Source organism: Sphingomicrobium sp. XHP0239 (assembly GCF_039555325.1).
Classification (GTDB): Bacteria; Pseudomonadota; Alphaproteobacteria; order Sphingomonadales; family Sphingomonadaceae; genus Sphingomicrobium; species Sphingomicrobium maritimum.
On sequence record NZ_CP154608.1, the window covers coordinates 1,844,659 to 2,073,493 of the forward strand.

General features: G+C 65.9%; 210 protein-coding genes, 4 tRNA genes and 1 pseudogene (2 of these 215 running past the window's edge). 124 read left to right on the forward strand and 91 right to left on the reverse strand.

The window, feature by feature from the left end; all coding sequences use genetic code 11:
* The 6 genes from WJT74_RS09400 to pepN form a co-directional block, all read left to right on the forward strand.
* Positions 1-411 carry the end of a M28 family metallopeptidase gene (locus WJT74_RS09400; protein ID WP_343344073.1) on the forward strand. It extends 471 nt beyond the left edge of the window, so the window shows 411 of its 882 coding nt (coding positions 472-882); its start codon lies off the left edge, out of view; it ends in the stop codon at positions 409-411.
* Positions 412-422: 11 nt separating this feature from the next.
* Positions 423-932, forward strand: coding sequence for a DsrE family protein (locus tag WJT74_RS09405; protein ID WP_343344074.1), 510 nt, complete (start codon positions 423-425; stop codon positions 930-932).
* A 12-nt stretch (positions 933-944) separates the two neighbouring features.
* The gene (locus WJT74_RS09410) at positions 945-1,367 is read left to right on the forward strand and encodes a DUF1330 domain-containing protein (RefSeq protein ID WP_343344076.1); all 423 of its coding nucleotides are present in this window, start codon (positions 945-947) and stop codon (positions 1,365-1,367) included.
* Between the two features lie 253 nt (positions 1,368-1,620).
* Positions 1,621-2,622: a threonine aldolase family protein gene (locus WJT74_RS09415; protein ID WP_343344078.1), complete on the forward strand. Its 1,002-nt coding sequence runs from the start codon at positions 1,621-1,623 to the stop codon at positions 2,620-2,622.
* Positions 2,623-2,632: 10 nt separating this feature from the next.
* The gene (locus tag WJT74_RS09420) at positions 2,633-3,568 is read left to right on the forward strand and encodes a DMT family transporter (RefSeq protein ID WP_343344081.1); all 936 of its coding nucleotides are present in this window, start codon (positions 2,633-2,635) and stop codon (positions 3,566-3,568) included.
* Between the two features lie 12 nt (positions 3,569-3,580).
* Positions 3,581-6,196, forward strand: a complete 2,616-nt coding sequence (gene pepN, locus WJT74_RS09425) for an aminopeptidase N (RefSeq protein WP_343344083.1) — start codon at positions 3,581-3,583, stop codon at positions 6,194-6,196.
* A gap of 4 nt (positions 6,197-6,200) precedes the next feature.
* Here pepN and WJT74_RS09430 read toward each other — a convergent pair whose 3' ends face one another.
* From WJT74_RS09430 to WJT74_RS09445, 4 genes are read right to left on the reverse strand one after another with little or no spacing between them, the layout of a single operon-like run.
* Positions 6,201-6,782 (reverse strand): ABC-type transport auxiliary lipoprotein family protein, encoded by a 582-nt coding sequence (locus WJT74_RS09430; RefSeq protein ID WP_343344085.1) that lies wholly within the window; start codon positions 6,780-6,782, stop codon positions 6,201-6,203.
* Positions 6,782-7,735 carry an MlaD family protein gene (locus WJT74_RS09435; protein WP_343344086.1) on the reverse strand — a complete coding sequence of 318 codons (954 nt, stop codon included), beginning with the start codon at positions 7,733-7,735 and terminating at the stop codon, positions 6,782-6,784. The genes WJT74_RS09430 and WJT74_RS09435 overlap by 1 nt, the downstream gene beginning before the upstream one ends.
* Positions 7,736-7,744: 9 nt before the next feature.
* Positions 7,745-8,524, reverse strand: a complete 780-nt coding sequence (locus WJT74_RS09440; protein WP_343344089.1) for an ABC transporter ATP-binding protein — start codon at positions 8,522-8,524, stop codon at positions 7,745-7,747.
* On the reverse strand, positions 8,524-9,618 hold the full coding sequence (locus tag WJT74_RS09445) for an ABC transporter permease (protein WP_343344091.1): 1,095 nt from the start codon (positions 9,616-9,618) through the stop codon (positions 8,524-8,526). Before WJT74_RS09445 ends, WJT74_RS09440 begins: the two co-directional genes overlap by 1 nt.
* Positions 9,619-9,715: 97 nt before the next feature.
* Between WJT74_RS09445 and WJT74_RS09450 the strand changes: the two genes are divergently transcribed.
* Entirely contained in the window at positions 9,716-10,891 is a 1,176-nt protein-coding gene (locus WJT74_RS09450; protein ID WP_343344094.1) for a CDP-alcohol phosphatidyltransferase family protein, read from the forward strand.
* Complete coding sequence (locus WJT74_RS09455) at positions 10,888-11,556, forward strand: HAD family hydrolase (RefSeq protein WP_343344096.1); 669 nt, start codon at positions 10,888-10,890, stop codon at positions 11,554-11,556. Before WJT74_RS09450 ends, WJT74_RS09455 begins: the two co-directional genes overlap by 4 nt.
* Here the strand turns inward: WJT74_RS09455 and WJT74_RS09460 are convergent.
* Genes WJT74_RS09460 through lgt form a run of 4 tightly spaced genes read right to left on the reverse strand, consistent with a single transcriptional unit; the run spans position 11,553 to position 15,477 of the window.
* Entirely contained in the window at positions 11,553-12,827 is a 1,275-nt protein-coding gene (locus WJT74_RS09460; protein WP_343344099.1) for a cystathionine gamma-synthase family protein, read from the reverse strand. The two genes, WJT74_RS09455 and WJT74_RS09460, sit on opposite strands and share 4 nt — an antisense overlap.
* 30 nt (positions 12,828-12,857) lie before the next feature.
* A complete protein-coding gene (locus WJT74_RS09465; RefSeq protein WP_343344101.1) occupies positions 12,858-13,550 on the reverse strand; it encodes a polyphenol oxidase family protein in 693 nt (230 codons plus the stop codon).
* Positions 13,547-14,527 (reverse strand): class I SAM-dependent methyltransferase, encoded by a 981-nt coding sequence (locus WJT74_RS09470; protein ID WP_343344103.1) that lies wholly within the window; start codon positions 14,525-14,527, stop codon positions 13,547-13,549. The genes WJT74_RS09465 and WJT74_RS09470 overlap by 4 nt, the downstream gene beginning before the upstream one ends.
* The gene (gene lgt, locus WJT74_RS09475) at positions 14,524-15,477 is read right to left on the reverse strand and encodes a prolipoprotein diacylglyceryl transferase (protein ID WP_343344105.1); all 954 of its coding nucleotides are present in this window, start codon (positions 15,475-15,477) and stop codon (positions 14,524-14,526) included. Before lgt ends, WJT74_RS09470 begins: the two co-directional genes overlap by 4 nt.
* A 64-nt stretch (positions 15,478-15,541) precedes the next feature.
* On the opposite strand from lgt, the gene WJT74_RS09480 reads away from it, so the two are divergent.
* From WJT74_RS09480 to WJT74_RS09500, 5 genes are read left to right on the forward strand one after another with little or no spacing between them, the layout of a single operon-like run.
* Positions 15,542-17,200: a class I adenylate-forming enzyme family protein gene (locus tag WJT74_RS09480; RefSeq protein ID WP_343344108.1), complete on the forward strand. Its 1,659-nt coding sequence runs from the start codon at positions 15,542-15,544 to the stop codon at positions 17,198-17,200.
* A 31-nt stretch (positions 17,201-17,231) separates the two neighbouring features.
* Positions 17,232-19,349 (forward strand): molybdopterin cofactor-binding domain-containing protein, encoded by a 2,118-nt coding sequence (locus tag WJT74_RS09485; protein ID WP_343344110.1) that lies wholly within the window; start codon positions 17,232-17,234, stop codon positions 19,347-19,349.
* On the forward strand, positions 19,342-20,364 hold the full coding sequence (gene hemH / locus WJT74_RS09490) for a ferrochelatase (protein ID WP_343344113.1): 1,023 nt from the start codon (positions 19,342-19,344) through the stop codon (positions 20,362-20,364). Before WJT74_RS09485 ends, hemH begins: the two co-directional genes overlap by 8 nt.
* On the forward strand, positions 20,361-21,089 hold the full coding sequence (gene phbB, locus WJT74_RS09495; protein WP_343344116.1) for an acetoacetyl-CoA reductase: 729 nt from the start codon (positions 20,361-20,363) through the stop codon (positions 21,087-21,089). The genes hemH and phbB overlap by 4 nt, the downstream gene beginning before the upstream one ends.
* Positions 21,089-21,340 carry a ribbon-helix-helix domain-containing protein gene (locus WJT74_RS09500; RefSeq protein ID WP_343344119.1) on the forward strand — a complete coding sequence of 84 codons (252 nt, stop codon included), beginning with the start codon at positions 21,089-21,091 and terminating at the stop codon, positions 21,338-21,340. Before phbB ends, WJT74_RS09500 begins: the two co-directional genes overlap by 1 nt.
* Here the strand turns inward: WJT74_RS09500 and WJT74_RS09505 are convergent.
* The 3 genes from WJT74_RS09505 to WJT74_RS09515 all read right to left on the reverse strand — a co-directional run bounded on the left by WJT74_RS09505 (position 21,337) and on the right by WJT74_RS09515 (position 28,973).
* Positions 21,337-22,185, reverse strand: a complete 849-nt coding sequence (locus WJT74_RS09505; protein WP_343344121.1) for an ATP-grasp domain-containing protein — start codon at positions 22,183-22,185, stop codon at positions 21,337-21,339. The genes WJT74_RS09500 and WJT74_RS09505 overlap by 4 nt on opposite strands.
* Before the next feature lie 7 nt (positions 22,186-22,192).
* Positions 22,193-26,827: an NAD-glutamate dehydrogenase gene (locus tag WJT74_RS09510; protein ID WP_343344123.1), complete on the reverse strand. Its 4,635-nt coding sequence runs from the start codon at positions 26,825-26,827 to the stop codon at positions 22,193-22,195.
* 91 nt (positions 26,828-26,918) lie between these two features.
* Positions 26,919-28,973, reverse strand: a complete 2,055-nt coding sequence (locus WJT74_RS09515; RefSeq protein ID WP_343344125.1) for a hypothetical protein — start codon at positions 28,971-28,973, stop codon at positions 26,919-26,921.
* Between the two features lie 166 nt (positions 28,974-29,139).
* Here WJT74_RS09515 and WJT74_RS09520 point away from each other — a divergent pair.
* Positions 29,140-29,215: transfer RNA gene (locus WJT74_RS09520), tRNA-Thr, on the forward strand.
* Between the two features lie 258 nt (positions 29,216-29,473).
* Here WJT74_RS09520 and WJT74_RS09525 read toward each other — a convergent pair.
* From WJT74_RS09525 to WJT74_RS12245, 5 genes are all read right to left on the reverse strand, one after another.
* Positions 29,474-32,215, reverse strand: a complete 2,742-nt coding sequence (locus tag WJT74_RS09525; RefSeq protein WP_343344128.1) for a beta strand repeat-containing protein — start codon at positions 32,213-32,215, stop codon at positions 29,474-29,476.
* A 413-nt stretch (positions 32,216-32,628) separates the two neighbouring features.
* Entirely contained in the window at positions 32,629-33,312 is a 684-nt protein-coding gene (locus WJT74_RS09530; protein ID WP_343344131.1) for a hypothetical protein, read from the reverse strand.
* 220 nt (positions 33,313-33,532) lie between these two features.
* Positions 33,533-35,080 (reverse strand): MFS transporter, encoded by a 1,548-nt coding sequence (locus WJT74_RS09535; RefSeq protein ID WP_343344132.1) that lies wholly within the window; start codon positions 35,078-35,080, stop codon positions 33,533-33,535.
* Positions 35,081-35,415: 335 nt separating this feature from the next.
* Positions 35,416-36,231, reverse strand: a complete 816-nt coding sequence (locus WJT74_RS09540; RefSeq protein WP_343344135.1) for an FkbM family methyltransferase — start codon at positions 36,229-36,231, stop codon at positions 35,416-35,418.
* A gap of 27 nt (positions 36,232-36,258) precedes the next feature.
* The gene (locus WJT74_RS12245) at positions 36,259-36,516 is read right to left on the reverse strand and encodes a hypothetical protein (RefSeq protein ID WP_432215221.1); all 258 of its coding nucleotides are present in this window, start codon (positions 36,514-36,516) and stop codon (positions 36,259-36,261) included.
* A gap of 494 nt (positions 36,517-37,010) precedes the next feature.
* Here WJT74_RS12245 and WJT74_RS09545 point away from each other — a divergent pair, with 494 nt between their 5' ends.
* Positions 37,011-39,119, forward strand: coding sequence for a TonB-dependent receptor plug domain-containing protein (locus WJT74_RS09545; protein WP_343344137.1), 2,109 nt, complete (start codon positions 37,011-37,013; stop codon positions 39,117-39,119).
* 500 nt (positions 39,120-39,619) lie between these two features.
* Positions 39,620-44,425 (forward strand): type VI secretion system tube protein Hcp, encoded by a 4,806-nt coding sequence (locus WJT74_RS09550; protein ID WP_343344139.1) that lies wholly within the window; start codon positions 39,620-39,622, stop codon positions 44,423-44,425.
* Positions 44,426-44,699: 274 nt separating this feature from the next.
* On the opposite strand, the gene WJT74_RS09555 is transcribed toward WJT74_RS09550, so the two are convergent.
* The gene (locus tag WJT74_RS09555) at positions 44,700-48,029 is read right to left on the reverse strand and encodes a TonB-dependent receptor (RefSeq protein WP_343344141.1); all 3,330 of its coding nucleotides are present in this window, start codon (positions 48,027-48,029) and stop codon (positions 44,700-44,702) included.
* A 203-nt stretch (positions 48,030-48,232) separates the two neighbouring features.
* On the opposite strand from WJT74_RS09555, the gene WJT74_RS09560 reads away from it, so the two are divergent.
* Complete coding sequence (locus WJT74_RS09560) at positions 48,233-49,750, forward strand: tryptophan halogenase family protein (RefSeq protein WP_343344143.1); 1,518 nt, start codon at positions 48,233-48,235, stop codon at positions 49,748-49,750.
* A gap of 1 nt (position 49,751) precedes the next feature.
* Here the strand turns inward: WJT74_RS09560 and WJT74_RS09565 are convergent, their stop codons facing one another.
* Complete coding sequence (locus WJT74_RS09565; protein WP_343344145.1) at positions 49,752-52,139, reverse strand: glycoside hydrolase family 3 protein; 2,388 nt, start codon at positions 52,137-52,139, stop codon at positions 49,752-49,754.
* Positions 52,140-52,243: 104 nt separating this feature from the next.
* On the opposite strand from WJT74_RS09565, the gene WJT74_RS09570 reads away from it, so the two are divergent.
* The 4 genes from WJT74_RS09570 to WJT74_RS09585 all read left to right on the forward strand — a co-directional run bounded on the left by WJT74_RS09570 (position 52,244) and on the right by WJT74_RS09585 (position 56,896).
* On the forward strand, positions 52,244-53,284 hold the full coding sequence (locus WJT74_RS09570) for a LacI family DNA-binding transcriptional regulator (RefSeq protein WP_343344148.1): 1,041 nt from the start codon (positions 52,244-52,246) through the stop codon (positions 53,282-53,284).
* On the forward strand, positions 53,281-54,489 hold the full coding sequence (locus WJT74_RS09575; protein ID WP_343344150.1) for an MFS transporter: 1,209 nt from the start codon (positions 53,281-53,283) through the stop codon (positions 54,487-54,489). The genes WJT74_RS09570 and WJT74_RS09575 overlap by 4 nt, the downstream gene beginning before the upstream one ends.
* A gap of 84 nt (positions 54,490-54,573) precedes the next feature.
* A complete protein-coding gene (locus WJT74_RS09580; RefSeq protein WP_343344152.1) occupies positions 54,574-55,887 on the forward strand; it encodes a sugar MFS transporter in 1,314 nt (437 codons plus the stop codon).
* A gap of 61 nt (positions 55,888-55,948) precedes the next feature.
* A complete protein-coding gene (locus tag WJT74_RS09585; protein ID WP_343344155.1) occupies positions 55,949-56,896 on the forward strand; it encodes a ketopantoate reductase family protein in 948 nt (315 codons plus the stop codon).
* Positions 56,897-56,900: 4 nt separating this feature from the next.
* On the opposite strand, the gene WJT74_RS09590 is transcribed toward WJT74_RS09585, so the two are convergent.
* The 5 genes from WJT74_RS09590 to WJT74_RS09610 all read right to left on the reverse strand — a co-directional run bounded on the left by WJT74_RS09590 (position 56,901) and on the right by WJT74_RS09610 (position 61,588).
* Positions 56,901-58,226 (reverse strand): ABC1 kinase family protein, encoded by a 1,326-nt coding sequence (locus tag WJT74_RS09590; protein WP_343344158.1) that lies wholly within the window; start codon positions 58,224-58,226, stop codon positions 56,901-56,903.
* A gap of 44 nt (positions 58,227-58,270) precedes the next feature.
* Positions 58,271-58,744: a DUF4126 family protein gene (locus tag WJT74_RS09595; protein ID WP_343344161.1), complete on the reverse strand. Its 474-nt coding sequence runs from the start codon at positions 58,742-58,744 to the stop codon at positions 58,271-58,273.
* Positions 58,741-60,030, reverse strand: a complete 1,290-nt coding sequence (gene fahA, locus WJT74_RS09600; RefSeq protein WP_343344164.1) for a fumarylacetoacetase — start codon at positions 60,028-60,030, stop codon at positions 58,741-58,743. Before fahA ends, WJT74_RS09595 begins: the two co-directional genes overlap by 4 nt.
* On the reverse strand, positions 60,020-61,306 hold the full coding sequence (hmgA, locus tag WJT74_RS09605; RefSeq protein ID WP_343344167.1) for a homogentisate 1,2-dioxygenase: 1,287 nt from the start codon (positions 61,304-61,306) through the stop codon (positions 60,020-60,022). Before hmgA ends, fahA begins: the two co-directional genes overlap by 11 nt.
* 63 nt (positions 61,307-61,369) lie before the next feature.
* The gene (locus WJT74_RS09610; RefSeq protein ID WP_343344169.1) at positions 61,370-61,588 is read right to left on the reverse strand and encodes a hypothetical protein; all 219 of its coding nucleotides are present in this window, start codon (positions 61,586-61,588) and stop codon (positions 61,370-61,372) included.
* Positions 61,589-61,703: 115 nt separating this feature from the next.
* Here WJT74_RS09610 and WJT74_RS09615 point away from each other — a divergent pair, with 115 nt between their 5' ends.
* Together WJT74_RS09615 and WJT74_RS09620 are read left to right on the forward strand one after the other, a co-directional pair.
* A complete protein-coding gene (locus WJT74_RS09615; protein WP_343344171.1) occupies positions 61,704-62,207 on the forward strand; it encodes a hypothetical protein in 504 nt (167 codons plus the stop codon).
* Positions 62,208-62,272: 65 nt separating this feature from the next.
* On the forward strand, positions 62,273-62,806 hold the full coding sequence (locus WJT74_RS09620) for a hypothetical protein (RefSeq protein ID WP_343344173.1): 534 nt from the start codon (positions 62,273-62,275) through the stop codon (positions 62,804-62,806).
* A gap of 31 nt (positions 62,807-62,837) precedes the next feature.
* On the opposite strand, the gene WJT74_RS09625 is transcribed toward WJT74_RS09620, so the two are convergent.
* Positions 62,838-62,912, reverse strand: a tRNA-Thr gene (locus tag WJT74_RS09625).
* 186 nt (positions 62,913-63,098) lie between these two features.
* Positions 63,099-64,898, reverse strand: a complete 1,800-nt coding sequence (locus WJT74_RS09630) for an aminopeptidase P family protein (RefSeq protein ID WP_343344175.1) — start codon at positions 64,896-64,898, stop codon at positions 63,099-63,101.
* A gap of 183 nt (positions 64,899-65,081) precedes the next feature.
* Between WJT74_RS09630 and WJT74_RS09635 the strand changes: the two genes are divergently transcribed.
* From WJT74_RS09635 to WJT74_RS09655, 5 genes are read left to right on the forward strand one after another with little or no spacing between them, the layout of a single operon-like run.
* Entirely contained in the window at positions 65,082-67,163 is a 2,082-nt protein-coding gene (locus WJT74_RS09635) for a S9 family peptidase (RefSeq protein WP_343348159.1), read from the forward strand.
* On the forward strand, positions 67,160-68,602 hold the full coding sequence (locus WJT74_RS09640) for a hypothetical protein (protein ID WP_343344178.1): 1,443 nt from the start codon (positions 67,160-67,162) through the stop codon (positions 68,600-68,602). The genes WJT74_RS09635 and WJT74_RS09640 overlap by 4 nt, the downstream gene beginning before the upstream one ends.
* Positions 68,599-69,018 carry an acyl-CoA thioesterase gene (locus WJT74_RS09645; RefSeq protein ID WP_343344181.1) on the forward strand — a complete coding sequence of 140 codons (420 nt, stop codon included), beginning with the start codon at positions 68,599-68,601 and terminating at the stop codon, positions 69,016-69,018. Before WJT74_RS09640 ends, WJT74_RS09645 begins: the two co-directional genes overlap by 4 nt.
* Positions 69,019-69,051: 33 nt before the next feature.
* The gene (gene maiA / locus WJT74_RS09650; RefSeq protein WP_343344184.1) at positions 69,052-69,693 is read left to right on the forward strand and encodes a maleylacetoacetate isomerase; all 642 of its coding nucleotides are present in this window, start codon (positions 69,052-69,054) and stop codon (positions 69,691-69,693) included.
* A gap of 26 nt (positions 69,694-69,719) precedes the next feature.
* Complete coding sequence (locus tag WJT74_RS09655; RefSeq protein ID WP_343348162.1) at positions 69,720-70,508, forward strand: class II aldolase/adducin family protein; 789 nt, start codon at positions 69,720-69,722, stop codon at positions 70,506-70,508.
* A gap of 21 nt (positions 70,509-70,529) precedes the next feature.
* Here the strand turns inward: WJT74_RS09655 and WJT74_RS09660 are convergent, their stop codons facing one another.
* Positions 70,530-71,240: a hypothetical protein gene (locus tag WJT74_RS09660; protein WP_343344186.1), complete on the reverse strand. Its 711-nt coding sequence runs from the start codon at positions 71,238-71,240 to the stop codon at positions 70,530-70,532.
* Positions 71,241-71,310: 70 nt separating this feature from the next.
* Between WJT74_RS09660 and WJT74_RS09665 the strand changes: the two genes are divergently transcribed.
* The 7 genes from WJT74_RS09665 to WJT74_RS09695 all read left to right on the forward strand — a co-directional run bounded on the left by WJT74_RS09665 (position 71,311) and on the right by WJT74_RS09695 (position 78,579).
* The gene (locus WJT74_RS09665; protein WP_343344188.1) at positions 71,311-72,003 is read left to right on the forward strand and encodes a type 1 glutamine amidotransferase domain-containing protein; all 693 of its coding nucleotides are present in this window, start codon (positions 71,311-71,313) and stop codon (positions 72,001-72,003) included.
* Between the two features lie 69 nt (positions 72,004-72,072).
* Positions 72,073-73,032 carry an NAD-dependent epimerase/dehydratase family protein gene (locus tag WJT74_RS09670; RefSeq protein WP_343344190.1) on the forward strand — a complete coding sequence of 320 codons (960 nt, stop codon included), beginning with the start codon at positions 72,073-72,075 and terminating at the stop codon, positions 73,030-73,032.
* The gene (locus WJT74_RS09675; RefSeq protein ID WP_343344192.1) at positions 73,029-73,862 is read left to right on the forward strand and encodes a sugar phosphate isomerase/epimerase family protein; all 834 of its coding nucleotides are present in this window, start codon (positions 73,029-73,031) and stop codon (positions 73,860-73,862) included. Before WJT74_RS09670 ends, WJT74_RS09675 begins: the two co-directional genes overlap by 4 nt.
* Positions 73,859-74,878: a hypothetical protein gene (locus WJT74_RS09680; protein ID WP_343344194.1), complete on the forward strand. Its 1,020-nt coding sequence runs from the start codon at positions 73,859-73,861 to the stop codon at positions 74,876-74,878. Before WJT74_RS09675 ends, WJT74_RS09680 begins: the two co-directional genes overlap by 4 nt.
* Entirely contained in the window at positions 74,862-76,016 is a 1,155-nt protein-coding gene (locus WJT74_RS09685; protein WP_343344196.1) for an FAD-dependent oxidoreductase, read from the forward strand. The genes WJT74_RS09680 and WJT74_RS09685 overlap by 17 nt, the downstream gene beginning before the upstream one ends.
* Positions 76,013-76,798 (forward strand): glycosyltransferase family 2 protein, encoded by a 786-nt coding sequence (locus WJT74_RS09690; RefSeq protein WP_343344198.1) that lies wholly within the window; start codon positions 76,013-76,015, stop codon positions 76,796-76,798. The genes WJT74_RS09685 and WJT74_RS09690 overlap by 4 nt, the downstream gene beginning before the upstream one ends.
* A complete protein-coding gene (locus WJT74_RS09695) occupies positions 76,795-78,579 on the forward strand; it encodes a DUF6798 domain-containing protein (protein WP_343344201.1) in 1,785 nt (594 codons plus the stop codon). The genes WJT74_RS09690 and WJT74_RS09695 overlap by 4 nt, the downstream gene beginning before the upstream one ends.
* Positions 78,580-78,600: 21 nt before the next feature.
* On the opposite strand, the gene WJT74_RS09700 is transcribed toward WJT74_RS09695, so the two are convergent.
* The 3 genes from WJT74_RS09700 to WJT74_RS09710 all read right to left on the reverse strand — a co-directional run bounded on the left by WJT74_RS09700 (position 78,601) and on the right by WJT74_RS09710 (position 80,401).
* Positions 78,601-78,677: transfer RNA gene (locus WJT74_RS09700), tRNA-Pro, on the reverse strand.
* A gap of 82 nt (positions 78,678-78,759) precedes the next feature.
* The gene (locus WJT74_RS09705) at positions 78,760-80,070 is read right to left on the reverse strand and encodes an FAD-dependent oxidoreductase (RefSeq protein WP_343344204.1); all 1,311 of its coding nucleotides are present in this window, start codon (positions 80,068-80,070) and stop codon (positions 78,760-78,762) included.
* Positions 80,071-80,080: 10 nt separating this feature from the next.
* On the reverse strand, positions 80,081-80,401 hold the full coding sequence (locus tag WJT74_RS09710; protein WP_343344207.1) for a polyhydroxyalkanoic acid system family protein: 321 nt from the start codon (positions 80,399-80,401) through the stop codon (positions 80,081-80,083).
* 60 nt (positions 80,402-80,461) lie between these two features.
* Between WJT74_RS09710 and WJT74_RS09715 the strand changes: the two genes are divergently transcribed.
* Positions 80,462-81,124, forward strand: a complete 663-nt coding sequence (locus tag WJT74_RS09715; RefSeq protein ID WP_343344209.1) for a hypothetical protein — start codon at positions 80,462-80,464, stop codon at positions 81,122-81,124.
* 89 nt (positions 81,125-81,213) lie between these two features.
* Complete coding sequence (gene clpB, locus WJT74_RS09720) at positions 81,214-83,790, forward strand: ATP-dependent chaperone ClpB (RefSeq protein WP_343344211.1); 2,577 nt, start codon at positions 81,214-81,216, stop codon at positions 83,788-83,790.
* Between the two features lie 157 nt (positions 83,791-83,947).
* Here the strand turns inward: clpB and WJT74_RS09725 are convergent, their stop codons facing one another.
* The 3 genes from WJT74_RS09725 to xseA form a co-directional block, all read right to left on the reverse strand.
* Positions 83,948-87,166 (reverse strand): TonB-dependent receptor domain-containing protein, encoded by a 3,219-nt coding sequence (locus tag WJT74_RS09725; RefSeq protein WP_343344213.1) that lies wholly within the window; start codon positions 87,164-87,166, stop codon positions 83,948-83,950.
* 191 nt (positions 87,167-87,357) lie between these two features.
* Positions 87,358-87,579, reverse strand: coding sequence for a DUF2093 domain-containing protein (locus tag WJT74_RS09730; RefSeq protein WP_343344215.1), 222 nt, complete (start codon positions 87,577-87,579; stop codon positions 87,358-87,360).
* 3 nt (positions 87,580-87,582) lie between these two features.
* Positions 87,583-89,196, reverse strand: a complete 1,614-nt coding sequence (gene xseA, locus WJT74_RS09735; RefSeq protein WP_343344216.1) for an exodeoxyribonuclease VII large subunit — start codon at positions 89,194-89,196, stop codon at positions 87,583-87,585.
* On the opposite strand from xseA, the gene purD reads away from it, so the two are divergent.
* Genes purD through WJT74_RS09750 form a run of 3 tightly spaced genes read left to right on the forward strand, consistent with a single transcriptional unit; the run spans position 89,195 to position 91,484 of the window.
* Positions 89,195-90,481 carry a phosphoribosylamine--glycine ligase gene (gene purD, locus WJT74_RS09740; protein ID WP_343344219.1) on the forward strand — a complete coding sequence of 429 codons (1,287 nt, stop codon included), beginning with the start codon at positions 89,195-89,197 and terminating at the stop codon, positions 90,479-90,481. The two genes, xseA and purD, sit on opposite strands and share 2 nt — an antisense overlap.
* A gap of 43 nt (positions 90,482-90,524) precedes the next feature.
* Entirely contained in the window at positions 90,525-90,959 is a 435-nt protein-coding gene (locus WJT74_RS09745; protein WP_343344222.1) for a hypothetical protein, read from the forward strand.
* Between the two features lie 15 nt (positions 90,960-90,974).
* On the forward strand, positions 90,975-91,484 hold the full coding sequence (locus WJT74_RS09750; protein ID WP_343344225.1) for a hypothetical protein: 510 nt from the start codon (positions 90,975-90,977) through the stop codon (positions 91,482-91,484).
* On the opposite strand, the gene WJT74_RS09755 is transcribed toward WJT74_RS09750, so the two are convergent.
* Positions 91,481-92,812 carry a hemolysin family protein gene (locus WJT74_RS09755; protein WP_343344227.1) on the reverse strand — a complete coding sequence of 444 codons (1,332 nt, stop codon included), beginning with the start codon at positions 92,810-92,812 and terminating at the stop codon, positions 91,481-91,483. The two genes, WJT74_RS09750 and WJT74_RS09755, sit on opposite strands and share 4 nt — an antisense overlap.
* A gap of 157 nt (positions 92,813-92,969) precedes the next feature.
* Here WJT74_RS09755 and WJT74_RS09760 point away from each other — a divergent pair, with 157 nt between their 5' ends.
* The gene (locus WJT74_RS09760) at positions 92,970-93,659 is read left to right on the forward strand and encodes an OmpA family protein (RefSeq protein WP_343344229.1); all 690 of its coding nucleotides are present in this window, start codon (positions 92,970-92,972) and stop codon (positions 93,657-93,659) included.
* Positions 93,660-93,762: 103 nt separating this feature from the next.
* Here WJT74_RS09760 and WJT74_RS09765 read toward each other — a convergent pair whose 3' ends face one another.
* Entirely contained in the window at positions 93,763-94,221 is a 459-nt protein-coding gene (locus WJT74_RS09765; RefSeq protein ID WP_343344232.1) for a nucleoside deaminase, read from the reverse strand.
* A gap of 66 nt (positions 94,222-94,287) precedes the next feature.
* Positions 94,288-94,662 (reverse strand): hypothetical protein, encoded by a 375-nt coding sequence (locus tag WJT74_RS09770; RefSeq protein WP_343344234.1) that lies wholly within the window; start codon positions 94,660-94,662, stop codon positions 94,288-94,290.
* Between the two features lie 183 nt (positions 94,663-94,845).
* Between WJT74_RS09770 and rpmB the strand changes: the two genes are divergently transcribed.
* Positions 94,846-95,145, forward strand: a complete 300-nt coding sequence (rpmB, locus tag WJT74_RS09775) for a 50S ribosomal protein L28 (RefSeq protein WP_343344236.1) — start codon at positions 94,846-94,848, stop codon at positions 95,143-95,145.
* On the opposite strand, the gene WJT74_RS09780 is transcribed toward rpmB, so the two are convergent.
* Both WJT74_RS09780 and cobT read right to left on the reverse strand, forming a co-directional pair.
* Complete coding sequence (locus WJT74_RS09780) at positions 95,142-96,053, reverse strand: esterase-like activity of phytase family protein (protein WP_343344239.1); 912 nt, start codon at positions 96,051-96,053, stop codon at positions 95,142-95,144. The genes rpmB and WJT74_RS09780 overlap by 4 nt on opposite strands.
* 187 nt (positions 96,054-96,240) lie before the next feature.
* Positions 96,241-98,058, reverse strand: coding sequence for a cobaltochelatase subunit CobT (gene cobT / locus WJT74_RS09785; protein WP_343344241.1), 1,818 nt, complete (start codon positions 98,056-98,058; stop codon positions 96,241-96,243).
* A gap of 56 nt (positions 98,059-98,114) precedes the next feature.
* Here cobT and WJT74_RS09790 point away from each other — a divergent pair, with 56 nt between their 5' ends.
* Entirely contained in the window at positions 98,115-98,561 is a 447-nt protein-coding gene (locus tag WJT74_RS09790) for a hypothetical protein (protein WP_343344244.1), read from the forward strand.
* On the opposite strand, the gene cobS is transcribed toward WJT74_RS09790, so the two are convergent.
* A complete protein-coding gene (gene cobS, locus WJT74_RS09795) occupies positions 98,558-99,562 on the reverse strand; it encodes a cobaltochelatase subunit CobS (protein WP_343344246.1) in 1,005 nt (334 codons plus the stop codon). The two genes, WJT74_RS09790 and cobS, sit on opposite strands and share 4 nt — an antisense overlap.
* A 160-nt stretch (positions 99,563-99,722) precedes the next feature.
* Here cobS and WJT74_RS09800 point away from each other — a divergent pair, with 160 nt between their 5' ends.
* The 3 genes from WJT74_RS09800 (at position 99,723) to WJT74_RS09810 (ending at position 101,774) form a co-directional block, all read left to right on the forward strand.
* Entirely contained in the window at positions 99,723-100,085 is a 363-nt protein-coding gene (locus WJT74_RS09800) for a DUF1428 domain-containing protein (protein ID WP_343344248.1), read from the forward strand.
* Positions 100,086-100,151: 66 nt separating this feature from the next.
* Positions 100,152-100,997 (forward strand): oxygenase MpaB family protein, encoded by an 846-nt coding sequence (locus WJT74_RS09805; protein ID WP_343344250.1) that lies wholly within the window; start codon positions 100,152-100,154, stop codon positions 100,995-100,997.
* A 54-nt stretch (positions 100,998-101,051) separates the two neighbouring features.
* Entirely contained in the window at positions 101,052-101,774 is a 723-nt protein-coding gene (locus WJT74_RS09810) for an SIMPL domain-containing protein (protein WP_343344253.1), read from the forward strand.
* Here the strand turns inward: WJT74_RS09810 and WJT74_RS09815 are convergent.
* Positions 101,771-102,358, reverse strand: a complete 588-nt coding sequence (locus WJT74_RS09815; RefSeq protein WP_343344256.1) for a J domain-containing protein — start codon at positions 102,356-102,358, stop codon at positions 101,771-101,773. The two genes, WJT74_RS09810 and WJT74_RS09815, sit on opposite strands and share 4 nt — an antisense overlap.
* A 60-nt stretch (positions 102,359-102,418) precedes the next feature.
* On the opposite strand from WJT74_RS09815, the gene WJT74_RS09820 reads away from it, so the two are divergent.
* From WJT74_RS09820 to WJT74_RS09840, 5 genes are read left to right on the forward strand one after another with little or no spacing between them, the layout of a single operon-like run.
* Positions 102,419-102,718 (forward strand): BolA family protein, encoded by a 300-nt coding sequence (locus WJT74_RS09820; RefSeq protein WP_343344258.1) that lies wholly within the window; start codon positions 102,419-102,421, stop codon positions 102,716-102,718.
* The gene (locus tag WJT74_RS09825; protein ID WP_343344261.1) at positions 102,715-103,422 is read left to right on the forward strand and encodes a glutathione S-transferase; all 708 of its coding nucleotides are present in this window, start codon (positions 102,715-102,717) and stop codon (positions 103,420-103,422) included. The genes WJT74_RS09820 and WJT74_RS09825 overlap by 4 nt, the downstream gene beginning before the upstream one ends.
* Positions 103,419-104,297, forward strand: coding sequence for a pirin family protein (locus tag WJT74_RS09830; protein ID WP_343344263.1), 879 nt, complete (start codon positions 103,419-103,421; stop codon positions 104,295-104,297). Before WJT74_RS09825 ends, WJT74_RS09830 begins: the two co-directional genes overlap by 4 nt.
* Before the next feature lie 59 nt (positions 104,298-104,356).
* Positions 104,357-105,109 (forward strand): hypothetical protein, encoded by a 753-nt coding sequence (locus WJT74_RS09835; RefSeq protein ID WP_343344266.1) that lies wholly within the window; start codon positions 104,357-104,359, stop codon positions 105,107-105,109.
* Complete coding sequence (locus WJT74_RS09840) at positions 105,106-105,993, forward strand: alpha/beta fold hydrolase (RefSeq protein ID WP_343344269.1); 888 nt, start codon at positions 105,106-105,108, stop codon at positions 105,991-105,993. Before WJT74_RS09835 ends, WJT74_RS09840 begins: the two co-directional genes overlap by 4 nt.
* Here WJT74_RS09840 and WJT74_RS09845 read toward each other — a convergent pair.
* Entirely contained in the window at positions 105,990-107,030 is a 1,041-nt protein-coding gene (locus tag WJT74_RS09845) for a DUF2332 domain-containing protein (RefSeq protein ID WP_343344271.1), read from the reverse strand. The genes WJT74_RS09840 and WJT74_RS09845 overlap by 4 nt on opposite strands.
* A 62-nt stretch (positions 107,031-107,092) precedes the next feature.
* Here WJT74_RS09845 and nusB point away from each other — a divergent pair, with 62 nt between their 5' ends.
* Positions 107,093-107,539, forward strand: a complete 447-nt coding sequence (gene nusB, locus WJT74_RS09850; protein WP_343344273.1) for a transcription antitermination factor NusB — start codon at positions 107,093-107,095, stop codon at positions 107,537-107,539.
* On the opposite strand, the gene WJT74_RS09855 is transcribed toward nusB, so the two are convergent.
* Complete coding sequence (locus WJT74_RS09855; RefSeq protein ID WP_343344275.1) at positions 107,536-108,522, reverse strand: alpha/beta hydrolase; 987 nt, start codon at positions 108,520-108,522, stop codon at positions 107,536-107,538. The genes nusB and WJT74_RS09855 overlap by 4 nt on opposite strands.
* A 65-nt stretch (positions 108,523-108,587) precedes the next feature.
* Between WJT74_RS09855 and thiL the strand changes: the two genes are divergently transcribed.
* The 8 genes from thiL to WJT74_RS09895 all read left to right on the forward strand — a co-directional run bounded on the left by thiL (position 108,588) and on the right by WJT74_RS09895 (position 115,711).
* The gene (gene thiL, locus WJT74_RS09860; protein WP_343344277.1) at positions 108,588-109,544 is read left to right on the forward strand and encodes a thiamine-phosphate kinase; all 957 of its coding nucleotides are present in this window, start codon (positions 108,588-108,590) and stop codon (positions 109,542-109,544) included.
* Between the two features lie 180 nt (positions 109,545-109,724).
* Entirely contained in the window at positions 109,725-111,896 is a 2,172-nt protein-coding gene (locus tag WJT74_RS09865; protein ID WP_343344279.1) for a sodium-translocating pyrophosphatase, read from the forward strand.
* Positions 111,897-112,210: 314 nt separating this feature from the next.
* A complete protein-coding gene (infA, locus tag WJT74_RS09870) occupies positions 112,211-112,429 on the forward strand; it encodes a translation initiation factor IF-1 (RefSeq protein ID WP_147042814.1) in 219 nt (72 codons plus the stop codon).
* A gap of 15 nt (positions 112,430-112,444) precedes the next feature.
* Positions 112,445-113,020, forward strand: a complete 576-nt coding sequence (locus tag WJT74_RS09875; RefSeq protein WP_343344287.1) for a Maf family protein — start codon at positions 112,445-112,447, stop codon at positions 113,018-113,020.
* Positions 113,017-113,928 (forward strand): ribonuclease E/G, encoded by a 912-nt coding sequence (locus tag WJT74_RS09880; RefSeq protein ID WP_343344290.1) that lies wholly within the window; start codon positions 113,017-113,019, stop codon positions 113,926-113,928. Before WJT74_RS09875 ends, WJT74_RS09880 begins: the two co-directional genes overlap by 4 nt.
* Positions 113,918-114,097 (forward strand): DNA gyrase inhibitor YacG, encoded by a 180-nt coding sequence (locus WJT74_RS09885; RefSeq protein ID WP_343344292.1) that lies wholly within the window; start codon positions 113,918-113,920, stop codon positions 114,095-114,097. Before WJT74_RS09880 ends, WJT74_RS09885 begins: the two co-directional genes overlap by 11 nt.
* A 45-nt stretch (positions 114,098-114,142) precedes the next feature.
* Positions 114,143-114,218, forward strand: a tRNA-Phe gene (locus WJT74_RS09890).
* Positions 114,219-114,295: 77 nt separating this feature from the next.
* A complete protein-coding gene (locus WJT74_RS09895) occupies positions 114,296-115,711 on the forward strand; it encodes a mechanosensitive ion channel domain-containing protein (protein WP_343344295.1) in 1,416 nt (471 codons plus the stop codon).
* A gap of 32 nt (positions 115,712-115,743) precedes the next feature.
* Here WJT74_RS09895 and argH read toward each other — a convergent pair whose 3' ends face one another.
* The 7 genes from argH to argC are packed head-to-tail and all read right to left on the reverse strand — an operon-like array spanning position 115,744 to position 122,757.
* Complete coding sequence (argH, locus tag WJT74_RS09900) at positions 115,744-117,126, reverse strand: argininosuccinate lyase (RefSeq protein WP_343348165.1); 1,383 nt, start codon at positions 117,124-117,126, stop codon at positions 115,744-115,746.
* Between the two features lie 20 nt (positions 117,127-117,146).
* Positions 117,147-118,373, reverse strand: a complete 1,227-nt coding sequence (locus WJT74_RS09905) for an argininosuccinate synthase (RefSeq protein ID WP_343344298.1) — start codon at positions 118,371-118,373, stop codon at positions 117,147-117,149.
* Positions 118,370-118,831: an arginine repressor gene (locus tag WJT74_RS09910; protein WP_343344301.1), complete on the reverse strand. Its 462-nt coding sequence runs from the start codon at positions 118,829-118,831 to the stop codon at positions 118,370-118,372. Before WJT74_RS09910 ends, WJT74_RS09905 begins: the two co-directional genes overlap by 4 nt.
* Positions 118,828-119,700, reverse strand: coding sequence for an ornithine carbamoyltransferase (gene argF / locus WJT74_RS09915; RefSeq protein ID WP_343344303.1), 873 nt, complete (start codon positions 119,698-119,700; stop codon positions 118,828-118,830). The genes WJT74_RS09910 and argF overlap by 4 nt, the downstream gene beginning before the upstream one ends.
* Complete coding sequence (gene argB, locus WJT74_RS09920; protein ID WP_343344304.1) at positions 119,694-120,590, reverse strand: acetylglutamate kinase; 897 nt, start codon at positions 120,588-120,590, stop codon at positions 119,694-119,696. Before argB ends, argF begins: the two co-directional genes overlap by 7 nt.
* On the reverse strand, positions 120,587-121,747 hold the full coding sequence (argJ, locus tag WJT74_RS09925) for a bifunctional glutamate N-acetyltransferase/amino-acid acetyltransferase ArgJ (protein ID WP_343344307.1): 1,161 nt from the start codon (positions 121,745-121,747) through the stop codon (positions 120,587-120,589). The genes argB and argJ overlap by 4 nt, the downstream gene beginning before the upstream one ends.
* Complete coding sequence (gene argC, locus WJT74_RS09930; RefSeq protein ID WP_343344309.1) at positions 121,744-122,757, reverse strand: N-acetyl-gamma-glutamyl-phosphate reductase; 1,014 nt, start codon at positions 122,755-122,757, stop codon at positions 121,744-121,746. The genes argJ and argC overlap by 4 nt, the downstream gene beginning before the upstream one ends.
* Before the next feature lie 150 nt (positions 122,758-122,907).
* On the opposite strand from argC, the gene WJT74_RS09935 reads away from it, so the two are divergent.
* Genes WJT74_RS09935 through WJT74_RS09945 form a run of 3 tightly spaced genes read left to right on the forward strand, consistent with a single transcriptional unit; the run spans position 122,908 to position 125,213 of the window.
* The gene (locus tag WJT74_RS09935) at positions 122,908-123,774 is read left to right on the forward strand and encodes a dienelactone hydrolase family protein (RefSeq protein WP_343344311.1); all 867 of its coding nucleotides are present in this window, start codon (positions 122,908-122,910) and stop codon (positions 123,772-123,774) included.
* Complete coding sequence (locus tag WJT74_RS09940; protein WP_343344313.1) at positions 123,775-124,719, forward strand: NAD(P)/FAD-dependent oxidoreductase; 945 nt, start codon at positions 123,775-123,777, stop codon at positions 124,717-124,719. It abuts the gene before it with no gap.
* Positions 124,716-125,213, forward strand: a complete 498-nt coding sequence (locus WJT74_RS09945) for a DUF427 domain-containing protein (RefSeq protein ID WP_343344315.1) — start codon at positions 124,716-124,718, stop codon at positions 125,211-125,213. Before WJT74_RS09940 ends, WJT74_RS09945 begins: the two co-directional genes overlap by 4 nt.
* 7 nt (positions 125,214-125,220) lie before the next feature.
* On the opposite strand, the gene WJT74_RS09950 is transcribed toward WJT74_RS09945, so the two are convergent.
* Positions 125,221-125,994 (reverse strand): flavodoxin family protein, encoded by a 774-nt coding sequence (locus tag WJT74_RS09950; RefSeq protein ID WP_343344317.1) that lies wholly within the window; start codon positions 125,992-125,994, stop codon positions 125,221-125,223.
* A gap of 116 nt (positions 125,995-126,110) precedes the next feature.
* Between WJT74_RS09950 and nhaA the strand changes: the two genes are divergently transcribed.
* Complete coding sequence (gene nhaA / locus WJT74_RS09955; protein WP_343344319.1) at positions 126,111-127,367, forward strand: Na+/H+ antiporter NhaA; 1,257 nt, start codon at positions 126,111-126,113, stop codon at positions 127,365-127,367.
* Positions 127,368-127,371: 4 nt separating this feature from the next.
* Here the strand turns inward: nhaA and WJT74_RS09960 are convergent, their stop codons facing one another.
* The 3 genes from WJT74_RS09960 to WJT74_RS09970 are packed head-to-tail and all read right to left on the reverse strand — an operon-like array spanning position 127,372 to position 130,085.
* Complete coding sequence (locus WJT74_RS09960; RefSeq protein ID WP_343344321.1) at positions 127,372-128,367, reverse strand: cupin-like domain-containing protein; 996 nt, start codon at positions 128,365-128,367, stop codon at positions 127,372-127,374.
* Positions 128,368-128,409: 42 nt separating this feature from the next.
* On the reverse strand, positions 128,410-129,339 hold the full coding sequence (locus WJT74_RS09965) for an electron transfer flavoprotein subunit alpha/FixB family protein (RefSeq protein ID WP_343344323.1): 930 nt from the start codon (positions 129,337-129,339) through the stop codon (positions 128,410-128,412).
* Positions 129,339-130,085, reverse strand: a complete 747-nt coding sequence (locus tag WJT74_RS09970) for an electron transfer flavoprotein subunit beta/FixA family protein (protein ID WP_343344325.1) — start codon at positions 130,083-130,085, stop codon at positions 129,339-129,341. Before WJT74_RS09970 ends, WJT74_RS09965 begins: the two co-directional genes overlap by 1 nt.
* Positions 130,086-130,211: 126 nt before the next feature.
* On the opposite strand from WJT74_RS09970, the gene WJT74_RS09975 reads away from it, so the two are divergent.
* Positions 130,212-130,832: an exopolysaccharide biosynthesis protein gene (locus tag WJT74_RS09975; protein ID WP_343344327.1), complete on the forward strand. Its 621-nt coding sequence runs from the start codon at positions 130,212-130,214 to the stop codon at positions 130,830-130,832.
* Here the strand turns inward: WJT74_RS09975 and WJT74_RS09980 are convergent.
* From WJT74_RS09980 to sucC, 4 genes are read right to left on the reverse strand one after another with little or no spacing between them, the layout of a single operon-like run.
* Positions 130,829-131,737 (reverse strand): NAD-dependent epimerase/dehydratase family protein, encoded by a 909-nt coding sequence (locus WJT74_RS09980; protein WP_343344328.1) that lies wholly within the window; start codon positions 131,735-131,737, stop codon positions 130,829-130,831. The genes WJT74_RS09975 and WJT74_RS09980 overlap by 4 nt on opposite strands.
* Positions 131,730-132,719, reverse strand: a complete 990-nt coding sequence (locus tag WJT74_RS09985; protein WP_343344329.1) for an ATP-grasp domain-containing protein — start codon at positions 132,717-132,719, stop codon at positions 131,730-131,732. Before WJT74_RS09985 ends, WJT74_RS09980 begins: the two co-directional genes overlap by 8 nt.
* The gene (locus WJT74_RS09990) at positions 132,716-133,456 is read right to left on the reverse strand and encodes a metallophosphoesterase family protein (protein ID WP_343344331.1); all 741 of its coding nucleotides are present in this window, start codon (positions 133,454-133,456) and stop codon (positions 132,716-132,718) included. The genes WJT74_RS09985 and WJT74_RS09990 overlap by 4 nt, the downstream gene beginning before the upstream one ends.
* Positions 133,453-134,649 (reverse strand): ADP-forming succinate--CoA ligase subunit beta, encoded by a 1,197-nt coding sequence (gene sucC, locus WJT74_RS09995; RefSeq protein WP_343344334.1) that lies wholly within the window; start codon positions 134,647-134,649, stop codon positions 133,453-133,455. The genes WJT74_RS09990 and sucC overlap by 4 nt, the downstream gene beginning before the upstream one ends.
* Before the next feature lie 93 nt (positions 134,650-134,742).
* Here sucC and dinB point away from each other — a divergent pair, with 93 nt between their 5' ends.
* The 5 genes from dinB to WJT74_RS10020 all read left to right on the forward strand — a co-directional run bounded on the left by dinB (position 134,743) and on the right by WJT74_RS10020 (position 138,897).
* Positions 134,743-135,864, forward strand: coding sequence for a DNA polymerase IV (gene dinB / locus WJT74_RS10000; protein WP_343344337.1), 1,122 nt, complete (start codon positions 134,743-134,745; stop codon positions 135,862-135,864).
* A 150-nt stretch (positions 135,865-136,014) separates the two neighbouring features.
* Entirely contained in the window at positions 136,015-136,548 is a 534-nt protein-coding gene (locus tag WJT74_RS10005; RefSeq protein ID WP_343344340.1) for a CarD family transcriptional regulator, read from the forward strand.
* A 191-nt stretch (positions 136,549-136,739) separates the two neighbouring features.
* On the forward strand, positions 136,740-137,456 hold the full coding sequence (locus tag WJT74_RS10010) for a head GIN domain-containing protein (protein WP_343344342.1): 717 nt from the start codon (positions 136,740-136,742) through the stop codon (positions 137,454-137,456).
* A gap of 13 nt (positions 137,457-137,469) precedes the next feature.
* Positions 137,470-138,138, forward strand: a complete 669-nt coding sequence (locus WJT74_RS10015) for a GIN domain-containing protein (protein WP_343344345.1) — start codon at positions 137,470-137,472, stop codon at positions 138,136-138,138.
* A gap of 45 nt (positions 138,139-138,183) precedes the next feature.
* Positions 138,184-138,897: a GIN domain-containing protein gene (locus tag WJT74_RS10020; protein WP_343344348.1), complete on the forward strand. Its 714-nt coding sequence runs from the start codon at positions 138,184-138,186 to the stop codon at positions 138,895-138,897.
* Between the two features lie 6 nt (positions 138,898-138,903).
* Here WJT74_RS10020 and WJT74_RS10025 read toward each other — a convergent pair whose 3' ends face one another.
* A complete protein-coding gene (locus WJT74_RS10025; protein WP_343344351.1) occupies positions 138,904-139,299 on the reverse strand; it encodes a DUF1489 family protein in 396 nt (131 codons plus the stop codon).
* Positions 139,300-139,350: 51 nt separating this feature from the next.
* Positions 139,351-140,733, reverse strand: a complete 1,383-nt coding sequence (gene mgtE, locus WJT74_RS10030) for a magnesium transporter (protein WP_343344353.1) — start codon at positions 140,731-140,733, stop codon at positions 139,351-139,353.
* A 120-nt stretch (positions 140,734-140,853) separates the two neighbouring features.
* On the opposite strand from mgtE, the gene WJT74_RS10035 reads away from it, so the two are divergent.
* The 3 genes from WJT74_RS10035 (at position 140,854) to WJT74_RS10045 (ending at position 144,609) form a co-directional block, all read left to right on the forward strand.
* Positions 140,854-141,303 carry a peptidylprolyl isomerase gene (locus WJT74_RS10035; protein ID WP_343344355.1) on the forward strand — a complete coding sequence of 150 codons (450 nt, stop codon included), beginning with the start codon at positions 140,854-140,856 and terminating at the stop codon, positions 141,301-141,303.
* A 4-nt stretch (positions 141,304-141,307) separates the two neighbouring features.
* Positions 141,308-142,075 (forward strand): SDR family NAD(P)-dependent oxidoreductase, encoded by a 768-nt coding sequence (locus tag WJT74_RS10040; protein WP_343344358.1) that lies wholly within the window; start codon positions 141,308-141,310, stop codon positions 142,073-142,075.
* A gap of 212 nt (positions 142,076-142,287) precedes the next feature.
* Entirely contained in the window at positions 142,288-144,609 is a 2,322-nt protein-coding gene (locus WJT74_RS10045) for a CDC48 family AAA ATPase (protein ID WP_343344360.1), read from the forward strand.
* Here WJT74_RS10045 and WJT74_RS10050 read toward each other — a convergent pair whose 3' ends face one another.
* Complete coding sequence (locus WJT74_RS10050) at positions 144,610-145,905, reverse strand: MFS transporter (protein ID WP_343344362.1); 1,296 nt, start codon at positions 145,903-145,905, stop codon at positions 144,610-144,612.
* Positions 145,902-147,074, reverse strand: coding sequence for a phospholipase D-like domain-containing protein (locus WJT74_RS10055; protein WP_343344364.1), 1,173 nt, complete (start codon positions 147,072-147,074; stop codon positions 145,902-145,904). The genes WJT74_RS10050 and WJT74_RS10055 overlap by 4 nt, the downstream gene beginning before the upstream one ends.
* A gap of 110 nt (positions 147,075-147,184) precedes the next feature.
* Between WJT74_RS10055 and rpoZ the strand changes: the two genes are divergently transcribed.
* The gene (gene rpoZ / locus WJT74_RS10060; RefSeq protein ID WP_343344367.1) at positions 147,185-147,520 is read left to right on the forward strand and encodes a DNA-directed RNA polymerase subunit omega; all 336 of its coding nucleotides are present in this window, start codon (positions 147,185-147,187) and stop codon (positions 147,518-147,520) included.
* 71 nt (positions 147,521-147,591) lie between these two features.
* On the opposite strand, the gene WJT74_RS10065 is transcribed toward rpoZ, so the two are convergent.
* Positions 147,592-148,089, reverse strand: a complete 498-nt coding sequence (locus tag WJT74_RS10065; protein ID WP_343344370.1) for a winged helix-turn-helix transcriptional regulator — start codon at positions 148,087-148,089, stop codon at positions 147,592-147,594.
* A 253-nt stretch (positions 148,090-148,342) separates the two neighbouring features.
* Here WJT74_RS10065 and WJT74_RS10070 point away from each other — a divergent pair, with 253 nt between their 5' ends.
* Positions 148,343-150,454: a RelA/SpoT family protein gene (locus WJT74_RS10070; RefSeq protein WP_343344373.1), complete on the forward strand. Its 2,112-nt coding sequence runs from the start codon at positions 148,343-148,345 to the stop codon at positions 150,452-150,454.
* A 138-nt stretch (positions 150,455-150,592) separates the two neighbouring features.
* Here WJT74_RS10070 and WJT74_RS10075 read toward each other — a convergent pair whose 3' ends face one another.
* A complete protein-coding gene (locus tag WJT74_RS10075; RefSeq protein WP_343344375.1) occupies positions 150,593-152,902 on the reverse strand; it encodes an NADP-dependent malic enzyme in 2,310 nt (769 codons plus the stop codon).
* A 102-nt stretch (positions 152,903-153,004) separates the two neighbouring features.
* Here WJT74_RS10075 and mutS point away from each other — a divergent pair, with 102 nt between their 5' ends.
* Together mutS and WJT74_RS10085 are read left to right on the forward strand one after the other, a co-directional pair.
* Positions 153,005-155,608 (forward strand): DNA mismatch repair protein MutS, encoded by a 2,604-nt coding sequence (mutS, locus tag WJT74_RS10080; protein WP_343344377.1) that lies wholly within the window; start codon positions 153,005-153,007, stop codon positions 155,606-155,608.
* Positions 155,605-158,352, forward strand: a complete 2,748-nt coding sequence (locus tag WJT74_RS10085; RefSeq protein WP_343344379.1) for a [protein-PII] uridylyltransferase — start codon at positions 155,605-155,607, stop codon at positions 158,350-158,352. The genes mutS and WJT74_RS10085 overlap by 4 nt, the downstream gene beginning before the upstream one ends.
* Positions 158,353-158,422: 70 nt before the next feature.
* Here WJT74_RS10085 and WJT74_RS10090 read toward each other — a convergent pair whose 3' ends face one another.
* From WJT74_RS10090 to thrS, 4 genes are all read right to left on the reverse strand, one after another.
* Positions 158,423-161,536 (reverse strand): TonB-dependent receptor, encoded by a 3,114-nt coding sequence (locus WJT74_RS10090; RefSeq protein WP_343344381.1) that lies wholly within the window; start codon positions 161,534-161,536, stop codon positions 158,423-158,425.
* Between the two features lie 203 nt (positions 161,537-161,739).
* Entirely contained in the window at positions 161,740-162,258 is a 519-nt protein-coding gene (gene infC / locus WJT74_RS10095; RefSeq protein WP_343344384.1) for a translation initiation factor IF-3, read from the reverse strand.
* A 110-nt stretch (positions 162,259-162,368) separates the two neighbouring features.
* Positions 162,369-164,564: a methyl-accepting chemotaxis protein gene (locus WJT74_RS10100; RefSeq protein WP_343344386.1), complete on the reverse strand. Its 2,196-nt coding sequence runs from the start codon at positions 164,562-164,564 to the stop codon at positions 162,369-162,371.
* Positions 164,565-164,695: 131 nt separating this feature from the next.
* Positions 164,696-166,726 (reverse strand): threonine--tRNA ligase, encoded by a 2,031-nt coding sequence (gene thrS / locus WJT74_RS10105; protein ID WP_343344388.1) that lies wholly within the window; start codon positions 166,724-166,726, stop codon positions 164,696-164,698.
* Between the two features lie 140 nt (positions 166,727-166,866).
* Here thrS and WJT74_RS10110 point away from each other — a divergent pair, with 140 nt between their 5' ends.
* The 9 genes from WJT74_RS10110 to WJT74_RS10150 all read left to right on the forward strand — a co-directional run bounded on the left by WJT74_RS10110 (position 166,867) and on the right by WJT74_RS10150 (position 171,814).
* On the forward strand, positions 166,867-167,043 hold the full coding sequence (locus WJT74_RS10110) for a hypothetical protein (protein WP_343344390.1): 177 nt from the start codon (positions 166,867-166,869) through the stop codon (positions 167,041-167,043).
* Positions 167,040-167,657: a hypothetical protein gene (locus WJT74_RS10115; protein ID WP_343344392.1), complete on the forward strand. Its 618-nt coding sequence runs from the start codon at positions 167,040-167,042 to the stop codon at positions 167,655-167,657. The genes WJT74_RS10110 and WJT74_RS10115 overlap by 4 nt, the downstream gene beginning before the upstream one ends.
* Positions 167,654-167,848, forward strand: a complete 195-nt coding sequence (locus tag WJT74_RS10120; RefSeq protein WP_343344395.1) for a helix-turn-helix transcriptional regulator — start codon at positions 167,654-167,656, stop codon at positions 167,846-167,848. Before WJT74_RS10115 ends, WJT74_RS10120 begins: the two co-directional genes overlap by 4 nt.
* Before the next feature lie 5 nt (positions 167,849-167,853).
* On the forward strand, positions 167,854-168,717 hold the full coding sequence (locus WJT74_RS10125) for an alpha/beta fold hydrolase (protein ID WP_343344397.1): 864 nt from the start codon (positions 167,854-167,856) through the stop codon (positions 168,715-168,717).
* Between the two features lie 33 nt (positions 168,718-168,750).
* Positions 168,751-169,509, forward strand: a complete 759-nt coding sequence (locus WJT74_RS10130) for an alpha/beta fold hydrolase (protein ID WP_343344399.1) — start codon at positions 168,751-168,753, stop codon at positions 169,507-169,509.
* Positions 169,506-170,174, forward strand: a complete 669-nt coding sequence (locus WJT74_RS10135; RefSeq protein ID WP_343344402.1) for a tetratricopeptide repeat protein — start codon at positions 169,506-169,508, stop codon at positions 170,172-170,174. The genes WJT74_RS10130 and WJT74_RS10135 overlap by 4 nt, the downstream gene beginning before the upstream one ends.
* Complete coding sequence (locus WJT74_RS10140; RefSeq protein WP_343344404.1) at positions 170,171-170,593, forward strand: VOC family protein; 423 nt, start codon at positions 170,171-170,173, stop codon at positions 170,591-170,593. Before WJT74_RS10135 ends, WJT74_RS10140 begins: the two co-directional genes overlap by 4 nt.
* A complete protein-coding gene (gloB, locus tag WJT74_RS10145; protein WP_343344406.1) occupies positions 170,587-171,345 on the forward strand; it encodes a hydroxyacylglutathione hydrolase in 759 nt (252 codons plus the stop codon). Before WJT74_RS10140 ends, gloB begins: the two co-directional genes overlap by 7 nt.
* Before the next feature lie 64 nt (positions 171,346-171,409).
* Positions 171,410-171,814, forward strand: a complete 405-nt coding sequence (locus WJT74_RS10150; protein ID WP_343344408.1) for a DUF6491 family protein — start codon at positions 171,410-171,412, stop codon at positions 171,812-171,814.
* Positions 171,815-171,827: 13 nt separating this feature from the next.
* Here the strand turns inward: WJT74_RS10150 and WJT74_RS10155 are convergent, their stop codons facing one another.
* The 3 genes from WJT74_RS10155 to WJT74_RS10165 are packed head-to-tail and all read right to left on the reverse strand — an operon-like array spanning position 171,828 to position 176,348.
* Positions 171,828-173,594 carry an AMP-dependent synthetase/ligase gene (locus WJT74_RS10155; RefSeq protein WP_343344410.1) on the reverse strand — a complete coding sequence of 589 codons (1,767 nt, stop codon included), beginning with the start codon at positions 173,592-173,594 and terminating at the stop codon, positions 171,828-171,830.
* Positions 173,591-175,303, reverse strand: coding sequence for a gamma-glutamyltransferase (gene ggt / locus WJT74_RS10160; protein WP_343344412.1), 1,713 nt, complete (start codon positions 175,301-175,303; stop codon positions 173,591-173,593). The genes WJT74_RS10155 and ggt overlap by 4 nt, the downstream gene beginning before the upstream one ends.
* A 10-nt stretch (positions 175,304-175,313) precedes the next feature.
* The gene (locus WJT74_RS10165) at positions 175,314-176,348 is read right to left on the reverse strand and encodes a quinone-dependent dihydroorotate dehydrogenase (RefSeq protein ID WP_343348167.1); all 1,035 of its coding nucleotides are present in this window, start codon (positions 176,346-176,348) and stop codon (positions 175,314-175,316) included.
* A 77-nt stretch (positions 176,349-176,425) separates the two neighbouring features.
* Between WJT74_RS10165 and WJT74_RS10170 the strand changes: the two genes are divergently transcribed.
* The 10 genes from WJT74_RS10170 to WJT74_RS10215 all read left to right on the forward strand — a co-directional run bounded on the left by WJT74_RS10170 (position 176,426) and on the right by WJT74_RS10215 (position 184,499).
* Entirely contained in the window at positions 176,426-178,246 is a 1,821-nt protein-coding gene (locus WJT74_RS10170; RefSeq protein WP_343344414.1) for a DUF885 domain-containing protein, read from the forward strand.
* A gap of 126 nt (positions 178,247-178,372) precedes the next feature.
* Complete coding sequence (locus tag WJT74_RS10175) at positions 178,373-178,768, forward strand: SUF system Fe-S cluster assembly regulator (protein ID WP_343344417.1); 396 nt, start codon at positions 178,373-178,375, stop codon at positions 178,766-178,768.
* On the forward strand, positions 178,765-180,255 hold the full coding sequence (sufB, locus tag WJT74_RS10180) for a Fe-S cluster assembly protein SufB (protein WP_343344420.1): 1,491 nt from the start codon (positions 178,765-178,767) through the stop codon (positions 180,253-180,255). Before WJT74_RS10175 ends, sufB begins: the two co-directional genes overlap by 4 nt.
* Complete coding sequence (locus WJT74_RS10185; RefSeq protein WP_343344423.1) at positions 180,252-180,572, forward strand: hypothetical protein; 321 nt, start codon at positions 180,252-180,254, stop codon at positions 180,570-180,572. Before sufB ends, WJT74_RS10185 begins: the two co-directional genes overlap by 4 nt.
* 15 nt (positions 180,573-180,587) lie before the next feature.
* Complete coding sequence (gene sufC / locus WJT74_RS10190) at positions 180,588-181,331, forward strand: Fe-S cluster assembly ATPase SufC (RefSeq protein WP_343344425.1); 744 nt, start codon at positions 180,588-180,590, stop codon at positions 181,329-181,331.
* Entirely contained in the window at positions 181,332-182,072 is a 741-nt protein-coding gene (locus WJT74_RS10195; protein WP_343344426.1) for a SufD family Fe-S cluster assembly protein, read from the forward strand.
* Positions 182,069-183,280, forward strand: a complete 1,212-nt coding sequence (locus tag WJT74_RS10200) for a SufS family cysteine desulfurase (RefSeq protein WP_343344429.1) — start codon at positions 182,069-182,071, stop codon at positions 183,278-183,280. The genes WJT74_RS10195 and WJT74_RS10200 overlap by 4 nt, the downstream gene beginning before the upstream one ends.
* The gene (locus WJT74_RS10205; RefSeq protein ID WP_343344432.1) at positions 183,277-183,753 is read left to right on the forward strand and encodes a DUF59 domain-containing protein; all 477 of its coding nucleotides are present in this window, start codon (positions 183,277-183,279) and stop codon (positions 183,751-183,753) included. Before WJT74_RS10200 ends, WJT74_RS10205 begins: the two co-directional genes overlap by 4 nt.
* Positions 183,750-184,109, forward strand: a complete 360-nt coding sequence (locus WJT74_RS10210) for a HesB/IscA family protein (protein WP_432215222.1) — start codon at positions 183,750-183,752, stop codon at positions 184,107-184,109. The genes WJT74_RS10205 and WJT74_RS10210 overlap by 4 nt, the downstream gene beginning before the upstream one ends.
* A gap of 48 nt (positions 184,110-184,157) precedes the next feature.
* A complete protein-coding gene (locus tag WJT74_RS10215) occupies positions 184,158-184,499 on the forward strand; it encodes a hypothetical protein (RefSeq protein ID WP_343344436.1) in 342 nt (113 codons plus the stop codon).
* Here the strand turns inward: WJT74_RS10215 and WJT74_RS10220 are convergent.
* A complete protein-coding gene (locus tag WJT74_RS10220; protein WP_343344439.1) occupies positions 184,496-186,760 on the reverse strand; it encodes a S8 family peptidase in 2,265 nt (754 codons plus the stop codon). The two genes, WJT74_RS10215 and WJT74_RS10220, sit on opposite strands and share 4 nt — an antisense overlap.
* A gap of 131 nt (positions 186,761-186,891) precedes the next feature.
* On the opposite strand from WJT74_RS10220, the gene WJT74_RS10225 reads away from it, so the two are divergent.
* Positions 186,892-187,563: a pyrimidine 5'-nucleotidase gene (locus WJT74_RS10225; protein WP_343348170.1), complete on the forward strand. Its 672-nt coding sequence runs from the start codon at positions 186,892-186,894 to the stop codon at positions 187,561-187,563.
* Positions 187,560-188,381: a 2,3,4,5-tetrahydropyridine-2,6-dicarboxylate N-succinyltransferase gene (gene dapD, locus WJT74_RS10230; protein WP_343344442.1), complete on the forward strand. Its 822-nt coding sequence runs from the start codon at positions 187,560-187,562 to the stop codon at positions 188,379-188,381. Before WJT74_RS10225 ends, dapD begins: the two co-directional genes overlap by 4 nt.
* A 1-nt stretch (position 188,382) precedes the next feature.
* Here dapD and WJT74_RS10235 read toward each other — a convergent pair whose 3' ends face one another.
* Positions 188,383-188,931 carry a TlpA family protein disulfide reductase gene (locus WJT74_RS10235; RefSeq protein WP_343344444.1) on the reverse strand — a complete coding sequence of 183 codons (549 nt, stop codon included), beginning with the start codon at positions 188,929-188,931 and terminating at the stop codon, positions 188,383-188,385.
* A gap of 53 nt (positions 188,932-188,984) precedes the next feature.
* Here WJT74_RS10235 and WJT74_RS10240 point away from each other — a divergent pair, with 53 nt between their 5' ends.
* A complete protein-coding gene (locus WJT74_RS10240; RefSeq protein WP_343344447.1) occupies positions 188,985-189,326 on the forward strand; it encodes a hypothetical protein in 342 nt (113 codons plus the stop codon).
* Positions 189,327-189,329: 3 nt separating this feature from the next.
* Positions 189,330-190,187, forward strand: coding sequence for a UTP--glucose-1-phosphate uridylyltransferase (locus WJT74_RS10245; protein ID WP_343344449.1), 858 nt, complete (start codon positions 189,330-189,332; stop codon positions 190,185-190,187).
* Here the strand turns inward: WJT74_RS10245 and WJT74_RS10250 are convergent.
* The gene (locus WJT74_RS10250; protein ID WP_343344452.1) at positions 190,184-190,759 is read right to left on the reverse strand and encodes an HNH endonuclease; all 576 of its coding nucleotides are present in this window, start codon (positions 190,757-190,759) and stop codon (positions 190,184-190,186) included. The genes WJT74_RS10245 and WJT74_RS10250 overlap by 4 nt on opposite strands.
* A 197-nt stretch (positions 190,760-190,956) precedes the next feature.
* On the opposite strand from WJT74_RS10250, the gene gluQRS reads away from it, so the two are divergent.
* The 8 genes from gluQRS (at position 190,957) to WJT74_RS10290 (ending at position 196,753) form a co-directional block, all read left to right on the forward strand.
* On the forward strand, positions 190,957-191,811 hold the full coding sequence (gene gluQRS / locus WJT74_RS10255) for a tRNA glutamyl-Q(34) synthetase GluQRS (protein ID WP_343344454.1): 855 nt from the start codon (positions 190,957-190,959) through the stop codon (positions 191,809-191,811).
* Positions 191,812-191,816: 5 nt separating this feature from the next.
* The gene (locus WJT74_RS10260; protein ID WP_343344456.1) at positions 191,817-192,011 is read left to right on the forward strand and encodes an HIG1 domain-containing protein; all 195 of its coding nucleotides are present in this window, start codon (positions 191,817-191,819) and stop codon (positions 192,009-192,011) included.
* 24 nt (positions 192,012-192,035) lie between these two features.
* Complete coding sequence (locus tag WJT74_RS10265; protein WP_343344459.1) at positions 192,036-192,599, forward strand: cob(I)yrinic acid a,c-diamide adenosyltransferase; 564 nt, start codon at positions 192,036-192,038, stop codon at positions 192,597-192,599.
* Between the two features lie 61 nt (positions 192,600-192,660).
* Complete coding sequence (gene egtB / locus WJT74_RS10270; RefSeq protein WP_343344461.1) at positions 192,661-193,902, forward strand: ergothioneine biosynthesis protein EgtB; 1,242 nt, start codon at positions 192,661-192,663, stop codon at positions 193,900-193,902.
* Positions 193,886-194,860 (forward strand): L-histidine N(alpha)-methyltransferase, encoded by a 975-nt coding sequence (gene egtD, locus WJT74_RS10275; protein ID WP_343344463.1) that lies wholly within the window; start codon positions 193,886-193,888, stop codon positions 194,858-194,860. The genes egtB and egtD overlap by 17 nt, the downstream gene beginning before the upstream one ends.
* A gap of 49 nt (positions 194,861-194,909) precedes the next feature.
* Complete coding sequence (locus tag WJT74_RS10280; RefSeq protein WP_343344466.1) at positions 194,910-195,218, forward strand: YggT family protein; 309 nt, start codon at positions 194,910-194,912, stop codon at positions 195,216-195,218.
* Positions 195,215-196,111, forward strand: a complete 897-nt coding sequence (gene folD, locus WJT74_RS10285) for a bifunctional methylenetetrahydrofolate dehydrogenase/methenyltetrahydrofolate cyclohydrolase FolD (protein ID WP_343344469.1) — start codon at positions 195,215-195,217, stop codon at positions 196,109-196,111. Before WJT74_RS10280 ends, folD begins: the two co-directional genes overlap by 4 nt.
* A 3-nt stretch (positions 196,112-196,114) precedes the next feature.
* Complete coding sequence (locus tag WJT74_RS10290; protein WP_343344472.1) at positions 196,115-196,753, forward strand: MarC family protein; 639 nt, start codon at positions 196,115-196,117, stop codon at positions 196,751-196,753.
* Here WJT74_RS10290 and WJT74_RS10295 read toward each other — a convergent pair.
* Complete coding sequence (locus tag WJT74_RS10295; protein ID WP_343344475.1) at positions 196,731-198,545, reverse strand: AcrB/AcrD/AcrF family protein; 1,815 nt, start codon at positions 198,543-198,545, stop codon at positions 196,731-196,733. The genes WJT74_RS10290 and WJT74_RS10295 overlap by 23 nt on opposite strands.
* A 116-nt stretch (positions 198,546-198,661) precedes the next feature.
* Here WJT74_RS10295 and WJT74_RS10300 point away from each other — a divergent pair, with 116 nt between their 5' ends.
* From WJT74_RS10300 to WJT74_RS10310, 3 genes are read left to right on the forward strand one after another with little or no spacing between them, the layout of a single operon-like run.
* Entirely contained in the window at positions 198,662-199,087 is a 426-nt protein-coding gene (locus WJT74_RS10300; RefSeq protein ID WP_343344478.1) for a GtrA family protein, read from the forward strand.
* Positions 199,084-200,049, forward strand: a complete 966-nt coding sequence (locus WJT74_RS10305; protein ID WP_343344481.1) for a glycosyltransferase family 2 protein — start codon at positions 199,084-199,086, stop codon at positions 200,047-200,049. Before WJT74_RS10300 ends, WJT74_RS10305 begins: the two co-directional genes overlap by 4 nt.
* A complete protein-coding gene (locus WJT74_RS10310) occupies positions 200,046-200,780 on the forward strand; it encodes a class I SAM-dependent methyltransferase (protein ID WP_343344484.1) in 735 nt (244 codons plus the stop codon). Before WJT74_RS10305 ends, WJT74_RS10310 begins: the two co-directional genes overlap by 4 nt.
* Here WJT74_RS10310 and WJT74_RS10315 read toward each other — a convergent pair.
* Entirely contained in the window at positions 200,777-200,899 is a 123-nt protein-coding gene (locus WJT74_RS10315) for a hypothetical protein (protein ID WP_343344487.1), read from the reverse strand. The genes WJT74_RS10310 and WJT74_RS10315 overlap by 4 nt on opposite strands.
* Positions 200,896-202,122: a cyclopropane-fatty-acyl-phospholipid synthase family protein gene (locus WJT74_RS10320; RefSeq protein WP_343344490.1), complete on the reverse strand. Its 1,227-nt coding sequence runs from the start codon at positions 202,120-202,122 to the stop codon at positions 200,896-200,898. The genes WJT74_RS10315 and WJT74_RS10320 overlap by 4 nt, the downstream gene beginning before the upstream one ends.
* A gap of 219 nt (positions 202,123-202,341) precedes the next feature.
* Between WJT74_RS10320 and WJT74_RS10325 the strand changes: the two genes are divergently transcribed.
* On the forward strand, positions 202,342-203,478 hold the full coding sequence (locus WJT74_RS10325; RefSeq protein WP_343344492.1) for a DUF418 domain-containing protein: 1,137 nt from the start codon (positions 202,342-202,344) through the stop codon (positions 203,476-203,478).
* Here the strand turns inward: WJT74_RS10325 and rlmN are convergent.
* Together rlmN and WJT74_RS10335 are read right to left on the reverse strand one after the other, a co-directional pair.
* On the reverse strand, positions 203,466-204,665 hold the full coding sequence (gene rlmN, locus WJT74_RS10330) for a 23S rRNA (adenine(2503)-C(2))-methyltransferase RlmN (RefSeq protein ID WP_343344494.1): 1,200 nt from the start codon (positions 204,663-204,665) through the stop codon (positions 203,466-203,468). The two genes, WJT74_RS10325 and rlmN, sit on opposite strands and share 13 nt — an antisense overlap.
* A 42-nt stretch (positions 204,666-204,707) precedes the next feature.
* The gene (locus WJT74_RS10335; RefSeq protein WP_343344497.1) at positions 204,708-205,178 is read right to left on the reverse strand and encodes an invasion associated locus B family protein; all 471 of its coding nucleotides are present in this window, start codon (positions 205,176-205,178) and stop codon (positions 204,708-204,710) included.
* 201 nt (positions 205,179-205,379) lie between these two features.
* Between WJT74_RS10335 and WJT74_RS10340 the strand changes: the two genes are divergently transcribed.
* Genes WJT74_RS10340 through WJT74_RS10350 form a run of 3 tightly spaced genes read left to right on the forward strand, consistent with a single transcriptional unit; the run spans position 205,380 to position 208,941 of the window.
* On the forward strand, positions 205,380-206,744 hold the full coding sequence (locus WJT74_RS10340; protein ID WP_343344499.1) for a glycosyl transferase family protein: 1,365 nt from the start codon (positions 205,380-205,382) through the stop codon (positions 206,742-206,744).
* Positions 206,741-207,982: a hypothetical protein gene (locus WJT74_RS10345; protein WP_343344502.1), complete on the forward strand. Its 1,242-nt coding sequence runs from the start codon at positions 206,741-206,743 to the stop codon at positions 207,980-207,982. Before WJT74_RS10340 ends, WJT74_RS10345 begins: the two co-directional genes overlap by 4 nt.
* A gap of 44 nt (positions 207,983-208,026) precedes the next feature.
* Entirely contained in the window at positions 208,027-208,941 is a 915-nt protein-coding gene (locus WJT74_RS10350; protein WP_343344505.1) for an isoaspartyl peptidase/L-asparaginase family protein, read from the forward strand.
* 3 nt (positions 208,942-208,944) lie between these two features.
* On the opposite strand, the gene WJT74_RS10355 is transcribed toward WJT74_RS10350, so the two are convergent.
* Genes WJT74_RS10355 through WJT74_RS10375 form a run of 5 tightly spaced genes read right to left on the reverse strand, consistent with a single transcriptional unit; the run spans position 208,945 to position 212,245 of the window.
* Positions 208,945-210,072, reverse strand: coding sequence for a GNAT family N-acetyltransferase (locus WJT74_RS10355; RefSeq protein ID WP_343344507.1), 1,128 nt, complete (start codon positions 210,070-210,072; stop codon positions 208,945-208,947).
* Between the two features lie 53 nt (positions 210,073-210,125).
* Positions 210,126-210,590: a RidA family protein gene (locus WJT74_RS10360; RefSeq protein WP_343344509.1), complete on the reverse strand. Its 465-nt coding sequence runs from the start codon at positions 210,588-210,590 to the stop codon at positions 210,126-210,128.
* Between the two features lie 32 nt (positions 210,591-210,622).
* Positions 210,623-211,372 carry an SDR family NAD(P)-dependent oxidoreductase gene (locus tag WJT74_RS10365; RefSeq protein WP_343344512.1) on the reverse strand — a complete coding sequence of 250 codons (750 nt, stop codon included), beginning with the start codon at positions 211,370-211,372 and terminating at the stop codon, positions 210,623-210,625.
* The gene (locus WJT74_RS10370; protein ID WP_343344515.1) at positions 211,369-211,983 is read right to left on the reverse strand and encodes an HAD family hydrolase; all 615 of its coding nucleotides are present in this window, start codon (positions 211,981-211,983) and stop codon (positions 211,369-211,371) included. Before WJT74_RS10370 ends, WJT74_RS10365 begins: the two co-directional genes overlap by 4 nt.
* Positions 211,976-212,245, reverse strand: a complete 270-nt coding sequence (locus WJT74_RS10375) for a DUF3572 family protein (protein ID WP_343344518.1) — start codon at positions 212,243-212,245, stop codon at positions 211,976-211,978. The genes WJT74_RS10370 and WJT74_RS10375 overlap by 8 nt, the downstream gene beginning before the upstream one ends.
* A gap of 45 nt (positions 212,246-212,290) precedes the next feature.
* On the opposite strand from WJT74_RS10375, the pseudogene WJT74_RS10380 reads away from it, so the two are divergent.
* Positions 212,291-212,647, forward strand: a pseudogene (locus tag WJT74_RS10380) (response regulator); the annotation flags it as partial.
* A gap of 115 nt (positions 212,648-212,762) precedes the next feature.
* Here the strand turns inward: WJT74_RS10380 and rpmG are convergent.
* Positions 212,763-212,930 carry a 50S ribosomal protein L33 gene (gene rpmG / locus WJT74_RS10385; protein ID WP_022672986.1) on the reverse strand — a complete coding sequence of 56 codons (168 nt, stop codon included), beginning with the start codon at positions 212,928-212,930 and terminating at the stop codon, positions 212,763-212,765.
* 147 nt (positions 212,931-213,077) lie between these two features.
* Between rpmG and WJT74_RS10390 the strand changes: the two genes are divergently transcribed.
* Positions 213,078-214,664, forward strand: coding sequence for a cisplatin damage response ATP-dependent DNA ligase (locus WJT74_RS10390; RefSeq protein WP_343344521.1), 1,587 nt, complete (start codon positions 213,078-213,080; stop codon positions 214,662-214,664).
* Entirely contained in the window at positions 214,661-215,047 is a 387-nt protein-coding gene (locus WJT74_RS10395) for a hypothetical protein (RefSeq protein ID WP_343344523.1), read from the forward strand. Before WJT74_RS10390 ends, WJT74_RS10395 begins: the two co-directional genes overlap by 4 nt.
* Here WJT74_RS10395 and WJT74_RS10400 read toward each other — a convergent pair.
* Both WJT74_RS10400 and WJT74_RS10405 read right to left on the reverse strand, forming a co-directional pair.
* A complete protein-coding gene (locus WJT74_RS10400) occupies positions 215,044-215,391 on the reverse strand; it encodes a hypothetical protein (protein WP_343344526.1) in 348 nt (115 codons plus the stop codon). The two genes, WJT74_RS10395 and WJT74_RS10400, sit on opposite strands and share 4 nt — an antisense overlap.
* 205 nt (positions 215,392-215,596) lie before the next feature.
* Positions 215,597-216,454, reverse strand: coding sequence for a cold-shock protein (locus tag WJT74_RS10405; protein WP_343344528.1), 858 nt, complete (start codon positions 216,452-216,454; stop codon positions 215,597-215,599).
* 234 nt (positions 216,455-216,688) lie between these two features.
* Between WJT74_RS10405 and WJT74_RS10410 the strand changes: the two genes are divergently transcribed.
* The 5 genes from WJT74_RS10410 to rpoN are packed head-to-tail and all read left to right on the forward strand — an operon-like array spanning position 216,689 to position 220,718.
* Complete coding sequence (locus WJT74_RS10410) at positions 216,689-217,309, forward strand: ribonuclease D (RefSeq protein ID WP_343344530.1); 621 nt, start codon at positions 216,689-216,691, stop codon at positions 217,307-217,309.
* Between the two features lie 3 nt (positions 217,310-217,312).
* Positions 217,313-217,951 carry an LPS export ABC transporter periplasmic protein LptC gene (gene lptC, locus WJT74_RS10415; RefSeq protein ID WP_343344532.1) on the forward strand — a complete coding sequence of 213 codons (639 nt, stop codon included), beginning with the start codon at positions 217,313-217,315 and terminating at the stop codon, positions 217,949-217,951.
* Positions 217,952-217,956: 5 nt separating this feature from the next.
* The gene (locus WJT74_RS10420; protein ID WP_343344534.1) at positions 217,957-218,484 is read left to right on the forward strand and encodes an LptA/OstA family protein; all 528 of its coding nucleotides are present in this window, start codon (positions 217,957-217,959) and stop codon (positions 218,482-218,484) included.
* A complete protein-coding gene (gene lptB, locus WJT74_RS10425) occupies positions 218,484-219,269 on the forward strand; it encodes an LPS export ABC transporter ATP-binding protein (protein ID WP_343344536.1) in 786 nt (261 codons plus the stop codon). Before WJT74_RS10420 ends, lptB begins: the two co-directional genes overlap by 1 nt.
* A 9-nt stretch (positions 219,270-219,278) precedes the next feature.
* On the forward strand, positions 219,279-220,718 hold the full coding sequence (rpoN, locus tag WJT74_RS10430) for an RNA polymerase factor sigma-54 (RefSeq protein WP_343344538.1): 1,440 nt from the start codon (positions 219,279-219,281) through the stop codon (positions 220,716-220,718).
* Here the strand turns inward: rpoN and WJT74_RS10435 are convergent.
* Both WJT74_RS10435 and gyrB read right to left on the reverse strand, forming a co-directional pair.
* A complete protein-coding gene (locus tag WJT74_RS10435) occupies positions 220,715-221,476 on the reverse strand; it encodes an endonuclease/exonuclease/phosphatase family protein (protein WP_343344540.1) in 762 nt (253 codons plus the stop codon). The two genes, rpoN and WJT74_RS10435, sit on opposite strands and share 4 nt — an antisense overlap.
* A gap of 34 nt (positions 221,477-221,510) precedes the next feature.
* Entirely contained in the window at positions 221,511-223,937 is a 2,427-nt protein-coding gene (gyrB, locus tag WJT74_RS10440; RefSeq protein ID WP_343344542.1) for a DNA topoisomerase (ATP-hydrolyzing) subunit B, read from the reverse strand.
* Between the two features lie 247 nt (positions 223,938-224,184).
* On the opposite strand from gyrB, the gene WJT74_RS10445 reads away from it, so the two are divergent.
* Positions 224,185-225,483, forward strand: a complete 1,299-nt coding sequence (locus WJT74_RS10445) for a DUF2254 domain-containing protein (protein ID WP_343344544.1) — start codon at positions 224,185-224,187, stop codon at positions 225,481-225,483.
* Here WJT74_RS10445 and recF read toward each other — a convergent pair.
* From recF to WJT74_RS10465, 4 genes are all read right to left on the reverse strand, one after another.
* A complete protein-coding gene (recF, locus tag WJT74_RS10450; protein ID WP_343344546.1) occupies positions 225,449-226,504 on the reverse strand; it encodes a DNA replication/repair protein RecF in 1,056 nt (351 codons plus the stop codon). The two genes, WJT74_RS10445 and recF, sit on opposite strands and share 35 nt — an antisense overlap.
* A gap of 140 nt (positions 226,505-226,644) precedes the next feature.
* Positions 226,645-227,748: a DNA polymerase III subunit beta gene (dnaN, locus tag WJT74_RS10455; protein ID WP_343344548.1), complete on the reverse strand. Its 1,104-nt coding sequence runs from the start codon at positions 227,746-227,748 to the stop codon at positions 226,645-226,647.
* Positions 227,749-227,944: 196 nt separating this feature from the next.
* Complete coding sequence (locus tag WJT74_RS10460) at positions 227,945-228,457, reverse strand: fasciclin domain-containing protein (protein WP_343344550.1); 513 nt, start codon at positions 228,455-228,457, stop codon at positions 227,945-227,947.
* A protein-coding gene (locus WJT74_RS10465; protein WP_343344553.1) for a hypothetical protein crosses the window boundary here: on the reverse strand, positions 228,457-228,835 show its 3' portion. Its footprint extends 683 nt past the window's final position; only the last 379 of its 1,062 coding nucleotides appear in the window; the start codon falls outside the window, past its right edge — the gene reads right to left on this strand; the stop codon is at positions 228,457-228,459. The genes WJT74_RS10460 and WJT74_RS10465 overlap by 1 nt, the downstream gene beginning before the upstream one ends.

The following is a 228,835-nucleotide window of genomic DNA, read 5'->3' on the forward strand; positions in this document are numbered from 1 at the left end:
TTCTTCGATCAAGAGGAACTCGGCCTGATCGGAGCGCAGGTGAACGCGGCGCGCTGGAAAACGGGAACGGTCCCGCTCGAAGCGATGCACAATATCGACATGATCGGCTGGGACAGCGACGACGACGGCGTGATCGAGTTCGACAGCAACAGCGCCGAAGTCACCGCCCTCTACCAACGCTCGGCCGAGGGTCTACCCGTTTCGCTGCTCGTCACCACCTATCCCAATACCGACCACGAAGCCTATCGCCGCCAGGGCTTCGCCGTCGCGAGCATTTCCGAAGAATTCGAGGATGGTTCGCAAAATCCCGACTATCACCAGCCGGGCGATACCGAGGTCGAACTCGGCTATTTCCGTGCTGCCGAAACGCTGATGATCCGCGTCTTCACCGCGCTCGTCGCCTCGACATAAGGATTCTGTCCATGCTGCTGACCTCCCTCATTCTCGCCGCCGCGCAACCCGCCGACTGGCCTACCGGACCCGTGATCGAAGGCTATGGCCCCCACGGTCCCGTCGACGTCACCATGCCCGTTCCCGCCGGGACCGTGCTGATGCACAGCTTCGATACCGCCGATCTCACCGCCGAAAACCAAAACCGCACACTGCTGTCCGCCGCGCGCTTCATCAACATGCACGCCGCGGCGGGGATGGATCCCGCCGACATCCGGCCCGCGATCGTCGTCCATGGCCGTGCCGTTTTCGCGGTCGTGGCGGACAATCGGTTCGGCGAGAATTACGAGGGCGCGAATCCCAATCGCGATCTGGTCGAAAAACTGCTGGCGAACGGCGCACGGATCATCGTGTGCGGTCAGTCCGCCGCATCGCAGGACGTTAAGACCTCCGATTTGCTTCCGGGTGTCGAGATGGCGCTGTCGGCCATGACGGCGCACGCGCTGCTTCAGCGCGAAGGCTACACCCTCAACGCCTTTTAGAGGACTACGCGGATGACCCATATCGCCCCTACCGAACGGCAGCTCGCCGCCTTTCGCGATCTGCCGTTCGGCGAACCCATTGAAATGCTCAACCTGCTGCGCTTTCGGGCCACCGCCGACTATCCTGACGATCACGAGGCCTTCACGAACGGCTGGAGCGGGTCGGACGCCTACCACCACTATCTCGGCGAGACGCAGAAGATCGCTTCCAGGCTGGGACTCGATGTCGTGTGGACTGCCTCGCCCGCCCTCACTCTCATCGGCCCAGAGGACGAAGCATGGGACATGGCGTTCATCGCCCGATACCCGGACGCCGAGGCCTTTCTGACGATGATCGGCAATCCCGACTACATCGCGATCACCGTCCACCGCACGGCTGCGCTGAAGGACAGTCGCCTCATTCGCTGCGCCCCGATCGCGCTTCAGCGCGACTGACGGGCCGCTGGGGCCGTCGGGCCGTTAAATGGCGCGTTCGGACGATAAACGGTGGCAATCCAGCGACGAAGACCCCCGCGGTACCGCGGGATACAGTGTTCGTTAACCATCGGAGGTTAAATATACACCTCGAAAGCAACTAGCTTTCTTCATGATGTTCCCAAGGAACTCGGGGTCGGCGGCAGGACACTGCACCGGCCCCATTTTTGTGCGCCCCATTGACCGCCGGGCCTGCGAGCCTAATCGGTAGGCGATGCGCTTCTTCTCCGACAACGCCGCCCCCGCCCATCCCGCCGTGATGGAGGCCTTGGCCGCCGCCAATCGCCTCGATACCGCCTACGACGGCGATGAATGGTCGGCGCGCATGGACGCCGCGTTCGGCGAACTGTTCGAGACCAACGTGACCGCCATCTGGGTCACCACCGGCACCGCCGCCAACGGGCTGGCGCTGGCCGCGCTGTGCCCGCCATGGGGGTCGGTGCTCTGTCACCGCTTCGCGCACATCGAACAGGACGAGGCGGGCGCGCCCGGCTTCTTCGCGCACGGTGCGAAGCTCACCCTGCTCGACGGGCCCGGCGCGAAGGTCGCCCCGGATGCGATCGACGCGGCGATGGCGCGCGTTCGCAAGGACGTGCATCAGGTCCAGCCCGCCTGCCTGTCGATCACCAATGCGACCGAATACGGACTGCGCTACGCTCGGAGCGAGATGAAGGCTCTGGGCGAGGTCTGCGAGCGGCACGACCTCAGGTTTCATGTCGACGGCGCCCGCTTCGCCAACGCCATCGTGGGCGGCGATGCTTCGCCCGCCGAACTGACGTGGAAGGCGGGCGTGGACGCGCTCTCGTTCGGCTTCGTGAAGAATGGCGGCATGAATGCCGAGGCGCTGATCCTGTTCGATCCCGAATTGGCCGACACCGTACGCGTGATGAAGAAGCGCAGCGGGCATCTGCTCAGCAAGGGTCGCTACGCCGCCGCACAGATCCTCGCGCTGCTCGAGGAGGAACGGTGGCTGGCCAACGCTCGCGCGGCCAACACGGCCGCCACGATGCTCGCCGAGGCATGCGGGGAACGCCTGGTCTATCCGGTCGAGGCCAACGAACTGTTCGTGAAGATGTCGCCGACGGAAGCGTCGCGCCTGCGCGAAGCGGGCTTCGACTTCTACGACTGGGCGGACGGCGAAGTGCGGCTGGTCACCAGCTGGGACCAGGACCATGACATGGTCGCAAAGCTCGCCGAGGCGATCCGCGCGTTATGAGAATGCCGATATGAGCCTGCCGCGCGAAGGGATGCGGCAGGTGTGGCTGCCGTTCGTCATCTTTACCCTCATCTGGGGCTCGACCTGGATCGTCATCAAGGATCAGTTGGGTGTCGTCCCCGCGCCATGGTCGGTGACCTATCGCTTCATCATCGCCGCAGCGGGCATGGCCCTAGTCGCTCGCTGGAGGGGCGAAAGCCTTCGGCCCACGCCCGGCTTCCTCACCGCTGCAGCGGTCGTCGGGATCACGCAATTCTGCATGAACTTCAACGCGGTCTATGCCGCGGAACATTACATCACCTCGGGCCTCGTCGCGACGGTCTTTGCGCTCCTGATGCTGCCCAACGCGTTGCTGGGATGGTGGTGGCTGGGGCAGCGTCCGACCGGACGGTTCATCGGCGCGACCTTCGTGGCCATGGCGGGGATCGCGCTCCTGTTTCTTCACGAATGGCGCGAGCGTCCCGAGCTGACTATCGGGCCGCTGCTGATCGGCGTGGGCTGGACGGTCTTCGCGTTGCTCGCCGCCTCCATCAGCAATGTCTATCAGGCGCGCGAGGCGACCAAGCGTTTCCCGCTGTTCGCACTGCTCGCCTGGGCGATGGGGATCGGCGCGGTAGCGGACGGGGCGATCGCTGTTGCGTTGCACGGCGCGCCGACGGTCGAATGGCGGCTGGGCTATTGGGTCGGCCTTCTCTGGCTGGCGCTCGCCGCCTCGGTGGTCTGCTTCTCGCTCTACTATCCCGTCGTTCGGCGGATCGGACCGGGCAACGCGGCCTACTCCAGCGCGATGGTGCCGATCGTTGCGATGGCACTCTCGACCCTGTTCGAGGGTTTCCGATGGACACCGCTCAGCCTTGCCGGCGCCGGACTGGCGATGGCGGGGCTCGCGCTGGCGCTCTACAGCCGCCGGCGTCCGATGAAAGTGACCAACCCCGACGCGGGGTAAGGAGAGTGAACAATGGCCGATGCGCGGATGAATCCCGAAGCGCCCCCGATGCCCGATCATGTCGAAACCCATGCCAAGGACTACACTGCACCCGATTGGTGGGTGCGAGGTGTAAAACTCGATGTCGACCTCGATCCTACAGCCACAAGGGTGCGCGCGATCCTCGCGGTCGAGCGCAACGGATCGCACGACCGGCCGCTGCGGCTGGCGGGGGACGGGCTGACGCTCGACGCGCTTCGCGTCGACGGCGAAACGGCGCCCTTCACCTTTCAGAAGGAGGAACTGGTCGTCGAGCTTTCGGGCGAGGCTCATGAGGTCGAAACCGAGGTCACCATCGATCCCAGTGCCAACAGCCAGCTGATGGGCCTTTATGCATCGGGCGGGCTGCTGTGCACCCAGTGCGAGGCGGAAGGGTTTCGCCGCATCACCTACCACCCCGACCGGCCCGACGTGCTGTCGACCTACGAGGTCACGATGCACGCCGACAAGGCCGCCTATCCGATCCTGCTCGCCAACGGCAACGAGGTCGAGACGGGCGAGCATGACGATGGGCGGCACTGGGCGCGATGGGAAGATCCCTTCCCCAAGCCGTCCTATCTGTTCGCGATGGTCGCGGGCGACCTGTCGGCCAACCATTCGACCTTCACGACCATGTCGGGGCGCACCGTCGATCTCAATATCTGGGTCCGCGAGAAGGACCTGCCCCGCACCGGGCACGCGGTCCAGGCACTGAAAGACGCGATGAAGTGGGACGAGGAGACCTACGGACGCGAATACGACCTCGACCTGTTCAACATCGTCGCGGTCGACGATTTCAACTTCGGCGCGATGGAGAACAAGGGCCTCAATATCTTCAATTCGCGTTACGTGCTGGCCGATCCCGATACCGCGACCGACATGGATTACGACAATATCGCGGGCGTCGTGGCGCACGAATATTTCCACAACTGGTCGGGCAATCGCGTCACATGCCGCGACTGGTTCCAGCTATCCCTGAAGGAAGGTTTCACCGTCTTCCGCGACCAGTGCTTCAGCCAGGATCACAATGACGAGGCCGTGAAGCGGATAGAAGACGTCCGGCTTCTGCGCGCGATCCAGTTCCCCGAGGATTCGGGCCCGCTGGCGCATCCGGTGCGGCCCGACAGCTATATCGAGATCGCTAATTTTTACACCGCGACGATCTACAACAAGGGCGCCGAACTTATCCGGATGATGCGCACCATCCTGGGGGAAGACGCCTTTCGCAAGGGCAGCGATCTCTATTTCGAACGCCACGACGGCGAAGCCGCCACCTGCGAGGATTTCGTCACCGCGATGGAGGAGGCGAGCGGGGAGGATCTGAGCCAGTTCCGCCGCTGGTACAGCCAGGCGGGAACGCCGACGGTCCGCGCGCATCTCGATTACGATGGCAAGGGCGAGACGCTGTCGCTCCGGTTGCAGCAGGACATTCCCGACACGCCCGGACAGTCGAACAAGAAGCCGATGGCGATCCCCATCAAGATGGCGATGCTCGACGAACATACGGGCCGCGAACTCAATGGCGGCGAGCGGACCGTGATGCTGACCGAGGCAGAGCAGGTGGTGACGTTCGAAGACCGGGATGCGGTGCGACCCATCCTGTCGCTCAACCGCGATTTTTCCGCACCGATCATCCTCGAGACCGACCGGACCGACGAGGAACTGGCCGCGTTGGCCCGCGTCGACGGCAATGCGTTCGCCCGCTACGAGGCGATCCAGGAGTTGGCGCTGCGCGCGCTTATCCCGGCGATCGGCGGCGACCGCGACCTCGACCCGCAGCCGATCATCGACGCTTTCGCAGCCACGATCGACGACGAGCGGCTCGACCCCGCTTTCACGGCGGAAGCGCTCCAGCTGCCCACCGAGACTAACATCGGCGAGAAGCTGACCCGCATCGACCCCGACAAGGTTCACGGCGAACGCGGTGCGCTCAAGAAGGCTATCGGCAAGGCGCTGGCCGAAAAATTCGCGGGACTGCGCGCGGGCGACCCCCCGGCGGGCGATGATCTTTCGGTCGCCGCCAAGGGAGGCCGGGCGCTCCGCAACGTAGCCTTGTCCTATCTGGCAGCAGGCGATCCGGACCGCGGGGCGCGCGAGGCCAAGGCGCAATATGACGGCGCGCGGAACATGACCGAACGGCAGGGAGCGCTCGCGGTCCTCGCCAACCTCGACGCGCCCGAGCGCGAGGCGGCATTCGACGATTTCTACGATCGGTACGAGGACAACAGCCTCGTGATCGACAAATGGTTCGGGCTGCTGGCGCGGGCGGAACGGGACAGCGGGATCGAGGATGTCGAGGCGCTACGCGCGCATCCAGCCTTCACCTTGTCCAACCCCAACCGGCTGCGCGCACTGGTCGGCAATTTCACTGCCAACCAATGGGTGTTCCACCATGCGTCCGGGCGGGGCTACGCCTTTCTGGCCGACATGGTGATCGAGGCCGACAAGCTCAATCCGCAGGTCGCGGCGCGGCTGGTCCCGCCGCTCGGCCGGTGGCGGCGGTTCGTGCCGGATCGTGCCGATCAGATGAAGGCGGCGCTGGAACGGGTGGCGGCGGCGGAGAGCCTGTCGAAGGACGTCTACGAACAGGTTTCCAAGTCGCTGGGCTAGACGCTCAGCCGGCGATCCAGTTCGCGACCTCGATGGCGACGCGGTTGGCGGCGGTGTTGAGCGCGGGGGTCACGTCGGCGGCGTAGCCGATCGCGGGCTCGCGCGCTTCGAACCGGCGGGTGGAGACCACGCCGTCGCGCTCCCACAGCGCCTCGTAGCCGACGACGACTTCCTGCCGGTCGACGTCGAAGCCGAAGCGATAGAGCGTGCCCGTGACGCGCAGCGCCGGGACCGCACCCGCCTGCCGCGGATCGACGACGAGCAGGTTGGTCGAGCGATAGGTCGTCTCGCTGACGAGCTGCTGGAACAGGTTGGCGGACTGGTCGACGAGCCAGAGATCCTGAATGTAGGCGACCGCGGTACCGCCCCGGATGGCAGCGACGCGATTGGTCGCGAGCGCTTCGGCCACCAGCGGAACGGCGAAGGAAACGGCTTCGCTGCGCGTGAGGTTGGCGGCGGGTTCGGGCGTGGTCGGCGACAACGTGACGAGCTGTTCGGGAACCTCGCCGCCGCCCGTCAGGCTCGACAGGCTGCACGAGGCCAGCAGGAAGGCGGACATCGCCGCCACAATCATACGCATGGTCATCATTCGCCTCCTGCGGGCTCGTAATCGGGCAATTGCTTGGGTCCGAGGGCGCCGCCGATCCCGTCATTGTCGAGACGGGTCGAGAAGCCCTCGAGGCTGTCGGACAGGGTGCGCAGATCGGCGATCAGCTTGTCGGCCTCGGGGACCGTGCTTTCGCTGAATTGGCGAAGGCCGGGGCGCGCGTCCTGGATCGCGCCGTCGAGCGTTTCGGTGGCGCTGCGCAGCGCGGAAATCGAGGTCTGCAATTCGGCGAAGGCGGGAGCCGCATTCTCCTTGAGGATGCCGTCGGTCGTTTCGGCGACCGCGCCCCACCGCTCGGCCGCCACGCCCGCCTGCCGCGCCGCGATGCTGGCATCGGTGATGGCATCGGCAAGGTCGGGCGCGCGATCGGACAGGGTCTGGGTCGCGCCCTCGATGTTCTCGAGAATGTCGGAGATGGAATTCTGGTTCTCGTCCGACAGGAGTTCGGACAGGCGCTCGGTCAGCCGCTGGATCCGATCGATGAGTTCGGGGGCCGAGTTGAGAACGCTGTCGAGAACGCTCTGCGAGGAACGGATGACGGGACAACCCTGCGGTCCGACGTCGGTGACGGGCGGCGCGCCGGTGGTGGCGCCCTGCAACTGGATTTCGGAGATGCCGGTGAAGCCGACGCCCGCGATCTGCGCCTCGGTACCCTGGAGCACGGGCGCGTCGGCATCGACGGTCACGCGGACCCAGACGAACTCGGGGCGGTCGGGGAGAAGGTTGATCGATTCCACCTCGCCCACCGGAACGCCCGCGAAGCTGACGTTGGAGCCGCGGGTGAGGCCGCTGACGTCGCCGGGGAAGTAGATGTCGAAGCATTTCTTCGCGCTCGCCGACAGACCGGCGACCCAGACGGTGAAGACGAGCAGTCCCGCGAGAAGGGCGAGGACGATCGCGCCGACGAGAATATGGTTGGAACGGGTTTCCATGATCGCTTTCTATTCGGCGGCTTTGGGCATGGCCGCGCGGCCGCGGGGTCCGGAGAAATATTCCTGGATCCAGGGATGGTCCAGCGCGGTCAGTTCGGAAATGGTTCCTACCGCGATCACATGTTTGTCGGCAATCACCGCCACACGGTCGCAGATCGCGTGCAGCGTGTCGAGATCGTGGGTAATGAGAAAGACGGTGAGATCGAGCTTCTTGGCGAGGCTGAGGATGAGTTCGTCGAACTTGGCCGCGCCGATGGGATCGAGCCCCGCGGTCGGCTCGTCGAGGAACAGCAGTTCGGGGTCCATCGCCAGCGCCCGCGCGAGCGCGGCACGCTTGCGCATCCCGCCCGACAGCTCGCTCGGATACTTGGGCCCGGCCTCGCGACCCAGCCCGCTCATCGCGATCTTGTAGCCCGCGATTTCGTCGAGCAGCGGCGCCTTGATGAAAGGGAAATATTCGCGGATCGGGACCTGCACGTTCTCGGCGACGGTCAGCGTCGAGAAGAGCGCGCCGTTCTGGAACAGGATGCCCCAGCGGCGGCGGATGTTCTTGGCCTCGTCGTCGCTGCGGTCGATCATGTTCTCGCCGAGCACGGTGATTTCGCCCGCGGCGGGGGTCTGGAGGCCGATGATCGAGCGCATCAGCACGCTCTTGCCCGCGCCCGACCCGCCGACCACGCCGATGATCTCGCCGCGGCAGACGGTGAGGTCGAGGTCCTCGTGGACGACCTGGTCGCCGAATTCGTTGCGCAGGCCGCGCACTTCGATGATGGGCTGGCAATCGTCCATCACACCCATCCGATCGAGCTGAAGAATACCGCGAACACCGCATCGAGAACGATGACGAGGAAGATCGACTGGACCACCGCGTAGGTGGTGCGGATGCCGACGTCCTCGCTGTTCCCCTTCACCTGCATCCCCTGGTAACAACCCGACAGCGCGATGAGGAACCCGAAGATCGGCGCTTTGATTAGACCGACCCACAGGTCGGTGATCGGAGTCACTTCCTGCAACCGCTGGATGAAGGTGGCGGGGGGCGTCTCGAGCGCGATCCAGACGAATAGGCCGCCGCCCACCAGGCTCATCACCATGGCGAAGAAGGCGAGCAGCGGCATCATGATGGTGGCGGCGAGAACGCGCGGAATGACCAGCGCCTCGATCGGCGAGACACCGATGGTGCGCATGGCGTCGACTTCCTCGGTGATCTTCATGGTGCCGAGCTGGGCGGCGAAGGCGCTGCCCGAGCGGCCCGCGACCATGATCGCGGTCATCAGCGTTCCCAGTTCGCGCAAGGTCAGACGGCCGATCAGGTTGATCGTATAGACCTCCGCCCCGAACTGGCGCAGCTGCACCGCGCCCTGCTGGCCGATGACGATGCCGATGAGGAAGCTCATCAGTCCCACGATGCCGAGTGCCCGGACCCCGACGAGGTCGAACCGCTGGACGACCGCATTGAGGCGGAAGCGCTTGGGATGACGGAAGATGCTGGCGAACCCCATCAGGGTGGCGCCGAAGAAACCGACGAGGCCGAGCATGGTGCGCCAGAATTCGTGCGCGTAGAGGCCGATTTCCTCCACCACCTGAAGCGGTCCGCCGCGCTTGTCGGGGGTGACCTGTACTTCCTGATCGGCGTCCTCGACCTGCTCGAGCAGTTCCTTCACAAAGGGCGGGACGTTGACGAGCGTGGCACCGCGTTCGCGCCGCGTACGATAAAGAAGCCACGTCCCGACCGTGTCGGCCGCGGTGATCTCGGACAGGTCGATGGTCAGCGGGTCGGGCGCGGCCTTGATGTCGCGTTCGAGCCCGCCGACGCGCGCAATCGACAGCGTACCCGTAGGGCGCAGCGTGTTTTCGGCATCGGGAGCAGTTGTCGTGGTCGCCATAGATGTCCCGATAGTGGAAGATCGCCGTGCACGCGGCAAGCGGGAATGCGCGGTTCGCCTTGTGCCTCGTGAACGTGCGGCTTACGCCTGATCCTCCATGAGCGGCCATTCTCCAGCGACCGACGACCGTCCCGCCCTGTTCGTACCGCTGGGCGAGAGCGCGCAGGCGCCCTTCGGGCTCGATCCCCGGATGCGCGCCTATCGCGTCGCGGCGATGGCCGGACTGGACCCCGGAACGGTGGAAAGCCTGCGCGAGGACGGAGGGCGCGGCGTCGTCATCCAGGACATGGGGCATGTCGTGTCGCCCGGATGGCTCGATTATATCGCGGCGCATCCCGGGCACCTGCTGGTGCGCGAGGGGCGTCCCGTGCTGGCGCACGCCCGTCGCCCCGCCGAACGGCTGGAAGCGGAGCGGCTGTTTTCCAGCGAGGCGGTGGTGAAGGCGGAAGTGTTCACGGTCATCGACTGCGAGGAAACGGACCTGGTCGCCGTCGATCAGCGGCACCGCCCGTTCGTCGCGCTGCTCGACGAGGACAGCGACCTGACCGAGATCGAACGCGCGCTTTACGATGCGGCGACCCCGCGGGTCAGCGATGCGGTGACGCTGGCGCTGTTGCGGCTGCCCGGGTTCGAGATCGCGCGGGCGGCGGCGCGCGCGGGGCTGACCGCCAATCGCATCACCGCGATCGGAGCGATCCTCAGCGTGCTCGCCTTCGTGGCGTTCTGGCAGGCGGCGTTCGGCATCGGGCTCGTGCTGGCGCTGGCCTACATGCTGGCCGACACGGTCGATGGGAAGCTCGCCAAGGTGACGGGCACGTCGAGCCTGTTGGGGCGGCGGCTGGACCGGATCCTGGGGCTGGCGCATCCGCCGTTCTGGTACATCGGGTGGATGCACGGGGTGCAACTGGGAGAGCGGTCGCTGGAGACGGTCTATGCCGGGTTTCTGACGCTCGCCATCCTGACCGCCTTCGCGCTGGTCCGCGGGATCGAAGCGCTGTTCGAGGCGCGGCACGGTTTCCCGCTGTCGCTGTGGCGGCGGTTCGACAGTCTCTTCCGCCTGATCGCGGCGCGGCGCAACATCAACATCCTGCTGCTGGGCGCGAGCCTCGTCGTCATGCGGCCCGAATGGGGCATCCAATGGGTGGCGTTCTGGAGCATCGTGACGGTGCTGGTCTATGGGGTGCGGCTGTCGGTGGCGCGGGGGCGGTTGCTGCGGCGCATCCGCCCGACGAGCTGGCTTGCCGAGCACGGAGCGGAAGGAGAGACGCGATGAAACGCGACCTGGCGATCTACGACATGGACCAGACGATCACGCGGGTGCCGACCTATACCCCGTTCCTCATCCACGTCGCGTCGCGTCGCAGCCCGTGGCGCCTCGTTTTCCTGCCGCTGGTGGGGGCGAGCCTGCTGGCTTACGGGCTGAAGCTGGTCGACCGGGCGCGCCTGAAGGAAATCAATCACCGGCTGCTGATCGGGCATACGGTGTCGACGGGATCGCTGTCGCCCTATCTCGACAGTTTCGCCGAACGGGTGATGCGGTCGAACCTTCGCCCCGGTGCGCGCGAGGCGATCGAGGCCGACCGCGCCGAGGGGCGGATGCTGGTCATGGCGACGGCGAGCTATCGCTTCTATTCGCGGCGCATCGGCGAGCGGCTGGGCTTCGACCATGTCATCGGCACCGATCATGTCGAGGGTGCCGACGGGGCGGTCTGTGCGGTGATCGCGGGCGAGAATTGCTACGCCGCCGCCAAGCGGCAGATGGTCGATGCGTGGATCGAGGAAGCAGGGATCGTGCCCGGTCACCTGCGCTTCTATTCGGACCATCATTCCGACGGGCCGATGTTCGACCTCGCCGACGAGCCCGTCGCGGTGAATCCCGACGAGAAGCTCGCGGCGATGGCACGCGCCAACGGGTGGCGCGTGGAAGACTGGGGCTAGACCGCTTCCAGCGCGTTGGCGAAGTCTGCGATGAGGTCGTCGGCCTTTTCGATCCCAATCGAGATGCGGACGAGATTGTCGCTGATCTTGAGCTGGTGCCGGCGCGTTTCGGGCACCGACAGATGGGTCATCGCGGCCGGTGCGCTGGCGAGGGTCTCGGTGCCGCCGAGGCTGACCGCCAGCTTGGCGATCTTCAGGGCGTCGAGGAAGGCGAAGGCCTCCTTCTCGCCGCCTTTCAGATAGAGCGAGAAGGTCGATCCGGCGCCGAGGCCGTGGCGGTCGTAGATGTCGCGCTGACGGCTGCCTTCCTCAAGGAAGCCGAGGTAGCCGACGCTCTCGACCTTCGGATGATCGCGCAGGAATTCGCAGACGGCCTTGGCGTTCTCGCCGGCGCGGGTCATGCGCACCTCGACCGTTTCGAGGCTGCGCAGCAGCATCCAGGCGGTGTTGGCGTCGCAGATGCCGCCCAACGTGTTGCGCATCGGGCGCACGACGTCGATCAGCGCCTGCTTGCCCGTGATGGCCCCCGCGATGAGGTCCGAATGGCCGCCGACATATTTGGTCAGGCTGTAGATGGTGAGGTCCGCGCCATGCCGTTGCGGCGCCGACCAGATGGGGCCAAGGAAGGTATTGTCGATCGCGATCGGCGGCAGCTCGTCCTCGCCATAAGCGGCGCGGCGGGCGGCATCGACCGCCTGCACGTCGACGAGCGCGTTGGTCGGATTGGCGGGGCTTTCGAGATAGATGAGCGCGACCTTGCCGCCCTTTTCCTCGGCCATTTCCTGCGCCTTGGCGAGATGCGCGTCGATTTCCTCGCGCGTCGCGCTGGCCGGAAAATCGAGATGCTGCACGCCGAACTGCGGCAGGATCTTCATGATCACGCTTTCGGTCGCGGCGTAGAGCGGGCTCGACATCAGGATGACGTCGTTGGGACGACAGGTCGCCAGCATGAGCATCGCGATGGCGGTCATCCCGCTCGAGAAGACTAAAGCGTCGTCGCTATCTTCCCACAGGGCGAGGCGATCCTCGAGGATTTCCTGGTTGGGATTGTTGAAGCGCGAATAGACGAGGCCTTCCATGCCGCCGCCCGGACGCTTGCCGGTGATGCCTTCGAAGAAATGCTTTCCCTCCGACGCCTTGTCGAAGACGAAGGTGGAAGTGTGAAAGATCGGGGCCTTGAGGCTCTGTTCGGACAGCGAGGGATTGTAGCCGTAGCCCATCATCAGCGTGGCGGGGTCGAGCTTGTGGTCGCCGATCTTGCGGTCTTTCACGGGGCATTCTCCTGATTAGTTGGCGCCCGCTTAGCCTTCCCGCGTCGCCATGCCAATCATGCTGTAGAAGCGAAGGTCCGTGCTGGTGCCCTCATGCGTGGCGCGGCGATAGCTGGGCCAGCGGGACGAGGCATAGGTGTCCTCGCCCGACAGCCAGATGCGCCCAACGCCCGCCGCCTTCAGCCGTGCGGCGACATAGCCCGGAAGGTCGAAATGCGGGCGGCCCGCGGCGCCGTCGCGAAAGAAAGCGGCGTTGGCGGGACCTTCGTCGATGAACGGTTCGGGGAAGTCGGGGCCGACCTCGTAATTCTTCTGCGCGATGCAGGGGCCGACGGCGGCGACGATCCGGTCTGCTTGCGCGCCGAGCGAGAGCATCGCGCCAATGCAGGCGTCGGTGACCCCGCCGATCGCACCGCGCCAGCCCGCATGCGCCGCGCCGACCACCCCCGCCTCGCGATCGGCGAGAAGGACGGGCGCGCAGTCGGCGGTGACGATGGCGAGGAGCAGGCCGGGGATCGCGGTCGCCATCGCGTCGGCTTCCGGCCGCGAGTCCTCGTCGAAGGGCGCATCGACGACGAGCGCGGTGGCAGAATGAACCTGCTTCAGCCGGGCGACGCGCGCCTCCGGAGCGAGCACCGAGGCGGCCGCGCCCATGCCCACGCCATCCTCGAAGAAGCCGTGCGGAAGATCGCCGAGCGGCGGCGCGGTCAGCGTCTCGCTCAACCGCCCAGCCCCGCCGGGACGGGCCAGCCGCGGTGATGCACGGCCATGACCTTGAACAGGTTGCCCATTCCCTCGTCCGACGCGAGCCTGCGTCGCTGGCCCGCGATGTCGTGCGCCCGGTCGGGGTTCTGTCCCGCCAGCGCCTGCGCGCGCGGGCCGAGGCCGAGCGTCTCGAGCCAGTTGCCCTGCGTGATGGCACGGGTCGCGCGGGCGCCCGCGTCCTGCGCCGCGGCGCGAAGGGCGGCGAAATCGACATGGGCGGTCAGGTCGGCGGCGCCCGGATGGGCGAGCGGATCGACCCGTTCGTGGCGCTTGACCGCCTGCAACGTGTCGCCCTGCTCCCCCGCCAGGTAGCCATAGTCGATCACCAGCAGCACGCCGCCATGTTCGGCGAGGTGGGCCGAGATCTTCGCCATGATCTTCGCGGCGACGCGCGATTCCTCGCGCGTGACTGGCCCGTCCGGCACGAAGCGCAGCGTGTCGCCATCCAGCGCGACCGTCCGCTCCGCTTCGTCGACCCACTGGCCGACGGGCAAGGCGTCGAAGAATTCGTTGGCGACGATCATCAGCGGGCGTTCGGGCAGGCCGTCCACATCGTCGTGCCAGGTCGCCGTCGGGTGGCGCCGTTCCTGCTCGGCGCGGAGCGTGGGGCTGGTCTCGACGAAATGGCGTTCGCCCTTGAACCCCACGCCCATCAACAGTCGCAGAGCGTCGGTCGCCAGTGTTCCGCGACCCGGTCCGAGCTCGCAATAAGCGGCGTTGGCGGGCGACCCCGCACGGATGAAGATGTCCGCGAGGCAGGCGCCGACCATCTCGCCGAACATCTGGCTGATTTCGGGGGCCGTCGTGAAGTCGCCGCCCCGCCCCAGCGGATCGCGGCTGGCGTAATAATGCGCGTTCGACGCGGCCATGTAGTCGTGCACGCCGATCGGGCCATCGGCCCTAATCCGCGCCCGAAGATCGTCGGCGAAACTCACGCCACGCTTTGCGTGCCGAAGGTGGGTTCGACGCGCACCCGCCGCCTCTTCGCGGTGGCCATGAGATAGGCGCCGCCGAGGATCATCGGCAGGCTGAGCCACTGACCCATCTGCAGCCCGCTCGCCAGCGCGAAGTCGGTGAGGTGGCTGTCGGGTTCGCGAACATATTCGATGAGGAAACGGAAGGCGCCGTAACCGAGGATGAAGGCCCCCACGAGCATGCCGGGATAGTAGCGCGCCTTGGTTTTCCAGAACATCCACGCGAGGATGAGAAAGAGAACAAGCCCTTCGAGCGCGGCCTCGTAAAGCTGGCTCGGATGGCGCGGCGGTCCGAGGACGGCGACCCCGCCGACATTCTCGACGAAGCGGATCGCCCAGGGCACGGTCGTGACGCCGCCCCACAATTCGCCGTTGACGAAATTGGCGAGCCTTCCCAGCCCCAGCCCGATCGGGACGCAGCAGGCGATATAATCGTGGACGCGCAGCCAGTTGAGCTTGTGCTTCCAGCTGTAGATGATGATCGCGAGGCTGACCCCGATCACCCCGCCGTGGAAGCTCATCCCCCCGTCGCGCAGGTTCAGGATCCCGAAGGGCGGTGGCAGGTCGACCCCGAACATGGTCGTCCCGTTGGTGAGGTAGAAGGGCAGGTTGTAGAAGATCACGTAGCCCAGGCGACCGCCGAGGATCACGCCGATCGCGGCCCAGAAGACGAGATCGTCGACGTGCCGCCGCGCCATCGGGGCGCCCGGCTGTTTGGTCAGCTTGAGCACGTACCAATAGCCGAGGAAAATCCCCGCGATATAGGCGATGCTGTACCATTTGAGATCGTAGAAGCCGAAGCTCAGGGCCGTGTCGGACAGGCCCAGATCGGGGAAGGCCGTGTAATTCTCGGCGTCGATCGGTTCGGGCGCCACTCCGGTGGATGCTGGGGGCGCGGGAAGTGCGGTCATACGGGCTTTCCTTGTACTTCCCCGCCTCATAGGGTGATGGGCGACAAAGGCAAAGGAGAGTTGAATGCCCAGTGCGTTGGATCAGGCGTATGAGAAAGTTCTCGAGGCGGCGAGCGGCCCGGGCGGGCGGCTGGTGCTGGGCGAGAATGCCGACGGGCGCACGATCGTCTCCAACTTTCCGCCGACGCTGCCGATGATGTTCATGATGTTCGCGCAACTGTACGGCCCCAACCCCTACATCATCACCGACGACGAGCAGCTGACCTACGAAGAGCTCAACGCGCTCACCGATCGGCTTGCCAAGGCACTGGTCGGGCGGGGTCTCGCAAAGGGCGACCGGGTCGCGATCGCGATGCGCAACTGTCCGAGCTGGATCGTCGGATATATGGCCGCGCTCAAGGCCGGCGGGGTCGCGACGCTGATCAACGGCTGGTGGCAGGGCGAGGAATTGCGCCACGCGATGAAGTTGACCGCTCCCGCGATGGTGCTGGCCGACGGAGCGCGCGCCAAGCTCGTCGAAGGGCTCGGCATCGACACCGATCTCGTCACCCTCGACATCCGCAAACCGGTCGAGCAGGCCTATGCCGCACTGCTCGACAAGGCGGACGAGGGAATCGAACTGCCCGCCGTCACCCCCGAGGACGATGCCACGATCCTGTTCACCTCGGGATCGACCGGCAAGGCCAAGGGCGCGATCTCGACCCATCACCGGGTCTGCCAGGCGACCTATACCTACGTGACCTCGCTGATGGTGCTGCGCGGCGTGCTCGAAAGTCAGGGCAATCCGGTGCCAGAACAGATGCGCGCACTCGTCAGCGTTCCCTTGTTCCACGTCACGGGCGAGGTGCCGGTGATGCTGACCAGCTATGTCATCGACCGCGCACTGGTGCTGATGCACAAGTGGGACGCGGAGATGGCGCTGCGCATGATCCAGGATCACAAGGTCACCGTATTCACGGGCGTGCCGACGATGGCGCTGGAACTGATGAACCACGAGAAGAAGGACGACTACGACCTGTCCAGCCTCAGCGACATCAATTCGGGCGGAGCGGCGCGACCCGCCTCCCACCTCAAGCGGCAGGACGAGGATCTGCCCGGCACGCGGTCGATCCAGGGCTATGGGCTGACCGAGACCAATGCGGTGGGCTGCGGCAATTTCTGGCAGAACTATCGCGACAAGCCGACCAGCGTGGGGCGCCCGCAGGAGCCGTTCGTGGAGATCGCGATCTTCGACGATCATGGCGAACAGGTGCCGCAAGGCCGCACCGGCGAGATCGGGCTGCGAGCGGCGGCCAACATCAAGGGCTACTGGAACGATCCCGAAGCGACCGAGGCCGGGTTCATCGACGGCTACTTCCGCACCGGCGACATCGGCTATCTCGACGACGAGGGCTATCTGTTCATCGTCGACCGGATGAAGAACATCATCATCCGCGGCGGCGAGAATATCGCCGCGGCGGAAGTTGAAGAGGCGCTCTACGCCCACCCCGCCGTCGCCGAGTGCATGGTGATGGCGAAGAAGGACGAACGGCTGGGCGAAGTGCCGATCGCGATCGTATGGTGCGAGGACGATTGTGGGTCGGACGTGCTGCGCGAGCATCTCAAGACCAAGCTCGCGCGCTTCAAGGTGCCCGACGAGATCATCATGGCCGACGCCCCGTTGCCGCGGCTGGGGACCGGCAAGATCGACCGCATGGCACTCGCCAAGCAATATGGCGACTAGGCGCGGCTGACGCGTCGATGGGGGCAAGGGCGTGAGGATCGACCGGCGCGGGCTGCTGATCGGCGGCGGGGTCGGCATCGGCCTGCTGGTCGCGTGGCAGCTGTGGCCGGACGACGAGGCGGCGCTGCCCATCCCCGAAGGCGGGCGCGCGATCGGCGGGCTGCTGACGCTGGCGCCGGACGGCGCGATCACGCTGCACAGTCCGCAGGTCGAGACCGGCCAGGGCATCTGGACCGGTCTGGCGATGCTGGTCGCCGACGAGATGGGGGCGCGGATCGACGATATCGCGGTCCAGCCGCTCCCGGCGGGCGGCGGGTTCGTCAATCCGGTGATCGAGGATGCCTTCGGCACGGCGCTGCGGATGACGGGGGCGGCGACATCGACCCGTGGCTTTGCGCTCGACGTGCGCCGCGCGGCCGCCACGATACGCTCGCTGCTGATTGCGGAGGCAGAGGACCGTACCGGAGTGACCGCGCGCGAACTGCGGATTGCCGACGGGGCTGTCACCGCGGGGCCGCGGGCGCTGTCGTTCGGGGAATTGGCGGGCGAGGCGGCGGGCCGCAGGGCGCCGATGCGCGCGGATCTTCGCCGTTGGGGGGAGGCGGGGGTCGTGGGAAGCCGCGCGCCGCGCGTCGACCTGCCCGCCAAGATGCGCGGAAGCTGGCGTTTCGCGAGCGACGTGCGGCTGCCGGAGATGCTGCACGCCGCGGTGCGGATGCCGCCATCGGGCGGACGGGTCACCGGGCTCGACCGGGCGCGGGCGACCGGGGCGCCGGGCGTGGTCGAACTGATCGAGGAGGAGGATTACGTCGCCGTCGTGGGCGAGACCGGATGGGCGGCCGAGCGGGCGCTGACCGCCGCGCGGGTACGCTTCACGGTCCCGCCGACCGACGATGCGCGGATCGCCGCCGCGATCGACCAGGCGATGACCGACGACAACTGGCGCAGCACCCTCGACATCGGCGATGCGGTCGATGCGATCGAGGCGGCGGCCGCGCCCCTCGCTGCGCGCTACGAGATCGCTCCGCTGGCGTCGCGAAGCCTGGAGGCGTCCGCCGCGAGCGCGCGGATGCGCGGGGATGGCGGGATCGACATCTGGGCCGCGACGCAGGCCCCCGACGCCACGCGCGCGGCGGTGGCCGAAGCGATCGGCGTGTCGGCGGGTGCGGTGCGGCTCGTCCCGATGGGGACGGCGGGCGATACCGGACAGGCGCTGGAATGCGACATCGCGCCCATCGCGGCGCGGTTGGCGCAGCGACTGGGGCGTCCGGTGCAGGCAGTCATGTCGCACCGGCAGGGGGTCGCGGCGGGTCCCGTACGGCCGCCATTGTCGGCACTGGCGGAGGCGCGCGTATCGGGGGGAAGGATCGGCGCGATCCGATTGCGCTATGCCGGCATGCCGGGGCTCGGCGCGAGCCTTGCACGGCTCGGCGGCGGGAAGGCCCGGATGACACTGGGGCAAGCCGCGTTGCCCTACGCGATCCCCGATCAGCGCGTCGACGTTGCCGAGGCGGACGTGGCGTTGCGCACCGGCTATTATCGCGGCGGCGATCCGGCGCTGCATCTGTTCGTGGTCGAAAGCCTGATCGACGAGGCGGTGCGCTTCGCCAATGCCGAGCCGCTCTCCTTCCGCATCGGGATGCTGGCGAGCGATCTCAGAATGGCGACGCTGCTGCGGCGCGGGGCCGACCTGATCGGTTGGGACGGCGGCGGGGCGGGCAGCCGGATGGGTCTGGCCTGCGGGCGGATCGACGGCAGCCGCATCGCCTGTTTCGCCGAAGCGCAACTGGACGGCGTGCGCATCCGCGTCGATCGGCTGGTGGCGGCGGTCGACTGCGGCGCGGCGGTCAGTCCGGGTTTGATCGAACAGCAGGTGACCGGCGGATTGATCGCGGGGTTGGCGGACGCGCTGCTGCCCGCTCCGCGCATCACGCAGTCGATGGTTTTCGCCGCGCGACCCGAGGCGGCCGCGCTCGCCAACCTGCCGCAGGTCGAGGTGGTGGTCGTGCCGTCCGACCAGCCACCCGGCGGCGTCAGCTCGCTGGGGCCGGCGATCATCGCGCCCGCGGTGGCCAATGCGCTGGCCGCGGACCAAGGTCCACGCTTGCGCCGGTTGCCGCTGTCCCTAGAGGATGGTCGCGATGGATAGACCCGCCGATCACCCGACCTTTCCCCCGCCGCGCGTCGGCGTCCTGCTCGTCAACCTGGGGACGCCCGACGCCGCGGAGACGGGCGCGGTGCGGCGCTATCTCAAGCAGTTCCTGTCGGATCGGCGCGTCATCGAGATTCCGGCTATCGCGTGGCAGCCGATCCTGCGCGGCATCATCCTCAACACCCGTCCCGCCAAGAGTGCCGCCGCCTATCGCGAGGTGTGGACCGAGGACGGCTCCCCGCTCGCCGCGATCACCCGGCGGCAGGCGGAACAGCTCGCGCCGCGGCTGGGAGACGAGGTCGTGGTCGACTGGGCGATGCGCTACGGCAATCCGTCGGTGGGCGATGCGCTCGACCGGCTGTGGGAGGCCGGCGCGCGGCGCATCCTGTTCGCGCCGATGTATCCCCAATATTGCGCCGCGACGACCGCCAGCAGCATGGATGCGCTGTCCGACTGGCTGGGCGATCGGCGCTGGCAGCCGGCGGTGCGGAGCCTGCCGCCCTATTACGACGACCCCATCCACCTCGACGCGCTGGCGGCCGACCTGTCGGCGCAGCTCAAGTCGCTCGACTTTGCGCCGCAGCGCCTGCTGCTCAGCTTTCACGGGATGCCGCAGCGCACGCTGGAGAAGGGCGATCCCTATCATTGCCATTGCCAGAAGACCGCGCGGCTGTTGGGGGAGCGGCTCGACGTTGCGACCGACATCGCGTTCCAGTCGCGGTTCGGGCCCGCGCAATGGCTCACCCCCGCCACCGACGATACGCTGAAGGCCTATCCCGAACAGGGTGTGACCAAGATCGCGATCGCGGCCCCCGGTTTCTCGGCCGACTGCCTCGAAACGATCGAAGAACTCGGCATTCGCGGGAAAGAGGATTTCATGGCGGCGGGCGGGGAACGGTTCGCGCGGCTCGACTGTCTAAACGACAGGAAGGTCGGCATGGACATGATCGAGGCGCTCATCCGTCGCGAGCTGTCCGGATGGGCCCAACTGTCAGGGAGAGAGACACAATGAACGAACAACGAACGGCCATCGTGACCGGCGGAACGCGCGGAATCGGCGAGGCGATCAGCCTGCATCTGAAGGAAATGGGGATGAACGTCGCCGCGACCTATGCAGGCAACGACGACGCCGCCCGGGACTTCACCGAACGCACGGGGATCAAGGCGTACAAGTTCGATGTCGCCGATTTCCAGCAGTGCCAGGACGCGGTGTCGAAGATCGAGCAGGAGCTCGGCACCGTCGACGTGCTGGTCAACAACGCCGGGATCACCCGCGACGCGACCATGAAGAAGCAGTCGCGCAACCAGTGGCAGGAAGTGATCGACACCAACCTCGGCGGCTGTTTCAATATGGCCAAGTCGGTGTTCGAAGGCATGGCCGAGCGCGGCTATGGACGGATCGTCAACATCGGCTCGATCAACGGGCAGGCAGGCCAGTACGGACAGGTCAACTATGCCGCCGCCAAGTCGGGGATCCACGGCTTCACCAAGGCACTGGCGCAGGAAGGCGCGCGGAACGGGGTCACGGTCAACGCGATCGCGCCCGGATATATCGATACCGACATGGTCGCCGCAGTGCCCGACAACGTGCTCGAGAAGATCGTCGCGCGGATCCCGGTGAACCGGCTCGGCAAGGCGTCGGAAATCGCGCGCGGAGTCGGGTTCCTCGTCGGCGAGGATGCGGGCTTCATCACCGGATCGACGCTGAGCATCAACGGCGGCCAGCACATGTACTGATGGGCTTTGCGCCCGATCCGCCCGCCAAGCGGTCCGTGACCATTGGCGGGCACGAAACCTCGATCACGCTGGAGCCCTTGTTCTGGGAGGCGCTGAAGGTCGCCGCGCGCGAGCGCGACCTGCCGGTCAACGCGCTGGTGGCGCAGATCGATCTCACGCGTTTCGACGCGATGGGTGCGGCACGGTGCGGGCTGGCGAGCGCGATCCGCCAATGGTTGATGGTCGAGGGGCCGATCGCCCGAAGCGACTAGCGTAGCTGGTCGAGAACGGCCTCGCGGAAGGCCGCGCCCTTGTCGGGCGCGTGGCGAAGGAACAGCTCGGGCTCGATCAGCTCCAGCTCCATCAGCAGCGGTCCGTCATCGGTCATCACGACATCGATGCGCGCATAGGCGGGCGGGGCGGGCGAGAAGGCGAGTGCGGCTTCGGCCAGCGCCCTGGCCTCGGCGGGCGGGTCGATCGCCTCGTCGGTGCCGCCGAATTCCGGCTGCACCCGGAAATCGCCGTCCTTCGCCCGCTTGATCGCCGCGTGGCTGTAGGTACCGCCGAAATAGAGAAGGGCCAGTTCGCCGCGGTGGATGTCGGGAAGGAAGGGCTGGACGATGAGGCGCTTGTCCGCCACGTCGCCGGGAAGGGGATCCCCCGCGCTCAACGCATAGGTGCCGAAGCCCGAGGCCGAGAGCCGGGGTTTGACGACCAGCCGATCCGTGCCGAAGCGGGTCGCCGCGCGCGACAGCAAGTCGCTCTCTCCCGGTTCGCTCTCGATCGTCGGGACGACGGCAACGCCCTCGCCCGCCAGCTGGGTCAGATAGCCCTTGTCGGTGTTCCAGCGCAGGATCGCGGGATCGTTGACGCACGGCACCTTACGAAAGGCGATGCGGTCGAGAAGGTCGAACCAGCGCCCGGGATCGAGGTGATAGCCCCAGGCGATGAGCGGCAGGACCGCGTCGACGCCGCGCAGGAAGGCATCGTCCGCCTGATGCCAGCGGCACTCGACCGTTTCGTGCCCCGCCTCTTCGAAGATGGCGCGCTGGCGCTTGAGCTCCTCGACGAAGAACTCCGATTCCCAGCGCGAGGGCGTAAGGATGGCGAGGCGCATGCGGTCGCTAGCGGGCGAGCAGGATGCGCGCCTGGTTGGCGAGTTGCGCCAGCATCGGTACCGACACGCCGCCTCCCTGCTGCGCGCGTTCGACCAGCCGGTTGAACTGCGCGAGACGGGGCTTGTTGCGTTCGATCCACCGTTCGATCTTCACGTCCAGCTCGGTATCGCCGCGCTTCAGTCGCGACAGGAAGTCGATGCGCAACTGTTCGAAATCGCGCGCGAGGCCCGAGACCAAAAGTCGTTCCCAATTGTCGGCGGGGACGTAGCGGGAAAGCTGCTGCTGCGCCCAGTCCAGCCCCATCGCTTCGCCGAGCCGGGTGTACGCGGCGGTCAGTTCGAGGATGTCGGTGTCCTTGCGCTGCGCGAGCGCCGACAGGCCGAACACGCCGTCGACTTCGTAGAGGCGGATGAGATCGTCGATCACGTCCTTGTCGGCGCCCATTTCGGTGAGGCGTTCGCGGCGTGCCTGCGCCTCGGTGCGGACCTCCGCCCGGATCAGACGCTCGGTCGCCTTGGAGACTTCGCGATAGCCGGGGCCAAACAGTTCGATCAGTGCCGAGACGCTCGTTTCCGAGCCCGCCGAACGGAGAATGTCCGAAAGGTGGTTGCGAATCGACTTGGCGGATGCGGCGAACAGCTCGATCCGCGTCGCCTCGTCGACGTCGGCTTCCTCGATCTTGGCCCACAGGTCCTGAAGGCCGAGGAGGTTTTCCGCGACGAGAAACGCGACCGCGACCTGGCCGAGCGCCACGCCCTCCTCCTCGGTCATGTCGAGCGCGACCGAGGGGCCGAGCCGGTTGACGAGGCGATTGGCGACCTTGGTGGCGATGATCTCGTTCTCGAGGCGGTGTTGCGAGACGGCTTCCTTATGCTGTTCGATCATCGCTTCGGGGAAGGCGCCGAACAGCTCGTGCTCCATCATCGGATCTTCACACAGGTTCAGTTTCTCGGCCGCTTCCTGGAGCGCCATCTTGGACATCGACAGGACGACCGCCAGTTCGGGGCGGGTCATGCCCTGATTGTCGAGACCGCGCCGCAGCAGAGCTTCGGATGCGGCGATGCCTTCGACCCGGCGATCGAGGCGGCCGGCGGTCTCGAGAATCTCGATCGTCCGCACGAAACCCGGCAGCCCCGCCGCGCCGCGCGCTTCGGCGACCGACAGGGCAAGCGCCTGGAGCCGGTTGTCCTCGAGCACGAGCTCGGCGACTTCCTCGGTCATCGATTCCAGAAGCGCGTTGCGCTCTTCCAGCTCGAGCCGTCCCTCGCGCATCTCGCGGTTGAGCGGAATCTTGATGTTGACCTCGTTGTCCGAGCAATCGACGCCCGCCGAATTGTCGATGAAGTCAGTGTTGATCCGCCCACCCAGAAGCGCGAATTCGATGCGCGCTTCCTGCGTGATGCCGAGATTGGCGCCCTCGCCCACGGCCTTCACCTGAAGCTCGTTCGCATCGACGCGCAGATTGTCGTTGGTGGGATCGCCGACGTCCGAATGGGACTGGGTCGAGGCCTTCGCGTAGGTGCCGATGCCGCCGAACCAGAGGAGGTCGGCCGGCGCCTTAAGGATCGCGGACATGACGCGCGAGGGCGCGATGTCGCCTTCCTCCTCGATCCCGAGCGCGGCGCGCGCCTCGTCGGTCAGCTGGATCGCCTTCTGCGCGCGAGACACGATCATGCCGCCCTTCGAAAGCCGCTTCTGGTCATAGTCCTGCCAGCTCGATCGCGGCAGGTCGAAGAGGCGCTTGCGCTCCTTCCAGCTCTTCGCGGGATCGGGATCGGGGTCGATGAAGATATCGCGGTGGTCGAAGGCGGCGATCAGCCGCAGCTTCTTCGACAACAGCATGCCGTTGCCGAACACGTCGCCCGACATGTCGCCGACACCGACCACGTCGATGCTCTCGTTCTGGACGTCGACGCCCATTTCGAGGAAGTGGCGCTGCACGCATACCCAGGCGCCGCGGGCGGTGATGCCCATCGCCTTGTGATCGTAGCCGTTCGAGCCGCCCGACGCGAAGGCGTCGCCGAGCCAGAAGCCGCGTTCGAGCGCAATCGCGTTGGCGACGTCGCTGAACGCAGCGGTGCCCTTGTCGGCGGCGACCACGAAATAGGGATCCTCGCCGTCGCGGATGACGACGCCATCGGGATGCACGACCTCGTCCTCGACGATGTTGTCGGTCACCGAGAGAAGCGAGCGGATGAAGATGCGATAGGCCTCGGTGCCCTCCGCCAGCCATGCTTCGCGGTCGCTGGGCGGCGGGAGTTGCTTGGCGAAGAAGCCGCCCTTCGCGCCGGTCGGCACGATGACGGCGTTCTTGACCAGCTGCGCCTTGACGAGGCCGAGCACCTCGGTGCGGAAATCGTCGCGCCGGTCGGACCAGCGCAGGCCCCCGCGCGCGACCGGACCGCCACGAAGGTGGATGCCCTCGATCCGCGGCGAATAGACCCAGATTTCGCGCCACGGCACGGGCCGGGGCAGGCCCGGAATCTGCCCGCTGTCGAACTTGAAGGCGAGCGCCTCGTCCTCCTGCAGCGCGAAGGCGTTGGTGCGCTGGCAGGCGACCACGATCGCGCGGAACAGGCGCAGGATGCGGTCGTCGTCGATGCCCTGCACCTTGGCGAGCGCGAGGTCGAAGTCGGACAACGCCTCCTCATATTCCGCCTCGCGATCCTTGCCGCGCGCAGGGTCGTGCGCGGCGCAGAAGGCGTCGATCAGCGCGGTCGTCGCCTCGGGCGCTTCCTGCAACGTCTCCACCACGGTGACGAGGCCGAAGGCGACGCCGATCTGGCGAAGGTAGCGGAACCAGGCGCGCAGCCAGACGACCGACGCGGGGCTCAATCCCGCGAGCAGGACGAGGCTGTTGAACCCGTCGTTTTCCGCCAGTCCGGCAATGACGTCAGCGATGGCGCATTCGACCGTGTCGGCGCGCGCCATGATCTCCTCGACATCAGTGCCGTCGGGCAGTTCGAGATGGAAGTCGTGGATCTGACCGAGCGCACCGTCGGCGAGCCCGGTGGGAATTTCCTCGAGAACGCGGAAACCGAAATCCTCGAGCACGGGGACGGCGTCGGACAGCGGAATGATGCCCTTGCGCCGATAGGTCTTCAACCGGACGTCGTTGGGCCCATCGCCCTCGAGGCGATAGAGGCGCACGTCGCGCTGGTCGCGAGCTTCGTCGAGGCTGCTCAGCCGCTTGATATCGAGCGCGCCCTCGCGCGGCGAGGTTCGCACGCGATAGGATTCGGGCATCGCCGACAGATAGGTCAGCGCCAGCCGCGTCGCGCGGCCAGGCCCGACGAGATCGATGAGTTCGCTTTCCACGGCCGGGGCCCAGCCGCGCACCATCGCCACCAGTGCCTCGTCGAGCGCGCCCACGTCGGGCAACGGCATCGAGGGATCGGTCGCCATCGTATAGCGCAGCAGCGCCAGTTCGCCGTCGCCGAGTTCGACCGACCAGCTGGAGATGGGCGAGCCGACCTCATCCTCCAGCATCATGGCGATCGCCTGTCGGCGCGCCGTCGACAGTTCGTCGCGCGGTAGCCAGACGAAGGCGTATAGGTGACGCTGGAGTGCGCCCTTCAGGACCACGAGCGTCGGGCGCGGGCGGTCGGCCAGGCTCATCGCGGTGAGCGCGGCTTCCTGAACCTCTTCTTCCTCGAAACTGATGACGAGATCGTGCGGGAGGGTGGAGATGGCGTGGGTCAGCGCCTTGCCGCCGTGACTGGCGGGCGAGAAACCGAGTTGTTTGTCGAGCGCGGCGAGGCGCTGGCGAAGGATCGGCACTTGGTCGGCGGGGGCGCGCAGCGCGGCGCTGGTCCACAGCCCGCAATGCATGCTGAGGTGATCGTCGCGGCGCACCATGATGACGTCCAGCGGCACACGGCGATGGACCGGCGACACCCGGTCCGCCTTCATGATGAGATAGGTGCGCCCGCCGTCGGTCAGCGATTCGATCGCGGCCTTCACGACGCTGTTGTCCCAAAGGTCGATGCCGGTGCGCAGGATGCCGAGTCCCTCGGTGCGTTTGCCGTCCGCGGACACCAGGGCGTGGCCGAGAAGCGTGAAATGGTTCTGCCGCAGCCAGTCCATGAAGGCAGCGGCTTCCGGGCGACGTTCGCGCAGCGCCTCGGCGTCGCTTTCCATTTCGGCCAGCATGGCCTTCCAGTCGCTCACGGCGGCGCGGACATGACCCAGGACGTCGGTCAGATGTTCGCACAGTTCGTTCCGCTGGCGCAGGTCGACCCGGTCGAGTTCGATGTAGATGAGCGATTCGGACGGCGCGTCTTCATCGAAGCGCACGAAATTGCCGTCGCCGTCGCGTTCCACGCCAAGGATCGGGTGGAGGAGGCGATAGACGCTCAGCCCCTTGGCGGAGATCGCGCCGGCAACCGAATCGACGAGGAACGGCATGTCGTCGTTGACGAGCGCGAGTTGCATCCGGCGACGCCCTGCCTGACCGCCGAGGCTTTCGAGGACCAGCTTCAGCTCGCCCGGCTTTCGCTTCTTCGCAGCCGCCGCGACGAAGGCGGCGGCCGCCGTCAGATCGTCGCGATCGACGCCTTCCAGATCGCCGGGAAGCGCGCTTGCTTCCAACGCTGTCGCAAGCTGGTCCACACCCGGAACCTCGCCGTTCTTTGCTGCCATCCTCACCTGTCCCTACTCACCTGACGGGCGCGGGCTATAGACCTGCGTCCACAGGGGTCACAAGGGGTAGCGTCGATGGCGCGAGGGTCGGCTAGTCGAGACTTTTCAGGATCGCGCGTTCGAGGAGACGGTCGTCGAGAACCCGCGCGACGGGACTATGCCCCCCGGTCTCGTCACGACGCACAAGGACGAGCGAGAATTCCTCGTTCGCCCCCATCGCACGAAGGTCGATCGCATCGCGCGAGCGAAGGCTGCGCATGGCCTTTTCCAGACGTGGAGAGGGACCGGTCGGCCGCGCTTCCTCGCCTCGCTTGAGGCGCCGTTCCTCGGCGACGAGGCCTTTGAGGCCGCCATCGGCTTCGGACACGAACCGTTCGAAATCGCCGCGTTCGACGCCGTTGCGGTGGCCGTAGTTGAGCGCGCTTGCGAATTCGGTCAGCCGGGTCTTGTCGTAGTCGAGCCCGAAGACGAGCTTGACGATGGGCGTCATGGGCGCGCGTGCCTGCACCGTCAGATCGGCCGCTTCCAGCAGCGCGGCGTAAGCCTCGGGTTCCTCGGCGGCGACGAGGCTAAAATCGTAGGCCTGGCCGAGCGCCTGGTAGAGAGCGGCGCGGCTGCGCCCATCGGCGTCCTTCGACAGCGCCGCGGCCTCGCGCGCGGCCTCAAGCCATTCGGTGAGCGCGGGCGTGAGGTCGGCCGCGGGCTTCTCGTCGGTCTCGTCCGCGGCGGTTTCGTCCGCGAGGGATTCGGGTGCGTCGGTGAACTCGTCGGCAGACTCCGGCGCATCGAGATCGGCCTCGTCGGGCACGAAGGGAACGGCGACCAGTTCGACGGGCGCGGGTTCGGGATCGGGTTCCGGAGCAGCCTCGACGTGGCTCTCTTCAATCGTATCGGGGACGACGTCCTGGATTTCGTCGACAGCGGGCTGGTCCGCCGGTTCCACTTCCTCCGCAAACGGCTCCGGCACGTCGAAAGCGTCTTCGTTCTGCAGTCCCTGAACCTCGGCGGCCTCTTCGACCGGCGTCGCATGATCGGCTGCTTCGACAGCGCCGACCGGTTCGTCGAACCCGTCGTCCTGCGCGCTTGAAAACTCGTCCGGTTCGTCGAACGGCTGAAATTGTTCGCCATCATCCTCGAGCGCATTTCCATCAGCGCCGATGGTGATTCCGCCGAGCGGATCGTGATAGAGCATCTTGCGGAACTTGCCCGAAAGCGCCGCGAAGGGGCCTTGGGCGCGCGACGGTGCTTCCTCGTCGGGTGCATCGACGATGTGTTGCGGCACATCGACGTCGGCAAGTTCGGCGAAAGCCTGCCAATCGGCGGCTCGCTCGTCCTCGCTCGGCTCGACCGGATCGAAAGCGATCACACCGGCCGGTACGGATTCCGGCTCGACGTCGTCGTCGGGCTCGGGCTCGGACACGTCGTCCACGCGGAACGGCGCGGTGTCATCGTCGGAAGTCTCCTCTTCTTCCTCGATCTCCCTATCCGCTTCGTCCGAAACAGGATCGAAGGGAACGACCGTGTCGTCGTGGTCGGGGCCGTCCTCGGCCGCGGCGACGAGCGGCTCGCTCGATTCGGGCAGAGGCGCAGGCGTGTCGAGATCCTCGAACGCTTCCTCGTCCTCCCGGGCGGCCTTTTCGGCGGCGGCGCGATCGGCCGCGCGTTGATCCGGCGTCTTCCAGTTGATCACGGCATAGACGAAGTCGATCGTCTTCCCGTCCGAGCTGAACGGCATGAGGATCCCGCGATAGAGCGGCTGGTCATCGGGCAGGTCGTCCGGGTTGGCGCTTTCGAAGCCGACTGGTGTGCGGGTTTCGATCAGGCGATCGTAGTGCATTGCGACGAGACCGAGCAGCGACTGGGCGGGCACGTCGCTGAGGTGCGTCACCTCCTGGCCAACGTGGCACTGCGCCCGCAGCGCGGCGCCGACGTAGGGCAACGCCGGATCGTCGCGCCCCTTGGAGAAATCGAGCAGCACGCTGTTGGAAGCGAAGGCCTTGAGATCGGTCGGCTTGAGATCGTCGATCGAGGGAAAATCGCGACCCTTCAGAAGCGAGTACCAGAAATTGTAGGCGCGCACCTGCATCCGCCGGTCCTGGACCGCGACCTGGTTGACGTCCTCGAACTGCGACTGGTCTGCATGCATGTTGGTTCGTCCCGCCCTCGTTGGATATTCGCGCTCGACCGTACCGGATCAGCGTTGAAGAAAGGGTTAAGCGGGCAGCAACCGTGCGCCGGTGCCATCGCGTCTTGAACCCGCGCGGCGGGACTGCTAGAGGCGCGCATCCGCTGGTGGTTTAGCGCCATGCGATGCCGCTTTAGCTCAGTTGGTAGAGCACCTCATTCGTAATGAGGGGGTCACAGGTTCGAGTCCTGTAAGCGGCACCACTTTCAAGATTGCCGGAAATACGCTATTTCTTGGCCACCCCACTCAAGACGGCTGAGAATTTCTAAGCACATAGGGCGCTTCCATGTCGATTTGCGCCCTCAAAGTCGATCAATCCGATTGCTGGCCCAGCAGCACGAAAGCAGTCATCCGGCGACAAAATACAGCCGTCCAACTATTGAGAAGAGAAGACCGCAGTCACCAGTCAGAGCGAATCGGACAATGGGCCACGACCCTGTGAAGGGAAAGATTAACCCAATCTACATCAACCATAAGCTGTCGGGGGCGATCATAACTTGCGGGAAATCGTCGATCGACGGGTCGATGGTCATGGCGAGCGGTTCGACCCCAACAGTAGGATCCTCGGTCAGAAGGCCGTCGAGGTCGAGCACCGGCGTAGGACCGAACACTGTTACGACCGTTGCGTCCAGTGATATAAGCAGGCTCACATTCTCGTTGATGTTATTGCAAAGTACGTAGGTGTTACCGTCCGCCTCTAGAAGACCGTAGGGGGATAGGTTCATTACGGTGACCGTATCGTCGCTGTCGCTGTCGCCATCGATGTCGGCAGAGGTAGGGTCGCCAATCGAGATGAAATCGTCGCCGGCATTACCGCGAATGACGTTCGCGCCACTATTGCCAGAAAGGGGGTCATCGCCAGCATTGCCGACCAAATTATCGGCACCAGCGGTACCGGTACGTACGACTGGCGTTGCGTCCTCGATTTCTGTCGAGCGACCGAACACCACATAGGCTTCGCCTGCTCCGCTGCCACCGTCATCGCCGAAAGGCGCACCGATAATGACGTCGTCATACCCGTCTCCATTGACATCGCCCGCCGATGATACTGAGAAGCCGGCTTGGTCAAACCCAACGTCGCCCCGAATGATAAAACCCTGACTGACGGTAAGGTTACTGAGGTCCAAGAGTTGGCGACCCCCGACATCACTGCCGAAGGCGCCCGTCCCGCCGAAGATTAAATAGGCATCGCCCGCATTACCTGCGGTGCCAGGGGCGCCGACGATGAGGTCGTCATACCCATCCCCATTAAAATCACCCGCCGACGATACCGAATTTCCCGCTCGATCTCTCGATAGGTCACCTTGAATGATAAAGCCCTGAATTGCGCTTAGGGTGGTGAGATCGATTACTTGGCGCCCACCGAGATCGCTGCCGAAATCGCCCGCACCGCCGAACACGACGTAGGCTTCGCCTGCAGCGTCACCGCCATCATCACCTCCTCCCGCACCGATGATGAGATCGTCATATCCGTCGCCATTGACGTCTCCGGCCGACGATACTGAAACGCCGGCAGAATCACCGGCACGATCACCTTGAATGATAAAGCCCTGACTTGCGCTTAAAGTGGTGAGATCAATAACCTGCCGTCCATCGAAATCACTGCCGAAACCGTCGGCCCTGCCGAACACGACATAGGCTTCACCTGAACTGGTACCACCGTCATCGCCACCTACCGCACCTATGATAATGTCGTCATACCCGTCACCATTGACGTCGCCTGCTAAAGACACCGAATAACCGGTTCGGTCATCCTCCGCATCCCCTTGAATAATGAAGCCTTCCTCCGCAGGAAAAAGGCTAAGATCAATGACTTGGCGACCATTGGAATCGACAAGTCCGTATCCTCCCGCACTACCGAAAACTATATATGCCTCGCCCGCACCGCTACCTCCATCATCACCTGAATCCGCGCCGATGATAAAGTCGTCATATCCGTCCCCATTCACGTCGCCCGCAGATGAAACCGAATTTCCAGCGAGGTCCCATTCAACGTCACCGCGAATAACGAAGCCTTGGCTTGGGGACAGGAAACTTAGATCCACTATTTGGCGGCCGCCGCCATCGTCGCTGCCTAAAACACCCCCGCTGCCAAAGACAACATAGGCCTCGCCCGCAGCGTTGCCGCCATCATCGCCAAACCGTGCGCCGACGATGACATCGTCATATCCGTCCCCGTTCACATCACCTGCTGACGATACAGAAATACCAGATTGGTCTTCTGCCTCATCCCCTTGAATAATAAATCCCTGATCTACACTAAAGGAACTGAGGTCGATAACTTGGCGCCCATCAACGTTGCTTCCGAACCCGCCCGCGCTGCCGAACACAACGTAGGCCTCGCCTGCATTCGGACCACCGTTGTCTCCATAAGGCGCACCTACAATAATATCGCCATATCCGTCGCCATTGACATCACCTGCCGAAGATACCGACCAACCGAGTTCAATTCTCGCCATACCCTGAATGATAAAGCCTTCGCTCGCGCTAAGGGTACCGAGGTCAATCGTTGGCTGTTCAAAGACATCGGTCACAGTAATTGCCAGATCCTGCGCCGAGCTATTCCTACCGTCGCTCGCTGTGACCTCGATGTCATAGACATTATCGCCCCCCGCATCGACAGGGTTTTCGAAGTCCGGCGCGCTATTGAATGTTACAATGCCCGTCGCGGTATTGATCGCGAAGAGCAAAGCGTCCGCTCCGCCCGTGATCGAATAGGTTATTGTGTCGTCATCGGCATCGCTGGCATCGACATCAAGTGCGAATAGCTGGTTTTCTGCGACGATGGAGGTATCGTCGCTTGTGAAGACCGGATCGGCGGTGGCGAGCGCATCAACGGCCACGGGCTCGGTCGTAATCGCCTGCCCCTCCAGTTCGAACTGGCCCGTTTCGGTGTTGAACAGCAAGGTGCGCGCATCGGCACCGTCATCGAGCGTGATCGTCGAACCAATATCGCTCGTCGGGATGCGGACCGTGGCGGTGGCGCTTTCAAAAATGACAACAGCGCCTTCATGGCGGACCGTATAGTCGCTCGCGTCGCCGGGCAGGTTGATCGTATCACCCCCGGCCGCGAACGAGGCATTTAGCGTGATATCACCGGATACGATGGTAACCTCTTCGCTGCCTGGTGTTCCGATGACATCAACATCATCTCCGCCTACAATTATGCTTTCGCCTTCGGCATCCAAAATTACGCGCGCCATTACTGTTCCCCTGAGTGATTATCGTCAGCATCTGGAAGGGCCAGCACGACGTTATCGTTGAGAAGACTTTTCCTGTAAATTACCACAACGAATATTGAAAAGAGAGTCTATATACCCCTTTCAACGGATAATTGGACTTTCAATCATCATGGCATCGATCCGTAACGGCACTCAATGACCCCGCGAAAATCTCACCAACGGGAGATCAAATCTTATCGAATGACCGCTTCTTCAGGCGCAGAAGCCAAGACCGGACGGTCCGCTGCCGGCCCAGTTGCCGCCCTAAATGACGGCATTACGACGACGGCTTCTTTGAGGATCCTGGATTCGGGGCGAGAACTACCGCATGGGGTGGAAAAAGGACACACTTCCACCGGCAATCAGCGGAGAGAAACATTGGACATTGCTGCTCATCAGCCCCAACGCACTAAGATCTGGACCAGAAGATAAAGGGACAGGACAACAAGGCCGGAAAGGTGGATCCAGCGCCTGGAAGATGCGACCAGCGCTGCCGGGATGCCGATCGTCACAAGATAATAAGTGAAGAATTCCCAATCCCGCCCGGCCACTCCCCCACTTAGGAGGTTGGAGATCAGGCTGACCAGCGGCGAGATGATCAGTACGCCGAGCAGCACGCGCCTATGTCCGAAATAATATTCGTCGTGCGAACCCCAGTCCTCACCCGTTCGCGGGAACATTGCCTGGCTCAGGAAGACGAAGGGCCCGGCAACGAACAGCACGGTAAAAATGCTCCAAGCATCTGGGTCGAGCCGCTCGCGCGCACCCCAGATCGACAACCACTGGCGGCAGATGCTGAGGACTAGGACTAGCCCGAGCAACAGAGTAAGCGCACCGATGGCGCGGCGGGTGCGGTCACGCCACACGTCCGCATAGCCGGTCGCAAGATTTGCAAGCGCTAGCCCGAACAACAGGCCCGCGAAGGTGAACAGGTACTCGAAACCCGACATGGAGCCGCCCTCCATGCGGTCAAAGAGTGGGTAAACGACGAGGCGGAATACCGCAACCGAGACGATAGCGTCAGCACCCTTGAGGCGGTGGAGCACGACGGGGTGGTAGAGCGGTTGCGCCGGAGCCACAGCCGGGCGGCTAGCTGTCTGACTTTTTGCCCCCGCTCATCAGGTTGGTCAAGGCCTGCGATGGGGCAGCGGATCGTTCGCGCCGAACGTCCGCAATGGGGTCGTTAGCGGCCGGTCGGTTTTAAAGACATGGCACCCTCGGCAGGAAGGACAGGCACCAAGGCGGGAAAGCGACTGTCGCTGGCAAAAGGCCGAGAGCAGAAGCGGGCGGCAACTTGCCCTACTCAGCGTCGAGTTCGCGCAGACTTCGGCCCCGGCTCTCACGTCCAGCCCAGGCCACCATTCCCACAGAAGCAGCTGTTGGGAGAAGTAGTGCCAAGGCCGCTCCCACCAAAGTCGGCGCGAAACCGACGAGCGCGGCGACCTGCACCGCCACACCGCCAAATTTACTGCTCCCCGCGACCAGCCCCGTTGCCCTGCCGCGCGTGCCAAGCGGGTAATTCTCCGCTGTATAGGGCAGCAGAACCGCAATTGTGCCGTTGGTGCCAACGATCAACATGGCAATGACAGAAACCAGCATTGGCTCCCAGCTCAGCAGTTTGGCCGGAAGCAAGGCTCCCAGCAGACCAATGAATGTCAGGCTGACGGTCCCGACGAGCGTCCACTTGCTGCTGTGCCTCGCATAGAAGAACGCCGCGAGCAGGATCGTCGGGAAAGCGATCAACGATGATCTGGCGAGGATCCCGCTGCCGATTTCCGCACTGTAACCGCGCGATTGCAGGTCCGACGGCAGCCACAGAAGCAGGCCGAAATTGACGAAGCTCCAGCACAGTGCGGTTACGGTTAGTGCCACGGTAATCTGGCGATGACCTTTCGGCGACGGTGAATCTTTTGGGGGATGCGCTGGGCGCGGTTTGGGGCGCAGACCGAACTTCCGCTGCATTTCCGCTAGCTCTGATGTCCTCCCGCGCTTGGCTAGAAAACGGGGTGTTTCGGGAATGAAACGCGCTAGGGCGAGTAGCAAAAGGCCACTGGGAAAACCTTGCAACCAGAGTGATCGCCAGCCGTAGATCGGCTCCAACACATATGCTGCGCCACTTGCTGCGATGTAGCCGCCTACCAGCCCGGTCCCGCCTACTAGGACTAGCACCCAGCTACGGTGTCTTGGCGGCATCACCTCGGCCAGCAAGGTGTAAATCACCGGCAGCATGCCTCCCGCTGAAGTGCCCATCAGGAAGCACATCACCAGGTTCCACTCAAATTCCGGCATCGCACCGCAAATCGCGGTGGATACGAATAGGATCGTGGATAGCAGGATGGAAACCCGGCGACCGTAGATGTCGGCCAGCCAGCCCCAGAGGAACGATCCTATGGTTGTTCCGGTCAAAGCGACCAACGGCAGTAAAGCCACGCGCGACCGGTCGATCCCGTATTCCGCTGCCATTCCCGGGAGCACGAACCCAAGTGTGGCGGGCTTCATCACATCGATCACGAGACCGAGCGTAAGCACCAGCAAAGTCGCCGCATGCCAGCGGTTGAGCGGCGTCGAATCCGGCGCTTCGAAGCTGGTCCCGGCATGCTCGCCGTGCGGTGCGCGCTTCTTTGGGAGAGCGCCGAAGCACGCGAGCAGCGCACCAATCAGGATCAGTGCCATGCCAAACCACATGCCGGGATCCATTGTCATTCCAGCGAGGTGGTTACCCATCTTATGCGCCATTGCCAGCATCGGTAGATGAAGCATGACCCCGAGGCTGATTGCAGCGCAACCTGCCCAGAAAAACGGAAGGCGTTCGCCAACAATTGAATCTTTTTGCCCGACCCTGTCCATTACCTGCGATGTAGGAATACCCCAATCATTAGCAAGCAACTGAAGCGAGATCGAAATGTCTGGAAATGGGGTCGTTATCGGAATGGCCGCTCCGACCCTATATCAGACACGCGTCAGGGCCGTACCAACAAAATTTCCCAGCGATTGAGTGCCCAGTTTTGTCATCTATGGGGCACCACATTCAAAGAATGTCGGAAACCTGTGGGTCCTTCAGTACCCCATAGACGACACCCGAGAACTCCCGCGCGGAACGACTGCCGTGATCGTCCGATATGCGCCTAAGGGTGCCGCCCGTTTCGGCGTGAGGTATTGAAAATCTATCTTGTACAGAGCCTTTAGCGTGTCGCCAGCACGTCGTAATGCCGTCCGACGCCAAATTTCTGAAAATGGCGAAAGCCTTGGTCGCGAAGAGCTTCGTAGACCGACGCCGCATCGGCGTATCGTTCATCCATTTCGTAGAAAATCGCGGTGATGCGATTCACGAATGGCGAGCCCATCAGTTCGTCAACGACGACCGCTTCGTGCCCTTCGACGTCGATCTTGATAACAACATCGAGCGCTGGATCGAGATACTGCTCGAGCCCCGTTGCATCGATGGTGCTAATGCGTTCCCCTTGACCCCCCTTACCTAGATGTGTGCCGAGCGTAGAAGCCCCGCTATGTCCTGCCCTCGTGTAGATGGTCGTCTCGCCGGAGATCGTAGAGAACGCTGCCCTAAGGAGTACGGCCTTGTCTGCTGCGCCATTGAGCGCGATATTCGACGACAGGATGTCGAAGGTCCGCTGGACCGGCTCGAAAGCGATCATTTGCCTACAGCCGCTGTTGTTCGCGGCGACAAGGGAATAAAGCCCCTGATTTGCGCCGATGTCGACGAACGCAAAGTCAGTTTCGATGCTTTGAAGATAATCGGAAAGATACCGGCCGTAGGTGCCGTAATGGCAGTAGCAAAAGGTTTTGTCGGCGAAGTCCGTACGTAGAGCGACGCCGTAGGATGAGAACGTCGTCGCTTCAGGCGACCCGAACCATTCGGAGAGCGTGGCGCGGATACGCCCTAGGCATCTCGCCCGCGCTACGCGAAGGTGCCGCAGAACAAGGGCGTCCAGTTTGACGAGAAATGGCTGAGGTCGCCACAAGGTCGCAGCGTCGGACATGAAGCAGAAGTCCTTTTATCACTGCTTTTAACGGTATGAGGGCTTTCGCGGGACGAATGCGGCCTGTCGATCCCTAATCGCTGCGGTGTGCAAGATATGCGACCACCGAGCGACTTGAGTGGTTTGGACCTCGTGGACTATCGTGTCGATCGGTGTCTCGAGGGCGGTCGAGAAGTCCATGATGTCGTCGCGGCTGCCCGCCTCGAGCACGAATACGTCCGCTCCCGTACCGCCGGTGAGCGTGTCGTCGTCTGCGCCGCCGACGAGACGGTTTGCCCGCCGCACCTTCGACGCCGCTCATCAACCTTATTTCCCACAGAGGCCGACATCAACGCTGGCTGTACACGGGAGTCCGGCTTTCTGATGCCCGACATCAAGCGTGAGCGACATAGGCGAAGGGGCGGCGGTTGGTGTCGCTTTCAGAATGTCCGCTGTCGGCAGGGAACGTTCTTGAGGCAGCCGCTGTTCTCACACTCTCGATTGAACCGCACAGTCCGTTATCGGCACTTCAGTCGACTTCGTCCCACAATATCCCGAAGCGTCGAAGCTTTCCCCGCTCACGGTAGGCACTGGGATTAACGTCCGGCCTACCCAAGACGCAGCGGGTAGGAGCCGAGAGCCACTGCTCGTGTCGCCTTGGGGCGAGGACCTTGTCGAACGTCTCATCCTGCTCAGGCAGTTGGTCGCCAGGGGAACGACTTTCATCGATTAGCGATACGCCGACCCATTCCCATGACGCATTTGGGACCTGGATTACAAGTGTAACCGGGAGGACGGATATGATTGCATATCAGTATGTTTGGTCGACGGCCATGGCGTGCGCTCTTGTTGCGACATCGACCTCTGCTGCGGCGCAAGATAGCGGAACAACGGGCAATGCACCTCCGCCTGATCCAGCTCTTATTGAAACACCTGCCTCTGGCGGTGAGGCACAGATCTATACCTCGGCAGATTTCGTGCGATACGCCCCGCGCAACGCACTCGACATGCTAAGTCAGGTACCCGGGTTCAACATCCGAGATAGCGAACAGCGCCGAGGGCTCGGCACCGCGACCGGTAACGTGCTCTTCAATGGTGTTCGTCCGTCGAACAAGTCGGAGGAACTGTTCACTCTCCTGCAGCGCATCCCCGCCGATACCGTGGATCGAATTGAAATTGTTGATGGCGCGACACTCGATATCCCGGGCCTGTCCGGACAAGTCGCCAACATTGTCTACCGGGCCAACGACCTTTCCGGACAGTTCGCCTGGAACCCCGAATTCCGTACCAATTTCACCGATCCTCTGCTTACGCGCGGGACCGTCTCGCTCAGCGGCCGCGCCGGGACCGTCGAGTACCAGCTAGGTCTCAACAACGAGAACTCCGGTCGCTCGGGCGCGGGGGGTGCGACGCTCGTATACGATGGAAACGATACCCTGATCGAAACGCGCGACGAGGTCTTCACCAGCGATTATGACTCGCCTCGCCTCTCCGCCAGCATCAATTGGGACCCCGTCGGGTCGGTCGAGGCCAATCTCAACAGCCAATATCAGCGCATCTACAATCGCTATCGTGAAGACGGCACGCGTACCTTTGTTGGCGGCATCGATCAGGCTCGTTCGGTGCGCCAGAACGGGGACAGCTGGAACTGGCAGCTCGGCGGGGACATTGCCTTCGATCTTGGCCCCGGCAGACTGAAGAGCATTGGCCTCAGGCGGTTCAGCCGCGAACCGTTTGCCCAGACCGTCATTACCGAGTTTGCGGACGCATCGCCCACGCTTGGCAACCGCTTCACGCAATCGGGTGACATCGGGGAGACCATCGGACGCGGGGAATACAGCTGGGGCATGTTCGGCGGCGATTGGCAACTCGCTGGCGAGGCCGCATTCAACACGCTCGAAAATGTCGCAGAACTCTTCCTGCTCGATGCTGACGGCAATTTTATCGAGGTACCCTTTCCGGGCGGTAGCGGTGGGGTGAGCGAAGATCGTTACGAGGGGTCGCTCAGCTTCGGTCGCCCAATTACCAGCAACCTGTCGTTCCAGCTGATCGCCGGCGCGGAGCATTCGACCATCATGCAAACCGGCGATGGTGGCCTGACACGCAGCTTCCTGCGCCCCAAAGGTTCGCTGTCATTGGCGTGGCAGCCGGGCGACGGGTTCGATGCCTCTGTGCGCCTGTCGCGCCGCGTGGGTCAGCTCTCGTTCTACGATTTCCTCGCCCGCGCCTTTCTGGATGACGACAATCAAAATGCCGGCAATGCAGACCTGCGCCCGCAACAGGATTGGAGCGTGGAAGGCGAACTGGGCAAGACACTTGGTCCCTGGGGTTCGACTAGATTTCGGTTTATCTATCGCGACGTGGAAGACCGGGTTGACATAGTGCCGGTCGGAACCAGCGAGGCGGTGGGCAACATTCCCAGCGCCTGGGCGGCGGCGGTCGTCTCCGAGTCTTCCATCAATCTTGACCCCTTGGGGGTGCAGGGGATGCGGCTAGATGCTACGATTGTATTCCAGACCTCGCGCCAGAACGATCCTTTTACCAACGAGGATCGACAATGGAGCGGTTTTCCCACCCGCCAGGCAAGCTTCAACCTGCGACACGATATCCCTGCTAGCGATTGGGCCTATTCACTCAGCGCTAGCCACGCATACGTTCAGCCGCGCTATCGCAGCAATGAAGTTTCCCGCACTACCGAAGGACCATGGTTTGCCAGCGCCTCGGTCGAGAACAAGGACGTCTTCGGCCTCACTGTTGCCGCTGGATTAGGCAATATTCTCGGTGCCCGCTCATATCGCGACAGAACAGTCTTCGAAGGTCTGCGCGGAACGACGCTGATCGATTTCGTCGAGCGGCGGAACCGATTAATCGGGCCGATCTTCAGCCTTTCGGTGCGAGGGGACTTCTAAAGGATCGACCGGGTGCGAATGCCGTGTTTCAGGCGTAGCAAGAGCCAGATGAGCCGCCTGCGCTCCCATTAGGATCAAGCGCTCGTCGACTTGATCGAGATTGACTGTCATCTGTGGAATAGAGGGCGTATTTTCATTTCACCCTTTGACTAAAGCCTGCCTCAATGGCTTCGATGTGGATCCTGGTGAAAGTCCGCTTTGCATCAATAGCAGAACGTATGCCGCTCGTCCGCGAATAGCTCATGGGTTGTTCGGCGTCCATCGGCGACCCTACTCAACCGAACGCAATGCCAAATGCTTGAAAATGCGACTTGGTCTGGCAGCTTCGCAACTTTCTACCGTTGGGCGCGCCAAATATTGCGCTGGATCGGCTTCTCGATTTGCGCGGCTGGTGATATGGTCCGACGCATCTGCTTCGTGAGTCGCGTACGGTCGGGCTTGCACTTTTGGCACCTGACTCCTCTGTCCGCGCTTCGTTGCGTAAGGGGGGAAAGCATATCATGGCCATTCGCTATTTCATCCGCATCGACGGCATTGACGGGGATAGCAGAGCTGTTGGGTTCGAGGGCTGGTTCGAGCTTTCCTCTTTCTCACTTAGCGCCGCCGAACTCGAAGCAATGATGAGCGGGCGGATATCTTTTTCTGACCTGCAAATTTTACTGCAGAACAACGCCGCGTTCGCGCAGCTGATGGCCACCCTCGCGAGCGGAGCGACCATCCCCGCGATCGAGATCGTCGGCGTCGACGGCGATATCGAGGTCTATCACCTGACCCTTAATGGTGTTGGGGTGAGGAGCATCTCGGAGAGCGGATCGTCCTTTTCCGAAAGTTCCACGTTCGTAGCACTCAGCTTCGGGAAATTCGGCCTCGAGACTGCCGATATCAGCCCGGAGGGTGTCCGGACAAACGTCGAATTCTTCGGTTGGGACCTTGAGGCCAATGTCGCACTCGACCCCGCAGACCTCGTTTCCGCTCTATCGATACCCGGCGGGGATGCGCCCGAGCCGGAACGCTACTTTATCCGCATCGACGGGGTCGAAGGGACCGCGACGTTGGCGGGGTACGAAGGCTGGATCGAAGTCGCGGCCCAGTTTTTCGACGTTTCGGTCGATCCCGACAGCGGTGCGATCAATTGGTCACCGCTGGGTGCCTTCCTTGTCGACGATCTTGCGGGATTTCCCGACCTGCTGGCGCTGATCAGCAGCGGCAGCACAATTGCCGCCGTTGAGTTGGTGGGCGTGGCCCGCAACGAGCTCGGCGTATGGGACGTAGTCTCTCGAACGGTGCTGAACGATGCTATCCTTGGTGTCGTCTCGCACGGGCAGAGCAACGGTTCGGATGCGATCCAACTGCAGTTCGATTACACGCAGATCGGCGTCTATGCCTACGCCGACATTCGCGGCACGATCCAGGAGCAGTTCGCTCTCGGTTGGGATCGGTCAACCAACACTCCCATCGATCCCGACGCGATGATACCAGCGACCAGCGGCGCGGTCGATGCGGGCGATCCGGTGCGATATTACGTGCGCATCGAAGGCGTGGACGGGACGTCGACGGCGGCTGGATACGAGGGCTGGTACGATCTGCTGGCGTTCAACCTCGACGCCACCAACGATACCGACGTGATCAGCGGGGTCCTGCGCGGCGGGCAAGTCACCTTTTCCGACTTGGAAATCGTGCTCACCGACTTGTCGGCATTGACCGAGCTGCTCGCCGCCTACGCGGTCGACACAAACCTCGGAAAGGTGACTATCGAGGGCGTTTCGTCCGAAAGCGGAAACGTGGTCTTCCGGATGACCATCGGCGATGCGCAATTGGCGCAGGCGCCGTCGGCCGACGGCAATTCGCTGGTCGCCAACTTGGAATTCAGCAAGATCAGCGTCGATGCGTGGGGGGTCGACGAGACCGGTGCCCTGTCGCAATTGCAGAGCTTCGGCTACGACCTTGCGAGCGGCACCGACCTGGCGTCGCCGCTTGCCCCGGCGAGCGATGCGGGTGCGGTGCGCGAATATCCCGTCAATTTCGAGTCCGTCAGGGTGACCATCGACGGGTTCGCTGGTGACGGCCTTTCGTCGGATACGTCCCTGTTGGCCTACAATGTTTCGCTGGCGAACGACCTTAGTTCGGTGACCGTCAGCTTTGCCAGCATGACCGCGCTCGTTGCCTTTCTCGACGCAGGTGCCGGCGGCAGGCCGATTGAATCCGTGATGATCGAGGGACTCGCCACGACCGGGTCGGGAATCCTCATTCCGCATGGCATCCTGCTCAACGAGGTGCAGATCGAAAACGTCTTCGCGTACGGGGACGGGGTGATCGTCGCGACCTTCAGCTTCGAGAAGATCGCCGTGACGACGCGCGGGATCAACGACAACGATCGGCTCGAGGCAGTCGAGGTGTTCGCCTTCGATCTGTCAACCGGAAGCCTCGTCGACCTCGACAGTTTCGCCGAACCGACCGGTCTGGCGGGAGAGGCGGTCCCGACCGATGTCGACTATTTCCTCGTCATCGAAGGAATCGCGGGACCGGTGAATTTCCGCGAGATTAGCGGGGGCTTCCCAATCGACACTCTTGCGTGGGAGATCGGCGACTTCAGCGCGGGGTCGTTACAGTCGGGCGCCGTGAACCTGTCGTTGGCGGGAGGTGTCAATATCGCGGACCTACTCGCGGCGATCGGCGGCGATGGCGTGCCTTCGGCGCGCATCTTTGCCTACCGGACGGGTACAGCCACGGATGTCGTCGATTTCCGGCTCGTCGATGTGGGCATCGAAGCGCTTTCGACAAACCTTGGCGCTGGCGGCACCGCGGGGACGACGCTCACCCTAAGCTTCGCGCAATTCGCCATTACGACGCTGAAATTCTTTCCGAGCGGTGGCTTTTCCTCGCTGCAACAGTTCGGGTGGGACCTCGAGACGAACAGTGAAGTGGTCGATCCCAATACCGTCCGGATCGCGGACAACACCACGATCGAAAATACCGCGGTGGGAGCACGTTACTTCATCAAGATCGACGGGGTTGAAGGAGATTCGCTCGATGCCGACCATCTCGGCTGGTTTGAACTTCCCTACGTTGGGCTGAGCGCCTTCCTTGATGGTCGAGTTCTGACCTTCAACGATCTCGAATTGTACCTTCCGAGCGAGGGCGGGCTGGTCGAACTGCTCGCTAGCATCGGCAACGACGCATTCACCGCCATCCGGATCGAAGGGGTTTCGGGAGACACCGGCGCGGTTGTCCTCGACCTGCTTCTCAACGACGTTTCGGTGCAGGCATTGACCGACGATCCTTCCGGCGGATTCGTCGCGTCACTCGACCTCGGGCAGATCGGCGTGCGGACCTATACGGTCGACCGGACGGGTGTGATTTCGCCACAGTCCGAATTCGGATGGAACCTCGAGACCAACAGCGCCATCGAATTTACTGCGCTCGTCGAACCGGATGCGGTCAACAGCGACCCCGTCGTTTCGGGCGACGTCGAATTGACCACGGACGACAACACGGCGGATTCAGTCGTCGACCTGCTGGCCAACGCGTCGGACGCCGACGGTGATACGCTTTCGGTCGATCCGGCGAGCGTCGTCATCGATTCCAGCGTTAATTCGGGCGCGCCTGGCGGGCTGACGGTCAGCGGCAACGGTGTAATGATCGACACCAGTTATTATGATTATCTGCAGGTCGGCGAGAGCGAGGTTATCACATATCGCTACACCGTGACCGACGGCAACGGCGGAAGCGTCGAAACGAGCGCGACGATTACCATCGAAGGCGCCAACGATGCTCCGTTCCTTTCTCTGGGGACATTTGCCGAGTTACTCGGGTCCGGTGATATCGAGCTAGACCTCAGTTTCTTGACGTTCGATCCCGAGGGCGACGCAGTCACCTTCGAAAACGCCGTTTTCAGTGGCGCCGACACTGCTGGCATGTCGCTGGATGGAAGCATTCTTCTCATTGATGAAAGTTATTATGCCTATCTCGGTCAGGGCGAAGCCCGAGGAGCATCCTTGACCGTGGATCTTGTCGACGAGTTTGGTGCGCGATTCACAAGTTCGTTCGACATCTTCATCACGGGTATCAACGACGATCCCACCGTTGAAAATTCGCTCTCGGTATCGCTCAGCGAAGACGACGCACCGGTGGCGATTGATCTGCTGGCCGGAGCTTCGGACGTCGACGCGAGCGATGTGATGTCTATCGTATCGCTCGATCTCTCTGGTTTCGCTGGAATATCCCGCGACGGTACGACACTCAGTATCGACCCGTCTGCGTATGCCGAACTGGACGATGGTGAAAGCATGGCGCTTTCTTTCATCTATACGATCGCCGACGGAAACGGGGGTTCGGTCGATCAGAGTCTTACGGTTGTGATCGCTGGCGCCAACGACGCGCCGGAAGCGGTCAATGACAGTGTTGGCGTCAGCAGCGGCACGACCGGCAGCGGTAATCTGCTTGCCAACGACAGTGACATCGACGGCGATGGGATCTTCATCGTTACTGCGGGGGGGCAGCCGACCGGGACCTATGTGTTCGGCGCCTACGGTACGCTCTTCGTCAACGCCGACGGAAGCTACAGCTATGTGGCGCGCGGCGATCTCGGCGGGGCGGCGGGTACCGAATATGTCGACACGTTCGACATCCTCGTCAGCGACGGAGATGTCGAGGCGGGCTCGACCCTCGAGGTGACCGTGACGAGCACCGGTACGGTGACCCGCCCGGGATCGTTCGGAGGGTTGGGGGACGACACGCTGATCGGTTCGAGCGGCGACGACAAGCTGGTCGACCTTGGCGGCACCAATGCCATCTTTGCCGGGCCGGGACGCGATGATGTGCGCGGCGGCAACGGAACCGACACCGTCTACGCGGGCGAGGGCGACGACATGGTCAATGGCGGCGCCGGCAACGACATACTGATGGGGGAGGATGGCTTCGATCGCCTCGTCGGCGGCGCGGGCAATGACCGTCTCGTCGGCGGCGCAGACGACGACACGCTCACCGGTGGTACGGGTGCGGACGTATTCGTCCTCGAGGCGGGCAGCCGTGACGTCATTATGGACTTCTCGGCCGCCGAGGGCGACCGGATCATTATCGATGGGTCGGGAGACCTCGACATCCGGCAGTACGGCAGCGACGTGTCGATCTATCTCGACGGCGAGCTCATCGGCTATGTCGTCGGCGGCTCACTGACGAGCGTGCAGGCGAACACAGCGTTCGAGACGACGGTCTCGACCGCGCCAGGAACACCGCTCGACACGATGATCCTCGACACCGAAACCACACCGGTCATGATCATGCCCGACAGCGGATATCTGTTGTGAAGCGTTGGCCGGTGCGACATTCTTTACTGGATACGCAAAATTTGCCGCCGGCGGCGAATTGAGCGGGTTATCTTTTCAGAGAAGCAGTCTCTGCAATACAGAACCAAGGTCGAGTACGGTGTGTCCGGCTTATGCTCCGACATGGCTAGACTAAACTCCCATCGGGGCGACTTCCAACCCCGCAGCCTGCGGCACGATTTTCCCCAGTTCTTGGACAGACGAAAAAGGCCCCGGGGTTTCCCCCGAGGCCCATGATCGTTCGACCCGGCGCGCTTTAGAAGTCGAAGCGCGCGAGGAAGGTGAAGCGGCGATCGTTGCGGAACGCCGAGCGGGTGATCCGCGTGCCGTCGAAATCGACGAGCTGCGTCGTACGCGTAACCTCGTCGAGGAGGTTGACGCCCTGAACGCCCAGTTTGATCTCCTCGGTGACCTCGTAGAAGATCGAGCCGTCGAGCTGTCCCGTCGCTTCCTGATAGATCGGCGAATAAGGGAAGATCACGTCGGAGGCGGTCACGAGATAGTCGGAGCGCCAGTTGTAGGCGGTTCGCGCCGACAAGGGCCCTTTCTCGTAGAACAGCGTCGCGTTGACGGTATGTTCGGACACCCCTTCGAGCGGAGTGGTCGCGACGAACAGATTCTGCCGCGCCCCCAGATCGACGTTGGTGAAGTCGCCCGCGTCGACATAGGTGTAGGTCGCCTGCACCCCGAGGCCGTCGAGCGGTCCGGGCAGGAAGTCGTAGACCTGCTGATAGGCAACCTCGACGCCCTTCAACGTCCCGCTACGCTGGTCGTTGGGCCGCACGACCTCGGCGGTCAAAGTCGCGCCGCCGGGCGAGGTGTAGTCCACCAGTTCGCGTGCGGTCGTCACGATCCCGTCTAGATCCTTAAGGAAGCCCGACACGGTGAGCGACCCGACGTCCGCCCAATACCATTCGAACGACAGGTCGTAGTTCCACGATTCCACCGGGCGGAGATCGGGGTTGCCCGTGCTGAGGATGAACAGCGGCCCGGTGGCGAGCGTGCCCTGCTGGTCGAGGACATTGGTATTGTCCGCAAAACCGCCACCCGCCGCGAACAACGCCAGGTCGGGCCGCGAAATGCCCTTCGACACCGCGCCGCGGAACACGATCCCGCTGCCGTTGTCGTAGCGGATATTGAAGCTCGGCAGCCAGTGATCGTAGGTCACGTCCCGGCTGTCGTCGAAGATCTCGCCGGTATAGGCGGCCGCGAATTCGGCGAGGCGCGCGGGCGAGAGCGAGCAATATCCGGGTACGGGCGTATCCGGCGGAAGCCGCGTGGGATCGTCGCAGAATTCGACGATTTCGCCGACCTGCGCCACACCGTCACCGTTGCCGCCGAACTGCGGATCGTCGAAGGAGAAGGGGTTGGGGAAGCCCAACAGACCCCCCGCATCGACGGTCGTCTCGACGTACCGAAGCCCGATGTTCCCGAGGATGTCCGCGCCGTTCGCGAAATCATGCCCGAAGTCGAGACGGGCATATCCCGCGGTCGTTGTCTCGCTGACGGTGGAGATTTCGGGCGGGCAATAGGGATCGCAGCTCGTCACCTCGCCCGTGAGGGCGTTGGTGAACTGTCGACCGCGCACCCCGAAGAAGGGGTTGGGCGTCTGGCTGAAGGTGTTGATCTCCGCCGCCTGGTCGGCGACGTCGCCCGACAGATAGTCGCCGAGGAAATCGGGGCCGCCATAGAAATAGAGCGGGCCCGGCGTCGGCGTCGGCACGTTGCCGCGCTGGAAATTGTCGCCGAACGCATCGTACGTCTGCGAATAGTTGGGGAATTCGTCGACGAAGGCACCGCCGCCCGTCGCGGATTCCTGGCCGGGGAGCCCGGTGTAGAGCCGTCCCGGGATGAAACCGTTGCCGAACGGCCCCGGACCGTTGGCACCGCAACCGGGGCCCGCCCCCCAGGGTGCGCAACCGGCGCGACCGGTCCACGGCGCGGACAGGTTGCCCCACGTAGAGAAGTTGGTGTTGCGCGTGGTCCGCTCGCGGTCCGCCCAGCGCGCGCCGAAGCGGGCGGCGCGGAAGAAACCGGTTTCGGAGATGTCATATTCGGCATCGCCGCGGAAGCTGGTCAGTTCGCCGTCATTGTCCTCGATCGAATCGATCAGGAACCAGTAATAGGTGTTGTCGCCGCTGGTCAGGATATTGTCCGGCGCGTTGATCGGCGCGAGAAATTCCACGATGGGCGTGTCGGTGGTCGCGTCGAGGCGGATGTCGGCAAACTGGTTGAGCGCACCGAGAATAGCAGACGCGTTGAGATCGGAGGCGATGTGCTGGGCTTCGAAATTGAAGCTCAGGCGATCGGTCGCGAGATAGTCGACGTCGATCGAGAAATCCTCGGTGTCGGCCTCGGTCCGACGCTGGAGGCGGAGCGTCTCTGTCCGCACACCGCCGTAGAGGCTGGCATAGCCGTCCGAATTGCCCTGGCTGAGAATGCCCGACTGGAACACGCCGTTGTCGTCGAAGACGAACTGCGTCCCCTGGCGAGGGATCGGGAATTCGTCGTCGTTGTTGACGAGCGCGAGTACGGAGAATTCGTTGGTGAAGAATTCGGTGTCCGCCCGGAGATATTCGCCGGTGACGAGTAGGCGGCCGTCGAGCGATTCATACTGGGCGACGGCGCTGATGGCGCGACGGTCGCGTTCGAGCCCGGTGGTGCGGATGCCCGCGCCCTTGGGGACGAGCAACGTGCCCTCGGGCGGGAAGCTGTCGGCATCGAACTGCGGTCCGCCGGTAAAGCCGCCCGCGTCGTTGGGCTGCAACGCGCGGATGCAGCGCGTGTTGAGATCGGCGCGATAGCAGGGATCGGTGACTTGGCTGGCATCGGTACGGCTGATCAGTTCGGACTGCGCGAACCCGAGCTGGAGCCCGAACGTGCCGATATTGGTGTCGGCGGTGTTGGACGCCAGCACCGACAGGCCGGGCGACCATTCCTCGGCCAGATCGCCGACGGTCGCTTCGAGCGTTCCGGCAATTTTAAAGCCCTGGTTGTCGAGCGGCTTGCGGGTGACGAGGTTGACCGTCCCCGCGATCCCGCCGTCGACCATGTCGGCGGTGACGTTCTTGTACACCTCGACGCGGCCGAGAAGTTCGGCCGAAACGTCGTTGAAGGAAAGGACGCGTCCACCGGTGGCGGAGAAGATGTCGCGGCCGTTCAACTCTGAACGAACGAAGGGAAGGCCGCGGATGACGACGCCCGTGCCCTCGACGCTGAAACGGTCGGGATCGTCGGTGCCTTCGAAGCGGCCGATGTTGACGCCGGGAACGCGCTGGAGGCTTTCGGCCACCGAGCGATCGGGAAGCGCGCCGATATCCTCGGCCGTGATGGCGTCGACGAAGGTGTCGCTGTCGCGCTTGATGTTCTGCGCGTTCTCGAGGCTCTGCAGATAGCCCGTGATGACGATCGTATCGTCTTCTTCCTCGACGGGAGCGTCGGTGCCGTCCTGTTCATCGTCTTCGGCGGACGGGTCGGAGGCGTCCTGCGCGTGGGCCGGGTTGGCCAGCGCCATCATCATGGCGAAGCTCGACGCCGCCCCCAGCAGACGCCAGTCGAACGGCGCGGTCTTGTCCTGTCGGTTCACGAAACATCCTCCCCAAAATGTCGGTGCGGACGCCTGACACGCCCTTATATACACCCGGTTCTAGCCAAGAATGTGAGCGTTCACAAGGGTCAGATGAGCGTTCACAAATCGGGAGTTTCCGCTACGTTGGTCCCCGATCGACGCAATCGGGCGGCGCACATTGTTGCAATTTGGCGACAGCCCAACGGAGGACAGGCGAGGCAATGGCAATCAAGCGGATCGTGATCGTGGGTGGCGGCACCGCCGGGTGGATGACCGCCGCGACGATGGCCCCCCTGCTCGCGGCACATCGGGACGTTTCCATCACCCTCATCGAATCGGAAGCGATCGGCACGGTCGGGGTCGGGGAGGCGACGATCCCCACCTTCGTCCAGTTCAACCAGCTGCTCGGCATCCCGGAGAACGACCTGCTCGAGGCGGTGCAGGGGACCTTCAAGCTGGGCATCCACTTCGTGAACTGGGAAAGACAGGGCGACAGCTATTTCCACCCGTTCGGCGATTACGGCTACGAGATGAACGGGATCACTTTCCCCCATGTCTGGCTGAAGTATCGGATGGCGGGCGACACCCGCCCGTTGCACAAGTTCAGCGCCGAGACGATGCTGGCGATGCACCGCAAGTTCGCCCATTCGGACGGGTTGCGGTCCGATCTTCCGGGGGTGAACTACGCCTACCACCTCGACGCAGGTCTTTACGCAAGACTGCTTCGCTCTCATGCCGAGGCGCGCGGCGTCACGCGGCGCGAGGGCAAGGTGGCAGACGCCACGCTCGACGGGGAAAACGGGTTCGTCACGTCGGTCACGATGGACGACGGCGAGACGATCGAGGGCGATTTCTTCATCGACTGTTCGGGGTTCCGCGGCCTGCTGATCGAGCAGAAGATGGAAACCGGTTACGAGGAATGGACCCACTGGCTTCCGTGCGACCGTGCCGTGGCATTGCCGAGCAAGGGGGACGGGACGATCCTCCCCTACACGCGCGCCACCGCCCACTCGGCGGGCTGGCAATGGCGCGTTCCGCTACAGCACCGTAACGGCAACGGGCACGTCTATTGCTCAAGCTTCATGGAAAGCGACGAGGCGCTCGACATCCTTCTCGACAATGTCGACGGTAAGGTGCTGGGCGACCCCAACCATCTGCGGTTCGTGACCGGGCATCGGAAGAAGTTCTGGAACAAGAACGTCGTCGCGATCGGCCTGTCTGCGGGGTTCATGGAGCCGCTGGAATCGACGTCGATCCACCTCATCAACACGGCCGTGAACAAGCTCGTCTCGCTCTTCTCGCTCGACGGGGTGACGAAAACGCAGGAAGAGACGTTCAACCGGCTGACGCTCAAGGAATATGCGCGCATCCGCGATTTCCTGATCCTCCATTACAACGCCACCAAGCGCGATGATTCGGAGTTCTGGAATTACTGCCGGACGATGGAGATTCCCGACACGCTGCAACAGAAGATCGACCTGTTCCGGCTGAACGCGCAGATCTTCCGCGAGGAGGACGAGCTGTTCACCGAAACGAGCTGGATCGCCGTCCTGCTGGGTCAGGGGATCGTGCCGACGGGATTCAACATGATGGCCGCCGGGATGGGCGGGCCGCAGCTCGATACCGAGCTCGACGAGATGGAGAGATCCATCGCCTATCTCGTCAGCCAGACGCCCGGCCACGAGGAGTATCTCAAACGCTTTTGTCCTGCCCCGGTACCGGAGGCGCTGCGCGCCTAGATCAGAACGAGCACTCGGTTCCCACCGGAACGTCCTGCCTCGAAATCGACGAGATCTTCATCGTGAACGGCGCGACCGAACGGATCGTCAGCGCGTCGCCGAGCCCCGGCGCACATTCCTCCGTGATGATCATCTCGCGCCAGCCCTTGCCCGAGCTCAGGGCCAGTTCGCGGCGAATGTCGATCTCGTTGCCGCCGACCATCAGCAGCACGGGCGCGCTCGGCGCGGCATCGATCGAATAGGCGATGCGATAGGCGCCGCCTCCCTGCCCCGTTTGCGAGAGCGACAGACGCGCGTCGGGAGCGAACTGAATTTCCCGCGCATCCTCCTGGCGGTCGCGGTCGATCCCGCGCGCCACGATGCCGTTGGCGCTTCCGATCAGGTTCGGCAGTGCGGTGGCCCCGGCGGTGGCGCTCACGCCGTCTTCCAGCGCGCCATTGACGAACCAGCCTGCCGATGCGGCTTCGAGCAGGGCGCACCGCTCATCGAGCGTACCCGCGGCGCCCGAAGCATCGAGGGCGAGGCCGTAGCCGACGGGGAACAGAAGGTTCGCATCGCCCGCGTTCACCGGGTCGCCGTCGCAGGTGGATGGCCAGCTGAAGGTCAGGCGGCCCGTTGCGGGCATCGCGCCGTAAAGCACGTCTGCAACCCCCGCGCCTTCGCCGCCGGGAAGCCAGCTCGCCACGAAGGCGTCGGCGGCGTTCATCTCGCGGTTCATCCACATCGGACGTCCGGACAGGAAGACCGCGACCGTCGGGATGTCGTCGGCACGATAGCGGCGGAGCAGGTCCAGCCCTTCCTCGTCCGCGAACACCTTGTTCTTCCGGTCGCCCGCGAATTCGGCGTAGGGCTCCTCCCCGAACACGACGACCGCAACATCGGGGCGCGCGGCATAGCTGCCGTCGGCGGACAGTGTCGCGCTGCCGCCCGACGCTTCGGCCATCGCCGAGATCCCGGCCCAGATCGAGGTCGCGCCGGGGAAATCGCTATTGTCGAGTTCGCCCCCGCCCTGCCACGTCAGCGTCCAGCCGCCCGCGGACTGCGCGATGCTGTCGGCGGCGCTGCCCGCAACGAGAATGTCCGCGCCCGATCGCAGCGGGAGGACGCCGCTGTTCTTGAGCAGGACTTGGCTCTTGGCGACCGCTTCGCGCGCGATCGCCCGATGGTCGGCCGATCCCAGCTTCGCATAGTCGCCGGCGTTGGCGCGTGCGGACGGACGTCTGGCGTTCGGGCCGAGGATGCCGGCGCGAAGTTTCGTGCGCAGAACGCGCCCGACAGCCTCGTCCAGGCGCGCCATCGAAACGGTCCCGTCGTTCACTTGCGCGACGAGATTGTCCATCAGCCCCTTCCAGTCGTCGGGGACCATATAGATGTCGAGACCCGCATTGAGCGATTGCGGGCAGTCGGTGACCGTGCAGCCCGCGATCTGCTGGTGACCGTTCCAGTCGCCGACAACCAGCCCGTCGAAGCCCAGTTCGCCGCGCAGATAGTCGGTCAGCAACGCCTCGTTGCCGTGCATCTTGGTGCCGTTTATCGAATTGAAGCTGGCCATGATGGTTTCCACGCCCGCGTCGATCGCGGCGGGATAGGGAACCGCGTGGATCGCCTTCAGCCGCTCGATGTCCCCGTCGACGTCGCCCTGGTCGACGCCCTGCGTGGTGCCGCCGTCGCCGAAGAAATGCTTGGCGGTGGCGATGACGCGGTTCGCGCCGAGGCGATTCTCATCGCCATGTGCGCCCTGCAGCCCCTCGACCAGCGCCGCGCCCATCCGGGCCACGATCCGCGGGTCCTCCGAATAGCTTTCGTAGGTCCGTCCCCACCGATCGTCGCGCGCGACCGCGACCGTGGGCGAGAAGTTCCAGTCGATGCCGGTAACCTCGATCTCCACCGCGGTCGCCGCGCCGATGCGCCGGACCAGATCGGCGTCGCCCGTCGCGCCCAGTCCGATGTTGTGCGGAAAGATGGTCGCGCCGACGACGTTGGTATGGCCGTGGACCGCGTCGGTTCCCCACATGGTGGGAATGACCGGCTCGCCGTTCGCCATCGGCCGGACCGAGGCCTCGTACATTTCATCGGCGTAGCGGAGCCATTCGGATGCGGGCGCGAACTCGTCGCCATAGGGCCCGCCGTTCCCGCCATTCAGATAGCTGCCGAAGCGGTAGCGCGCCATGTCCTCGGGCGTGAAGCTGTTGATCTGCGGCTGGATCAGCTGCGCGACCTTGCGCTCCAGCGTCATGCGCGAGAGCAGGTCGGCGACGATCGCATCCTCGCTCGCCGACGCGGGCGCGGCGGCGGCCGAGGCGACCGGCGCATCGGCCATCGGCGCGGCGCAGGCAGTAAGGGCGAGCGCGGCGAGGCTGGTCGCGGCGGCTATCGGGCGCATGGTCATTCTCCTCTTCCCTGCCTGCGAACCTACCAAGATTGTGAGCGTTCACAAGCGGCTTTATCGCCGCATCGGCGGATGCTAGGGATCCCCCATAGGGGACGGGCGGCGTGAACAAAAAAGGCATCACCATCGAAGACGTGGCGCGCGTCGCGGGCGTGTCGCGCCAGACGGTGAGCCGCGTCATCAACCGCCAAAAGAGCGTCAGCCGGGCCGCCAAGGATGCGGTCGACGCCGCCATCGCCGACCTCGGCTACGTGCCCAATCTGGCGGCGCGGCGCATGGGCGGCGCGCGGTCCTATCTCATCATGGCGATCAACGACCGGGCGCGCACGATCGAGAATTGGGTCGCGGGTCGCGGCAACGACTGGGTCGACCAGATGCTCTACGGCGGGATGCTGGCGTGCGAGGAACGCGGGTTCCACATGATGTTCGAACTGGTCGATACCGACGAGCAGGCGGCCGTGCGCGCGGTCGAGCGGATCGTGACCAGCCTGCATCCCGACGGGGTGATCCTGACCCAGCCGCACAGCGAGAACGAGGCGCTGTGCGCCATGCTGCGCGAGCGGGGGCGGCCCTTCGTCCGCGTCGGCATGCCGCACGAGACGATCGACGCGCCCGCGGTCCACATGGACGAGGCGGGAGCGGCGCGGGCGGCGCTGCAGCACCTCGTCGACCTCGGGCATCGCCACATCGGGATCATCGCGGGCGATCCGCGCTATCGCAGCAGCCTCGCACGGCGAGAAGGCTATGCCGAGGAGATTCAAGACCAGGGCCTCGAACCGCGGATCGCGGAAGGCGGCTTTTCCTTCGACCGGGCCGCGCAGATCGCCGCGGAATGGTTCGAGGGCGATGCATCCCCCAGTGCGATCATCGCGGAAAATGACGAAATGGCGTTCGGGGTGATGCACCAGGCGCGTCGTCACGGCCTTTCCATCCCGGACGATCTGTCGCTGATCGCGTTCGAGGATACGCCAGGCGTGCGGTTCGCGGTCCCGCCACTGACCGCAATCCGCCAGCCGACGTCGGCGCTCATCGCCAAGGCGTCGCAGCTGTTGATGGATGCGGCCGAGGGTGGGGACATTGGCGGGGTGCATGTCGAACCCTTCACCCTTGTCGAACGCGAGACGACGGGGCCGCTCAAGCGATGACGCGGTTCGAGCGGCTGCTCGTTCTCGCCAACATCGGCGCCTTCCTCGCCTTCCTTCCGCTGCTCGTCCTGCTGCTTCCCCGCCGTGTCGAGGCGGTGGCAGGCGGCGATCCGCTGGTGCTGTTGTCGTGGCTGCTGCTGATCGGCGGGATCACCGCGGGGGTCGCGCACGTCGTGGCGGGCGCGTGGAGCGATCGCTGGGCGGCACGCCGCGGAACCCGGCGGGGAATGATCGCGCTCGGGCTCGTCGCCACGATGATCGCTTTTGCCCTGCTGGCGATCGCACGCACCCCGCCGCTGCTTGTTGCCGGAATGATCGCGTTCCAGTCCTGCTTCAACCTGATGTTCGCGCCGCTGGGCGTGCTGCTCGCGGACCATGTGCCCGATGCCCGCAAGGGGCTGGTCGCGGGGGGCATGAACATGGCGCTGCCCATCGGCGGGTTCGGCATCGCGGCGCTGGGCTGGCTGAGCGATGCCGACGCCATATGGCCCTTCGTACTGGTCGCCGGCGCGGTCGCCGCCTGCGTGCTCCCTCTGCTGCTGTTCTGGCCGCAGGACACCGCCTTCGCCGCGTCGACGCATCGGGCGGAGGCGGCGCCGCGGCTCGTCCTGCTGCGCGGCGACTTCGCGAGGGCGTGGGCGGCGCGACTGTTTGTCCAGCTCGGCGCGGCCAGCATCATCGGCTACCTGTTTCTCTATGTCGACGCCCTGGCCTCGGCAGCCCGCGGTTTTGCCGCGCCCGATTCCTCGGCAGGCGTCGCCACGCTGACGTTCATCGCCAATCTGGTCGGATTGGGTGCCGGTGTCGTCGCGGGTCATCTCAGCGATCGAATCGAGCGCCGCCGCGCGCCGTTGGTGATCGCATCGATCGTGGCGGGTGGCGCGCTGGCGCTGCTCGCGTGGGCGCCCGACTGGCGATTGATCCTCGCCGCCTATGCGGTGTTCACCGCCGCGTTGACCGCCTTTCTGTCGATCGACAGCGCGCTGGTCGCGCAACTGGTCGGCGATCGGCCGCAGCGCGGTGCGTTGCTGGGCCTGATGAATCTCACCAACACATTGCCCGCCGTCATCGCACCACTAGCGGCACTGACCCTGTCGAGCGGCGGCGTGACGGGAGGCGACAGCCTGCGCTGGCTGCTCGTCTTCGCGGCGCTCGCCTCGATCCTCGCCGCGCTCTTCATCGCGCGGATCCGATCGATCGCCTGAGTTTGCAACGCTGCACAAGGGGATGGACGACCCCGATGTGATCGTTCACAGTCGCAGCCTATCTTCTCTGGGGGAGGACGATTGATGGTTTCCGTGACACCCGACGCCGCGACGAGCACCGATCCGCGGCCCGCCATCGCCGACGACGACGTCGGCATCGATGCGCCCGGTCTCAATTACTTCGTATTTGCGCTGTTCTTCATCTTCGGCGGGATCACGTCGCTCAACGACGTCATCATCCCCAAGCTGAAGGAGCTGTTCACGCTCAACTACACGCAGGCGATGCTGGTACAGTTCTGCTTCTTCACCGCCTATCTGCTGATCGGGATTCCGGGGGCCAAGCTGGTCAAGAAGATCGGCTACATGCGCGGCGCGGTTGCGGGGCTGGTGACCATGATGGTCGGCTGCCTCCTCTTCATCCCGGCCAGCCAGACCGCGACCTACGGCATCTTCCTGTTCGCGCTGTTCGTGCTCGCCTCGGGCGTGGTGATCGTCCAGGTTGTCGCCAACCCGCTGATCAGCCTCTTGGGGCCGCAGAAGACCGCGCACAGCCGCCTGACTTTCGCGCAGGCGTTCAACTCGCTCGGCACGACGATCTTCCCTTATGTGGGCGCGATCGTCATCCTCGGCAGCCTCGCCACCGTCACCGCCGACCAACTTTCGGGCATCGAGCTCCAGCAATATCGCCAGGCAGAAAGCGCTGCCATCTGGAAAGGCTATCTCGGGCTTGCCGCGCTCATCGCGGTGGTGGCGCTCGCCGTCTGGTTCTTCCGCGAGCGCCTGAAGGGCGAGGAACATGCGCCCTCGTCGGGTCTCGCCGGGTTCGACCTCATCAAGCGTACCCGCTTCGGCTACGGCGCGCTGTGCATCTTTCTCTATGTCGGGGCGGAGGTCGCGATCGGCTCGATCATCGTCAATTACCTGATGCAGGCCGACGTTCTCAATCTTCCCGAGAGCGAGGCCGGCAAGCTGATCAGCCTCTACTGGGGCGGAGCGATGGCCGGCCGCTTCATCGGGTCGGGGCTGCTGCGGGTCTTCTCGCCGGGCAAGATCCTGATGTTCAACGCCCTCGGCGCGATCACGCTGATCCTCGTCAGCGCCAATTCGACGGGCGAGGTGGCGGCCTATTCGCTGCTCGCGGTCGGGCTCATGAACTCGATCATGTTCCCGACCATCTTCAGCCTCGCCTGCGAGAAACTGGGCGCGCGGGCGGCGGACGGATCGGGCATCATCAATATCGCCATTTTCGGCGGCGCGGTCGTGCCGCTGCTGTTCGGAGTGATCGCCGATGCATCGGGCAGCCTGCGGGTTGCGCTGACGCTGCCGGTGATCTGCTACCTGATCATCGCGGGCTTCGGTCTATACGCCCGCCGACCCGCGGAAGGGCCCACGCTCTAACGCGCCGAGGGAACTCGCGCCGCCCGCTTGACTTTGATCCAGCAACTGTCAGGCGGGCGTCATGAGTGATCGTAAATATGTCGGATTGATCGGAGCAGGCTCGATCGGCTGCTGGCTTGGCGGCCGGTTGAAGGCCGCGGGCCACGATGTCGCCGTGCTGCGCGAGGAAGCGCGCATCGATACGCGCGAGGAAATCATCGTTCTCGAAGAGGACGACGAGGAAACGCGGGTCAAACTCCCCGTCCTGTCCGAGCTCGAGCCCAAGCCCGACATTCTGCTGGTCGCGGTCAAGGCGATGTACCTACCGCAGGTGGCGCCCCTCATCGCGGCCAACGCCGACGCCTCCACGCTCGTCCTGCCGCTTCAGAACGGCGTGCCCTTCTGGTTCATGCCGGGCGAAACGATCGTCGACGTCGACCCCGTGGGGTCGGTCGCGGCGTCGGTGCCGCCGGGACAGGTTATCGGCAACGTCGTCCACGCCAGCGCCAGCCGCAAGGGCGACTGGATTCGGATCAAGAAGGCCGACAAGCTGATGCTGGGCGAGCCGGGCGGTGCGGTTTCGGGGCGCGTGACCGGACTCGTGAACCTGTTCACCGAGGCCGGCGTCCCCGCCGAAGCGAGCGACCAGATCCGTACCGACATCTGGTACAAGCTGTGGGGCAATCTCACGCTCAACCCGATCAGCGCGCTGACATTGGAAACCGTCGACCGACTGCTCGCCGACCCGCAGATCGTCGCGTTGATTGCGGGCGCGATGGAGGAATGCCGCACCATCGGCGAGGCGATCGGCTGCCCGATCACCGAAACGGTGGAGGAACGTCTCGACGTCGCGCGGACGCTCGGCGTGTTCAAGACGTCAATGCTGCAGGATCTCGAGGCGGGACGACCGCTCGAATATAAGGCGCTCGTCGCGGCGCCGCGATCGATCGCCGCCAAGCGCGGCATCCCGACGCCCCACATCGACCATATCCTGGGGCTGATCCGCGTCCTCGACGCGAAACTGCACTAGAGGCCTATCGTTCTGACAGCGCCTCGTCGATCAACGGGCGCACCTCGACTCGCGCCTTGAGGTTGGCCGCGAGCAGGGCGGTTCCGGAGATCTTGCGCTGCGTGAACAGTGTCTCGGGCGGCGGGACGTGCCACGCGGCGCGATCCTCCGCGATCCGCATTCCCTCGTCGCGCAGTCCCGCCACGAACCCGCGGTCTCCGAAATCGAACGGGCCGGGGCGGTCGAACTCGGTGATGATGACGTCGATCATGGCGCCGATCCGCGCGCCGTGCCGGTCGGCAGCGGCGGGGTTGATGAAGCCCGCTTCGACCGCGGCGGCCATCACCCCGTCCCGATCGCCTTGCCGTAGCGCCCGCAGGATGTCGGCATAGGCGCCGACGATCGCGGGATCGAGCGAACGGGTCGCCCCGAAATCGAGCAGCACGAGCCGCCCGCTGTCCGGCTGGAAACGGTAGTTGGCGAAATTGGGATCGGTCTGCATCACCCCGAAGGCGAACATCTCGGCAAGGACCAGCTCCATGAGCTCGGCCATCACCCGGTCGCGCACGTCCTGCGGTTCGTCCGCCAGCCGCTCGATCGGGACGCCATCGACGTAGGTCATGGCGAGGATCCGACCCGTCGTCAGCTCGGGCACGATATCGGGAAGGACATAACGCTCGTCGTTCGCCAGTCGCGCCTTGTAGGCGGTCAGTTCGCCCGCCTCGCGCTCGTAGTCGGCTTCTTCGTGCAACTGCTCCTTCGCGGCATCGAGCAAAGGTCCGATGTCCAGTTCCTTCGGGAGCAGGCCCGAGACGCGAAGCAGCGTCGCGACATTGTCGACGTCGCTGTCGATCGATTTCGCGACGCCCGGATACTGGATCTTGATCGCCAGCTCGCGCCCGTCGGGAAGGACGGCGCGATGCACCTGACCAATGCTGGCGGCGGCCATCGGGGTGGGTTCGAACCGGCGAAAGCGGCGTCGCCAGTCCGGGCCCCATTCCTTCTTCAACAGATCGTTCAGCTGTTGCGGCGGCATCCGGTGCGCCTGATCGCGCAGGCGCGACAGGATCTGCACCAGTTCGGGCGGGAGCATGTCACCCGCATCCATCGAAATCATCTGCCCCAGCTTCATCGCCGCACCGCGAAGGTGCGACAGCCGCTCGGTGACCCGTGCGATGTTGCCCGGCGTCAGCATCATGTCGCGGGCATTCAGCCCCTCGCCGCGCGACAGTCGCCGCGCCCCTTCGCCCAGCATGCCGCCGACCACGCCCGCGCCCAGCCGGGTGAACTGGCCGATGCGGGCTGCGCGTCCGGACGGGACGGCGCGTTCGCGTTTGCTATCGTCGCTCATGAAAACGAGATGGGGAGCCGTATCGCCTCACGCCATCCTCGCCCTTAGGCCACCGCGAGGATGATCGCCGCGGTGCCGAGCAGGACGAAGGCATCCTCGATCAGCGCGCCGGCGATGCGGCCCTGCCGTTCGATCAGTCCTTGGCGAGCGCGAAACGTAACGAACGTGCCGATTGCCGCACCGACCGCGCCCGCGATCCCGCCGCTCACCGCGGACGTCGGCGCCGAGGCACCCAGCGCAAGGGCCGCCGCCGCCAAGGCCCCCACGACGATACGGCCGAGGAGCGCGAACCAGACGGTGCGATTCCCCGCCTGCGGCAGCTTGTCGCCGTAGAGCTCGCCCATCGCGAGCAACGTCAGGATCGCGGCGGGAGCCGCCGCGCCGAGCCAGCCGAGTCCCGTCCCCGCGATATCGAGCCAGCCGAACGCGCTGGCCCAGGCGACCATCGCGATCGGCGCAAACGTCCGCGCGCCGGTCAGAAAGCCGATCGCCGCGCACAGGACGAGAAGGACGATCATCCGCGCGCAGCCAGAACGCGCCCGGTGCATGCGCCCAGCGAGATGGACGCCGCGCCATCGGCCTCGCACCATGCGCGCAACGTCACTTCATCGCCATCCTCGAGGAACGTGCGGGTTTCGCCGTTGGGCAGTTCGATCTGCTGCTTTCCGCCGTCCGATAGTTCGAGGAGCGAGCCGTAGCCGCTCTCCTCGTCGGTCGACAGCGTGCCTGTCCCGATGAGATCGCCGGGCTGGAGGTTACAGCCGTTCGACGCGTGATGCGTGACGATCTGCGCCGAGGACCAGTACATGGCGCTTGCCGCGTCGCCCTTGCTGAGGACGTGCGGCGCTTCGCCCGCATCGCGCATCTTCTGCGTCGACAACAGGACTTCGAGCTTGATCCCGAGCGCGGACTTGTCCGGCCCGCCCTTCAGATAGTCGAGCGGTTCGGGATCGTCGGCGGTCCGTGCGGTGGCGTCGGACATGAAGGGCGCGAGCGCCTGCGGCGTGACCACCCACGGGCTGACCGTGGTCAGGAAGCTCTTGGCGAGGAAGGGGCCGAGCGGCTGATATTCCCAGGCCTGCAGATCGCGCGCGGACCAGTCGTTCAAGAGGCAATACCCGGCGATGTGCTGCTCCGCCTCGCCGACCGGAATGGGATCGCCCAACGCATTCCCCTCCCCGATCCAGATGCCCATTTCGAGTTCGTAGTCGAGCCGCTTGCTCGGGCTGCGGGTCGGCATGCCGCCCTCTTCGGCGGGTTTCTTCTGGCCCGACGGGCGGACGACCGGGTGGCCCGATACACGCACACTCGACGCGCGCCCGTGATAGCCGATCGGAATATGCTTGTAGTTGGGGAGCAAAGGATTGTCGGGGCGGAACAGGCTGCCAACATTCTTGGCGTGATGAATGCCGACATAGAAATCGGTGTAGTCGCCGACGTGGGCGGGCAACTGCATCTCGACCGAGTCCATCGGGACGAGATGGGGTTCGACCGCGGTGCGGTTCGCCTCGTCGGTCAGGAGCCGCGACAGCGTTTCGCGAAGACCCTGCATCGCTTCGGCGCCGAGGGCGAACAGCGCGTTGAGCGTCGGTTCGCCGAGCGCCGTAGCCGTGTCCTCATCGAAATGCTCGGCCAGCGCGTCAAGGTCGAGGACGTGATCGCCGATGGCGGTGCCGATCCGCGGCTCGTCGTCGCCCGCGGTGAAGACCCCCAGCGGCAGATTCTGGACCGGCCAGTCGGGATGGCCGTCGGCCCCCGATACCCAGCTCTTGAGGTTCGCGTCATGGGTGGCGTCAATGTTCATCGGGAATCTCCGCTTTGGGGAAGCCTTGCCAGGCCTCGTCGTAATCGGGTTGGGCGCGTTCCAGCGCGTAGTCGGTCGGTCGATAGGGCCAGCAGGTCTCGACCATGAAGGCGAACGTGCCGTCGATCTTGTGCGGCGCGAGGTCCGCCTCGCTGGCCTTACGCCAGGTTTCGACGTCGGGACCGTGGCCGCTCATGAGATTGTGGAGGGACAGGCCGCCCGGCGCGAAGCCGTCGGCCTTGGCGTCATAGGCGCCGTGGATGAGGCCCATCGCCTCGCTCATCACGTTGCGGTGGAACCAAGGCGGGCGGAACGTGTCTTCGGCCACCATCCAGCGCGGCGGGAAGATGACGAAGTCGGCATTGGCGCGGCCCTCGACGTCGGACGGGCTGGTCAGGACAGTGAAGATCGAGGGGTCGGGATGGTCGAAGCTGACGGTCCCGAGCGTGTTGAACCGCGACAGATCATAGCGCCACGGTGCGTAGTTGCCGTGCCATGCGACGACGTCGAGCGGACTGTGCGACAGATTGGTGGTCCACAGGTGTCCGCCATGTTTCTGTAGGAGTTCGTGGTCGCCTTCGACATCCTCGAATGCCGCCGTCGGATGTTCGAAATCGCGCGGGCTGGCGAGGCCGTTGGCGCCGATCGGACCGAGGTCGGGAAGGCGGAAGGGAACGCCGTAATTTTCCGCGACATAGCCGCGCGCGCCGCCATCCGGCACTTCGACGCGAAACCGCACGCCGCGGGGGATCAGCGCGATATGCCCCGGCGGAACGTCGAGGCGGCCCATCTCGGTCACGAGAAGGAGTGCACCCTGCTGCGGGACGAGAAGCAACTCGCCGTCGGCGTCCATGAAACTCCGGTCCGTCATCGAGACGTCGGCGCGATAGGCGTGCACCGCGACGCCCTCCAGATCGGCGGGGTCGCGGGTGGCGAGCAGGGTGACGAGCCCATCGACGAAATCCTTCCCCTCCGGCAGCTCGGGCGGATCCCAGCGCAGGCGGTTGGGCGGCAGCGGCGCGTCGGATCCGCGCGCCGTCAGCAGGCGATTGGCGTCGTAGCGTCGATAGGGGGGATGGTCGGCGGTCGGGCGCATCCGATAGAGCCAGCTGCGGCGGTTCTCGACGCGCGGCATGGTGAAGGCGCTGCCCGACAATTGTTCTGCGTAGAGACCGAAGGCGGGCTTCTGGGGACTGTTGCGACCCACCGGCAAGGCACCGGCGACCGCTTCGGTTTCGAAATGCCCGCCCAGCCCTGTCTGATAATCGCGCGTCATGCGGCCTCCCTTCACCCACGCGAACGGGTGGGACGCCGCCTCGTTCCTGTCAACTTGGGGACGTCAGGACGCCGGCGGCACCGGCCGCGCCTGGTCGTTGACCGACTGCGCGCCCTGGGGAATGCCGTCCGGCTGCGACACCGAAACGTCGGGAACGGGGATGCCGAGTTCGGCCCGGAACAGGAATACCAGCATGAGAAGGATCGCTGTCAGGAGGATGATCAGCGCGATCCCGATCCCCGAACTGGCCTCTTCCGCAATCAATTCGTCTTCATCGTCCATGTGCGCGATCCTACCCCACTCCGGCCCCGATGCCGACCCCTCTCGTTCGCCGCGACATAACATTGGTCAACCGTATTCGTCGGAACGACGGACCCCCCCTGGACTTTGGGCCAACATGTTCACGATGCTGCGTCAGAACCGTTCGAGTGTGGCCACCTTCCTGATCTTCTGCGGGCTGGGGCTTCTCGCCCGCTGGGCGATCGGACGCGTCTATTACAGCGGCGAGGCGATCCAGTTGATGGAATCGCTGACGTCGTCGGGACTGTATCTGGGGTCCGCGTCGGCCACCGCGTCGGCCACGATCATCGCGCTCATGCTGACGCTGACCGGCATGATCAGACGCGTCGACGCCGATTTCGATCAGAATGTCTGGGTGTCGGTCGATAAAGTCTCGCAACTCGCCATCGTCGCGCTGCTCGCCAGCCTGACGCTTCTGCTTGTACTGGTGTTTCCGATCGGCGAGTTCGAGAAACTGCCCGCCGGCTGGTTCATGATCCTCTACGATATCCTGTTCGGTCTGACCGTACTCGTGATCGCGCTCCTCTCGGCAACGGCGGTCATGCTCTATTCCACGCTGCGCTGCGTGATCCGCGCGATCACCCCCACCGACGAGGTCTGAGGAGGGGAACGGGCGGGCCGGGAGAGCCGTTGGCGGGCCAGACAATCATCACCCAGGGGGATAGCATGAAGAAACTGAGCGATCTGGCCAACGTGCCGTCGACGGCGTGGAACTGGGCGACCTTCATCTTCTTCTGCGCCTTGGGCGTCGCGGCATGGCTCGCGGTCGGTGCGGTCTATGCCAGCGCGCAGGCGCGGCAGCTGATCGAGGCGCTGACCGAATCGGGGCTGTATCTCGCCTCGACCGGGGCGGGATCGTCGGCGACCATTCTGGCGCTGATGCTGACGTTGCTCGGCATGATCAACAATTCGGATGCCCTGTCGTTCGACGACCGGCTGAGCGTGCTGGTGAAACGCATTTCGCGCTTCGCCACGCTGGCGCTCATGCTGAGCCTGCTTCTGTTGCTGCTGATGGTCTTCCCGATCGGCGAATATGACGAGATCCCGCAGAACTGGTTCGGGATCCTGTTCAACATCATGTTCGCGATGACGGTCCTCGTGCTCGCCAGTCTCGCGATGACGGTGTCGAGCGTCTATCAGACGATCATGACCGTGATCGGCGGGATCCAGGAAAACAAGGAAGAGCTTCCCGAGGACTAAGGGGCGGCCGGATCGTGGGATCGGGAACCGCTGGTGCTGCCGGAGAGATTTGAACTCTCGGCCTCTCCCTTACCAAGGGAGTGCTCTACCCCTGAGCTACGGCAGCATCATCTAGCGGGAAGTGGCGCGGCCTATCGCCATTGCGCATGATTCTGTCAAGCGCGTATGGCGGAGAAACCATGAGCGAATCCAAAGAGGAAAAGGCCAAGCGCCTCGCCGAAGCGCTGCGCGCCAACCTTCGCCGCCGCAAGGGGCAGGCGAAGGACGCGGCCGCGGAGCGTAAGAACGAGGACTAGAGCGCGGCGCACTGGCCTTTCAGCCAGTCGAGCTCCTCGCCTTCCAGTTGCGGGCCGATCTTCTGCAGCACCTGCGCGTGATAGTCGTCGACCCACTGGCGCTCTTCGCGCGTCAGCATTTCGGCGTCGATCAGGCGGCGGTCTAGCGGCGCGAAGGTCAGGGTTTCGAAGCCCAGGATATCGGTTCCGTCGTCGGCCTCGCCCACCTTCACGCACAGGACCAGATTCTCGATCCGCATCCCATATTCGCCCGCCTTGTAATAGCCGGGTTCGTTGGACAGGATCATGCCCGCCTTGAGCGGCTCGTCGGTGCCCGCATAGGCACCGCCGGGGGGCGAGATGCGTTGCGGGCCTTCGTGGACCGCGAGGAAGGCGCCGACGCCGTGGCCGGTGCCGTGGCCATAGTCGAGCCCGACCTGCCAGAGGAATTGGCGCGCGAAACTGTCGAGGCGGCCGCCCGAAATACCCGCGGGCCAGCGGCAGGTGTCGATCGCGATATGCCCCTTGAGGACGCGGGTATAGCGGTCGATCATCTCCGCGGTCGGTTCGCCGACGATGACGGTGCGGGTGATGTCGGTGGTGCCGTCGAGATACTGCCCGCCCGAATCGACGAGATAGATCTGGTCGTTCTCAAGCTTGCGGTTGCTGTCCTCGTTCACCCGGTAGTGCGGCAGCGCGCCGTTGGGTCCGCTCCCCGAAATGGTGTCGAAGCTGATGTCCTTCAGTTTGCCCGTGTCCTTGCGGAGCGACAGGAGCTTGGCGGCGACGGACAGTTCGTCTTGCCCGCCCTTGGGCGCTTCTTCCTCGAGCCATTTCAGGAACTTGGCGATGACCGCCCCGTCGCGTTCCTGCGCGGCGCGATGGCCGGCGATCTCCGCCTCGTTCTTGATCGCCTTGGGCAGGACGGCGGGGTCGCGCTTCTCGACGATGCGGGCGCCTGCGGCGTCCAATGCCTGCGGGATGGCGGCGACCGAGCGTTCGGGATCGACGATCACCGCCTTGCCCTTCATGTCGGCGCTGGCGAGAAAGTCCTCGAAGGCGTCGCGTTCGTGGACGCGCACGCCGTTGCCGAGGTGGCGCTTGACCTCGTCGGACAATTTGTCGCCCGCGACGAACAGGTCCGCAGTCGCGTCCTTGTGGACGACCGCATAGGCGAGCGCGACGGGGGTGTGGTCGACGTCGGCGCCGCGCACGTTGAAGGTCCAGGCGATGCTGTCCAGCGCGGCGAGCACGGCGCTGTCGGCGCCCGCCGCCTCGATCGTCTCGGCGATCTCGGTGCGCTTGTTCGCCGACGAGCGGCCCGCCAGTTCCTCGTCGTAGCTGACGAGATGCGCCTTGGAAGGTTCGGGGCGGCCGGCCCAGACGGCGTCGATGGGATTGCGTTCGACCGCGACCAGCTGCGCACCGCGTGCTTCCAGTGACTTCGTGGCCTGTTTCACCCATGCGCGGGTGTGCAGCCACGGGTCGTAGCCGATCCGCCCGCCCTCGGGCGCGTGGTTCTGGAGCCATTCGGCGATCGAGGTATCGGGGACGCTTTCATAGGCGAACAGGTCGCCGTCGACCTGGTCGCGGACCTGAATCGTGTAGCGCCCGTCGGTGAAGATGGCGGCCTCTTCCGGAAGGACCGCCGCGGCGCCCGCCGACCCGTCGAAGCCCGTCAGCCAGGCCAGCCGCTGCGCGTAGCTGCCGACATATTCGCTCATGTGCTCGTCGGTCAGGGGCACGACGAAGCCGTCGAGATTGTCCTGTTTCAGTTGGGTGCGCAGCGCGTCGAGGCGATCCTTGTGCGTGCTCATATGTCGGAGCTCCTGTTCGTCGAATTCGTTTCGCAATTTAGGGCAAGTTGCCCCTTGATGCCATCGGGCTTCGACCTAGTGTCGATGGCCACGATGTAAAGGATCGCCACGATGATGCGCCTTGCGTTCACGACTATTCTCGCCGCCGGCCTGATCGCCGCGCCGGCCAACGCCCAGGACCCCATGACCGACATGCCCCAGCCTCCCGTCGCCGACCGCCGCGACAGCAGTTTCACGATGCACGGGATCACCGTGTCCGATCCCTATGCGTGGCTGAAGGACCAGACCTATCCGACCGTCGATGACGCGGACGTGCTCGACTATCTCAAGGAGGAGAACGCCTATTTCGAGGCGTGGAAGGCGCCCCGCGAGGCCATGATCGAGGTGCTGTTCCAGGAAATGAAGGCGCGCATCAAGGAAGACGACAAGTCGGTGCCCGAGAAGGATGGCGATTTCGTCTACTGGTCGGAATTCAAGACCGGCACCCAGTATCGGCTGTGGTACCGCAAGCCCTATACGGGGACGCAGAGCGATTACGAGCCCGAGGACGGCACCCTCATCTACGACGAGAATGCCAAGGCCGAGGGGCTCGACTATTTCAGCCTCGGCGGGCTGGAGGTCAGTCCCGACGGGAAGCTCGCACTGGTGCAGGTCGATCGCAGCGGGTCCGAACGCTACACGCTGGAGGTGATGGACGTCGCCTCGGGCGAGACGCTGGAGACGGTCAGCGACAGCGCGTTGGGCGGGCCCGTATGGGACAAGAACGGCGACGGCTTCTTCTACACCGTCGCCAACGAGAACTGGCGCACCTACGAGGCCTTCTATCACCCGCTGGGCGGCGATCCGGCGAAGGACCGGTTGGTCTACAAGGAAGAAGAAAATCCCGCTTTTACCGTGCAGGTCGGCAAGTCGACCGACGAGAGCATGATCTTCATCGCGACGGGCGAGAACATCTCCAACGAATGGTACGTCATTCCCGCCGACGCGCCGGAGAGCGAGCCCAGGCTGGTGATGCGCCGTCGTCCCGACATCCAATATTCGCTCGACGCCGCGCACGGCAAACTGTGGATCGTCACCAACGACAATCACGTCAACTTCCGGCTGGCCGAGGCCGATCCCGCGAACCCCGATCAGTGGAACACCGTGATCGCGGGATCGGACGAATTCTATCTGGAAGACGTCGATGCGCACCGCGATCACATGCTGGTGTCCGGGCGGCTGAACGGTCTCGACCAGCTGTACCTGCGATCCTACGAGGATGGCACGATGACGCGGCTTCCGTTCGAGGAGGAGGCCTATGCGGCGAGCTTCACCGGCAACGCCGACTATGCGCCGCCCGCCTACCGGATCGGCTACACCTCGATGGTCACGCCCACCTCCACGCAGGAATATGATCCCGACACGGGCGAGTTCGCGGTCCTCAAGACGCTCGAAATCCCGTCGGGCTACGACGCCTCGCTCTACACGGTCGACCGGTTGCTGATCGACGCGCGCGACGGGGCGAAGGTGCCGGTCAGCGTCATGCGCCGGAAGGATCATGCGCTCGACGGATCGGGCAAGTTGTTCGTCTATGGCTACGGCGCCTATGGCAGCGCCATTCCGCCCTACTTCTCGACCGCGCGCCTGTCCTTGGTCGATCGCGGCTTTGCCTATGCCATCGCGCATATCCGCGGCGGCGACGACATGGGATACCAGTGGTATCTCGACGGCAAGCTCGACAAGCGCGAGAATACGTTCAACGATTTCGTCGACGTCACGCGCGGCCTGATCGACGCGGGCTATGCCAAGGCGGGCAACGTCGCCGCGCAGGGCGGCAGCGCGGGCGGCGAACTGATGGGCGCGATCGTCAACCAGGCACCCGAGCTCTATGGCGCAGTCGTCGCCGACGTTCCGTTCGTCGACGTGCTCAACACCATGCTCGACGCCGATCTGCCGCTGACGCCCGGCGAATGGAACGAGTGGGGCAATCCGATCGAGAGCGCCGACGCGTTCCGGACGATCCTCGCCTACAGCCCGTACGACAATGTCACGCGCCAAGACTATCCCGCGATGCTGATCACGGGCGGGCTCAACGATCCGCGCGTGACCTATTGGGAACCGGCCAAGTGGACCGCCAAGCTGCGCCACGAAAAGACCGACGACAACCTGCTGCTGATGAAGATCAACATGGGCGCCGGGCATGGCGGCAAGTCGGGACGCTGGAACGCGCTCTACGAAACCGCCGAGGCGTACGGCTTCGTGATCGACCGGCTGGGGAGCGAGTGAGCCTTCCCTTCCTGCTGTCCGCGAGCCTGGCGCTCGCCTTGCCGGCGCCGCCGCCCGCGTCGCCGGGCGGAGCGGCGGGTGCGAACGACTTCACCGCTCCGCGCGACGCGCCCGGGGTGATGGAAGCGACCGTCTCGCCTCGGCCCGACGGTCGCTATGCGGTCGCCCTCGATTTTCGGGAGGAAGCACCGGTGTGGATCTTCCTACGATCCAACGGGCCGGTCACGGGCGAGCCGAGCTGGCGCGCGGGGACGTGGGAGGTGCGGACGCCGGGCGTGACGCTGACCCGCATCGGGCTGCACGAGGCGTTGGTGGCGAACGACGGCGGTCCCGTGCCGGGCCGGGTCGAAATCGCGGTCGCGCCCTATACCCGCAATCTCAATGCCGACTATCAGCCCGCGATCCGCATCGGCGAGAATGCGCTGGCGCTGTTTTCCGATCATTTCCTGCTGCGCCCCGCGGCCAGCGTGGCGGCGGTCGAGGCGCTCGGCGCGGACTGGACGGTGCTGCCCGATTACGATGCCGGTCACCCGCTGGCGCGGTTCGAGGGCGAGGGGTTCGTGGTCGACGGCATGCCGGTCGAGGAGGTCGCGGTCACCGAAGCCGCCTATGTCCTGCACGGCGACATCGCGAGCGCGGGGAGCGGGGCATTGGTCACCTACCTCGACCCGCGGCTGCCCGCCTGGCTGGGCACGGAACTGGAGCGCGACATCCCCGCGATCATCCGGCTGTACGAGGCCCAATGGGGCCCCCACGACGACGGCACGCTTGAGCTGATGGTCGAATGGGGCGGGCCGACGGCGGGCAGCGTCAGCCTCGGCGGAAGCGTGATTGGATCGCAGATGGTGATGCGGCTGGAGGGGCAGGCGCTGCTCGACCAGCGCGGGGGAGCGGGGGCGGAAATGCGCATGCTGATCGCGCACGAGGCGGCCCATTTCTGGCTCGGCAATCTCGTTGCCTACGGTCGGCCGGGCGAGGCATGGACCAGCGAGGGCGGCGCCGATCTGGCCGCCCTGCGCGCGATCGAGGCGGTCGATCCGGCAGGCGCGGCGCGGCGCGAGGGGCGGATGACGCGGAGCGCGTGGCGGCAATGCGCGACCTATCTCGAACGCGGCGGGCTGGCGAGCGCGCCCGAGCGGGGCGAGCAGAAGGCCTTCTACAGCTGCGGCTTCCTCTTGAGCCGCGTCGCCGAGCGGGTGGCCGAACGGCGTGGCGGCACCTTCTTCACCTTCTGGGCCAAGCTGATCGAACGGCACCGCGAGGCGGGCGAGGTCGGCAGCGAGGACTGGTTCGAGGCGCTGGCGCAGGAAGGCGCGGCACCCGCGACGCTGGCCGCGATGCGCACCATCGTCGAGCGGGGCGGCGGCGGGGCGGCGATCACCGATTTGTACGCCTCGGCGCAGATGCCGCCGCCCGATCCGGTGGCGGCGGTGGCATGATGAGCGAGACCCCGCCCGTGAGCGCGCTGGCGCTGGAATTCACCGCGCAGGCCGATGACATCGATCAGTTCGGGCACGTCAATAATGCCGTCTGGGTCCGCTGGATTCAGGAGGTCGCCCGCACCCACTGGGAACGGGCCGCGCCCACCGAGCAGCAGGAGCGTCTCGCCTGGTTGGTGGTGCGCCACGAGATCGACTATCTGCGCCCGCTGCACGAAGGCGAGACCGCGGTCGCCAGGACCTGGATCGACCCTGAGGTGCGGGGCGCGCGGTCGACCCGGCACGTGATCTTCGAACGGGACGGCAAGACGCTGGTGCGCGCAGCGACGGGGTGGGCGATGATCGACCTCGCCACCGGAAGGGCGCAGCGGGTCCGCCCCGAACATCTGGCGCCTTTCCTGCCATCGGACGATTGACGTCACGCCGCCGGCGGCGCAGTCTTCGATGCCATGACGCGCCCCATTCTCCACGATTACTACCGCAGCTCGGCAAGTTACCGGGTGCGGATCGGACTGAACCTCAAGGGCGTGGCCTATGACAGCCACAAGGTCGATCTGGCGGGCGGGGCGCAGAAGGAAGCGTCCTATCGCGCGCTCAATCCGCAGGGCTTCGTCCCGATGCTGGAGATCGACGGGCACCAGCTGACGCAGAGCCTCGCGATCCTCGACTATCTCGATGCGACGCGGGGCGACCCGCCGTTCCTGCCGAGCGACGATGCCGACCGCGCGCACGTCCTCGCGCTGGCGACGCTGGTGTCGTGCGACATCCATCCGCTCAACAACCTGCGCGTGCTGAAATATCTGAAAGGTCCGCTGGGGGTGGAGGAAGCCGCCAAGGACGAATGGTATCGCCACTGGGTGCGCGAGGGGTTCGATGCGCTCGAAAAGCTGGCGGCGCCGCGCGCGGGCACGTTCCTGTTCGGCGACGAACCCACGCTGGCCGACATCTGCCTGGTGCCGCAGCTCTACAACGCGCGCCGTTTCTCGGTCCCGATCGGCGATTATCCGCATCTGCGCCGCGCCGACGAGACCGCCAGCGCCCATCCCGCCTTTGCCGACGCCCACCCCGACAAGCAGGAGCAGAACGCATGACCCGCGCCGAAAAGATGACCGCCGCCATGCAGGGCGCCGAGCCGCTCGACAGCACCGATATTCCCAGCCTCAAGGGCGAGGTGTCGGACGAGGAATGGGCGGTTCGCGTCGATCTGGCCGCCGCCTACCGGCTGGTGGCGCACTTCGGGTGGGACGATCTCATCTTCACGCATCTGTCGGCACGGGTGCCGGGGCCGGAACATCATTTCCTGCTCAACCCCTACAACCTCATGTTCGAGGAAGTGACGGCTTCCTCGCTGATCAAGGTGGACAAGCACGGTAACGCCGTCGGCGACACACCGTTCATGACCAACCCCGCCGGTTTCACCATTCATTCGGCGCTGCACATGAACGTCGAGGACGCCGCGGCGGTGATGCATCTGCACACCCCCCACGGACAGGCGGTAGCGGCGCATAAGGACGGGCTCCTGCCGCTCACGCAGACCGCGATGCTGGTGCTCGCCGATCTGGCGTTCCACGATTACGAAGGCGTCGCGGTCGACCTCGACGAACGCGAACGGCTGGTCGAGAATCTAGGCGACAAGAGCATGATGATCCTGCGCAACCACGGCACGCTCGCCACCGGCGCGTCGGTCGGCGAATGTTTTCTCAAGCTCTATTACCTGGAACGGGCGTGCGAGGCGCAGAGCCTCGCGCTCGTCGCGGGGGAAAAGAACCTCAACCACCCGCCGCAGGGCGCGCCCGAAACCACCGCCGAACAGGGCGCTGCCGGGCTTCCCGTGGTCGCCAAGCTGCTGGCCTGGCCCGCGCTTCTTCGGCTGGCCCACCGGCTCGATCCGGATTTCGCGACCTAGAAACCCGTCGGCCGCAAGGGTTCAGCCCTTCGGCACGATCCACAGCGCGCGTGCCAGCGCGAGGATGTCCCCATCGGCGTCGTGGATGACGCTGGCGGAGCGGTACTTCCGTCCGTCCTGTCCGAGCGGCCAGCCGGTGACGGTGAGGCGCTCGCCCGGTTCGGGGTGTCGCCGCACCTCCCCCTCGATCCCCGCTAGCAGCGCGGGCACGTCGACGAGCCCGGTCGCGAAATAGGAGGGGCAGTCAAGCGCTGCCCACAGATAACGGGTGGCGACACGGCCGCCCGGCGCGGCGAGATCGTCGGCCGGAACCCACGCATCCGCCGCCAGCTGCGTGTCGGGATCGCGCCCGGTGAGGAGGTGCAGCGCCTCCTCCGGATCGCGGCGAGGGCCGCAGACGAAACAGTCGGGCGCCATATGCTGCGCGATCGTGGGAAAACGCTCGCGCGCCCGCTCGATGTCGGCGGCGCCGGGCGGTGCGGGCGGATCGAGGTCGAGCGGCGCCTCGAGCCGCTGGCCTTCGACCAGCACCCGCTCCCCCTGCATCAACCGTGCACCGTCGCCGTCGGTCTCGATCGTCAACGGCGTGTCGAGCGGCGTGGGGGCCAGCAGCCGGATGCGCGCCGGGTCGCCGATCGCCTCCGCGACCCGGCCCGACACATAGCCCCCGTTGCCCATGCCCGCGGGCCCCTGGAAACGCTTTTCGATGGTCAGGGAAACAGCTTGGCTCATGGGCCGTTGGCTAGCGAAACGGGATCGCTTCGTCATCCCTCCCTATTCCTGTGCGCGAAAGGCCGACCCCATGAAGATCCTCATCATCCTCACCAGTCATTCCGAACTCGGCGACACCGGCGAGAAGACCGGCTTCTGGCTCGAGGAGCTGGCGGCGCCTTATTATTCGCTCAAGGATGCGGGCCATTCGCTCATCCTCGCCTCGCCGAAGGGCGGACAGCCCCCGCTCGATCCGCGGTCGGACGAGGAGGACAGCCAGACCGACGCCACCCGGCGGTTCAAGAAGGACCCCGAGGCGCAGATGGCGCTCGATACGACCAAGCAGCTGTCCGACATGGACGCCGAGCATTTCGACGCGATCTTCGTTCCCGGCGGTCACGGCCCGTTGTGGGACCTGGCCGAAGATGCCGATACCAAGCGGCTGATCGAGGCCACGCTGCGGTCGGGCAAGCCGGTGGGACTGGTCTGCCACGCCCCCGCGATCCTCAAACAGGTCGAAAGCGAGGACGGAACCCCGCTGGTTCGCGGACGCAAGATCACGGGCTTCACCAACGAGGAGGAGAAGGCGGTCGGCCTGTCGGACGTGGTGCCCTTCAGCCTCGAGGACGTGCTCAAGGAGCAGGGAGCCGAATGGAGCGAGGCCGACACGTTCGAGCCGCATGTCGTCGCCGACGGACTGCTCATCACTGGCCAGAACCCGCCGTCCAGCGCGCCGACGGCCGAGGCGCTCGTCAAGGCGCTGGAAGCGCGCGACGCGGGCTGACCACTGAGGCTTGCGCCCGCCTGCCCGCGCTGTCATTCCCTAGGTCGGGGAAGGGACGCGGGCGGAGCGATGGCTAGCTTGTCAGATGGATTAATCGGCCACACCGGTTTCGTCGGCGGGCAACTCGCGCGCGACCATGAGTTCGCGCACCGCTACAATTCCTCCAATGTCGCGTCGATCGACGGCCAGGCGTTCGGCACGCTCGTATGCGCCGCCGCGCCGGGATCGATGGTCGCCGCCAACGGCGCACCCAACGACGATGCCGCCGCCATCGACGCGCTCGTCGACCGCCTCCGCGCCACTCGCGCGGAACGCTTCGTGCTGGTCTCGACCATCGCGGTGCTGGGCGACTGGGGCGGTGGACTCGACGAGGGAACCCAAGATTTCGAGACCGACAAGGCCTACGGGCGCCACCGCCGGGCGCTCGAAGTCGCGTGTGCCGCGCATTTCGACCGCTGCCTGATCGTCCGCCTTCCCGCCCTCTACGGCGAGGGACTGCGCAAGAACTTCCTCTTTGACCTCGCCAATCCCGTGCCCTCGCTTCTCAAGGAACCGGCATGGGACGAGCTGGTCGCCACCCTCCCCGACGGCCTTCGCAAAACCCTGACCGACGCGTTCGCGGCGCCCGGCGCGGCGGGCTGGGCTAGGCTCGACCGCGCGGCGCTGAACGCCCACCCCGGTCGCACCGCGCTCGAGGCAGAACTTCGCGCGACCGCACGCTGCTCGCTCCGCTTCCACCACCCCGACACCCAGCTCCAATGCTACGGCATCGACCGGCTATGGCGCGACATCCACCTCGCGCTCGACGCCGGCATCGGCACGCTCCACGCCGCGCCCGAGCAATTAAAGGTCGCCGACATTTACCGCGCAATCACGGGCAACGAGATGCCGACGTCGGCCGCCGCACCGCACGTCGAGGACATGCACAGCCGTCACGCCGGTCTGTGGGATCGGCCTGTGCCCTACATCGAGGGCGCGGACAGTGTGCTAACCCGGTTGAAAGCATTCATGGCTAGGGATGGCGCATGATTTTCGCCATGTCCAACATCGCCTGGGCGCCCGACGAACGGCTCGGCGCCTATGCCGCTCTCGCCGAGGCGGGGATAAGCGGGCTCGAGATCGCACCCGGCATCCTGTTCGACGGCGCCGAGGATCCGATGGACCCCGACATCGCCACCGCCGAGCGCGCGATGGGAGAGCTCGCCGATCATGGCCTCGCGCTCGTCTCGATGCAGTCGCTACTCTACGGGGTAGAGGATGCGGCGTTGTTCGGCGATGCCCGCCAGCGGCAGCGTTTTGCCGACGCGATGCACCGCGCGATCGACCTCGCGGGCCGCTTCGCCATACCCAACGTCGTGTTCGGCTCGCCCCGCCAGCGGGTGATTCCCAAAGGCGCGAACGACGAGGCCGCCATCGATCATGCGGCGACTACCTTCGCGAGCTTCGCCGACCGCGCCGCCGAGGCGGGGACGGTCATCGCGATGGAGCCCAACCCCGCGGCCTATGGCACCAATTTCCTCACCTCGCTGCAGGAAGCCATTGGGTTCGTCGCCGCCGTGAACCATCCCGCGCTACGACTGAATTTCGACCTCGGCGCCATCATCATGAACGGCGATGCTGCGCGCGCCGCCGACCTCGCTCGCGCGGTCGCGAGCCACGTTCATCACGTCCATGTGTCCGAGCCCGATCTCGCCCCCGCCCCCGCCGATCCGGCGGCGCTCGCCCCCGTGCTCGCCGCGCTCGCGGAGAAGGGCTACGACCGGGCGGTCTCGATCGAGATGCGCCGCACAGACGAGGGGCTCGCCGCCGTCACGTCGCGCATAGCCGCGCTCGCCCAGGCCAGGAAATTGTGTTCATGACCGCCGACACCAAGCGCCGCGAGGACGTCCTCGTTTCCGCCTGCATCCCCGATTGCCCGCCCTCGCAGGATGCGCGCGAGGCGGTTCGCGCGCTTGCCGCCGCGCTCGACGCGCGCTTCCGTTTTCGCGAGATCCTTCTGATCGTCGACGAAGCCGGCCATGAAGCCTATCTCGATCTCGTGTCCGAGGTCGGCGAGGTGCGACTGTTCGCGGTCCCCCGGGCCACGAGCCACTATGAGCGCCGTGCCATCGCCGCGACCGAGGCGATCGGCGACGTGACGCTTATCGTCCATTATGGCGAACTGGGCGCGATCGACGCGGTCGCGATGATCGAGGAGGCCCACGCCGACGAACGCGCCATCCGCGTCCGCCGCCCGCGCGAGAGCGTGGTGATGGCGGGTCTCGCCGCGCCGCTCGTCGGCCTCGGCCGCGCGGCGGGGTTTAACGTGGACCTGCGCGACCTGCAGTCGGTCGCGGTGTCGCGCACGATCCTCAATCGCCTGCTCCAGCACCCGCAGCCCGACCTCGCGCTGCGCTTCATTCCGCGCGAGCCCGGCCTCGAGGAAACGCACCGCGCCCCTGCCCGCCCTACGCGCGGTGGCGGCGACATGGCGCGGCTGGGGCGGCGGCTGCAATTGCTCCAGAAGCTGCTCGTCTATTCGGCGCCCAGCCTGCTGGTACTGGTCACCTTGAGTTCGGCGCTGCTGGTGCTGCTCGGCTTCGGCTATGCGCTCTACACCGTGTTCGTCTTCCTCACCGTCGACAATATCGCGCCCGGCTGGCTGACGACCTCCTCGATGCTGAGCTTTACCGCCATCTTCCTCGGCATCGCGATCCTCGGTCTCAGCCTTGGGCTCCAGCGCCTTTTCTCGCAATTAGGTCGCGCGGGCTTTGCGGACCGGGCGTTCGAGATCAACCGCGTCGACCTGTTCGGCAAGGTGGCGGGCGACCTCAACGTCAACGTCGCGAGCGATCCTGCCACAGCCGTCGCCGATACCGATGCCGACCCGCGCTGAGCCGGATTACCTGATCGTCGGCGGCGGCTTCTACGGCTGCGCGCTGGCGCTGTTCCTCGCCTCGGTGTCGGACAATGTCACGCTCGTCGAAGCGGGCGACACGCTGCTGATGCGTGCGTCTCGGGTCAACCAGGCGCGCGTCCACACCGGCTTCCACTACCCCCGTTCGGCGCTGACCGCGGTCAAGTCGATGATGCTGCACCGCCGCTTCATGGCTGACTTCCCCGACGCGGTGAGCGAGGAACGGCCGATGCTCTACGCCATTGCGCGGCACCGCTCCAAGGTCAGCGCGCGCCGCTTCGAGCGGATGTTCCGCGAACTGGGCGCCCCCATCGCCCCCGCCTCAATCCGCGACGAGGCCTTGTTCAACGCCGACATGGTCGAGCAGGTGTTCGAATGCCGCGAGGCGACCTTCGACCACCGGATGCTGCGCGAGCGCATGGCCGAGAGGCTCGACGCCTCGAGCGTCGAGGTGCGACTCAACACGAACGTCGAGGCCATCAAGGAGACCGCGACCGGAGTCGAGGTCGGCCTGTCGGGCGGCGAGACGTTGCGCGTGGGCACACTGTTCAACATCACCTATTCGGGTATCAATCATCTGCTCGAGAAAGCCGGCAAGCGCCGCGCGCCATTGAAGCACGAGCTGGCCGAACTGGCGATTGTCGAAGTGCCGCCCGCGCTGGTGGGGCTCAACGTCACGCTGATGGACGGGCCCTTCTTCTCGTGCATGAGCTATCCCTCTATGGGGCTCCACTCACTCACCCATGTCCGCTACACCCCGCACATGTCGTGGAAGGACGACGGCAGCGTGCCGAGCCGCGACCCCTATGCCGTGCTCGACGCCGCAGGCCTCGAGAGCCGCGCCCCTCATATGATCCGCGACGCCGCGCGCTACCTGCCCGCGCTCGCCGATGCCCGCCATGAAACGAGCCTCTACGAAGTGAAGACCATCCTCACTCAGAACGAACGCGACGACGGTCGCCCGATCCTTTACCAGCGCGGCCCCGCTAACAGCCGCATCGTGTCGGTGCTGGGCGGCAAGATCGACAATATCTACGACCTATTCGACCTTGTCCGTCAGTCGGACCCGGCGCTGGCGGGGGCGAGCGAGAAGCTTCTGGTGGAAGCGCGCGCATGAGCGATCGCTCCACCCGCGATGTTCCGGCCTTCCACGCGCAGCTCATGGGCGAGAAGCGCCATAACCATGCACTCGTCATCCCAGTCCTAAACGAGGGCGCGCGGATCGGCAATCAACTGGCCCGCCTCGCCGCCGCGTCGCCGCCCGTCGACATCGTCATCGCCGATGGGGGCAGCAGTGACGGCTCGCTCACCGAGGAGATTCTGCGCGAGAAGGGGGTGCGCGCGCTGCTCATAAAGACGGGACGCGGGAAGCTCTCGGCGCAGCTGCGCATGGCCTACGCCTGGTGCCTCGACGAAGGCTATGCGGGCATCGTCACGATGGACGGCAACGACAAGGACGGGGTCGAGGCGGTCGCTGCCATCGTCGCCGCGCTCGAAGACGGCGCCGACTACGTGCAGGGCTCGCGCTATCTCGTGGGCGGCGAGGCGATCAACACGCCGCTGGAGCGCACGGTCGCCAACCGTTACATCCACGCGCCGCTCTTGAGCCTCGGCGCGGGACGGCGGTTCACCGATACCACAAACGGCTTTCGCGGCTATTCGGCGCGCTATCTTGAAGACCCGCGCGTTCAGCCCTTCCGCAATGTCTTCCAGACCTACGAGTTGCTCTTCTACCTGACCGTGCGCGCTAGTCAGGTGGGGTTAGACGTGCGCGACGTGCCCGTCAGCCGTGCCTATCCTGACGACGGCACGGTGCCGACCAAGATTGGCGGCTGGGCGTCGAAGCTCGACATGCTCGGCCAGACGCTCGCCGCCGCACGCGGAAAGTTCGCGCCGTGACGGGAGTAGCGCGTCCGCGGGCAGTGGACTGGTCGCTCGTCATCCTGTTGGCGCTCTCCTGCTGGCTGGTGCAGGGATACGCTTTCCCGCACGTCAACCACGGGCAGGAAATCCCGCCCGTCTACGCGCTGCTCGACCCCACGATGTTCGCGAACGACTTCGCCGCGCAGGACTTTCTCGGCCCCAATCCGCGCACGCTCTACCAGTACGGACTGGCCGGACTGGTGCGGCTGGTCGGCTCGGTCGGCACGGCGCTGTTCCTGCTCAACATCCTCGCGCACCTCGCCTTCTTCGCAGGGCTGATCGGGACCGTGCGCGCGCTACTGACGCGTCTCGATATCGCGCTTGAGCCGCGTATCGCGCAGGCGGGCATAGCCTTCGTCGCGATCGCCGCGATGCTCTCGCCGCTCTCTTGGGGCAGCCGCATTTTCCAGTCCGAGGCCGTGCCCGCGACCTTTGCGATGGCGATCGCCATCTGGTCGTTCGTTTGGGCGCTCAGGGCCTGCTGGCTGCTCGCCTTCGCGCTGGCGGGGCTGGCGACATTGCTCCAGTTCCTCATCGGCCTCTACACGGGGCTGGTCCTGCTCCCCGCGCTCGCCTTCGCCGCGTGGCAGCAGCGCCGCTGGCAAATCGCGCCGCTGCCCGTCCTCGCGTGGATCCTGCCCGCCATCGCGCTCTTCCTGTGGATGCGTACGGGCGCCAAGCCGGTGCCGCCGGGGTTCGACTTTCTCGACGTTTTCGGGCGCTTCCGCGTGCCGCACCACTGGTTTCCCTCGACCGCGAGCGGACTGGAATGGGCGTGCGATGCACTGCTGCTCGTTGCGGGCGGTCTCGCGCTCCGTACCCTCGCGCGGCATCGCCCCGAGGCGCGCGCCCCGCTGGTGATGCTCGGCGGCATGATCCTCGTCGCCGTTCTCGGAACGCTTGCCAACGTCCTGTTTGTCGAACTCCTGCCGATCACCTTGATCGGAAAGCTCCAGCTTCAGCGGCTGATGCCGTTCGGGCACCTCGCCATTTTCCTTGCCATCGGCGCGGCACTGGCGGCTCGGCCAAAACTTGGTGCCGACTCCCGCCGCGATGTCCACCTCGCGCTCGGCCTTGCGGTCCTTCCACTAGTCTTCACGGGGTTAGAACTTGCCTCCCCCGGCACAATCGCGCTGATCGTCGCTGGCGCCGCCCTGGCCTCGTTCATCGCGCACCGTCCGAGCCCGCTGGCCTATGCCGCGCCCGTCCTGCTCGCCGCGCTGCTATTGGTCGCCCACTGGCGGCCCGCGGGACTGCTATCTGACGGCCTGCAATACCGTCTCGAACGCCGCTACGACCCGCTCGGCAACCGCCCCATCGTCGGCGACAAGCTTGCGCGGTTCATGATCGAGCGGAGCCCCAAGTCGGCGCTGCTGCTCCACTCGCCCGAGTGGGACAACTTCACCTCCAGCTTTTCGATGCGGGCCGAGCGCGCCGCCTACGTCAGCTTCAAGAACGTGCCCTACACCGATCATGGCGTTGCTGTATGGCAACGCCGGATGGAGCGTGTCATCGACCGCCCGATCGATGGGAACCTCGACTTCAAGCGGCTGCGTCCATTGTGGCGGGAGCGTAATAGCGCGGACCTCGAAGCACTGGGCCGCGATGTGGGCGCCTGTTGGCTGATGGACCGCGTTGAGGATCGGCAGGCGCATTTCGGCGCCCCGCTCGTCACTGATCGCATAGGTGATACCAGCTGGGGAATCTGGAAGATCGGGAATTGCGCAGACGCCCCAGCGATCGAGCCGGAGCACTAGTCTCGCGTATCGAAATGAAAATGGTCGGGGAGAGAGGATTCGAACCTCCGGCCCCTGCCTCCCGAAGACAGTGCTCTACCAGGCTGAGCTACTCCCCGACGGTTGCTCGGATGCGGTGCATGAGCTGGGGTGGCAAGGGCGATGCGTCCCCTAGCCGCGCGCCTGAACACATGCAAGCGATTATGCCTGTCCCAGCACCTTCAGCATCTCGGTGACCGAGACGAATTTCTCGCGCGGGGCGCCGTCGCGGGCCGCGGCGACCTCCGCCTGTTCGATCGAGCGCCAGTCGGAAAAGCAGGTCGAATGAACCTCGCGCTCCTCGAGGAGATCGTCGAGCCCCTCCCCGCCCCGGCGGCCGCCGTCCGACCCGGGGGGCATGTCCGCCTCGATCGAGGCCGCGACCTCGTAGCCGTCGGGCCGGTTGGTTCCGATCGTGCCCGTCGGGCCGCGCCGTGCCCAGCCGACGGCGTAGAGATTGTCCTCGATCCGTCCCGCATCGTTCGCGAAGCGGCCCCTGTTCGAATCGTAGGCGACCCCGGACATGGGCGGGCTGGCGTAGCCGATGCAGGTCACGACCAGCGAGGCGGGCAGCGCGTAGGTTTCCCCGGTTCCGCGCGCACGTCCGTTGGCGTCCAGCGCCGTCCGTTCGACGATGACGCGTTCGGTGCAGCTCTCCCCCTCGATCCGCACCGGGCGGGCGAAGAAGTCGAAGGTGATGGTGATCGGCCGCTCGCCCTCCATCGCGGCATAGTCGCGCACCAGTCCCGCCGATTTGGCGAGCCCGCGATCCTCCAGCGCCTCCTGTTCAGAAAGCGGGGGCAGGTCGGCGGGATCGACGACCGGGCGCGCGCGCTCCAGATGCGCGAGTTCGGACAATTCCTTGGGAGTCATCGCGATCTGGTGCGGGCCGCGACGGCCGAGGATGGTGATGCGCTTCACCCGGCTCGCCGCGAGCGCGTCATAGGCGTGGCGGACGATGTCGCTTTCGCCCAGTTCCTCGGGCGTCTTGGCGAGGATCCGCGCGACGTCGAGCGCGACATTGCCGTTGCCGACGATCACCACGTCCTCGCCGTCCAGCGGCGGGTCGAGATCGGCATGATCGGGGTGGCCGTTGTACCAGCCGACGAAGGCGGCCGAGCCGACGACCCCCGCCAGTTCCTCGCCCGGAATGCCGAGCGTGCGGTCGTTGGGCGCTCCCGTCGCCATCACGACGGCGTCGTACAGGCTGCGCAGTTCGTCGACCGAGACGGCGTCGCCGATCGCGACGTTGCCGAGGAAGCGGACGTTGTCGGCATCCGCCACCTTGTCGTAGCGCAGCGATACTTTCTTGATCGACTGGTGATCGGGGGCGACGCCGAAGCGGATGAGGCCGTAGGGGACGGGCAGGCGGTCGATGATGTCGATCCGCGCGCCGTCGCCATAGGCCTTCGACAGCGCCTCGGCGGTATAGAAACCCGCCGGTCCCGATCCGACAATGGCGAAATGGCGCATGGGCCGCCTCCTATCGGGTGCGATCCTCCAGCAGGAGATCGCTGCCGTGCTTGCGGAACGCCCCTTCGATCGCGCCCTTGAACATCGCCAGCATCGGCGGGACGTCCATGTGACAACGCACGACCTTTTCCTCCACCGTGATGGTGGCGAGAATATTCTGCCCCATCGCCCCGACGCTGAGCGAGAGGACGTCGCCCTCCCAATGCTCCTGCACCTCGACCGCGCCGCCGGGGATCTTGTCCTTCAGCTGGTGCGTGTTGCCCGCGATCCGCGCCTTGGCTTCGGCACGGCCCAGCTGGTGCGGAATGTCGACATCGATACTCTGGTTCATCACGCCGCAAGGCTGGACGCGCTTCGGACCCTTTGCAACCCTCGTTCGTCGTCGAAGGACATGCAGTTGATCACCGCCCTCCTTTTCGCCATGTTCGCGATGCAGCCCCTGCTGCCCAATACCGCCGCGCCCTATATCGAACCGGGGCAGGACGAGGCAGGCTTTCGAGTCTGGCTAGCGGCCGATCCCTCGCACCAGGCGCAGTTCAACAGCTATGGCGCCTATCTGCGCGATGCGGGCGTGGCCGAGGTCGTGCCGCTGTGGCAGCTGACCCGAACCGCGAGCCAGTGGAACGATTGCGGCCAGCCCGCCTTCGAGATCCCGCCCGCGATGCTGTGGCCCAGCATCGTCGAGACGCTGCGCTACACTCAGGACGCGGTGAAGCCCGCGATCGGCGAGGTCGAAGTGCTGTCGGTTTATCGCAACCCCTATCTGAACAGTTGCGCGGGCGGATCGGCGCGGTCGAGTCATCGCAACAACCAGGCGATCGACATGGTCCCCCGCTACCCGCTCGAGCGGGGCGATCTGATGAACCGGCTGTGCACGATGCATGCGCGGTACGGCGGTCAGTATGACGTCGGGTTTGGTTTCTATGTGGGCCTGCGCTTTCACGTCGATACGTGGAATTACCGCATCTGGGGCGTCGATCCCGACCAGGGCGGCGACCAGTGCCGCATCGCCCTGCAACGCCGCGCGGCGGCGCGGATCGACCAGGACGACTGACCCCTCGACGAAAAGATTCGCGTCGATCTTGTGTTGCATGATTGTCACACCATATTGCGCGGGATATCGAGACTCTTGGAGGGGCTGACATGGATTTGGAGAAACTGACCGAACGGGCGCGCGGCTTCCTGCAGGCGGCGCAGACCATCGCGGTGCGCGAGAATCATCAGCGGATCACGCCCGTGCATCTGACGAAGGCATTGCTCGACGACGAGCAGGGTATGGCCGCGGGGCTGATCGCCAAGGCGGGCGGCGACGCGAAGACGGCGCGCGCCAATATCGACACGCTGGTCGCCAAGGAGCCCAGCGTCACGGGCGGCGGTGCGAGCCAGGCGCCCGGCGTCGACGGTAACACGATGCGCCTGCTCGACCGCGCGCAGGAGATCGCGGAAAAGGCCGGGGACAGCTACGTCACCGTCGAACGGTTGCTGCTCGCCGCGACGATGGGCAGGGACGATGTCGCCGAGGCGTTGAAGCAGGCGGGTCTGTCCCCACAGAAGCTCAATCAGGCGATCGAGGACCTGCGCGGCGGGCGCACGGCGGACACGCAGAACGCCGAGGACCGCTACGACGCGCTCAAGAAATATGCCGTCGACCTGACCGAGAAGGCGCGGGCCGGCAAGCTCGACCCGGTCATCGGGCGGGACGAGGAAATTCGCCGCACGGTCCAGGTGCTGGCGCGGCGGACCAAGAACAATCCCGTGCTGATCGGCGAGCCCGGCGTCGGCAAGACCGCGATCGCCGAGGGGCTGGCGCTGCGCATCGCCAATGGCGACGTTCCCGACGGGCTGAAGGACCGCACGCTCGTGTCGCTCGACATGGGTGCGCTGATCGCGGGTGCGAAATATCGCGGCGAGTTCGAGGAACGGCTGAAGGGCGTGATCGACGAGGTCAAATCTTCGGACGGCCAGATCGTCCTGTTCATCGACGAGATGCACCAGCTGGTGGGCGCTGGGAAGACCGATGGCGCGATGGACGCCGGCAACCTGCTGAAGCCCGCATTGTCGCGCGGCGAACTGCATGTCATCGGCGCCACGACGCTCGACGAATATCGCACCTATGTCGAAAAGGACGCGGCGCTTGAGCGGCGATTCCAGCCCGTGATGATCGAAGAGCCGACGGTGCCCGACACCATCTCGATCCTGCGCGGTCTGAAGGAGAAATACGAGCTTCACCACGGCGTACGCATCACCGATGCGGCGCTGGTAGCGGCCGCGACGCTGTCCAACCGCTACATCACCGACCGCTTCCTGCCCGACAAGGCGATCGACCTGATGGACGAGGCGGCGAGCCGCATCCGTATGGAGGTCGAGAGCAAGCCCGAAGAGATCGAGGCGCTCGACCGCCGGATCATCCAGCTGAAGATCGAGCGCGAGGCGCTGTCCAAGGAGAGCGATGCGGGGTCCAAGGAGCGGCTCGAGCGGCTCGAGAAGGAACTGGCGGACCTCGAGGAGCAGTCGGGCGAGCTGACCCAGCGCTGGCAGGCCGAGAAGGAGAAGATCGACGCCGAAGGCGATCTCAAGGCGGATCTCGACGCCGCGCGGATCGAGCTGGAACAGGCGCAGCGATCGGGCGACCTCGCCAAGGCGGGCGAGCTGCAATACGGGCGTATTCCCGACCTCGAGAAGAAGCTCGAGGAAGCCGGCAAGGCGACCGAGGGCGCGATGCTGCGGGAGGAAGTGACCGACGAGGATATCGCCTCGGTCGTATCGCGCTGGACCGGCGTCCCGGTCGAGAAGATGATGGAAGGCGAGCGCGAGAAGCTGCTGCAGATGGAAGAATTGCTCGGGCGCCGCGTCATCGGACAGGCCGAGGCGGTGAAAGCCGTCTCGACTGCCGTGCGCCGCAGCCGCGCGGGGCTCCAGGATCCGGGGCGGCCGCTCGGCAGCTTCCTGTTCCTCGGCCCGACCGGTGTCGGCAAGACCGAATTGACGAAGGCGCTCGCCGAATTCCTGTTCGACGATCCGGGCGCGATGGTGCGGATCGACATGAGCGAGTTCATGGAGAAGCATTCGGTCGCGCGGCTGGTCGGCGCCCCGCCCGGCTATGTCGGGTACGAGGAAGGCGGCAAGCTCACCGAAGCGGTGCGCCGGCGCCCCTACCAGGTCGTCCTGTTCGACGAGGTCGAGAAGGCGCATGCCGACGTGTTCAACCTGCTGCTGCAGGTTCTCGACGACGGGCGCCTTACCGACGGGCAGGGTCGAACGGTCGATTTCACCAACACGATCATCATTCTCACCTCCAATCTCGGCAGTCAGTATCTGGCGAGCCAGGGCGAGGATGCCGACCCCAAGGTGGTCGAGGATCAGGTCATGGAAGTGGTGCGCGGGCATTTCCGCCCCGAATTCCTCAATCGGCTGGACGAGATCATCCTGTTCCACCGGTTGAGCCAGGGTCACATGGGGCCGATCGTCGAAATCCAGCTGAAACGGCTGCAACGCCTCCTCGAGGACAAGAAGATCGCGCTCGACCTGACCGACGGGGCGCGGGCGTGGCTGGGGCGGGTCGGGTACGATCCGGTCTATGGCGCCCGCCCGCTCAAACGCGCGGTTCAGAAATACGTGCAGGACCCGCTGGCCGACGAGATCCTCGCCGGGCGCGTCCGCGACGGAATGACGGTGAAGGTCGAGGAGGGCGACGGCGAACTGGTTTTGACCCCTGCCTGATACGAACGAGACTTCGGAACAGACGAAAAGGGCGGCCCGTCCGCGCGGGTCGCCCTTTTTCGCGTCGTCGGTCGGAGGCCGCAGGTCCTTTGCGCGTGACACAAAAAAGGGGCCGGTCCGAAGACCGACCCCTCTCTTGTTGTCGAAGCCCTTGGCCTTAGCCGCGTTCGGGACGCGGGGCAGGCGGCGGGGGCGGCGGCGGCGGGGGAGCCGAAGGGCATCCCTGGCTGGCCAGCGCCACGTAACCGTCGGGGCAGGTGATCGTCGCCGGAGCCGTTTCGACTTCGCGGACGACTTCGCGAACCACCGGGGCCGGAGCGATATATTCGTCCCGAACGCCGAGGTTCACCTTCGCACCGAGGAAGAGGAAGCGACCGATGTCGTAGATCACCGGATAGGTGTTGCCGTTACCCGTGGGCGGACCCGACGAGGTGCTGAGCGGCGGACGCTCGTTCAGCACGTTCAGAACGCCACCGCGAAGCTCGAAACCGTCGAACGCGTCGAGGTTGAACGAGAGATCGAGGTAGTTGACGTCACCGAAGTCGTTGTCGACCAGGAACGGCTCGTCCGGCTCGTTGCCCGTGCCGCTGAAGTAGCGCCACGTGGCATTGAGGTCGAGCGCATCGAAGAGGTCGAAGCCCAGCGTGGCGATGTGGCGGTAGGACGGGTTCACCGCCGCGACACAGTCGTTGTTCAGGCGATCGACGCACTGGATGTTCGGACCACCCGGGAACGGAACGTAGTCGAGACCGAACAGGTAGGTCGCGGCATAGTCGAGACGCAGGAAGTCGAGGCCCAGCGTATCGAAGTCGAGACCCGCCTGAAGATCCAGACCATCCGTGGTCAGGTCGGCGATGTTGATGTTGGTCAACAGGAAGCCGGTGCCCGGACGACCCGAGATGAGCGAACCGTCATTGTTACGGGTGATCAGATCGCAGAACGCATCGTCGCCGGTGGCAATGCACTGGTCGAGCGTGGTCTGGGCGCCGATGCCCGCAGCGATGAAGTCCTGAACCTCGATGTTGAAGTAATCGACGCTCAGGGTCAGGCCGCTGAGGAACCCGCCGGGGGTGAGAACCGCACCGATGGTGTAGGTGTCCGACGTTTCCGGCTGCAGGTTCGGGTTACCCCCGAAGATGCCCTGCGTCTGGCCCGAGATGACGTCCACGATATTGCCGTACTGGGCAGCCGTCACGCCGGTGTTGGCGCAGGCGGCGGCCGAAGCGGCCGGGTTGGGTCCGGCGCACGGATCGTAGAAGCCGTTGTCGCCCAGGGCGAGGTTCGGAAGACCCGTGTCCTGACCGGTGAACAGCTCGATCACGTTCGGTGCACGCACCGAGCGCTGATACTGACCACGCAGCTTGATACCGTCGAACGGGATCCAGCTGAGCTGGGCGCCGTACGCATCGGTGGTGAAGCCGGTCGTGATGCCGTTACCGTCCGCGGTGTAATCCGAGTAGCGATACTGGCCCGTCAGGACGAGTTCGTCGAACCCGGTCACGTCCGTGATCAGCGGGACCTGAAGTTCGCCGAAGAATTCGCCGACTTCGACCGCACCTGCGACCGGCAGGGTGGCCCCGCCGACACCGGTGAAGCCGCCGCCCGGGATCTGGCTGATTTCGTCCGGACGCGATTCCAGCATGTCCTCGCGATATTCGGCACCGACGAGGAAGGCGATGCCCTCGCTCGAGAGCGGCGAACGGATACCGTAGTTGCCGAGATCGGCCTGGAGGTTGCCGCCGACGACCGTCTGGGTGGTCTCACCCACGACGATGCCGACACCCGTCAGGAAGTTGGCCTGCTCCTGCGTGATGGCGGTGTTGCCGCCCGGACGCTGGAACGGGTTGTAGGGAACGCAGCCGCCCGTCGGGTCGATACAGACGGGGTTGCCGTCGTCATCGGTGGTGACGAGGAACGCCTGCTGCAGGTTCGAGCGGACGATGTCGTTCGTGGAGATCGACGTGTCGCTGGTCTCGGCATACTGGCCGAACAGCTCGAAGTCCCAGTAGCTCGCGAACGAGCCACGAACGCCGCCGACCATGCGGAAGGCGCTGTTCTCGAGACGCGAGTTACGCGGGCCGCCTTCGATGTTGCGGTAGGCCGCGGTGACGTTGTCCTTGATCACGCCGTTCTCAATGTCGGCGGCCGTACAACCGTAGGCAGCCGCGATCGTCAGATCGGAGTTCTGGATCGGACCCGTCAGGAACGGGTTGTCGCAGTTGATCGAATAGACGCCGAACGAAGCCGACTGCGCGATCTGCGCGTCCGACACGTTATCGGTGTAGCTGAGATCGGCGAAGACTTCAATGTCGTCGGCGATGTCATAGTGACCGCGAGCGTAGATCTGATAACGCTCGGACGGACGCTGGAAGTAGTTCAGCGGACCGAAGTTGAAGGTCTGCGCCGGACCAGCGACATAATTCACGAACGTGCCGTCTTCCTGAAGGAAGAAGAACTGACGGTTCGACCCATTCGGGTTCGGCGGAACGATCGACCCCACGCTGCCGAACAGGCGGAAGTTGCCCGAACCGGCACAGGTGATGTCGTCGTCGGCGTTCGAGCTCAGCGTACAGGCCGAGAAGACGCGGTTGTCCTGCGTGATGGCCGAACGGTTTTCATACGAACCGTAGAGCGTGACGTTGCCGCGACCGTTCGGCGTATTGACGCCGATGATGCCGGTGATGGCATATTCCTCGCCGTCCCAGCTGTTGCCGGGAACCGGAACGTTCGAGCGCGTCAGCACTTCGGCGATTTCGTCCCACTCGTTCTCGTTCTGGTTGATGCCGCCAAGAACGTCGATCTCGATGCCTTCGAAATCGCGCTTGAGGATGAAGTTGGCCACACCGCCGACCGCGTCCGAACCGTACACCGCCGAGGCGCCGCCGGTGAGGATGTCGACCTGCTCGACGAGCTGCGTCGGGATGAGGTCGAGGTTGGCCGAGGTGATCGCCGACGAACCGTAGGGAAGGCGACGACCGTCGATCAGGACGAGCGTGCGAACCGAACCGAGACCGCGAAGGTTGAGCGTCGCGGTGCCCGAAGCGCCGTTCGAGACTTCACCCGCCTGGCCGGCGAAGACCTGCGGAAGCTGGTTGGTGAGATCTTCGATGCGCGTGACGGCGCGGCTGTCGATGATTTCGTCCGACACCGACAGGACCGGGCTGGCGGCCTGAAGGTTGGGGTTGGCGCGCAGACGCGTACCGGTGATGACGATCTGGCTGTCGGGCTGTTCGCCCGTCGGCGAGGGATCGTCGTTGATCAGGACTTCATCCTCATCGGGATCCGGATCGGCGACCTGCGCCTGCGCCGGCATGGCGATCAGGGCTGCGCCCATAATCGTCCCGGTAAGCAGCGCCTTCTTCGAAATACGCTTCATTGTTTTCCCCTTGGTATGACCGCAATGCGAACGGCCGGTAAACCCATGCATCTTGCAGTGTAGGCAAGACGACATGGGGCGGCGTTTACGTCAGGGAGGCGAAACGATTCAATGTCGGAAGGGCGATAACGACGTCTTTGTGACGGACCTGTGACTTTTACGGCACAGGGGTGTGTTCCGTTAATTTATGGCTAAAGACTCGCGTTTCCGCCGCGCGCGCGCTGTTCCGCGGCAAGACTGGCGGCGGCGTCGACGTACGGCTCCTGCCGCTCGACCGACCAATATTTTAGCTCGGCCAGCGGGATCGGAGTGCCGGTGACGGCGCACCGCACATGGTCGCCGTGCGCGATCAGGCGGAAGGTCGCATCGCCATAATGCACTTTCGCCTCGCGTCCGCTGCCGCCCATCAACATGCCTTATTCTCCGTCATCGCCGGCCTCATCGAACAGGTCGCCCTGTCGATCGCCGAGATAGGAGGCAGCGCGTCGCTTCGCAACACGGGCGGCGGGACGGGGCGGATCGCGATGTACTTCGATGTTGCCATCGGCGAACGTGAGGTCGAGGCGGGCATGGGTCGCGGCGGCGGCGGCCGAGGTGATCGCCCGACCGTCGACGGTGACCATGGCATAGCCTTTCTCGAGGATGCGCTCGGGATTGGCGAGGAGCGCCATGCCCCATGCGGCATCGAGCCGGGCCTGCGCCTCGTCGACGCGGCGGCGCATCCGGGCGGGGTCGAGACGGGCTGCGACCGGCGCGAGGTCCGCGCGGGCCGCCGCGAGGACCGCCGCACCCCCGCGCGCGTGCCGCTGGGAAAGGGTATCGAGCCGCTCGTCCGCCTGCGCCGCCTGCCGGCTCAATGCCTGGCCCGAGCGGCCGGCGAGCAGAGCGAGGTCCGCCCTGCCCCGGTCGACGCGCTGCACGAGCGGTCGGGGCGACAGGCGGGCAGCGATGCGCGTCAGCCCGTTCTCGGCCACCTGCGCGCGTTCGCGCAGCCCGCGACCGAGATCGCGCGCCGCCTCGCCAAAGCGCCGCTCGATCCGTTCGAGCAGGCGCTGGGGCGTGGGGAGCCGTTCGGACAGCGTAGCCAGTCGTTCGTCGCGCTGTTGCAGCGCGGCACGCATCCGGTCGGAGAGGCGCCGCCCCCGCTCGGCAAGCGCGGTGCGCAACTCGGCCAGCACCGGCACCGCCATTTCGGCGGCCGCGGTCGGGGTCGGGGCGCGGCGGTCGGCGACATGGTCGATCAGCGTGGTATCGGTTTCGTGCCCCACCGCACTGATGAGCGGGATCGAACAGGCGGCGGCGGCGCGCACGACGATATCCTCGTTGAACGCCCACAGATCCTCGATCGACCCGCCCCCGCGCGCGACGATGAGGAGATCGGGTCGCGGCACCGCACCGCCGGGCGCAAGCGCATCGAAACCCGCGATCGCCTCGGCCACCTGCCCCGCCGCGCTCTCGCCTTGCACCTGGACGGGCCAGACGATGACATGGGTGGGGCAGCGGTCTTCCAGCCGGTGAAGGATGTCGCGGATCACCGCGCCCGTCGGGCTGGTCACCACACCGATGACGCGGGGCAGGAATGGCAGGGCGCGCTTGCGCGTCGGATCGAACAGGCCTTCCGCGGCCATCGCCTTGCGGCGCTTCTCGAGCAGCGCCATCAGCGCCCCTTCGCCCGCCAGTTCGAGCGTCTCGACGACGACCTGATATTTGGAGCGCCCGGGATAGGTGGTCAGCTTACCGCTCGCGATCACCTCGGCCCCGTCCTCGGGGCGGAAGGCGAGGCGTCCGGCACTGCCCTTCCACAGCACGCTGTCGATACAGGCGCGGTCGTCCTTCAGCGTGAAATAGCAATGGCCCGATGCCGCGCGCTTCCAACCGGAAATCTCGCCGCGCACGCGAACGTGGCCGAAACGGTCCTCGACCGTCCGCTTGAGCGCGCCCGACAATTCGCTGACGCTTTGTGCGGGCGCATTGTCGCCCGGGCCCTGGCTCGCTAACAGCGAGGAAGTTGGTTCATCGGGGGACGTCATGAATATCCTGTTGCTGGGTTCGGGCGGGCGCGAGGATGCGCTGGCATGGCGACTTTCGCAATGTCCGAGCTGCGATCGGCTCGATGTCGCGCCCGGCAATCCGGGGATGGAGCGGTGGGCCGATGCGCTCCACGCCATCGACCTCGGGGACAATGACGCGATCCTCGCGCTGGCGAAAGAGGTCGCGGCCGACCTGGTGGTCGTGGGGCCGGAAGCGCCACTGGTGAACGGCATCGGCGATCGGCTGCGCGAAGATGGCATCGCCTGTTTCGGACCGGACGCCGCGCCCGCGCAACTGGAAGGCTCCAAGGGCTTCACCAAGCGGCTGTGCGACGAGGCGAACATTCCGACCGCCGCCTATCGCGAAACGGAAGGCGTCGACGCGGGGCTGGCGGCGCTCGAGGCGTTCGGGCTGCCGGTCGTGGTCAAGGCAGACGGGCTGGCGGGCGGCAAGGGCGTCACGGTCGCCTTCACCCGCGAGGATGCGGAAGCGGCGGTGCGCGAGGCGGGCGACGCGCCGCTGGTGATCGAGGAATTTCTGGCGGGCGAGGAGGCGAGCCTGTTCGCGCTGGTCGACGGATCGACGGTCCGTTTTCTCGCCAGCGCGCAGGACCACAAGCGCGTGGGCGAGGGCGACAAGGGTCCCAACACCGGCGGCATGGGGGCCTACAGCCCCGCGCCGATCCTGACCGAGGCGCTGATCGTCCGCTCGCTGGAGGAGATCGTTCAGCCGACCGCCGATGCGCTGGTCGCACGCGGCACGCCCTTTCGCGGCGTCCTCTATGCAGGGCTGATGCTGACCGACGAGGGCCCCAAGCTGATCGAATATAACGTCCGTTTCGGCGATCCCGAATGCCAGGCGATCATGCCGCGCATCGCGGGCGACCTCGGCGAGACGCTTTATGCGGTCGCCAAGGGCGGGCTGGCCGCCGCTGATCCGCTGGGGCTGGAGCAGGCGAGCGTGATGACGATCGTCTATTGCGCCAAGGGTTACCCCGGCGAGGCGCGCAAGGGCGGGTGGATCGGCGGCCTCGAGGAAGCCGAAAAGGACAGCGCGATCGTCTTCCAGGCGGGCACGGCCCGGCGCGAAGACGGCGAACTGATCGCGAGCGGCGGGCGCGTGCTGGGCGTGACCGCGGCGGGCGCGACCATCGCCGATGCGCGCGTCGCGGCCTATCGCGCCGCCGACGCGATCGACTTCTCCGACGGCTTCTATCGCGGCGACATCGGCTGGCGCGAGCTCGATCGCATGCGCGTCACGGGCGCGGGGGACGAGGAGGAATAGGCGCCGTCGACAAGCCGGTGTCTCCATGCCAGAACCGCATGCCATGAAAGCCCGTTTCGTCCTTCTCATCAGCGTCGTGCTGGTCGTCCTGGTCTCCGCCCTATGGCACGGGCCAATCGGCCGCGCCGCCGCGCGCTATACCGCCGAGACCGAGCAGCTGGTGCGGGCGAACCTCGATTATTACGAGATGCGCGACATCACCCCGTTCCTCGAACGCGAACCGCTGACCCGCCGCCTGTGGCTGGCGGGCGAAGCCAACGATTTCCAGCGCGAGGAGCTGGCGCGGATCTTCACCGGACTGGATTCGGTGGATGACGTGCAATGGCTCAGCGAGGACGGGCGGCCCGTCCGGGGAACGCCCCTTCTGCCGATGATCGTGGAGGTCGAACTGGCCGGGCTGGCCGCGTTCGGCTTCGGCCTGCTGATCGGCTTCTTCCTGTTCGGGCGCCGCCGGCGGCCCGACCGCTTCAACCTCTAGTTTCCAGGATCCACCATGCAAGAATTGCTCGAACTCTACTGGCCCGTGATCGTCGTCGCGCTCGTGATCGGCCTGATCGCCGCCTTCCTGATCTTCCGTCCCAAGCAGTCGGTGCGCCTGTCGCAGGACGAGGCACCCACGCGTCCGCACATGGCGGGGATCGATGACGGTCGCAGCGAGGAAGGCGATACGGTCGTCGACGCGGGCGCGGCCGGACTGACCGACGAACTGGGCCAGTTCATGCAGGCCGAGGTTCACGAGGAACTGCCCGGCGCGACCGGCGAACCCGACAATCTGAAGCGGTTGAAAGGTGTCGGCCCCAAGTTGGCGAGCATGCTCAACGGCATGGGGATCGTTCGATACGACCAGATCGCCGCGCTGACGCCCGGCCAGCTGGCGGCGATCGACGACAAGCTCGGCGGCTTCAAGGGCCGGCTCCAGCGCGACAAGGTCATCGAGCAGGCGGGTTATCTCGCCCGCGGCGATACCGACGGCTACGAGGCCAAGTTCGGCAAGCTGTCCTAGTCGCGATCGACCGGCGTCGGCTTGCGGCGCTTCTTCTTGGCGGGGCGGGCGATCAGCTTGTCGATCTTATGCCCGTCCATATCGACGACTTCGAACACCCAGCCCTGAAAGGCGAACTTCTCGCCCTCCACCGGCAGGCGCCGCAGCACCGCGAGCGCGAGGCCTGCGGCGGTCGAGAAATCGCGATCGTCCTCGATCTTCAGGTTGAGGTGGTTCGACAGCGTCTCGACGTTGGCCGCGCCCTCCACGAAGAAGCCGCCCGCCTCGCGCTTCTTGATCGGCTCGGGCTCGTCCTCGTCGTTGGCGAAGGTCCCCGCCAGCGCGGTGAGGATCGATCCCGGCGTCACAATGCCGTCGAGATGGCCATATTCGTCGTGGACGAGCGCGAGCGGCACCTCGGCCTCGCGCAGCACGTTCAATGCGTCCATCGCGTCCATGAGATCGGGGATGATCGGCGCCGGACGCGCGAGCGCGGTCAGATCGAGCGGGCGCCCGTCGAGCATGGCGTCGAGCAGGTCGCGCGCCGAGACGATCCCGATGATCTCGTCGACCGATCCGCGCGCTACCGGAAGGCGGCTGTGCGGCGTCTTCTCGAGGTCGGCGCGGATGTCCGCCGGGGTCGCGTCGGCCTCGAACCAGTCGATCTCGGTGCGCGGAGTCATGATCTCGCGCACCGGGCGGTCGGCCAGTCGCACGACCGAGGAAATGATGGCGCGTTCGGATTCCTCGAGCACGCCCGCCGACTGCGCCTCGGCAACGACCATGTGCAGCTCCTCCGCCGTGACCGCGCTGTCGCTTTCGCGATTCATCCGGAACAGGCGGAAGATCAGCGCGCTCGTCTTGTCGAGCACCCAGACGAGCGGCGCGGTCAGCCGTGACAGGAACTGCATCGGCCGCGCGAGCACGACCGCGACGGGTTCGGGGTTCCGAAGCGCCAGTTGCTTGGGGACCAGTTCGCCGATGACGAGATTGACGTAGGTGACCAGCACGATGACGAGGCCGAAGCCCAGGGTCTCCGCCGTCTCGCTCCCCACGCCCAGAAGCTGGATCCGCTCGGCCACGGGGGAACCGAAGGTGGCGCCCGAATAGGCGCCCGCGCCGATACCGATGAGCGTGATGCCGATCTGCACGGTAGACAGGAAACGTCCTGGCTCGCCGACGAGCGCTACGGCGGCGGCGGCGCCCTTCGACCCGTTTTCCGCCAGCCCGCGCAGCCGCGCCGGGCGCGACGATACGATCGCCAGTTCGCTCATCGCCAGCACGCCGTTGAGCATGACGAGGCCCATGAGGATGAAGACATCGAAGATGGGAAAGGGGGTTAGGGTCATGGATCCGAACCCCAGCCTTTGAACGCTTTGCGCCCACACGACAAGAGAATGCGTTCAGTTGCGGTTCCGGAACGAGCGCGCAGGACGCGTCGTGGAACTTCGGCGGCCCACACGACTTTGATGGCCGACAGTTTAAGATAAGGAAGGGATTAACCCCATGACGAACCTGAAGAAAAAAATGACGGCCATCGCGGTGGTCGCGGCGTTCGGAACCACCGGTTGCGCCACCGGGATCACCGGCGACAACATCAATTCCACCGAAGGCATCGTCGGCGCGGGTGCGGGCGGCGTGCTCGGCTATCTGCTCGGCGACATTCTGGGCGGACGCAATGACCGGACCGCGCGGATCATCGGCGCGGGCGTCGGCGCGGTCGCCGGCGGTGCGGTCGGCGCCTACATGGACCGGCAACAGGAAGAAATGCGCCGCGCCACCGAAGGCACCGGCGTCGACGTCATCCGCGATGGCGACGAACTGATCGTCCGCATGCCGTCGAACGTCACCTTCCCCGTCGACAGCTCCACGATCCAGCCCGGCTTCCAGGCCACGCTGGACCAGTTGGCGCAGACGATGGCGACCTACGATTCGACCTACATCGATGTGCTCGGCCACACCGACAGCACGGGTTCCGACAGCTACAATCAGGCGCTGTCCGAACGTCGTGCCAATGCGGTCTCGCAGTATCTGTCGAGCCGCGGCGTCAACGGCGCCCGGATCGCGACCCGCGGCTATGGCGAGATGCAGCCGATCGCGTCCAACGAAACGACCGAGGGCCGTGCGCAGAACCGCCGCGTGGAAATCAAGGTCGTTCCGGTCACGCAGAACGACCTGCAGGAAGCCGGCTACTAAGCCTCGGCCTGCACTGTCTAGAAACGAAGCGCCCTCGGCAGCGATGCCGGGGGCGTTTTTTTTGTAGGTACGGTCGGCGACCCCCGGAGCGGGGCGTCGGCCGCTAGCGACGGTCGCGAAAGAAGGTGCGCAGCAACTCGGCGGCCTGATCCTCGCCGAGCCCGGCATCGACCTGAGGGCGGTGGTGGCAGGTCGGCTGCCCGAAAACGCGCGGGCCATGAAGCACCGCGCCGCCTTTGGGATCGGAAGCGGCGAAGTGGAGACGGCCGATGCGGGCGGTGGCGATCGCGCCCGCGCACATCGCGCACGGCTCGAGTGTGACCCACATCGTGCAATCGTCGAGCCGCGAGGTCTCCAGGTGTCTTCCCGCCGCGCGCAGCGCCACGATTTCCGCATGGGCGGTGGGATCCGCATCGGTGCGCATTCGGTTGATGCCCTCTCCCACGACGTGTCCATCGGGCGCGCAGACCACCGCCCCCACCGGCACCTCGCCTCGAGCGGCAGCGTCCTCGGCAAGCGCTAGCGCACGCCGCATCGGATCGGGAAGGGGAAAGACGCTCATGGGAAGCGGCTAGCGCTCCGGCATCGCCCTGTCACGATCAGGAAACCTGCTAGGGCCTCTGCGCCGTCAGGGCTGCGCGGGCCGTGCGGGACCGCGCGGTCGAGCGGGGCCAGAGACGGCATCGTCGTTGCCCGCGCTCCCGTCATCCGAGACGGTGGCGGTTTCTTCCTGCTGCGACGTGCCATCGTCCTGGTTAGCGGAACGGATCGAGGTATCGGTGGGGGGCCCGTCGGCTTCTTCCGCAGTCGCCCGCGCTTCGTCCTCGCCCGGCGTGACGCTGCCGGTCTCCACGTCGAAGCCCGGGCCCTTGCCGCCGACGTCGTCGAGATCCACCTGCCGATCGACCACGGTCTCGACCTCGCTCGGTCCGAACAGATTCAGGGTCGCAGCCGCCACGATGACGACGATGATCAGAATTCCGATGGCGAGAACCGCACGCAAATTAAGTCTCCGTTGAAGATGTCGGTTTGACAACGTCGGGGTAACTGTCGGGTTTCAGACAGTTTTGCCAGAGGGGGTCGTTCCGGGGCGAATCGGTTGACTGTCGCGACGCCGCGAGGTAACGGAGCGCGCTTTAGTGGGCTGCCGAACGGGCGGCCCCTCACCGCTTGATGGGAAAAGATTATGTCGCGCGTCTGCGAACTGACCGGCAAGGGCCGGCTGGTGGGCAACAATGTGAGCCACGCCAACAACAAGACCAAGCGGGTGTTCCTGCCCAACCTCCAGAACGTGACCTTGCTCTCGGAGGCCCTCGATCGCCGCGTGAAGATGCGCGTGTCGACGAACGGGCTGCGCTCGGTCGAACATAATGGCGGGCTCGATAACTGGCTGCTGAAGACCAAGGCCGAGAAGCTGTCGCCCAAGGCCGCCAAGCTGAAGCGCGAAATCGCCAAGGCCAAGAAGGCCGCCGACACCGACGCCTAGTCGGATGACGGGGCGACAGGGCGGTTGACACCGGCGTCGCCGAACGGCCAGCCTCCCTCGGGAACATCGTAGCGCACCAGCAGCGACCGCTGCGGCGGGCGCGCGTTGTCGTCGGTGACGATCCACACTTCGTGGCCACCGCCCGTCCGCTCGCGAATCGCGATCCCCTCGGCATTGTCGGTCCAGCTGAGGCCCAGCGGATAGGCGGGTCTCCCGGCGACAAGATCGCCGCCCGGCGTGATCGACAGCGTCGAGACGGACGCGCGAAACCCGCCGATCCCGAACCCGCGCTGCAGAAGAAGGCCGTCGCGGCGACCGGGCCAACGCGCGGCGCCCGTGGGAGCGTCGACCGACCCGCGGATGCCGCGCGGCGCGAGGCGCCCGTCGCGAAAGACCGCCGCCTGCCGCCCATCTTCCCCGATCGCGAACAATTCCGAACCCGTGTCGAACAGTGCCTCGGCACCCCGATTGCCGCGCGCGAAGCCCGGCAAAGCGAACCGCTGCGCCGGCTGTCCCCCCTGCCGCAACAGGATAGGTGTGCCTTCATAGGCGACGAAGGCCGCACCGCCGCGCACCGCGAGCGCCTCGGCATCCTGATAGGGGCTGTCGGGGTCAATCATGCGCACCGCCGCCTCGCTCGGCCCCTCGCAGCCGAAGGGGAAGAAGCGCACCATCAACCCGTTGTCCGATACGGCGACCAGAGCATCGCCGTCGAATGCCAGTCCCGACAGACCTCGAAAGGCGATGTCGTGCCCGCGCAGTTGCCACGCACCACTCAGAATCCAGCCCGGCGGCGCGTCGGGGTCGAGATCGACGGGAACGAGTTCGCTCGAGAAGGCCTGCGGCGGGACCGGGTCGACCGGAATGCGCGCCAACTGGCGGTCTGCAGCCAGGACGAAGAACGCCACCAGAGCGCACCCCGCATATGTGAACGGTAGCTGCATCTATTATTCAGCCCTTAAAAACCGCGAATCACCTATAAGTATCTTTAACGACAAGGTTTTTCCCCTTTTTTCCTTGTCACGGAAACCCTCGCGTCGCGTAACGAGGGGGGCCCGGTACCGAGAGGTGCCGGGCCCATTTTGTTTGGGGATCTCACCGCATCTCGAAGTCGAAAAGCCCGGCGAGCTGTTCGATCAGCGCGCCGCCCAGCTGGTCGGCGTCCATGATGGTGACCGCCCGCGCGTAGTACCGGGTGACGTCGTGCCCGATCCCGATCGCCGCCAGTTCGACGGGCGACTTGGTCTCGATCCAGTCGATCACCTGCCGCAGGTGGCTTTCCAGATAGGTGCCCGAATTGGCCGAACCGGTGCTGTCGTCGACGGGCGCGCCGTCGGAAATGACCATCAGGATGCGCCGTTCCTCGGGCCGTGCGATCAGTCGCTGGTGCGCCCAGACGAGGGCCTCGCCGTCGATATTCTCCTTGAGCAGCCCCTCGCGCATCATCAGCCCCATCGGGCGGCGCGCGTGGCGATAGGGTTCGTCGGCTTTCTTGTAGACGATGTGCCGAAGGTCGTTGAGCCGTCCGGGGTTCGGAGGACAGCCCGCCGCGCGCCAGTCCTCGCGGGACAAGCCGCCTTTCCAAGCGCGCGTGGTAAATCCGAGAATCTCCGATTTCACGCCGCACCGTTCGAGCGTGCGCGTCATAATGTCGGCACAGATCGCCGCGATCGAAATGGGACGCCCGCGCATCGACCCCGAATTGTCGATCAGCAGGCTGACGACGGTATCCTTGAAATCGGTTTCGCGCTCGATCTTGTAGGAAAGGTTGTGCGTGGGGCTGACCACCACGCGCGCCAGCCGCGCCGCGTCCAGCAGCCCCTCTTCCTGATCGAAGGCCCAGCTGCGCGCCTGCTGCGCCATCAGCCGGCGCTGGAGACGGTTGGCGAGCCGCGTGACCACGCCCGCCAGCCCGGCCATCTGATTGTCCAGATAGGTGCGCAGCCGGTCGAGCTCCTCGGGGTCGCACAATTCCTCGGCATGGACGATCTCGTCGTGGGCGGTGGTGAAGACGCGGTAGCCTTCGCTCGGTGCCTGCGCCCAGTCGGGGCGCCCCGCCTGCCGCGGGGTTTCGCCCTGTTCGGCGTCCTCGCCCATGTCTTCGGGCAGGTCGCTCTCGTCCATCTCCGCGCTGCCGTCGGTATCGCCCTCGTCCTCCTGCGGACGTTGTTCGGGATCGCCGTCGTCGTCGCCGGCGTCGTCGTTCTCCTCGCCTTCGTCTTCGCTGTCTTGTCCTTCGGGATCGCTGTCCTCGTCCTCCTCGTCGGGATCCTCCGCCTCGCCGTCGTCATCGTCGAGCGTGAAGTCGAGATCCTCGAGGATTCGGCGGATGACCTGCGCGAAGGCCGCCTGGTCCTCGACCCCCTCGGCCAATGCGTCGAGACTGTTTCCCGCTTTCGCCTCGACCGTGTCGCGGACCAGGTCGACGCGCGCCTCCGCCACCTTGGGCGGGGCCTTGCCGGTCAAGCGCTCGCGCGCGATCAGCCCCAGCGCGACCTCGAGCGGCACCTCCTCCGCGCTGCGGGCGCGCATCAGCGCGCTGGCCCGGACCCGCGCGGTCGCATGCGCGTCGAGATTGGCGGCAACGCCCGGAAACTCGGCAGCGCCCAGAGCCTCGACCCGCGCGGTTTCCAGCGCGTCGTAGATCGCCCTCGCCTCCAGATCGGTCGGAGCGCGGGAGGAATGCATGGCCCGATCGTGCAGCCGCGCCTTCAGCGCCAGCGCATCGGCGGCGCCCCGTGCCTCGGCGACCGGACCCGCCGCCAGGTCGGGACCGGGGGACGGCACGCGTCCCTCGCTCGCCGGACGGCCCGCTTCGGCGAAACTGATCTCCAGCGCCTCGTCGCGCGCCAACGCCCGCGCCGCGCCGGTCAGCGCACGGCGAAACTTGTCGAGGGTATCGGGTTGCGGCATGGTCTCGACATGGCGGCGAGGCGCCGGGATGGCAAGCCGACGGGGGACGACAGACGATGAACTTCTTTACCCGTGCCCGCAGGGAGGCCACTCGGATACGCAGCCTCGGCACCGCGGCCAACCGCCAGATCAACCGCAGCAGCTACTATACCGACCGCGAGATCGAAGCCTCGATCCAGGCGCTGAACATCTTTTTCGGCGCGGTGATCGGAATCTCGCTCGCGGGGATCGAAGAGGTACCGATGATCTCCTACCTCGCGATCCTGGTGATGACCGCGGCGGTGGTGATGATGATCCTGATGGTCTCCAATTCGCACCGGCGGCTGTGGCACGCGGTCAGCATGGTGACGGTACTCGGGCTTCTCTGGTGGGTGGCCGAAATCGATCCCGCCGACAGCGCGTTCATCGACGACATGCCCGACCGGCTGCTCCCCACGCTCACCGTGTGGGCGGCGATGGCGCTCCTGACCGAATTCGCCCCCCGGGTGAGTCCCGAAGACTAGGCCCGCGCCGCCACGCTTTCGGGCAGATCCTCGCCGAACACGCGCTGGTAATATTCGGCGATCATCGGACGCTCGGCCTCGTCGCACTTGTTCAGGAAACTGACGCGGAAGGCGTAGCCGACGTCCCCGAAGATCAGTGCGTTCTGCGCCCAGCTGATGACCGTGCGGGGGCTCATCACCGTCGAGATGTCGCCGTTCACGAAGCCCTGGCGCGACAGGTCGGCGACCTTGATCATCCGCTCGACCGTCTTCTTCCCCTCGGGCTTGTCATATTCGCCCGATTTGGCGAGCACGATCCGCGCCTCGGTCTCGGCGGGGAGATAGTTCAGCGTGGTGACGATGTTCCACCGGTCCATCTGTCCCTGATTGATCGCCTGCGTGCCGTGATACAGCCCCGTCGTATCGCCGAGACCGACCGTGTTGGTAGTGGCGAACAGGCGGAAGGCGGGATCGGGCTGGATCACGCGATTCTGGTCGAGCAGGGTGAGCTTGCCCTCGGTTTCCAGCACGCGCTGGATCACGAACATCACGTCGGGCCGCCCGGCGTCATATTCGTCGAAGACAAGCGCGACGGGGTTCTGAAGGCACCAGGGAAGCAGCCCTTCCTTGAACTTGGTGACCTGCTGCCCGTCCTCCAGCACGATGGCATCGCGCCCGACGAGGTCGATGCGGCTGATGTGCGCGTCGAGGTTGATCCGGATGAGCGGCCACTTGAGCCGCGCCGCGACCTGTTCGATGTGCGTCGACTTACCCGTGCCATGATAGCCCTGGACCATCACGCGGCGGTCGTGCGCGAAGCCCGCGAGAATCGCCATCGTCGTGTCGGGATCGAAGACGTAGGCGGGGTCCGCATCGGGCACGCGGGGGTCGGCCTGCGAAAAGGCGGGAATCATCATGTCGCTGTCGACGCCGAACATCTCGCGCGCGCTGACTTCGATATCGGGCGCGGGGAGAATGGTGGCGTCGTGATTGTCGATGGGGGCGTTCAGCGGATCGTTCATGGGGCATGGACTTAGGGGCTGAAGCTCGAAGCCTCAATGGCGGACTTTCGGCTGCGGCGGCGGGTTTTGCGTTGCCGAAGCCTCTCGCCAGCGCGGCGCCGCCAATGCATCCTGCGCCGGGCGCGACACGATGGCGAGTCGCGGTACAGGGAGAATCATCATGGCTTATATCGACGGTTTCCTTATTCCCGTTCCTGCCGACCGGATGGACGATTATCGCGCGCTGGCGCACAAGATGGCGCCGCTGTTCCGCGAGTGGGGCGCGCTGCGCGTCGTCGAGACGGTGGAGGACGACTGCCCCAAGGGCGAGACCAACGATTTCCACACCGCGGTCGTCGCCGAGGAGGGCGAGAAGACGGTCTTCAGTTGGACCGAATGGCCCGACAAGGCGACGCGCGATGCGGCGTGGGGCAAGATGGAACAGCATATGAAGGACAATCCCGACGACATGGGGATGCCGTTCGACGGGAAGCGGATGATCTACGGCGGTTTTGCGCCGCTGCTCGATACCGACGCCGATTAAGGAATAATTCTGCAGGCGGACGTTCGGCCCGCTGGCGGCGGCGGCGGCAGGCGCTAGAGTGCAACGATGCCGTCCGAGTTCGTCCGCCAGCGATTGATCGCCCATGTCCGAGGGGTGTTCAACGAGGAAGGGCAGCAGCCCGTCCCGCCGTCGGACGCGGCCTGGTTCGCCAAGGACACGCCCATCCGGCTGGTGCATGCGGACATCGTGGGAATGATGGTGGGCGGCGTACGGGGCCTGCTGTTGCAGATGCTCCACCCGCACGCGTTGCAGGGGGTGCTCGACTATTCCGACTTTCGCGCCGACATGCACGGGCGGCTGCGCCGGACCGCGCGGTTCATCGCGGTCACGACCTTCGGCCATCGCGACGAGGCGCAGGCGGCGGTCGATCGCGTCAACCGGATCCACCAGAGCGTGGCGGGTACGCTCCCCGGCGGCGCTGCCTATCGCGCCACCGACCCCAGGGTGCTGGCATGGGTGCATGTCGTCGAAGCGCAGAGCTTTCTCGCGGGCTACCAGCGCTACGTTCGCCCGCGCCTGACCGGGGCGGAGCGGGACCGTTATTTCGACCAGTTCGCGCTGGTCGCCGACAAGCTGGGGGCCGACCCCGTGCCCCGGTCCGCAGCCGAGGCCGACGCGATCTTCCGCGACTTGCGGTCCGACCTCGCCACGTCGGCCAAAACACGCGAGGTCGCGCGCCTCGTCCTGTCGCAGAACACGCCCGGAACGCCCGCAATCGTCCAGCGGATGATCATGGCCGAGGCGGTCGCGCTGCTGCCCCCGTTCGCCCGGGACATGCTGGGGCTCGACCGCTCGCTGTTGGCGCTGCCCGCGCGGGTAGGGACCGCTGGCGCGGCGCGCACGCTACGCTGGGCGTTCCGCCAAGGATATCGAACGTCAAATCCGGATTGACTTGGCGCGCAAACTGATCTCCGATGTGACAGTGTAACATCCGGAGTCTCTGCCATGCGTTCCACCATTCTCCTTGCCCCCCTCGCGCTTGCCGCCTGCAACCAGGCCGAGGCCGATCCGCGCGGCGTCGACCGCGACGAAACCCTGCTGACCGTCAACGCCACCGGCGAGGCGGAGGCGCGTCCCGACGAAGCGCGCTTCAGCCTCGGCGTCGAGACGCTCGCGGGAAGCGCCCGTGCCGCCAGCGCCGCCAATGCGGAGAAGATGCAGGAGGTGATGGTCGCGCTTGCGCCCTTCGACATTCCCGAAGAGCAGATGCAGACCCGCAACCTCTCGGTCCAGCGCATCACCTACGGCGACGATCGGGGCCGCTACCGCGCGTACAACATCCTCGAGGTGCGGATGGACGATGTCGATCGGGCCGGCGATGCCGTGACCGCGGTCACCGACACGGGCGGCAACCTCGTGAGCGGGCCTACCCTGGCCCAGTCCGACCCCGAGGCGGCGACCCAGTCGGCCTATGCCGAGGCCTATCGCAACGCGCGGCTCCGCGCCGATGCCTATGCGGAGGCGGCGGGGCTGCAGGTCGCGCGGATCCTGACCATCCGTGACGGGGGACAGCAGGGCGGCCCCTATCCGGTCGACACGGCTTCGGTCGAGATGTCGGCGCAGGCGGCCCCGCCCCCGCCGATCAATACCGCGCCGTTCCAGCCGGGCATGAACCGCGCGCGGGTCAACGTGACCGTGGCCTTCGCGCTCGAAGCGGCGGACGACTAAGCCGCGAACGCCTCGGCGTGCTTCAGTCGGTCGTAGGCGTCGATCACCGCGCGCAGCCGCGCTTCGTGGCGGCGATCCCCGCCGTTGCGATCGGGGTGATAGACCCGCACCAGTTTCTTGTAGGCGGCACGAACGTCCGCGAGCGTTGCATCGCTGCCGATGCCGAGCACGTGCAGCGATTCCTGCTCGGCCGCGCTGAAACGCGATCGGGCCTGCGCCTTGCGCATCGAAGCGCCGCCACGAAAGCGCGCCGCGATGGCGTCGAGCGGGTCGTCGAAATCGGCCCAGGCGGGTCCGGGGTCGCCGCCCCGGGTGAAGGCGAAGCGGCGCGAGCCTCGGTCGCGACGGGGAATGGGCGAGGTTTCCTCCGCAATCTCCTCCGCGCTCATCCCGTCGAAATAATCGTAGGCCGCATTATGCTCGCGCACGTGCTCGAGACAGAGGTAGCGGTAGTGGCCGGGGCCGTCGAAATCGCCGAGCGTCACGGGCGCGCGAAACTCGCCCGCTTCCTCGCATCCCGGATGGGCGCAGGTCGCTGCCGCACCCTCGACCCGCCCGTGCCATTTGGTGTGTCGTGAAGCCATGAACGCAACAACATAAGAAGCGCACCTGAACCTTGCCAGACCCCCGCGCGTAGGGAGGATATGACCGACGAAAGCCCCTCCGATACGACCGTCTCCGCCGAGATCATCCGCCGCCTTCGCAACGCGCTTCACCCCGAAACGCTGCGCCTCGACAACGAGAGCGCCCAGCACGCCGGCCATGCCGGTGACGACGGATCGGGCGAGACCCACTGGTCGCTGCATATCGTTTCCGCGCAGTTCGCGGGCGAGAACCGGGTCGCGCGCCAGCGGATGATTTACAAGGCGCTGGGTGACCTCATGGACAATCCCATTCATGCGCTGCAGATCAAGGCGCAAACCCCCGAGGAGGCCCGCGCATGAGCTACGACCTTTGGTACTGGCCCTCGATCCAGGGACGCGGCGAGTTCGTGCGGCTGGCACTGGAAGCAGCGGAGCAACCCTACCGCGACCGCGCGCGCGACGCCGATGCACAGGCGCTGGTCGAGGATCTGGAAGCGCGCTCGGGCTTTCGCCCCTACGCACCGCCCTATCTGGTCGACGGCGACCATGTCGTCAGCCAGGTCGCGCACGTCTGCGCCTACCTCGCCGGCAAGCACGATTTCGGCGGCGCGGACATGCACGAGGGATCGGCACTGATGCAGGTACAGCTGACCGTCACCGACATCGTCGCCGAAGTGCACGACACGCACCACCCGGTCGAGCAGGGCGCCTACTACAAGGACCAGGAGCCCGAGGCGGAGCGCGCCGCCAAGGAGTTTCGCGACGACCGGATGCCCAAATATTTCGCCTATTTCGAAGACGCGCTGTCGGCGAACGACGGCCCGTTCGCGGGCGGCCAACGATGGACCCACGTCGATACGTCGCTGTTCCAGCTGGTCGAGGGTCTTCGCTATGCCTTTCCCAAGCGGATGAAGGCGATCGAGAGCGACTATCCCAGGCTGATCGCGTGCCGCGATGCGGTCGCCGACCTTCCGGGGATCGCCGCCTACCTCAAATCCGATCGACGCATTCCCTTCAACGAAAACGGGATCTTCCGTCACTATCCGGAGCTGGACGGCCAATGAGCTTGATCGACATCACCCCCACGGTCCACGATCTGGGCGCTTTCAAGGTCCGCCGCGTGCTGCCATCTAAGGCCCGCACGATGGTGGGGCCCTTCATCTTCGTCGACGAATTCGGCCCCGCGCAGATGGAAACGGGCGAGGGCATGGACGTTCGCCCCCACCCGCACATCAACCTCGCCACCGTCACCTACCTGTTCGAGGGCGCGATCCATCATCGCGACAGCCTCGGCACCAGCCAGGTGATCCGCCCGGGCGCCGTCAATCTGATGACCGCGGGCAAGGGCATCGTCCATTCCGAACGCAGCCCGCAGGACGAGCGCGACGCCGGTCCCAAGCTCTACGGAATGCAGACGTGGCTGGCGCTTCCCGAGGACCGCGAAGAGATGGAGCCAGCGTTCGACCATGTCGGGTCCGACGCGCTACCGCTTGTCGAGGACGGCAACGCCTCCGCCCGCATCCTGATGGGGACCCTGTGGGGCGCCAGCGCGGGGACGCCGCAGCACAGTTCGACCATCTACGCCGACCTGCTGCTCGACGGGGGCGCGTTGCCGATCGACGCGGAGGCCGACGAACGGGCGGTGCTCGTCACCGAAGGCACGCTCTCGCTCGACGACCAGAAGCTCGAACCGTTCATCCTATATGTGCTTGCCCCTGGGGAGGCGATGACGCTCAAGGGCACGGGGCGCGCGATGCTGCTCGGCGGCGAAGCCTTCGCGACCAAGCGCCACGTCTGGTGGAATTTCGTGAGCTCGAGCCCCGATCGCATCCAGCAGGCGAAGGAAGACTGGCAGAACCGACGCTTCGACGTGGTCCCCGGCGACGCGGAAGAGCGCATTCCGATCCCCGACGTTCCCAAGACCGTCAGCTACCCCTGACGATTTGACACGCGCCCGGCCGTGTAACAGGGTATCACGCAATCGAGGGAGCCAGCACCATGTTCGTTTCTGCCATTCTCCTTGCCGCTTCGTTTGCCAGCCCCGAAGTCGAGCTGACCGCCGAACTGGCCCGCGCGATGGACAGTAGCGAACTCGCCAATACGATCCTCGGGGATGAACATGGTGCGATGTCCGGGCATCGCATCACTTTCGGACGCGACGGCCGCATTTCCTCGATCCGGCTTTCCGAAGAGGGCACCGCCGATTCCGACGGTCAGTGCGTGCGTCGCAGCTATGTCGCCAGCTTCGACGGCAGCGACCGAACCAGCGACGCCGTGAAACTCCACCGCGTCCGGGCCGAGCTGAGTTTCAGACCGAGCAGTTCTTGCGAGGGTGCCGACGGCTGGGTGCGCGTCGACAGCCCGGCGGACCTTGCCAATGCACGGCGCGTGCTCGCAGAGATCAAGGACATCCGCGCACGGCAGACCGGCGCGCCGCGCGCCGGCCTATATTGTCGCGACGACACCAACCAAGGGAAATGCGGCGATGACGTCCATGTCACGTTGAAGAGCATCGATCTCGACGACGCTTGGAAGCTCGAACCCTATGGCGAACGCAACGGGGCCTTCTATCACCTGATCGTTGCCGACACCTCGATCGACGACACCGCGACGCCGCCACAGTGGGTATTGCGCTACATGCCCGCGCCCTCACCCGCCTCGCCGGTCCTGATGATGCACTATTATCAACCGATTCCGGGTCCGCCCATGCTGCCTGGTGAGCCGGCCGCGGTGGTGGTCGGAGAGCTTTGAACACCGAGCGAATCGCGCTGTCGACGGGGGTCACGCTCAACGTCGCGACCGCCGGGCCGCAGGACGCGCCTCCGGTCTACCTGCTCCACGGCTTTCCCGAATCGCATCGAACGTGGCGCGGCGTCGCGGCGCTGCTCGAGGACGATTTCCGCCTCGTCATGCCCGACCAGCGCGGGTTCGCCGGATCGGACAAGCCCGCCGATATCGCGGCCTATCGCACGGACAAGGCGATCGCCGACCTGCTCGCGCTGGCGGAGGCCAACGGGCACGAGAAGTTCGCGCTCGTCGGGCACGACTGGGGCGGCGCGGTGGCGTGGGCGGCAGCGCTGCGTGGCGGACCCCACGTCGAAAAGCTCGTCGCGATCAACTCGCCCCATCCGCTGATCTTCCAGCGCTCCCTCATCGACGATCCCGATCAGCGCGCCGCCAGCCAGTATATGAGCCGGTTCCGCGAAACGGGGATGGAGGAGCGGATCCGCGACATGGGCATCGACACCTTCTTCGAGAAGAGTTTCGCGCCGCATGTCGGCCTGTCCGCGATTTCCGACGAGGAGCGCCAAACCTACATCGATCAATGGAGCGAAGAGGGCGCGCTCGAAGGGATGCTCGCCTGGTATCGCGCCAGCCCGATGCTCGTCCCCGGCGTGGACGAGGAGGACGTCGCTTATCCCGACTGGCTGATGGCCGGCGTGCCGACGATCCGGGTTCCCACGCTGGTGGTATGGGGCATGCAGGACAAGGCGCTGCGCCCCTGCCAACTCGACGGGCTGGACGGGCTGATCGACGACCTCACGATCGAACGGATTGAGGACGCGGGTCACTTCGTGCCGTGGGAGAAGCCCGAGCCGGTGGCCGATGCGATCCGCGCGTTCCTGACGCGCTAGGCGATCCACTCCATCCAGGCGCCATGCGCATGGGCACGGGCCAGTTCGACGCGTTCGGCCGCGCCCGGCCACGCCCTCACGTGCAGCCGGTGCTTGAGCAAGGTGCGGTCGCCTTCGAGTTCCACCCAGGCCAAGGGCCGCTCCTCGCTGGCCCGTGCACCCGCCGCTTCCATCGCCGCGCGGACGCGGTCCTGCGTCTCGGCGGGAAGATATTGCCAGACCAGGCTGTGCATCAGGACGCGCGTGACGCCTTCCTCCTGGGGTTCGGCGAGGCGGCTCTCGACGAAATCGGCGGCGTCGGCCTGCACGACGTGCGGCGGGTCGGCGTCGGCGAGCGCGAACGCCTGCTCCAGCCGCGCCATCCGCGCCTTCATCTCGGGCCACACGTAGGCGGCCAGCCGCACCCGCCCCTCACGGCTCGACAGGTCGACGGGATCGCGGTCGCAGCCCGTCAACGACACGATGGAGACGTCGGCATCGGGCGGCGACGCACCCCGCCAATCGGGCACGATCTCGAGCGAGCTGCCCGCGTCGCCGGCCCGCACCCCGCCGAGATCGAAGGCGAAGCGGTCCATCATCAGGTTGATCCCCGCGCTCGACCCGATCTCGATCAATTCGAAGCGCGGTGAGTGGCCCCGCGCCGCCAGCCACAGCAGCGCCGCCATGAACCCCGCCGAGCGCCCCGCCTCGTTGGTCTGCGGCGGGCCCTTCAACCACGGCAGGATGTCGGCCTCGCGCTCCGCGACGACCGCGGCGATCGTGTCGGACAGTTCCTCGCGCGTCAGTTCACCCGCGTACAGCGGGGCCAGCCGCGGCTCGGCGCCCGACAGGTGCAGGGCATGGACGGCCGCCGCCACGCGCAGCGGCAGCACGTCGGCGAGCGGATCGCCCGGCCAGCGATGCAGCGCCTGCCCCAACGTTCCGTCGGGATCGACCCGGTCCCAGACCGCCTTCACGATGGCGGCCGTGAGCGGCGCCCCGTTCGCGCGGCAATAGTCGATCTGGTTGGCGAAGGCGGCGGCGGGGGTCGGGCTCATGCGCGCATCTCACTCCATCCGGGGTTGATTGTATAGCGTGTCCGACGCACATGCCGCGGATCATGACCAGCCGTTCCCAATCGCGCAGTGCCGCGCGCCTCGCCGCCGTCCAGGCGCTCTACCAGCGCGACATGGAGGGCACCGCGACCGCGCAGCTCATCCACGAATTCCACGAACATCGTCTCGGCGCGACGATCGAGGGCGAAACCTACGCCGAGGCCGAAGTGCTGTTCTTCGACGATGTCGTCGCCGGCGTCGTGGCGCGCGGGGAGGAAATCGACGGCAAGATCGCCGCGAAGCTGGCGGAAGGATGGAAGCTGGAACGGCTGGACAAGCCGATGCGCGCGATCCTGCGCGCCGGCACCTACGAACTGCTCGCCCGTCCCGACGTGCCGCGCGCCAGCGTGATCGACGAATATCTCGATGTCGCCGACGCCTTCTACGACAAGAAGGAAAAGGGCTTCGTCAACGGCCTGCTCGACGCCATCGCCAAGGACGTCCGCGGCTAGGGATCCTCGCGGTCGAGAAAGGCCAGCGGGATATCGACCCGCTCGCGCCACGCATTCTCGTCATGCTCCGCACCCGAAAAGCGGCGGCTCTCGTACGCCGCGCCGTCCCATCCCCGTTCTGCCATCATCGCGTCGAAGGCATCGGCGTAGGGCGGATAATATTGGTCCAGCGTCGCGGTGCCATGATCCATGTAGAGCCGATTGGGCCCGGGGCGCATCGCGCTCGTCTCCAGATAGCGCGCCCACGCCGCGGTCGTATCGGCGACATTGGCCGCCACGTCGCCCACCTCGGGTTCGCCGAGCGGATAGTGAATCGATACCGCCGCCGCCTGCCCGAACACGTCGGGATATTCGGCAAGAGCATAAAGGCTCATCAGCCCGCCCATCGAACTGCCCATCACCGCCGTGTCCTCCGGCCCGGGCAGCGTGCGGTACGCGTCGTCGATGAAACCCTTCAGCGTGTTCGTCAGCCAGAAAAGATATTCATCGCCCATCAGCGCCTCGCGCTCGATCATCGGGCTCCCCGAAACGCTCGCCAGCGCAGCGACCCGTTCGGCGGGCAGGTGATCGACCAGCTTTTCCGGGAACAGGGTCATGTAACGCTGCTCGGGGCTGCGGATACCGACGACGATCCATTCGCGAAGATCGCCGCGCGAGTGCAATCGGGCGATTGCCTCGTCCATGCCCCATTCCTTCTGGTAGTTGGTGAGGGCGGGATCGAAGAGGTTCTGGCCGTCGTGCATGTAGAGGACTGGGTAGCGTCGGTCCTCGTCGTCCTCGTAGGAAGACGGGAACCATACGAAGACTTCGGCCCCCTCGCTCCAGCCCGTCGCCGCGCGCCAGCACATGCGCATGACCGAGCCTGAAGACACGGCGACGTCGCTTGCTTCGCGATTGATCAACGTCGGCGCCGGCAGGTCCTCGGGCCAGCCGGAAAGCTCGCACGAAAGCGCCACCGCCATCATCATCGTCCCGATTGCCATGTCCTGTTCCTTCGTGGCAGCCTGTCGACGATGAGAATGCCCGCAAACATCCGCCGCGAAAAGCCTTGAGCGTCGAGGCCCGCCTGCTCGACCGGCTGCGGCGGATGGTCAGCCATCCCGCCGCCAAAGGGCTCACCGACGACGCCGCGCATCTGGGCGACCTCGTGCTCAGTCACGACAGCATCGCGCAGGGCGTGCATTACCGTGCCGAAGATCCGCCCGAGAGCGTCGGCTGGAAGCTGGCGGCGGTGAACCTGTCCGACCTCGCCGCCAAGGGGGCGGAACCGGTCGGGGCGCTGCTGTCGCTGACGATCGGCGATCCTCCCGACAGGATGCTGGAAGGCGAGTGGGAGGAGGCGTTCCTGCGCGGGGTCGCGGCGGCGGGGGAAAGCTACGGTCTGCCGCTGCTGGGGGGCGACACGATCGCCCTGCCCCCGGGCGCGCCGCGCGTACTCGGCCTGACCGTGGTCGGACGCGGAGGCGGATCGACGCCGCTTCGATCGGGCGCGAGGGCGGGCGACGTCATCGTCACGATCGGCACCTTCGGCGACGCGATGGCGGGGCTGGCGCTGCTGGAGGAGGATGCGAACGCGGCGGGCACGCTCGTCGATATCTATCGCCGCCCCATCCCCCAGCTCGCCGCCGGACAGGCGCTCGCCGCCGCCGCCCATGCGATGATGGACGTGTCCGACGGCCTGCTGCTCGACGCCGACCGAATGGCCAGTGCGAGCGGGCTCAGCTGGGAGATCGAACTCGACGCGGTGCCGCTATCGGCCGCCTTTCTCGCCGCGCGCGGCGAGGATCGCGCGGCGCGCCTGTTCGCGGCGAGCGCGGGCGACGATTATGCACTGCTCGCCGCGGTTCCCGAGCGGACCGCCACGACGTTAAGCCAATCTTTACCTCCCGGGACCATCGTCCATTCCGTCGGACGGTTCGTGTCCGGCCCGGCCCGCGTGCTTACCCACGCTGGCCAGCGGATCGAATTGCCGGAGAGGCTCGGCCATGAACATCGCATTGAATGATCTTCGCCGTGTCGCCATCGCGATCGTCGGGCTCGCTTCGGGCAGCCTGGCCGCTTTCCTGATCGTCTGAGTCGCCGATTCTTCCGCGCTTGCGCCCGCGGAATGTGGCGCTACACCTGTTGTCCTGAAGATTAACGCGGGGGCCCGTCGGGGCCGCGGACTTTTGGGGGACGACTACCGATGAATCTGGTTCTGATCGCGATCGCCTGTGGCGTTTTCGCTCTGCTGTACGGCATTCTCACGAGCCGCCAGGTGCTGGGCGCACCGGCGGGCAACGAACGCATGGTCGAGGTGGCGGGCGCCATCCAGGAAGGGGCGAAAGCCTATCTGAAACGGCAATATACGGCGATCACGGTGGTCGGCGTCATTGTCGCGGTGTTGGTGCTTCTGTTTCTCGGCTGGGTCGCGGCGATCGGGTTCGTGATCGGCGCGGTGCTGTCCGGACTGGCGGGCTTCATCGGCATGAACGTGTCGGTAGGCGCCAACGTGCGCACCGCGCAGGCGGCCTCGAAAAGCCTTCAGGCGGGTCTGACGCTGGCGTTCCGTTCGGGGGCGGTGACGGGCATGCTCGTCGTCGGGCTGGCGCTGCTCGCGATCGCGGGCTTCTTCGCCTATCTCATCGGTCCCGGCGGGTACGAAGCCGACAGTTCGACGGTCGTCATCGGCCTCACCGCGCTGGCGCTGGGTGCCTCGCTGGTGTCGATCTTCGCGCGTCTGGGCGGCGGCATCTTCACGAAGGCCGCCGACGTCGGCGCCGATCTGGTCGGCAAGGTCGAGGCGGGCATTCCCGAGGACGATCCCCGCAACCCGGCGGTCATCGCCGACAACGTGGGCGATAACGTCGGCGATTGCGCGGGCATGGCGGCCGACCTGTTCGAAACCTATGTCGTCACCGTCGGCATCACGATGGTGCTGACCGCGCTGCTTCTCGGCGACGTCGCGGGCGACCTTCTGGTACCGCTCATGGCGCTTCCGCTGCTGATCGGCGGGGCCTGCATCCTCACCAGCATCATCGGCACCTTCTTCGTGCGGCTCGGCAAGGGCAGCTCGAACGTGATGGCCGCGATGTACAAGGGCTTCCTCGTCAGCGCGATCCTCGCCATCCCGCTGATCTATTTCGCCACGCAATACGCCTTGGGCGACATGAGCGCGGTGATCGGCAGCAACATCACCGACATCGACGCCAACGCGCCACTGGCCGAAGAAGGCACGACCACGATAGCGCCGTTCACGGGCATGGATCTGTTCTTCTGCTCGCTGATCGGCCTGGCCGTCACCGGCCTCATCATCTGGATCACCGAATATTACACCGGCACCAACTATCGCCCGGTGAAGTCGATCGCCAAGGCGTCGGAGACCGGCCACGGCACCAACGTCATCCAGGGCCTCGCGATCAGCCTCGAGGCGACGGCGCTGCCTACGCTGCTGTTCGTCATCGGCATCATCGCCAGCTTCCAGCTCGCGGGGCTCATGGGTCTTGCCTATGCCGCGACCGCGATGCTCTCGCTCGCCGGCATGGTCGTCGCACTGGACGCCTACGGGCCGGTCACCGACAATGCCGGCGGCATCGCCGAAATGTCGGGGCTGGACGACAGCGTCCGCGAGAAGACCGATCTTCTCGACGCGGTCGGCAACACGACCAAGGCGGTCACCAAGGGCTATGCGATCGGTTCGGCCGCGCTCGCCGCCCTCGTGCTGTTCGCCGCCTACACGACCGACCTGCGGAAATACTTCCCTGGCTCGGACGTCGATTTCAGCCTCGAGAATCCGTACGTGATCGTCGGGCTGCTGCTCGGCGCGCTTCTCCCCTACCTGTTCGGTGCACTGGGCATGACCGCGGTCGGCCGTGCGGCGGGCGACGTCGTCATCGACGTCCGCCAGCAGTTCAAGGACAAGCCCGGCATCATGGACGGCTCGCAGCGTCCCGATTACGCCCGCACCGTCGATCTCGTCACCAAGGCGGCGATCAAGGAGATGGTCGTCCCCTCGCTACTCCCGGTCCTCGCGCCCGTCGTGATCTATTTCGCGATCACCGCTGTGGCGGGCCAGGAAAACGGCTTTGCGGCACTCGGCGCCCTGCTGCTCGGCGTGATCGTCTCGGGGCTGTTCGTGGCGCTCTCGATGACCTCGGGCGGCGGCGCATGGGACAATGCCAAGAAATATATCGAGGACGGCAATCACGGCGGCAAGGGCTCCGAAGCCCACAAGGCCGCAGTGACCGGCGACACGGTGGGCGATCCCTACAAGGACACCGCCGGCCCGGCCGTGAACCCGATGATCAAGATCACGAACATCGTGGCCATCCTCCTCCTCGCCGCGCTGGCGGGGGCCGGTTCGGGCCTGATTTCCTGATCTGATACCTGCTTCGCGCGACGCGATCTCGGGGCGGCGGACCATGACGGTTCGCCGCCCCTTTTTGATTTCGTTTTGGCAAATCAATCGGTGTTGCTATTTCGGGCCCGTGCCGATCCTACAGCGTACCGGGGATTTCGTATGACAACTTCGCCACCGAAAAGGTGCGGGGCCGACTATATGACCCGCCTCATCGACTTCGTGACGAGGCACAACCCGCCGTCATAACAAACGCTTGGGCGGCGATGCTTCCCTTTTGATGCTGCAGCCGCTAAGAGCGCCGCTCACTTCACACCCGCACGAAAGGATCAAGGTTGGCCAAGGAAGAACTTCTCGAGATGCGTGGACGGGTGGTCGAGCTGCTGCCGAATGCGATGTTCCGCGTCGAGCTGGAGAACGGCCACGAGATCCTCGGACACACGGCGGGCAAGATGCGCAAGAACCGCATCCGCGTGCTGACGGGCGATGAAGTGCTCGTCGAACTGACGCCCTACGACCTGACCAAGGGCCGCATCACCTATCGCTTCAAATAGGGCCTAGCCCCCGCGATGAAACTCGTCCTCGCCTCGGCATCGCCCCGCCGCCGCGACCTTCTGGCGCGCATCCATGCCGCGCCCGACGCGGTCGATCCCGCCGATATCGACGAGGAACCGCACCCCGGCGAACTGCCCAAGCCCCACGCCCAGCGGCTCGCCAGCGAGAAGGCCACAGCGGTGGCTGCGCGGCATCCCGATGCGCTCGTGCTGGCGGGGGACACCGTCGTCGCGGTCGGGCGGCGCATCCTTCCCAAGGCCGAGGACGAAGCGACGCTGCGGGCCTGCCTCGAACTGCTGTCGGGCCGACGGCACCGCGTCTTCACCGGCACCTGCCTCGTCCACCCCGACGGTCGCCGCTGGGAGCGGACGGCCGAGACGATCGTCGCGATGAAGCGGTTGAGCGCCGAGGAGATCGATGCCTATGCCGCCATGCCCGACGAATGGATGGGGAAGGCCGGGGGCTACGGGCTGCAGGGCTATGGCGAAGTCTACGTCCGTTTCATCCACGGCAGCCAATCCAACGTCGTCGGCCTGCCCGTGGGCGAGGTACGCCACATGCTGAAGGCCGCCGGATACGAACTGCCATGAGCGACTGGGTCATCGAGCGCGGAATCGGGGAAACCCGCGCCGCACGGCTCGATGCCGCGGGCGCGGTGGTCGAGGCACGGGTGCGCCGCGATGGCGTGGTCGCCGCCGGCACCGTCCTCAATGCCCGACTGGTCGCGATCGCGCCGCGCGTCACGGTCGAGGCGGCGGGCGAGCAGTTCCTGCTACCCCGCGGCGCGTCCGGCATCAGCGAGGGCGCTGCCATCCGCATCCGCGTCACGCGCGAGGCGATCGGGACCGAACCGTGGAAACGGGCCCTGGCGGTCCAGACCGACGAGGACGTGCGCGATGCGCCGCCGCTCGCCGAAGGGGTCGAGGGGGTCATCCACGGCTGGGAAGACCTTCTGGAAAAAGCGCGCGCGGGCATCGTCGATTTCGACGGCGGGCAGCTGCGCATCGAACCCACCGCCGCGATGACGATGATCGACGTCGACGGCTGGCTGGTCCCCGACAAGCTGGCGCAGATGGCCGCCTGGGCCGCCGCCCGCGCCATCGCGCGGCTCGATCTGGGGGGCAGCGTCGGAGTGGATTTTCCCAGCATCGAGGGAAAGGCCGCGCGACAGGAAATCGGCACGATCCTCGACGACTATCTGCCGGAGGGGACCGAACGCACGCAGATGAACGGCTACGGCTTCGTTCAGATCGTGCGCGCCAAGGACCGCGCAAGCCTTGTCGACCTCGCCACGGACCGCGCCGCATTCGAGGCCCGCGCCCTTCTGCGCCGCGCCGGCACCGCGGTCGGCGCGACGACGCTCGCCGCCCACCCCGCGGTCGTCGCGCTGCTGGAGACGCGGACCGATTGGATCGAGGCGCTCGCACGCCGCGTCGGCGGGGCCGTCACCTTGAAGGCCGACCCCGGCCTTGCCATGTCGGGTGGGTATGCCGACTAAGCCTTCCACCTGTCCGACCTGTGCCGCGCCCACCGACCCCAGATACCGGCCATTCTGCAGCCGCGGGTGCAAGGATCGCGACCTGTTGAACTGGCTCGGCGACGGCTATCGCATTCCGGGGCCGAGCGTCGCCGAAGAAGGGCTGGACAGCGCTCCGGAGGACGGCTAGACGCCGCCTTCGCTGCACCGCGCTTGCCGCGCGGGTTCGCCGCACGCCCAGGTAGCTCAGTTGGTAGAGCATGCGACTGAAAATCGCAGTGTCGGCAGTTCGAACCTGTCCCTGGGCACCATCTCCCCCCACTTCCGACCACGCGCGAGCCCGGTCTCCATCCGCGATGGGACGGGAACAAGTCGGCTCGCCGGGCCCTTGAGCCTTATCTTGCGCTTCCTGTTCCTCTTTCTCCTGATCGTCCTCGCCCCGGTGGCGGGGTCGAACGCCGCGATCCCCCTCCCGCTGCCGGGTGGCGAGGCGGAGACCGAAGGGGCGAGCGATGCCGCGCCCACGCCCCAGATCATCGAGGATACGCAGAGCGACGGCGAGGACGACCGCATCGCGGCGCGCATCGGCGACATCTTCGCCGAAATCCCGGCCTTCCGTTCGGTCGATGTCGTCGTCGACGGCGGTGTCGTCACCTTGTCGGGAAGCGTCGCGGACGCCGAAGACATCGACCGCGCGGAGACGATCGCCGGGCGTGTCGCGGGCGTCGTCACGGTCGAGAACGATCTGGAACGCGACCTTTCGCTGGATACCGGCCTCACCGGTCTGGCCAGCATCGGCGAGCGGATCGACGGTCTGGTCGCGGTTCTGCCGCTTCTCGCGCTGGCCATCGCCATTGCCGCCGCCGTCATGGTCGTCGGCTATCTGATCGCGGGCCTCGGCGGCTTGTGGCGGCGCATCCTTCCCAACGCCTTCCTCGCAGAACTGGTCGCCAGCGCGGTGCGCTTCGCGTCCGTGGTCATCGGCATCGTCATCGCGCTCGACATGCTGGGGGCGGCGGCGTTGCTGGGCGCGGTACTGGGCGGTGCGGGAATCATCGGCATCGCCCTCGGCTTCGCGATGCGCGACACGGTCGAGAATTACGTGGCCTCGCTGATGCTGTCGCTGCGCCAGCCGTTCCGTGCGAACGATCATGTGATCATCGACGACAAGGAAGGGCGGATCATCCGTCTGACGAGCCGCGCGACCATCATCATGACGCTGGACGGCAACCACCTGCGGATCCCCAACGGACAGGTCTTCAAGGCGACCATCCTCAACTTCACCACCAACCCCCATCGCCGCTTCGAGTTCGAACTCGGGATCGACGCCGACGACGATCCCAACGCCGCTCGCCGGCTGGGGCGCAAGACGCTCGGCGCGCTGCCCTTCGTCCTCGATGACCCCGCGCCCGAGGCACGGACCGAAGCGGTCGGCGACAGCAACATCGTCATCAAGTTCCTCGGCTGGGTGGACCAGCGCGAGGTCGACTGGTTCAAGGCGCGCAGCCTCGCCATCGCCAACGTCAAGGCAGCGCTCGAGGATGCGGGCTTCGGGCTTCCCGAACCCATCTACCGGCTGCGCTTCGACCCGCGGACCACCGCGCTTCCGTTCGAGAATATCGGCGAAAGCGACGGGCGCAGCGGCAGGAACCCCGCATCGCGTGCGACCGCCCGGCCGGTCGATCCCGATCATGTCGACGAGGATATCCGCCCCGCCGACGAAGTGGCGCAGATGGTCGAAGCCGAACGCGCCGCCGAACCCGACGAAAAGGATCTGCTCGATTCGAACCGCCCGGTCGAATGACCGGCCGCGGCGATCGATAGGTCCGAGGCTGGCTAGGTGGTCGGCGTCCTGCCTACCCGCTCGCGCGCCGCGGCAATCTGGCGTCGCACCTCGTCGGGGGCGGTGCCGCCGAAACAGGTTCGGCTGCCTGCCGATCGTTCCAGCGACAGCATCGCGCGCGCTTCGTCGTCGAGCCGCGCATCGACGCCCCGCAACGCCTCGCCGTCCAGCGCGTCGAGATTGACGCCCTGCGCATCCGCCGCCGCGACGGCCCGCCCGACGATATGATGCGCCTCGCGGAACGGCACGTCCTTCTCGCGCACGAGCCAGTCGGCAAGGTCGGTGGCGGTGGCATGACCGCTCCCCGCCACCGCGCGCATCCGGTCGGGCACGAAGGTCAGCGTCTCGATCATCCCCGCCATCGCGCGGAGCGACACCGTCAGAAGGTCGCGCACCTCGATCACCGGCGGCTTGTCGTTCTGCATGTCCTTGGCATAGGCGAGCGGCAGTCCCTTCAGCATCGCCCCCAGCCCCGTCAGCGCGCCGAGGATGCGTCCGGCATGGGCGCGCACGAGTTCGGCGGCGTCGGGATTGCGTTTCTGCGGCATGATCGAACTGCCGGTCGACCAGGCATCGGGCAGTTTCACGAACCCGAAGGGCTGGCTCGCCCAGATCACGATCTCCTCGGCCAGCCGCGACAGGTGCAGCGAACAGGCGCTGGCAGCCGCCAGATAGTCGAACGCGAAGTCGCGATCGCTGACCGCGTCGATCGAATTGCGTGTCGGCCCGTCGAAGCCCAATGCGCTCGCCGTCGCTGCCCGGTCGATCGGAAAGCTCGTCCCCGCCAGCGCTGCCGATCCCAACGGACACAAATTCATCCGCGTCGCCGCATCGGCGAACCGCGACCGGTCGCGCTCCGCCATTTCGACATAGGCCATCAGGTGGTGGCCGAGCGTCACCGGTTGCCCCGACTGCAGATGCGTGAAGCCCGGCATGATCGTGTCGGCATGGTCCTCGGCCCGGTCGAGAAGCGCATGCTGGAACGCTGCCAACAAGGCATCCGCCTCTGCGCACGCCTCGCGCACGTAGAGCTTGAAATCGGTTGCCACCTGGTCGTTGCGCGAACGGGCGGTGTGCAGCCGTCCCGCATCCTCGCCGATCAGTTCGGCCAGCCGCGCCTCGACGTGCATGTGGATGTCCTCGAGCGCCGCATTCTCCGGCACCCCCTCCGCCTCATATTCGGCTGCGATCGTATCGAGACCCGCAGCGATCCGCTCCGCCGCCCCGCCGTCCACGATCCCCTGCGCCGCCAGCATCGCGACATGCGCCTTGCTCGCCGCGATGTCCTGCCGCCACAGATGCTTGTCGAAGGGAATGGACGCGTTGATCGCCTCCATCACTTCATCGGGGCCGCCCGCGAAACGCCCGCCCCACATCGTGTTGCCCGACTTCGCCATCAGCCCATCTTCTCCCGCTGCCGCGCGAGCGTCCGGAGCCGCAGCGCGCGCAACTTGATGAAGCCTTCCGCGTCCTTCTGGTCATAATCGCTCGTGCCTTCCTCGAAGGTCACGAGCTGTTCGTCGTAGAGCGAATAGGGACTGCTGCGCCCGATCACGGTCGCATTGCCCTTGTAGAGCTTGACCGTCACCTCGCCCGTCACCGGTCCCTGGCTGGCATCGACCGCCGCCTGCAACATCTCGCGCTCGGGCGAAAACCAGAAGCCGTCATAGACCAGCTGGGCATAGCGCGGCATCAATTCGTCCTTCAGATGCATCGCGCCCGCGTCCAATGTGATGCTCTCCATCCCCCGCCGCGCGGCCAGCAGAACGGTGCCGCCGGGCGTCTCGTAGATTCCACGCGACTTCATCCCGACCTGCCGGTTCTCCACGAGGTCGAGCCGCCCGATGCCGTTCGCGCCGCCGAGGTCGTTCAACTTCGCGAGCAACGTGGCGGGGCTCATCTTCTCGCCGTCGATCGACACCGGATCGCCCCGTTCGAAACCGATGCGGATGACGCTCGCTTTGTCGGGCGCATCCTCGGGCGACACGGTGCGCTGGTGTACATGCTCGGGCGCCTCGACGTCGGGATCCTCGAGCACGCGGCCCTCGCTGCTCGAATGCAGCAGGTTGGCGTCGATGGAGAAAGGCGCTTCCGATCGCTTGTCCTTGGCGATCGGGATCTGGTTCGCCTCGGCAAACGCCAGCAGATCGCCGCGCGACTTGAACTCCCAGTCGCGCCACGGGGCGATGACCTTGATGTCGGGCTTCAACGCATAATAGGCCAGCTCGAACCGCACCTGATCGTTGCCCTTGCCGGTCGCGCCGTGACAGACCGCGTCCGCGCCGACCTGCTCGGCGATGTCGACCTGCCACTTGGAAATCAGCGGCCGCGCGATCGATGTGCCGAGGAGGTATTGCCCTTCGTAAAGCGCGTTGGCGCGGAACATCGGGAAGACATAGTCGCGCACGAATTCCTCGCGCAGGTCCTCGATGAAGATATTGTCGGCCTTGATCCCGAGCAGTTCGGCCTTGCGCCGCGCTTCTTCGACCTCGCCCCCCTGGCCGAGATCGGCGGTGAAGGTGACGACTTCGGCGTCATAGTTCGTCTGCAGCCATTTCAGCATGATCGACGTGTCGAGCCCGCCCGAATAGGCGAGAACGATTTTCCGGGGCGATGAGGTCACTTGGTCTTGTCCTTGGTCAGCATGTTGGCGAGCGCGGTGGGGCTGTGCCGGTCGCGCACGGCGATGAAGAGGGTGTCGTCGCCCGCGATGGTGCCGGCGACTTCGGGAAGGTCGGCGGCGTCGATTGCCGCGCCGACGATATGGGCCGAACCGGGTCTCGATCGGACCACGACCATGAAACCCGTGGCCTCGGCCTGCACCACCCATTCGGCCACGATCCGGTCGAGCTCTTCGCTGCGGGCGTCGAGCTGGCCCAGCTGGTCGGGCAAGAGATAGACGGTGCGCCCCTCGCGGCGGCCCTTGACCGCGCCGATCGCGTCGAGGTCGCGGCTGACGGTTGCCTGCGTGGTCGGATGCCCCGCATCGGAAAGTGCCGCGACCAGATCCTCCTGGCTGGACGCGTCGCCCTGTCGCAGCATCCGCGCGAGCGCGTGGCGCCGGTCCTCGATCCGGGTCATGGCCTCACCCCCAAGAGCCAGGCCAGCGCGCCGCGTACACTGTGCAGCCGGTTGGCCGCCTGCTGCCACACCGCACTCTTCGGCCCGTCGATGACCTCGGCCGTGACCTCTTGGCCGCGAATGGCGGGAAGGCAGTGGAGAAAACGGGCCTTAGGCTTCGCCTCGGCCATCAGGCGCTCGTCGACGCGAAAAGCGCCGAATGCCTGGCGCCGCGTTTCGCCCTCGTCGTCCTGGCCCATCGACACCCAGACGTCGGTGTAGATCACGTCCGCTCCCGCCACGGCCTCGGTCGGATCGCCGGTCACCGACACACCGGGGAGGTCGGCCGTCGCGGGCTCGAAACCGTAGCCCTCCGGCGCCGCGAGAACGAACGTCGCGCCCAGCTTCGACGCGCCGACCGCAAGACTGCGCGACACGTTGTTGCCGTCGCCGACGAAGGCGATCTTCCGCCCCTCGATCGACCCGAACAGCTGCTCGACGGTCAAAAGGTCCGCCAGCCCCTGCAACGGGTGCGCCAGATCGGACAGCATGTTGACGACGGGCGTGTCGGGCACCGCGTCGCGAAACGTCTCGAGGACATCGTGATCCTTCACCCGCGCGGCGATCATCGCGTGATAGCAGGCCAGCGTTCGCGCGACGTCTTCGGCGCTTTCGCGGCCGCCAACGCCGACCTCGTCGGCACGTACGGTGACCGGGTGCCCGCCGAGCGCCACCACCGCCATCTCCATCGAATGGCGTGTCCGCGTACTCGGTTTCTCGAACAGGAGCGCGACGCCCTTGCCCGCCAGCGGTCGAGGCAACTCGTCCTTCTGCGCCAGCGCGATCATGCCACGGATCGTGTCCGCTTCCAGTTCGGCGAGCGTCAGCACGGTACATTCTCCTTGATGATCATGGTCCCGATCCCCTCGTCGGTCAGCATTTCGATAAGCAGGCTGTGCGCGATCCGCCCGTCGAGGATGTGCGCGCGCGGCACCCCCGCCTCGACCGCGCCGATGCAGGCGGTCAGCTTCGGGATCATTCCCGCGCCGACCGCGCCGCCGTCGATCATCGCCGCCGCCTCTGCTGCGGTCAGCCGCGGGATCAGGCTGGCGGCATCCCCCGCATCTGCCAGCAGGCCCGGCGCGGCGGTCAGATAGACGATCTTCTCCGCCCCGACCGCCGCCGCGATCGCGCAGGCGGCGGCGTCGGCATTGATGTTGTAGGGCTGGCCCGCCCGATCGGCGCCCACGGTCGAGACCACCGGGACGAGCCCCTCGTCGAGCAGACGGGTGAGGACCGACGCGCGCACTTCCTCGACGTCGCCGACGAACCCCAGCTTCGGATCGCGCTGGCGCGCCACCAGCAGCCCGCCGTCCTCGCCCGACACGCCGACCGCGACCGGATCGTCCCCCGCCTCGACGTTGAACTTGGACACGAGGTCGCGATTGACCTTGCCGACCAACGTCATCCGCACCGCCGCGAGCGTCGGGGCGTCGGTGACCCGCAAGCCATCCTCGAAGCGCCGTTCGATCCCGAACGCGCCCAGCGTCTCGTCGATCTGCGGCCCGCCGCCATGCACGACGATGCAGCGCACGCCGACCTGCCGCAGCAGCAGCACGTCCTGCGCCAACGCGCGGTCGACCTCCTCCTCGATGGCGTTACCGCCGAGCTTTACGACGATGGTCCGCCCCGCGAACCCGCGCACGTACGGCAGCGCCTGCACCAGCACCTGCGCGGTGTCGGCGGGGGTCAGCCCGTGATGGCGAGTGGCACCCGTCACGACGTCACCACGTTTTCCTTGATATATCCCGGGCCCAGATCGATCCCGATCGCGTTCGCCAACCCGTCGCCCGCGCCGAGGTCGATCGCGATCGTGACCTCGGCGTCCTGCATGTGGGTGCGCACCGCCTCGGCATCGTGCGCCACTTCGACCCCGCCCCTCGCGACCGTGACCCCGCCATAGGAAACCGCGGATTTCTCGACGTCCATCTCGACGCCGCAGCTGCCCGCCGCCGCGAGAATGCGACCCCAATAGGGATCTGACCCGTGCCAGCTGCACTTGACCAGATTGTTCTCGGCAATGGCCTTGGCGCACTGCCGCGCCGCCGCCTCGTCCGCCGCACCGCGCACCGACAGATGGACGATCTTCGTCACGCCTTCCGCATCGCGTGCCATCATCAGCGTCAACTGGTGGCAAAGGCTCGCCAGCGCCGACCGGAACTCGTCCTTGTCGACGGCGCCCGCCCGCCCATTGGCGAGCATCAGCACGGTGTCGTTGGTCGACGTCGCGCCATCGACGTTGAGCGAGTTGAAGCTCCCCGCCACCGCTTCGCGCAGCATCGCGGTCATCTCGTCGGGCTCCAGCGCCGCGTCGGTGGTCAGGAAGGCCAGCATCGTCGCCATGTTGGGCGCGATCATTCCCGAACCCTTCGCCATCCCGCCCAGCGTGAAGTTCGATCCCTTCACGACCATTTCCTTGGGCACATGGTCGGTCGTCATGATCGCGGTCGCGGCCTTCAGGTGGGTGTGGGTCGACAGGTTCTGCGAAAGCGTCGCGATCCCCGGCAGAACCTTTTCCATCGGCAGCGCGAAGCCGATCGGCCCCGTCGAACAGACCAGCACATGCTCGTCCGCCACGCCCAGCGCCTTGGCCGTTGCCTCCGTCATCGTTTTGGCATCGTCCATGCCCGGCGCGCCCGTGCCCGCATTGGCGTTCCCCGAATTGACGACGATCGCGCTCGCGCGCCCTCCCGATGCCGCGAGCTGCGCCTTGGTATGCACGACCGGCGGGGCGATGAACTTGTTCTGCGTGAACACGCCCGCCGCGGCGACCGGCTGTCCGTCGTCGGTGGCAACGATGGCGAGGTCGCGGCGGCGCATCTTGATGCCCGTCGCCATTCCGCCCGCGACGAAGCCCGGGGCCGCGGTCACGCTCATGGATGCACTCCCGCCGTCGACAGGCCCGCCGTCTCGTCGAGCCCCAGCATGATGTTGGCGCACTGGATCATCTGTCCCGCCGCTCCCTTTCCAAGATTGTCGATCACGCCCAGCGCCAGGATCCGGCCCGTCCGCTCGCACCGCCGTGCCGTCATGTGCACCGCATTGGTGCCGAGGACTGCCTTGGTCGCCGGCGGCGCGGAGGCAACGTGCACGAACGGCTCGTCGGCATAGGCATTGCGCATCGCCTCCAGCGGATCGCCATCCCCGGCCGCCTCGGCGGTGCAGGTGACGAGGATGCCGCGGTCGATCGGGACGAGGTGCGGGGTGAAGAGGAGGGACTGCCCCAGCGCCTGCTCCATCTCGCCGGTATGGCGATGGGTCAGCAGACCATAGGCCGACAGCGATCCGTGGACGCTGTTGAAATGGGTCGTTTCGCTCGGCGCCTTGCCTGCGCCCGACACGCCCGACATGCCGTTGACCGCGATGCTTCCCGGCGCGATCAGCCCCGCCTCCACCAGCGGCTTCAGAGTCAGGATCGCTGCCGTGGCATAGCAGCCCGCCGCCGCCACCGCCGTCGCCGATCCGATCGCTTCCCGGTGCAGTTCGGGGATTCCGGTGACGAACCGGTCGAGCAGGTCGGGCGCCTGGTGCGCCTCGCCGTACCAGCGTGCATACTCATCGGCCGCGGACAGCCGGAAATCGGCACCCAGGTCCACGAACGGCACCCCCGCATCGAGGATCGTGGCCGCCAGCTCCTGGCTCTTCCCGTGCGGCAGCGCCGCTAAGACGAGGTCCGCCTCGTTCAGCAGCGATGCGTCCCAATCGACGATCGATGCGTCCGGAAAGGCGAGCGCGAGGTTGGGGTGCACCTCGGCAACGGCTTTCCCCGCGTCGGACGCCCCCACCAGCGGTCCGGCCACGAGCGACGGATGCGCGTCGATGAGCCGCAAAAGCTCCCGCCCCACGAATCCACTCGCACCCAATATTGTACACTTTATGCGTTTCATCCGTGCCCATATGCATTTTTATGCATCATATGCAAGCGATGTTCGTTCGGGGATCGCCGAAAGCTGCACACCGCTGTCACCACCACCGACCCGGCGGAACCAGCGGGTCGGCTGCCGCGCTTTCCCTCCGACCGCGAAGGAGAAACGCCCATGTGTGACCAGCATCAGAACATCGATCCAGAAGCCCTGTCGCTCAGCCGGCGCCGTTTCGCCGTGCTCGGCCTTGCGACCACGCTCGCCGCCTGCACAACCCCGGGCACGATGGCGATGGGCGGGCTGACCCAGCGCAACGTGACCCTTCGCACCCCCGATGGCACGATGGACGCCTTCTTCGTTTATCCCGAAGGTCAGGTCAGCCAGGCAATCATCGTCTGGCCCGATGTCGCGGGTCTGCGCCCGGCGTTCGAAACGATGGCGCGCCGCACCGCCTCCACCGGCCGCGCCGTGCTGGTCGTCAATCCCTACTATCGCGACGGCGCCGCGCCGCAGTTCGCCGACTTCGCCTCCTTCCGCGAACAGGATGGATTCCAGACGGTGGGGCCGTGGCGCGAGAAGCTGACCCCCGCCGCCCTTCGTTCGGACACGAATGCGATCATCGACTGGCTCGACACGCAGGACGCGGTCGACGGGTCGGTCGGCATGGGCGCCGAAGGCTATTGCATGGGCGGGCCGTTCACCGTCCGCTCGGCCGTCGCGCGTCCCGACCGCGTGCGCGCCGCCGCCAGCTTCCATGGCGGCGGACTCGTCAGCGAAAATGCCGACAGCCCCCACCGCCAGCTCGACGAGACTCGGGCACGCTATCTGTTCGCCATCGCGCAGGACGACGATGCCGAAGCCCCGCAGGCCAAGACGCGGCTGCGCCAGGCGGCACAGGCCGCGGGCCGCCCCGCCGAGGTCGAGGTCTATGCCGGCGACCACGGCTGGACCGTTCTCGACAGCCCGGCCTACGATCAGGCAGCCGCCGAACGCGCCTATGGCCGCAAGATCGCTCTCTACGACGCGGTTCGCGGCGCCTGAATGCGCGTCGCCATCGTCGGTGCCGGAATGGCGGGTCTCGCCTGCGCGCGCGCGCTGACAGACGCGGACGCGAACGTGCAGGTCCGACTGTTCGACAAGGGCCGTGGCCCCGGAGGGCGCATGTCCGCGCGCCGCGCCACGGTCGGCGGGGACACGCTGCGGTTCGATCACGGCGCCCAATATTTCACCGCTCGCGATCCCGCCTTTCGATCCCTCGTCGATGAATGGAAAGCGGCGAGTGTGGTGGCTCGCTGGCCCGTGGCGGGCGACGATGCGTTCGTCGGCACCCCCGCGATGAACGCCCCGATCCGCGCGCTCGCAGCCGACCATGACGTGCGCTTCGCATGCCGCATCGATCGTGCCGAACGGCGCGAGGGAAAATGGACGCTTCTCAGCGGCGAAAGCGAGGAGACCGGTCCCTACGACGCCCTCATTGTGGCGATCCCGGCGGAACAGGCCGCGCCGCTGCTCGCCTCCCACGACGACGAGATGGCTTCCGCCGCCCGCGCGACCGTCTCCGATCCCTGCTGGACCGTCATGGTCCGCTTCACCGAACCGCTCGATCGTCCCGACACGCTGTGCGATGCCGGCGCCATCGGCTGGGCCGCGCGCGACAGCGCCAAGCCGGGGCGTGACGGGCGTGAATGCTGGGTGATCCAGGCCGGTCCCGACTGGTCGCGTGCGCACCTCGAAGACGATGCCGATACCGTCGCGACCGCGCTGCTCGATGCGTTCAGCGCGGCGGGACGCGACCTGCCCCCGCATGACCACCTCGCCGCGCACCGCTGGCGCTACGCCCGCTCCGGCTCGGCGGGCCGCGACTTCCTCTGGAACGGCGATCTGCGGCTCGGTGCGTGCGGGGACTGGCTGCTCGGCCCGCGGGTCGAGAATGCCTTTCTGTCCGGCGCCCGTCTCGGCGCCCGCATCCGGAGCGAGCGTACATGATCCACCCCGATCCCGATCCCGTCGGCCCCGGCCAGCGCAGCGTATGGGACTTTCCGCGCCCCGCCGTACCCGAGAAGACCGATGCGCATGTCGTCGTCGCGCATGCCGGTGTGACGCTCGCCGACACCCGCCGCGCCGTGCGGACGCTGGAGACCAGCCATCCACCGAGCTATTATCTGCCGCAGGACGATATCGACATGGCGCCGCTCGAACGCGCCGAGGGCCGATCCTTGTGCGAATGGAAGGGCCAGGCGCGCTACTGGACGGTGGTCATCGGCGACGACCGCTTCGAACGCGTTGGATGGAGCTATCCCGACCCGACCCCCGCCTTCGCCGTGCTGAAGGATCATGTCGCCTTCTACGCCGCGCCGTTCGACACGGTCACGGTCGACGGCGAACAGGTCGTGCCTCAACCGGGCGGTTTCTACGGCGGCTGGATCACGAGCGACCTCGCGGGTCCGTTCAAGGGTATCCCGGGCAGCCGCTTCTGGTGATTTCCGCCTAGTCGTCCCGGCGATGTTCGGGGTTGGGCCAGCCGGGCTTGGATCCGTCGTCCCACTCTTCCCGAACATTGCCCTCGGCGGGGATACCGCCGGCATCCTTCAGCATCCGCGCCAGGTGCAGCAGGTTGAACGCCATGAAGGTCGTGTTGCGCTGCGTGAAGACATTGTCGAATCCGACACGCTCCTCACCGTCCTCTTTCTCGTCGCCGTAGCTCGGCCCCGGCCCCGCCTCGCCGATCCAGCCGCAATCGGCCTGCGGCGGAACCGTGTAGCCGACATGGCTCATCGCGTAGAGGCAGCCCGACGCGACGTGCTTGATGCCGTCCTCGTTCCCCGTGACCACGACGCCCCCGACCTTGCCATAGAAAAGATACTGGCCCTTGTCGTTGGTCTGCCCCGAATGGGCATAGAGCTTCTCGATGAACGCCTGCGCGAGCGAGCTTTTCTCGCCCAGCCAGATCGGCGTCCCCAGGACCAGGATGTCCGCCCCGATCACCCGGTCGCAGATCTTGGGCCAGTCGTCCCGCTCCCATCCATGTTCGGTCATGTCGGCATAGACGCCGGGCGCCAGCAAATGCTCGGACAGCCGCAGCCGATCGACGCTCACCTCCTGGCGCGTGAAGATTTCGTCGACCACGTCGAGCAGGGTGTCGGTATGGCTGTCGGCCGAGGGCGGTTTCAGCGTGGCGTTCACCAGCACCGCCTTCAGCCCCGAAAAATCGCTCTTCGCCCCGGCGCAGATCTCCGCCTGCGTGTCGCTCAACTTGCTCATCGGATCGTTCCTCATGGTGGAATGGCGTGTCGCCAACGTTGCGAGCGCACAAAAAGTGTCGAAAAACGACAGATGACGGTCGACTTGGCGCCCGCGCTCTGGCTATCACCCTGCGCATGGCCAAGACCCCGCAACAGGTTCAGCAGGAAGAGAAGCGCGCCGGACTGGCGCTGATCGGCGCGGCGCTGCTCGCGCTCATCGCGGCAAACTCGCCGCTCGCGGAGGCCTACGAGAGCCTTCTCGAGTTCAAGTTCGGACCCAGTTGGCCGCGCTTCGGCGTATTCAGCGTCGAATATTGGGTGGTCGACGGGCTGATGGCGATCTTCTTCCTGCTGGTCGGGCTGGAGGTCAAACGCGAATGGTTCGAGGGCCGCCTCGCCGACAGCCAGGCGCGGCGATTGCCGATCATCGCCGCGATCGGCGGCATGGCGATCCCCGCCTTGGTGTACAGCGTCGTCGTCGGGTTCGACCCCGACCGCATCAGCGGCTGGGCGATCCCCGCCGCTACCGACATCGCCTTCGCGATCGGCGTGCTGGCGATCCTCGGTCGCTACGCACCCGCATCGATCAAGCTCCTGCTCGTCACGATCGCGATCGTCGACGACATCGGCGCGGTGCTGATCATCGCGCTCTTCTACACCGCCGAACTCAACACCTACGCACTGGGCGGCGCGCTGGCGGTCGTTGCGGTCATGTCGACGATGGCGCTCTACGGCGTCCGGCGGCTGCTCTGGTATCTGATCGGCTTCGCCATCCTCTGGTATCTCGTCCTCGCCAGCGGCGTGCACGCGACCATCGCGGGCGTTCTCGCGGCGCTCACCATCCCGCTCGGCACGGGCGAGAAGAAATCACCGCTGCGGCAGCTGGAACATGACATCCACCCCTGGGTGATGTTCGGCGTTGTCCCGATCTTCGGTTTCGTCGCCGCGGGTGTGGAACTGCCCGGCAGCATCGGCGCGCTATTCCAGCCGCTCCCGCTCGGCATCATGCTCGGCCTGTTCGTCGGCAAGCAGATCGGCGTGTTCGGGGCAATCTGGGCGGCGTGCAAGTTCGGGCTCGCCAAGCGTCCGCGCGGTACCCGCTGGACCCAGATCTACGGCGCCGCCTGCCTGTGCGGCATCGGCTTCACGATGAGCCTGTTCATCGGCGCGCTGGCCTTTCCCGACCGTCCCGACCTCGTCGACGCGGCCAAGATCGGCACGCTGGCGGGCTCGCTGCTCAGTGCACTGGTGGGCTATGCCGTGCTTCGCTTCACGCCCCCGACCGCCAGCCGGGCGGAGGACGTCGACCGTGCAGACGACATCTTCGTCGCGGACGACACGCCGGACGACGATCCGGTTAGGAGCGACGCCGGCAAGGGCGTCGGCGGCTGAGCCTTCAGAAGCGCGTGTCGGCGGGGTAGCTCGACACGAAATCGTTGTCGGCGCGAAAGTTCGTGAAGCTCATCGAGATCGAGCGGTCGAGCGCCTCGACATGGTGCCACCAGCCGATCGGCAGGAAGATCGCCTCGCCAGGCCCGATCACCGTTTCCAGCAGCGGCGGCAGATCGGGATCCTGCGCCACGGCATCCCAGTCGGCGGGCTCGCGGCTTGAAAAGCAGTGGATATAGTTGCGCATCCGTCCGACTTCCCAGCTCGGCACCATCCGCACCGTCTTGCGGCCCTTCACCTGCACCAGCAGATTGTTGGTGAGATCGTGGTGGAACGGCGTGAGCGTGCCCTTGGGTCCCAGCCAGAAGAAGCCGTCGTTCCCGCCCGTCGGTTCGAGGATCGAGACCGGGCCGAGGTCCTTCCACAACGGCGCGAGCGAAACGTTGTTGCCGCGATCGTTGTAGGCGGTGACGTAGAAATCGTTACTCGCCCCCTCCTCGCCCAGATCGCGCAGCCGCTGCGTGATGGACCGCATCGGGGCGCTGCTGCGGTGCCGCTCCTTGTCGAGTTCGTAGTCCGCCGCACTCTCGCGCCGTTCCTGCACCTCGACCGTGCGATCGCCGACGACCGTATCAAGATAGTCGAGGTCCCATTTCTCGAGCGCGGCCCAATCGTCGACCAGCCCGGTCAGCTTCACCGGCAGATTGGCGGTATAATAAGCGTCGTGGAAACGCTGCGGATCGATGCGGTCCTCGACCGCGATCGACAGCCCGTCCCCCCGCTGCGCCGCCAGCTTACCATAGATGCCGAGCGTCCAGTCGCGCTTCGCCATCCGGCGCGACGCCTTGATCAGCGCCGCGGCATAGGGGTCCTTCTCGAGCCGCTTGATCTCGTAGTCCGCTTTGGCGGGCGATACGCCTGCCGCGACCAGCCGCGCGCGAACGTCCGCCTCGCCGACGCCGTCGAGCAGGCTTTCCGAAATGATCTCTTTGACGTTTGCCATGCGGGGGAATGTAGCAATTCCCCCGTGGCAATTCGATGACCTTTAGAGCTTCTCGGTCAGTTCGGGCACCGCTTCGAACAGATCCCCGACATAGCCGATGTCCGCCACCTGGAAGATCGGGGCTTCCTCGTCCTTGTTGATGGCGATGATGACCTTGGAATCCTTCATGCCCGCAAGGTGCTGGATCGCGCCCGAAATACCGATGGCGATATAGACTTCCGGCGCCACGATCTTGCCCGTCTGGCCGACCTGGTAGTCGTTGGGGGCATAGCCCGCATCGACCGCCGCGCGGCTCGCGCCGATGGCGGCGTCCAGCTTGTCGGCAAGCGGATCGAGCAGTTCGTGGAACTTCTCCTCGCTTCCGAACGCGCGTCCGCCCGACACGACCACGCCCGCACTGGTGAGGTCGGGACGATCGCCCTCGCTCTCGGTCGCGCTGACGAAGTCGGACTTTCCGCTGGCCGATCCGGCATCTAGCGCGGCGACGCTGCCCGAACCGCCCTCGGCGGCGGCCTTCTCGAAGGCCGTGCCGCGCACAGTGATGACGAGTTTCTCGTCCGCGCTGTCGACCGTGGCGATGGCATTGCCGGCATAGATCGGCCGCTTGAAGCTCTTGTCGCCCTCGACCGCGATGATGTCGCTGATCGGCGACACGTCGAGCTTGGCCGCGACGCGCGGCGCGATGTTCTTGCCCGTGGTCGTGGCGGCGGCGAGGAAGGCGTCGTAGCCGTCCATCGCGCCCGCGATCAGCGGCGCGACGTCCTCGGCCAGCTGATGCTTGAGATGCGCCCCGTCGGCGACATGGACCGTGCCCACGCCGTCGATCTTGGCGGCGGCTTCGCCCACCGGACCGACGTTCTCGCCGACGACCAGCAGATCGACATCGCCCAGCTTCTTCGCAGCGGTGACCGCGCTCAGCGTGGCATCCGAAACGGCGGCGCCATCATGTTCGACGTAAACCAGCGACTTCATTAGGCCACTCCCATTTCTTTAAGCTTGGCGACGATCGCATCGACGCTCTCGACCTTCTCCCCCGCCTCGCGCTTGGGCGGTTCGGCGACGTTGGTGATCGTCAGCCGCCGCGACACGTCGACCCCGTAATCCTCGGGGGTCTTGGTCTCGAGCGGCTTCTTCTTGGCCTTCATGATATTGGGCAGCGAGGCGTAGCGCGGCTCGTTCAGCCGAAGGTCGGTGGTGACCACCGCGGGCAGCGTCAGCTTGACCGTCTCCAGCCCGCCGTCGACTTCGCGCGTCACCTCGAGGCCTTCGCCCTCGGCATCGACCTTGGACGCGAACGTGCCCTGTGGCCAGTCGAGCAAAGCGGCGAGCATCTGGCCCGTGGCGTTAGTGTCGTCGTCGATCGCCTGCTTGCCCAGCACGACGAGGTCGGGGCTTTCGTCCGCCACGATCTTCTGCAGCAGCTTGGCGACGCCAAGCGGCTCCACATTCTCGTCCGTCTCGACCAGGATCGCGCGATCGGCGCCCATCGCCAGCGCGGTGCGGAGCGTTTCCTGCGCCTTTGCCGGTCCGATCGACACGGCGACGATCTCGTCTGCCTTGCCCGCTTCCTTCAGCCGTACCGCCTCCTCGACCGCGATCTCGTCGAACGGGTTCATGGACATCTTAACGTTGGCGAGATCGACGCCGCTGCCATCGGACTTGATGCGCGGCTTGACGTTATAGTCGATCACCCGTTTGACGGCGACGAGCAGCTTCATGGGCCTCAATTCTCCTAATCGAATGCGGGGGCGATATGCGTGTCCCAGAAGCGCGCGTCAAATGGGCAAAGTTCCGTAAGGGCCCGGGGCCGCAACGAATCGCGCGCCCCCGCCGTTGGGGCCTGCATGAGCACGCACACAGGCGACGGCGACTTCGAAGTCCACTCGATCGCCGACATTCTCGATTGTCTCGAGAAGGTCGGCGAGGAAAAGGGCGAGGTATCGGTCGGCGACATGGCCGACGCGTTCGGCACGCGCACCTATGCGCCCTTCATGATCGTCCCCGCGCTGCTCGAAATCAGTCCGATCGGCGCGATCCCCGGCGTCCCGACCCTGCTGGCCATCACCATCGCGATCTTCGCGGTGCAGATGCTGATTGGCAAGGAGCATATCTGGATCCCCGGACTGCTCGAGAATCGCGAGATCAACGGCGACAAGCTCAAGAAGGCCGCCGAAAAGGTCGAACCCGTCGCCGAACGGATGGACAGCTGGTTCCACAAGAGATTGCGAAAGCTGACCCGTGGCGTCTTCATCAAGCTCGCCGCGGTCGTCATCCTGCTTCTGTGCTTCGCGGTGCCCCCGCTCGAATTCCTGCCTTTCGCCAGTGCCGGCCCGATGCTGGCGATCGTCTTCATCGGCCTGGCGCTTCTGGTGCGCGACGGGATCCTGCTCTTGGTCAGCGTCAGCGTCGGACTGGCGGCGGTCGGGTTCGGGCTCAGCCAGCTGCTGATGGGGGGCGGCGGCTAGGAGCGCAGGGCGCTCACCAACCGCTCGATCCCCGCGTCCAGTCCCCTCGGGTCGAACCCCAGCGACCGTGCCCGCGCGATATCGATCCCCGGAAGACCCGGAGGATCGTCGTCGCGCGTCACCGCCTCGACGAGCGCGGGGTCGGCGCCGGTGGCCCCCACCAGAAGGTCGATCGCCTCGCGCAACGTCCGGCGCTCTCCCGATGCGACATTGACGGGTCCCACCACCCTGCCGTCCAGCGCCAGCAGCAGCGCGGTCACGACGTCGTCGACATGGACGAAATCCGCCGCGAACCGCCCGCCGTTGACCATCTCGACCGGCTCGCCCGCCAGCAGCCGCCGCGCCATCGTGCGCAGCAACCCCCCGCCTTCCCCGGCACCATAGACCGACGATAGACGCAGCGTGACGAGAGCGGCATCGGACTGCGCGACGCGGGCGGCGGCGTAGCTTTCCTGCGCGATCTTGCTGGCGAGATAATAGGCCCCGCGCGTCCCCGCTTCGAGCGGAGCCTCCTCGTCGGCCCGGTCGAGCGTGTGGCGATAGGCGTTGGCCGACCCCGTCTGCACGATCCGGTGTACCCCCGCCGCGATCGCGGCATCGACCAGCCGCAACGTGCCGAGCGCGTTGACGCGCCAGCACTGCTCCGCTTCCTCGATCTCCCCCGCGCGGGCAGGAAGCCGCGCGGCGAGGTGGACGAACGCGTCGCATCCTTCGAACAGGTCGGGCGAGACCGGCGTGTCGGCATCGAGGTCGCAGACCACCCGCTCTCCCTCGGCCGGAAGATCGGCGGCGGGATGGCGGACGAGAAAACGCATCGGCGTGCCCCGCTCCGCCAGCGCGCGGACCAGCCGCCGCCCGACGAAGCCCGTCGCGCCGGTCAGGGCGACCGTGCCGCGTTCAGCCATCGAAGCGATCGAGATCGTCGTAGGAGACTTTCGTCTCCGACCAGTGGCGCAGGATCGCCGCTTCCTCGATCACGGGCTGCGTCAGATCCTCGCCCAGTACGAGATGCCGCAGACACATTTCCACCTCGTCGAAACCGACCAGCTGCCGCAGCGGCGTGGTGCCCGAAAAGCGCCCGTTGATCTCGAACACCTTGGCCCGTCCCTCGGCGTCGAGCCGGAACTGGAAATTGGCGGGTCCGTAGGGGCCGAGCGCCTCGCCCCACCGCCGCGTCAGCCCATGCAGCTCGTCGAACGGTTCGGTGAAGGCACGATAGGTATTGCCGTCGCGAAGGTCGCGCCGCATCACCACCGACACGGTCGGCTGCCCATCGAACACCAGCGCGCTGGCGGTATATTCCGCCTCGTCCCCACCGACGCATTCCTGCACCACCAGCCCCTCGCGCCCGTCGAGCGCCCGGTCGAGCTGCGCGCGGTCGGTTACCCTCGACACACCAATCGAGCGCGCGCCGACGCGCGGTTTGACGATCAACGGAAAGCCGACCTTCTCGACGAGCGCGTCGATTTCGGCACCATCCTCTCCCTTGGCCGATCCCGGATAATCGAAGCCGGCATCGCGGAAGAAGGCAGCGGTGGCATATTTGTCGTCGGCGATGCGCACGACCTCGGGGCTGGAAACCAGCACCTTGCAGTCCTGTTCGGCCTCGATGACGGCGCGCGCTTCGCTGAGGATTTCGAGTTCGACGTCGGTTCCGGGAATGAGCACGTCCGCGCCGCACCGCCCGATCACTTCGCGAAGGCGTGGCAGATAATCGGCGTCGTTCGCCATCGGGACGCCATAGGCCTCGTCGACCCAGTAGAGCGCGGGGGCGAGCGGCGAGGGATCGACGGCGACGATCTTCACGTCGAGCGTCCCGCGCTTCAACGAACGGATGATGCCCTGCCCGAGCAACGCGCCCGCGCCGGTGACGAGCACGGTGATCATGCGAAAAAGCTTTCCAGCTTGGCGCGCGTCGATGCCGACAGCGAGGTTCTGGCGAGCATCGACGCATACAGGGCGGCATCGAACGCGACCGGGCGAGGCGCGACCTCGAAAACGCCGTCCCCGATCGTCGCCATCGCCCATTGCGGCACCGATCGGCCCGCGGTCCGCGGCTGCCCGATCGACCCGACCGTCACCACGCGCGGCAGGCCGTCGAAGGCATAGTCGCGATGCCGATGCACATGACCGAAGATCCCGGCGGAAAAGCCCCGCTCGTCCAGCGTCGCCGCTGCCGCACGCGCCGATGCCTCGTCGCGCAAATAGGTCCAGTCGCCGTAGCTGTAGGGATTGGCGTGCGCGATCAGCACCTGTTGGATCTGCACCTCGCGCGACCAGTCGAGACCATCGGACAGGTGGCGTCCACCTAACTGTTGCCGTGTCCAGAGCGCCTGTTCGACGATCCAGTCGGGAAGCCCGTCGAGATAGTCGTCACGCCCCTCGTCGAGGTCGAGATAGAGCTGGTCGTGATTGCCGAGGATCAGCACCGCATCGTGCCGTTCCTGCGCCTCCTGGGCCAGTTCGAGCGTCTCGGCGACCTCGGGGCCGTAGCCCAGGAGGTCGCCGAGGATGACCATCCGGTCGAACCCCTCGTCCACCGCCGCATCGAGCGCGGCGCGGAAGGTGGTCGCCAGCGCGTGAATGTCGCTCAGGATCGCGATCCGTTGCGACGGGGCGCTCACGCCGCTTCTTTGACCTGCGCCACGATCTTCTGCGCCGCGTCGCCCAGATCGTCCGCCGCGATGATCGGCAGACCCGAATTGGCGAGGACTTCCTTGCCCTCGGCGACCTTGGTGCCTTCGAGGCGCACGACCAGCGGCACGTCGAGATCGACTTCCTTGGCCGCCGCGACGATGCCCTCGGCGATCGTATCGCAGCGCATGATGCCGCCGAAGATGTTGACGAGCACGCCCTTCACGGCCGGATCGGACAGGATGATCTTGAAGGCCGCGGTGACCTTTTCCTTCGACGCGCCGCCGCCGACGTCGAGGAAATTGGCGGGGAAGGCGCCGTTCAGCTTAATGATGTCCATCGTCGCCATCGCGAGGCCCGCGCCGTTGACCATGCAGCCGATGTCGCCATCGAGCTTGATGTAAGCGAGGTCGTACTTCGACGCCTCGACTTCCATCGGGTCTTCCTCGGTGAGATCGCGCAGCTCCTCGATGTCCTTGTGGCGGAACATGGCATTGCCGTCGAACCCGACCTTTGCGTCGAGCACCATCAGCTGATCGCCCGACACGGCGAGCGGGTTGATCTCGATCTGGCTGGCATCGGTACCGAGGAACGCCTTGTAGAGCGCCGCGGTGACCTTGGCCGCCTGCTTGGCGAGCCCGCCCTCGAGGCCGAGTGCGTTGGCGACGCTGCGGCCATGGTGCGGCATCAGGCCGGTGGCGGGGTCGATCAGGATGGTGTGGACCTTCTCGGGCGTGTCGTGCGCGACCGCCTCGATGTCCATGCCGCCCTCGGGGCTGGCGACCACGGCGATCTGGCCCGACGCACGGTCGACCAGCATCGCGAGGTAGAATTCCTTGTCGATATCGACGCCGTCGGTGACGTAGAGCCGCTGGACTTCCTTGCCCTCGTCGCCGGTCTGGACGGTGACGAGCGTATTGCCGAGCATGTCCTTTGCCGCCGCTTCGACTTCCTCGATCGACCGGGCCAGCCGGACGCCGCCCTTGGAGCCTTCGGGCAGTTCCTTGAAATGGCCCTTGCCGCGGCCGCCGGCATGGATTTGCGCCTTCACGATCCACAGCGGACCGGGGAGGCGCTTGGCGGCCTCGACCGCTTCGGCGACGCTCATCGCGGGGTGGCCGTCGGGGACCGGCGCGCCATATTCCTTGAGGACTTCCTTGGCCTGATATTCGTGGATGTTCATGGGACGGGGGCTTCCTGTCGATCGAATGAAAGGTCTCGCCCGCGCCTAAAGCATATCACGGCGGCGCGGAAAACCCGCTACAAGGGGGGCCGAGTGATTCCCCCGACCGCCTTCGACCCGACCGACCTTCCCGAACCCGGTGCCGACGGGCGCAAGGTGATCCATGTCGATATGGACGCCTTCTTCGCGAGCGTCGAACAGCGCGACGATCCGAGCCTTCGCGGCAAGCCGGTGGCGGTCGGCGGATCGTCGGGGCGCGGGGTGGTAGCGGCGGCGAGCTACGAGGCGCGCGAATATGGCGTGCGTTCGGCGATGCCCAGCGTGACCGCCAAGCGCAAATGCCCCGATCTCATCTTCGTCAAATCGCGATTCGACGTCTATCGCGAGGTGTCTCGGCAGATTCGCGAGATCTTCGCCGTCCACGCGAGCGAGGTACAGCCGCTGAGCCTCGACGAGGCATTTCTCGACGTGACCGACGATCCGCTCGGATTGGGCAGCGGCCGCGCGATCGCCGAGGACATTCGTGCGCGCATCATGGCGGAGACGAACCTCACCGCAAGCGCGGGCGTGTCCTACTGCAAGTTCATCGCCAAGCTGGCGAGCGACCAGAACAAGCCCGACGGCCTGTGCGTCATTCCGCCGTCGAAGGGGCCCGCCTTCGTCCAGAGCCTGCCCGTCAAACGCTTTCACGGCGTCGGCCCCAAGACCGCGGAGAGGATGAACCGCCTCGGCATCCATACGGGCGCCGACCTTGCCGGCTGGAAGTACGAGGAGCTACGGGCGCGCTTCGGATCGAGCGCCGAATGGTACTACCGGATCGCCCGCGGAATCGACACGCGGCCCGTCCGTTCCGAACGGACCCGCAAGAGCTGCAGTGCGGAGCGCACGTTCGGCCGGGATGTGAGTGACCAGAAAGAACTGCTCGCCGAACTCGACCGGGTCAGCGGCATCGCCTGGGAGCGTATCGATCGGGCGCGCTTCGTCGGGCGCACCGTGACGCTCAAGGTCAAATATGCCGATTTCGAGATCATCACCCGCGCCCGCAGCTTCCCGCATGCCGTGACCGAAGCCTCGCTCTTTCACGAGGCGGGGCGTTCGCTGCTGACGGCGCTGTTCCCGCTTCCCAAGGGTGTTCGCCTCCTCGGGCTGGGACTTTCCTCGCCGCTGAGCGAGCAGGAAAGTCGCGAGGTGCAACTGGGACTGGAATTCGAGTAGGATTTCTGTTATATAATCGTCACGATGAGCCGTCGGCAGCCCCGGCGGCGCTTTCATAGGAACACCCAACGCGCCACATCATCGATCCGCCGAATTGGGGGGCAGGTCGACCGGGGATTTCAGGCGCACTTTTCAACTCGGAGATAGTATATGGCGAGCAAGGCTCTCACGTTCGATGTCGGCGATTATGTCGTCTACCCCAAGCATGGTGTCGGCAAGGTCACCGAAATCCAGTCGACCGAGATCGCCGGTACCCAGCTCGAACTGTATGTCCTGCGCTTCGAAAAAGAGAAGATGACCCTTCGCGTCCCCGTCGGAAAGGCCGAGAGCACCGGCATGCGAAAGCTGTCGAGCGACAAGGCCATGAAGGACGCGATGGAAACGCTGAAGTCCAAGCCCAAGGTCAAGCGCACCATGTGGTCGCGCCGCGCGCAGGAATATGAGGCCAAGATCAATTCGGGCGATCTCATCCTGATCGCCGAAGTGACCCGCGACCTGTTCCGCGCCGACGACCAGCCCGAGCAGAGCTATTCGGAGCGGCAGATCTTCGAAGCGGCCTCGAGCCGTCTCGCTCGCGAGCTGGCGGCGATGGAAAAGACCGACGAGCCGACCGCGCTGAAGAAGATCCTCAAGGTGCTCGACGCCGCCGCGAAGATCTGGAACGCGGAGAAAGAGGAAGCCTAGAAACGTCTGGGGAACGGTCGACGCTTCCTGCGAAGCGAGAGTATTCCCAATGAATCACCAACGAGGCCCGGCCGGCGACGGTCGGGCCTTTTTCGTGCGCTCCGCAGCGCCGTTCGTCGAACGGAAGCGGCCGGAACTTGCCTCTAGGACCTCCCTCCTGTATTAAGGCGGCAACACAGTAAAAGGGGACCATGATGATCAAGCTTCCGTTGCTCGCCGCCGCGCTTCTGCCGGGCGCCATCACGTCGTGCGTGGGAACGTCCGGCGAGGATGGCGGTGCCATGACCACCCGGGTCGAACAGGTCGCCGCCTTCGAACGGCTGAGCGTGGGGGGCAATTACGACGTCATCGTCACCACCGGCAACGAACCCGGCGTGACGATCGAGGGGCCCGAAAACATCCTCGATGACATGATCGTCGAGGTAGAGGGCGACCTTCTGCGCATTCGCCAGGAGCGTTCTTCGTGGAACTGGCGCGGCAACGACGACGTCGACATCGCGATCCGCGTGCCGATGCTGAAAGAAGTTGCTGCCTCGGGTGCGAGCGATATCCAGATCGATCGGATCGAGACCGAACGCTTTTCGGGCGAGCTGTCGGGCGCGGGCGAGATCGATATCGCCGATGTCACGACCGACGATCTGCTCCTCGCCCTTTCGGGAGCCGGCGAGCTCAATGCTCGCGGAACGACCCGCAATCTTCGCGTCGGCATGTCGGGCGCGGGCGAGTTCAACGGCGCCGAGCTGACTGCCGAGAATGCGGACCTGCGCGCCAGCGGCGCCGGCTCGATCCGCGCCAACGTGACCGGCAAGGCAACCGGCGGCGTGTCGGGCGCGGGCGACGTCACCATCACCGGCGGCGCGGACTGCGACATCGGTACCTCGGGCGCCGGCAGCGTCGAATGCAGCTGAGATAGCATCGAGCATGGTCGGAACGAGTGAGCAGCCGGACGGACGCGAACCCGCGCGTGATGCGGGGCCGCAGGATCACCGCACGGTCGAACGAGCCCCCTTCGAGAAGCTGATCGTCAGCGGTTCGATCGTCGTCGACGTCAAACAGGGCGATACGCAGCGGATCGAGGTCTCGGGACCCGCGACAATGCTCGATGACCTGCAGATCATCTCGATCGATGGACGCGCGATCATTGGCTGGCGCGAGGGCGCCGGTTGGTCGTACAATCCCGGGCACGGCGTCGATATCGCCATCACCCTGCCGCGCCTGGTCGAGATCGCCACAAGTCATGCTGCAACCGTGATCGTCGCCCAGATGGAGGCCGAGGACGTTCAAATCTTCGCAAATGACGCCGGCCGCGTGCACGTCGAAGATGTACGCGCGGGCTCGGCCAAGATCATCAAGTCGGGAAGCGGGAAGCTGGAAATCGGCGCGCTCGTCAGCCACCGCGACATCATGGTGAGCAAGGAGGGGGCGGGATCGCTCTCCATCGACGGGATCGAGGGGCCATCGCTGAGGGGCGTCATCGACGGCGCGGGTTCGTCGCGATTCTCAGGATCGGTCGGCGAAGGGCAACTCATCAAGAAGGGGGCCGGTCGGGCCGATCTGTCGAACCTCGCCGGAGCGATCCAGCACGGCTGATCGTCTTGTTTCTTCGTTAACCATATCGGCCGCATGAGGAGGGTCATGAGAATCATCGCCTCCCTCCTCGCCCTGTTTGCCTTCGTGTCGCCCGCGCAAGCGCAGATCTTCAGCCAGCCGATCGAACGCAACTATTCGGTCACCAGCTACGATCGCGTCCGGGTCGAGGGCGGGCTGTCGGTCACGATGGTCACGGGCGTCTCGCCCTTCGCCCGTGCCAAGGGCAGGGCCGCCGACATGGACGGGCTGACCATCGATCTGAATGGCCGCACGCTGGTGATCCGCCAATCGGTGAACAATCGCCGCCGCAGCGAGGCCCCCGGTCCCGTTACGATCGAAGTGGGGACGCCGCGTCTCAGCCAGGCCTGGGTCAACGGATCGGGCACGCTCGACATCGACCGGGTCGAGGGGCTCGAATTCGATGCGTCGGTCAATGGTGCCGGACGACTGCGGATCGGGGCGCTGGAGGCGGACAATTTCGAGCTTCTGCTCAACGGCGCGGCCAGTGCCGAGATCGCCGGGCGGGTGGAAAGCGGCACCGTCGTGGTTCGCGGCGTCTCGTCGTTGCGCGGCGCGGGGCTCGATATCGAACAACTGACGCTGGGCGTCGATGGACCGGGCTATGTCGAACTGGGTGTGGCCGAAACCGCCGAGATCGACAGCATCGGCGCGGGCACGATCGCGCTGGACGGGGCTCCGGCCTGCGTCACGCGCCTGTCGGGTCCGACCGTCCTGACCGGCTGCGCGCCCGGTCGCTGACTTCGGTCAGACCAGACCCAGCCCCGCCAGCTTGCCGTAAAGGCGCGGGGGCAGGTCGCCGATCCCCGAACCGTCGTCCTCGGTTCCCGGTGCGTCCTTCGCCTCGAGGTAACGCCATCCTTGGTGCGCGCGCTTGGGAAAGGCGGCACAGCCCTCGAGTTTTGCGGCGATGATGATGTCCCATCGGCCGTCCGATCGTTCCTCGAACCGCAGCACCTTGGACCGCGCGACGATACGGTGCTTGACGATCCAGTGCAGCCGTCCGCCGTTCGCCACTTCGGCATGGCGCACGGGGCGACGCTTGGTCACGATCCGCACCTCGCCCCCGCGTGCGCGGCCCGCCAGCCGCTTTTCCAGCGTCGGCAGCGTCTTCACGCCATAGGCGACTTTGGTGAGGTGCACGCAATCGGTCACGCGGCCAAAATGGCGCGCGGCGCCAAGGCTTTCAACCGCTTAGAGCAGGACCGCGCTCGCCAGGCCCAGAAACGCGAGAAAGCCGATCGTATCGGTCACCGTCGTCACGAAGACGCTCGACGCCACCGCGGGATCGGCGCCTAGTCGGTCGAGCGCGACGGGCACCAGCACACCCGCAAGCCCCGCGACGATGATGTTGAACAGGATCGCCACCGCGATCACCGCTCCCATCATCGGGTCGAGGATCAGTCCGACGCCGATGCCGAGAATGAACGCGATCGTCAGCCCGTTGAGCAAGGCGACGAGGAATTCGCGCCGGATCGCCCGGGCCCGGTTCGATCCGGTCAGCTGGTTGGTCGCCAACGCACGCACCGTGACCGCCAGCGCCTGCGTCCCCGCATTGCCACCCAGCGCCGCGACGATCGGCATCAGCGCGGCGAGGATCGCCAGCCGGGCGATCGTCCCTTCGAACTGCGCGATCACGAAGGTCGCGAGCAGTGCGGTACCGAGATTGGCGATCAGCCAGCGGACGCGGTCGCGATACGCCTCGGCCACCGGCTCGTTGATGTCGCCGTCGCCCGCGCCCGACAGGAGCAGCGCGTCCTCGCTCGCCTCTTCCTCGATGATGTGGACGATGTCGTCGACCGTCACCATCCCGACGAGCCGCCCGCCGCCGTCGACGACCGCGGCGGAGATCAGCGCGTATTTCTGGAAGCGCAGCGCCACCTCCTCCTGGTCCATGTCGACCGGGATCAGCGTCTGTTCTTCCTGCATGATGGCGGTGATCGGCACGTCGCGCTTGGTGCGCAGCAGCGTCGACAGCTTGGTTGTGCCGACGGGGCGATGCGCCGGTCCGACCACGAACACTTCCCAGAAATCGTCCGCCAGTTCGGTGTCGGATCGCATAAAATCGATGACCTGACCCACGTTCCAATGCTCGGGCACCGCGATAAGATCGCGCTGCATGATGCGCCCGGCGCTTTCCTCGGGATAGGACAGCGCTTCCTCGACCGCGGCGCGGTCGTCGGGCTCCATCGCGTCGAGGATCGCGCGCTGGTCGGGTTCGTCGAGATCCTCGAGCAGCGCGACCGCATCGTCGGTATCCATGTCGCCGGTCAGCTCGGCGGCCTGCCCCGGATCCATTTCCTCGACGACCAGCTCGCGGACATGCTCGTTCATCTCGGCATAGACGTCGGCGTCGAGGAGGTTGCCCAGCGCCCCGATCAGTGCGGAGCGATCTTCGGGCTCGGCCAGTTCGATGAGGTCGGCACGGTCGGCGGGATGCAGTTCGGCGACCAGCGCGCAGGCTTCTGCCAGCCGCCCCTCCCGAACGTCGTCGACGACCTCGCGGACGAAATCGGGGCGCAGCCGGTCCTCGGCATCGTGGACGAGGTCGTCGTCGAGCGTGTTGGTCTCGCTCATCATCCCGTCCCTCCCCTCGTCCCGGTCTCGAACCTGCCCCCCTATCGCCCTACGCGGCGGGTGGCGCAAGCGGCGCTGGCCCCCTATGCACGGCCGCGAACGAAACAACAGGAGGCTTTCATGGCTGACACCCTCACCCTCACACTTTCGACCGGCGGCGACGTCGTCATCAAACTGCTGCCCGACATCGCGCCCAAGCATGTCGAACGCATCACCAAGCTGGCGAAGGACGGATTCTACGACGGCGTGGTCTTCCACCGCGTCATCCCCGGCTTCATGGCGCAGGGGGGCGATCCGACCGGCAAGGGCACGGGCGGCAGCGACCTTCCCGACCTGCCCGCCGAGTTCAACGATCACCATCACGCCCGTGGTACCTGCTCGATGGCGCGTACCGCCGATCCGAACAGCGCGAACAGCCAGTTCTTCATCTGCTTCGGCGAGGCCGGATTCCTCGACAACCAGTACACCGTCTGGGGCGAGGTTCAGAGCGGCATGGAACATGTCGATGCCCTTCCGACGGGCGAACCGGTGCCCAACCCCGGCAAGATCGAGAAAGCGACGGTTTCCTAGGACCGTGACTCCGGTCACGCTCGTCACCGGAGCGAGCGCCGGGCTCGGCGCCGAGTTCGCGCGGCGCTATGCCGAACGCGGCGACAGGCTCGTGCTCGTGGCGCGTCGGCAGGACCGGATCGAGGAACTGGCCGCCGAACTGGGCAATGCCCGGTCGGTCGCGATGGACTTGAGCGAGCCCGGCGCCGCCGCCCGCCTTCTCGACGATATCCGCACGAACGGGGAGACGGTCGCGCGGTTGATCAACAATGCGGGGTTCGGCCTCGTCGGGCGTTTCGCAAAGCTCGACGGTACGCAGCAGCGGGCGATGGTCGATCTCAACTGCGGCGTGCTGACCGAGCTTGCGCATGGCGTCCTGCAACCGATGAAGGCCGCGCAGTCCGGCGAAATCCTCAACGTCGCCTCGGTCGCCGCCTTCCAGCCGGGTCCCGGGATGGCGGTCTATTTCGCGACTAAGGCCTATGTCCTGAGTTTTTCGGAAGCGCTCCACGAAGAGGTGCGCGAGAAGGGCGTGAAGGTCAGCTGCCTGTGTCCGGGTGCGACTCGGACTGAATTCGGCGAGGTCGCCGGGTTCGAGGCTTCAAAGGCGATGCAGAAAGCGATGGACACCGTCTCGCAGCAGGCCGCCGAAGTGGTCGATGCGGGGATCCGGGGTCTCGACGCCAACAAGGCCGTCGTCGTGCCCGGCGCCATCAACAAGATTTCCGCCAATTCCAGTCGGTTCCTGCCACGAGCGGCGATGCGGCGGATCACCAAACTGTTGAAGAAATAACGCCCGGGTATTTCGCGCTTGCACAAATCATGGTGCAGTGCGATAAAGGTTGCGTCGGGCCACTGGTCCGACATCCTCTCCTGACGGGGCCCGGTCGTTCATTCGGTCGGGCCCTATTTCTTTGCCCTCTTTATTTGGTGGGCAGCGACCCCAAGTGAACCTTGAAGGATCGTCCTGCATTGGGGGCGATGAGATCTTATCAGGAGTTTATCTTGGCCGACGCCGAAACCCAGACCAAAGCCGCCCGCGTCCAGGTTGCCAACCTGCCACCCGCCGATTCGGGCCGGGGCCTCGCCCGCCTTCCCGTATCCGTGATGGAGGCACTGGGCCTTTCCGATGGCGACGTGATCGCAGTGACGGGCAAGCGCATGACTCCCGCCCGCGCGATCCGCCCTTACAAGGACGACAAGGGCCTCGACATCGTGCGCCTCGACGGGCTTCAGCGCTCGAATGCGGGCGTGGGGTCGGGTGACTTCGTCAATGTCCAGAAGGCGCAGTCCAAGCCTGCCAAAAAGGTCACTTTCGCCCCCGCGCAGCAGAACGTGCGCCTCCAGGGCTCGACCGACGCGCTGAAGCGCAGCTTCTTCGGCGCGCCGATCCTCAAGGGCGATCTCGTCGCCACCGCGGGCCACCAGCGCGTAAACATGGATATGCCAGAGAATATCCGGCAGCTGCTGCAGGCACCCGCCTTCGCATTGCAGGAAATCCGCCTCAAGGTCGTCGCGACCAAGCCCGAAGGCATCGTCCATATCGATGCCGACACCGAGATCGACCTTGTTCCCGCGGGCGAAAAGGTCCGCGACGGCGAGCGGCCGGCGGTCACCTACGACGATCTCGGCGGGATGACGAATACCATCGACGCGCTGCGCGAGATGGTCGAGCTTCCCCTTCGTCACCCCGAACTGTTCCAGCGCCTTGGCGTCGACCCGCCGAAGGGCGTGTTGCTGCATGGCCCCCCCGGTACCGGAAAGACCATGCTGGCCCGCGCGGTCGCCAACGAGAGCGATGCCGAATTCTTCCACATCGCTGGGCCCGAAGTCATGGGCGCCGCCTATGGCGAATCCGAAAAGAAACTGCGCGAACTCTTCGAACAGGCCGCAAAGGCCGCGCCGAGCATCGTCTTCATCGACGAGATCGATTCGATCGCGCCCAAACGCGACGATGTGAAGGGCGAGGCGGAAAAGCGCCTCGTCGCCCAGCTGCTCACGCTGATGGACGGGTTGGAGCCGCGGGCGAACCTCGTGGTCATCGCCGCCACGAACCGGCCCGATGCCATCGATCCCGCTCTGCGCCGCCCCGGCCGCTTCGACCGCGAGATCGTCATCGGCGTGCCTGACGAGCGTGGGCGGCGCGAGATCTTCGGCATCCATACCCGTGGCATGCCGCTGGCAGAGGATGTCGATCTCGACCGCCTGTCGCGCCGCACCTACGGGTTCGTTGGCGCCGACATCGCCAGCCTGACGCGCGAAGCGGCGCTCGAAAGCGTTCGGCGGATCATGCCCAAACTCAACCTCGACGAGGACGTTATCCCCGACGAAATCCTCGAGACGCTGGCCGTCACCGCCGACGATTTCCGGGACGCGCTGAAGCGCGTGCAGCCGAGCGCGATGCGCGAAGTGATGGTGCAGATGCCCTCGATCGGATGGGACGACATCGGCGGCCTCGATGAATCGCGCGACAAGCTCAAGGAGGGCGTCGAGCTCCCCCTTAAGCATCCCGACGCCTTTCGCCGCCTCGGCATCCGTCCGGCGCGCGGCTTCCTGCTCTACGGACCGCCCGGAACCGGCAAGACCTTGCTGGCCAAGGCGACCGCGCGCGAATCCGAAGCCAATTTCATCGCCACCAAATCGAGTGACCTGCTCAGCAAGTGGTATGGCGAGAGCGAGCAGCAGATCGCGCGTCTGTTCAGCCGCGCGCGCCAGGTCGCCCCGACCGTCATCTTCATCGACGAACTCGACAGCCTCGTCCCCGCTCGCGGTCGCGGTGGCAGCGGCGAACCGGCGGTTACCGAGCGGGTGGTAAACACGATCCTGTCGGAAATGGACGGGCTCGAGGAGATGAACAACGTCGTCGTCATCGGCGCGACCAACCGGCCCAATCTTATCGATCCGGCGCTGCTGCGCCCTGGCCGCTTCGACGAACTGATCTACGTCGGTCCGCCGGCGCGCGAGGGACGGTTGCAGATCCTCAAGATCCATACCGAGAACATGCCGCTAGCCGACGATGTCGATCTGGAGGATCTGGCCAATCGGGCCAAGCGCTTCACCGGCGCGGATCTGGAAGACCTCACGCGCCGTGCGGGTCTCATCGCCATGCGTCGCGACATGGACCAGGCGCTGGTCACGAAGGAGGACTTCGACAATGCGCTTAAGGAGACGCGCCCCTCGGTCACGCAGAAGATGCTCGATCAGTACAAGAAGATTCGCGACAATCTGAAGCAGGATGCGCTGAAGCCCGAACCCACGATCGGCTTCATTTCGCCCGGAATGCTCGAGCCGCGGGACGGCCGCGATCCGGACGGCGAGGAAGAATGATCAGAGGCGCCGGCACCACAGCGCCATGACGATCAGGAGCGCGGTGGCGATGGCGAACGGAAGCCACGCCGCCGCGCCGTAGAGCAGGATGCCGATGGTCGGCGCCGCGACGAAGGCGAGGCCGTTGGCGCTGGTCACGATTCCCGCGACGCCGCCCTGTTCGTCGAGCCCGACCGCCAGGCTCGCCCCCGCGGTAAAACCGGGACGGGTGAAGCCAAACCCGATATTGGTAAGCGCGAACCCCAGCACGATGCCGTAGAGGCTACTCGCCACCATCGTTCCGAGGAGGCCGACCGCGGCAATCAGCGATCCCCAGACCATCAACGCGCGCGGAGCCAGCCGCAGGCGCGGGATCAGCCCCCATTGCGCCGCCAGCGTGGCCGCCGCCCCGGCCAGCATCACCAGCGCGATCTCCTGTTCCGCCCCCACCGGCTCCAGCCCCAGCCGGTCGATGGTGAAGAAGCCCATGATCGTGAGGATGCCCGCCATCGCATGGTTGGTCGCCACCCCGGCGGTGATCCAGCCGCGGATGCGCGGGTCGGACCAGCGCATCTTCGATCGCGGGTTGGTCGCCGCCCGGACGCTCGCCCCCGTGGGGGCGGTGGCGAGGCTGGGATAGCTCATGGCGGCGCCCTGCCCCCGTCGGGGTCCTCGGCGCGGGCCCAGATCGTTGGGGAGCATCGCCCACACAGCGATCATGACGACGGCACCGAACGCGGCGAAGACGAACAGCGGGCCGGACAGTCCGAGAAGAGGCAGCACGAACAACGGCGCCAACGCGGGCCCGACGATCGTCCCCAGCGAGAAACTCGACGACAGTCCGGCGATCGCATCGACCCGCGACCCGCGCCGCGTCCGGCTGGCGAGATAGGCCTGCGTCGCGCTCGGCGTCGCGCATCCGAAGATGCCGTAGAAGGCCCGCGCCAAGGCGAAGACCGCGAAGGTGAGATAGGCACCCATCCAGCCGTTCAGCCCGGCGAACAGCACGATCCCGCACAGCAGTGTCGACACCGTGAACCCAGCGCCGACCCCCAGCAGGATGAGCGGCTTTCGCCCCCGCGTATCGCTGAGGCTCGCCCAGCGCGGGGCGAAGAACACCCACATCGCTGCCGACACCGTAAAGGTCAGCGCGACCACGACGTCGGGAATCCCGATCGCGCGACCGATCGCGGGCATGACCGACTGAAGCGCCGTATTTCCCGCCGCCGCCACCAGCATGGCCGCGTACAGGAGAATGAACTGGCGGCTGGTCAGGGCGCTACCCGCCACCTTGCCGAACGGGGTCGCCGCGTTCACTCGCCTCCGCCCAGAGGCAGGTTCAGGCGCCGGCTGACGGTATAGTCGAGCCAAGTGACGAGGAAGTTGGAGATGGCCCAGCGCGTCCGCGCCCAAAAGGTGTCCCGCTGCGCCTGAACCTCCGGCGTGATGGCCCGCGCATCGCGCCGTTCGTCCGCAATCCAGCCACGCATCTTCGTCGCCGCGTCCGCGTCCTCGATCCGGAGCATGACTTCCATGTTCACGAACAGGCTGCGGAAATCGAAGTTCGAGCTGCCGATATGCACGACGTCGTCGACGACCGCGAGCTTGGTGTGCATCTTCGTCTTTTCATATTCGTGGATCGTCACGCCCGCCGCCATCAACTGGTGATAGCTGTGCCGCGCCGCCGCGATGGTGGTCGTATTGTCGGACTTGGCCGGCACCAGCAGCTTCACCGTACCCCCGTCGCGCGACACGCGCTCGAGCCGCCGAAGAAAGGCGCCCGAAGGCGAGAAATAAGCCATCACCAGCTCGACGTGCCTCGCATCCCAGAAATCGCGGATCAGGCCGCCCGGCCACGGCGTGTGGCGCGGCCACGGCGCCGAAAACTGCCATTGGAGCGGACCGCGCGTGGTACTGTGCCGCGCCACGATGTCCGACAGGCGGCGCAGGTGCGCCTTGTTCGTCTTCATCCAGCCGAGAACGTCCTCGAAATAGTCGGCCAGCGGGCGCGTGGCGTCGCCCTCGATGCTCAACCACAGATCGCGCCAGGCGGTATCGTGATCGCCGAGATAATCGTCGCACAGGTTCGCGCCGCCGATGATTGCGCGCTCGCCGTCGGCGATGAAGATCTTCTGGTGGTTGCGAATGAGGTAGCGGCGTCCGAACCGCGCGTTGAAGACCAACGTGGTCCCACCCGCCGCGCGGATCGGTGCGAAAAACGCGTCCTCGTCTTCCAGATCGCGCAGGCCAAAGCCGTCGATCACCAGCCGCACGCGCACCCCCCGCTCCGCCGCCCGGGCCAGCGCATCGCGAATGGCCGTGCCGCTGGCATCGTCGGCCAGATCGTAGAACAGCAGGTCAAGCGTGGTCTGCGCCCGGTCGATCCAATCGAGAATAAGGGCCTTTCGCGCGTCGCCGGACGCGTAGAGCGCCATCTCGTTTGCGTCGACGGTGAAGGTCAGATCGGGCGCCATGCGCCGTTTCATGGGGCGCGATCCGCCCTTTCGCAAGCGTGACGACATTTGACTCGGGCGTGTGTCATCCCTACATCGCGCGTTCACGGATTTTCCCGAATTGCAAGACAAGGACCGACCGCATGGCGCGTGTGACCGTCGAAGATTGCGTCGACAAGATCGACAACCGTTTTGACCTCGTTCTGCTGGCCGCCGAGCGGGCGCGCCAGATTTCGGGCGGCGCCGACCTGACGGTCGATCGCGACCGCGACAAGAACCCGGTCGTCGCGCTGCGCGAGATCGCCGAAACGACGGTCAAGCCCAAGCATCTGGAAGAAAGCCTCGTGTCGAGCCACCAGAAGGTGCAGGTCGACGACGAGGACGAGATCGACGAAATGTCGAGCCTCAACGACCAGGCGGAGGCGCTGCGCCTGACGGCATCGGCCCCGCCGCGTCCCAATCCGAGTACCGCCGACTAGGCGCTTGCGGATCGGTTAGAACAACAGGAGAGGCGGCCCGCGCGGGTCGCCGTTTTTGTTGCCGAGGCCGCCTAGAGCTTGATCCGGTCGGTGCGGCGAATGCTCGCGCCCGTCTTGGTGTCGAGCCACATGAGATCGCAGAGACCCAGTTCGCGTCCGTCCGACGACAGGACCGCGACCGTGCGCACCGGATTCCCGTCGCGCGTATCGGCCAACTGAATCTGGCTGCAGCCATGTCCCCACCGTTCGCCCCATTGCCGCAACGCCACCACCACCGGAAGCAGCTCTTCGCCCTTCTTCGTCAGCTGGTAGACCACCTTGCGTCCGTCCTTGGGATCGGGTTTGCGATTGAGGATGTCGCCCGCGACAAGTTTGCTCAATCGATCCGACAGGATGTTGCGGGCGATGCCGAGGCCCGCCTGGAACTGCTCGAAATGCGACAGACCGTTCAGCGCACTACGAAGAATCAGAAACGCCCATTTCTCCCCGATCAACTCGATCGCGGGCGGCAACGGGCATTGCAGTGCCGCTGCCTTAAAGGCTTCGATGTCCGGCGTGACCCCACTCACTCTACTTCTCCCGACAACTTCAATACGCGAAACCGTCGCCGCTACGGAACCCGTGCGACTTGTGGGCTAAAGGATCGCCATACCTCTGTCATGGGTTAATTGACAGATGCGAGCGGGAACCGCCCCTATCGGTTCGGTTTCCATCCGCAATCGATCGGCGGGCCGGGTCGACCGCGCCTCCCACCGCAACGCGCCCCACCCGGGACTTTATTCGCACTTGCAATAAGACCCCTAACACCCTCATTTATCGAGGGTGTTGAGACAATATGAACTGGTCGAGCGGGTTCGCTCCTACGATCCGGACGCCGACGAGGCGCTGATCAACCGTGCCTATGTCTTTTCCATGAAGGCGCACGGGGCGCAGTTGCGCGCCTCGGGGGACCCCTATTTCTCGCACCCCATCGAGGTCGCGGGCATCCTTACCGACATGAAACTGGACGACGAGACCATCGTCACCGCGATCCTCCACGACACGATCGAGGATACCGTCGCCACGCCCGAGCAGATCGAGAATCTGTTCGGGACAGAGGTCGCGCGGCTGGTCGACGGCGTCACCAAGCTGTCCAAGGTCGAGGCGATGAGCGAGAGCGAGCGCGCCGCCGAAAATCTGCGCAAGTTCCTGCTCGCGCTGTCGGGCGATATCCGCGTGCTGCTCGTCAAGCTGGCGGACCGGCTTCACAATATGCGCACCCTCCATCACATTCCGAAGGAGGAGAAGCGCCGCCGGATCGCGCGCGAGACGATGGACATCTACGCGCCGCTCGCCGAACGGGTAGGCCTCTACGAGATGATGAAGGAGATGCAGACGCTCGCTTTTAAGCATCTCGAACCCGACGCCTACAAGTCGATCATCCGCCGCCTTCGCCAATTGAACGAGCAGGGCGGCGACGTCATCAGCCGCATCGGGCTCAACCTCGAGCTGCACCTGTCCGACCACGGCCTCGACGCCGAGGTCGCGGGGCGCGAGAAGCATCCCTATTCGATCTGGCGCAAGATGGCCGAACGGCACATCAGTTTCGAACAATTGTCCGACGTCATGGCTTTCCGCGTCATCGTCGAGAACGTCGACGACGTCTATCGCGCATTGGGGCTGATCCATCAGCGCTGGCCGATGGTGCCGGGCCGATACAAGGACTTCATTTCCACCCCCAAGCGCAACGGCTACCAGTCGCTTCACACCAGCGTCATCCACGATTCCAACATGCGGATCGAGGTGCAGATCCGCACCAAGGACATGCACGAACTGGCCGAGCGCGGGCTTGCGGCGCACTGGGCGTACAAGACCGGCGAACGGGCGATCGGCCCCGGGCCCGACATACGCACGCCGTGGATCGAGGATCTCGTCGAGATTCTCGAGCACGCCGACGGGCCGGAGGAGCTTCTCGAACATACGCGCATGGCGATGTATCAGGACCGGATCTTCGCCTTCACTCCGAAGGGCGAGCTGATCCAGCTGCCCAAGGGGGCGACCCCCGTCGACTTCGCTTACGCCGTCCATACCGACCTCGGCGACCAGACGGTGGGCGCGAAGGTCAACGGCCGCGTCGTTCCGCTACGAACCCTGCTCGACAACGGCGACCAGGTCGAAATCCTCGCCAGCGACGCGCAGCAGCCCCAGCCGTCTTGGCTGCGCTTCGTCGCGACCGGCAAGGCACGTGCCGCGATCCGCCGCTTCGTCCGTCTCAAGGAGCGCGACGAGACCATCGAACTGGGCACCAAGATCTTCGCCGAGATCCTCGAACGGCTTCCCAACGCGCCCCGCCGCGGTGCCACCCGCCGTGCCGCCAAGCGGTTGGGGATGGAGGACGAGGCCGAACTGATGGAAGCGATTGCCAAGAAGCGCATCTCCGACGCCGCGGTGATGGAGGCGCTCGTCCCGGGCTCGACCGCGGGCATGGACGACGACAAGCGCTCGCGCCCGCCCGAACAGCGCAGCGCCATCTCGATCAAGGGGCTGACCCCCGGCGTCGCCTTCGAACTGGCCGAATGCTGCCATCCCATCCCCGGCGACCGCATCGTCGGCGTCCGGCGCGAGGATGACATGATCGTCGTTCATACCATCGGCTGCGATACGTTGCTTGCCAGCGACGATGCCGACTGGCTGGACCTCGCATGGGGCGACCAGTCGGACGGCGGCACCGCGCGCATCCGGGTGATCCTCCACAATGTCGCGGGCGCTCTCGGCGAGATGGCCGGCATCTTCGGCGCGAAGAGCGCCAATATCGTGAACCTCGGCCTCGTCCACCGCGATGGTGCCTTCCACACCTTCGACGTGGACACCGAATTGCACGATCTGGCGCATCTTCACGCCATGATCGCCGCCCTTCGCGCCAGCGACTCGATCAGCTCGGCCGAACGGGTTTAGAATTCGGCCCAAGTTCGATCGCGAAGATGGGCTCGCCTGGTACCTCGTGAAGCGAATGATCGCCGCGGGTCTCCTGACGGCGGTCGTATTCTATACGCTGATCATCCTCGTCGTTCCGGCGATCCTCGACTCGATCGACTAGCCCACCACGTTCTGTGCCGCGCCTCTCGCCGCGCTGTTGCGGCGCAGCGCATCCGCCCCGCCCGATGCCAGAACGGCCAGCGTCACGAGGTCGCTGGAGCTCGCGGTCATCGGCGCGATCTGTACGGGCAGGCTCATCCCCATCAGGTAGGGGCCCAGAACGTCCTCGCCTCCGATCGCCTTGAGAAGTTTCGACGACAGGTTCGCCGACTGCAGCCCCGGCATGATCAGGATGTTGGCCGGGCCCGTGAGACGCGAAAAGGGATAATAGGCCCGCTGCGCATCGTAGTTGAGCGCGACGTCGGGACCCATTTCGCCTTCATATTCGAAGTCCGTGGTCATCCGGTCGAGTACCTTCACCGCGCCGCGCAAATGCTCGATATGCTGTCCGGGCGGGTTGCCGAAGGTGGTGTAGCTGATGAAAGCGACACGCGGCTCGGCGCCCATCCGCCGCGAGAAGGCGGCAGAACGGATCGCGATCGCCGCCAGCTGTTCGGCGGTCGGTCGTTCGGTCACGCTCGTATCGGCGATCAGCACCGTCTGGCCCTTGGTCGCGACGATGTTGATCCCGAACGGCTCGGCGCCATGATCCTCGTCGATGACCGTACGCACCTGCGCGAGGCTCTGCGAGAAGGGTCGCGTCGTCCCGGTGATCATCGCATCGCCTTCGCCCAGTGCCAGCATCGCGGCGGTGAAGGTATTGCGATCCTGGTTGACCATCCGTTCGATCTGGCGGCGCAGCATGCCCTTGCGCTGGTGCTTCTCGTAGATGAAATCGACTGCTTTCTCGACCAGCGGCGAATTGCGGCTGTTGAGGACTTCGAAGCTCTCGGGATCGTCGACCCCATGCTCGCGCAGGCGATCGTAGGTCGTTTCCCGGCCCACCAGCACCGGCGTGCCGTAACCACCCTCGCGGAAGGCGATGGCGGCGCGGATGACATTGTCCTCCTCGCCCTCGGCGAACAGGACGCGCTTGGGATTGCGCTTGGCCGCCTCGAACGCGAGGCTCATCACCGATCCGGTCGGGTTGAGGCGCGCTCGCAGTTCCGACCGATACTGATCGAAGTCGGCGATTTCCTTCTGCGCCACGCCGCTGTCGATTGCCGCCTTCGCCACCGCGGCGGGGACGATCTCGATCAAGCGCGGATCGAACGGAGCGGGAATGATGTAGTCGGGGCCGAAGCTCTTGGCCGCGCCGCCATAGGCTGCCGCCACTTCCTCGGGCACCGGTTCGCGCGCCAGCGCGGCCAGCGCCTGTGCAGCGGCGATCTTCATCTCCTCGTTCACCGCCGTGGCGCGCACGTCGAGCGCACCGCGGAAGATGAAGGGAAAACCCAGCACGTTGTTCACCTGGTTCGGAAAATCCGAGCGGCCGGTCGCGATGATGGCATCGGGCCGGGCTTCCTTGGCGACCGGGGGCGCGATTTCCGGGGTGGGATTGGCCATCGCGAAGATGATCGGATCCTTCGCCATCGGCTTGATCATGTCGCCGTCGAGCACGTTACCGGCACTCAGGCCCAGGAAGACGTCCGCGCCCTCCAGCGCCTCGGCCAGCGTGCGACGGTCGGTCTTCACCGCCTGCGCGCTCTTCCACTGGTCGAGGTCGTCGCGGTCGGGGTGGATGACCCCGGTGCGGTCACACATCAGCACATTCTCTCGCCGCACGCCCATCGACCGGATGAGATCGCTGCACGCGATCGCCGCCGCGCCCGCGCCGTTGATGACGACCTTGAGGCTCTCCATCGACCGCCCCGTCAGGTGCGCGGCGTTGATCAGCCCCGCCGCGGTGATGATCGCGGTGCCGTGCTGGTCGTCGTGGAAGACCGGAATGTTCATCCGCTCTTTCAGCGCCTGTTCGATCACGAAGCAATCGGGTGCGCCGATGTCTTCCAGGTTGATGCCGCCAAAGCTCGGCCCCATCAGTTCGACCGCGTCGATGAAGCGATCGCAGTCCTGCGTATCCAGTTCGATGTCGATCGAATCGACGTCGGCGAAACGTTTGAACAGTACCGCCTTGCCCTCCATCACCGGCTTGGACGCCAGCGCTCCGAGATTGCCGAGGCCGAGAATGGCCGACCCGTTCGAGATGACCGCGACGAGATTGCCCTTGGCCGTCAGTTCGTAGGCCTTGCCGGGGTCCGCTGCGATTTCCTCCACGGGAACCGCGACACCCGGCGAATAGGCAAGCGCGAGGTCGCGCTGGGTCGCCATCGGCTTGGATGGCGTGATCTCGAGTTTGCCGGGGCGCCCGCGCGCGTGGAAATCGATCGCTTCCTCGCGCGAGAACTTGACGTTCGCTTCGCTCATATCTGTCTCTCCTGTGGATTGAGCGCATAGCGGCGCGCTTCGCTCCAAGTCACGCTGATTCATGGCGCGGGCGGTGCGAAGCCGCTAGCATGGCATCCGATCATGGCCCGCGACGATTCCGCCCCCTCCAGCACCCCGGTGATGCAGCAGTTCCACGACCTCAAGGCCGAGGCCGGGGACGCGCTGCTGTTCTTCCGCATGGGAGACTTCTTCGAATTGTTCTTCGACGACGCCAAGGTCGCCGCGGCCTGCCTCGACATCGCGCTGACCAAACGGGGCGAAGATCGGGGTCGGCCCGTCCCGATGTGCGGCGTCCCCGTCCATGCGGCGGAAAATTATCTCGCGCGGCTGATCAAGGCGGGCCATCGCGTCGCCATCGCCGAACAGACCGAAAGTCCCGCCGAGGCCCGAAAGGCGCGCGGATCGAAAGCGCTCGTCGCACGCGGCATTGTGCGGGTCGTCACTCCCGGTACGCTGACCGAGGAGACATTGCTCGACGCCAAGGCTGCCAACTGGCTCGCCGCCGTCGGACGCGCGGGCGACGATTATGCCATCGCCGCCGCCGACATTTCCACGGGTCGGTTCGAACTCATCGCTTGCGATACGGGCGGTCTCCCCGCCGAACTCGCGCGGCTCGACGCCGCCGAAGTGATCGCCGAGGACCGCATACCGGGCCTTGCCACGACACCCGGCGCGGGCGGGTTCGACAGCGCGGGCGGTGAACGCGCGCTCAAAGAGCGGTTCGGGGTCGCCGATCTGGCCGGGTTCGGCAATCCGACCCGCGCCGAGTGCGCCGCGGCCGGTGGCCTGCTCTCCTATCTCGACGCGACACAGAAGGAGGCGACCGCGCACCTCGACGCGCCGCGCCGCATCGATCGATCGAGCCTGATGGCGATCGACCCCGCGACCCGGGACAGCCTCGAATTGCTGCGCGGCGCGGACGGCAGCCCCGCCACCAGCCTGCTCACGGCCATCGACCGATGCGTCACCGCCGGGGGTCGCCGCCAGCTCGCCGCCGACATCGCCGCGCCGCTCGCCACCCTCGACCCGATCCGCGCCCGCCTCGCGCTGGTGCAGCATTTCGCCGACGATCAGCTTCGTCGCGAGGAGATCCGCAGCGCGCTCAAGGCCCTGCCCGACCTCGCCCGTGCGCTCGGACGTCTCGTCGCCGGGCGCGGTTCGCCCCGCGATCTCGGCCAGCTTCGCGATGCCCTGACCGGCGCGAGCGCGCTCCACGAGCGCCTGTCCGCAGACGATCCTCGTCCCGATCTCCTCGATCATCTGCTGCCGCGACTCACGGGGCACGACGCGTTGATCGATCTGCTCGGCCGCGCGCTGGTCGAAAGCCCGCCGATCGACGTCGCGAAGGGCGGATACATCGCGGCGGACTTCGACGAGACGCTCGACGACTTCCGCGCCATGGCGAAGGGCGGACGGCAAGCGATCGCGGCGCTCGAAGCCGAGTATCGCGAGGCGACCGGGATCGGCAGCCTCAAGATCAAGCACAACAACGTGCTCGGCTATCATATCGAGGTCCCCGCCAAGGCCGCCGCGCCGCTCATGGCCGACAACAGCGGCTTCACCCATCGCCAGACGATGGCCAATGCGGTGCGCTTCAACAGCCCCGAACTGCACGAGCGCGCCACCGCATTGGGCGAAGCGGGAGACCGCGCGCTGGCGCTCGAAGCCGAACATCTCGCCACTCTGGTCGCAGCTGCAGTGGACGCCGCTCCGGCGCTCGCCCGCGCCGCCGACGCACTCGCCCGGATCGATGTCGCGGCCGGGCAGGCCGAACGCGCCATCGAGGGCGGCTGGTGCCTTCCCAGCCTCGTCGAACAACCTTGCCTCGAGATCGACGGCGGCCGCCATCCCGTCGTCGAAGCGGCGCTCGCCCGGTCCGGCGAACGCTTCATCGCGAACGACATCGCACTCGGTCCGCACGATCGGCTCTGGCTGATCACCGGCCCCAATATGGGCGGCAAATCGACCTTCCTGCGCCAGACCGCGCTGATCGCCCTGCTCGCCCAGTCGGGCGGCTACGTTCCCGCGTCCCGGGCGAAGATCGGTCTCGTCGACCGTCTATTCAGCCGCGTCGGCGCGTCGGACAATCTCGCGCGCGGCCGTTCGACCTTCATGGTCGAGATGGTCGAGACCGCCGCCATTCTCGCGCAGGCGACGCGGCAAAGCCTCGTCATCCTCGACGAGATCGGACGCGGGACCTCGACCTACGACGGGCTCGCGCTCGCCTGGGCGGTAACCGAGGCGATGCACGACGAGGTGCGCGCTCGCACCCTGTTCGCGACCCACTATCACGAGCTCACCCGCCTCGCCGCGCGACTGGATTGCCTGTCGCTGCATCATGTTCGCGCGCGCGAATGGAAGGGCGACCTCGTCCTTCTGCACGAAGTCGCCGAGGGCCCCGCGGATAAGAGCTACGGCATCGCCGTCGCCCGGTTGGCGGGCCTCCCTCCCAAGCTCCTCAAACGCGCCAAGAGCATCCTCGATCGCCTCGAAGCGGGTCGCAGCGAGACGGGCGGCATCGCAGCGGGGCTCGACAGCCTGCCGCTGTTCGCCGCCGCCGCTGCCGAGGAGGAAAGCACCGATCCGCTGGTCGAGGCGCTATCCGCCATCGACCCCGACGCCCTGAACCCGCGCGAGGCGCTGGAGGCGCTCTATCGGCTCAAGGCACTGGAGGACGGGCGATGAACGTCCCCCTGCGTGCAGACCTCGTCGGCGACCGGCGGACGATCGTCGATCGACGCGCGCTGTCCGACCGGCTGATGGCGCTGGGTTATGGAGAGGATGGCCGCGATGCCGCGCTCGACCTGCTCAAGTCCGCGCTGACCGACGGACGTGCCGAACTGGCACGCCGCGTGGCGGCCGAGCCGAATCGCGGTCGCGTTCACGCCGCCGCTTATGCCTTTCTCGCGGACCAGATCATCCGCCTCGCACACGATTTCGTCGTCCGCCGCCTGTTTCCCAACCCCAACCCTTCGACCGCGGAACGCTGGTCGCTCGTCGGCATCGGCGGCACGGGCCGCGGCGAGGTCGCTCCGCACAGCGATCTCGATCTGATGCTGCTCGTTCCCGAAACCCGCAGCGCTTGGGTCGAACAGTCGGTCGAGGGACTGCTCTACATCCTTTGGGACCTTGGCCTCACCGTCGGTCATGCCGTGCGCACGCCCGCCGAACTGGTCCGGCTCGCCGGGGAAGACATGGCGATCCGCACCGCGGCGCTCGAAGCTCGCTACATCTGGGGTGACCGGCCCTTGTTCGAAGCGATGAAGGCAGGGTTCGACGCCGAGGTGCGCGGCGGCTCGCCCAAGGATTTCGTCGCCGCCAAGCTCGCCGAACGCGACGCGCGCCACGAACGGATGGGCGACAGCCGCTATCTCGTCGAACCGAACGTGAAGGACGGCAAGGGCGGTCTGCGCGATCTACACACGCTCTATTGGATCGGGAAGTACGTCCACGGCGTCGATGCCCCCGCCGACCTCGTCGCGAAGGGTCTGTTCGACGAACGCGAGTTCCGCCAGTTCGAGCGCGCCGAGCGCTTCCTGTGGTCGGTCCGCTGCCATCTCCACCTCGCCGCCGGACGGGCGGAAGATCGGCTCGGCTTCGATCATCAGAAGGAGATCGCCGAGGCGATGAACTATGCCGACCGGCCCGGAAAGGCGGCGGTCGAGCGGTTCATGCAATTCTATTTCCTCAACGCCAAGACGGTCGGCGATCTCACGGGCGTCTTCCTCGCCCAGTTGGACGAGCAGCTTGCGCAGAAGGGCCGCCGGTTCGCGCTGATCGACGTGTTCCGCCGCGAAAAGGTGATCGACGGCTTCCCGCTCGACCGGGGCCGCCTGTCGGTCCCTTCGCAGGACTGGCTGGAGGACGAACCCATTCGTCTTCTCCAGCTGTTCCGCACCGCCCAGCGTGAGGGTCTCGAAATCCATCCCGACGCCATGCGCGCCGCCGCGCGTGCCGCGCGCGAGGTCGACGAGATCCGCGACGAACCGTCGGCCAACGCCGTCTTTCTCGACGTTCTTACGGGTCGCGAGCGCACCGATACGGTGCTTCGGTGGATGAACGAAGCGGGCGTCTTCGGCCGGTTCGTGCCCGACTTCGGTCGCGTCGTGGCGCAGATGCAATTCGACATGTACCATCACTACACCGTCGACGAGCATACCATCCGCGCGATCGGCCTGACCGCTGCGATCGACCGCGGCGAGCTGGCGGAGGATCATCCGCTCGCTACCAAGCTGATGCCGCAATTGGCGTCGCGCCGGGCGCTCTATGTCGCGGTGCTGTTGCACGACATCGCCAAGGGGCGCGGCGGCGACCATAGCGAACTGGGCGCGGACATCGCGCTCGACCTGGGGGCCCGCTTCGGGCTCGATCCGGGCGAGACCCATCAGGTCGCATGGCTCGTGCGGCATCACCTTCTGATGAGCGCCACCGCGTTCAAGCGCGACCTTGCCGATCCCACCACCATCGCGGATTTCTGCGCCAAGGTGAAAAGTCCCGAGCGGCTGCGCATGCTGCTCATCCTCACCGCGGTCGACATCCGGGCGGTCGGGCCGGGAACCTGGACCGAATGGAAGCGTCGGCTGCTCCGCACACTTTATGAGGCCGCGGAGGAGAAATTGCGGCTGGGCCACAAGGAAGCGGGTCGTGCCGAACTGGTCGAACGGCGAAAACAGCAATTGGCCGAACGGCTCAAATGGCCCGCGGCGCTGATGAAGGCACACGCCAAGCGGCTGGGCGATAGCTACTGGCTCGCGGAGCCCACCGACTGGCAGCGCTCCAACGCCCGGCAGATCGCGGAAGCGGAAAGTCGCATCGGCGATGCCGCCCCGTCCGTTCGCCTTCGTACCGATGCCGACGTCGACGCGACCCGGGTCAGCATCTTCGCGCCCGACGCTCACGGTCTGTTCGCGCGCATCTGCACGGGGGTGAGCGCGGGGGGCGGATCGATCATCGACGCGCGAGTGCACACCACGACCGACGGCAAGGCGCTGGACAATCTGCTGGTCACGGACGCACAGGGTCAGCCCTACGACGACCCGCGCCGCCGCCGGCGGTTGCGCGCCGCCATCCTCGAGGCGCTGACCGCCGATACGGTCCCGCCCCCACCGTCGCGCGAGAGCCTTACCCCGCGCGAGGAAGCGTTCGACGTGCCCCCCGGCGTGATGATCAGCCAGACCGCCTCCACCCGCATGACCGTGGTCGAGGTCAACGCACGCGACCGCCCGGGCCTGCTCGCGCGGCTCGCCCATGCCATTTTGTCGGTCGATGCGGAGGTCCATTCGGCGCACGTCACCACCTATGGCGAGCGGGCGGTCGACACCTTCTACCTGACCGACGGCAACGGGCGAAAGCTATCGGGCGCAGTGACCGATGCGCTCCGTGAAGCCTTGCTCGCGGCGGCATCCGACGCGCCCGCCAAATCCTCCTGACGCTGACGAAAAAGGGCCCCGCCATGACGGCGAGACCCCTTTCCTCTCCAGCTGGTGAAGCCCCTTCGGCTCAACCGCGCTCCGGTTCCGGCGGCGGCGGCGGCGGGGGCGGAGGCGGCGGGGGCGGCGGGCATTCCTCGCTCGCCAGGATCACCGTCCCGTCGGGGCACGTAATGGTCGCGGGAGGCGGCGGTGCCGGCTCCGGCGCGGGCGGCGGCGGCGGGGGCGGGGGCAGCGGCTCACTGCGCGGTCCCAGCGTGCCCCGAAGCGTCAGGCCGTAGGTCCGCGGCTCGGCGAGGAAGGCGCCGAACAGTTGGGTCGAGACGGGGATGAAGCCCGCATCGACCGCGCGGATGTTGCCCGAGCCCTGCAACGGCGCGTCGAACGCGACCTGCGTATATTCCGCGTCGAACAGGTTGCGGCCCCACAGTTCGATCGCCCAGCTATTCTCCGGCCCGCGAAGACCGACGCGGCCGTTGAAGACCTGGAAGCTGGGCTGCAACTTCTGCAGATCGAGGTCCGAACCGGTGTTGAATTCGCTCATGTGACGACCGTCGACGTAGAACAGCGCCGACAAGCCGCTGTCGCCGATCGGCGGGGTCCAGGCGACCGAGCCGGTGAGCGTCAGCTGGTTCGAGTTCGAGATACGACGACCCGGCAGCTGGAACAGGCTGTTCGAGATCGGCCCGCCCGTACCGCCGACGAGATCCTCGCGATACTTCGTGTCGACGTAGGTGCCGCCGAAATTGAAGTTCACATAATCGATCGGCTGCGCGAACAGTTCGAACTCGACCCCGCGCGACCGCACGCCCGGTTCCAGGTCGCCCGTGCAGGCGCCGGTGGTGCTGTCGAAATCCTCGTCAGCCCCGCCCAGGTCTTCCGAGCAGCTGTTGATGTTCTCGACCTCGTAGAAGAGCCCGTTGAACTGGTTCAGCTGGAAGCCCGAGAAGTCCTGCTGGAAGGCCGCGATGTTCACGTCGATCCCGCGTCCGTCGAACTTGGCGCCGATTTCGTACGCGCTGTTGATCTCGGGTTCGAACTGAAGGAGCGTCAGGTCGTTGTTCGCGACCACCGCCCCGTCACCACCGATGCGCAGAAGACTGGAGCGGTCGAGGTTGAACCCGCCCGCCTTGTAGCCGCGCGAGTAGCTACCGTAGACGAGCGTCGAATCGCCGAGTTCGTAGCTGATGACGCCGGTCCCGGTGAGCTCTTCCTCGTTGCGCGAGTCCGAGCCGGTCAGGCCCGGGCCGACGATCGAGGGGACAACGCACGGCAACTGGTCGAGCGCGGCCAGCGGCGACTGCGAGATGGCTTCGCAGAGCGCGTTATTGTCCTGCAGCGTGACGTCGAGATCCTTGTTTTCCGACGTGAAGCGCAGGCCGACGGTCAGGTCGAGCCGGTCGGTGACCGAGAAGATGTTGTGGGTGAACACCGCGAAGTTGTTCGAGCTCTGCTCGAACCGGTCCTGGCTGCGCACCCCGTTGAACGGGTCCGCGTTGGGAAGACCGAGCGCGACCGCGATCGACTGATAGCCCGGCGCGGCGGGGTTGGCGTTGAGCGCGTTGAACAGCCCCGCATTGGCGGCGACGCCCTGAAGCTGCTGCTGCAGTCCGGTGCGCTGCGCGACGAGCGCCGCGCGCTGCGCCTGGAGCGCGGCGAGCTGCTGCTGCAGCGCGACGTTGCCCGGATCGGCAGCCAGCGCGGCCTGCACCTGGGCGATACCCGCGTCGATCTGGGCGATGCCCGCATTGATCTGCGCGATGCCCTGCTGGAGCTGCTGCACACCCGAATTGAGCTGCGCCTGCGCGCCGCCGATGATGTTGGGGTTGATACAGCTGGCGTTGGTCGGCGCCAGCGCGGACGGCAGAACCGAGTTGATGAGCAGGCAGTTGGCGTACTGCAGGTAATCGGGGCCGTATCCGATATTGTCCTGCAGCGTCAGATCTTCCTGCGCGTAATAGCCGCCGATGAGCCAGTCGAGCGGACCCGCTTCGCCTTGCAGGCGGAGTTCCTGCGAGAAGGTCTTGAACTCGGTGAAGCCCGTCCCGTCGCCCGGACGCACCAGCGTCGCGAGATTGTTGAAGCTGGCATTCTGGCCGCGAATATATTCGTTGGAACGATAGGCGGTGATGCTGGTCAGCTCCACGCCGCCGAGATCGAGAACCGCCTCGCCCGACACGCCCCAATCCTCGACGTCCGACCGGAAGCCGAAGCCCGGCGCGATCGCCGTTTCGCGGGCGAAGGTGTCGTCGTTGATGATGCCGCCGAGAGCCTGCTGGAGACCCTGAATCGTGCTGGGACCGAACGAACCGTCGTAGTTGACGGCCGGCAGGTAGGTGGCGTCGCAGCATTCCTCGTCACGGTTGGCATAGTCGCCGATGACACGAACCGACAGATCGTCGCTCGGCTCGAACAGAAGCTGCCCGCGGATGAGGTAGCGGTCGCGATCGTTGACCGTCCGGCCCGAGATCACGTCCGTGAGGAAGCCGTCGCGCTCGAGGTAGACGCCGTCGAGGCGCGCCGCGATGCTGTTGGTCAGCGGCCCAGTGATCGAGGCTTCGGCGCGGCGATAATTGTAGTTGCCGATCGAGATCGCGCCCGAGACTTCGGGCTCGAAGCTCGGCTGCGCGGTGATGATCGAGATGAGACCCGCCGAGGCGTTGCGCCCGAACAGGGTGCCCTGCGGCCCGCGCAGCACTTCGATCCGGTCGACCGCGCCCAGTTCGGTCAGGCCGACGCCGGTGCGGCTGCGGTAGACGCCGTCGATGAACACTGCGACCGAGCTTTCGAGGCCGGGGTTGTCGCCGACCGTGCCGACGCCGCGGATACGAGCCGTGCCCGCGCCCGCTTCGGACGAGGTGGAGGAGACGAGCAGCGAAGGCGACAGCTGGGTCAGCTGGCGAATGTCGTCGGCGCCCGAGTTCTGGAGGCTTTCGGCCGTGACGGCCGAGACCGCGAGCGGAACGTCGGAAAGCGCCTGGTTCCGGCGCGTAGCCGTGATGATGATGCCGCCCGTGTCCTCGACCGGCTGAAGTTCGGCGGTCTCATCATCGACCGCGCCCGCTTCAGCGGTGGCGCCGTCGGTCGGTTGCGTCCCGCCATCGTCGGTATCGGTTTCCTGCGCATAGGCAGGGGCTGCGAAAGCAAAAAGGCCGACCGAGGCCAAAAGCAGGGATTTGCGCATGCGACGTCTCTCCTGAAGTCACGTGAGTGAAATACTTCACCGGGACTAGAGGAGCGTGGAGGGGCAGGGAAGCGAAACCCAACGGTTTCGTATCGAAATTGACCCGCGCTATGGCTTCCAAGACACATCGTGCAGCGCAGCATTTACGCTGCACTGCACGATAGGTTTCAATTACTGTACTGACCTATGCGAAAGTCGCCGGATTACTTCGGCGCGACCACCATCAGCATCTGGCGGCCCTCCATCCGGGGACGCTGTTCGACCTTGGCGATTTCGTTGGTGTCTTCCTCGACCCGCTGAAGAACCGCCATGCCCAGATTGTTGTGCGCCATCTCGCGACCGCGGAAGCGGATGGTGAGCTTCACCTTGTCGCCGTTCTCGATGAACTGGACGACCTTCTTCATCTTCACCTGATAGTCGTGGTCGTCGATATTGGGACGCATCTTGATCTCCTTGATCTCCTGCGTCTTCTGGGCCTTGCGCTTGGCGTTGGCCTTCTTCTGCGCCTCATACTTGTGGCGCCCGATATCGAGGAATTTGGCGACCGGCGGGTCGGCGTTGGGGGAGATTTCGACGAGGTTGAGGCCGATGTCGTTGGCCTGCTCCATCGCTTCGCGCGTAAACATCACGCCCAGATTGTCGCCATTCTCGTCGATCACCCGTACCTTTTGGGCCTGGATGAAATTGTCGTAGCGGGGGCCGGATGGCGGCGGCGGCGACATCCCACGTCGCGGAAGGGGCGGTCGTATAGCGAAATCTCCTCTGAGTCGTTTGCCTTCGTGCCATGCGAGATAGGCGCTGGTGTGCGGGAAAAAAAGGGTTCGCGTCGAGATCAGGCCGCCTGAAGGTCGTTGAGGAAGCGTTCGACGTCGATCCGGACCGCATCCGCGAGCTGCGCCAACTCACCCGAGGCGGATTTGACCTGCGTCGCGGCAGCAAGGACCGAACCCGCTCCTTCATCGACTTTGCGCGCGCGGCGGGCAACGTCGTCGGCGACCCCGGCGGCGCCCTCGACCCCTTCGCTCAGCGCGCTCGTCGCATCCGACTGCTGGCGCACGGATGCCGCGATGGCGACGGCCGCCTGGCTGATCCGCTGGATCGCCGCGTCCACGTCGCGGAAGCCCGAAACGGATCGATCGATGGCCTGGCTCATCTGCCCCACGGTCGATCCTGCGCTGGAGGTGGCATCCGCGGTCTGTTCGGACAGACTCTTCACCTCGCCCGCGACCACCGCGAAACCCCGCCCCGCTTCCCCCGCGCGCGCCGCCTCGATCGTGGCGTTGAGCGCGAGCAGGCCCGTTTTGCGAGCGACATCGTCGATCATACCAACCATCTGGCCGACATCGGCAGTGCTGCTCGAGAGCTGCTGCACGGTGGATGCGGTCGACGACGAACGATCGGCAGCGTCGAGTGCGGATCCGCGCTGATCCTCCACCTGTCGGGCGATGTCGTCGATGGCGAGACGGATCTGATCGGCTGCCGCGGCTGCCTCGCGCACGTGCCGCGATGCCGTGCCCGTATCGTTGGCGACCGCCGACAGCTCCTTGGTGGTGTTGCCGAGCTGGTCGAGCATCAGATCCGCGGTTGCCGACAGCTGGTCCGCAGCCGCCGCGAGGGCCGACACGGTCTCGTGCATGCGCCGCGTGAATTCGTTGCCCGTGTTCGCCAGATGACGTGCCCGTTCCTCGCGCTCCTCCACCATCTTTCGATCGGCGCGCAGAGCCGCCTCGCGCGCTTCGCGATCACGGTTTTCGGCGGCGATCTTCTCGCGCTCGAACCGTTCGCGCTCCGCCACCGTCTCGCCGAAGCGTGACAGGAGTTGCGCGATCTGCGCGACTTCGAGCGAGCGGGCATCCGTCGGAAGACGGACGTCGAAATCGCCTTCGCTCATGCGCCGTGCGGCGCCCGTCAGTTCGCCCATCGGTCGCTGGACATGCCGAAGGGTGACCCAGATCAGCCCCGCCACCGCGGCAAGACCGACAAGCAGCAAGAGGATTTGGACGAGCATCGACCAGCCCGCGGCCGAATGACGCGCTTCAACATATTCGGTAGTGAGGTCGTCCGAGGCGCGGGTGATCGCCAAGAGATCGTCGATCGCCGCGCTGGACGCGTCGTACCATTCGTAGGCGTCGACCGGATAGGGCCGTCCGGCATCGCTGGCCGCATAGACCGAACTGCGAAGTCGGTCGTAGTCGCGAAAGAACCCTTCCTCGGCGCGTTGGATTGCCTCGCGTAGACGCGGGTCGCGCGTATCGGTGGCGTTGATCATCGCGATCAGTTCGCGCGCGGCCAGGACACGGCCGCGGTCTTCGATGATGGCCGCGCGATCGGCGGGTCCGACAGGATCGCCCGCTGCGATCAGCCCCCCGACCAGCGCGCGTTCGCGGCCGGCATATTCGCTCATTTCCCACGCCAGGTTCCGGAGCGTCAGCAGGTTGGCGATATGGCCGGTGGTCTCGACGTCAGCGGTCGTCGCGAAACGAAGCGCCTGCGCCGTCATGATCCGCCGCGATGCGACCTCGGAAAAGGCCTCGGCAATCGCGGGATCACGCTCCGGGCCGGACAAGCGCGCCTGCTGCGTAGTGCGTTCCGCCAACGCGTCGAAATCCGCCTTCGCTTCGAGAAACCTCGCATGGAGCGCGCGTTCCTGCGCATCGCGGGGCTCGAAGCCATCTAGGGCGCGGTCCATCGCGCGATCACCCTCGCGCCGTGCGGTCACGATGTCGTCGAGACGCGCGGACGCGATCGGCGCGGGATCGCGAAGGGCGGTATAGGTTCGCCCACGGGAATCGGCCCAGCGTTCGGCGGCCTCGGTCACATCGGCGGTGAAGCGATTGACCGTCCGCACTTCGGCGGCATTGCGGCGATCGGCGACCGTATCGACGACGTTGAACAGTGCCGTGACCACGATGATCATCGTCATGACGATGACGGTGATGATGATCGCGCGAACCAGCGAGAATTCGCCCCGCGACACCCGCGAGAAAGTCGTGGCGGCCTCGTTCAAGGCCCGGTTGAAAATGGTCACTCGTCAATCCCGATGTCGTGCGCCGGCCCCCGAGTGGGTCGGCCCTCGCGATCCGATTAACGGAAAGGGACGAAAAAATGCTTAACCGCTTCGCAGGATATCGACCGACGCCCCCGCGACGTGGCGACCGATCATTCGGCGGCGGGGCGCAGGTCGGGCGGGGTCGCCTCGTCCTTCATCATCGCGATGAAATCGTCGAGCGCGATCACCTCCTGGTCGCGACTGCCGAGACGACGGACCGCGACGGTGCCTTCCTCGGCCTCGCGCTTCCCGACGACCGCGATCACGGGAACCTTGGCAAGGCTGTGCTCACGCACCTTGTAGTTGATCTTCTCGTTGCGAAGATCGGTCTCGACGCGAAGGCCCGCAACCTTCAGGCGATCGCCCGCTTCCCGCGCGAAATCGTCGGCATCGGACACGATGGTCGTCACGACGACCTGCGTCGGTGCCAGCCATACGGGCATGCGACCGGCATAATGCTCGATCAGCATTCCGATGAACCTTTCGTACGATCCGAAGATCGCGCGATGGAGCATGACGGGGCGATGCCGCTCGCCATCCTCGCCGATATAGGTGGCATCGAGGCGCTCGGGCAGCACGCGGTCCGACTGGATCGTGCCGACCTGCCACGTCCGTCCGATCGCATCGGTAAGATGCCATTCGAGCTTGGGCGCGTAGAAGGCCCCCTCGCCCGGCAGCTCTTCCCAGCCGTAGTCGTCATTGTCCATGCCCGCGGCCTTCACCGCGTCGCGCATTTCCTGTTCGGCCTTGTCCCACATTTCGTCGGTACCGAACCGCTTTTCGGGGCGGGTCGCGAGCTTGACGTGATAGGTGTAGCCGAAGTCCTTGTAGATCCGGTCGGCGAGGCGACAGAATTTCGCCGTCTCCTCGATCACCTGATCCTCGGTGCAGAAGATGTGCGCATCGTCCTGCGTGAACTGGCGCACCCGCATCAGCCCGTGGAGTGCGCCGTGCGGCTCGTTGCGGTGGCAGCAGCCGTTCTCGTAGAGCCGGACCGGCAGCTCCTTGTAGCTGGTGATGCCCTGCTTGAAGACCAGCACGTGCGCGGGGCAGTTCATCGGCTTGATCGCCATCCAGTCGGCGTCGTCCGCAATGTCGGGCGAGGCCGCATCCTCGTCACTCTCGACGTTCGGGACGATGTCGGGGACCGCGAACATGTTCTCGGCATACTTCCCCCAGTGGCCCGACTGGGTCCACTGCTTGACGTCCATCAGCTGCGGCGTCTTGATCTCGTTATAGCCGCCCTCGTCGATCGCGCGGCGCATGTAGGCCTCCAGCTCGCGCCAGATCTTGTAGCCCTGCGGATGCCAGAAGACGCTGCCGTGCGCTTCCTGCTGAAGGTGGAACAGGTCCATTTCCGCGCCCAGCTTGCGATGATCGCGCTTGGCGGCTTCCTCGAGCCGATGGAGGTGCTGGGCCAGCTGCTTCTTGTCGAGCCAGGCGGTGCCGTAGATACGACTCAACATCGGGTTCGACTGGTCGCCGCGCCAGTAGGCGCCCGACACGCGGGTCAGCTTGAAGGCTTTCGGATCGAGATAGCCGGTGCTCGGCAGGTGCGGCCCGCGGCACAGGTCGATCCAGTCGGCCTCGCCAGTGCCGGTCTTGTACATGGTGATGGGCTCGTTCTCGGGCAGTTCCATCACCCATTCGGCCTTGAACGCCTCGCCGTTGTCGATGAAGAACTGGCGCACCCGTTCGCGGTCCCAGACCTCGCGGATCAGCGGCTTGTCGGCCTTGATGATCGCCCGCATCTCTTCCTCGATCGCGGGCAGATCCTCCTCGGTGAACATGCCGCGACCCGGCGCGGGCGCGAAGTCGTAGTAGAAGCCGTCGTCGGTCGCGGGGCCGAAGGTGATCTGCGTGCCGGGGTACATGTTCTGCACCGCCTCAGCGAGAATATGCGCGAAGTCGTGGCGCACCAGTTCGAGCGCATCGGCCTCGTCGCGCTTCGTGATCAGCTCCAGCTTCGCATCGCCCTCGAACGGGCGCTTCAGGTCGCGCACCTCGCCGTCGACACGCGCGGCAAGCGCGGCCTTGGCGAGCCCCGGCCCGATCTCGGCGGCGACGTCATAGGGCGTCGCCCCCGCCTTCATTTCCTTCACGCTGCCATCGGGCAGGGAGATTTTCGACAGTTCGGTCATGGCTCCGTTTCCTAGTGCAGCGCAGCAAACGCTTCAACCAAAAGGACATTTCAAGTACCCTTGGCAATATGCAAAGGGTGCTTGACATGGCATCGCGCCGAATGTAAAAGTCACTTTACACAAAGAGGAGGAACATTGACATGGGAACCAACATTCTCAATTCGCTCGGTTGGGCCACCGCCATTCTGAGCGCGGCCTGGTTCGGCAAGGAAGGCGGCCTCGATACCACCCAGACCGGCGCCATGATTCTCGCGCTGTCCGGCGGCGCCGTCGCCACGCTCCGCCCCGACCTGCGTCGCGGTCGCTGCGGCCGATGACCGACCAGGCGGCATCGGCAGAGCGGCGCCCGTTCGGGATCTGGTTCGTCGCGTTCGTCATTGCGATGATCGGCGCGGGCGCGCTGGTGACATTCGCGGGCATCGACGATCCGATCCTTGCCAAGGGCATCATGCTGATGCCGCTGCTCTTCATCCTCAAGGCGGGGCTGAACGGGATTCACAACGCCCGGCTCCGGCCTTCTGCGGGAGGCAGCGCCAACGCCCGCTATCTTGCCCGCATGTTGATGGTGACCTTCCTGTACGTGGGATCACTCTTTGCCGCGCTGGCACTGATCGACGAGGGCGACCCCGTCACGATCGGCACCATCGTCCTCGCCTTTCTGCCCGGGCTCGCGGTCGCCGCTTACTTCTGGGCGATCGCCCGCCTGATGATCGAACTCGACGACGAGTTCCTGCGCATGCTGATGGTGCGCCAGTCGCTCGTCGCCACGGCGATCGCGCTGTCGGCAGCCTCGATCTACGGGTTCCTCGAGAACTTCGGCATCGTCCCGCACCTCGCCGCCTTCTACTGGCCGATCGTCTGGTTCGCCGGGCTGGGGATCGGCGCGATCGTCAACAAGCTGACGTACGGCACGACGGGTGAAGTCCGGTGAAGAACCGCCTCAAGGTCCTGCGCGCCGAGCGCGACTGGTCGCAGCAGGTGCTCGCGGACAGGCTCGGGGTCAGCCGTCAGAGCGTCAATGCGATCGAGACGGGCAAGTACGACCCTTCGCTGCCGCTCGCCTTCACCATCGCCGAGGTTTTCGACCTGCCCATCGAACAGATTTTCGATCCGAAAGGATGATCCGGATGCTTCGTTACCTCCTCGCCTGCCTCGTGCTGATCGCCAGCCCCGCCGCCGCCGAACCGACTCGCTTTTCGGTCGAAGTCGTGGGCGAGGGGTCCCGCGACGTCATCCTGATCCCCGGCCTGATGAGCCCGCGCACCGTGTGGGACGATCAGGTCGCGCAACTATCGGCCGACAACCGGTTGCACCTCGTCCAGATCAACGGATTCGGCGGCACCGATTCAGGCCCGAATGCCGACGGACCGGTGTTCGCCGGCGTCGTCGACGAACTGGCGGCCTATCTGGAAGACAACGATCTTACCGACGTCGTGCTGATCGGTCACTCGCTCGGCGGGTTTGCGAGCCTCAACCTCGCACTCGATCGTCCGGATCGCGTCGACCGCGTGATGATCGTCGATTCGCTGCCCTTTTTCTCGATCCTGATGGGTGCGCAGAATGCCGACGAAGCGGCGCCGCTGGCGGAACGGATGCGGGCCTATCTGCTCGCCCAACCCACTCCCGAAGCGGGCGACTGCACTACGCCCAGTTTCAACGCCCAGTCGATGAGTCTCGATTTCGCGGGCCAGTGCAAGGTCGACGCTTTCACCGCCAGCGCCGATGCGACCGTCGCAGGACAATTGGTGTACGACCTCGCCACCACCGACGCGCGGCCCCGACTGGCCGACCTGAAGGTGCCTGTTACCGTGCTCTTTCCCTATTCCGAGCCGATGGCGCCGCTCGATCAGGTATCGCGGCTCTACCGGACGCAATATTCGGCCGCGGGCGAAAGGGTCACCTTTGTCCCGGTCGATAACAGCCGGCATTTCGTCATGTTCGATGCGCCGGACGCCTTCGCTAGCGCGCTCGCCGACTTTCTCGCGGACTAGCCGACAGCGTGCGCACTTCCTAGGTGAAGGGGCATGACCGACGAACAGCCCCCGATCCAGCATCTCGACCATGACGGTCGCCGCCTCGCCTATCGCCACCGCGAAGGTATCGGCGCGACCTACGTCTTCCTCCCCGGCTACGCGTCCGACATGGAAGGCGGAAAAGCCACCGCGATCGACGCCTATGCGGCGCGAGGCGGGCGCGGTTGCCTGCGGTTCGACTATTCTGGGACGGGAGCGTCGGACGGCGATTTCGCCGACGGAACGCTGGACCGTTGGCTGGACGAAGTTCTGGCGATGATCGACTCGGTTGCGTCGGGGCCCGTCATTCTGATCGGCTCGTCGATGGGGGGCTGGCTGGCGCTGCTCGCGGCGCTGCGACGTCCGGACCGCGTCGCGGCCATCTTGGGGATCGCCGCCGCTCCCGATTTCACCGACTGGGGTTTTTCCGAGGAGGACAAACAGGTCATCGCTCGAGACGGCAGGCTCGAACGGCCCAGTGCCTACGACGACAGCGTCATGGTCACGCACGAGGCGTTTCTGCGCTCGGGTGCGGACCTCATGCTACTGAACCGACCGATCGACTATCGGGGACCCGTGCGTTTCGTGCACGGCGAGGCCGACACCGACGTTCCCGCCCGGATCGCGGCGGCCGCGCTGCAGCGGCTGACCAGCCCCGACGTTCAGCTTCGCCTCATCAAGGATAGCGGACATCGCCTGTCGCAGCCGTGGGAGATCGGCGCGATCCTCGGCGAGCTGCACGACCTCGATCAGATAGTGACGCAGAAATGATCCTTTCCCTCATCGCCGCCCTGACACTCGCCGGACAGGAAGCCCCGCCCCTGCCGCCGGCCGTCTGTGCCGACAGCGAACGGGCCGCCGACCTCGAATGCAAGGCGCAGGCGGAGGTCCGCACCGGAAACTACGGAGCGGCCGCCGCGCATTTCCTGACGATCGCGAACAATGCGACCGATCCCGGTGCCAAGGCGCGCGCCTATGCCGCCGCCGCGCCGCTCCTCTCGGTCGCGGGCGAGCTTGACCGTGCACAGGAAATTGCCGCCGCCGCGCTCGCATTCAATGCGTTGGGGCCGCAGCAGGCGGGGTGGACGATGATCGACCGGGCACAGGCACTGTTCCGGCTCGACCGCGTCGCAGAGGCGGAAACGCAGTGGGCGAGAGCCGCCGAACTGATCGCGCCCGACCCCTATTACTGGTGGACCGGAGCCTCGATGGCGTTGCAGGCCGGCGATCTAGCCGCCGCGAACGAGCGGGTCGAAGCAGGCCTGGAACGGGCGGATGATGCCCCCGAACTGCACCTCCTGAAAGGGCAGATCAGACTGGCCGAGGGGGATACGACCGGGGCACGTGCCGCCTTTTCCGCCGCGGTCGAGGCGCAGCCCGGCCACGACGCGGCCCTTGCCGCCGCGCGGGCGCTTGCGGCATTGAACGCCGAATGACCGCCTATCTTCACGCCATGCTGCGCGTCGCCGACCCGGAAGCCACCGTCGATTTCTTCAAGCTGCTGGGCCTTGAGGAACGTCGGCGCCGCGATGTCGAGGCGGGCCGGTTCACGCTCGTCTTTCTCGGCGTTCCCGGCCAGGATGCGGAGATCGAACTGACCCACAATTGGGACGGCGAGCCCGAAGGGCTGGGGGGCGGTCGCAACTTCGGCCACCTCGCCTTCCACGTCGACGATATCTACGCGACCTGCGAAACGCTGCGCGATCATGGCGTGACCATCAATCGCCCGCCTCGCGATGGTCGCATGGCGTTCGTAAAAACCCCCGATGGCGTCTCGATCGAACTGCTCAACAAGTCGGGCGCCCTCGAACCTCGCGAACCATGGGCCTCGATGGAGAATGACGGCACATGGTAGAAATGCGCGACGGCTACGAGATCGACCGCGCAGGACGGTTCGAGATTGCGTGCGTTCCGGCCTTCACCGACAATTATCACTGGCTGGCGAAGATCGGCGACACGGTCGCCGTCGTCGATCCGGGCGACGGGCAGGCCTGTCTCAAGGCCGCCGACGCGCTGGGCTGGCCGATCACCTACGTGCTCAACACGCACTGGCACCCCGATCATGTCGGTGGGAATCAGGCGGTCAAGGACGCGACCGATGCACGGATCCTCGGCCCGGCGCCCGAGGCCGACAAGATCCCCGGGATCGATGTCGAACTGGACGAGGGCGATACCGCGACACTCGGTTCCGCCACGGCCGCCGTCTGGCACGTTCCGGGCCACACGCTCGGCCACATCGCATACCATTTCCCCGATGACGGGATCGTCTTTTGCGGCGACACGCTGTTCGCCATGGGATGCGGCAAATTGTTCGAGGGAACACCCGAACAGATGCACCGGTCGCTCCAGCGCTTCGGCGATCTGCCGGACGACACGCTGCTCTATTGCGCGCACGAATATACCGAGGCGAACGGTCGCTTCGCGCTCACCGCCGACCCCGACAACGACGCGATTCGGGAACGACAGGCCAGGGTCGAGACGATGCGCGCGGAGGATAGACGCACCGTCCCCACCACCGTGAAGGACGAAAAGGCCACCAATGTCTTCCTGCGCGCGCCCGACCCGTTCACGCTGGGGAAACTTCGGGCGGCCAAGGATCGTTTCTAGGGACAGTGACCAATCAAGGGCCATCAACAGTGACCAATCAAGGGCCATCAAGAGGAACAGACCGATGAAAGCTTTTCTGACACTCCCCGCCGCCCTTCTCGTCGTCGCCTGCGCGACCGGCCCCGAGGCCGACTACGCGATGACCGCCGAGGACCGCGCCGAACTGGACCGCGAACTCGAAGGCTATGTCGCCGAAGCGCCCGAGAACTGCCTCGACATCCGCTTCGTCAACAACAGCCGCACGATCGACGAGCGCACGGTGGTCTATCGCGAAGGCAACCGTAAGTATCTTACGACCTTCGACGATCGCTGCCCCGCGCTCGACCGCCTGGGCGAGGCGCTCGTCTTCCGCACCTTCGCGGGACGCGTCTGCGACGTCGATATCATTCAGACGGTGGATACCCAGACGGGCATCCAGAGCGGCGCTTGCAGCATCGACACGATCACGCCCTATCGCCGCGTTGATTAAGGGGTAGGCCCGCCTAGCGCCGGTAGAGCTTGCTCAGGCGCTCGTCGTACACCGCCTTGATCTTGTGACGCCGGATGCTCTGCTTCGGCGTCAACATCTCGTTGTCGACCGTGAAGGGTTCGTCGGCGATCACGAACCGGCGAACCTTCTCGATGACCGACAGGTCGTTGTTGACCCGATCGACCGCGGCGCCGACCGCCTTGCGGATCTGCTCTTCGTCCATCCCGGCGCTGGCTTCCACATCGGGCACGATCAGCGCGACGATGTAGGGGCGATTGTCGCCATAAACCATCGCCTGCCCGACGATCGGCTCGAGCGTGAGCAGCCCTTCGACCCGCTGAGGCGCGACATTGTCGCCCTTGTCGAGGACGATCAGGTCCTTCTTGCGGTCGGTGATGACGATCCGGCCCTTTTCGTCGAGATGGCCGACGTCGCCCGTGAGGAGCCATCCGTCCTTGTCGAGCACCTTCTCGGTGTCCGACTTGTTGCGCCAGTAACCCTGCATGACGAGTTCGCCCTTCACGCAGATCTCGCCGTCCTCGGCGATGCGCACTTCGGTGTTCTTCAGCGGCGGACCGACGGTTTCCATGCGCACGCCCGCACGCGGGCGGTTGCAGCTGATGACGGGGCCGCTTTCGGTCTGGCCGTAGCCTTGGAGCAAGGTGATGCCCATCGCCTGGAAGAACAGCCCCACGTCGGGGGTGAGCGGCGCGCCACCCGATACCATCGCCTTGTTGTGGCCGCCGAACTTCTCGCGCACCTTCTTGCGCAGCGTCATGCCGATGATCTTGTCCATCAGATAGTCGCCGGGGCTGTATTTGCCTTCGTAGCGCCGGGTCGCGATCGCCACCGCCTTGTCGAGCAGGAACTTGGGCAATCCGCCCTCCTTCTCGATCGTCTTGAGCATACGGGACCGGAGCATCTCGAACAGGCGCGGGACGACCACCATGATGGTGGGCTTCGTTTCCTCGATGTTGCTCGCCAGCTTCTCGATGCTTTCGGCGTAATAGATGTGCGCGCCGAGTCCGACGGGGAAATGCTGGCCGCCGGTATGTTCGTAGGCGTGGCTGGCGGGCAGGAACGACAGAAAGCGCTCTTCCTCGTCCCAACCGAAATCGTTGGCGATGACATCGACGCAGCCTTCGACATTGTGGAGCACCATGCCGTGATGCTGCATGACGCCGCGCGGCGCACCGCCGGTGCCCGACGTGTAGATGATGCAGGCGAGATCCTGCCGCCCGACGCTCGCCGCTTCGTTCTCGAACTTCTCGACGCTGGCGGCGGTCGCGACGATCTCGTCCCAATGGTGGAAACGTGCGACGTCGGGAGACTGGCCGGTGATGATGTCGTCGATCGAGATCATGTGGTGGCACTGGCTCTCGAACAGCACGGCGGGGATGAGCGGTTCGGCCAGCTTCTGCGTCGAGACGATCACCGCCCGCGCGCCGGAATTGCCGAGGATGTGCTGGTGATCGCGGGTCGTATTGGTGGTGTAGGTCGGCACCGAGATGGCACCCGCGGCCATGATGCCGAGATCGGCGATCAGCCATTCGGGACGATTTTCGGACACCAGCATGACGCGGTCGCCCTTCTCGATCCCGAGGTCGCGCAGCCCTTGTGCAAGACCCACGACCTGCCGTGCCGCCTGCGCCCAGGTGATCGAGGTCCAGTCGCCGTCCTTCTTCGACCACAGGAAGGGCCGGTCGCCGTTCTCCCGCGCACGCGTGAAGAACATTGTGACGAGATTGGAGAAATGTTCGAGCTGGGTTCGGCGGCTCATGGCGCTTGCACTCCTCTCACGTCCTTTTCGGTCCGCGGGTCGAAGGCGGCGACCCATCGACCGTCGATCCGGTGGACGGCGTTGGCCTTGAAGCGCGGGGAGATCACCCGGACACCCTGATGCCCCCGGGCGGTGAGGTTCGCGGCGAGCGCTTCGGCCCCCGGATGTTCCTCGACCATCACATAATCGTCGCCCGGCGCGTAGAGATTGGGCAGCGCGATCGCCTCCGCTGCCGTCAGTCCGAAATCGACGACCCCGATGATGTTCTTGGCGGTCTGAACGATGATGGTGGCTCCGCCCGCCGCGCCGATGCCGAGGAGCGGCGATCCGTCGGGGGCGAAGACGATTGCGGGGCTCATCGAGGAACGCGGGCGCTTGCCCGGCTGAACGCGATTGGCCGCCAGGACGCCGCCGGGGCCGATGGGGTCGAAGCTGAAATCCGTGAGCTCGTTGTTGAGGTAATAGCCCCCGACGAACAGGCCCGATCCGAACGCGCTTTCGATCGTCGACGTATAGCTGACGACATTGCCGTCACCGTCGGCGATCGCGAAATGGCTGGTCCCGCTTTCGCGCGGTTCCTGACCGTATGCGGTCGCCACGTTGCCGGGTGGATAGCCGGCGGTCGCCTCGCTCATCGCGCGGTCGATTGCGATCCGCTGCGCACGGGTCGCGAGATAGGTCGTGTCGTAAAGGCCGGGAGTCGGGATCGGCACGAAATCGTGATCGCCGAGGTAGGCGCCGCGATCGGCGAACGCGAGGCGCGTGGCTTCGGCGAACAGATGCCAGAAGTCCGGATCCTCCGGGCCCATCGCGGCCACGTCGAAATTCTCGAGCAGACCGAGGATCTGGAGCACCGTGGTCGCACCCGAGGACGGCGGACCCATCGAGCAGACGCGGTGACCGCGATACTCCCCGCACTGGGGCAGGCGTTCCTTGGCGCGATAGCCCTCGATGTCGGCGAGCGACATCGGTGCGGGTGCCACCTGCGCCATCGCCACCGCGTCGCGCACTTCCTCGGCGTTGCGTCCTGAATAGAAGGCGTTGGGGCCAAGCTCTGCAATCCGCTCGAGCGTCGCGGCAAGGCGTGGATTGACGAGGCGCGTGCCCACGGGTTTCGGCGTGTCGCCGTCGTAGTAGATCGCCCGCGCCCGATCGGTCAGCGGCGCGGTGGGGGATCCGTCGAGCATACCGTGCAGCCGATTGGTCATCGGCCAGCCGTCCCGCGCCAGTTCGATCGCCGGGCCGAACAGCTCCGCCCACTCGAGCTTTCCGTACCGCTCGTGCACCATCGCGGCGAGCGCGATGTTACCGGGAACGCCCACGCTCTTTCCACCGGGGACGACCTCGCGAAAACCGACGGGTTCGCCATCCTCGTTCAGGAACCAGTTTTCGTCCGCCGCCATCGGGGCGGTCTCGCGGCCGTCATAGCTGGTCGTCCGTCCGTTGGCGGCGTGGTGCAGCATGAAGCCGCCTCCGCCGATGCCCGACGATTGGGGCTCGACCACCGTGAGCGCGAGCATGACCGCGATCGCCGCATCGGTGGCGCTTCCGCCGCGCGCCAGCATCGCTTCGCCCGCCGCGGTGGCGCGCGGTTCGGCGCTCGACACGGCGCCGGCGGCGATGACGGGGGCGGGAGCGACGGCAGGTCGCTCGGGCGTGGAACAGCTGGCGAGCAATAAAGCGGCGAGCGGAAAAAGGAGACGCGGCATGGCCGTTGGGCTACTCGCTTCCGATGAGGTCGGCAATATTGTCGATCCCCTCGGCCTCCAGCCGCAGCGCCAATCCGCGCGCCAGCCGCATCGCCAGGCCGGGCCCTTCGTAGACCAGCGCGGTGTAGATCTGCACCAGGCTCGCGCCCGCCCGGATCCGCTGCCAGACATCATCGACGGTCGCGATCCCGCCCGCGGCGATGAGTGGCAGGCGACCTTCCGTCGCGCTTCGGAAATCGCGTAATGCCGCCATCGCGCGGTCACCGAGGGGTGCACCCGACAGTCCACCCGTTTGGTAGGCCATGGGTGATCGCAGATCGTCGGGACGATGGATGGTGGTGTTGGAGATGACCAACGCATCCACCCCCTCGCGCATCGCCACATCGGCGATCGCGGCGGCGTCGCCATCCTCGAGATCGGGGGCGACCTTCAGAAAAACGGGCGGGCCGCCCGCGCCGCGCGCGCCGCGCACGGTTGCCAGCAGGTGCGCCAGCGCACCGGGATCCTGCAGCTGGCGAAGCCCGGGCGTATTGGGCGAGGAGATATTGACGGTCAGATAGTCCGCATAGCGGCTCATCGCCACGACGCCGCGGCGATAGTCGGCGATGCGATCCTCGCTGTCCTTGTTGGCACCGATATTGATGCCGACGATCCCGCGCCGCGCATCGCGCCGGCTCAGGCGATGGCGTGCCTCTTCCTGCCCGTCGTTGTTGAAGCCCATGCGGTTGATCACCGCCCGATCGTGGGGCAGGCGGAACAGCCGCGGCTTGGGATTCCCTTCCTGCGCGAGCGGGGTGAGGGTGCCGACCTCGACGAAGCCGAAACCCAGACCCAGCATCGCGTCGTGCACTTCAGCATTCTTGTCGAACCCTGCGGCAAGGCCGATGGGGTTGGGAAAGTGCAGCCCTGCGACATCCTGTCCCAGCGCCGACGCGAATTGCGGCACTTGTCGATCGGGCAGCGCCTTCAGCGCGTTGATGGTGGCGCGGTGGGCGCGTTCGGCGTCGAGCCGGAAGACGAGTGGCCGCAGCAGCGAATAGATCATTCCCCGCCCTAGCGCGGGCGCTTCGGCGCGGGCAAGGTCGCGAGCAACCGTGATTCGTCCCAACAGGAGCTTCGTCCATGATCCGAGCCGCAATTCTCATCGCGCTTGCCACCGGCACCGCCGCCTGCGCCGCGACCGAAACGCCGCCTGTCGTCACCACCGCGAGCGCCGAGACGTCGCCCGACGCGCGATTGGCGCAGCTGTTCGAGGCGTATGACGAGGCACAGCTCGAGCTGTCGCCCATGGCGAAAAGCTATCGCGGGATCATCGACGAGGATTATTCGACCTTCGGCGACGTGAGCGAGGCCAGCGATCTGGCACAACTGCGGCTGATGCAGGAGACGGCCAACGCGATAAAGGCGCAGTTCGACCGCGACGCGCTCAACATGCAGGACCGGATCAGCTACGATCTGTTCCTGCGCAATGTCGCGATGCAGGAACGGTTGCAGCCGTTCAGCCGCCACGGGTTCATCTTCAACCAGATGTTCGGCCAGCAGTCGGGGCTGCCCGCCTTCATGATCAACATCCACCGCGTGTCCGAACCCGCGCACGCCGAGGCCTATATAGCGCGGATCGGCGACATGGCCCGCGTGCTCGAGGATTACATGATGCAGTCGACCGCTCGGGCTGACGACGGGATCGCGCCGCCCGATTGGGTCTATCCCTACGTGATTGCGGATATCGACAATCTTCTGAGCCAGGGGACCGACAATGCGGTGCTCGAGGACTTCCGCGAGAAGGTCGATGCGCTGGACCTTCCCGCGGCCGAACAGGCGGACCTCAAGGCGCGCGCCGACCGTGCCTGGAACGCGGGGCCGCGGATCGCCTACCAGCAGCTGCGCACCGAACTGGTCCGCCAGCAGGCCGACGCGCCGACGCAGGACGGGGTATGGCGGCTTCCGAAAGGTGCCGAATATTACCGCGCACAGCTCGCCAACTATACCAACAGCGACATGACGCCCGACGAGGTGCACGCGCTGGGCCTTGCGAACGTCGAGCGGATCCACGGACTGATGCGCGACATCATGGCCGAGGTGGAGTTCGACGGCTCGCTGCAGGATTTCTTCGAATTCACCCGCACCGATCCGCGTTTCTATGCCGCCAGCCGCGAGGATTATCTGGCCAGGGTCGACGCGGTCTATGCCAAGATGAACCCGCGGCTGCCGGAATATTTCGGGGTCCTTCCCGGCGATCCGCTGCGCGTCAAACCGGTCGAGGCGTTCCGCGAGAAAAGCGCGGGCAAGGCGTTCTACCAGTCGCCCGCACCCGACGGGTCGCGCCCCGGCACCTACTACGTCAATCTCTACGAACTGGACGCGATGAGCCTCAACGAACTGGAGGCGCTCGCCTATCACGAGGGGGTTCCGGGACACCATCTCCAGCGGTCGATCCAGACCGGGCTCGACGGTCTTCCGCCCTTCCGCCGGTTCGGCGGGCAGACCGCCTATACCGAGGGCTGGGGCCTGTATTCGGAAGAGCTGGGCAAGGACATGGGCTTCTATACCGACCCCTATTCGGACTTCGGTCGGCTGGGCATGGAATTGTGGCGCGCGGCACGGCTGGTGGTCGACACGGGGCTGCACCACAAACGGTGGAGCCGCGAGGAGGCGATCGCCTATCTGCAGGAAAACACGCCCAACCCCGAGGCCGACATTCGCAAGGCGATCGAGCGTTATGCGGTCCTTCCGGGGCAGGCTACGGCCTACATGGTCGGCAAGCTCAAGATCACGGAATTGCGCGAGCGGGCGATGGACGAACTGGGCGACGACTTCGCATGGGGCGAATTCCACGACGCCGTGCTGGTCCCCGGCCCGGTGCCGCTCGACATGCTCGAGGACAATATCGACGCCTACATCGAACGCGAGAAACTGATGGCCGATGCGATCATGGAGAATTGATCGGCACGCCGCCGTCGCCGCCAGTTGCTAACGACTCGCAACTGGCGGAAATCGGTTGAAAAACGGGCGCCCGGTCGCCATCTCGCCAATCGGAACGAAACAGTCCGATTAGAGCACCGGAGCCCCATGCGCCTGACCCATCTTGCCGATTATGCCGTGGTCATGATGACCGCCGCCGCTCGCCTGCCGTCGCAGCGCTGGTCGGCCGCGTCGCTGGCGGCGGAGACGGGCGTGCCGCTGGCGACCGCGCAGAAACTGATGCAGATGCTGGCACGGGCGGACCTCATCGCGGGGCAGCGGGGCGCGGGCGGCGGCTATACGCTGGCGCGGCCGATCGAGACCATCAGCCTCGCCGACATCATCGAGGCCGTCGAAGGCCCTATCGCCATGACCCAGTGCAGCGACGGTTCGACCGACTGCGCGCTGGACGCCAATTGCCGGATCAAGCCGCACATGGGGCTGGTCGGACAGAAAGTGCGAGGCGCGCTCGGCGCGGTCTCGCTGCAGGAACTCACGCAATGACCGAAACCCGCACCCTTACCGACCGCGAGCAGCGCAATCCCGAGGCCCGCGAGGCGCTCGACAAGGATTACGAGTGGGGCTTCTCGACCGACATCGAGCAGGATTTCGCGCCCAAGGGTCTGAACGAGGACACCGTCCGCTTCATTTCCGCCAAGAAGGGCGAGCCCGAGTGGATGCTCGACTGGCGGTTGAAGGCGTATCGCGCCTGGCTGGAGATGGAGGAGGTCGACTGGGCCAAGCTCACGATCCCCAAGATCGACTATCAGGACGCCTACTACTACGCGGAGCCCAGGAAGAAGCCGACGCTCGAGAGCCTCGATGAACTCGACCCGGAAATCCGCCGCACCTACGAGAAGCTCGGCATCCCGATCGAGGAGCAGAAGGTACTCGCCAACGTCGAAGGCGCGCGCAAGGTCGCGGTCGATGCGGTGTTCGACAGCGTGTCGGTCGCCACGACGTTCCGCGAGGAACTGACCAAGGCGGGCGTCGTCTTCATGTCGATCAGCGAGGCGATCAAGGAACATCCCGAGCTGGTGAAGAAGTATATCGGCTCGGTCGTGCCGCAGCGCGACAATTATTTCGCATGTCTCAACAGCGCGGTCTTTTCCGACGGGACGTTCGTCCACATTCCCGAGGGCGTTCGCTGCCCGATGGAGCTGTCGACCTATTTCCGGATCAACGCGGAGAATACGGGGCAGTTCGAACGCACGCTGATCGTTGCGGAGAAGGGCAGCTACGTCAGCTATCTGGAAGGCTGCACCGCGCCGATGCGCGATGAAAACCAGCTGCACGCCGCGGTGGTCGAGATCTACGCGCACGAGGATGCGGAGGTGAAATACTCCACTGTCCAGAACTGGTATCCGGGCGACAAGAACGGCAAGGGCGGGATCTACAATTTCGTCACCAAGCGCGCCTTGTGCGCGGGCGACCGGTCGAAGGTGAGCTGGACGCAGGTCGAGACCGGCAGCGCGATCACCTGGAAATATCCGAGCTGCATCCTGAAAGGCGACGACACGGTCGGCGAATTCTATTCGGTCGCGCTCACCAACAATTTCCAGCAGGCCGACACCGGCACCAAGATGGTGCATATCGGCAAGAACTCGCGCTCGACGATCATCTCCAAGGGCATCAGCGCGGGGCGCAGCGACAACACCTATCGCGGCCTCGTGCGGGTGATGCCCAAGGCCGAGAACGTCCGCAATTTCACCCAGTGCGACAGTCTGCTGCTCGGCAGCCAGTGCGGGGCGCACACGGTGCCCTATATCGAGGTTCGCAACCCGACCGCGCAGGTCGAGCATGAAGCGACGACCAGCAAGATTTCGGAAGACCAGATGTACTACGCCCAGTCGCGCGGTCTCGACGAAGAGGCGGCGGTGGCGCTGATCGTCAACGGGTTCGCGAAGGACGTGCTCAAGGAGCTCCCGATGGAGTTCGCGGTCGAGGCGCAGAAGCTGCTGGCGATCAGCCTCGAGGGGAGCGTGGGGTGAAGTCGCTGTCGCTCCTTTTTCCCCTGCTCGCGCTGGGCGGCTGCGGCGAGACCGACGGCGGAGCGACCGCGCAGGCCGCTGCCGATCCGGACAGCTGCCGCGCGATTGAGGACAAATACATTCCCCGCTTCGAGGAACTGGGCAGCCGCGGCGAGGTCCTACTTGACCGCGCGGGCGGCACGCCGTCGGAGCAGGACATCGAAGCCGCGCTCGGGCTTCAGGCCGAACTTCGCTCGCTGCATGCGGAAGCACGCGCCGAGCTTGCCGGGTGCACCGGCCCCAAACGCCAACTGGAAGGATTGTACGGCGAGCTCTGATCGCCATCGACCATCATGCTGACCATTGAAAAACTTCACGTCGCCGCGGGCGACAAGCCGATCGTCAAAGGCCTGGACCTCACCGTTCCGGCGGGCGAGATTCACGCCATCATGGGCCCCAATGGCGCGGGCAAGTCCACACTTGCCTATGCACTGGGCGGACGCCCGGGGTACGAGGTCACCGACGGCACCGCGAGCCTCGACGGCGAGGATCTGCTCGACATGGACCCGCACGAGCGCGCCGCGCACGGGCTGTTCCTCGGCTTCCAGTATCCAGTCGAGATTCCCGGCGTATCGATGCTGCAGTTCCTGCGCGAGAGTCTGAACGCCCAGCGCCGCACGCGCGGCGAGGAAGAATTGTCGGGCGCCGACTTCATCAAGCGCGCCAAGGAACAGGCGAGCGCACTCGGGCTTGATGCCGACATGCTCAAGCGGCCCGTCAACGTGGGCTTCTCGGGCGGCGAGAAGAAGCGCGCCGAAATGGTCCAGATGGGGATCATGCAGCCGCGTTTCGCGGTGCTCGACGAAACCGACAGCGGGCTCGACATCGACGCGCTGAAGGCCGTGGGCGAGGGCATCAACCGCATCATGCGCGCGCCCGACAAGGGCGTGCTGCTGATCACCCATTACCAGCGGCTGCTCGACTATGTGAAACCCGACAAGGTGCACGTCCTGTCGGCCGGCAAGATCGTGAAGACCGGCGGGCCCGAGCTGGCGCACCAGCTCGAGGACGAGGGCTATGCCGAGGTGCTGGCCTAGATGAACGCACCGCTGCCATCCAAGGCCGACGAAGCCTTTCGCTATGCCGACATCGCGGCATTGGGCGAGGTCTGGGACACACTCGACGCGCCCGAGCGACACGAAATTGCTGCGCAGCAAAAGGTGCAGCAAATCTGGATGCCGAGCGGCGATCCGATCGACGTGAAGCGCGCTCAGATCGTCATCGACAAAGGCGCCGAGATGCGTCTTTACGCGCTCAACGCCGCGGATCGCTACGGGCGGATCGAGCTTGACGTGACGTTGCACGAAGGCGCGCATTTCGGGTGCGACATCGCCAACCTGGGTCGTGGTGGCGCGACGCTCGAAGTGGTCACGACGGTGCGGCATGTCGAGCCCGAGGCGACGAGCGCGCAGACGGTCCGCAGCGTGATGGGCGACAAGTCGACGGCTTCCTATCTCGGCCAGGTCGCGGTCGCACGCGAGGCGCAGCGGACCAAGAGCGAGCAGGACGTGAAGGCGATGCTGCTGTCGCGCACCGCCACCGCCAATGCGAAGCCCGAACTGGAAATCTACGCCGACGATGTCGAATGCGAACATGGCGCGACGGTCGGCGAACTGGACCCGATGCAGCTCTACTATGCGCAGGCGCGCGGCCTGTCGCCGAAGGAAGTGCAGGCGCTGTTGCTGGAAGGCTTCGTGGGCGGACTGTGGGACGATCTCGGCATGGAGAGCGACATCGCCGACCATGCGCGCAAGAGCCTACGCGAGATGACGCGGTGAACGCGCCCGCCGCCCTCAACGCACTCGACGTGCGCGACCAGTTCCCGGGGGTCGGCGACTGGCATTACCTCGACAGTGCCGCCACGGCGCAGAAGCCGCAGGCGGTGATCGACGCGATCGCTAACGCCTATGGCGCGGATTATGCGACGGTGCACCGCGGGGTGTACGACCGCAGCGCCAACATGACGCGCGCCTACGAGGCCGCGCGCAACGCGGTCGCGCAGTTCGTCGGCGGAAAGGCGGAGGAGCTGGTCTTCACGCGCGGGGCGACCGAGGCGATCAACCTCGTCGCGGCGACGTGGGGGGCCGAAACCATCGGCGAGGGCGACGCGATCCTGCTGTCGCGGCTCGAGCATCACAGCAACATCGTCCCGTGGCAGATGCTGGCGGAGAGGGTCGGTGCGGACATTCGCGTCGCCGATCTGACCGACGACGGTCGGATCGATCTCGACGACCTGCGGTCCAAGCTGGACGACCGGGTCAAGCTGGTCGCGCTGTCGCATCTGTCGAACGTGACGGGAGCGATCCTCGACGCACGTGTCGTCGCCGACATGGCGCACGACGTCGGTGCCAAGATGCTGCTCGACGGTTGTCAGGCCGCACCGCGTCTCGCGATCGATGTCGACGCGCTGGGATGCGATTTCTATGCCTTCTCGGGCCACAAGCTCTACGGTCCCACGGGGATCGGCGCGTTGTGGACGCGGGCCGACATCCTCGATGCCATGCCGCCGTATCAGGGCGGCGGGTCGATGATCGACCGCGTGAGCTTCGAGGACGGCACCACCTACGGCCCTGCCCCGACGCGGTTCGAAGCGGGAACGCCGCATATCGTCGGCGCGGTCGGGCTGCATGCCGCCTGCGACTGGGTAGAGGAAACCGGGCTCGACGCCCTTCACGCGCACGAAGCGGGACTGGTGGCGTTCGTCCGCGAGGAACTGGGGGCGATGAACGATGTCACGCTTTTCGGACCCACCGACGGCGCGGGGATCGTCAGCTTCAACGTCGAGGGGGTTCATCCGCACGACGTCGCCACCATATTGGACGATGCGGGCGTCGCCGTCCGCGCTGGCCATCATTGCTGCCAGCCGCTGATGGACTGGTGGAATGTCCCCGCCACCGTCCGCGCCAGTTTCGCCGCGCACAACGACATGAACGACGTCGCTGCGCTGCTCGAGGGACTAGAGAAAGTGAAACGGATTTTCGGATGACCGAAGAACGCAAGATCGAGATCGAGGAAGTAGACGCGGCACCAACCCCGCCACGTGCCCGCGTGGGCGAGGTGCTCGACGAAGAGACGGCCTCGCAGAAGCTCGAGCGCAAGCGCGATTATCTTGAAGGGTTTCTGGCCGGCGACGACAAGCCCGCCGAGGAGCCGTCGGAGGACGTGAAGGGCGCGATCGTCGAGATGCTGCAGTCGATCTACGACCCCGAGATTCCGGTCGATATCTACAATTTGGGCCTGATCTACGACGTCAGTGTGACCGACGAGGGCGATGCCACCGTGTTGATGACGCTGACCACGCCGCACTGCCCCGTGGCCGAAAGCATGCCGGGCGAGGTGGAGGTCCGCACGCTGTCGGTGCCGGGCGTGCGCGACGCCGAGGTCAAACTGGTCTGGGACCCGCCGTGGGATCCCAGCAAGATGAGCGATGAGGCCCGCCTCGAACTGGGAATGCTATGATGACCGAGACCAAGACCCGCGAAAAACCCGCCGCGATCACGCTGACGCCTGCGGCCGAACGGCGCATCGCCGACCTGATGGCCAGGGCGCCCGAGGATGCCATCGGAGTGAAGCTGTCGACGCCGCGCCGTGGCTGTTCGGGGCTGGCCTATTCGGTGGATTACGTCACCGAGGAAGCCGGATTCGACGAGAAGATCGAGACCCCCGGCGGCACCTTCTACGTCGACGGGGCGAGCGTCCTCTATCTGATCGGAAGCGTGATGGACTGGAAGGAAGACGATTTCGCCGCTGGCTTCACGTTCGAGAACCCCAATGCCACCGGCGCGTGCGGCTGCGGCGAGAGTTTCACGGTCTGAGCCCTTTCATGCTATACGGCGCGTGTTCGGGAGAAACGGAGACGTGTCATGAAGTTCCTCATCGCCCTACCCGCCCTCGCGCTGACGGGAGCCTCGCCGCCCGCGAGCGATAACGCGACGGAGGACCGGGCCGAGCCGATCACCACCACCCGCACCGCGAACCCGCCTGTCGTCGTCCGCGATCTGCCGAGGGTCGATTTCGACGGTCGCGTGACGAGCGAAGACCGGTGCGACGACCTTGCGCGGACCGCGCGACGCGAGCTCGATCGCGGGGCGCCGCTGCCCCCGATGCGCAAGCTCGACGAGTTGCCGCCCGCCGAAGGATATTATGCCGTGTGGCGCACCGATGCGTACGGCTGCCCCGATCCGGCCAAGTTCACCGACGACTAGAAGCCGAGGCGATAGCCGACGCGCACGCCCGTATCGTTGTCCACGCCCTTGATATGGCCGGGCTGGAAGCGGGTGTAGAGGTTCGCGTCCACGCGCCCCGGGCCCAGCGTGCCGCCATAGGCAAGCTCCGCGATCCGTTCGCGGCCCGAGGGCGAGAGCGCGAAATGCCGCGTGCCGAAGGTCGCGCGACCGGTCAGCGGATCCCATGCGGTCGCCATGTTGAGCGCCAGCCCGCCATCCCCGATGCGCAGCGGCTGCGACACCCGCAAGGCGAGCCGGTCCGATGTCTCGAAGAGGCCGCGGAGGGCGATGTCGGCGGCATAGGCACTGGTCGTGAAGGACCCGCCCTCGAACGTCGTCCAGCCGCGCCGCGCGTCGAGCCCGACCGACCACCCCGCGCCGAGCTCGCTGCGCCAGCGCGCGTCGAGGGACACGGTCGTCGCCCCGGTACCGCCACCGAGCGCCGATGACAGATGGCCTCCGAGCAATGTCTCGTCCTCGTCAAGTCGGCCGAGGGTCAGCGCGCCCCTGCCCCAGTCACCGAGCGACCCGTCGAGACCGGCGGCGAGAAGCGAATAGCCCGCGCGCTCTTCGCCCGGAGCACGGGAGGGTTCGACCACTGCACCCCGTTCTGCGGACAAGGTAAGGCCGACCCCGCCGAGATCGCGGCGAACGGCGATGCTGGTGTCGCGCAGCGCCGTGAAGCCGAGATCGGTATCGCGCGCAGCAAGGAAGTCTTCGCCCGCCGTTGCCGAGAGCTGGTCGCGCATGGCCTGCGCCCCTTCGGAAAACCCCAGTGCCAGCGCCGTCCGGTCGTCGACCTTTGCCACGATGCGTGCGGCCAGCAGGCGTGCGTCGCGGGCATGGTTCGTATCGAGGGGGGCAAGCAATGCAGTATCTCGCGGACCATCGCGGCCCACCGTCATCGCCAGCCGGAGAGGTCCGGCGCCTATTCCAGTGGCTCGAACGTCGCTGCCCGCTGTCGCGAAACGGCGCTGCATCGGGCCGGCGTGTCCCTGCATGTCCAGCGTCCGCGAAAGATCGAGCTCGTAGGCGCGTTCGTAGGAATCGGTGAACAGCGCGGTCGTGCCGGCGCCGCCGCCCGCATCGCCCGCCGCCACCGGAAGCGTTCCGTTCGAGGTCAGCGAGATGGCGACGTCGCTACCCGCCAGAACGGTCGCGCCGCTTGGGGCGAAGGCGCGACCGAGATTGAGGCGGCCACGACCCGAAATGGCGTCGATGCCCGCCGCTTCGATGTCGTCCGCGCTGTCCAGAAGGATGGCGACGATCTGCGCGCCCGTCAGGTTGGGGAAGGCATCGGCGAGCAGCGCCGCCGCGCCGGAAATGACGGGAGCGGAGAAACTGGTGCCCGACCAGGAAAAGACCCGGCCCGTATGATCGGGTGCGAGCAGGCCCGAGCCTGGCGCGGCGAGATAGACGTCGCGCGCATCGCCCGCGCGGTTCGAGAAACCGGCGATCGTGCCGCTGCGGTTGGTCGCGCCCGCGATGATGACGAGGCCGGGTGCGGCGGCGGCGAGCGTGGAAGCGAAGCCGCTCGGAAGTGCCGCGCCTTCGTTGCCCGCCGAAACGATCGTGACGATGCCCGCCGCGGCGGCGCGGCGGACCGCGTCGATCACGCTGCGTCCGGCCCCTTCCCCGCCGAGCGACAGGTTGATGACCCGAACGCCGGCCTGGGTCGCGCGGTCGATCCCGCGCGCGATCTCGCGGTCGGAGAACAGGCAGCCTTCGTCGGTCGCGCAGGTGCCGACATCGTCCGCGCGCACCGCGACGACGGTCGCGTCGAAGGCCACGCCCAAGGTGTCGCGATCGTCGCGCGCCGCCGCGGCCACTGCCGCGACCGCGGTCCCGTGTCCGCCCTCGTCGCTGATACCGCGGTTGCCGGCGACGTCGCCGCTGGCAGAAGAAATACGGCCCGCGAAGGCCGAAAGCGTCGGATTGATACCCGTGTCGACGATCCCGATCGCGATCCCGGCACCGGTCGCGCCCGCCTGATAGGCGCGGATCGCGTCGACGCCCGCCGCGCCGCCCGAATTGCGATATTCAGCGGTGTCGTAGTCGACCCGCTGGGTCACGGGGGTCGGAGTGGGTGTGGGGGTCGGGGCCGGTGTCGGGGTGGGCGTAGGCGTTCCGCCGATCGGCGGCGCGGGCGGCGGCGCGGGACGCGCGATGGTGCCGGGCCCGCCCCCGCATGCTGCCAGAAGCAACGCCAGCGCGCCGACCGAAACTCCCCGATGCCACATTGCCGCTCTCACCGAACGCTGCTCCTCCGAACTGACGCATCCCCGATAAGTACAGGGAATTCCGTGACTTATGCCAACGCCAACCTTGCGCTTTGCTGAAGCGCCGGTCCTCGTCTAAGCCCCGTCGGGTGATCGACCCCGCCTTCGCCTCCGTCCGCAACTGGATCTTCGACCTCGACAATACGCTCTACCCCGCGTCGTCGGGACTGTTCGCGCATGTCGATCGGCGGATGACCGGCTATATCGAACGGCTGCTCGACGTCGGGCGGGCCGAGGCGCGGCGGGTACAGAAGGACTATTTCCATCGCCACGGCACCACGCTCGCGGGACTGATCGCCGATCACGGCGTGGATCCGCATCATTTCCTCGAGGACGTCCACGACATTCCGCTGGACGCGTTGACCCCCGATCCGCGCATCGCGGACGGGATCGCGCGGCTGCCGGGGCGCGCGTTCGTCTATACCAACGGGGATGCGCCCTATGCGGGCCGCGTGCTCGAACGGCTGGGGCTCGGCAGCCACTTCGTGCACGTCCACGACATCCATGCGTGCGATTATCGCCCCAAGCCCGAACGGCACGGCTACGATTGCCTGGTCGAACAGTTCGACCTCGACCCCGCGGCGACGCTGATGGTCGAGGACATGTCGAAGAATCTGAAGCCCGCGAAGGAACTGGGCTTCACCACCGTCTGGGTCGACAACGGCTCCGAACAGGCGGTAGACGCGCCCGAAACGGCGCATGTCGATCACCGGATCACCGATGTCGGCGAATGGCTGGACACCCTGTTCGAGGAGCAAGCATGAGCGATCTGGAGACCATCATCGATACCGGCTGGGACCGGCGCGACAGCATCTCGGCGGACGACAACGAAACGGCCGAGGCGGTGCGCGAGGCGATCCACCTGCTCGACAGCGGGGAAGAGCGCGTGGCCGAGCCGACGGGCGAGGGTGGCTGGAAGGTCAACCAGTGGCTCAAGAAAGCGGTGCTGCTGTCCTTCCGCCTCAATCCGATGACGGCGATCCCCGGCGGTCCCGGCGGCGCGCCGTGGTGGGACAAGGTCGACAGCAAGTTCCTCGGCTGGGGCGAGGATCAGTTCAAGAGCGCCGGTTTCCGCGCGGTGCCGGGCGCGATCGTGCGTCGGGGTGCCCATGTCGCGAAGGGCGCGGTGCTGATGCCCAGTTTCGTCAACATTGGCGCCCATGTCGGCGAGGGCGCGATGATCGACACCTGGGCGACGGTCGGCAGCTGCGCACAGATCGGTCGGAACGTCCATCTGTCGGGGGGCGCGGGGATCGGCGGCGTCCTCGAGCCGCTGCAGGCCGAACCGGTCATCATCGAGGACGATTGCTTCATCGGCGCGCGCAGCGAGGTTGCCGAGGGCGTGATCGTGGAGAAAGGCGCCGTGCTGTCGATGGGGGTCTTCATCAGCGCCTCGACCAAGATCGTCGACCGCCACTCGGGCAAGGTGCACATGGGGCGCGTGCCGGCCTATTCGGTCGTTGTGCCGGGAACGCTTCCGGGGCGCGAGGGGCAGCCGAACCTTGCGTGCGCGGTCATCGTGAAGACGGTCGACGAGCGTACGCGGTCGAAGACGAGCATCAACGACCTGCTGCGCGACTAGCTCAGAAGGCTTCGCCGACCAGCGCGACGGCTTCGGCGTCGGACCAGTCGCGGTCGCCGACGTAGCGCCACACCTCGCTGCCCTGCGCGTCGTAGAGGACGGTGGTGGGCATGATCCGGACCGAGAGCGCGTCGGTCATCGCCATTTCGGCGTCCTGCCAGCCCTCGACGGCCTCCAGCCCCTGATCGTCGAGAAAGGCGCGGACCGAGGTGGCCGGTCCCATGTCCTGGCTCAAGGTCAGGACGCGCGGGATGCCCGCCGATTCCATCGTCGACAGTTCGACGAGGGTGGGCAGTTCCTTGACGCACGGCGCGCACCAGCTGGCCCAGAGGTTGACGAGCAGCGGTTCGCCGTCGGCATAGTCGGCCAGCCGAACGACCTCGCCATCGTCCGATGTCATCGTGATGTCGGGGAGGGTCGCGCCCGCGTGACTGCGGTCGATGCCGCCGGCTTCGGCGACGACGGGAGTATCGGCGGCCGGGGCCTGGGCACTGTTGTCGCAGGCGGCGAGCAGCAGCGCGGCGATGATCGTGACGCTTTTCGGTATCATGGATCAGGCCCTAAGCGGTTGGCAGCGGCCCGGCAATGCGGCATTGCGGAGGCATGCGGCGCTTCGCTTTCCTGCTTCCGGTCCTCGCGCTCGCGGCCTGCGGCGATGCCGGACCGTTGAAGCCAGCGGTGGGCGCCGACCTTCCGCCGCGCCCGGTGCTGGCGCGCACAACGCCCGACGCCGACGACCTTCTCATCCCCCCGCCCTATGCCCGGCCCGAACGGATCGACGAGATCGTCACCCGATCGACCCCGCGCCAGCCCGATCCCTTCGACCTTGCCCCGCCCGAAGGCGGCGCGGCACCCCAGCCCGATCCGACCGACGTGGAATCCGAGGATGTCGACGTGTCCGACATTCCCGGTCCCGACGTCGAACTGGACGACGACGAGGAATAGACCATGAAGCCCGTCCGCACTGCCATCTTCCCCGTTGCCGGATTGGGCACGCGATTGTTGCCCGCGACCAAGACGATGCCCAAGGAAATGCTGACGATCGTCGATCGGCCGCTCATCCAATATGCCGTCGACGAAGCGCGCGAGGCGGGGATCGACCGGCTGGTGTTCGTCACCGGACGCGGCAAGTCGAGCCTCGTCGACTATTTCGACATGGCCTACGAGCTGGAACGCACGCTCGACGACAAGGGCAAGGACAAGGGCATGCTCGACAGCAGCCGCGCGGGATTCGGCGAACTGGTGACAGTGCGCCAGCAGGAACCGCTTGGCCTCGGCCACGCGATCTGGTGCGCACGGCACATCACCAAGGACGAACCGTTCGCGGTGCTGCTTCCCGACGATCTGATGGTGGGGCAGCCCGGCGCGCTGCGGCAGATGATGGACGCCTATGACGAACTGGGCGGCAACATCGTTTGTGCGCAGGATGTCCCCCGCGAAAAGACGTCGAGCTACGGCATCGTCGATCCGGGCGAGACTCGCGGAAAGGCGACCGAGGTGAAGGGCATGATCGAGAAGCCCGCGCCCGAGGATGCACCGTCGACGCTGGGCATCGTGGGTCGCTACATCCTGCAGCCCGAAGTGATGGACAAACTGGGCGCTCACGAAAAGGGCGCGGGCGGCGAGATCCAGCTGACCGATGCGATGGCCAAGCTGATCGGCGAACAGCCCTTCCACGCGCTCGCCGTCGACGCGGTCCGCCACGATTGCGGCAACAAGCAGGGATTCGCGCTGGCGAACCTCGCGCTCGGCATGGCGGACGCGGAAGTCGCGCCGGTGCTGAAGGACTGGTTGGCGAGCCGCTAGGCCTCGAGCTCGACGTCCCAGTAGAGATAGTCGTGCCAGCTGTCGTGGAGATGGTTGGGCGGGAAAGCGCGGCCGTGTTCCTGCAATTGCCAACTGGTCGGGCGAATCGGATCGCCGCCGTGGATCGGCATCTGCGCCTGCTTGGGCGTGCGCCCGCCCTTCTTGAGGTTGCACGGTGCGCAGGCGGTGGCGACGTTTTCCCAGCTGGTGATGCCGCCCAGTCGCCGCGGGACGACATGATCGAAGGTCAGTTCCTTGCTCGCGCCGCAATAGACGCAGGCGAACTTGTCGCGAAGGAACAGGTTGAACCGGGTGAAGGCGGGATATTCGTTCGGTTTGACGTACTGGCGCAGCGCAATGACGCTCGGCAGCTTGATGTCGCAGCTGGGGGAATGCACCGTCCGGTCGTAATGATCGACCACGTCGACGCGTTCGAGAAACATCGCCTTGACCGCTGTCTGCCACGGCCACAGGCTCAGCGGATAATAGGAAAGAGGCGTATAATCCGCATTCAATACCAGCGCCGGACAACTGTCGGGATGGCGCAACACTTCCGGATGATGATCGACCACAAGGATCTCCTCGGTTCAGTCCTCCGAGGGCCTGACACCGCCTCCCGTGGCGTATCGCACTCACCAATGCGGGAGACCGGCGGCGCAAGACCCGTCTTTCCGTCCATGCGTCGTCCGATGCCATTCGGACGAGGCAGGATGATGACACCAGAATCTCGGGAATCTGACAAGAGTCACTTTTGCCACAGGGGGATCCTGTGATCGTCACGCGGTTCGCGCCGTCGCCGACGGGACTGCTGCACCTCGGCCACGCCTATAGTCTCGCGCGGGGCGCGGCGGCGGCGAAGGCGGCGGACGGGCAATTGCGGCTGCGGATCGACGATCTCGACCCCGGCCGGTCGCGCCCCGAGTTCGTCGAGGCGATCCACGAAGACCTCGCATGGCTGGGCGCAACGTTCGAGGGCGACGTCATGACGGCATCGCAGCGGGGCGAAGCACATCGGACGGCGCTCGACAAGCTGCGGCGAGCCGGGCTGCTCTATCCCTGTTTCTGCACGCGCAAGGACATCGAGGAAGCGCAAGCGGCGCCGCACGGCGATCCTGGGGCGCACTATCCCGGTACCTGCCGAGATCTCCCCGACGATCCCGAACGCCGCGAGGCCGAGCCGCACAGCTGGCGGCTCGATGCGGAGAAGGCGCTCGAGCGGATCGGCACGCTGCCGGCATGGGACGACGTCGCGCTGGGTCTGCAGTTCGCCGACTATGAAGCGATCGGCGACGCGATACTGGCCCGCAAGGACGCGCCCGCCGCCTATCACCTCGCCTGTGTGCTCGACGATGCGGCGCAGGGCGTGACGCTCGTGACGCGCAGCGCCGATCTCGCGCAATCGACGCCGATCCAGCGGGTCCTGCAGTTGCTGCTGGGGCTGCCCGAACCCATCTATCTGCATCACCAGCTGGTCGTCGACGGGGAGGGAAAGCGGCTCGCCAAGCGCGACCGGGCACCCACGCTGGCGGCGATGCGCGCGGAGGGGGTCGACGGCGCCGCCTTGTTCGCGGACCTCATGGCCAAAAGACTGCCCTTGGGATTTCGTCTGACCGATCCTACATAGAAGACATGACGACGATCCTTATCCTTCTTCTTGTCGGGCTGATGGCCGCGACCGCCTATGTTCTCGTTCGCGGGGTCATGGCGATGGCATCCGGCAAGGACATGAACGGCGCCAAGCAGCAGAACTACATGCAGAAGCGCGTGCTGTATCAGGGGTTCGCGATCATCGTGATCGCCATCATTCTCGCGGTCTCGCGCTAGCGGGCGCGCTCGCGGGGGGCATCGATGGTCAAACTCAACAAGATCTACACCCGCACCGGCGACGACGGCACCTCGGGGCTGGTCGACGGCAGCCGGGTCGCCAAGGACGGGCTGCGGATGCAGGCGATCGGCGATGTCGATGAAGCCAACAGCGTGCTGGGCGTCGCGATCAGCGCGATGACGAAGGGCGGTGAAGGCGATCCCGCCGCGCTCCGCCGGATCCAGAACGAACTGTTCGACCTTGGCGCCGACCTCGCCACCCCCGACGGCATCGACGGCGCCTTGCGGATCGAAGCCGCCCAGGTGGAACGGCTGGAAACCGAAATCGACACGATGAAAGCCGACCTGCCCACGCTCGACAGCTTCGTGCTGCCGGGCGGATCGCCCGCCACCGCACAGCTCTATCTCGCGCGCGCGGTCGTTCGCCGCGCCGAGCGCAAGGCCGTGGCCCTCGCCGCCGAGGAGACCGTGAACGATCAGGCGCTGGCCTATCTGAACCGCCTTTCGGACCATCTTTTCGTTGCCGCGCGTTCGGTAGCGGTGCGGGGGTCGGGCGAGATCAAGTGGAAGCCCGGCAGTACCCGCTAACCATTATCGTGCGTTACATCGTGGCGCACGGTGTCGCGATACTGTAGTACGAGGAAACGTTGTGGCCCGATCGGACGAGCAACCGAAGCCGGATCTCGGCAAACGCTATGCGGCCACCCGCAGCCTGACGCTCGACCTGGCGAAGCCGCTGTCGGACGCCGACGCGAGCCTTCAGCCGCACGAGGACGCCAGTCCGTCGAAATGGCATCTGGCGCACACGACCTGGTTCTTCGAGACCTTCATCCTGCGCGATCATGTGAAGGGCTATTCGATCTACGACGAGAAGTGGCCGTTCCTTTTCAACAGCTATTACGAGGGCGAGGGCGAGCGCCATTGTCGCGCGCGTCGCGGTCTCATCAGCCGACCGCACATCGACGAGTTGCGCGCCTACCGGAAGCATGTCGATACCGTCCTCATGGATGCGCTGCCGACGCTGTCTGACGAGGTGAAGAGCCTCGTCAATCTCGGCATCCATCACGAACAGCAGCATCAGGAGCTGTTCCTTACCGACATTCTGGCAACGCTCGAGGCCAATCCGCTCGATCCTGCCTACATGCGGGGGCCGCCGGTCGCGAGCGGTTCGGCGGGTCCGATGGGCTGGACGAGCCATGCGGGCGGCCGGGTCTCGATCGGTGCCGACGGGTCGGGGTTCAGCTTCGATTGCGAACGGCCTCGGCACGACGTGCTGCTCAACCCCTATGCGATCGCCGACCGGCTGGTCACGCAGGGCGAGTGGGCCGAGTTCATGCAGGACGGCGGCTATTCGACGCCCTCGCTCTGGCTCGCCGACGGGTGGAGCTGGGTGTGCGAGAACAAGGTCGAAAGCCCGCTCTACTGGCGCAACCTCGATGGCAAATGGTCGCGCTTCACGCTCGCCGGTCGCCGCCCGATCGAAGCCAGCCGCCCCGTCACCCACGTCAATTACTTCGAGGCCGACGCCTTTGCCCGCTGGGTCGGGCACCGTCTGCCTACCGAGGCGGAGTGGGAACATGCGTATCGCGATGCCGATCCGGCGCGGGGCAACCAGCTCGACGTTGCGCGGGCGGTGATGCCCGAAGGGACACAGGACGCGTTCGGCGATGCGTGGAACTGGACCCAGTCGGCCTATCTGCCCTATCCCGGCTTCGAACCCGAGGCGGGTACGGTGGGCGAATATAACGGCAAGTTCATGTGCGGGCAGTTCGTGCTGAAAGGCGCGTCCTGTGCGACGCCGCGCGGTCACAGCCGCGCCACCTACCGCAATTTCTTCTACCCGGCCCAGCGCTGGCAGTTCACCGGAGTGCGACTTGCAAGAAACGATTGAGGCGGCCCGCGAGACCGCCGCCGACCCCGCCTTCCGCGAAGACGTGCTCCGCGGGCTCCGCGAACCGCAACCCGCGATCCCCGCACGCTGGCTCTACGACCGGCGCGGGTCCGAGCTGTTCGACGACATCACCCGGCTCGACAGCTATTATCCCACGCGAACCGAGACGCGCATCATGCGCGACAATGCCGCCGACATCGCGCGACACGTCGGCACCGGCGGCGCGCTGATCGAATTCGGCGCAGGAAGCGTCACGAAAACGCCGCTGATGATCGAGGCGTTGCGACCCGATCACTACGTGCCGATCGACATTTCGGGCGATTACCTACGCGACAGTGCAGCAAAGCTGGCGGACGACCATCCGGGGCTCGAAGTCGATCCGGTCGAGGCGGACTTCACCAAGTCCTTCGATCTGCCCGACGCGATCGACGGGCTGCACCGTATCGGATTCTTCCCCGGATCGACGATCGGAAATTTCGTGCCGCGCAGCGCCGCAGACCTGTTGCGGACCTTTCGCCAGATTTTGCACGACGACAGCCACCTGCTGATCGGGATGGACCGGATCAAGGATATCGACCGTCTGAAAGCGGCCTACGACGATCCCGAGGGCGTCACCGCGGCGTTCGACATGAACCTGCTGACGCGGATCAACCGCGAACTGGACGGCAGCATTCCCGAGGAGGCGTTTCACCACGAAGCGCGCTGGAACGAGATGCTGGGGCGGATCGAGATGCACCTCGTCGCCGAGCGCGACGTGGAATTCGCCATCGCGGGCGAGGACTTCCGTTTCGCCGCGGGCGACACGATCCATACCGAGAACAGCCATAAATACGGGCCCCGGGGCGCGCGGACCTTGCTGTTGGCGGGCGGCTGGACGCCGGTGGCAGAGTGGACCGACGACGACGACGACTTCGCCTTCATTCTCGCCGAGGCACAGCCGAAGCGGTTCGCGCCCTAGGCCATCGCGCTGTATTGCGGGCGCCACACGCCCCCGCTACATCGGCCCCATGATCCTCGCCATCTTCCAAATCATCTCCTACGCGCTGACGATCCTGTTCTGGATCATCATCGCGCAGGTCATCATCTCCTGGCTGTTCGTGTTCCGGATCCTCGATCCGTACAACCGCATCGTCGCGTCGATCGTCGAATTTCTCGAACGGGTCACCCACCCCATCTATCGACCGATCCGCAAGGTCCTGCCCGATTTCGGCGGCATCGACCTGTCGCCGATGGTCGTGATCTTCGCCATCATCATCCTTCGCGACATGATCCTGCCGGGCATCCTGCTCGAAATCGGTCCGACGATCCGACGATGAGCGCGACCCGCATCGACGGCAAGGCGGAGGCGGCGAAGGTCCGCGCCCGCGTCGGTGAAGGCGTCGCCGATTTCCGCGCCCGGACAGGCCGGGCACCGGGATTGCACGTCGTTCTCGTCGGAGAGGATCCGGCCAGCAGCGTCTATGTCCGGTCCAAGGAAAAGGCGACGCGCGAGGCGGGGATGGAGGGCGAGGTTCATCGCCTTCCCGCCGACACTTCGCAGTCCGACCTGCTGGCGCTCGTCGAAAGGCTCAACGGCGACGATCGGGTGGACGGCATCCTCGTCCAGCTTCCCCTTCCCGGCGACATCGACGAGAGCGACGTGCTCGACGCGATCGATCCCGCCAAGGACGTCGACGGTTTCCACGTCGTCAACGCGGGCCGGTTGGCGGTCGGCAAGGACGCGCTGGTCCCCTGCACTCCCTACGGCTGCCTGCACCTGCTCAAGCAGCGGCACGGCGATCTGTCGGGGCTGCACGCGGTGGTGATCGGACGTTCGAACATCGTCGGCAAGCCGATGGCGCAATTGCTGCTTGCGGAGAATGCGACGGTTACCATCGCGCACAGCCGCACGAAGGATCTGCCCGCGCTGGCCCGCACCGCCGACATCCTCGTCGCGGCCGTGGGGCGCCCGGAAATGGTGAAGGCCGACTGGATCAAGCCGGGCGCGACGGTCATCGACGTCGGGATCAATCGCCTCGAGCCCTCGGAACCGGGCGAGAAGGGCAGGCTGGTCGGCGATGTCGCGTTCGAGGAAGCGGCGGAGAAGGCCGACGCCATTACCCCCGTTCCGGGCGGCGTCGGGCCCATGACCATCGCCATGCTGCTCGCGAACACGCTGCGCGCCGCGCACGCCCGCGAGGGGCTGGAGCCGCCCACCTATGAAGGCTGAGCCATGATCGAGCTGTTCGGAAGCGCCTTCGTCACGCTGTTCGTGATCATCGATCCGCCCGGCAATGCGCCGATCTTCGCGGGGCTGACGCGCGACGCCACCGCCGCCGCACGGCGCCGCATGGCGTTCCGGGCGGTCATCGTCGCGTGGTGCATCCTCATCTTCTTCGCCTTCCTCGGCGAGGCATTGCTCTCCGCACTGGGGATCAGCCTGGCCGCCTTCCGCATCGCGGGGGGCATCATGCTGTTCATCATCGCGCTGGACATGGTGTTCGAGAAGCGCACCGAGCGGCGCGAGAAGCGTGCCGACGAACTGGAAGGCACCCCCGAGGCCGAGGACGTCAGCATCTTCCCGATGGCCATTCCCATGATCGCGGGACCCGGCACCATCGCGGCGATGCTGCTGTTCATGGCCAATGCGACGGGCCCCGACGAGGTGATGGTCATCCTCGGCGCGATGACGCTGGTCATCCTCCTCACGCTGGGGGCGCTGCTGTCCGCGGGGCCGCTGATGAAGCTGTTGGGCGCGAAGGTCGAAGCGATGATCACGCGGCTACTGGGCGTCATTCTCGCCGCGCTGGCCGCGCAATTCGTGATCGACGGCATCGCCCAGAGCCTGATTACCTCACTGCAAACAGCCTGAACGGCAATCCTTCGTATCCCGGCTCCTCGACCAGCCAGTCGGGCGCATCGCCGGCGATCAGCCGCGCCTCGAGGCTGCCCTCGCCGCTGACCGGCGGGCGGCCGATGTCGTTACAGACGAAGACATAATCGGCGCCGAGGCCGCGCACCGTCCGTTCCGCCGCCGCCTCTTCCGCATCGGAAGATTCGAACGCCGAAATGACGTAGCCGATCGCTTCGTCGTTGCGGTGGTAGGGACCCACGATCACGCGGTGGTGCGTCGTGGCCAGCAATCGCGGGCCGAGATCCACCGGCGCGAACAGCGTCGAGGGCGCGATGCGATCGAGCGTCGCGAGCACCTGTTCCTCACGGCAGACGGGCGCGTCGGCTTCCGCCTGCGCCCGTGCGGCTTCGGCCTTGCTCTCCTCGATCCGGTTCTTGGGGGACGAACTGGCGAGGATCAGCCACAGGATGTTGAGCCCTGCCATCAGGGAAAGGACGGTCCCGAGCACGCGGATCAGCGCACTTCCCGATGCCAGCGCCCGCGGCACGATCAGCGTCACGAAGGCGGCAGCGCCGACGAGGCTCAGCGCCTGCGCCGCTGTTCCCGCGCGAAGCTGCCAGAAGGTCAGCGCGGCCATCACCGCCGTCGGCACCGCGACGATCAGCAGCCGCCGCCGCCGTTCGGCATCCTTCGGCCACCAGAACCATCCCGCGACGAAGCCGACCAGCCCGACAGCGACCGGCCCCAGCGTCCGAATGGCGGTCGACACGCTATGTTCGTGAAGGCCGCGCGCTTCCGACACGCGGTTGAGCCACAGGTCCGCCACCGCCGGATCGACCCCTTCCAGCCGCGAAAGGCAATGCGGAAACGCCAGCGCGTGCGTCGCGGCAAGGACCGCGCCGGCCGCCGCCGCCAGCCCGAGACGTGCTTGCCATTTTGCGGGCGAGGCGATCGCGAGCAGCACCGCCAGCGCGCCCGCCAGGACCATGTCGCTGGTCCAGACGGGGCTGAGGACGTCGCACATCAACGCGCGGTTCGCCTCGGACGCGAAGCCGAGGAACATCACCCCGCATCCCAGAGCCAGGCTGGCGCCGTAGCTGGCCATGCGCCGCGCCTCGTCGGGCCGCCAGACCCAGCCGAGCACGATGCCCGCGCCGACCAGCGCCATTGGGATCATCATTTCCAGTCCGATGCCGAGTGACAGCGCCGTCGCGATCCCCGCGACGATCCCGCCCCGCCGTTTTTCGGGATCGACCGCGCCCGCCATGACGAACGCGAGCGCCGCGACCTGCCAGTTGTGATGGTCGATCCGCAGCGGCCAGAAGGTCGCGGCCACGAGGCTGGCGAAGATGGCGGCGATGCCGACCAGCGGCGCGCTTCTGGGGCCCACCAGCCGCCGTGCGGTCAGCCCGAGCCCGATCAACGCCACGAACATCGCGAGAAGCGGTGCCAGCATGACCGCGACCCGTTCCGCGACGGCCGTGCCGACGAACGGTTCGAACAACAGGATGAGGCCCGCGATCGGCAGGTCGACAAGACGCGACCAGTGCAGATTGCCCGCGACCATCCTTTTCTGTTCGAGATCGAACCAGCCCTGACCCGCCAGCCAGTCGCGCACCTGTACCATGCGCAAATTGTCGTCGGTATCGCGCAGCCCTAGTTCGATGATCGGTTCCAGCGACAGGAAGATCGCGATGTTCGCGAACAGCAGCCACACGAACAGCATCACCGCGATCCAGCGTCGCTCGAGCAAGGCCGACAGCCGTTCCAGCACTTCTTCATTCCCCCCAGTCGCGTCGTGCCCCTTCATGCGCAGCGCCGCGTCTCGGCACAAGCCGCGAAAAGGCGCCCATTCGTTTACGACCTGTTTACCATGACGGTGCAAAACCTGATTGCATCGGGTAAGGACGGGCGAACGGGGCAATCATGGTAGCGGCAGTGCGACACGGTTTGGACAGGATCGAGCCCGAACGCCGCGCCGTGCTGGCCCAGGTCGCGCGCTATGCGGTCGCGGGGTTCGGGATCACGGTGATGTTCTCCGTCGCCTACTGGGTGGTGGCGCAGCTCGTCGATCCCAACCTGGCGCTGGCGCTCGTCTTCATCGTCTTCAATTTCCTGAGCTATGCGGTGCACGGCCGCTACAGTTTCGCGGGCCACGGGGGCCGCGATCGTCCGGGGCGGCGCAACGCGCGTTTCCTGACCGTCAACCTGGCGGGATTCGCCCTCAACCAGTTCTGGGTGTGGTGGCTGGTCAAGGAAATCGGCGGGGCGACCTGGTGGCCGATCGTCCCGTTCCTGTTCGTTACGCCCTGGCTCACCTTCGCTCTCCACCGCAAATGGGTTTACGCATGAACGACATGACCGCGCTGCGGCGCCCCGAACTCACGCTTCTGCTTCCGGTGAAGGACGAGGAAGAGGCAATTCCGGCGTTCCTCGCCGCGATGATCCCGGTGCTCGAGCAACTCGACGACCCGGCCGCCAACAGTTTCGAGATCCTGTTCATCGACGACGGCTCCACCGACGGAACGATGAGGCTGATCCGCGAAGCGCATACATGCGACCCGCGGATCCGGGGGATTTCGCTCAGCCGCAATTTCGGCAAGGAAGCGGCGCTGTCGGCGGGGATCGACCATTCATCGGGCAATGCCGTCATCCCCTACGACGTCGACATGCAGGATCCCCCCTCCGCGATCGCGCCCATGCTCGCGGCTTGGCGCGAGGGGCATGACGTCGTCGTCGGCGTGCGCACCAACCGCGAAACCGACGGGTGGCTCAAGCGCGCGACCGCAGGCGCCTATTACCGCACGCACAATGCGCTTTCGAAGGACAAGATCCCCGAACATGCGGGCGATTTCCGCCTGCTCGACCGCAAGGTGGTCGAGGTGCTGAAGGCGCTTCCCGAACGGAACCGCTTCATGAAGGGCCTGTTCGGCTGGGCGGGGTTCAAGACCACTACGGTCGGCTATCGCCGCGAGGAACGGCAGGCGGGCACCACCAAATTCGGCTTCTGGAAGCTGTGGACGTTGGCGCTCGACGGAATCACCTCGGCATCGACGGTGCCGCTTCGCGTCTGGTCCTACGTCGGTGCGTTGATCGCGCTCGGCACGCTGGTATTCGCGGCGTTCGTCATCCTCCAGACGATGATCACCGGTGTCGACGTACCCGGCTATGCCAGCATCATGGTCGCCGTCCTGTTCCTGGGGTCTGTGCAGCTGATCAGCCTCGGCATCCTCGGCGAATATGTCGGGCGTATCCTGACCGAAACCAAGCAGCGCCCGCTTTATATCGTGCGCGAAAACCTAGGAGGCGAATGATGGATCGCGCCGTATTTGACCGCATGGCGGAAACCGACCAGGACCATTGGTGGTTCGAGGCCCGCCGCGACATCCTCGACACGTTTCTTGTCCGCAAGGCCGCGCTCCCGGCCGATGCACGCATCCTCGAGGTCGGAGCAGGCACGGGGCACAATTTCCCGATGCTGGAAAAACATGGCCGGGTGGACGCGGTCGAACTGGACGCGCCCGCCCGCGCGCTGGCGTCGCAGCGTCTCGGCCGCGAGGTGATCGACGCGGCGCTGCCCGAACTGACCGGCATCGACGACGATGCCTACGAGATGGTCGCGCTGCTCGACGTGCTCGAGCATGTCGAGGACGACCGCGCCGCGCTCGAAGGGCTGCAACGCGTGGTCAAGCCCGGCGGCTTGCTGCTCCTCACCGTGCCCGCCTATCAGTGGATGTGGTCGCACCATGACGAGGCGCATCACCATTTCCGCCGCTATAATCGCGCCCGGCTCGACGCGCTGGCAAGTGCGCACGGATGGCGACGACGTCATTCGAGCTATTTCAACAGCCACCTGTTTCCGCCGATCGCGGCCGCCCGATTGCTGGGCAAGGTCACGAAGAACGAGAGCGCCGACGACGCCGTGCCGCCGGGACCCGTGAACGGACTGCTCCGCATGGTCTTCGGCGCCGAGCAGGCCTGGGTCGGGCGAGTGCCGATGCCCTTCGGCGTATCGATCCTCGGCCTCTACGAAAGCGTCGGCTAGGGCACGTTCGCTATCAGAACCGCCACCAGCACGTCGTCCCCCATTTGAAGCGCCGAGAGATAGAGGCGCGACTGCCACCAGGCTTCCGGCAAGGCGCTGGCGGGCCTTGCGGCGGTCATGCCGGGTCGAGCCCTCGGTACCGGGCTTCGGCCTCGGCCATATAATCGCGGGTGATCGGCAAAGCGCGGCGATCCTTGATGTACTGGACCTGATAGTTGCAGGCCCCGCCGTCCTCGAACATCACGATGCCGCCCGCCAGATAGTAGAGCCACAGCTGGTAGAAACGCTCGTCGTACATCGCAACGATCTCGTCGCGGTGGGCCTCGGTCCGTTCGAGCCAGTGACGCAGCGTATGGGCATAGTGGAGGCGCAGCGTTTCCACGTCGCTGGTGATCAGGCGCGCCTTTTCGCTCGCCACCGTCATCTGCGACAGGCTGGGAAGGTGATAGCCGGGGAAGATGTATTTGTCGGTGAACGGGTCGGGTCCCGATGCCTGACCATATTTGCCGATCGTGTGGAGCAGCATGACCCCGTCATCGGCCAGTAGATCGCGGCACTTGCGATAGAAAAGCTCGTAATGCGCCTCGCCGACATGTTCGAACATGCCGACCGACACGATCCGGTCGAACGGTCCTTCGAGCGAGCGATAGTCCATCAGCCGAAAACGCACCTTGTCGGCAAAGCCCGCCGCCTCGGCCTTGGCCCGCGCATAGTCGAGTTGCTGGCGCGACAGGGTCACGCCCGTCACCTCCACCCCCGCGACCTGGTGGAGATAGATGGCGAGCCCGCCCCATCCCGATCCGATGTCGAGCACATGGTCTCCGGGGCGAAGGTGCAGCTTGGCAGCGATATGGGCGAGCTTGTCGGCCTGGATCTGTTCGAGCCCGTGCGCGGGATCGGTGACGTAGCCGCAGCTGTATTGCCGTCGCCGATCGAGGAACAGCGCGTAGAGATCGTTGCCGATATCGTAGTGATGCGCGACATTCTTGCGACTGGTCACGGGATTGTTGCGGCGAAGCCAGCGCTGCGCCTGCTTGACCGCATTGGACCGGGCGAACGGCGTCGCGCCGAGACCGCCATCCTCCCAGCGGTTGGACTTCTGCACGATTTCCAGAAGATCGAGGATCGAGCCGTCCTCGATGACCAGCCGCCCGTCCATGAAGCTCTCGCCGAGCGCGAGCCGCGGATTGCGCGCGATGTCGCCGATCACCCTGCCGCCGGCCAATCGGACGCGGAGCGAGCGCGAACCCGATCCCAGGGTCTCCTCGGACCCGTCGGGTTTCACCAGCGTGATCCGTCCCGCGGTGAGGTGCTTGTCGGCAAGTTTCTTGAGTAGTGACACTGGAAGTTCCCCTTGCGCACTTTCTGACAAGGCCGTCCCTCTGGTGCAAGCGCGCGAAATACTCTATGTCGTATAGCCGACATTAACCGCATAGGGGGCGGTCATGGGGGAGAGCAGGACGACCGGCGCTGCGCCGGTCACATCGGCCGAGCGCATCGGCGAAATGGACGTACTCCGCGGATTCGCGCTTCTCGGGGTGTTGATCGCCAACATCGTGTGGTGGAACGCGCCTCCCCTTTCACGATCACCGAGGAGCAGATGGCCGGGTATTTTTCCGACCCGGTGCAGGGCAGCGTCCTGTTCGGAATCGAGTGGCTCGTGTCAGACAAGGCCAATACGTTGTTCGCCTTGCTCTTCGGGATCGGTTTCTGGGTGCAGATGCAGCGCCTCGAAGCGCGGGGGGCGGACTTCGAGGCAACCTACCTGCGCCGCCTGACCGTCTTGCTTGGCCTCGGTGTCGCGCACCTCTTCCTGTTCTGGCCCTGGGACATTCTCCACATGTACGCGGCGATGGGCTTCCTGCTGTTCGCGATGCGCAGGATTTCGGCGAAGTCGATGCTATTGATCGGGGTGCCGCTGGCGCTCCTCGCACGACCGGTCGCCGTTTGGCTGATCGAGGCATTCGAACTCGATGCCGCGGGCAAAGCCACTGTTCTAAGCCAGGCCGGCATCCTCGAGCGACAGGCGGTGTTCGATGGTGGCACCTATACCCAATGGGTCGAGCAGGTGTTCCAGCTGCACTGGCTCGAATATTTCTCGACCGGTCTTGTTCTCGGCTGGCTCGGCTATGTCCTCGGTCGCTTCCTGGTGGGCGCCTGGATCGCGCGGCAGGGATGGCTTCAGCGCACCGGCGAGTTGCTCCCGCAGATCCGCAAGATCTGCATTATCGCCCTGCCGGTCGGCCTCGCACTCGAGCTCATCTACACGATGATGGATTTCGAGATAGTGCCGAAGATCTTCGGCCTCACCCCGGCCATTCACGCCATCGGCGTACCGATCCTCGACCTCGGTTATGCGACCGGGTTGATCCTTCTGTTCAACAAGGCGAGCACGTCTTGGCTGCCCAAGCTGTTCGCGCCGGTCGGACGCATGGCGCTCACCAACTACATCATACAGAGCGTGCTCTATTTCTGGCTATTGTACGGGATCGCCGGAGGGTTTTCGATGGTCGGGGACCTGATGCCGAGCCAGACCCTCTCGATCGCGCTGATCTTCTTCGCCCTCCAGATCGTCTTCAGCATCCTGTGGCTGCGGGCCTTCCGTTATGGCCCCCTCGAATGGCTGTGGCGCGCCGCGACCTACGGAGAATTTCCCAGAATACGTCGTGACCTTGGGGTGGCCTCTCAGCCCGCCTGACCGGCCGCCGCCTCGCGATCGAGCTGGGCGCGGGACTTCTTCTCCGCCGCGGTCTTGAGCTGACCGCATGCCGCATCGATGTCGCGCCCGCGGGGCGTACGGACGGGCGCGGAAATACCGCCTTCGAACACGATGTCCGAAAAGGCCTTCACCCGCTCGGGCGTCGAACATTCGTAGGGCGCGCCCTCCCACGGATTGAAGGGGATGAGGTTGACCTTCGCGGGCAGCTTGTAGTGCTTCAGAAGCCGCACCAGCTCGCGCGCATCGTCATCGCTGTCGTTCTTGTCCTTGAGCATGACATATTCGAACGTGATACGCCGCGCATTGTTCGCGCCGGGATAGGCGGCGCACGCTTCCAGCAGCTGCTCGATCCCGTATTTCCGGTTGAGAGGCACGATCTCGTCGCGCACCTCCTTGGTCACGGCATGGAGCGAGACGGCGAGATTGACGCCGATCTCTTCACCGCATTTCTCCATCATCGGGACCACGCCCGAGGTCGAAAGCGTGATGCGGCGCTTCGACAGCCCCAGCCCGTCGCCGTCCATCACGATCTTCAGCGCCTGACCGACATTGTCGAAATTGTAGAGCGGTTCGCCCATCCCCATCATCACGATATTGGTAAGGAGGCGCCCGTCGGGACGGCTCGGCCATTCGCCCAGCGTATCGCGCGCCAGCATGACCTGCCCGACGATCTCGTAGGGTTCGAGGTTGCGAACCAGCCGCATCGTGCCGGTGTGGCAGAAGGTGCAGTTGAGCGTGCAACCCACCTGGCTCGACACGCACAAGGTGCCGCGGTCGGCGTCGGGGATGAACACCATCTCGAAATCGTGGCCGTCGTGGGTGCGGAGCAGCCATTTGCGCGTGCCGTCGGTCGATACCTGCGCCTCGACCACGTCGGGGCGGCGGATCGTGAAATGCTCTTCCAGCCACGGGCGCTGCGCCTTGGCAATGTCGGTCATTTCATCGAACGTCGTCGCGCCGCGGTTGTAGATCCAGTGCCAGATCTGCTTGGCGCGCAGCTTCGCCTGCTTCTCGGCCATTCCCGCGTCGGTCAGCGCGGCGCGCAGTTCGTCCTTGGGCAGCCCGACGAGGTTGGGCCGGCCCCCGTCATCGGGCGCAGTGCGTCCTCCCGCGACCACGGGATCGGTATTGCCGGCGATCGGCATCAAGGAGGTGTCGGCGCTCATGGATGCTGGCCATCTAGTGGAGAGGCCACGCTTTTTCCAGTCCTATCGTGCACGGGCGCCCGTGCATCCGGCCGCCGCCGCATCGATCGCGGCGGGGACGCCGCCCAGGGGATAATAGTCGGTGAAGCGTGCGCCCGACCGGCTGCGCGCGGTGACCCGCATCCGGGCGCCCGTCCGCAAGGCCGCGATGATGGCGCGCGTCTGCGCGGCGTCGGCCCACGCGCCGTAGCCCTCGCCCGACAAGACGAAGGGCGTGTCGTCGATCTGAAGCTGCACCGACTGGCCTTCGCGCACCGCACGGCGAAGATTGACGTGCAGCAGCGGCGCGCGGCCGCTCGCGAAGGTGAATCGCATCATCGGCTGACGCTCGCGCTGGCTGTCGGGCAGGACGCGCCATGCGCGCCCGCGCGCCTCGCAACGTCCGTCGGCAAGCGCGAACGCGGCCCAGCGCTCGTCTCCGCCAAGATAGGCTGGCGGTGCCATTGCAAGCGAGAAGGCGACCAGTGCGATCATCGCCTCTTCCTACGGGCTGGCGAGCGGACGGACCAATACTTTCCGCCGGATCGGTGACGGGACGGCCATTTCGTTCGATCACAAAGCCGATTGCTTTCCCGATTACGTTCATTATGGATGAAAGCGCTCGGACAGGACGCCTCGGGGGAGGCGCATGGGGGTTCGAGTCATCATCCACTTCTTCGCTGAAACGGGCGCGCGATGAGCGCGTTTCTGCCGACCATCGCACAGGAACTGGCGCTGTTCGCTGCGGTCGGGCTCCTCCTGTTCGCGCTCGACGACCTGCTCGTCGATATCCTGTATTTCACGCGCCGCCTGTGGCGCTACGCAACCGTCTATCGACGCTATCCCCGCGCGTTCGGAGATCGGATGACACCGCCCAAGGAACCGGGGTGGATGGCGGTGTTCATTCCCGCATGGGACGAACATCGCGTCATCGCCGACATGCTGATGACCACGCTCGCCCGGTTCGGCAATCGCGACTATAAGCTGTTCGTCGGTCATTATCCCAACGATCCGCGCACCGGCCGCGCCATCGCCAGCGTCGAGGACTGGCGCGTCATTCCGGTCGAGCTGCCCCATGACGGCCCGACGACCAAGGCAGACTGTCTCAACCACCTCTACGCCGCGCTGCTCGAGGAGGAGCGCGCGTCGGCCAGTTTCGCCAAGGCGGTCATCCTCCACGACGCGGAGGATCTCGTTCATCCCTTCGAATTGCCACTGTTCGATGCGCTGATCGAACGGGCGGGGGCGGTACAGCTTCCGGTCGTCCCGCTGATCGATCCGCGCTCGACCTGGATCGGCGGTCATTATTGCGACGAGTTCGCGGAGAGCCACGGCAAGGAGCTGGTCGTGCGCGAAGCGGTCGGTGCCGCCGTGCCGCTCGCGGGGGTGGCCTGTGCGATCCGGCGCGATGCGCTCGCCGATATCGCCGCCACCCAGAAGGGCCGTCCGTTCGACGCCGACAGCCAGACCGAGGATTACGAACTCGGCCTGCGCATCGGCCAGACGGGCGAGCGGACGATCTTCGTGCGCATTCCCGCGATTCCCGGATCGGGCGACATGGTCGCCAGCCGGGGGCATTTCCCGAGCACGCTCAATACCGCCATTCGCCAGAAAGCCCGCTGGATCGGCGGCATCGCCTTCGCGGGGTGGAGCCGATTGGGGTGGCAGGGCAGCTGGGGCGAGACGTGGTGGCGGATGCGCGACCGTCGCGGTCCGCTCGCCGCGATGCTTTTGCTCGCGGGCTATACGGCCCTGCTGCTGTGGAGCCAGCTATGGATTGCGGCGCAGCTGGGCGCGCCCGTGATGCCCGAGGTCTCCCCGCTGCTCGGCAATCTGCTGATCGTCAACGCGTTGCTGCTCGGATGGCGCGTCCTGATGCGTGCGCTGTTCACGACCATGACCTACGGGCCGGTACAGGGACTGCTGTCGATCCCGCGCCTCGTCGTCGGCAACGTCATCGCCATCTTCGCCAGCTGGCGCGCGTTGCGACTGCATCTCAGCCGCCGTCCCGCCCGATGGGACAAGACCGACCATGTCTTCCCCGAGCCCGCCGCGCAATGAGCCCCGCCGTCCGCTTCCTCTCGCTGGTGGTCGTCGGCTGGGCGGGGGTTCGTCTCCTCGCCGCCGAATTTCTCGAAACCGGCGCCCTGTTCGAGGATGCCGGATCGGAACAAGTCGCAGCAGCCTCCGCTCCCGCTCCGGCCTCTGCCGACCATGCCCGCGTATCGCGCCCCGCAGACAGTCAGCCGCCCGTTTCCGAATATCGGGAGGCGCAGGCCGCGCCAGACGGCTGGCCTCCCGGCGCGATCATGACGCCCTATGGCATGCTCATCCCCTACGGCGCGGCGATGCCCGCCCCCGGCGGACCGGGCACGATGTCTGCTGCTTCGATGATGGCACCTCCGCCGCGCTATCGCGAACGGATCGTCGACGTGCCGCGCTACCGGTATCGCACCATCGACGTTCCGGTCCCCCATTACCTTCAAGCCTCCGGTCGCCCGCCCGAACAGTTGATCGGATATCGATTGGCCGACGGCAGTCCGGTCTTTGCCGCCGCCCCGACGGGACGCGACGCTCCCGTGCCAGAAGCGGCATCGACGGTGTCGATATCGGCGGCACAAGTCCTGCCGCCCCCCGTCGCGGCACCGCGACCTGAGGGCGCGCTGCCGGACCGCTGGCAACTGTCGGCATGGTCGTTCCTGCGCGACGCCTTGGGGGGGCGGGGAGGCACCGCGGGTCTGGCCCCCGCTTCGACACTGGGCGGCGACCAGTCGGGCGTGCGTCTGCTCTACAATCACGATCAAAACTGGGGACTGGCCGCGCGTTATAGCAGTGCGACCGGCAGCGTCGCGGGCGACGAGGTCGCGCTCGGGCTGCGCTATCGCCCGGTTCCGCGCTGGCCGCTCGCCTTCACTCTCGAACGACGCGAGGCATTGTCCTCGGGTCCGGCTGCGCGCTCGGCCTTTGCCGCCTTTCTGGAAACCGGCATCAGCGGCGAACCGATGCCCGCGCGTTTCCGGCTCGACGCCTACGCGCAGGCGGGCGCGGTCGGGATCGAGGACCCCGACTGGTTCATCGACGGCGCCGCCACCGCCACCCGCCGGCTGTATGGTCCGTTGCGGGGTGGCGTGGGGCTGTGGGGGGCTGCGCAGCGCGGCGCAACGCGCCTCGACGTCGGCCCGCGCGTCTCGCTGCCGCTGCACAAACGGATCCGGCTCCACGCGGACTATCGGGCCCGTGTCGCGGGCGATGCCGCTCCGGGCAGCGGACCGACGTTGACGATCGCCGCCGACCTATAGGGCGGGCCGTGGCCAATCGCTTCGCGCTCGGCTAGGCGGGCGTCATGTGGTCCCTCATGATACACGGCGGCTCGGGCGCCATGCACCCCGACACGCTCGATCCCGCGCAGGAAAAAGCCGCGCGCGCCGGTCTTTCCGACGCCTTGGTCGCGGGCGAGAAAATTCTCGGCAACGGTGGTACGGCCGTCGACGCGGTGGAGGCCGCCGCGCGCGTCCTGGAAGAAGATCCTGCCTTCAATGCCGGACGGGGCAGCGTGCTCGCCGCCGACGGACATGTCGAATGCGACGCCGCCATCATGGAAGGCGCCAACCGACGCGCCGGAGCAGTCGCGGGGCTACGGTCGACGCGCGCGCCCGTCACCGCCGCGCGGCGCGTGATGGAAGACAGTCCCCACGTCCTGATCGCCAAGGCGGGCGCCGACGACTTCGCGCGCGAAGCGGGACTGGAGCAGGTCGCCAACAGTTGGTTCGTGACGACCGAACGTCGTCGCCAGCTCGACGAATTGCTCGCCAAGGGTCACGACGCGTTCGATGCGGAAATCAAATATGGCACCATCGGCGCGGTCGCGGTCGATGCGGCGGGCCATGTCGCCGCCGCCACCTCGACCGGGGGGCTGACCGCCAAGCGCTGGGGCCGGATCGGCGATTCGCCGTTGATCGGCGCGGGCACCTATGCCGACGATCGCGCCGCAGCGGTCAGCGCGACGGGGCTGGGCGAAGTCTTCATTCGCACCTGCGCCGCGCACGAAATCTGTGCCCGCATGCGCTTTTGCGGCCATGGACTGCAGCAGGCACTGGACGACGTCTTGGCCGAGATCGGCTCGCTCGGCGGTACCGGTGGCCTTATCGCGGTCGCCCCGACGGGGGAATCGGCGTGGAGCTTCACGACGCCCGGGATGTACCGCGGACGCGTATCGGCGAACGGGAATCGCGACGTGTCGGTGTTCGGCGAGGACTGATTGTCAGCCGGCCTTGTACGGCAAGGCTTCGCGCGCCCACTCGATTTCCTGCGCCACGGCCGCCCGTTCGCTGTCGAGGAATTGCGCCACGGCCGCCCGAAAGCCGGGATCGGGAAGGTAATGCGCGGAGAAGGTGCGCACCGGCTCGTAACCGCGCGCAAGCTTGTGTTCGCCCTGCGCACCCGCCTGCACGACCGCCTTGCCCTCGCGGATCGCCCAGTCGATCGCGCGATAGTAGCTCAGTTCGAAATGCAGCCCCGGGCGGTCGACCAAAGTGCCCCAGTAGCGGCCGTATAGCTCGTCTGATCCCACGAGGTTGAGCGCGCCCGCGACCGGCACGCCGTCCTCGCGCGCGAGGAACAGGAGCAACGCGTCGCCGAGCGCCTCGACCACTCCCTCGAAGAACGCGCGGGTCAGGTAGGGACGCCCCCATTTGCGATGTCCGGTGTCCTGATAGAATGCCCACATCGCCGCGATCGCCTCGTCGCCGATGTCCGACCCCCGCAGTTCCTCGATCTCCAGTCCTTCGACCGCGCGCGACCGTTCCTTGCGGATGGCCTTGCGCTTGCGGCTCGACAGGGCGTCGAGGAAGGCGTCGAAATCGGCATAATCGCGGTTGAACCAGTGGAACTGCAGCCCCTCGCGAATGAGCCAGCCGCGGTCGGCGAAAGCGGCCCGATCCTCGTCCTCGATGAAGGTCGCGTGGGCACTCGACAGCTGGTTCTGCCGCGTCACCGCCTCCAGCGCCGCGATCAGCGTTGTCCTGTCGTCCCCCAGTAACCGCCGCCCGGGGCACGGCGTGAAGGGCGAGGCGACCTGCAGCTTGGGGTAGTAGGCCCCGCCCGCCCGCTCGAACGCATCGGCCCAGCCGTGGTCGAAGACATATTCGCCCTGGCTGTGGCTCTTCAGGTAGGTGGGCGCGAATGCCAGCGGTTCTCCGTCACGCTCGACTACGACGTGGAGCGGGTCCCAACCCGTTCCCTCGCCAACGCTTTCCGAAGTTTCGAGCAGCGACAGGAAGGCATGTCCGACGCACGGGTCGCCGCCCGCCAGCGCGTCCCACCGCGCCGCCGGTATCGTCTCGATCTCGGCGATCAGCCTGGCGACGGGGTCGGAAGCGGGCGTGTCCATCGCCCTTCTATGTGAGGACGGGCGCAGGCGCCCGCAACCGCGCGACGACGGACTTAGCCGCGAACCTTCACGATCGCGTCGATCTCGACCGCGACGCCGAGCGGAAGCACGTTGACCCCGACTGCGCTGCGAGCGTGCCGTCCGGCTTCGCCGAAGACGTCCTGCATCAGGTCGCTGGCGCCGTTGATAACCTTGGGCTGGTCGCTGAAATCGGGGGTCGAATTGACGAATCCGCCCAGCTTCACGATCTTCTCGACCCGGTCGAGGTCACCGAGCGCAGCCTTCATCTGTGCGATCAGCCCGATGCCGCAGCGCCGCGCCGCGGCCTGTCCGCGCTCGACGTTATAATCCTCGCCCAGCCGCCCGACGATGAGGCTGCCGTCCTCGTTCATCGAGATCTGGCCCGAAATATGCAGAAAACCGGCGCTTTCCACGTAGGGAAGATAGCTGGCGACGGGTTTGGCGGGCGCGGACAGCTTGATGCGCAGCTCTTCGAGGCGCTGATCGATGGTGCTCATGAGCGTCGGTTAGGCCCCGGCGTCGGGGTCGGTCAAGACTTCCGCTCTACCGCGAAGCCGGCGAAACTCTGCCGTGTCGGCATCAGTTCGAGGCGGTTGATGTTGACGTTCGCGGGCAGCATCGCGACCCAGCGGATCGCCTCGGCGATATCCTCTGCCGTCATCGGGTCCATATCGGCATAGAGCGTGTCGGACGCCTGCTGGTCGCCGCCGTTGCGCACCAGCGTGAATTCGGTTTCCACCATGCCGGGTTCGATACTCGTCACCCGCACGCCGGTCCCCGCGAGGTCGCTGCGCAGGCTCAACCCGAATTGCGTCAGGAACGCCTTGGTCGCGCCATAGACCGCGCCGCCGCGATAGGGGTAGCTGCCCGCCACGCTGGACAGGTTGACGATCCCCCCCGACCGCTCGACCAGCGTCGGTAGAAGCGCGCGCGTGATCCCGACCAGCCCGTCCATGTTGGTATGCATCGCATTCAGCTGAGCATCGAGATCGGCGTCCTGGAAATCGTCCATCGGCGGCGCAAGGCCCGCGTTGTTGACCAACAGGTCGATTTCCCACCAGTCGTCCGGCAACTGGCGCACGATCCGCTGCAGATCCTCGATCGCGCGCATGTCGCCGACGATCGGATGAAAGGCGCCGCCCAGTTCCTCGCCGAGCGCGTCGAGCCGGTCCTTGCGCCGACCCAGACCGACGATCCGCCAGCCCTCGCCAGCCAGCGCCCGAGCGGTCGCCGCGCCGATCCCTGCCGTCGCGCCGGTGATGAATGCCGTCTTGGTCATGCCGTCTCCCATTGTTCGAGAATCCATGTTGTCGCCTCGGCCCAGTCGTCGATGCGTGCGTGCGCATCCTCGGCCTTCGCCACGTGGGGTGCCAGAGCGGGTTCGGAGATCATGTGGAGCCGCCGGACATCGGGCGCATGCTTGGCGACCGAGGCGTGCTGTCCCGCCAGATCGTCGACGAAGACCGTGGCACTCGGCGCGTGGCGTTCGACGAGCTCGACCACCGGACGCCCCTTGCCCCCGCGGTTGGTCACGACCTCGTGCTCCAGCCCAAATCCCTTCAACTGCTCGACGCGGAGCGCGTGCGCCTCGTGCCCGATATTGGTGAGGATGACGATGTCGCCCGTTTCGCCCAAGGTTTCCAGCGCCTGCTTCGCACCAGGTACGAGCGTCTGGCGATGCATTTCCTCGGCGAAGAATTGCGCCAGTAGCGGCCACACCTGATCGGCGGGCACGGTCGCCCCCATGTCGCGATAGGTCAGCGCACCCTCGAACGTGCCGCCTTCGAAGGCGAAGTCGATGCCGCGCGCTTCGTCGAGCCAGTCGCGGAAATGCGACACCATGTGCAACAGCACCTCGTCGCAGTCGCAGATGAGCAGCGGTCTAGCCATGATCGAGCTGCTCCCGCGCCGCCACCAGCCGTCCGGGGGGGACGCCGATATCGTCCGCCACCGCGACCAGATCGGGCTCGTGCGCCTCGAGGAAGGTCAGGACCGCCGACAGGGTGGTGGGATCGTCCGCACGCTCGCGCAGGTCCGCCGCCGCCAGCCCCGTAGTCGCCAGCAGACGTTCCGCGCGGCGCGGATCGGCGAGCGTCGCGGCCAGCGCGTGGAGGCCCAACGTCGCCGCATCGTTTGGAATTTGTGAAGTCATCGCCTACAGCCACAAGCTCCGGTGGGTGTCAGGGGTTCCGTCCGAATGGCGAAGATCATGGTTGTCGAGGATAACGCCCTCAACATCAAGCTCTTCTGCGACCTGCTGACGGCGCACGGGCACGAGACGCGCGGAGTGACCGACAGCCGCGAGGCGATGGAGGTGGCGCGCGAGCTGGAGCCCGACCTCGTCATCACCGATATCCAGCTGCCGCACATCGATGGAATGGAATTGATGCGGCGGCTGCGCGCGGACGAGACGCTGTGCCGCGTGCCGATCATGGCGGTGACCGCCTATGCCGCCGAGGGCGACGACGAGCGCATCCGGCAGGCGGGCGCGCAGGCCTATGTGTCCAAGCCTATTTCGGTGGCCCGCTTCGCCGAAACGGTCGGCGAACTGCTCGACGCGGGACCGGTGCCCGAACAATGCGCCGACGAGGCTACAGCCGTACAAACGCAAGACGGGGCCGTTACCGACCCCGCCTCATCCACCTGAAATCGGATCGAGCGCGAACGCGCTACTTGATCTTGGCTTCCTTGAACTCGACGTGCTTGCGCGCGACGGGATCATATTTGCGGAAGGTCATCTTTTCGGTGATGTTCCGGGGATTTTTCTTCGTGACGTAGAAGAAGCCCGTGTCGGCGGTGCTGACGAGCTTGATCTTGACGGTTGCGGGCTTCGCCATGGCAGGGGCTTTCCGATTCGAATCGTGAAACAAAAAGGGCAGCGGAAGCGCCGCCGCCCGGATCGCCGCGTCTCCTGACGCCGGAGCGGCATTTTGTCAAGGGACGACGGGGGGAGCGAAACGCGTACATCGGCGGTTGAACCTCCGATGCGCGCCTTCTCCCAACTTCTCGACGACCTCACCTATACGCGGTCGCGCAACGCCAAGCTGCGGCGGATCGGCGACTATCTGACGAGCGCGCCCGATCCCGATCGCGGCATCGCGCTCGCGGCGCTGACGGGCACGCTCGACATTCCGCACGTGAAACCCGCCGCCGTGCGCGCCCTGGCCGAGGAACGGATCGACCCCATCCTCTACAAGATGAGCCGCGACTATGTCGGGGACAGCGCCGAGACGATCTCGCTGCTGTGGCCCGACGCGGCCGACGGGCGGCCCGACATCGACGACGGCACGGTGCGGATCTCCGACGCGGTCATGCAGTTGCAGGCCGCAAAGAAGGCCGAGGCCCCTGCGCTGCTGGCGACCATGCTCGACCATCTCGACCCGTCGGGGCGCTACGCGCTGATCAAGCTGGCATCCGGCGCGCTGCGCGTCGGGGTGTCGGCGCGGCTGGCGAAAGTGGCGTTCGCGCAGGCGTTCGAGCTCGACGTCGAAGCGGTGGAGGAAGTCTGGCACGCGATGGAGCCGCCCTTCACCGAGCTGTTCGACTGGGCCGAGGGGCGCAGCGAACCGCCCGACGTCGCCGACCTTCCGGTGTTCCGGCCCTTCATGCTCGCCCACCCGCTGGAGGACGACGAGACGGTCGACCTTTCCGACTATGCAGCCGAATGGAAATGGGACGGCATCCGCGTCCAGCTCGTCCGGGCGGGCGGAGAGACGCGGCTCTACAGCCGGACGGGCGATGACATCGGCGGCAGCTTTCCCGACGTCTGCAACGCCTTCGACGTGGAGGGCGTGGTCGACGGCGAGTTACTGGTACGCGGCAAGCACCAGGGGGGCGAGGCGGGCAGTTTCAACGCGCTCCAGCAGCGACTGGGCCGCAAGAACGTCAGCGCAAAGATGCAGAAGGAGGCGCCGGCCTTCGTGCGGCTGTACGACATCCTGATCGACGGTCGCGACGATGTGCGGAAGCTCGGATGGGCGGAACGGCGCAAGGTGCTGGAAGATTTCCTGCCCCGGCTCGACCCCAACCGATTCGATCTCAGCAAGGTCGTCGAGGCCGAGAATTTCGACGCGCTTGCCGATCTGCGCGAGGAAGCGCGGGACAGCGGGGTCGAGGGACTGATGCTCAAGCGCCGCGATTCGCCGTATGTCGCGGGACGCAAGGTTGGCCTGTGGTACAAATGGAAGCGCGATCCGCTGACCGCCGATTGCGTGATGATGTACGCGCAGCGCGGATCGGGAAAGCGATCGAGCTTCTTCTCCGACTACACCTTCGGCTGCTGGACCGAGGACGAGCAGTTGCTGCCGGTCGGCAAGGCCTATTTCGGCTTTACCGACGAGGAACTGAAATGGCTCGACAAGTTCGTTCGCAACAACACCGTCAACCGGTTCGGACCGGTGCGCGAAGTGGAAAAAACGCTCGTGATCGAAGTCGCGTTCGATTCGATCCACAAGTCGGCGCGGCACAAGTCGGGCCTCGCGATGCGTTTTCCCCGGATCGCGCGCATCCGCGAGGACAAGCCGGCGCACGAGGCCGATACGATCGCGGGGCTGCAGAAACTGGTGACGTGAGCGACGGGGCGAAGCTTTTCATCGCCCTGGGGCTGGGATGGGTCGGGCTCGCCGCGGGCCTGATCCTCTCCGGAGCGGCACCGCTACGATTGTTGGGCGAGCCGGTAGCCGTCCTGCTGGCGATGGTCTGGACCGCTCCTGGAGCGCTGATCTACCTCTTTACCCAGCAATGGCTCGGGACGCACTGGTGGCGCCTTTTCCTCGCCGCGCTGGGAACCGCGCTCGTCGTGAGCTTCGGCTACAAATGGCTCCAGTGGCCCGGTGCGCCTCCGCAAGTGATCGTCAATTTGCTGCGCTACAGCATCGCCGCGGCGCTGGGCGCCGCCACGGGTTTCTGGTCCGGGCTCAGGCTGACACGCTTCGAGCCGCTGTCGCGTGCCTAGCGACCGACTGCCGGTGCGTCCTCGCGAGCGCCGTTCAGCGCGGTAAGCCGCTGACCCGCCGCGCGAAAACGGGCGGCACACGCATCGAACACCGGCTGGACGTCCTTGTTCGCCAGATTGGCGCCGACCGATTGCGCCGCGGTGCGCAGATCGGCGTCACTCACCGACCGGGCGTCGACGCGGCCGATGTAGAAGGTCGACACCGGCATCAACCGGGGCGCCATCGTCTCGTCCTGCTGCGCCGCGGCGGACAGGACCGAGATGCAGGACAGGTCGAACTGCAGACTGTCGGCGGCGGGAACGGGCGCGGGCTGGAAGGCGAGAGCAAGGGAAGCAAGTAACATGGAAGAATCCTGTTCGTCGTGAGGCTCCGTACGGGAGCGGAAAATCGAGCGCGGCCCCTAGCACTTTCGTGCCGATGATGGACAACCACCGTGATGCCGCGCCGTGGCGCAGATGCGATGGGGCGAGCGCGATGCGGGGTCCGGACACCAAAAAGGGCTGCCGCCACGCAATGGTGACGGCAGCCCTTTTTTCCGGCCGGTAGCCCTAGCTGGCGGGCTTCAGGTTCACCGCCGCATACTTGCCGCGCCGATCGACCTCGAGATCGAAGTCGAAGCGATCGCCTTCGTTGATCGAGGCGAGGCCGGCGCGTTCGACCGCGCTGATGTGTACGAACGCATCGGGTTGGCCGTCGTCGCGCTGGATGAAGCCGAAGCCCTTCATGGAATTGAAGAACTTCACCGTTCCCGAGGCACTTTCGCCGGTCAGCTCGCGCTGGTTGCCGCCGCCGCCGCCAGCGGCCGCACCGCCGCCACCGCCACCGCGTTCGACCGCCATCGGCTCGCCGTCGATGACCAGATTGGTCGCGCTGACCTTGCCGCCGCGATCGACGAGCGTGAATTCCAGCGGCTGCCCGTCGGCGAGATCGGAAAGACCGGCCTGCTCGACCGCGCTGATGTGCACGAACACGTCTTCGCCGCCATCGTCACGGACGATGAAGCCGAAACCCTTTTGCGGGTTGAAGAATTTGACGACGCCTTTGCCTTCGCCGACGACCTGCGGGGGCATGCCGCCACCGCCGCCGCCACCGCGATAGCCGCCACCACCGCCACCGCCGCCGCGATAGCCACCGCCGCCGCCGCCGCCGTAGCCGCCACCGCCACCGCGATCGCCATAACCACCGCCACCGCTGCGGTCCTGATAGCCGCCACCGCCGCCATAGCCGCCGCCGCGATCGCCACCGCCGCGATAGCCACCGCCACCGCCGCCGTAGTTTCCGCCGCCGCCGGAGCGGTCGTCGTAGGAAGGCCGACCCTCGAACGGATCGCCTTCGCCAAACATGTTGTCCCGTTTATCGCGACCGCGCCCACCGCGATCACCTTTACGCCCTCGATCGTAACCCATGCCCGTCCAAACTTCTTCGCCCCGTAATCACCTTCAAAAGCCAGCACCGCACCGGGCGAGCGGACACAGCTTTCCGGCACGGAATCGGCCCATGCCTGCGCGGCAGCATATACCAACTTTTCTTGCGCTCCTACCGATTCCTCCCAAATCCGCGGAATTCGCCTACTGGCAAGTCTCGATGTGTGTCGCTAGAAGCACGGTCTCACCCCGCGCGACGAGCTAGAAGGACCTGATATGGCAGTGCATTTCCACGAGGAGGACCTGCCCGAGGACGTGACCTTCGCGCCCGGTCCGATCGCGGTCGATACCGAGGCGATGGGGCTTTATCCGGGTCGCGACCGACTGTGTCTCGTCCAGTTGTCGGACGGCGGACCCGACGAACATCTCGTCCGATTCTCGCCCGGCAGCGATTATGCGGCGCCGCAGTTGAAGGCGCTGCTCGCCGACGAGGACCGGCTCAAGATCTATCATTTCGCGCGCTTCGACATCGGCATCATGGCCGCCTATCTCGGCATCATGGCGGCGCCGCTCTACTGCACCCGCACGGTCAGCCGCCTGATCCGCACCTATACCGACCGCCACGGGCTGAAGGAGCTGGTCAAGGAAGTGCTGGGCGAAGACATCTCCAAGCAGCAGCAATCCAGCGACTGGGGCGGCCCGACCCTCTCGGATGCGCAACGCGACTATGCCGCCAGCGACGTGCGCTATCTCCACCGCCTCAAGGAAGAACTCGACAAGCGGCTCGAACGCGAACATCGGGTCGAGCTGGCGGAAGGGATTTTCGAGTTCCTTCCGACCCGCGCGCTGCTCGATCTCGAGGGTTGGGGTGACGTCGACCTGCTGGCGCACAGCTAGACCATGGGCCGCGCCGCCCGCGACGCGCGCGTGGACAAGCGCCGCTGGGCGCGTCCCGGGGGTGGCCACGACGCGCTGGTGCGGATCGGCAAATGGCTGATCCCCGCGGCCTTTCTGGCGGTGTTCGCCTGGCTCGCGGTGATCCCCTTCCTTGCCCGCGACGACAACAGCTTCCTGCTCGACAAGGAAGAGGTCGATCGGGCCGAGGAACGGATGCGCGTCGAGGAAGCCCGCTATCGCGGCGAGGACGACGAGGGCCGGTCCTTCCTGATCGTCGCGGCCGAAGCGGTTCAGGAATCGAGCCGCGTGCCGATCGTCGTCATTCGCGGGATGGCGGCACGCCTCGCGACCGACGACGGGCCGGTCACGGTCGTCGCGCCGCGCGCCCGCTACGATATCGAAGAGAAGCTGGTCGAGGTCGACGGGCCGCTCGAGGCGCGCGGGCCCGACAGTTATCGGCTCGACACCCGCGATGTCGTAATCGATCTCGACACCAACGAGATGCGTGCCGACGGCGGGGTCAGCGGCGCGACCAATGTCGGCACCTTCGCTGCCCGTTCGATGCGCGCCGATCTCGATAGCCGCACGGTCGTGCTGGAAGGCGGCGTGCGCTTGAAAATCGAACAGGGGGCGTTCAGATAAGCAACATGCGTGCCAGACCGATCATCGCCATCCTGCTCCTGCTCGGCCTCGCCGGGACCGCGAGCGCGCAGCAGAGTAGCGGCCAGAACAGCATCCTCGCCGGACACGACACCGGCGCGGACGTGTTCTTCGACGCCGACCGTCTCGAACTTCTCGACCGGGAGGATCGGGTTCTGCTCGTCGGCAATGTGGTGGCGCGCCAGGCGGGCCTCACGTTGCGCACCTCGCGCTTGCGGGTCGCCTATGCAGATACCGGGGGGATCGACATCAGCCGGCTCGATGCCTCGGGCGGGGTCACGCTCACGTCTGCCAGCGAAACGGCACGCGGGGACTATGCCGTCTACGACATCGACGACGGGCTGATCACGGTGGTCGGCGACGTGCGCCTGCAGCAGGGGTCGAACGAACTGGTGGGCGAGCGGCTGACGATCGATCTCGACAGCGGACGCGCAGTCATCGACGGGGGCCCGCGCGGCATCGACCAGTCGGGCGGACGCGTGTCGGGCCGGTTCACGGTGCCCGAGCGCGACTGATGCTTCCCGCAGCCGAGGCCGATCACCGCACCGACCTTTCGGAAATTCCCGAGGAAGTCGCGTACCGGGGGCTTCAGGTGCAGTCGATCGCCAAGAGCTACGACAAGAATGTCGTGCTGAAGGACGTGTCGATGGCGGTCGCGCGGGGCGAGGTCGTCGGGCTGCTGGGCCCCAACGGCGCGGGCAAGACGACCAGCTTCTATTCGGTGATGGGGCTCGTCCGGCCCGACGCGGGGCGGATCATCCTCGACGGCGAGGACATCACGGGCCTCCCCATGTATCGCCGCGCGATCCTCGGCCTCGGCTATCTGCCGCAGGAAACCAGCATCTTTCGCGGGCTGACGGTCGAGCAGAATATCCTGTCGGTTCTGGAGATCAGCGAGCCGAATCGCACCGACCGCGAGGCCCGGCTCGAGAGGCTGCTCGACGAATTCGGGCTGACACGCCTGCGCACCAGCCCCGCGATGGCGTTGTCGGGGGGCGAGCGGCGTCGTTGCGAGATCGCGCGCGCGCTGGCGGCCAGCCCGTCGATCATGCTGCTGGACGAACCGTTCGCGGGGATCGATCCGCTGTCGATCTCCGACATTCGCGATCTCATTATCGACCTCAAGCAGCGCGACATCGGCGTGCTCATCACCGATCACAACGTGCGCGAGACGCTGGAGATCGTCGATCGCGCCTGCATCATCTACGACGGGCAGGTCCTGTTCCAGGGTACGCCGCAGGCGTTGGTCGCCGATGCCGAGGTTCGGCGGCTCTATCTCGGTGAAAGTTTTGCCCTTTAGGGTGGCGTAATGGCCCTCGGACCCAGCCTCGATATCCGCGTCTCGCAGCAGCTGGTGATGACCCAGCAATTGCAGCAGGCGATCAAGCTGCTGGCGCTGTCCGCCATCGAGGTCGAGGCGGTGGTCGAGGAGGAACTGGCGAAAAACCCGCTGCTCGAGCGGGGCGGCGACGATGGCGGTGCGGAGGAGGCACCCGACAGGGCACCGGATAGCCAGGACGAGGTGGAAGGGTCGGGCGCGGACGAGCGCATCGGCGATGACGGGGCGTTGGATTACGATGCGGGCGAGGCCGCGCGCGAGACCGATTGTCTTCCCGACCTGCCGATGGCGTCGGCGGGCGAGGCGTTCGATTTCGAACGGCTCGAGGATCGGCCCGCCAGCCTGAAGGAGCATCTGCTGGCCCAACTGGCCGGGACGCCGGGAGCGCTCGGGGCGGCGGCCGAGGCGATCGTCCACAGCCTCGCCGAAACCGGCTATCTGGAACGAGCGCTGGAAGACATGTCCGACAGCCTCGGCGCGCCGATCGAGGAAATGGAAGCGGCGCTGGTGCTGGTCCAGGGGCTCGACCCCGCGGGTGTGGGCGCCCGATCGCTGGCCGAGTGCCTGCGCCTCCAGGCGATCGCCGCCGACCGGCACGATCCCGCGATGGCGCGGCTGATCGACAATCTGGATCTGCTCGCCAAGGGCCGGATGAAGGATCTGCGGCGCATCTGCCAGGTCGACGAGGACGACCTTGCCGATATGGTCGCCGAGCTTCGTGCCTACGATCCCAAGCCCGGGTGCCGTTTCACGGGGACGCCCGCGACCGACATCCTGCCCGACGTACTGGTCGAGAAGGGCGCGGAGGGGTGGCAGGTGACGCTGAACCCCGATGCGTTGCCGCGGGTGCTGGTCAATCGCGCCTATCATGCCGAGCTAAAGGCGGGGGCGAACGACAAGGCGGCGCGGACGTGGCTGGCCGACCAGCTGCACGAGGCGAGTTTTCTGGTAAAAGCTCTGGACCAGCGCGCGCAGACCATCCTCAAGACCGCGATCGAGATCGTCCGGGTGCAGGAAGGCTTCTTCCGCCACGGCGTGTCGGCCCTGAAACCGCTGACCCTCGCTGCCGTGGCCGAGAAGATCGACGTCCACGAAAGCACCGTCAGCCGCGTGACCAGCAACAAGTACCTGTTCTGCGAACGCGGGCTGTTCGAACTCAAATATTTCTTCGGCTCGGGCGTCGGGTCGGCGGACAGTGACGAGGGGGCGAGCGCGCTGGCGGTCAAGTCGGCGATCAAGAAGCTCATCGACGAGGAGGAGAAGATCCTGTCGGACGATGCGCTGGTGAAGGAGCTGCGCGCGCAAGGCTACGACCTGGCGCGTCGCACCGTCGCCAAATATCGGGAAGCGATGGGACTCGGGTCGAGCGTCCAGCGACGGCGCCAGCGCAAGATGGAACGGGGCCGCTAGAGCGCCAGCCGCGCCCAGACCGGGAAATGATCGCTGGCGCTTTTCGCGAGCGCGCTGCGATGGACGCCCGATCCGGCGATGTTGGCGCGCCGGTCGACGAAGATCTTATCGAGCGGCGCGATGGGACGGCGGGTGTGATAGCTGGGTCCGCAGGCAGCGCATTCATAGTCGGCATCGAGCGCATCGAGGCTGTTGGGGCTGGTGCGCCATTCGTTGGTGTCGGCGGCGATGACCGTCGGCATGTCGGTGCCGAGCGCCGTGATCGTGTCGAGGATCGCCTTTACCTGTCGCGCGCGATAGAGGCCGGAAAGATCGAGATGCGCGCCGACGACGCGCAACGCCCGCCCACCGAGCTCGACTTCCGCCACCAGGGCGCCGCGCGGTTCGAGGCTGGGCAGGTCGAGACAGATTGCGTTCGTGACCTCGACCCCGTGGCGGACCAGAATGGCGTTGCCATGCCAGCCGAGATTGCGCGTATCCAGCCGGTCGAGAAACCGGCGCGTGAGCGCATGGTCGGGCACGCGGTCGAGCAATTTGTCGTGGCTCTGCCCCGCGGGAACGAGCTGCCAATTCTCGTGCGCGTGAAGCAGGTCGATGGGGATGGCGCCGCCCCGCGACCCGACGCGCTTGTCGGCTTCCTGGAGCACCGCGATATCGGCGCCGATCTCGTCGAGCACCGACAGGACGCGATCGGGATCGCGCCGCCGGTCGGTCCCGATACATTTGCGGATGTTGTAGGAGGCAAGGGTCAGGGTCACCCGGGGTCAACAAGCCCCCGCAAGCCCCGTTCCCCTAAACGTCGAGGTTCGCGACGCTGAGTGCGTTGTCCTGGATGAATTCGCGCCGGGGTTCGACGACATCGCCCATCAGTCGGGTGAAGATTTCGTCGGCGACATCGGCCTGGTCGACCGCCACGCGCAGGAGCGCGCGATTGTCGGGGTCGAGCGTGGTTTCCCACAGCTGGTCGGCGTTCATTTCGCCCAGCCCCTTGTAGCGCTGGATCGACAGGCCCTTGCGGCCCGCGGCGAGGACGGCGTCGAGCAGCGCGGTCGGTCGGTCGACGAGGGTGATGTTCTTCGCATCCTCGTCGGCATCGGCTTTCTTGAGCGTCGCGGGCTGCTGATAGGTGCTCACCATTTCGGCACCCAAAGCGTGGAGCTTGCGCGCCTCGGCGGAGCGGAGGAAGTTGCCGCCCACGCGCACGGCGTCGGTGACACCGCGCCATTCGCGACGCAGGACCAGGTCCTCGCCATCGATGCCGCCCGACCAGTCGGCCTCCGGATCGATCAGCTTGAGACGTTCCGCCGCGCGGCCTGCGGCCTCGGCAAGCCCATCGCCCGACAGCTCGGGATCGAGCGCACCGGCGAGCGCCAGCGTTTCGATATGTTCGGGTTCGTAGCGGCGCGGCGCATAGCCGAGCAATGCGCGCATCCGCCGCGCCTGCTTGACCAGATCGCGAAGGCCGGGACCCGTGTGATCGCCGTCGACGGCCGCGAGAATCAGCCCTTCGATCCCCGCATCGACGAGATAATCGTCGAGCGCGGCATTGTCCTTCAGATACACCTCGCTCTTGCCGCGCCCCACTTTGTAGAGCGGCGGCTGGGCGATGTAGAGATGCCCCGCCTCGATCAGCTCGGGCATCTGGCGATAGAAGAAGGTCAGGAGCAGCGTGCGGATATGCGCGCCGTCGACGTCGGCGTCGGTCATGATGACGATTTTGTGGTAGCGCAGCTTCTCGACGTTGAAATCCTCGCGCCCGATCCCGGTCCCCAGCGCCTGGATCAGCGTTCCGATTTCCTTGGACCCCAGCATCCGGTCGAAGCGCGCGCGCTCGACGTTGAGGATCTTGCCCTTCAGGGGAAGGATCGCCTGCGTCTTGCGGTCCCGGCCCTGCTTGGCTGAGCCGCCGGCGCTGTCACCCTCGACCAGGAAAAGTTCGGACTTGGCCGGATCCTTTTCCTGACAATCGGCGAGCTTGCCGGGAAGTGAGGCGACGGTCATCGCGCCCTTGCGGGTCATTTCGCGGGCACGCTTGGCAGCCTCGCGCGCCGCGGCCGCATCGATGACCTTCTGGATGATCGCCTTGGCGGGCTCGGGATTTTCCTCAAGCCATTCGCGAAGCTTGTCGCTCATGAGGCTTTCGAGCGGCTGGCGCACTTCGGAGCTGACCAGCTTGTCCTTGGTCTGCGACCCGAACTTGGGGTCGGGCAGCTTGACCGAGACGATCGCCGTCAATCCTTCGCGCATGTCGTCGCCGGTCAGGCTGACCTTCTGCTTCTTCAGGAGGCCCGTCTGTTCCGAATAGCCGTTGAGCGTGCGCGTCAGCGCCGAGCGGAAGGCGGCGAGATGGGTACCGCCGTCGCGCTGTGGGATGTTGTTCGTGAAGGCGAGGACATTCTCGTAATAGCTGTCGTTCCATTCGAGCGCGACTTCGATGCCGATGTCGTCGCGTTGCCCGGTGATGGCGATCGGTTCGATCAGCGCGGTCTTGGCGCGGTCGAGATATTCGACGAAGGCGGCGATCCCGCCCTCGTAATACATCTCGACTTCCTTGCGCTCGTCGTGCCGTTCGTCGGCGAGCAAGATGCGCACGCCCGAGTTGAGGAACGCCAGTTCGCGGAAACGGTGTTCGAGCCGATCGAAGTCGAACTCGACGGTCTTGAACGTGTTGCCAGAGGGCAGGAAGGTAACCTTGGTGCCCTTGCGACCCTCGGCCTCGCCGACGACGCGGAGGCTTTCCACCGCATTGCCGTGCTCGAAGCGCATCCAATGCTCCTTGCCGTCGCGCCAGACGGTGAGCTCGAGCCATTCGGACAGCGCGTTGACGACCGATACGCCGACGCCATGGAGCCCGCCGGAGACCTTGTAGGCATTCTCGTCGCTGGTGTTCTCGAACTTTCCGCCCGCGTGCAGCTGGGTCATGATGACCTCGGCGGCGCTGACGCCTTCTTCCTTGTGCATGTCGACAGGAATACCGCGGCCGTTGTCCTCCACGCTCACCGATCCGTCGGCATTGAGGGTGATCAGCACACGGTCGCAATGCCCCGCCAGCGCCTCGTCGATGGCGTTGTCGGACACTTCGAAGACCATGTGGTGAAGACCCGAACCATCGTCGGTATCGCCGATATACATGCCCGGCCGCTTGCGGACCGCGTCGAGGCCCTTGAGCACCTTGATGCTGTCGGCACCGTAAGCGGATTGGTTCTGTTCGTTTGCCATAAGGTTTTCGTCAGTTTTTCAAGAGGTTGGGAGTGGCCGGAGAGGGCATGATCATGCCCGATCGATATGGGGATCGGTGGCCGGAATTTCCATGCCCGGTTTATGGCAGAATCGGGGTGCGAGGCCAAGGCTTTTGGCCGGAATTCGCGGTCTTTCCGAGACGCCGTGCTGGGAGGCGTTCGGAGCGGGGTTGGGCCATTTTCCGACGCCGCGCGTTGGGGCGCCAGACAAGGGGAAGGCTCTCATCATGCCGCAATGGCGCTGGTTCATCGCCCAGCTGGGCAAACGCATCTGGTTTCGCGCCGCGCTGATCGGTGCGCTGTCGGTGGTTCTGGCGCTGATGGCGCCGTTCATCGCGCCCCTCCTCCCCTATGAATTCGGCAAGATCGGGTCGAGCGCGGTCGACAATATCCTGACCGTGCTGGCGTCGTCGATGCTGGCGGTGACGACCTTTTCGCTGACCGCGATGGTGACGGCCTTTTCGGGCGCCAGCCAGTCGGGGACCCCGCGGGCGACCGAACTGCTGGTCGAGGACGCGGCGGCACAGAACGCCCTCTCGACGTTCCTGGGTGCCTTCCTCTTCTCGATCGTCGGGATCATCGCGCTGAAGACGGGTTTCTACGGCGTGCAGGGGCGCGCGGTCCTGCTGATCGGGACGATCGGGGTGATCATCTGGATCGTCGTCGTTCTGCTGCACTGGATCGGCCAGCTGACCCACTTCGGAAGGATGGCCGACACGATCGAGCGGGTCGAGCGCAAGGCGCGCAAGGCGCTGGGTCGCTATGCCGGGCCGCTCGACATCGAGGGCAAGAGCCGCCGTCATCCGCCTGACCAAGCCATGATGAGCATTTTCCCCGATCGCACCGGCTACGTCGCGCACGTCGACCGATCGAAGCTGAGCGAGGTGGCGGTCGACTGCTGTCTCGACGTCCATCTGGTCGCGCCGGCGGGAACGTTCGTCGATCGCACGCGCGCCCTTGCGTGGATTGCCGAGGAGCCCGCGGACAAGGAAGAATGCGAGAAGATCGCCGACAAGCTGCGCCGCCGCTTCACCATCGCGGACGAGCGCGATTTCGATCAGGATCCGCGGTTCGGAGTGGTCGTGCTGGGCGAGATCGCGAGCCGCGCGCTGTCCCCCGCGGTCAACGATCCCGGCACCGCGATCGCGGTGCTGTCAGCGGGAATGCGGGTGTTCGACACGTTCATCGACGCTCTCGACGAGGAAGAGAATGGGACCGAGCGCGGTCTCGACAAGCTGGTCGAGCCGGGCCTGAGTCTCGAAGAGATGGTGCGCGACCTGATCGTTCCGATCGCGCGCGACGGGGCGGCGCTGGTCGAGGTGCATCTGCGGGTCCAGGAGATCCTCGGCGCGGTGCATCGGCGGCTGGAGGGGCGCACCGATGCGTTCCGGACGATCGCCCGCGAGGCGTTCGACCGGTCGATGAAGGCGCTCGACAGCGAGCCCGACGAAAAAAGGCTCAAGGAGGCGCACGAACGCGCGTTCGGCGACACTAATCCCGAAGGACCGTTCCACCGCGCACGGTGAAGCGCGCCGCCCCGGGGCCGATCGCGTCGAACAGGGCGGGCTCGGTACCGGTCACGAACACCTGCCCTAGTCCGTCCAGCAGTGCGAACAGCGCGCTGCGGCGATCGGGGTCGAGGTGCGCGGCCACTTCGTCGAACAGCAGGATGGGCGGCATGTCGCGCCGTTCGGCGACGCGCCGGGCATGGGCGAGCGTGATGCCGAGGAGCAGCGCCTTCTGTTCGCCCGTCGAACAACTGGCGGCGGGTTCGCCCTTTGTGCCCAGCGTCACGTCGAGGTCGCTGCGATGCGGCCCCACCAGCGTCCGCCCGGCGGCCGCGTCGCGGCGGCGCGATGCCGCGAGCAGGGGAGCGATCGGGGCGCCGTCATATCCCACGAGCCGCAGGTCGGCGCGCGGAAATCCGTCGCCACCGACCTCGGCATCGGACAGCGCATCGAGCGTCCGCAGCCGCGCGTCGTGAAGCGCGTGCCCCGCCTCGGCCATTCGCGCTTCCAGCGCGTCGAGCCAGCTTCGGTCGGGCGAGGCTTCTTCGGCCAGCAGGCGATTGCGTTCGCGCATGGCCCGCTCGTAGGCGGACGCGATCCGGGCATGGCCGGGCTCGAGCGCCAGCGTAAGACGGTCGAGAAAGGCCCGGCGCCCGCTCGCGCCCTCAAGGAACAACCGGTCCATCGCCGGGGTGAGCCACAGGATCGCCAGTCGCTCGGCCAGCGCCGCGGCGGGCTGGGTCGCGCCGTTGATGCGCACGATCCTTCGGTCGGGATTGGCGGGCTGAGTGCCGACGCCGACGTCGCTGCCATCGTCGAGCCGCGCCGCGATCGCGAAGCCCCCCGCCCCCTCGCGCCGCGCCATGCTGGCCAGCGCCGCACGCCGCATTCCGCGCCCCGGCGCGAGCAGCGAGACGGCCTCGAGGATGTTGGTTTTTCCGGCGCCGTTGGGACCGGTCAGGACGGTGAATCCCGGTGCGGGCTCGATGAGCGTTTCCGCATGATTGCGAAAGTCGGTGAGCGCGAGGCGGGTGATCATCGGGTCGATCCTCGCATCACCAGAATGGGGAGACCCGCCCCGTCGATCGCGCGCCGAGAAAGCGTACGGGTCGCTCGGGACCCGGGATCCCTTCGCGCTGGCCGCGCTGACGTCGCTCAGACGATATTAGGCTCGGCAGCTCAGACCCGCATCGGCATGACGACGTAGAGCGCAGGGCTCTGGTCGTTTTCGCGCAGCAGCGTGGGTGCCGCGGCGTCGGCGAAATGGACTTCGACCGTGTCGCCTTCGATTTCGTGGAGGATGTCCATGAGAAAGCGCGAGTTGAAGCCGATTTCGAGCTTGTCAGAGCGATAGTCGGCGGGGACTTCCTCGACCGCCACGCCGTTTTCGGGGCTGGTCACCGACAGCGTCAGCTTGTCGTTTTCGACCGAGAGCTTGACCGCACGGGTCTTTTCGTTGGCGATGGTCGCGACGCGGTCGACCCCCGACAGGAAGCTCTTGGGATCGAGCTTCATCAGCTTGTCGTTGGCGGTCGGGATGACGCGGTTATAGTCCGGGAACTTGCCGTCGATGAGCTTGCTGGTCAGCGTCGCGGCGCCGAGGCCGAAGCGGATCTTGCTGTCCGACAGCGAGACTTCGACGCTGCCTTCGACCTCGTCGAGCAGCTTGCGCAGTTCGGCGACGCATTTCTTGGGCACGATGATGTCGGGCATACCGTCGGCGCCGTCGGGCTTGTCGACCGTCACGCGGGCGAGGCGGTTGCCGTCAGTCGCGGCGGCTTTGAGCACGTCGCCGTCGACATGGAAGAAGATGCCCATCAGATAGTAACGCGTTTCCTCGGTCGAGATGGCGAAGCGCGTCTTGTCGATGATCTGGCGCAGCGTGGCGCCGGGCAGTTCGAAGCGGGTCGGCAGTTCGCCCTCCGCGATGACCGGGAAATCATCGCGCGGCAGCGTCTGGAGATTGAAGCGCGAGCGCCCGGCGACGACCTGCATCTTGCCGTCGGCGGCGGTCAGTTCGACCTGGCTGCCGTCGGGCAGCTTGCGGACGATGTCGAACAGGGTGTGCGCGGGAACCGTGGTGGCCCCGCCCTGCGCGACGTCGGCCTCGACCGTTTCGTCGACCTGGAGGTCGAGATCGGTGGCCATCAGCCGCAGGCCCGAACCTTCGGTAGCCTCGAGCAGGACGTTGGAGAGGATAGGGATGGTGTTGCGCCGTTCCACCACCGATTGAACATGGCTGAGGCTCTTGAGAAGAACCGCCCGTTCGAGTGTCGCCTTCATTGCGCTGCTAGCCCCCGGAGTGTCTGACATGGTCACGTGTTGATGTGCCCCGGACTATAACGACCAAGAGGCGTCGCGCCAGCCCCAATCAGGGCTCGACGCGAGGGTCTTTCGTCGCAAGACGCGAATGCGGACAAGCGCGCTCCTGCCGGACGGCGAGCGGGACTGCGCGCCGGTATCCCGTCCGGATCGGCCTCTAGCTAGTGAGCAGCCCGTCGATCCGGTGCAGTGCGCCGTTTTCGAGCGTCGTTTCGCCAGGGGTAAGCGCCACCGCGCCGCCGCCCGCGGAGACGGTCAGCCCGCCTTCGCCCTGCGCGAGGGTGAGGTCGCTGCCGCCGTAGGTGGGAAGCGTCAGTCCGTCGTCCCCCGCCTGTTCGAGTGCGTTGGTGATGTCCTCGGCGAGAATCGTGCCGGGCAGAATGTGAAGCGTCAGGATCGCCGCCAGCTCTTCCTTGTCCTCGGGCAGTTCCTCGGGGAAGGCGCTGTCGGGGGGCAGGAGGACCGTATAGGGCTCGGGACCTTCGAAAAGGGTCTGGAGACCCGCTTCCTCCAACGCCGCTGCGAAGCGGCTGTCGGCGGGGATGGCGCCGGTGAGCGTTTCGGTTTCGGCGGCGCCTTCCTCGGTCACGCTGGCGGGTTCGTCCGAACCACAGGCGGCGAGCGGAAGGGCGAGAGCCGCGAGCGCGGCGGTAACGGTCAGTCTGTTCATCACACAATCGCCTCGATGATTTCCGACACCAGCATCGTCGTCGGATCGACGCGATAGATGTAGCCGTCGGAGTAGCGGTAGTAATTTTCCGGGCTGTCGGAATAGCGCGCACGATAGGGCTGCGGCACGTTATAGACCGAATAGGCGCTGGGCAGGCGCTGGCCGACCGCCACGTCGCCGGTCAGCAGCGCGGCCACGGCCTGGATGATCTGCGTTTCGGGATTGACCCGATAGATCGCGCCGTCGCCGTAGCGATAACTGGGATCGCTGTAATAATCGCGATACTGGTAGGGCAGATTATAGCTGTCGTACGCGGTCGGGTAGCGGGTGCCGACCGGATAATAATAGCCGCGGCGGTCATAGAGCGGGATCAGCCCG

Coding starts and splice junctions, on each gene's coding strand:
- WJT74_RS09405 (WP_343344074.1), top strand. CDS start 423: ATGCTGCTGACCTCCCTCATTCTCGCCGCCGCGCAACCCGCCGACTGG.
- WJT74_RS09410 (WP_343344076.1), top strand. CDS start 945: ATGACCCATATCGCCCCTACCGAACGGCAGCTCGCCGCCTTTCGCGAT.
- WJT74_RS09415 (WP_343344078.1), top strand. CDS start 1,621: ATGCGCTTCTTCTCCGACAACGCCGCCCCCGCCCATCCCGCCGTGATG.
- WJT74_RS09420 (WP_343344081.1), top strand. CDS start 2,633: ATGAGCCTGCCGCGCGAAGGGATGCGGCAGGTGTGGCTGCCGTTCGTC.
- pepN (WP_343344083.1), top strand. CDS start 3,581: ATGGCCGATGCGCGGATGAATCCCGAAGCGCCCCCGATGCCCGATCAT.
- WJT74_RS09430 (WP_343344085.1), bottom strand. CDS start 6,782: ATGACCATGCGTATGATTGTGGCGGCGATGTCCGCCTTCCTGCTGGCC.
- WJT74_RS09435 (WP_343344086.1), bottom strand. CDS start 7,735: ATGGAAACCCGTTCCAACCATATTCTCGTCGGCGCGATCGTCCTCGCC.
- WJT74_RS09440 (WP_343344089.1), bottom strand. CDS start 8,524: ATGGACGATTGCCAGCCCATCATCGAAGTGCGCGGCCTGCGCAACGAA.
- WJT74_RS09445 (WP_343344091.1), bottom strand. CDS start 9,618: ATGGCGACCACGACAACTGCTCCCGATGCCGAAAACACGCTGCGCCCT.
- WJT74_RS09450 (WP_343344094.1), top strand. CDS start 9,716: ATGAGCGGCCATTCTCCAGCGACCGACGACCGTCCCGCCCTGTTCGTA.
- WJT74_RS09455 (WP_343344096.1), top strand. CDS start 10,888: ATGAAACGCGACCTGGCGATCTACGACATGGACCAGACGATCACGCGG.
- lgt (WP_343344105.1), bottom strand. CDS start 15,477: ATGACCGCACTTCCCGCGCCCCCAGCATCCACCGGAGTGGCGCCCGAA.
- WJT74_RS09480 (WP_343344108.1), top strand. CDS start 15,542: ATGCCCAGTGCGTTGGATCAGGCGTATGAGAAAGTTCTCGAGGCGGCG.
- hemH (WP_343344113.1), top strand. CDS start 19,342: ATGGATAGACCCGCCGATCACCCGACCTTTCCCCCGCCGCGCGTCGGC.
- phbB (WP_343344116.1), top strand. CDS start 20,361: ATGAACGAACAACGAACGGCCATCGTGACCGGCGGAACGCGCGGAATC.
- WJT74_RS09500 (WP_343344119.1), top strand. CDS start 21,089: ATGGGCTTTGCGCCCGATCCGCCCGCCAAGCGGTCCGTGACCATTGGC.
- WJT74_RS09505 (WP_343344121.1), bottom strand. CDS start 22,185: ATGCGCCTCGCCATCCTTACGCCCTCGCGCTGGGAATCGGAGTTCTTC.
- WJT74_RS09510 (WP_343344123.1), bottom strand. CDS start 26,827: ATGGCAGCAAAGAACGGCGAGGTTCCGGGTGTGGACCAGCTTGCGACA.
- WJT74_RS09515 (WP_343344125.1), bottom strand. CDS start 28,973: ATGCATGCAGACCAGTCGCAGTTCGAGGACGTCAACCAGGTCGCGGTC.
- WJT74_RS09525 (WP_343344128.1), bottom strand. CDS start 32,215: ATGGCGCGCGTAATTTTGGATGCCGAAGGCGAAAGCATAATTGTAGGC.
- WJT74_RS09535 (WP_343344132.1), bottom strand. CDS start 35,080: ATGGACAGGGTCGGGCAAAAAGATTCAATTGTTGGCGAACGCCTTCCG.
- WJT74_RS09540 (WP_343344135.1), bottom strand. CDS start 36,231: ATGTCCGACGCTGCGACCTTGTGGCGACCTCAGCCATTTCTCGTCAAA.
- WJT74_RS09545 (WP_343344137.1), top strand. CDS start 37,011: ATGATTGCATATCAGTATGTTTGGTCGACGGCCATGGCGTGCGCTCTT.
- WJT74_RS09550 (WP_343344139.1), top strand. CDS start 39,620: ATGGCCATTCGCTATTTCATCCGCATCGACGGCATTGACGGGGATAGC.
- WJT74_RS09560 (WP_343344143.1), top strand. CDS start 48,233: ATGGCAATCAAGCGGATCGTGATCGTGGGTGGCGGCACCGCCGGGTGG.
- WJT74_RS09565 (WP_343344145.1), bottom strand. CDS start 52,139: ATGACCATGCGCCCGATAGCCGCCGCGACCAGCCTCGCCGCGCTCGCC.
- WJT74_RS09575 (WP_343344150.1), top strand. CDS start 53,281: ATGACGCGGTTCGAGCGGCTGCTCGTTCTCGCCAACATCGGCGCCTTC.
- WJT74_RS09580 (WP_343344152.1), top strand. CDS start 54,574: ATGGTTTCCGTGACACCCGACGCCGCGACGAGCACCGATCCGCGGCCC.
- WJT74_RS09585 (WP_343344155.1), top strand. CDS start 55,949: ATGAGTGATCGTAAATATGTCGGATTGATCGGAGCAGGCTCGATCGGC.
- WJT74_RS09590 (WP_343344158.1), bottom strand. CDS start 58,226: ATGAGCGACGATAGCAAACGCGAACGCGCCGTCCCGTCCGGACGCGCA.
- WJT74_RS09595 (WP_343344161.1), bottom strand. CDS start 58,744: ATGATCGTCCTTCTCGTCCTGTGCGCGGCGATCGGCTTTCTGACCGGC.
- fahA (WP_343344164.1), bottom strand. CDS start 60,030: ATGAACATTGACGCCACCCATGACGCGAACCTCAAGAGCTGGGTATCG.
- hmgA (WP_343344167.1), bottom strand. CDS start 61,306: ATGACGCGCGATTATCAGACAGGGCTGGGCGGGCATTTCGAAACCGAA.
- WJT74_RS09610 (WP_343344169.1), bottom strand. CDS start 61,588: ATGGACGATGAAGACGAATTGATTGCGGAAGAGGCCAGTTCGGGGATC.
- WJT74_RS09615 (WP_343344171.1), top strand. CDS start 61,704: ATGTTCACGATGCTGCGTCAGAACCGTTCGAGTGTGGCCACCTTCCTG.
- WJT74_RS09620 (WP_343344173.1), top strand. CDS start 62,273: ATGAAGAAACTGAGCGATCTGGCCAACGTGCCGTCGACGGCGTGGAAC.
- WJT74_RS09630 (WP_343344175.1), bottom strand. CDS start 64,898: ATGAGCACGCACAAGGATCGCCTCGACGCGCTGCGCACCCAACTGAAA.
- WJT74_RS09635 (WP_343348159.1), top strand. CDS start 65,082: ATGACCGACATGCCCCAGCCTCCCGTCGCCGACCGCCGCGACAGCAGT.
- WJT74_RS09645 (WP_343344181.1), top strand. CDS start 68,599: ATGATGAGCGAGACCCCGCCCGTGAGCGCGCTGGCGCTGGAATTCACC.
- maiA (WP_343344184.1), top strand. CDS start 69,052: ATGACGCGCCCCATTCTCCACGATTACTACCGCAGCTCGGCAAGTTAC.
- WJT74_RS09655 (WP_343348162.1), top strand. CDS start 69,720: ATGCAGGGCGCCGAGCCGCTCGACAGCACCGATATTCCCAGCCTCAAG.
- WJT74_RS09660 (WP_343344186.1), bottom strand. CDS start 71,240: ATGAGCCAAGCTGTTTCCCTGACCATCGAAAAGCGTTTCCAGGGGCCC.
- WJT74_RS09665 (WP_343344188.1), top strand. CDS start 71,311: ATGAAGATCCTCATCATCCTCACCAGTCATTCCGAACTCGGCGACACC.
- WJT74_RS09670 (WP_343344190.1), top strand. CDS start 72,073: ATGGCTAGCTTGTCAGATGGATTAATCGGCCACACCGGTTTCGTCGGC.
- WJT74_RS09675 (WP_343344192.1), top strand. CDS start 73,029: ATGATTTTCGCCATGTCCAACATCGCCTGGGCGCCCGACGAACGGCTC.
- WJT74_RS09680 (WP_343344194.1), top strand. CDS start 73,859: ATGACCGCCGACACCAAGCGCCGCGAGGACGTCCTCGTTTCCGCCTGC.
- WJT74_RS09685 (WP_343344196.1), top strand. CDS start 74,862: ATGCCGACCCGCGCTGAGCCGGATTACCTGATCGTCGGCGGCGGCTTC.
- WJT74_RS09690 (WP_343344198.1), top strand. CDS start 76,013: ATGAGCGATCGCTCCACCCGCGATGTTCCGGCCTTCCACGCGCAGCTC.
- WJT74_RS09705 (WP_343344204.1), bottom strand. CDS start 80,070: ATGCGCCATTTCGCCATTGTCGGATCGGGACCGGCGGGTTTCTATACC.
- WJT74_RS09710 (WP_343344207.1), bottom strand. CDS start 80,401: ATGAACCAGAGTATCGATGTCGACATTCCGCACCAGCTGGGCCGTGCC.
- WJT74_RS09715 (WP_343344209.1), top strand. CDS start 80,462: ATGCAGTTGATCACCGCCCTCCTTTTCGCCATGTTCGCGATGCAGCCC.
- clpB (WP_343344211.1), top strand. CDS start 81,214: ATGGATTTGGAGAAACTGACCGAACGGGCGCGCGGCTTCCTGCAGGCG.
- WJT74_RS09725 (WP_343344213.1), bottom strand. CDS start 87,166: ATGAAGCGTATTTCGAAGAAGGCGCTGCTTACCGGGACGATTATGGGC.
- WJT74_RS09730 (WP_343344215.1), bottom strand. CDS start 87,579: ATGTTGATGGGCGGCAGCGGACGCGAGGCGAAAGTGCATTATGGCGAT.
- purD (WP_343344219.1), top strand. CDS start 89,195: ATGAATATCCTGTTGCTGGGTTCGGGCGGGCGCGAGGATGCGCTGGCA.
- xseA (WP_343344216.1), bottom strand. CDS start 89,196: ATGACGTCCCCCGATGAACCAACTTCCTCGCTGTTAGCGAGCCAGGGC.
- WJT74_RS09745 (WP_343344222.1), top strand. CDS start 90,525: ATGAAAGCCCGTTTCGTCCTTCTCATCAGCGTCGTGCTGGTCGTCCTG.
- WJT74_RS09750 (WP_343344225.1), top strand. CDS start 90,975: ATGCAAGAATTGCTCGAACTCTACTGGCCCGTGATCGTCGTCGCGCTC.
- WJT74_RS09755 (WP_343344227.1), bottom strand. CDS start 92,812: ATGACCCTAACCCCCTTTCCCATCTTCGATGTCTTCATCCTCATGGGC.
- WJT74_RS09760 (WP_343344229.1), top strand. CDS start 92,970: ATGACGAACCTGAAGAAAAAAATGACGGCCATCGCGGTGGTCGCGGCG.
- WJT74_RS09765 (WP_343344232.1), bottom strand. CDS start 94,221: ATGAGCGTCTTTCCCCTTCCCGATCCGATGCGGCGTGCGCTAGCGCTT.
- rpmB (WP_343344236.1), top strand. CDS start 94,846: ATGTCGCGCGTCTGCGAACTGACCGGCAAGGGCCGGCTGGTGGGCAAC.
- cobT (WP_343344241.1), bottom strand. CDS start 98,058: ATGCCGCAACCCGATACCCTCGACAAGTTTCGCCGTGCGCTGACCGGC.
- WJT74_RS09790 (WP_343344244.1), top strand. CDS start 98,115: ATGAACTTCTTTACCCGTGCCCGCAGGGAGGCCACTCGGATACGCAGC.
- cobS (WP_343344246.1), bottom strand. CDS start 99,562: ATGAACGATCCGCTGAACGCCCCCATCGACAATCACGACGCCACCATT.
- WJT74_RS09800 (WP_343344248.1), top strand. CDS start 99,723: ATGGCTTATATCGACGGTTTCCTTATTCCCGTTCCTGCCGACCGGATG.
- WJT74_RS09805 (WP_343344250.1), top strand. CDS start 100,152: ATGCCGTCCGAGTTCGTCCGCCAGCGATTGATCGCCCATGTCCGAGGG.
- WJT74_RS09810 (WP_343344253.1), top strand. CDS start 101,052: ATGCGTTCCACCATTCTCCTTGCCCCCCTCGCGCTTGCCGCCTGCAAC.
- WJT74_RS09815 (WP_343344256.1), bottom strand. CDS start 102,358: ATGGCTTCACGACACACCAAATGGCACGGGCGGGTCGAGGGTGCGGCA.
- WJT74_RS09820 (WP_343344258.1), top strand. CDS start 102,419: ATGACCGACGAAAGCCCCTCCGATACGACCGTCTCCGCCGAGATCATC.
- WJT74_RS09825 (WP_343344261.1), top strand. CDS start 102,715: ATGAGCTACGACCTTTGGTACTGGCCCTCGATCCAGGGACGCGGCGAG.
- WJT74_RS09830 (WP_343344263.1), top strand. CDS start 103,419: ATGAGCTTGATCGACATCACCCCCACGGTCCACGATCTGGGCGCTTTC.
- WJT74_RS09835 (WP_343344266.1), top strand. CDS start 104,357: ATGTTCGTTTCTGCCATTCTCCTTGCCGCTTCGTTTGCCAGCCCCGAA.
- WJT74_RS09845 (WP_343344271.1), bottom strand. CDS start 107,030: ATGAGCCCGACCCCCGCCGCCGCCTTCGCCAACCAGATCGACTATTGC.
- nusB (WP_343344273.1), top strand. CDS start 107,093: ATGACCAGCCGTTCCCAATCGCGCAGTGCCGCGCGCCTCGCCGCCGTC.
- WJT74_RS09855 (WP_343344275.1), bottom strand. CDS start 108,522: ATGGCAATCGGGACGATGATGATGGCGGTGGCGCTTTCGTGCGAGCTT.
- WJT74_RS09865 (WP_343344279.1), top strand. CDS start 109,725: ATGAATCTGGTTCTGATCGCGATCGCCTGTGGCGTTTTCGCTCTGCTG.
- WJT74_RS09875 (WP_343344287.1), top strand. CDS start 112,445: ATGAAACTCGTCCTCGCCTCGGCATCGCCCCGCCGCCGCGACCTTCTG.
- WJT74_RS09880 (WP_343344290.1), top strand. CDS start 113,017: ATGAGCGACTGGGTCATCGAGCGCGGAATCGGGGAAACCCGCGCCGCA.
- WJT74_RS09885 (WP_343344292.1), top strand. CDS start 113,918: ATGCCGACTAAGCCTTCCACCTGTCCGACCTGTGCCGCGCCCACCGAC.
- argH (WP_343348165.1), bottom strand. CDS start 117,126: ATGTGGGGCGGGCGTTTCGCGGGCGGCCCCGATGAAGTGATGGAGGCG.
- WJT74_RS09910 (WP_343344301.1), bottom strand. CDS start 118,831: ATGACCCGGATCGAGGACCGGCGCCACGCGCTCGCGCGGATGCTGCGA.
- argJ (WP_343344307.1), bottom strand. CDS start 121,747: ATGAGCGTGACCGCGGCCCCGGGCTTCGTCGCGGGCGGAATGGCGACG.
- argC (WP_343344309.1), bottom strand. CDS start 122,757: ATGAAACGCATAAAGTGTACAATATTGGGTGCGAGTGGATTCGTGGGG.
- WJT74_RS09935 (WP_343344311.1), top strand. CDS start 122,908: ATGTGTGACCAGCATCAGAACATCGATCCAGAAGCCCTGTCGCTCAGC.
- WJT74_RS09940 (WP_343344313.1), top strand. CDS start 123,775: ATGCGCGTCGCCATCGTCGGTGCCGGAATGGCGGGTCTCGCCTGCGCG.
- WJT74_RS09945 (WP_343344315.1), top strand. CDS start 124,716: ATGATCCACCCCGATCCCGATCCCGTCGGCCCCGGCCAGCGCAGCGTA.
- WJT74_RS09950 (WP_343344317.1), bottom strand. CDS start 125,994: ATGAGCAAGTTGAGCGACACGCAGGCGGAGATCTGCGCCGGGGCGAAG.
- nhaA (WP_343344319.1), top strand. CDS start 126,111: ATGGCCAAGACCCCGCAACAGGTTCAGCAGGAAGAGAAGCGCGCCGGA.
- WJT74_RS09960 (WP_343344321.1), bottom strand. CDS start 128,367: ATGGCAAACGTCAAAGAGATCATTTCGGAAAGCCTGCTCGACGGCGTC.
- WJT74_RS09965 (WP_343344323.1), bottom strand. CDS start 129,339: ATGAAGTCGCTGGTTTACGTCGAACATGATGGCGCCGCCGTTTCGGAT.
- WJT74_RS09970 (WP_343344325.1), bottom strand. CDS start 130,085: ATGAAGCTGCTCGTCGCCGTCAAACGGGTGATCGACTATAACGTCAAG.
- WJT74_RS09975 (WP_343344327.1), top strand. CDS start 130,212: ATGAGCACGCACACAGGCGACGGCGACTTCGAAGTCCACTCGATCGCC.
- WJT74_RS09980 (WP_343344328.1), bottom strand. CDS start 131,737: ATGGCTGAACGCGGCACGGTCGCCCTGACCGGCGCGACGGGCTTCGTC.
- WJT74_RS09985 (WP_343344329.1), bottom strand. CDS start 132,719: ATGATCACCGTGCTCGTCACCGGCGCGGGCGCGTTGCTCGGGCAGGGC.
- sucC (WP_343344334.1), bottom strand. CDS start 134,649: ATGAACATCCACGAATATCAGGCCAAGGAAGTCCTCAAGGAATATGGC.
- WJT74_RS10005 (WP_343344340.1), top strand. CDS start 136,015: ATGGCGAGCAAGGCTCTCACGTTCGATGTCGGCGATTATGTCGTCTAC.
- WJT74_RS10010 (WP_343344342.1), top strand. CDS start 136,740: ATGATGATCAAGCTTCCGTTGCTCGCCGCCGCGCTTCTGCCGGGCGCC.
- WJT74_RS10015 (WP_343344345.1), top strand. CDS start 137,470: ATGGTCGGAACGAGTGAGCAGCCGGACGGACGCGAACCCGCGCGTGAT.
- WJT74_RS10020 (WP_343344348.1), top strand. CDS start 138,184: ATGAGAATCATCGCCTCCCTCCTCGCCCTGTTTGCCTTCGTGTCGCCC.
- mgtE (WP_343344353.1), bottom strand. CDS start 140,733: ATGAGCGAGACCAACACGCTCGACGACGACCTCGTCCACGATGCCGAG.
- WJT74_RS10035 (WP_343344355.1), top strand. CDS start 140,854: ATGGCTGACACCCTCACCCTCACACTTTCGACCGGCGGCGACGTCGTC.
- WJT74_RS10055 (WP_343344364.1), bottom strand. CDS start 147,074: ATGAAACGGCGCATGGCGCCCGATCTGACCTTCACCGTCGACGCAAAC.
- rpoZ (WP_343344367.1), top strand. CDS start 147,185: ATGGCGCGTGTGACCGTCGAAGATTGCGTCGACAAGATCGACAACCGT.
- WJT74_RS10075 (WP_343344375.1), bottom strand. CDS start 152,902: ATGAGCGAAGCGAACGTCAAGTTCTCGCGCGAGGAAGCGATCGATTTC.
- mutS (WP_343344377.1), top strand. CDS start 153,005: ATGGCCCGCGACGATTCCGCCCCCTCCAGCACCCCGGTGATGCAGCAG.
- WJT74_RS10085 (WP_343344379.1), top strand. CDS start 155,605: ATGAACGTCCCCCTGCGTGCAGACCTCGTCGGCGACCGGCGGACGATC.
- WJT74_RS10090 (WP_343344381.1), bottom strand. CDS start 161,536: ATGCGCAAATCCCTGCTTTTGGCCTCGGTCGGCCTTTTTGCTTTCGCA.
- infC (WP_343344384.1), bottom strand. CDS start 162,258: ATGTCGCCGCCGCCGCCATCCGGCCCCCGCTACGACAATTTCATCCAG.
- thrS (WP_343344388.1), bottom strand. CDS start 166,726: ATGACCGAACTGTCGAAAATCTCCCTGCCCGATGGCAGCGTGAAGGAA.
- WJT74_RS10110 (WP_343344390.1), top strand. CDS start 166,867: ATGGGAACCAACATTCTCAATTCGCTCGGTTGGGCCACCGCCATTCTG.
- WJT74_RS10115 (WP_343344392.1), top strand. CDS start 167,040: ATGACCGACCAGGCGGCATCGGCAGAGCGGCGCCCGTTCGGGATCTGG.
- WJT74_RS10125 (WP_343344397.1), top strand. CDS start 167,854: ATGCTTCGTTACCTCCTCGCCTGCCTCGTGCTGATCGCCAGCCCCGCC.
- WJT74_RS10130 (WP_343344399.1), top strand. CDS start 168,751: ATGACCGACGAACAGCCCCCGATCCAGCATCTCGACCATGACGGTCGC.
- WJT74_RS10135 (WP_343344402.1), top strand. CDS start 169,506: ATGATCCTTTCCCTCATCGCCGCCCTGACACTCGCCGGACAGGAAGCC.
- WJT74_RS10140 (WP_343344404.1), top strand. CDS start 170,171: ATGACCGCCTATCTTCACGCCATGCTGCGCGTCGCCGACCCGGAAGCC.
- gloB (WP_343344406.1), top strand. CDS start 170,587: ATGGTAGAAATGCGCGACGGCTACGAGATCGACCGCGCAGGACGGTTC.
- WJT74_RS10150 (WP_343344408.1), top strand. CDS start 171,410: ATGAAAGCTTTTCTGACACTCCCCGCCGCCCTTCTCGTCGTCGCCTGC.
- WJT74_RS10155 (WP_343344410.1), bottom strand. CDS start 173,594: ATGAGCCGCCGAACCCAGCTCGAACATTTCTCCAATCTCGTCACAATG.
- ggt (WP_343344412.1), bottom strand. CDS start 175,303: ATGCCGCGTCTCCTTTTTCCGCTCGCCGCTTTATTGCTCGCCAGCTGT.
- WJT74_RS10165 (WP_343348167.1), bottom strand. CDS start 176,348: ATGATCTATTCGCTGCTGCGGCCACTCGTCTTCCGGCTCGACGCCGAA.
- WJT74_RS10170 (WP_343344414.1), top strand. CDS start 176,426: ATGATCCGAGCCGCAATTCTCATCGCGCTTGCCACCGGCACCGCCGCC.
- WJT74_RS10175 (WP_343344417.1), top strand. CDS start 178,373: ATGCGCCTGACCCATCTTGCCGATTATGCCGTGGTCATGATGACCGCC.
- sufB (WP_343344420.1), top strand. CDS start 178,765: ATGACCGAAACCCGCACCCTTACCGACCGCGAGCAGCGCAATCCCGAG.
- sufC (WP_343344425.1), top strand. CDS start 180,588: ATGCTGACCATTGAAAAACTTCACGTCGCCGCGGGCGACAAGCCGATC.
- WJT74_RS10195 (WP_343344426.1), top strand. CDS start 181,332: ATGAACGCACCGCTGCCATCCAAGGCCGACGAAGCCTTTCGCTATGCC.
- WJT74_RS10205 (WP_343344432.1), top strand. CDS start 183,277: ATGACCGAAGAACGCAAGATCGAGATCGAGGAAGTAGACGCGGCACCA.
- WJT74_RS10210 (WP_432215222.1), top strand. CDS start 183,750: ATGATGACCGAGACCAAGACCCGCGAAAAACCCGCCGCGATCACGCTG.
- WJT74_RS10215 (WP_343344436.1), top strand. CDS start 184,158: ATGAAGTTCCTCATCGCCCTACCCGCCCTCGCGCTGACGGGAGCCTCG.
- WJT74_RS10220 (WP_343344439.1), bottom strand. CDS start 186,760: ATGTGGCATCGGGGAGTTTCGGTCGGCGCGCTGGCGTTGCTTCTGGCA.
- dapD (WP_343344442.1), top strand. CDS start 187,560: ATGAGCGATCTGGAGACCATCATCGATACCGGCTGGGACCGGCGCGAC.
- WJT74_RS10235 (WP_343344444.1), bottom strand. CDS start 188,931: ATGATACCGAAAAGCGTCACGATCATCGCCGCGCTGCTGCTCGCCGCC.
- WJT74_RS10240 (WP_343344447.1), top strand. CDS start 188,985: ATGCGGCGCTTCGCTTTCCTGCTTCCGGTCCTCGCGCTCGCGGCCTGC.
- WJT74_RS10245 (WP_343344449.1), top strand. CDS start 189,330: ATGAAGCCCGTCCGCACTGCCATCTTCCCCGTTGCCGGATTGGGCACG.
- WJT74_RS10260 (WP_343344456.1), top strand. CDS start 191,817: ATGACGACGATCCTTATCCTTCTTCTTGTCGGGCTGATGGCCGCGACC.
- WJT74_RS10265 (WP_343344459.1), top strand. CDS start 192,036: ATGGTCAAACTCAACAAGATCTACACCCGCACCGGCGACGACGGCACC.
- WJT74_RS10280 (WP_343344466.1), top strand. CDS start 194,910: ATGATCCTCGCCATCTTCCAAATCATCTCCTACGCGCTGACGATCCTG.
- folD (WP_343344469.1), top strand. CDS start 195,215: ATGAGCGCGACCCGCATCGACGGCAAGGCGGAGGCGGCGAAGGTCCGC.
- WJT74_RS10290 (WP_343344472.1), top strand. CDS start 196,115: ATGATCGAGCTGTTCGGAAGCGCCTTCGTCACGCTGTTCGTGATCATC.
- WJT74_RS10295 (WP_343344475.1), bottom strand. CDS start 198,545: ATGAAGGGGCACGACGCGACTGGGGGGAATGAAGAAGTGCTGGAACGG.
- WJT74_RS10300 (WP_343344478.1), top strand. CDS start 198,662: ATGGTAGCGGCAGTGCGACACGGTTTGGACAGGATCGAGCCCGAACGC.
- WJT74_RS10305 (WP_343344481.1), top strand. CDS start 199,084: ATGAACGACATGACCGCGCTGCGGCGCCCCGAACTCACGCTTCTGCTT.
- WJT74_RS10310 (WP_343344484.1), top strand. CDS start 200,046: ATGATGGATCGCGCCGTATTTGACCGCATGGCGGAAACCGACCAGGAC.
- WJT74_RS10315 (WP_343344487.1), bottom strand. CDS start 200,899: ATGACCGCCGCAAGGCCCGCCAGCGCCTTGCCGGAAGCCTGGTGGCAG.
- rlmN (WP_343344494.1), bottom strand. CDS start 204,665: ATGAGCGCCGACACCTCCTTGATGCCGATCGCCGGCAATACCGATCCC.
- WJT74_RS10335 (WP_343344497.1), bottom strand. CDS start 205,178: ATGATCGCACTGGTCGCCTTCTCGCTTGCAATGGCACCGCCAGCCTAT.
- WJT74_RS10340 (WP_343344499.1), top strand. CDS start 205,380: ATGAGCGCGTTTCTGCCGACCATCGCACAGGAACTGGCGCTGTTCGCT.
- WJT74_RS10345 (WP_343344502.1), top strand. CDS start 206,741: ATGAGCCCCGCCGTCCGCTTCCTCTCGCTGGTGGTCGTCGGCTGGGCG.
- WJT74_RS10350 (WP_343344505.1), top strand. CDS start 208,027: ATGTGGTCCCTCATGATACACGGCGGCTCGGGCGCCATGCACCCCGAC.
- WJT74_RS10355 (WP_343344507.1), bottom strand. CDS start 210,072: ATGGACACGCCCGCTTCCGACCCCGTCGCCAGGCTGATCGCCGAGATC.
- WJT74_RS10360 (WP_343344509.1), bottom strand. CDS start 210,590: ATGAGCACCATCGATCAGCGCCTCGAAGAGCTGCGCATCAAGCTGTCC.
- WJT74_RS10365 (WP_343344512.1), bottom strand. CDS start 211,372: ATGACCAAGACGGCATTCATCACCGGCGCGACGGCAGGGATCGGCGCG.
- WJT74_RS10370 (WP_343344515.1), bottom strand. CDS start 211,983: ATGGCTAGACCGCTGCTCATCTGCGACTGCGACGAGGTGCTGTTGCAC.
- WJT74_RS10375 (WP_343344518.1), bottom strand. CDS start 212,245: ATGACTTCACAAATTCCAAACGATGCGGCGACGTTGGGCCTCCACGCG.
- rpmG (WP_022672986.1), bottom strand. CDS start 212,930: ATGGCGAAGCCCGCAACCGTCAAGATCAAGCTCGTCAGCACCGCCGAC.
- WJT74_RS10390 (WP_343344521.1), top strand. CDS start 213,078: ATGCGCGCCTTCTCCCAACTTCTCGACGACCTCACCTATACGCGGTCG.
- WJT74_RS10400 (WP_343344526.1), bottom strand. CDS start 215,391: ATGTTACTTGCTTCCCTTGCTCTCGCCTTCCAGCCCGCGCCCGTTCCC.
- WJT74_RS10405 (WP_343344528.1), bottom strand. CDS start 216,454: ATGGGTTACGATCGAGGGCGTAAAGGTGATCGCGGTGGGCGCGGTCGC.
- WJT74_RS10410 (WP_343344530.1), top strand. CDS start 216,689: ATGGCAGTGCATTTCCACGAGGAGGACCTGCCCGAGGACGTGACCTTC.
- lptC (WP_343344532.1), top strand. CDS start 217,313: ATGGGCCGCGCCGCCCGCGACGCGCGCGTGGACAAGCGCCGCTGGGCG.
- WJT74_RS10420 (WP_343344534.1), top strand. CDS start 217,957: ATGCGTGCCAGACCGATCATCGCCATCCTGCTCCTGCTCGGCCTCGCC.
- lptB (WP_343344536.1), top strand. CDS start 218,484: ATGCTTCCCGCAGCCGAGGCCGATCACCGCACCGACCTTTCGGAAATT.
- rpoN (WP_343344538.1), top strand. CDS start 219,279: ATGGCCCTCGGACCCAGCCTCGATATCCGCGTCTCGCAGCAGCTGGTG.
- gyrB (WP_343344542.1), bottom strand. CDS start 223,937: ATGGCAAACGAACAGAACCAATCCGCTTACGGTGCCGACAGCATCAAG.
- WJT74_RS10445 (WP_343344544.1), top strand. CDS start 224,185: ATGCCGCAATGGCGCTGGTTCATCGCCCAGCTGGGCAAACGCATCTGG.
- recF (WP_343344546.1), bottom strand. CDS start 226,504: ATGATCACCCGCCTCGCGCTCACCGACTTTCGCAATCATGCGGAAACG.
- dnaN (WP_343344548.1), bottom strand. CDS start 227,748: ATGAAGGCGACACTCGAACGGGCGGTTCTTCTCAAGAGCCTCAGCCAT.
- WJT74_RS10460 (WP_343344550.1), bottom strand. CDS start 228,457: ATGAACAGACTGACCGTTACCGCCGCGCTCGCGGCTCTCGCCCTTCCG.